The 222,613-nt window shown below is 64.9% G+C and carries 209 protein-coding genes, 3 tRNA genes, 1 other RNA gene, 3 pseudogenes and 3 riboswitches (2 of these 219 cut by a window edge); of the genes and pseudogenes, 115 read left to right on the top strand and 101 right to left on the bottom strand.

Annotation, left to right across the window (positions count from 1 at the left end):
* Together thpR and DBO85_RS12360 are read right to left on the bottom strand one after the other, a co-directional pair.
* On the bottom strand, positions 1–178 hold the beginning of the coding sequence (thpR, locus tag DBO85_RS12365; RefSeq protein ID WP_108107582.1) for an RNA 2',3'-cyclic phosphodiesterase. It extends 362 nt beyond the left edge of the window; the window shows 178 of its 540 coding nt (coding positions 1–178); the start codon lies at positions 176–178; the stop codon falls past the left edge of the window.
* Positions 175–846: a class I SAM-dependent methyltransferase gene (locus tag DBO85_RS12360; RefSeq protein WP_108107581.1), complete on the bottom strand. Its 672-nt coding sequence runs from the start codon at positions 844–846 to the stop codon at positions 175–177. The genes thpR and DBO85_RS12360 overlap by 4 nt, the downstream gene beginning before the upstream one ends.
* Positions 847–960: 114 nt before the next feature.
* On the opposite strand from DBO85_RS12360, the gene nrdR reads away from it, so the two are divergent.
* The 11 genes from nrdR (at position 961) to DBO85_RS12300 (ending at position 9,897) form a co-directional block, all read left to right on the top strand.
* Positions 961–1,425: a transcriptional regulator NrdR gene (gene nrdR / locus DBO85_RS12355; protein WP_108107580.1), complete on the top strand. Its 465-nt coding sequence runs from the start codon at positions 961–963 to the stop codon at positions 1,423–1,425.
* Positions 1,422–2,534, top strand: coding sequence for a bifunctional diaminohydroxyphosphoribosylaminopyrimidine deaminase/5-amino-6-(5-phosphoribosylamino)uracil reductase RibD (gene ribD / locus DBO85_RS12350; protein ID WP_108107579.1), 1,113 nt, complete (start codon positions 1,422–1,424; stop codon positions 2,532–2,534). Before nrdR ends, ribD begins: the two co-directional genes overlap by 4 nt.
* A gap of 368 nt (positions 2,535–2,902) precedes the next feature.
* Positions 2,903–3,091: riboswitch (FMN riboswitch) on the top strand.
* Between the two features lie 125 nt (positions 3,092–3,216).
* Positions 3,217–3,879 (top strand): riboflavin synthase, encoded by a 663-nt coding sequence (locus DBO85_RS12345; RefSeq protein ID WP_108107578.1) that lies wholly within the window; start codon positions 3,217–3,219, stop codon positions 3,877–3,879.
* 10 nt (positions 3,880–3,889) lie between these two features.
* The gene (ribBA, locus tag DBO85_RS12340; protein WP_108107577.1) at positions 3,890–4,978 is read left to right on the top strand and encodes a bifunctional 3,4-dihydroxy-2-butanone-4-phosphate synthase/GTP cyclohydrolase II; all 1,089 of its coding nucleotides are present in this window, start codon (positions 3,890–3,892) and stop codon (positions 4,976–4,978) included.
* A gap of 175 nt (positions 4,979–5,153) precedes the next feature.
* A complete protein-coding gene (gene ribH, locus DBO85_RS12330; protein WP_108107575.1) occupies positions 5,154–5,630 on the top strand; it encodes a 6,7-dimethyl-8-ribityllumazine synthase in 477 nt (158 codons plus the stop codon).
* The gene (gene nusB, locus DBO85_RS12325) at positions 5,627–6,109 is read left to right on the top strand and encodes a transcription antitermination factor NusB (protein ID WP_108107574.1); all 483 of its coding nucleotides are present in this window, start codon (positions 5,627–5,629) and stop codon (positions 6,107–6,109) included. Before ribH ends, nusB begins: the two co-directional genes overlap by 4 nt.
* Before the next feature lie 48 nt (positions 6,110–6,157).
* Positions 6,158–7,117: a thiamine-phosphate kinase gene (gene thiL / locus DBO85_RS12320; protein WP_108107573.1), complete on the top strand. Its 960-nt coding sequence runs from the start codon at positions 6,158–6,160 to the stop codon at positions 7,115–7,117.
* Positions 7,118–7,271: 154 nt separating this feature from the next.
* Positions 7,272–7,883, top strand: coding sequence for a retropepsin-like aspartic protease family protein (locus DBO85_RS12315; protein ID WP_233356604.1), 612 nt, complete (start codon positions 7,272–7,274; stop codon positions 7,881–7,883).
* Positions 7,884–8,057: 174 nt separating this feature from the next.
* Complete coding sequence (gene ribA / locus DBO85_RS12310) at positions 8,058–8,675, top strand: GTP cyclohydrolase II (protein ID WP_108107571.1); 618 nt, start codon at positions 8,058–8,060, stop codon at positions 8,673–8,675.
* 26 nt (positions 8,676–8,701) lie between these two features.
* A complete protein-coding gene (locus DBO85_RS12305) occupies positions 8,702–9,091 on the top strand; it encodes an MFS transporter (protein ID WP_407681468.1) in 390 nt (129 codons plus the stop codon).
* On the top strand, positions 9,088–9,897 hold the full coding sequence (locus tag DBO85_RS12300; protein WP_108107569.1) for a cobalamin-binding protein: 810 nt from the start codon (positions 9,088–9,090) through the stop codon (positions 9,895–9,897). Before DBO85_RS12305 ends, DBO85_RS12300 begins: the two co-directional genes overlap by 4 nt.
* Before the next feature lie 38 nt (positions 9,898–9,935).
* Here the strand turns inward: DBO85_RS12300 and DBO85_RS12295 are convergent, their stop codons facing one another.
* Positions 9,936–11,846 carry a TonB-dependent receptor gene (locus tag DBO85_RS12295; protein ID WP_108107568.1) on the bottom strand — a complete coding sequence of 637 codons (1,911 nt, stop codon included), beginning with the start codon at positions 11,844–11,846 and terminating at the stop codon, positions 9,936–9,938.
* Between the two features lie 91 nt (positions 11,847–11,937).
* Positions 11,938–12,156, bottom strand: a riboswitch (cobalamin riboswitch).
* A gap of 403 nt (positions 12,157–12,559) precedes the next feature.
* Positions 12,560–14,470: a 1-deoxy-D-xylulose-5-phosphate synthase gene (dxs, locus tag DBO85_RS12290; protein ID WP_108107567.1), complete on the bottom strand. Its 1,911-nt coding sequence runs from the start codon at positions 14,468–14,470 to the stop codon at positions 12,560–12,562.
* A 256-nt stretch (positions 14,471–14,726) separates the two neighbouring features.
* Here dxs and DBO85_RS12285 point away from each other — a divergent pair, with 256 nt between their 5' ends.
* Both DBO85_RS12285 and DBO85_RS12280 read left to right on the top strand, forming a co-directional pair.
* Positions 14,727–15,461, top strand: coding sequence for a suppressor of fused domain protein (locus tag DBO85_RS12285; RefSeq protein ID WP_108107566.1), 735 nt, complete (start codon positions 14,727–14,729; stop codon positions 15,459–15,461).
* A gap of 123 nt (positions 15,462–15,584) precedes the next feature.
* Entirely contained in the window at positions 15,585–16,070 is a 486-nt protein-coding gene (locus tag DBO85_RS12280; protein WP_108107565.1) for an AAA family ATPase, read from the top strand.
* A 435-nt stretch (positions 16,071–16,505) separates the two neighbouring features.
* Here the strand turns inward: DBO85_RS12280 and DBO85_RS12275 are convergent, their stop codons facing one another.
* The 5 genes from DBO85_RS12275 to DBO85_RS12255 all read right to left on the bottom strand — a co-directional run bounded on the left by DBO85_RS12275 (position 16,506) and on the right by DBO85_RS12255 (position 23,612).
* The gene (locus DBO85_RS12275; protein WP_108107564.1) at positions 16,506–19,787 is read right to left on the bottom strand and encodes an acetyl-CoA carboxylase family protein; all 3,282 of its coding nucleotides are present in this window, start codon (positions 19,785–19,787) and stop codon (positions 16,506–16,508) included.
* Positions 19,788–20,128: 341 nt separating this feature from the next.
* Positions 20,129–21,016 carry a (2E,6E)-farnesyl diphosphate synthase gene (ispA, locus tag DBO85_RS12270; RefSeq protein WP_108107563.1) on the bottom strand — a complete coding sequence of 296 codons (888 nt, stop codon included), beginning with the start codon at positions 21,014–21,016 and terminating at the stop codon, positions 20,129–20,131.
* Entirely contained in the window at positions 21,013–21,255 is a 243-nt protein-coding gene (locus DBO85_RS12265) for an exodeoxyribonuclease VII small subunit (RefSeq protein WP_108107562.1), read from the bottom strand. The genes ispA and DBO85_RS12265 overlap by 4 nt, the downstream gene beginning before the upstream one ends.
* Positions 21,256–21,328: 73 nt before the next feature.
* Positions 21,329–22,099 carry a sulfite exporter TauE/SafE family protein gene (locus tag DBO85_RS12260; protein WP_108107561.1) on the bottom strand — a complete coding sequence of 257 codons (771 nt, stop codon included), beginning with the start codon at positions 22,097–22,099 and terminating at the stop codon, positions 21,329–21,331.
* Between the two features lie 67 nt (positions 22,100–22,166).
* Positions 22,167–23,612 carry a TolC family outer membrane protein gene (locus DBO85_RS12255; RefSeq protein ID WP_108107560.1) on the bottom strand — a complete coding sequence of 482 codons (1,446 nt, stop codon included), beginning with the start codon at positions 23,610–23,612 and terminating at the stop codon, positions 22,167–22,169.
* A gap of 198 nt (positions 23,613–23,810) precedes the next feature.
* A riboswitch (TPP riboswitch) is annotated at positions 23,811–23,916 on the top strand.
* A 78-nt stretch (positions 23,917–23,994) separates the two neighbouring features.
* Between DBO85_RS12255 and thiC the strand changes: the two genes are divergently transcribed.
* The 10 genes from thiC to DBO85_RS12205 all read left to right on the top strand — a co-directional run bounded on the left by thiC (position 23,995) and on the right by DBO85_RS12205 (position 35,176).
* On the top strand, positions 23,995–25,878 hold the full coding sequence (gene thiC, locus DBO85_RS12250; RefSeq protein WP_108107559.1) for a phosphomethylpyrimidine synthase ThiC: 1,884 nt from the start codon (positions 23,995–23,997) through the stop codon (positions 25,876–25,878).
* 63 nt (positions 25,879–25,941) lie between these two features.
* Positions 25,942–26,538 (top strand): NUDIX domain-containing protein, encoded by a 597-nt coding sequence (locus DBO85_RS12245; protein WP_233356602.1) that lies wholly within the window; start codon positions 25,942–25,944, stop codon positions 26,536–26,538.
* On the top strand, positions 26,529–26,981 hold the full coding sequence (locus DBO85_RS12240; protein ID WP_108107557.1) for a DUF1249 domain-containing protein: 453 nt from the start codon (positions 26,529–26,531) through the stop codon (positions 26,979–26,981). The genes DBO85_RS12245 and DBO85_RS12240 overlap by 10 nt, the downstream gene beginning before the upstream one ends.
* Before the next feature lie 158 nt (positions 26,982–27,139).
* The gene (cpdA, locus tag DBO85_RS12235; RefSeq protein ID WP_108107556.1) at positions 27,140–27,955 is read left to right on the top strand and encodes a 3',5'-cyclic-AMP phosphodiesterase; all 816 of its coding nucleotides are present in this window, start codon (positions 27,140–27,142) and stop codon (positions 27,953–27,955) included.
* A gap of 85 nt (positions 27,956–28,040) precedes the next feature.
* On the top strand, positions 28,041–28,652 hold the full coding sequence (locus DBO85_RS12230; protein ID WP_108107555.1) for a YqiA/YcfP family alpha/beta fold hydrolase: 612 nt from the start codon (positions 28,041–28,043) through the stop codon (positions 28,650–28,652).
* Positions 28,653–28,667: 15 nt separating this feature from the next.
* Entirely contained in the window at positions 28,668–30,557 is a 1,890-nt protein-coding gene (gene parE, locus DBO85_RS12225; protein ID WP_108107554.1) for a DNA topoisomerase IV subunit B, read from the top strand.
* Entirely contained in the window at positions 30,557–31,549 is a 993-nt protein-coding gene (locus DBO85_RS12220; RefSeq protein WP_108107553.1) for an esterase-like activity of phytase family protein, read from the top strand. Before parE ends, DBO85_RS12220 begins: the two co-directional genes overlap by 1 nt.
* Complete coding sequence (locus tag DBO85_RS12215; RefSeq protein WP_233356601.1) at positions 31,546–32,070, top strand: retropepsin-like aspartic protease family protein; 525 nt, start codon at positions 31,546–31,548, stop codon at positions 32,068–32,070. The genes DBO85_RS12220 and DBO85_RS12215 overlap by 4 nt, the downstream gene beginning before the upstream one ends.
* Before the next feature lie 8 nt (positions 32,071–32,078).
* On the top strand, positions 32,079–34,340 hold the full coding sequence (gene parC / locus DBO85_RS12210) for a DNA topoisomerase IV subunit A (RefSeq protein WP_108107552.1): 2,262 nt from the start codon (positions 32,079–32,081) through the stop codon (positions 34,338–34,340).
* 128 nt (positions 34,341–34,468) lie between these two features.
* Entirely contained in the window at positions 34,469–35,176 is a 708-nt protein-coding gene (locus tag DBO85_RS12205; protein ID WP_108107551.1) for a PqiC family protein, read from the top strand.
* Positions 35,177–35,248: 72 nt separating this feature from the next.
* Here the strand turns inward: DBO85_RS12205 and DBO85_RS12200 are convergent, their stop codons facing one another.
* Positions 35,249–35,818 carry a metal-dependent hydrolase gene (locus tag DBO85_RS12200; protein ID WP_108107550.1) on the bottom strand — a complete coding sequence of 190 codons (570 nt, stop codon included), beginning with the start codon at positions 35,816–35,818 and terminating at the stop codon, positions 35,249–35,251.
* The gene (locus tag DBO85_RS12195; RefSeq protein ID WP_108107549.1) at positions 35,815–37,320 is read right to left on the bottom strand and encodes a histidine kinase; all 1,506 of its coding nucleotides are present in this window, start codon (positions 37,318–37,320) and stop codon (positions 35,815–35,817) included. Before DBO85_RS12195 ends, DBO85_RS12200 begins: the two co-directional genes overlap by 4 nt.
* Before the next feature lie 136 nt (positions 37,321–37,456).
* Here DBO85_RS12195 and serB point away from each other — a divergent pair, with 136 nt between their 5' ends.
* Complete coding sequence (gene serB, locus DBO85_RS12190; RefSeq protein WP_108107548.1) at positions 37,457–38,671, top strand: phosphoserine phosphatase SerB; 1,215 nt, start codon at positions 37,457–37,459, stop codon at positions 38,669–38,671.
* A gap of 38 nt (positions 38,672–38,709) precedes the next feature.
* Here serB and DBO85_RS12185 read toward each other — a convergent pair whose 3' ends face one another.
* The 7 genes from DBO85_RS12185 to DBO85_RS12155 form a co-directional block, all read right to left on the bottom strand.
* Positions 38,710–39,783, bottom strand: coding sequence for an NAD(P)-dependent alcohol dehydrogenase (locus tag DBO85_RS12185; RefSeq protein ID WP_108107547.1), 1,074 nt, complete (start codon positions 39,781–39,783; stop codon positions 38,710–38,712).
* A gap of 108 nt (positions 39,784–39,891) precedes the next feature.
* Positions 39,892–41,961, bottom strand: a complete 2,070-nt coding sequence (locus DBO85_RS12180; protein WP_108107546.1) for an EAL domain-containing response regulator — start codon at positions 41,959–41,961, stop codon at positions 39,892–39,894.
* A 60-nt stretch (positions 41,962–42,021) separates the two neighbouring features.
* Positions 42,022–43,809, bottom strand: a complete 1,788-nt coding sequence (locus DBO85_RS12175) for a molecular chaperone (RefSeq protein ID WP_108107545.1) — start codon at positions 43,807–43,809, stop codon at positions 42,022–42,024.
* Between the two features lie 129 nt (positions 43,810–43,938).
* Entirely contained in the window at positions 43,939–44,910 is a 972-nt protein-coding gene (locus DBO85_RS12170) for an HPP family protein (RefSeq protein ID WP_108107544.1), read from the bottom strand.
* Positions 44,907–45,794: an archaetidylserine decarboxylase gene (gene asd / locus DBO85_RS12165; protein ID WP_108107543.1), complete on the bottom strand. Its 888-nt coding sequence runs from the start codon at positions 45,792–45,794 to the stop codon at positions 44,907–44,909. The genes DBO85_RS12170 and asd overlap by 4 nt, the downstream gene beginning before the upstream one ends.
* A complete protein-coding gene (locus DBO85_RS12160; RefSeq protein ID WP_108107542.1) occupies positions 45,791–46,612 on the bottom strand; it encodes a rhodanese-like domain-containing protein in 822 nt (273 codons plus the stop codon). The genes asd and DBO85_RS12160 overlap by 4 nt, the downstream gene beginning before the upstream one ends.
* A gap of 74 nt (positions 46,613–46,686) precedes the next feature.
* Positions 46,687–48,198 carry an HDOD domain-containing protein gene (locus DBO85_RS12155; RefSeq protein ID WP_108107541.1) on the bottom strand — a complete coding sequence of 504 codons (1,512 nt, stop codon included), beginning with the start codon at positions 48,196–48,198 and terminating at the stop codon, positions 46,687–46,689.
* Between the two features lie 120 nt (positions 48,199–48,318).
* Between DBO85_RS12155 and motA the strand changes: the two genes are divergently transcribed.
* Entirely contained in the window at positions 48,319–49,170 is an 852-nt protein-coding gene (gene motA, locus DBO85_RS12150) for a flagellar motor stator protein MotA (protein ID WP_108107540.1), read from the top strand.
* Between the two features lie 57 nt (positions 49,171–49,227).
* Positions 49,228–50,241: a flagellar motor protein MotB gene (gene motB / locus DBO85_RS12145; RefSeq protein ID WP_108107539.1), complete on the top strand. Its 1,014-nt coding sequence runs from the start codon at positions 49,228–49,230 to the stop codon at positions 50,239–50,241.
* A 53-nt stretch (positions 50,242–50,294) separates the two neighbouring features.
* Here the strand turns inward: motB and rsgA are convergent, their stop codons facing one another.
* Positions 50,295–51,326, bottom strand: coding sequence for a small ribosomal subunit biogenesis GTPase RsgA (rsgA, locus tag DBO85_RS12140; protein WP_108107538.1), 1,032 nt, complete (start codon positions 51,324–51,326; stop codon positions 50,295–50,297).
* Positions 51,327–51,447: 121 nt separating this feature from the next.
* Here rsgA and DBO85_RS12135 point away from each other — a divergent pair, with 121 nt between their 5' ends.
* Together DBO85_RS12135 and orn are read left to right on the top strand one after the other, a co-directional pair.
* Positions 51,448–52,236, top strand: coding sequence for a class I SAM-dependent methyltransferase (locus DBO85_RS12135; RefSeq protein WP_108107537.1), 789 nt, complete (start codon positions 51,448–51,450; stop codon positions 52,234–52,236).
* A 28-nt stretch (positions 52,237–52,264) separates the two neighbouring features.
* On the top strand, positions 52,265–52,807 hold the full coding sequence (gene orn, locus DBO85_RS12130) for an oligoribonuclease (protein WP_108107536.1): 543 nt from the start codon (positions 52,265–52,267) through the stop codon (positions 52,805–52,807).
* Positions 52,808–52,871: 64 nt separating this feature from the next.
* Here orn and DBO85_RS12125 read toward each other — a convergent pair whose 3' ends face one another.
* The 3 genes from DBO85_RS12125 to DBO85_RS12115 form a co-directional block, all read right to left on the bottom strand.
* Complete coding sequence (locus DBO85_RS12125) at positions 52,872–53,513, bottom strand: oxidoreductase (protein WP_108107535.1); 642 nt, start codon at positions 53,511–53,513, stop codon at positions 52,872–52,874.
* Positions 53,514–53,544: 31 nt separating this feature from the next.
* Entirely contained in the window at positions 53,545–55,263 is a 1,719-nt protein-coding gene (locus DBO85_RS12120; RefSeq protein ID WP_108107534.1) for a C13 family peptidase, read from the bottom strand.
* A gap of 142 nt (positions 55,264–55,405) precedes the next feature.
* Positions 55,406–55,861 (bottom strand): MaoC family dehydratase, encoded by a 456-nt coding sequence (locus DBO85_RS12115; protein WP_108107533.1) that lies wholly within the window; start codon positions 55,859–55,861, stop codon positions 55,406–55,408.
* Positions 55,862–56,049: 188 nt separating this feature from the next.
* Here DBO85_RS12115 and DBO85_RS12110 point away from each other — a divergent pair, with 188 nt between their 5' ends.
* The 3 genes from DBO85_RS12110 to DBO85_RS12100 are packed head-to-tail and all read left to right on the top strand — an operon-like array spanning position 56,050 to position 57,712.
* A complete protein-coding gene (locus DBO85_RS12110; protein WP_108107532.1) occupies positions 56,050–56,412 on the top strand; it encodes a CidA/LrgA family protein in 363 nt (120 codons plus the stop codon).
* Positions 56,409–57,125: an LrgB family protein gene (locus DBO85_RS12105; protein WP_108107531.1), complete on the top strand. Its 717-nt coding sequence runs from the start codon at positions 56,409–56,411 to the stop codon at positions 57,123–57,125. Before DBO85_RS12110 ends, DBO85_RS12105 begins: the two co-directional genes overlap by 4 nt.
* 11 nt (positions 57,126–57,136) lie before the next feature.
* Positions 57,137–57,712: an LON peptidase substrate-binding domain-containing protein gene (locus tag DBO85_RS12100; protein ID WP_108107530.1), complete on the top strand. Its 576-nt coding sequence runs from the start codon at positions 57,137–57,139 to the stop codon at positions 57,710–57,712.
* Between the two features lie 7 nt (positions 57,713–57,719).
* On the opposite strand, the gene DBO85_RS12095 is transcribed toward DBO85_RS12100, so the two are convergent.
* Together DBO85_RS12095 and DBO85_RS12090 are read right to left on the bottom strand one after the other, a co-directional pair.
* Positions 57,720–59,036: a bifunctional DedA family/phosphatase PAP2 family protein gene (locus DBO85_RS12095; RefSeq protein ID WP_108107529.1), complete on the bottom strand. Its 1,317-nt coding sequence runs from the start codon at positions 59,034–59,036 to the stop codon at positions 57,720–57,722.
* Positions 59,033–59,731 carry a DNA-3-methyladenine glycosylase gene (locus DBO85_RS12090; protein ID WP_108107528.1) on the bottom strand — a complete coding sequence of 233 codons (699 nt, stop codon included), beginning with the start codon at positions 59,729–59,731 and terminating at the stop codon, positions 59,033–59,035. Before DBO85_RS12090 ends, DBO85_RS12095 begins: the two co-directional genes overlap by 4 nt.
* A gap of 119 nt (positions 59,732–59,850) precedes the next feature.
* Here DBO85_RS12090 and DBO85_RS12085 point away from each other — a divergent pair, with 119 nt between their 5' ends.
* The 12 genes from DBO85_RS12085 to lipA all read left to right on the top strand — a co-directional run bounded on the left by DBO85_RS12085 (position 59,851) and on the right by lipA (position 71,021).
* The gene (locus tag DBO85_RS12085; protein ID WP_108107527.1) at positions 59,851–61,116 is read left to right on the top strand and encodes a glutamate-5-semialdehyde dehydrogenase; all 1,266 of its coding nucleotides are present in this window, start codon (positions 59,851–59,853) and stop codon (positions 61,114–61,116) included.
* Positions 61,117–61,120: 4 nt separating this feature from the next.
* Entirely contained in the window at positions 61,121–61,765 is a 645-nt protein-coding gene (gene nadD / locus DBO85_RS12080; RefSeq protein ID WP_108107526.1) for a nicotinate-nucleotide adenylyltransferase, read from the top strand.
* A 37-nt stretch (positions 61,766–61,802) separates the two neighbouring features.
* Entirely contained in the window at positions 61,803–62,162 is a 360-nt protein-coding gene (gene rsfS, locus DBO85_RS12075; RefSeq protein ID WP_108107629.1) for a ribosome silencing factor, read from the top strand.
* Between the two features lie 13 nt (positions 62,163–62,175).
* A complete protein-coding gene (gene rlmH, locus DBO85_RS12070) occupies positions 62,176–62,643 on the top strand; it encodes a 23S rRNA (pseudouridine(1915)-N(3))-methyltransferase RlmH (protein ID WP_108107525.1) in 468 nt (155 codons plus the stop codon).
* A 15-nt stretch (positions 62,644–62,658) separates the two neighbouring features.
* Positions 62,659–64,581: a penicillin-binding protein 2 gene (gene mrdA / locus DBO85_RS12065; RefSeq protein ID WP_108107524.1), complete on the top strand. Its 1,923-nt coding sequence runs from the start codon at positions 62,659–62,661 to the stop codon at positions 64,579–64,581.
* A 38-nt stretch (positions 64,582–64,619) separates the two neighbouring features.
* Positions 64,620–65,723, top strand: coding sequence for a rod shape-determining protein RodA (gene rodA / locus DBO85_RS12060; protein WP_177429771.1), 1,104 nt, complete (start codon positions 64,620–64,622; stop codon positions 65,721–65,723).
* A 17-nt stretch (positions 65,724–65,740) separates the two neighbouring features.
* Positions 65,741–66,751 carry a lytic murein transglycosylase B gene (mltB, locus tag DBO85_RS12055; protein WP_108107522.1) on the top strand — a complete coding sequence of 337 codons (1,011 nt, stop codon included), beginning with the start codon at positions 65,741–65,743 and terminating at the stop codon, positions 66,749–66,751.
* On the top strand, positions 66,751–67,737 hold the full coding sequence (locus DBO85_RS12050) for a septal ring lytic transglycosylase RlpA family protein (protein WP_108107521.1): 987 nt from the start codon (positions 66,751–66,753) through the stop codon (positions 67,735–67,737). Before mltB ends, DBO85_RS12050 begins: the two co-directional genes overlap by 1 nt.
* Before the next feature lie 52 nt (positions 67,738–67,789).
* Positions 67,790–68,965, top strand: a complete 1,176-nt coding sequence (locus DBO85_RS12045) for a D-alanyl-D-alanine carboxypeptidase family protein (protein WP_108107520.1) — start codon at positions 67,790–67,792, stop codon at positions 68,963–68,965.
* A 126-nt stretch (positions 68,966–69,091) separates the two neighbouring features.
* Positions 69,092–69,370 (top strand): DUF493 domain-containing protein, encoded by a 279-nt coding sequence (locus DBO85_RS12040; protein WP_108107519.1) that lies wholly within the window; start codon positions 69,092–69,094, stop codon positions 69,368–69,370.
* 18 nt (positions 69,371–69,388) lie between these two features.
* Positions 69,389–70,057, top strand: a complete 669-nt coding sequence (lipB, locus tag DBO85_RS12035) for a lipoyl(octanoyl) transferase LipB (RefSeq protein WP_108107518.1) — start codon at positions 69,389–69,391, stop codon at positions 70,055–70,057.
* Positions 70,044–71,021 carry a lipoyl synthase gene (gene lipA / locus DBO85_RS12030; RefSeq protein WP_108107517.1) on the top strand — a complete coding sequence of 326 codons (978 nt, stop codon included), beginning with the start codon at positions 70,044–70,046 and terminating at the stop codon, positions 71,019–71,021. Before lipB ends, lipA begins: the two co-directional genes overlap by 14 nt.
* 42 nt (positions 71,022–71,063) lie before the next feature.
* Here lipA and DBO85_RS19725 read toward each other — a convergent pair.
* From DBO85_RS19725 to leuS, 8 genes and pseudogenes are all read right to left on the bottom strand, one after another.
* Positions 71,064–71,504 (bottom strand): annotated as a pseudogene (locus DBO85_RS19725) (methyl-accepting chemotaxis protein); the annotation flags it as partial.
* A gap of 99 nt (positions 71,505–71,603) precedes the next feature.
* A pseudogene (locus tag DBO85_RS19720) lies at positions 71,604–72,380 on the bottom strand (PAS domain-containing protein); the annotation flags it as partial.
* A gap of 340 nt (positions 72,381–72,720) precedes the next feature.
* Positions 72,721–72,945 (bottom strand): hypothetical protein, encoded by a 225-nt coding sequence (locus DBO85_RS12020; RefSeq protein ID WP_108107515.1) that lies wholly within the window; start codon positions 72,943–72,945, stop codon positions 72,721–72,723.
* A gap of 46 nt (positions 72,946–72,991) precedes the next feature.
* Positions 72,992–74,320 (bottom strand): lytic murein transglycosylase, encoded by a 1,329-nt coding sequence (locus tag DBO85_RS12015; protein WP_108107514.1) that lies wholly within the window; start codon positions 74,318–74,320, stop codon positions 72,992–72,994.
* A gap of 45 nt (positions 74,321–74,365) precedes the next feature.
* A complete protein-coding gene (arfA, locus tag DBO85_RS12010) occupies positions 74,366–74,524 on the bottom strand; it encodes an alternative ribosome rescue factor ArfA (protein WP_108107513.1) in 159 nt (52 codons plus the stop codon).
* Between the two features lie 98 nt (positions 74,525–74,622).
* Entirely contained in the window at positions 74,623–75,660 is a 1,038-nt protein-coding gene (gene holA, locus DBO85_RS12005; protein ID WP_108107512.1) for a DNA polymerase III subunit delta, read from the bottom strand.
* A 22-nt stretch (positions 75,661–75,682) separates the two neighbouring features.
* Positions 75,683–76,288, bottom strand: a complete 606-nt coding sequence (locus DBO85_RS12000) for an LPS-assembly lipoprotein LptE (protein ID WP_108107511.1) — start codon at positions 76,286–76,288, stop codon at positions 75,683–75,685.
* Between the two features lie 48 nt (positions 76,289–76,336).
* Positions 76,337–78,943 (bottom strand): leucine--tRNA ligase, encoded by a 2,607-nt coding sequence (leuS, locus tag DBO85_RS11995; RefSeq protein ID WP_108107510.1) that lies wholly within the window; start codon positions 78,941–78,943, stop codon positions 76,337–76,339.
* Between the two features lie 305 nt (positions 78,944–79,248).
* On the opposite strand from leuS, the gene DBO85_RS11990 reads away from it, so the two are divergent.
* Positions 79,249–79,701, top strand: a complete 453-nt coding sequence (locus DBO85_RS11990) for a hypothetical protein (protein ID WP_108107509.1) — start codon at positions 79,249–79,251, stop codon at positions 79,699–79,701.
* 12 nt (positions 79,702–79,713) lie between these two features.
* On the opposite strand, the gene lnt is transcribed toward DBO85_RS11990, so the two are convergent.
* From lnt to miaB, 5 genes are all read right to left on the bottom strand, one after another.
* Positions 79,714–81,231, bottom strand: coding sequence for an apolipoprotein N-acyltransferase (gene lnt / locus DBO85_RS11985; RefSeq protein ID WP_108107508.1), 1,518 nt, complete (start codon positions 81,229–81,231; stop codon positions 79,714–79,716).
* 119 nt (positions 81,232–81,350) lie between these two features.
* On the bottom strand, positions 81,351–82,190 hold the full coding sequence (locus DBO85_RS11980) for an HlyC/CorC family transporter (protein ID WP_108107507.1): 840 nt from the start codon (positions 82,188–82,190) through the stop codon (positions 81,351–81,353).
* Between the two features lie 7 nt (positions 82,191–82,197).
* Positions 82,198–82,677, bottom strand: a complete 480-nt coding sequence (ybeY, locus tag DBO85_RS11975; RefSeq protein ID WP_108107506.1) for an rRNA maturation RNase YbeY — start codon at positions 82,675–82,677, stop codon at positions 82,198–82,200.
* Complete coding sequence (locus tag DBO85_RS11970) at positions 82,670–83,671, bottom strand: PhoH family protein (protein ID WP_108107628.1); 1,002 nt, start codon at positions 83,669–83,671, stop codon at positions 82,670–82,672. The genes ybeY and DBO85_RS11970 overlap by 8 nt, the downstream gene beginning before the upstream one ends.
* 347 nt (positions 83,672–84,018) lie before the next feature.
* Positions 84,019–85,335, bottom strand: a complete 1,317-nt coding sequence (gene miaB / locus DBO85_RS11965) for a tRNA (N6-isopentenyl adenosine(37)-C2)-methylthiotransferase MiaB (RefSeq protein ID WP_108107505.1) — start codon at positions 85,333–85,335, stop codon at positions 84,019–84,021.
* A 204-nt stretch (positions 85,336–85,539) separates the two neighbouring features.
* Here miaB and DBO85_RS11960 point away from each other — a divergent pair, with 204 nt between their 5' ends.
* Positions 85,540–85,872 (top strand): DUF1820 family protein, encoded by a 333-nt coding sequence (locus DBO85_RS11960; RefSeq protein ID WP_108107504.1) that lies wholly within the window; start codon positions 85,540–85,542, stop codon positions 85,870–85,872.
* A gap of 39 nt (positions 85,873–85,911) precedes the next feature.
* Here the strand turns inward: DBO85_RS11960 and DBO85_RS11955 are convergent, their stop codons facing one another.
* The 5 genes from DBO85_RS11955 to DBO85_RS11935 form a co-directional block, all read right to left on the bottom strand.
* A complete protein-coding gene (locus DBO85_RS11955; RefSeq protein WP_108107503.1) occupies positions 85,912–86,451 on the bottom strand; it encodes a tetratricopeptide repeat protein in 540 nt (179 codons plus the stop codon).
* Positions 86,452–86,620: 169 nt separating this feature from the next.
* A complete protein-coding gene (gene hemL / locus DBO85_RS11950; protein WP_108107502.1) occupies positions 86,621–87,910 on the bottom strand; it encodes a glutamate-1-semialdehyde 2,1-aminomutase in 1,290 nt (429 codons plus the stop codon).
* A gap of 14 nt (positions 87,911–87,924) precedes the next feature.
* Positions 87,925–88,560: a thiamine phosphate synthase gene (thiE, locus tag DBO85_RS11945; RefSeq protein WP_108107501.1), complete on the bottom strand. Its 636-nt coding sequence runs from the start codon at positions 88,558–88,560 to the stop codon at positions 87,925–87,927.
* Positions 88,557–89,354 carry a hydroxymethylpyrimidine/phosphomethylpyrimidine kinase gene (locus DBO85_RS11940; protein WP_108107500.1) on the bottom strand — a complete coding sequence of 266 codons (798 nt, stop codon included), beginning with the start codon at positions 89,352–89,354 and terminating at the stop codon, positions 88,557–88,559. The genes thiE and DBO85_RS11940 overlap by 4 nt, the downstream gene beginning before the upstream one ends.
* Positions 89,355–89,399: 45 nt before the next feature.
* Positions 89,400–90,500, bottom strand: a complete 1,101-nt coding sequence (locus DBO85_RS11935) for a DUF2855 family protein (RefSeq protein ID WP_108107499.1) — start codon at positions 90,498–90,500, stop codon at positions 89,400–89,402.
* A gap of 52 nt (positions 90,501–90,552) precedes the next feature.
* On the opposite strand from DBO85_RS11935, the gene DBO85_RS11930 reads away from it, so the two are divergent.
* Both DBO85_RS11930 and DBO85_RS11925 read left to right on the top strand, forming a co-directional pair.
* The gene (locus DBO85_RS11930) at positions 90,553–91,206 is read left to right on the top strand and encodes a TetR/AcrR family transcriptional regulator (RefSeq protein ID WP_108107498.1); all 654 of its coding nucleotides are present in this window, start codon (positions 90,553–90,555) and stop codon (positions 91,204–91,206) included.
* A 113-nt stretch (positions 91,207–91,319) separates the two neighbouring features.
* The gene (locus DBO85_RS11925) at positions 91,320–92,969 is read left to right on the top strand and encodes an acyl-CoA dehydrogenase family protein (RefSeq protein ID WP_108107497.1); all 1,650 of its coding nucleotides are present in this window, start codon (positions 91,320–91,322) and stop codon (positions 92,967–92,969) included.
* 151 nt (positions 92,970–93,120) lie between these two features.
* On the opposite strand, the gene DBO85_RS11920 is transcribed toward DBO85_RS11925, so the two are convergent.
* On the bottom strand, positions 93,121–93,960 hold the full coding sequence (locus tag DBO85_RS11920) for an ion transporter (protein WP_108107496.1): 840 nt from the start codon (positions 93,958–93,960) through the stop codon (positions 93,121–93,123).
* A gap of 172 nt (positions 93,961–94,132) precedes the next feature.
* Between DBO85_RS11920 and DBO85_RS11915 the strand changes: the two genes are divergently transcribed.
* Both DBO85_RS11915 and DBO85_RS11910 read left to right on the top strand, forming a co-directional pair.
* Complete coding sequence (locus DBO85_RS11915) at positions 94,133–95,344, top strand: putative DNA modification/repair radical SAM protein (RefSeq protein WP_108107495.1); 1,212 nt, start codon at positions 94,133–94,135, stop codon at positions 95,342–95,344.
* The gene (locus tag DBO85_RS11910) at positions 95,344–96,201 is read left to right on the top strand and encodes a TIGR03915 family putative DNA repair protein (protein ID WP_108107494.1); all 858 of its coding nucleotides are present in this window, start codon (positions 95,344–95,346) and stop codon (positions 96,199–96,201) included. The genes DBO85_RS11915 and DBO85_RS11910 overlap by 1 nt, the downstream gene beginning before the upstream one ends.
* Positions 96,202–96,289: 88 nt before the next feature.
* Here the strand turns inward: DBO85_RS11910 and DBO85_RS11905 are convergent, their stop codons facing one another.
* Positions 96,290–97,102: an acyl-CoA thioesterase gene (locus DBO85_RS11905; RefSeq protein WP_108107493.1), complete on the bottom strand. Its 813-nt coding sequence runs from the start codon at positions 97,100–97,102 to the stop codon at positions 96,290–96,292.
* A 469-nt stretch (positions 97,103–97,571) separates the two neighbouring features.
* Here DBO85_RS11905 and DBO85_RS11900 point away from each other — a divergent pair, with 469 nt between their 5' ends.
* Positions 97,572–98,276, top strand: coding sequence for a hypothetical protein (locus tag DBO85_RS11900; protein ID WP_146168206.1), 705 nt, complete (start codon positions 97,572–97,574; stop codon positions 98,274–98,276).
* 73 nt (positions 98,277–98,349) lie between these two features.
* The gene (amn, locus tag DBO85_RS11895; RefSeq protein ID WP_108107491.1) at positions 98,350–99,825 is read left to right on the top strand and encodes an AMP nucleosidase; all 1,476 of its coding nucleotides are present in this window, start codon (positions 98,350–98,352) and stop codon (positions 99,823–99,825) included.
* Between the two features lie 374 nt (positions 99,826–100,199).
* On the opposite strand, the gene DBO85_RS11890 is transcribed toward amn, so the two are convergent.
* The 3 genes from DBO85_RS11890 to DBO85_RS11880 all read right to left on the bottom strand — a co-directional run bounded on the left by DBO85_RS11890 (position 100,200) and on the right by DBO85_RS11880 (position 103,317).
* Positions 100,200–100,640, bottom strand: a complete 441-nt coding sequence (locus DBO85_RS11890) for a GNAT family N-acetyltransferase (RefSeq protein ID WP_108107490.1) — start codon at positions 100,638–100,640, stop codon at positions 100,200–100,202.
* Positions 100,641–100,699: 59 nt separating this feature from the next.
* Positions 100,700–101,731 carry an NADPH-dependent aldehyde reductase Ahr gene (ahr, locus tag DBO85_RS11885; RefSeq protein WP_108107489.1) on the bottom strand — a complete coding sequence of 344 codons (1,032 nt, stop codon included), beginning with the start codon at positions 101,729–101,731 and terminating at the stop codon, positions 100,700–100,702.
* 590 nt (positions 101,732–102,321) lie between these two features.
* Positions 102,322–103,317: an AraC family transcriptional regulator gene (locus DBO85_RS11880; RefSeq protein WP_108107488.1), complete on the bottom strand. Its 996-nt coding sequence runs from the start codon at positions 103,315–103,317 to the stop codon at positions 102,322–102,324.
* Positions 103,318–103,559: 242 nt separating this feature from the next.
* Between DBO85_RS11880 and DBO85_RS11875 the strand changes: the two genes are divergently transcribed.
* The gene (locus tag DBO85_RS11875) at positions 103,560–104,456 is read left to right on the top strand and encodes a sterol desaturase family protein (RefSeq protein ID WP_108107487.1); all 897 of its coding nucleotides are present in this window, start codon (positions 103,560–103,562) and stop codon (positions 104,454–104,456) included.
* Between the two features lie 251 nt (positions 104,457–104,707).
* Here DBO85_RS11875 and DBO85_RS11870 read toward each other — a convergent pair whose 3' ends face one another.
* Positions 104,708–105,766: an MBL fold metallo-hydrolase gene (locus tag DBO85_RS11870; protein WP_177429763.1), complete on the bottom strand. Its 1,059-nt coding sequence runs from the start codon at positions 105,764–105,766 to the stop codon at positions 104,708–104,710.
* A 138-nt stretch (positions 105,767–105,904) separates the two neighbouring features.
* Here DBO85_RS11870 and DBO85_RS11865 point away from each other — a divergent pair, with 138 nt between their 5' ends.
* On the top strand, positions 105,905–106,474 hold the full coding sequence (locus DBO85_RS11865; protein WP_108107486.1) for a pseudouridine synthase: 570 nt from the start codon (positions 105,905–105,907) through the stop codon (positions 106,472–106,474).
* 152 nt (positions 106,475–106,626) lie between these two features.
* Here DBO85_RS11865 and DBO85_RS11860 read toward each other — a convergent pair whose 3' ends face one another.
* The 5 genes from DBO85_RS11860 to DBO85_RS11840 form a co-directional block, all read right to left on the bottom strand.
* On the bottom strand, positions 106,627–107,019 hold the full coding sequence (locus DBO85_RS11860) for a globin domain-containing protein (protein ID WP_108107485.1): 393 nt from the start codon (positions 107,017–107,019) through the stop codon (positions 106,627–106,629).
* A gap of 101 nt (positions 107,020–107,120) precedes the next feature.
* Positions 107,121–107,339 (bottom strand): DUF2788 domain-containing protein, encoded by a 219-nt coding sequence (locus tag DBO85_RS11855; protein WP_108107484.1) that lies wholly within the window; start codon positions 107,337–107,339, stop codon positions 107,121–107,123.
* Positions 107,340–107,412: 73 nt separating this feature from the next.
* On the bottom strand, positions 107,413–107,892 hold the full coding sequence (locus DBO85_RS11850; RefSeq protein ID WP_108107483.1) for an Lrp/AsnC family transcriptional regulator: 480 nt from the start codon (positions 107,890–107,892) through the stop codon (positions 107,413–107,415).
* Positions 107,893–108,278: 386 nt separating this feature from the next.
* Entirely contained in the window at positions 108,279–109,160 is an 882-nt protein-coding gene (locus DBO85_RS11845) for a cation diffusion facilitator family transporter (RefSeq protein WP_177429762.1), read from the bottom strand.
* Between the two features lie 28 nt (positions 109,161–109,188).
* The gene (locus DBO85_RS11840; RefSeq protein ID WP_108107481.1) at positions 109,189–109,605 is read right to left on the bottom strand and encodes a polyribonucleotide nucleotidyltransferase; all 417 of its coding nucleotides are present in this window, start codon (positions 109,603–109,605) and stop codon (positions 109,189–109,191) included.
* Between the two features lie 316 nt (positions 109,606–109,921).
* On the opposite strand from DBO85_RS11840, the gene hrpB reads away from it, so the two are divergent.
* The 4 genes from hrpB to DBO85_RS11820 all read left to right on the top strand — a co-directional run bounded on the left by hrpB (position 109,922) and on the right by DBO85_RS11820 (position 117,945).
* Positions 109,922–112,441, top strand: coding sequence for an ATP-dependent helicase HrpB (hrpB, locus tag DBO85_RS11835; protein WP_108107480.1), 2,520 nt, complete (start codon positions 109,922–109,924; stop codon positions 112,439–112,441).
* A 354-nt stretch (positions 112,442–112,795) separates the two neighbouring features.
* Entirely contained in the window at positions 112,796–115,138 is a 2,343-nt protein-coding gene (gene metE, locus DBO85_RS11830; protein WP_108107479.1) for a 5-methyltetrahydropteroyltriglutamate--homocysteine S-methyltransferase, read from the top strand.
* Positions 115,139–115,341: 203 nt separating this feature from the next.
* On the top strand, positions 115,342–117,162 hold the full coding sequence (gene atzF / locus DBO85_RS11825; RefSeq protein WP_108107478.1) for an allophanate hydrolase: 1,821 nt from the start codon (positions 115,342–115,344) through the stop codon (positions 117,160–117,162).
* 54 nt (positions 117,163–117,216) lie between these two features.
* Positions 117,217–117,945, top strand: coding sequence for a GntR family transcriptional regulator (locus DBO85_RS11820; protein ID WP_108107477.1), 729 nt, complete (start codon positions 117,217–117,219; stop codon positions 117,943–117,945).
* A 17-nt stretch (positions 117,946–117,962) separates the two neighbouring features.
* Here DBO85_RS11820 and DBO85_RS11815 read toward each other — a convergent pair whose 3' ends face one another.
* The gene (locus DBO85_RS11815) at positions 117,963–118,715 is read right to left on the bottom strand and encodes a substrate-binding periplasmic protein (RefSeq protein ID WP_108107476.1); all 753 of its coding nucleotides are present in this window, start codon (positions 118,713–118,715) and stop codon (positions 117,963–117,965) included.
* A gap of 198 nt (positions 118,716–118,913) precedes the next feature.
* Here DBO85_RS11815 and DBO85_RS11810 point away from each other — a divergent pair, with 198 nt between their 5' ends.
* Positions 118,914–119,753 carry an SDR family oxidoreductase gene (locus tag DBO85_RS11810; RefSeq protein ID WP_108107475.1) on the top strand — a complete coding sequence of 280 codons (840 nt, stop codon included), beginning with the start codon at positions 118,914–118,916 and terminating at the stop codon, positions 119,751–119,753.
* Positions 119,754–119,756: 3 nt separating this feature from the next.
* On the opposite strand, the gene DBO85_RS11805 is transcribed toward DBO85_RS11810, so the two are convergent.
* Complete coding sequence (locus tag DBO85_RS11805; RefSeq protein WP_108107474.1) at positions 119,757–120,422, bottom strand: hypothetical protein; 666 nt, start codon at positions 120,420–120,422, stop codon at positions 119,757–119,759.
* Between the two features lie 152 nt (positions 120,423–120,574).
* Here DBO85_RS11805 and DBO85_RS11800 point away from each other — a divergent pair, with 152 nt between their 5' ends.
* The 5 genes from DBO85_RS11800 (at position 120,575) to DBO85_RS19460 (ending at position 127,436) form a co-directional block, all read left to right on the top strand.
* The gene (locus DBO85_RS11800) at positions 120,575–121,051 is read left to right on the top strand and encodes a LabA-like NYN domain-containing protein (protein WP_108107473.1); all 477 of its coding nucleotides are present in this window, start codon (positions 120,575–120,577) and stop codon (positions 121,049–121,051) included.
* Positions 121,052–121,307: 256 nt separating this feature from the next.
* Positions 121,308–122,189 carry a drug/metabolite exporter YedA gene (yedA, locus tag DBO85_RS11795; protein ID WP_407681467.1) on the top strand — a complete coding sequence of 294 codons (882 nt, stop codon included), beginning with the start codon at positions 121,308–121,310 and terminating at the stop codon, positions 122,187–122,189.
* A 54-nt stretch (positions 122,190–122,243) separates the two neighbouring features.
* Positions 122,244–123,590 (top strand): DEAD/DEAH box helicase, encoded by a 1,347-nt coding sequence (locus DBO85_RS11790; RefSeq protein WP_108107472.1) that lies wholly within the window; start codon positions 122,244–122,246, stop codon positions 123,588–123,590.
* Positions 123,591–123,757: 167 nt separating this feature from the next.
* On the top strand, positions 123,758–125,452 hold the full coding sequence (locus DBO85_RS11785; RefSeq protein ID WP_108107471.1) for an Hsp70 family protein: 1,695 nt from the start codon (positions 123,758–123,760) through the stop codon (positions 125,450–125,452).
* Between the two features lie 10 nt (positions 125,453–125,462).
* Positions 125,463–127,436: a J domain-containing protein gene (locus DBO85_RS19460; protein ID WP_233356600.1), complete on the top strand. Its 1,974-nt coding sequence runs from the start codon at positions 125,463–125,465 to the stop codon at positions 127,434–127,436.
* Positions 127,437–127,645: 209 nt separating this feature from the next.
* On the opposite strand, the gene DBO85_RS11775 is transcribed toward DBO85_RS19460, so the two are convergent.
* Positions 127,646–128,770, bottom strand: a complete 1,125-nt coding sequence (locus tag DBO85_RS11775) for a methyltransferase (protein WP_108107470.1) — start codon at positions 128,768–128,770, stop codon at positions 127,646–127,648.
* Between the two features lie 91 nt (positions 128,771–128,861).
* Between DBO85_RS11775 and DBO85_RS11770 the strand changes: the two genes are divergently transcribed.
* Complete coding sequence (locus DBO85_RS11770) at positions 128,862–129,638, top strand: ferredoxin--NADP reductase (RefSeq protein ID WP_108107469.1); 777 nt, start codon at positions 128,862–128,864, stop codon at positions 129,636–129,638.
* Between the two features lie 23 nt (positions 129,639–129,661).
* On the opposite strand, the gene mscL is transcribed toward DBO85_RS11770, so the two are convergent.
* Both mscL and DBO85_RS11760 read right to left on the bottom strand, forming a co-directional pair.
* On the bottom strand, positions 129,662–130,075 hold the full coding sequence (gene mscL / locus DBO85_RS11765; protein ID WP_108107468.1) for a large-conductance mechanosensitive channel protein MscL: 414 nt from the start codon (positions 130,073–130,075) through the stop codon (positions 129,662–129,664).
* A gap of 116 nt (positions 130,076–130,191) precedes the next feature.
* The gene (locus tag DBO85_RS11760; RefSeq protein ID WP_108107467.1) at positions 130,192–130,938 is read right to left on the bottom strand and encodes an EAL domain-containing protein; all 747 of its coding nucleotides are present in this window, start codon (positions 130,936–130,938) and stop codon (positions 130,192–130,194) included.
* 233 nt (positions 130,939–131,171) lie between these two features.
* Here DBO85_RS11760 and DBO85_RS11755 point away from each other — a divergent pair, with 233 nt between their 5' ends.
* Positions 131,172–131,441 carry a YdcH family protein gene (locus DBO85_RS11755; RefSeq protein ID WP_108107466.1) on the top strand — a complete coding sequence of 90 codons (270 nt, stop codon included), beginning with the start codon at positions 131,172–131,174 and terminating at the stop codon, positions 131,439–131,441.
* A gap of 197 nt (positions 131,442–131,638) precedes the next feature.
* The gene (locus DBO85_RS11750) at positions 131,639–132,037 is read left to right on the top strand and encodes a DUF4870 family protein (protein ID WP_199286998.1); all 399 of its coding nucleotides are present in this window, start codon (positions 131,639–131,641) and stop codon (positions 132,035–132,037) included.
* 51 nt (positions 132,038–132,088) lie between these two features.
* Here DBO85_RS11750 and DBO85_RS11745 read toward each other — a convergent pair whose 3' ends face one another.
* The 5 genes from DBO85_RS11745 to DBO85_RS11725 all read right to left on the bottom strand — a co-directional run bounded on the left by DBO85_RS11745 (position 132,089) and on the right by DBO85_RS11725 (position 138,489).
* Positions 132,089–132,664, bottom strand: coding sequence for a biliverdin-producing heme oxygenase (locus tag DBO85_RS11745; protein WP_108107465.1), 576 nt, complete (start codon positions 132,662–132,664; stop codon positions 132,089–132,091).
* On the bottom strand, positions 132,657–135,062 hold the full coding sequence (locus tag DBO85_RS11740; protein ID WP_108107464.1) for a response regulator: 2,406 nt from the start codon (positions 135,060–135,062) through the stop codon (positions 132,657–132,659). The genes DBO85_RS11745 and DBO85_RS11740 overlap by 8 nt, the downstream gene beginning before the upstream one ends.
* A gap of 51 nt (positions 135,063–135,113) precedes the next feature.
* On the bottom strand, positions 135,114–135,590 hold the full coding sequence (locus DBO85_RS11735) for a response regulator (protein ID WP_108107463.1): 477 nt from the start codon (positions 135,588–135,590) through the stop codon (positions 135,114–135,116).
* The gene (locus DBO85_RS11730) at positions 135,591–137,858 is read right to left on the bottom strand and encodes an ATP-binding protein (protein ID WP_108107462.1); all 2,268 of its coding nucleotides are present in this window, start codon (positions 137,856–137,858) and stop codon (positions 135,591–135,593) included.
* A 196-nt stretch (positions 137,859–138,054) separates the two neighbouring features.
* Positions 138,055–138,489, bottom strand: coding sequence for a CopD family protein (locus tag DBO85_RS11725; RefSeq protein ID WP_108107461.1), 435 nt, complete (start codon positions 138,487–138,489; stop codon positions 138,055–138,057).
* A 112-nt stretch (positions 138,490–138,601) separates the two neighbouring features.
* Here DBO85_RS11725 and radA point away from each other — a divergent pair, with 112 nt between their 5' ends.
* Entirely contained in the window at positions 138,602–139,966 is a 1,365-nt protein-coding gene (radA, locus tag DBO85_RS11720) for a DNA repair protein RadA (protein ID WP_108107460.1), read from the top strand.
* 21 nt (positions 139,967–139,987) lie between these two features.
* On the opposite strand, the gene DBO85_RS11715 is transcribed toward radA, so the two are convergent.
* From DBO85_RS11715 to glyA, 4 genes are all read right to left on the bottom strand, one after another.
* Positions 139,988–140,359, bottom strand: coding sequence for a PilZ domain-containing protein (locus tag DBO85_RS11715; RefSeq protein ID WP_108107459.1), 372 nt, complete (start codon positions 140,357–140,359; stop codon positions 139,988–139,990).
* Between the two features lie 191 nt (positions 140,360–140,550).
* Positions 140,551–141,012: a methyltransferase family protein gene (locus DBO85_RS11710; protein ID WP_108107458.1), complete on the bottom strand. Its 462-nt coding sequence runs from the start codon at positions 141,010–141,012 to the stop codon at positions 140,551–140,553.
* A 103-nt stretch (positions 141,013–141,115) separates the two neighbouring features.
* The gene (locus DBO85_RS11705; RefSeq protein WP_108107457.1) at positions 141,116–142,519 is read right to left on the bottom strand and encodes a GGDEF domain-containing protein; all 1,404 of its coding nucleotides are present in this window, start codon (positions 142,517–142,519) and stop codon (positions 141,116–141,118) included.
* 227 nt (positions 142,520–142,746) lie between these two features.
* Positions 142,747–144,000, bottom strand: a complete 1,254-nt coding sequence (gene glyA / locus DBO85_RS11700) for a serine hydroxymethyltransferase (protein WP_108107456.1) — start codon at positions 143,998–144,000, stop codon at positions 142,747–142,749.
* Between the two features lie 289 nt (positions 144,001–144,289).
* Here glyA and ettA point away from each other — a divergent pair, with 289 nt between their 5' ends.
* Complete coding sequence (gene ettA / locus DBO85_RS11695) at positions 144,290–145,957, top strand: energy-dependent translational throttle protein EttA (RefSeq protein ID WP_108107455.1); 1,668 nt, start codon at positions 144,290–144,292, stop codon at positions 145,955–145,957.
* A gap of 142 nt (positions 145,958–146,099) precedes the next feature.
* Here the strand turns inward: ettA and DBO85_RS11690 are convergent, their stop codons facing one another.
* Positions 146,100–146,636, bottom strand: coding sequence for a gluconokinase (locus DBO85_RS11690; protein ID WP_108107454.1), 537 nt, complete (start codon positions 146,634–146,636; stop codon positions 146,100–146,102).
* A gap of 198 nt (positions 146,637–146,834) precedes the next feature.
* Here DBO85_RS11690 and gdhA point away from each other — a divergent pair, with 198 nt between their 5' ends.
* Both gdhA and DBO85_RS11680 read left to right on the top strand, forming a co-directional pair.
* Entirely contained in the window at positions 146,835–148,172 is a 1,338-nt protein-coding gene (gdhA, locus tag DBO85_RS11685; RefSeq protein ID WP_108107453.1) for an NADP-specific glutamate dehydrogenase, read from the top strand.
* A 280-nt stretch (positions 148,173–148,452) separates the two neighbouring features.
* A complete protein-coding gene (locus DBO85_RS11680) occupies positions 148,453–149,061 on the top strand; it encodes a YiiX family permuted papain-like enzyme (protein WP_108107452.1) in 609 nt (202 codons plus the stop codon).
* Here the strand turns inward: DBO85_RS11680 and rtcA are convergent.
* The 4 genes from rtcA to DBO85_RS11660 form a co-directional block, all read right to left on the bottom strand.
* A complete protein-coding gene (gene rtcA / locus DBO85_RS11675; RefSeq protein WP_108107451.1) occupies positions 148,971–150,080 on the bottom strand; it encodes an RNA 3'-terminal phosphate cyclase in 1,110 nt (369 codons plus the stop codon). The two genes, DBO85_RS11680 and rtcA, sit on opposite strands and share 91 nt — an antisense overlap.
* A gap of 231 nt (positions 150,081–150,311) precedes the next feature.
* Positions 150,312–151,196, bottom strand: a complete 885-nt coding sequence (locus DBO85_RS11670; protein WP_158268896.1) for a hypothetical protein — start codon at positions 151,194–151,196, stop codon at positions 150,312–150,314.
* Complete coding sequence (locus DBO85_RS11665; protein WP_108107449.1) at positions 151,189–151,977, bottom strand: nucleotidyltransferase domain-containing protein; 789 nt, start codon at positions 151,975–151,977, stop codon at positions 151,189–151,191. The genes DBO85_RS11670 and DBO85_RS11665 overlap by 8 nt, the downstream gene beginning before the upstream one ends.
* A 38-nt stretch (positions 151,978–152,015) precedes the next feature.
* Positions 152,016–153,242 (bottom strand): RtcB family protein, encoded by a 1,227-nt coding sequence (locus DBO85_RS11660; RefSeq protein WP_108107624.1) that lies wholly within the window; start codon positions 153,240–153,242, stop codon positions 152,016–152,018.
* A gap of 316 nt (positions 153,243–153,558) precedes the next feature.
* On the opposite strand from DBO85_RS11660, the gene rtcR reads away from it, so the two are divergent.
* The 9 genes from rtcR (at position 153,559) to DBO85_RS11620 (ending at position 162,069) form a co-directional block, all read left to right on the top strand.
* Positions 153,559–155,172 (top strand): RNA repair transcriptional activator RtcR, encoded by a 1,614-nt coding sequence (gene rtcR, locus DBO85_RS11655; protein WP_177429770.1) that lies wholly within the window; start codon positions 153,559–153,561, stop codon positions 155,170–155,172.
* 66 nt (positions 155,173–155,238) lie between these two features.
* Entirely contained in the window at positions 155,239–155,562 is a 324-nt protein-coding gene (locus DBO85_RS11650) for a TraR/DksA family transcriptional regulator (RefSeq protein ID WP_108107447.1), read from the top strand.
* A 155-nt stretch (positions 155,563–155,717) separates the two neighbouring features.
* On the top strand, positions 155,718–158,198 hold the full coding sequence (locus DBO85_RS11645; RefSeq protein WP_108107446.1) for a Lon protease family protein: 2,481 nt from the start codon (positions 155,718–155,720) through the stop codon (positions 158,196–158,198).
* 170 nt (positions 158,199–158,368) lie between these two features.
* Positions 158,369–158,710 (top strand): PA4575 family protein, encoded by a 342-nt coding sequence (locus tag DBO85_RS11640; RefSeq protein ID WP_108107445.1) that lies wholly within the window; start codon positions 158,369–158,371, stop codon positions 158,708–158,710.
* Between the two features lie 138 nt (positions 158,711–158,848).
* The gene (locus tag DBO85_RS11635; RefSeq protein ID WP_108107444.1) at positions 158,849–159,343 is read left to right on the top strand and encodes a TIGR00645 family protein; all 495 of its coding nucleotides are present in this window, start codon (positions 158,849–158,851) and stop codon (positions 159,341–159,343) included.
* A gap of 100 nt (positions 159,344–159,443) precedes the next feature.
* Positions 159,444–159,749, top strand: a complete 306-nt coding sequence (locus DBO85_RS19455) for a DUF6482 family protein (protein WP_233356599.1) — start codon at positions 159,444–159,446, stop codon at positions 159,747–159,749.
* A 2-nt stretch (positions 159,750–159,751) separates the two neighbouring features.
* Entirely contained in the window at positions 159,752–161,278 is a 1,527-nt protein-coding gene (locus DBO85_RS11630; RefSeq protein WP_233356598.1) for a cryptochrome/photolyase family protein, read from the top strand.
* Positions 161,275–161,415, top strand: coding sequence for a DUF2256 domain-containing protein (locus DBO85_RS11625; protein ID WP_108107442.1), 141 nt, complete (start codon positions 161,275–161,277; stop codon positions 161,413–161,415). Before DBO85_RS11630 ends, DBO85_RS11625 begins: the two co-directional genes overlap by 4 nt.
* 36 nt (positions 161,416–161,451) lie before the next feature.
* Complete coding sequence (locus tag DBO85_RS11620) at positions 161,452–162,069, top strand: FKBP-type peptidyl-prolyl cis-trans isomerase (protein WP_108107441.1); 618 nt, start codon at positions 161,452–161,454, stop codon at positions 162,067–162,069.
* A 21-nt stretch (positions 162,070–162,090) separates the two neighbouring features.
* Here the strand turns inward: DBO85_RS11620 and DBO85_RS11615 are convergent, their stop codons facing one another.
* The gene (locus tag DBO85_RS11615; RefSeq protein WP_108107440.1) at positions 162,091–162,366 is read right to left on the bottom strand and encodes a PA4570 family protein; all 276 of its coding nucleotides are present in this window, start codon (positions 162,364–162,366) and stop codon (positions 162,091–162,093) included.
* 192 nt (positions 162,367–162,558) lie between these two features.
* Complete coding sequence (locus DBO85_RS11610) at positions 162,559–163,527, bottom strand: polyprenyl synthetase family protein (RefSeq protein WP_108107439.1); 969 nt, start codon at positions 163,525–163,527, stop codon at positions 162,559–162,561.
* 243 nt (positions 163,528–163,770) lie between these two features.
* Between DBO85_RS11610 and rplU the strand changes: the two genes are divergently transcribed.
* The 5 genes from rplU to DBO85_RS11580 all read left to right on the top strand — a co-directional run bounded on the left by rplU (position 163,771) and on the right by DBO85_RS11580 (position 167,378).
* Positions 163,771–164,082 (top strand): 50S ribosomal protein L21, encoded by a 312-nt coding sequence (gene rplU / locus DBO85_RS11600; protein WP_108107437.1) that lies wholly within the window; start codon positions 163,771–163,773, stop codon positions 164,080–164,082.
* Between the two features lie 39 nt (positions 164,083–164,121).
* Entirely contained in the window at positions 164,122–164,379 is a 258-nt protein-coding gene (gene rpmA, locus DBO85_RS11595) for a 50S ribosomal protein L27 (protein ID WP_108107436.1), read from the top strand.
* Positions 164,380–164,485: 106 nt separating this feature from the next.
* Positions 164,486–165,700 carry an Obg family GTPase CgtA gene (gene cgtA, locus DBO85_RS11590; RefSeq protein ID WP_108107435.1) on the top strand — a complete coding sequence of 405 codons (1,215 nt, stop codon included), beginning with the start codon at positions 164,486–164,488 and terminating at the stop codon, positions 165,698–165,700.
* A gap of 84 nt (positions 165,701–165,784) precedes the next feature.
* Complete coding sequence (proB, locus tag DBO85_RS11585; protein WP_108107623.1) at positions 165,785–166,903, top strand: glutamate 5-kinase; 1,119 nt, start codon at positions 165,785–165,787, stop codon at positions 166,901–166,903.
* Between the two features lie 10 nt (positions 166,904–166,913).
* Complete coding sequence (locus DBO85_RS11580) at positions 166,914–167,378, top strand: CreA family protein (protein WP_108107434.1); 465 nt, start codon at positions 166,914–166,916, stop codon at positions 167,376–167,378.
* Between the two features lie 282 nt (positions 167,379–167,660).
* Here DBO85_RS11580 and rpsT read toward each other — a convergent pair whose 3' ends face one another.
* On the bottom strand, positions 167,661–167,930 hold the full coding sequence (rpsT, locus tag DBO85_RS11575) for a 30S ribosomal protein S20 (RefSeq protein ID WP_108107433.1): 270 nt from the start codon (positions 167,928–167,930) through the stop codon (positions 167,661–167,663).
* Positions 167,931–168,140: 210 nt separating this feature from the next.
* Between rpsT and murJ the strand changes: the two genes are divergently transcribed.
* From murJ to ispH, 6 genes are all read left to right on the top strand, one after another.
* The gene (gene murJ / locus DBO85_RS11570) at positions 168,141–169,685 is read left to right on the top strand and encodes a murein biosynthesis integral membrane protein MurJ (protein ID WP_108107432.1); all 1,545 of its coding nucleotides are present in this window, start codon (positions 168,141–168,143) and stop codon (positions 169,683–169,685) included.
* Between the two features lie 118 nt (positions 169,686–169,803).
* Entirely contained in the window at positions 169,804–170,742 is a 939-nt protein-coding gene (ribF, locus tag DBO85_RS11565) for a bifunctional riboflavin kinase/FAD synthetase (RefSeq protein WP_108107431.1), read from the top strand.
* Positions 170,743–170,757: 15 nt separating this feature from the next.
* Positions 170,758–173,589: an isoleucine--tRNA ligase gene (gene ileS / locus DBO85_RS11560; protein ID WP_108107430.1), complete on the top strand. Its 2,832-nt coding sequence runs from the start codon at positions 170,758–170,760 to the stop codon at positions 173,587–173,589.
* A 39-nt stretch (positions 173,590–173,628) separates the two neighbouring features.
* Positions 173,629–174,126 carry a signal peptidase II gene (gene lspA, locus DBO85_RS11555; protein WP_108107429.1) on the top strand — a complete coding sequence of 166 codons (498 nt, stop codon included), beginning with the start codon at positions 173,629–173,631 and terminating at the stop codon, positions 174,124–174,126.
* On the top strand, positions 174,123–174,560 hold the full coding sequence (locus DBO85_RS11550; RefSeq protein ID WP_108107428.1) for an FKBP-type peptidyl-prolyl cis-trans isomerase: 438 nt from the start codon (positions 174,123–174,125) through the stop codon (positions 174,558–174,560). The genes lspA and DBO85_RS11550 overlap by 4 nt, the downstream gene beginning before the upstream one ends.
* 157 nt (positions 174,561–174,717) lie before the next feature.
* Entirely contained in the window at positions 174,718–175,665 is a 948-nt protein-coding gene (gene ispH, locus DBO85_RS11545; protein ID WP_108107427.1) for a 4-hydroxy-3-methylbut-2-enyl diphosphate reductase, read from the top strand.
* Positions 175,666–175,729: 64 nt separating this feature from the next.
* On the opposite strand, the gene DBO85_RS11540 is transcribed toward ispH, so the two are convergent.
* From DBO85_RS11540 to DBO85_RS11505, 8 genes are all read right to left on the bottom strand, one after another.
* Complete coding sequence (locus tag DBO85_RS11540; RefSeq protein ID WP_108107426.1) at positions 175,730–176,146, bottom strand: type IV pilin protein; 417 nt, start codon at positions 176,144–176,146, stop codon at positions 175,730–175,732.
* Positions 176,133–176,474: a PilY2 family type 4a fimbrial biogenesis protein gene (locus DBO85_RS11535; RefSeq protein WP_158268895.1), complete on the bottom strand. Its 342-nt coding sequence runs from the start codon at positions 176,472–176,474 to the stop codon at positions 176,133–176,135. The genes DBO85_RS11540 and DBO85_RS11535 overlap by 14 nt, the downstream gene beginning before the upstream one ends.
* A 2-nt stretch (positions 176,475–176,476) precedes the next feature.
* Entirely contained in the window at positions 176,477–179,968 is a 3,492-nt protein-coding gene (locus DBO85_RS11530) for a pilus assembly protein (protein WP_108107424.1), read from the bottom strand.
* A gap of 13 nt (positions 179,969–179,981) precedes the next feature.
* Entirely contained in the window at positions 179,982–180,557 is a 576-nt protein-coding gene (locus DBO85_RS11525; protein WP_108107423.1) for a pilus assembly PilX family protein, read from the bottom strand.
* Positions 180,554–181,306, bottom strand: coding sequence for a PilW family protein (locus DBO85_RS11520; RefSeq protein WP_158268897.1), 753 nt, complete (start codon positions 181,304–181,306; stop codon positions 180,554–180,556). Before DBO85_RS11520 ends, DBO85_RS11525 begins: the two co-directional genes overlap by 4 nt.
* A 7-nt stretch (positions 181,307–181,313) precedes the next feature.
* Positions 181,314–181,871: a type IV pilus modification protein PilV gene (gene pilV, locus DBO85_RS11515; RefSeq protein WP_108107421.1), complete on the bottom strand. Its 558-nt coding sequence runs from the start codon at positions 181,869–181,871 to the stop codon at positions 181,314–181,316.
* A gap of 11 nt (positions 181,872–181,882) precedes the next feature.
* Positions 181,883–182,440: a GspH/FimT family pseudopilin gene (locus tag DBO85_RS11510; RefSeq protein ID WP_158268894.1), complete on the bottom strand. Its 558-nt coding sequence runs from the start codon at positions 182,438–182,440 to the stop codon at positions 181,883–181,885.
* 81 nt (positions 182,441–182,521) lie between these two features.
* Positions 182,522–183,034, bottom strand: a complete 513-nt coding sequence (locus tag DBO85_RS11505) for a GspH/FimT family pseudopilin (RefSeq protein ID WP_158268893.1) — start codon at positions 183,032–183,034, stop codon at positions 182,522–182,524.
* Positions 183,035–183,121: 87 nt separating this feature from the next.
* Between DBO85_RS11505 and thiO the strand changes: the two genes are divergently transcribed.
* Entirely contained in the window at positions 183,122–184,219 is a 1,098-nt protein-coding gene (gene thiO, locus DBO85_RS11500) for a glycine oxidase ThiO (RefSeq protein WP_108107419.1), read from the top strand.
* Between the two features lie 101 nt (positions 184,220–184,320).
* Here the strand turns inward: thiO and DBO85_RS11495 are convergent, their stop codons facing one another.
* The 4 genes from DBO85_RS11495 to DBO85_RS11480 all read right to left on the bottom strand — a co-directional run bounded on the left by DBO85_RS11495 (position 184,321) and on the right by DBO85_RS11480 (position 188,596).
* On the bottom strand, positions 184,321–185,658 hold the full coding sequence (locus DBO85_RS11495) for a sigma-54-dependent transcriptional regulator (RefSeq protein ID WP_108107418.1): 1,338 nt from the start codon (positions 185,656–185,658) through the stop codon (positions 184,321–184,323).
* Between the two features lie 2 nt (positions 185,659–185,660).
* Complete coding sequence (locus DBO85_RS11490) at positions 185,661–187,253, bottom strand: sensor histidine kinase (RefSeq protein WP_108107417.1); 1,593 nt, start codon at positions 187,251–187,253, stop codon at positions 185,661–185,663.
* Complete coding sequence (locus tag DBO85_RS11485; RefSeq protein WP_108107416.1) at positions 187,250–187,480, bottom strand: PP0621 family protein; 231 nt, start codon at positions 187,478–187,480, stop codon at positions 187,250–187,252. The genes DBO85_RS11490 and DBO85_RS11485 overlap by 4 nt, the downstream gene beginning before the upstream one ends.
* Before the next feature lie 111 nt (positions 187,481–187,591).
* Positions 187,592–188,596: an outer membrane protein assembly factor BamD gene (locus tag DBO85_RS11480; protein ID WP_108107415.1), complete on the bottom strand. Its 1,005-nt coding sequence runs from the start codon at positions 188,594–188,596 to the stop codon at positions 187,592–187,594.
* A gap of 144 nt (positions 188,597–188,740) precedes the next feature.
* Between DBO85_RS11480 and rluD the strand changes: the two genes are divergently transcribed.
* The 3 genes from rluD (at position 188,741) to clpB (ending at position 193,169) form a co-directional block, all read left to right on the top strand.
* On the top strand, positions 188,741–189,712 hold the full coding sequence (gene rluD, locus DBO85_RS11475) for a 23S rRNA pseudouridine(1911/1915/1917) synthase RluD (RefSeq protein WP_177429761.1): 972 nt from the start codon (positions 188,741–188,743) through the stop codon (positions 189,710–189,712).
* A complete protein-coding gene (pgeF, locus tag DBO85_RS11470; protein WP_108107414.1) occupies positions 189,709–190,434 on the top strand; it encodes a peptidoglycan editing factor PgeF in 726 nt (241 codons plus the stop codon). The genes rluD and pgeF overlap by 4 nt, the downstream gene beginning before the upstream one ends.
* 170 nt (positions 190,435–190,604) lie before the next feature.
* Positions 190,605–193,169, top strand: a complete 2,565-nt coding sequence (clpB, locus tag DBO85_RS11465; RefSeq protein ID WP_108107413.1) for an ATP-dependent chaperone ClpB — start codon at positions 190,605–190,607, stop codon at positions 193,167–193,169.
* Positions 193,170–193,347: 178 nt separating this feature from the next.
* Here the strand turns inward: clpB and DBO85_RS11460 are convergent, their stop codons facing one another.
* Both DBO85_RS11460 and DBO85_RS11455 read right to left on the bottom strand, forming a co-directional pair.
* Entirely contained in the window at positions 193,348–193,680 is a 333-nt protein-coding gene (locus DBO85_RS11460) for a PilZ domain-containing protein (RefSeq protein ID WP_108107412.1), read from the bottom strand.
* A gap of 11 nt (positions 193,681–193,691) precedes the next feature.
* Positions 193,692–195,998, bottom strand: a complete 2,307-nt coding sequence (locus DBO85_RS11455; RefSeq protein ID WP_108107411.1) for a DUF1631 domain-containing protein — start codon at positions 195,996–195,998, stop codon at positions 193,692–193,694.
* Between the two features lie 199 nt (positions 195,999–196,197).
* Here DBO85_RS11455 and DBO85_RS11450 point away from each other — a divergent pair.
* From DBO85_RS11450 to DBO85_RS11440, 3 genes are all read left to right on the top strand, one after another.
* Positions 196,198–196,273, top strand: a tRNA-Asn gene (locus DBO85_RS11450).
* 9 nt (positions 196,274–196,282) lie between these two features.
* Positions 196,283–196,359: transfer RNA gene (locus DBO85_RS11445), tRNA-Pro, on the top strand.
* Between the two features lie 6 nt (positions 196,360–196,365).
* Positions 196,366–196,441: transfer RNA gene (locus tag DBO85_RS11440), tRNA-Lys, on the top strand.
* 42 nt (positions 196,442–196,483) lie between these two features.
* On the opposite strand, the gene DBO85_RS11435 is transcribed toward DBO85_RS11440, so the two are convergent.
* Entirely contained in the window at positions 196,484–196,657 is a 174-nt protein-coding gene (locus tag DBO85_RS11435) for a DUF3094 family protein (RefSeq protein WP_108107410.1), read from the bottom strand.
* Between the two features lie 91 nt (positions 196,658–196,748).
* Positions 196,749–197,379 (bottom strand): annotated as a pseudogene (locus tag DBO85_RS11430) (DUF1780 domain-containing protein).
* Between the two features lie 123 nt (positions 197,380–197,502).
* Between DBO85_RS11430 and DBO85_RS11425 the strand changes: the two are divergent.
* The 3 genes from DBO85_RS11425 (at position 197,503) to DBO85_RS11415 (ending at position 199,006) form a co-directional block, all read left to right on the top strand.
* The gene (locus DBO85_RS11425; protein WP_407681466.1) at positions 197,503–197,994 is read left to right on the top strand and encodes a GNAT family N-acetyltransferase; all 492 of its coding nucleotides are present in this window, start codon (positions 197,503–197,505) and stop codon (positions 197,992–197,994) included.
* Entirely contained in the window at positions 197,991–198,674 is a 684-nt protein-coding gene (locus tag DBO85_RS11420; protein ID WP_108107408.1) for an energy-coupling factor ABC transporter permease, read from the top strand. The genes DBO85_RS11425 and DBO85_RS11420 overlap by 4 nt, the downstream gene beginning before the upstream one ends.
* 116 nt (positions 198,675–198,790) lie before the next feature.
* Positions 198,791–199,006 (top strand): hypothetical protein, encoded by a 216-nt coding sequence (locus tag DBO85_RS11415; protein WP_108107407.1) that lies wholly within the window; start codon positions 198,791–198,793, stop codon positions 199,004–199,006.
* A gap of 5 nt (positions 199,007–199,011) precedes the next feature.
* Here DBO85_RS11415 and yacG read toward each other — a convergent pair whose 3' ends face one another.
* The 5 genes from yacG to pilB form a co-directional block, all read right to left on the bottom strand.
* A complete protein-coding gene (gene yacG, locus DBO85_RS11410) occupies positions 199,012–199,209 on the bottom strand; it encodes a DNA gyrase inhibitor YacG (RefSeq protein WP_108107406.1) in 198 nt (65 codons plus the stop codon).
* A complete protein-coding gene (gene coaE, locus DBO85_RS11405) occupies positions 199,206–199,814 on the bottom strand; it encodes a dephospho-CoA kinase (RefSeq protein WP_108107405.1) in 609 nt (202 codons plus the stop codon). Before coaE ends, yacG begins: the two co-directional genes overlap by 4 nt.
* Before the next feature lie 126 nt (positions 199,815–199,940).
* Positions 199,941–200,810 (bottom strand): prepilin peptidase, encoded by an 870-nt coding sequence (locus DBO85_RS11400; RefSeq protein WP_108107404.1) that lies wholly within the window; start codon positions 200,808–200,810, stop codon positions 199,941–199,943.
* A 2-nt stretch (positions 200,811–200,812) separates the two neighbouring features.
* On the bottom strand, positions 200,813–202,036 hold the full coding sequence (locus DBO85_RS11395) for a type II secretion system F family protein (RefSeq protein WP_108107403.1): 1,224 nt from the start codon (positions 202,034–202,036) through the stop codon (positions 200,813–200,815).
* Between the two features lie 2 nt (positions 202,037–202,038).
* Entirely contained in the window at positions 202,039–203,742 is a 1,704-nt protein-coding gene (pilB, locus tag DBO85_RS11390; protein WP_108107402.1) for a type IV-A pilus assembly ATPase PilB, read from the bottom strand.
* Positions 203,743–203,976: 234 nt separating this feature from the next.
* Here pilB and DBO85_RS11385 point away from each other — a divergent pair, with 234 nt between their 5' ends.
* Both DBO85_RS11385 and DBO85_RS19445 read left to right on the top strand, forming a co-directional pair.
* Positions 203,977–204,477, top strand: a complete 501-nt coding sequence (locus DBO85_RS11385; RefSeq protein WP_108107401.1) for a pilin — start codon at positions 203,977–203,979, stop codon at positions 204,475–204,477.
* Positions 204,478–204,560: 83 nt separating this feature from the next.
* Positions 204,561–204,995: a pilin gene (locus DBO85_RS19445; protein WP_108107400.1), complete on the top strand. Its 435-nt coding sequence runs from the start codon at positions 204,561–204,563 to the stop codon at positions 204,993–204,995.
* Positions 204,996–205,713: 718 nt separating this feature from the next.
* On the opposite strand, the gene ssrA is transcribed toward DBO85_RS19445, so the two are convergent.
* Both ssrA and smpB read right to left on the bottom strand, forming a co-directional pair.
* Positions 205,714–206,106: a transfer-messenger RNA gene (gene ssrA / locus DBO85_RS11375) on the bottom strand.
* 127 nt (positions 206,107–206,233) lie between these two features.
* The gene (gene smpB, locus DBO85_RS11370) at positions 206,234–206,716 is read right to left on the bottom strand and encodes an SsrA-binding protein SmpB (protein WP_108107399.1); all 483 of its coding nucleotides are present in this window, start codon (positions 206,714–206,716) and stop codon (positions 206,234–206,236) included.
* Between the two features lie 117 nt (positions 206,717–206,833).
* Here smpB and DBO85_RS11365 point away from each other — a divergent pair, with 117 nt between their 5' ends.
* Positions 206,834–207,268 (top strand): type II toxin-antitoxin system RatA family toxin, encoded by a 435-nt coding sequence (locus DBO85_RS11365; RefSeq protein ID WP_108107398.1) that lies wholly within the window; start codon positions 206,834–206,836, stop codon positions 207,266–207,268.
* Positions 207,261–207,572 carry an RnfH family protein gene (locus DBO85_RS11360; RefSeq protein ID WP_108107397.1) on the top strand — a complete coding sequence of 104 codons (312 nt, stop codon included), beginning with the start codon at positions 207,261–207,263 and terminating at the stop codon, positions 207,570–207,572. The genes DBO85_RS11365 and DBO85_RS11360 overlap by 8 nt, the downstream gene beginning before the upstream one ends.
* Positions 207,573–207,629: 57 nt before the next feature.
* Here the strand turns inward: DBO85_RS11360 and DBO85_RS11355 are convergent, their stop codons facing one another.
* The gene (locus DBO85_RS11355; protein WP_108107396.1) at positions 207,630–208,145 is read right to left on the bottom strand and encodes an outer membrane protein assembly factor BamE; all 516 of its coding nucleotides are present in this window, start codon (positions 208,143–208,145) and stop codon (positions 207,630–207,632) included.
* 93 nt (positions 208,146–208,238) lie between these two features.
* Here DBO85_RS11355 and fur point away from each other — a divergent pair, with 93 nt between their 5' ends.
* Positions 208,239–208,643, top strand: a complete 405-nt coding sequence (fur, locus tag DBO85_RS11350) for a ferric iron uptake transcriptional regulator (RefSeq protein WP_108107395.1) — start codon at positions 208,239–208,241, stop codon at positions 208,641–208,643.
* A gap of 56 nt (positions 208,644–208,699) precedes the next feature.
* Here fur and recN read toward each other — a convergent pair whose 3' ends face one another.
* The gene (gene recN / locus DBO85_RS11345) at positions 208,700–210,367 is read right to left on the bottom strand and encodes a DNA repair protein RecN (protein WP_108107394.1); all 1,668 of its coding nucleotides are present in this window, start codon (positions 210,365–210,367) and stop codon (positions 208,700–208,702) included.
* A gap of 146 nt (positions 210,368–210,513) precedes the next feature.
* Here recN and grpE point away from each other — a divergent pair, with 146 nt between their 5' ends.
* The 8 genes from grpE (at position 210,514) to DBO85_RS11305 (ending at position 220,797) form a co-directional block, all read left to right on the top strand.
* Entirely contained in the window at positions 210,514–211,125 is a 612-nt protein-coding gene (gene grpE / locus DBO85_RS11340; protein ID WP_325051552.1) for a nucleotide exchange factor GrpE, read from the top strand.
* 97 nt (positions 211,126–211,222) lie between these two features.
* The gene (dnaK, locus tag DBO85_RS11335) at positions 211,223–213,139 is read left to right on the top strand and encodes a molecular chaperone DnaK (protein ID WP_108107392.1); all 1,917 of its coding nucleotides are present in this window, start codon (positions 211,223–211,225) and stop codon (positions 213,137–213,139) included.
* Between the two features lie 113 nt (positions 213,140–213,252).
* Positions 213,253–214,386, top strand: a complete 1,134-nt coding sequence (dnaJ, locus tag DBO85_RS11330; protein ID WP_108107391.1) for a molecular chaperone DnaJ — start codon at positions 213,253–213,255, stop codon at positions 214,384–214,386.
* 84 nt (positions 214,387–214,470) lie between these two features.
* Positions 214,471–215,274 (top strand): 4-hydroxy-tetrahydrodipicolinate reductase, encoded by an 804-nt coding sequence (gene dapB / locus DBO85_RS11325; protein WP_108107390.1) that lies wholly within the window; start codon positions 214,471–214,473, stop codon positions 215,272–215,274.
* A 219-nt stretch (positions 215,275–215,493) separates the two neighbouring features.
* Positions 215,494–216,642, top strand: coding sequence for a glutamine-hydrolyzing carbamoyl-phosphate synthase small subunit (carA, locus tag DBO85_RS11320; protein WP_108107389.1), 1,149 nt, complete (start codon positions 215,494–215,496; stop codon positions 216,640–216,642).
* Between the two features lie 30 nt (positions 216,643–216,672).
* On the top strand, positions 216,673–219,894 hold the full coding sequence (gene carB / locus DBO85_RS11315) for a carbamoyl-phosphate synthase large subunit (RefSeq protein ID WP_108107388.1): 3,222 nt from the start codon (positions 216,673–216,675) through the stop codon (positions 219,892–219,894).
* Entirely contained in the window at positions 219,891–220,367 is a 477-nt protein-coding gene (gene greA, locus DBO85_RS11310) for a transcription elongation factor GreA (protein WP_108107387.1), read from the top strand. Before carB ends, greA begins: the two co-directional genes overlap by 4 nt.
* Positions 220,360–220,797: a DUF4149 domain-containing protein gene (locus DBO85_RS11305; RefSeq protein WP_108107386.1), complete on the top strand. Its 438-nt coding sequence runs from the start codon at positions 220,360–220,362 to the stop codon at positions 220,795–220,797. Before greA ends, DBO85_RS11305 begins: the two co-directional genes overlap by 8 nt.
* 9 nt (positions 220,798–220,806) lie before the next feature.
* On the opposite strand, the gene DBO85_RS11300 is transcribed toward DBO85_RS11305, so the two are convergent.
* Entirely contained in the window at positions 220,807–221,118 is a 312-nt protein-coding gene (locus DBO85_RS11300; RefSeq protein ID WP_108107385.1) for a YhbY family RNA-binding protein, read from the bottom strand.
* Positions 221,119–221,200: 82 nt separating this feature from the next.
* On the opposite strand from DBO85_RS11300, the gene rlmE reads away from it, so the two are divergent.
* Together rlmE and ftsH are read left to right on the top strand one after the other, a co-directional pair.
* Positions 221,201–221,860, top strand: coding sequence for a 23S rRNA (uridine(2552)-2'-O)-methyltransferase RlmE (gene rlmE, locus DBO85_RS11295; protein WP_108107384.1), 660 nt, complete (start codon positions 221,201–221,203; stop codon positions 221,858–221,860).
* Between the two features lie 125 nt (positions 221,861–221,985).
* Positions 221,986–222,613, top strand: partial view of an ATP-dependent zinc metalloprotease FtsH gene (gene ftsH, locus DBO85_RS11290; RefSeq protein ID WP_108107383.1) — the 5' portion only. Its footprint extends 1,277 nt past the window's final position; only the first 628 of its 1,905 coding nucleotides appear in the window; the start codon lies at positions 221,986–221,988; the stop codon falls past the right edge of the window.

Here is a 222,613-nt window from a genome sequence, read left to right as displayed (position 1 = left end):
GACGTGCCGGCTGGGCGCCGAGGAAGGCCAGGGTCAGGTGCAGGTTGGCCGCGGGTACCGGCCGCCCTTCGATGCCCAGGCTGTCGCGCCAGTGACAGAGGCGGCCGGCCAGATCCGCTGGGCAGCCCAGGGCGAAGAACAGCCGCAGCGGCGAGTCCGACTCGGTGGCCTCGATCATGTGCAGGTCTCGCGCTCGGCCTGATACAGGCTGACCCGGCGAAACTCGGCGGGTTCGGCCAGATCCGGCCAGGTGCAGGCGTCGAGCACGTCCAGGCGCCGGTACTGCGGATGACTGAAGTCGCGTACCCGTGAGTCGGCCACCAGCGCGCGCTGGCCGCGGCTGAGGAACTGATCGAGCAGCGGCAGGTTGGCGCGGTCGTAGAGCACGTCGGCGACGATGATCAGGTCGAAGCGATCCTGCTCGGCGAAGAAGTCCGCCGAATAGCTCAGGCTCACGCCGTTGAGCGCGGCGTTCGCCCGGCAGGCCGCCAGCGCCATGGGATCGAGATCGCAGGCGACCACCTCGGCCGCCCCGGCACGTGCGGCGGCAATCGCGGCGACGCCGGAACCGGCGCCGAAATCCAGCACCCGCTTGCCACGCACCCACTCCGGACGCTCGGCCAGCCAGCGCGCCAGCACCAGGCCGCTGGCCCAGCAGAAGCACCAGTAGGGCGGCTCCTCGAGAATCCGCCGGGTTTCCTCGGGGCTGAAGGCGCGGTCCATGTTGGCTTCGTCGATCAGCCACAGCGACAGGTCGGTGCCGGGCAGGCGGGTCGCCGCCAGGCGTGCATCGCCAAGCAGGCTCTGCAGGTTGCGTTCGAGTTCCTGTGGGGCGCTGGGGGTCATGCAGTCAGGCTCGTTGAACGGTGGAAAGGGCGCCTGTATAGCGCAACCGGCGCAGGTTGTCTTGCCGGGAGGATCGGCTACCATGAGCTCCCCTTCGCCTGCGGACCCGCTGCCATGCACTGCCCGTTCTGCTCTGCCAACGACACCAAGGTCATCGACTCGCGCCTGGTCGCCGAGGGCGATCAGGTGCGCCGGCGCCGTGAATGCGTGGCCTGCGGCGAGCGTTTCACCACCTTCGAGACCGCCGAACTGGTGATGCCGCGGCTGATCAAGCAGGACGGCAGCCGCCAGCCGTTCGACGAGGAAAAGCTGCGCGCCGGCATGCAGCGTGCGCTGGAGAAGCGCCCGGTCAGCGTCGAGCGCCTGGAAGAGGCCATCGCGCGGATCAAGCAGCGCCTGCGCGCCACCGGTGAGCGCGAGGTCAAGTCGCTGGTGGTCGGTGAGCTGGTGATGAACGAGCTGCGTCGCCTCGACGAAATCGCCTACATCCGCTTCGCCTCGGTCTACCGCCGCTTCAAGGATCTCGAGGAATTCCGCGAGGAGATCGAGCGCCTGTCGCGCGAGCCGGCCGACGAATGAGCGCGCTCGACGCGCACTACATGGCCCGTGCGCTGGAGCTGGCGCGCAAGGGTCTGTATTCCACCCATCCCAATCCCCGCGTCGGCTGCGTGATCGTGCGTGACGGCGAGGTGGTCGGCGAAGGCTGGCATCTGCGCGCCGGCGAGCCGCACGCCGAGCTGCATGCCCTGCGCGCGGCCGGCGAACGCGCCCGTGGTGCCACCGCCTACGTCACCCTGGAGCCCTGCAGTCATCATGGTCGTACGCCGCCCTGCGCCGATGCGCTGATCCGTGCCGGTGTGGCGCGAGTGGTGGCGGCCATGGGTGACCCCAATCCGCAGGTCGATGGCGGCGGTCTGCAGCGTTTGCGCGAGGCCGGCATCGAGGTGGCGAGCGGGGTGCTGGAGAGCGAGGCGCGCGAGCTGAATGCAGGCTTCGTCAAGCGCATGCAGACTGGTTTGCCGCTGGTGCGGGTGAAGCTGGCGATGAGCCTGGATGGGCGCACCGCCATGGCCAGTGGCGAGAGCCAGTGGATCACCGGGCCGGCGGCGCGTGCCGAGGTACAGCGCTTGCGTGCGCGGTCCAGTGCCGTGCTCAGTGGCGCCGATACCGTGCTGCAGGATGAGGCCCGGCTTACCGTGCGCCCGGACGAGCTCGGCCTGGACGACGAGCAGCGCGCGCTGGCGGCCGGGCGCCTGCCACAGCGCGTGCTGATCGACGGGCGCCTGCGGGTGCCGGCGGATGCACCCTTCTTCAAGGCGGGTGCGGCGCTGGTGGCCTGCTGTGCCGAGGGCGATGCGGCCGGTGTTCTGCGTGGGCGGGGGCACGAGGTGCTGGCGCTGCCCGGTGGCGATGGCCATGTCGATCTGCCGGCGCTGCTGCGCCTGCTCGGCGAGCGCGGCGCCAACGAGCTGCTGGTCGAGGCCGGCCCGCGCCTGGCTGGCGCCTTCGCGCGCGCCGGGCTGGTCGATGAGTACCAGATCTTCGTCGCGCCCAAGCTGCTCGGCTCCGATGCTCGGCCGCTGCTCGACTGGCCGCTGCAGCGCATGGCCGAAGCGCAACAGTTGCAGATCCAGGATATCCGCGCCTTCGGTGATGACTGGCGGATCCGCGCGGTGCCGCGTCGGTAGGTGACACCCTGCAGGCCGGGCCATCCCTCATCCGGCGCTGCGCGCCACCTTCTCCCGGAGGGAGAAAGAAAGCTGCGGGGCGATGGTGCGGTGTGGGGCAACTCCTCGACGTATCGACATGCCGCGGCCTTTCCCTCTCCATCGGGAGAGGGTGCCGAAGGCGGGTGAGGGATGCTTTAGGCGACTCGGTCTCAGCGTGCCGCCCGACAGCCCGTCGTCGTCGCTGGGCCTGCGCTGATCTGGCGCTTTCGACCGTTTTACGGCAGTGCATTGGCCGAGACCGCTCATGCCAGCAAAGGCTATGGCCGCGATAGCCATGCGCCGACGCAGGCAAATGTGATAAAACGCACGCCTGCCTGAAAGGGCAGAAACGTTCTCAGGGCGGGGTGCAATTCCCCACCGGCGGTAATGGCCTACGGAGCCTGCTTCGGATCGCTGATCCAGAGCCTGGCCTGGCCTAGCCCGCGAGCGCCTGTGCGGCTCCGCCGTACAGGGTCAAGCAGACCCGGTGCGATTCCGGGGCCGACGGTCATAGTCCGGATAAAGAGAGAGCGGGATAGCCAGTGATGGCGCGGCCTGGCCGTGCCACTGCGTTCCCTATCGATCGGTACGCCCTGTTTTTAACTAAACAGGAGTTCCTCATGCGGCATCTGTCATCGGCCTTCCGTTCGTGGGAGGCGTCATGTTCACAGGAATAATCGAAGCCATCGGCAGCATCCGTGCGCTTACGCCCAAGGGCGGCGACGTGCGCGTATACGTGCAGACCGGCAAGCTCGACCTGGCCGACGTCAAGCTGGGCGACAGCATCGCGGTCAACGGTGTGTGCCTGACCGCGGTCGAGCTGCCCGGCGACGGCTTCTGGGCCGACGTCAGTCGCGAGACCTTGGCGCGCACCGCGTTCATCGATCTGAAAGCCGGCAGCCGGGTGAACCTGGAAAAAGCGCTGACGCCTTCCAGTCGCCTTGGCGGGCATCTGGTCAGCGGTCATGTCGACGGCATCGGCGAGGTCGTCGCCCGCGAGGAAAATGCCCGCGCCGTGCAGTTCCGCATCCGCGCGCCGCGTGAGCTGGCGAAGTACATCGCGCTCAAGGGCTCGATCACCGTGGACGGCACCAGCCTGACGGTGAACGCGGTCAACGGCGCCGAATTCGAGCTGACCATAGTCCCGCACACCCTGGCCGAGACCATCATGGTCGACTACCGCCCCGGCAGGCAGGTGAACCTCGAAGTCGACCTGCTGGCGCGCTATCTGGAACGCCTGCTGCTCGGTGACAAAGCCGCCGAACCCAATGCTTCGGGCCTCACCGAAAGCTTCCTCGCCGAACACGGCTACCTGAACAAGTGAGAACCGGTCCATGGCTCTGAATACCGCTGAAGAACTCATCGAAGACATCCGCGCCGGCAAGATGGTCATCCTGATGGATGACGAGGACCGCGAGAACGAGGGCGACATCATCATCGCCTCCGAATGCGTCACCGCCGAGCACATCAACTTCATGGCCAAGCACGCCCGCGGCCTGATCTGCATGCCGATGACCCGCGAGCGCTGCGAGCTGCTCAAGCTGCCGCTGATGGCGCCGCGCAACGGGTCCGGCTTCGGCACCAAGTTCACCGTCTCGATCGAGGCTGCCGAAGGCGTCACCACCGGCATCTCCGCTGCCGACCGCGCGCGCACCGTGCAGGCGGCGGTGGCACGCAATGCCAAGGCCGACGACATCGTCAGTCCGGGCCACGTCTTCCCGCTGATGGCCCAGCCGGGCGGCGTACTGGCGCGTGCCGGGCATACCGAGGCAGCCTGCGATCTGGCGCGGATGGCCGGTTACGAGGCCAGCGGGGTGATCTGCGAGATCATGAATGACGACGGCACCATGGCCCGCCGCCCGGAGCTGGAAGTGTTCGCCGCCGAGCACAACCTGAAAATCGGCACCATCGCCGATCTGATTCACTACCGCCTGCTGCACGAGCGCACCGTGCAGCGGGTGTCCGAGCAGTCGCTGGATACCGAGCTGGGGGCCTTCAACCTGGTCACCTATCGCGATTCGGTGGAGGGCGACGTGCACCTGGCGCTGACCCTGGGCGAGATCTGCGCCGAGCAGCCGACCCTGGTGCGGGTGCACAGCATGGACCCGCTGCGCGACCTGCTGCTGGTGCGCCAGCCGGGGCGCTGGAGTCTGCGTGCGGCCATGGCCGAAGTGGCGCGTTGCGGCAGCGGCGTGGTGCTGCTGCTGGGGCATCAGCCGGGTGGCGAAGCGGTGCTGGCCAACCTGCGCGAGGTCGATTCGGCGCCGAGCAAGCCGCCGGTGACCTACAGCACGGTCGGCGCCGGGTCGCAGATTCTGCGCGACCTGGGCGTGCGCAAGATGCGCCTGCTCAGTTCGCCGATGAAGTTCAACGCGATATCCGGCTTTGATCTCGAGGTAGTAGAATACCTGCCCGCTGAATAGTCGCCGGCGCTACTGCGCTTGGACATACTGCGTTGAAAACAGGCTCGGCTTGCTTATTTACATCAGTAAACTCCGCCGCCTCGCCTGTTTTCGCCTTGTCTGTCCTGCGCTCGTTACGCGCTGCAGCACCGAATTCGAACATTTTTAAGCTCTTTAACGCAGACGAGATTCATCCATGACCCTGAAGACCATCGAAGGTACTTTCATCGCCCCCAAAGGCAAGTTCGCCCTGGTGGTCGGCCGCTTCAACAGCTTCGTCGTGGAGAGCCTCGTCAGCGGCGCCGTCGACGCGCTGGTTCGCCACGGCGTGAGCGAGTCCGACATCACCATCATCCGCGCGCCGGGTGCCTTCGAGATTCCGCTGGTGGCGCAGAAGGTCGCCCAGCGCAGCGAGTACGACGCGATCATCGCCCTGGGCGCGGTGATCCGTGGCGGTACCCCGCACTTCGAATACGTTGCCGGTGAATGCACCAAGGGCCTGGCCCAGGTGTCGATGGAGTTCGGCGTGCCGGTTGCCTTCGGCGTGCTGACCGTCGACTCCATCGAGCAGGCCATCGAGCGTTCCGGCACCAAGGCCGGCAACAAGGGCGCCGAAGCCGCCCTGTCCGCCCTGGAAATGGTCAGCCTGCTGGCGCAGCTGGAGGCCAAGTGAGCCTCAATCACGACGACAGCCAGGAGCCGGCACCCAAGGCCAAGGGCCGCATCGCCACTCGCCGGGTCGCCCGTACGCTGGCGATGCAGGCGCTCTACCAGTGGCACGTGGCCGGCCAGTCGCTCAACGAGATCGAAGCGCAGTTTCGCGTCGACAACGATTTCTCCGGGGTCGACGGTGCCTACTTCCACGAGATCCTGCATGGCGTGCCGCGTCTGAAGACCGAGCTCGACGAGCTGATCGCTCCCTGTCTCGACCGCGCGCTGGACGAGCTCGACCCGGTCGAGCTGGCGATCCTGCGCCTCTGTGCCTATGAGCTGCAGCAGCGCGTGGATGTGCCCTACAAGGTGGTGATCAACGAAGGCATCGAGCTGGCCAAGGTGTTCGGCGCCACCGACGGGCACAAGTTCGTCAACGGTGTGCTGGACAAGCTGGCACCGCGCCTGCGCGCGGCGGAAGTGCGTGGCGGCCGCGGCTGATTTACCCCGCGACTGCATCTGCAGTCGCACCTGCGGAGCCGATGAGGCATGGGCGAGTTCGAGCTGATCCGTCGCTTCTTCGCCGAAGCGGCCTGTGCCCGCACCGGCCAGGGTCTGGTGCTGGGCATCGGTGACGACTGTGCCCTGCTCGAACTGGCGCCCGGCGAGCAACTGGCGGTGTCCACCGACAGCCTGGTCGCCGGCGTGCACTTCCCTGATCCCTGCGATCCCTTTCTGCTGGCCCAGCGTGCGCTGGCCTGCGCCGCCAGCGACCTGGCGGCGATGGGCGCCGCGCCGCTGGGTTTCAGCCTGGCATTGACCCTGCCTGCGGCGAGTGCCGATTGGCTGCAGGGCTTTTCTGCGGGCCTGGAAAAGATGGCCGCCGCCTGCGACCTGCGGCTGATCGGCGGCGATACCACCCGTGGTCCGTTGAACATCAACATCACGGTCTTCGGTCGGCTTCCGGCTGGCCAGGCCCTGCTGCGCAGCGGTGCGCGGCCGGGTGATCTGCTCTGTGTCGGCGGTTGTCTGGGCGATGCGGCGGGAGCGCTGCCGTATGTGCTCGGGCAGCGTCCGGCAATCGACTCGCAGGTCGAGAGCCTGCTTGCCCACTACTGGACGCCAGCTCCGCAGCTGGCCCTGGGCCAGGCTCTGCGCGGGCGAGCGAGCGCGGCGCAGGATATCTCCGACGGACTGCTCGGCGATTGCGCGCACATTGCCAGCGCCTCGGACGTGGCGCTGGTGGTCGAGCTCGAGCGAGTGCCGCTGTCCCAGGCGCTGCTGGCCGTCGAACCCATCGACACGGCGCGGCGCCATGCGCTGAGCGGCGGCGACGACTATGTGCTGCTGTTCTGCCTGCCGCCGGAACAACTGGACGCTCTGCTGGCCGAAGGCTGGCCGGTCCAGGTGATCGGCCGGGTGGAGGCGGGCGAAGGTGTGCACTTGCGGGACGCCGCCGGCCGGCCGCTGAGCGTGCCGGCTGCCGGTTTCCAGCACTTTTCCCGCTGAGCATGACCTGTCGCCCGGAAATCGAATCGGCTTTGGGTATCCTGTGGAGCGCTTCGGGGTGCTCGGCCGGTGCCCCGCAGCAGACGTCTGGCAAGGAGGATTTCGGATGAAGGTGTTTTCCAAGGCATTGGCTGGTGGCCTGCTGCTGGCGGTGATGGGGCCGCTGACAGCTGCGCAGCAGGTGCAGGTGGTGGGGCTGTTTCCCAACGCCGCCGTGCTGCTGGTGGATGGTCAGCGCAAGCTGGTGCGCGCCGGCCAGGTCGGTCCGGGTGGCGTCGAGGTGGTCAGCGCCGATGCCCGCGGCGCGGTGCTTCGGGTCAACGGCGTTCAGCAACGTTTCGAGCTGAGTCGCGAGTATGGCGGCGCCGAGGGTTATACCGCGCCTTCGACTCGTGCCCAGGTCAGCATCGCCAAGGGCGCGGGCGGGCACTACTGGGTCGCCGGCAGCGTCAACGGCCAGAGCGTGCAGTTCATGGTCGACACCGGTGCCACCTCGATCGCGATGAACGACTCCCAGGCCCGCGCACTGAATATCGATTACCGCGTAGTCGGGCAGCCCATGGTGGTGAGCACCGCCAGCGGCACCGAGCGCGCCTGGCGGATTCGCCTGGACAGCGTGAAAATCGGCGCGCTCACCGTGCTTGGTGTCGAGGGTGTGGTGCTGGAGGGCGGTTCGCCAACCCAGGCGCTGCTGGGCATGAGCTTTCTCAGTCGGGTGGGCTGGCGCGAAGAGCAGGGCGTGCTGATTCTCGAATCCAAGCACTGAGACGGGTGAAAGCCCCTGACTGCCGCGGCCGCGGGTCGCCGCGCGAGTCCCCTGGTTCCTCACCCGCTTCGAGCAAATCGTCTGCTGTCTGGCGGCATCATCGCCGCCACCGCGGGGTTGAGGCGCGCGAGCCTCTGGTACAATGCCGCCCTTTTCGTTTTCTGGAGTTCCCCGGTGTCCGTCGTCTTCGTCGCCGCCTCCCAGCTGCCAACCCCCTTCGGTATCTTCACCATGCACGGTTTTCGCGAGGAGGAGACCGGCAAGGAGCATGTGGCGCTGACCATGGGTTCGGTGGCCGATGGCGCGCCCGTTCTCGGTCGCCTGCACTCCGAATGTCTCACCGGTGACGCCCTGTTCAGCCTGCGTTGCGACTGTGGCTTCCAGCTCGAGGCGGCGCTGCGCGCCATCGCCGCCGAAGGCCGCGGCGTGCTGTTGTATCTGCGTCAGGAAGGCCGCGGTATCGGTCTTCTGAACAAGATTCGCGCCTATGCCCTGCAGGATGGTGGTGCCGATACGGTCGAGGCCAACGAGCAGCTGGGTTTTGGTGCCGACCTGCGCGATTACGCGATCTGCCGGCCGATGCTCGATCATCTGGGCATCGCCTCCCTCAAGCTGATGACCAACAACCCGCGCAAGGTTGCTGCACTGGGCGACATGGGTATCACCGTCAGCGAGCGCAAGCCGCTGCAGTTCGGTCTCAACCCGCACAATCAGGGCTACCTGGCGACCAAGGCCGGCAAGCTCGGCCACCTGCTCGGCAATCGCCATCAGGGCGAGGATCTGGAATCGTGAAGCGCAGCGAGGTGCGCCAGCGGCTGATGCTGGCCTGGTGGCGTCACCTCGCGCTGTGCCTGGTGCCGTTGCTGGTGCTCAGCCTGGCCTTCGGGCGCAACCAGCCGATGCTGAGCTTCCTCGGCCTGCCGATTTTCATCGGCGGCCTGGCGTCGCTGTTTGTCAGCCTGCCGCTGTTCAATGCCTACAAGCGGGCGCTGATGGCGCTGGCCAATGCGCTGGACAGCGAGGCCGAGCCGGCTGCCTGGATCGAACTGGCCAGCCGCCAGCGCCTGGGTTTCGTCGGCGCCGGGCTGCCGGCCTGGATCGGCGCCATTGGCGTGTTCTTCGGCGTGGCGGCGGTGGGTCTGGTGTTGCTGGCCCTGGCCAGCGCTACCGTCATGCTGCTCTATCGACTGCCGCGTCAGCTGCAGTGAGAGCACTGCTGATCGCAGCGCTGGCGCTGCTGGCACTGCCGGTCCAGGCCGTCGAGCGGGTGGTCAGCCTGGCGCCATCGCTGAATGAAGTCATGCTCGAGCTGGGCGCCGACGATCTGCTGGTGGGGATCATCGATGGCGGCATTCCCGTTGCGCCCAGGATCGATCATCTGCCGCGCCTGGGGCGCGTCGGCCAGGTGGAGATGGAGCAGTTGCTTTCGCTGCAGCCGGATCTGATCTTGCTCTGGCCGGACAGCATCGGCAGCGCCCAGCGCGAGCAGCTACAGCGCCTGGGGATCGCCCTGCACGAGATGCGTCCGCGGCGGATGGAGGAACTGGCCGACGCCGTCGAGCTGCTCGGTGAGCGCATCGGCCGTGGCGAGCAGGCGCGGGCAAGGGTCGCCGAGTTCCGCCGCCGCCTCGCCGCGCTGCGTGCCGAACACCGGCGTGAGCGCCCGCTGAAGGTCTTCTATCAGGTCTGGGATCGCCCGCTGTATACGGTGGGTGGCGAGCAGTTCATCAGCGATGCCCTGCGCGTCTGCAGCGCCGAGAACGTCTTTGCCGATCTGTCCCTGGCCGCGCCGCAGGTCAGTCTGGAGTCGGTGCTGCTGCGGGCGCCGGAAGTCATCCTCACCGGCGAGGCGGCAATGCTCGAGGATTGGCAGCGCTGGCCGCAGATTCCTGCGGTGCGCATGGGCCAGGTCTGGGTGATTCCGGATGAAGGCCTGCAGCGGCCGAGCCTGCAGCTGCTGGATGCGACAGCAGCCCTGTGCCGATTGCTCGAAGGTGCCCAGTCCGCGCACTGACGCAGGCCCCGCGCCGCGGGGCTTAGCATCGGCTGGCGTCAGAAACGATAGCCCAGGCTGAGCTGGACCTGCTCCTCGGCGGCCGGGTAGCGACTGGTCGGGCTGGCGTAGGTGTCGTAACGCTTGCCGGTCAGATTGTTCACCCGCAACTTGGCGCTGAGCCGACTGTAGTCATAGGCCAGCGCTGCGTTGAGCAGCGTGTAGCCACCGGCACGCGACTGTTGATTGGCATCGTCACCAGCGCGATAGCGCGCGCCCGTGTGCGTGGCCTCCAGGTAGCTGCGCAGGCCGGGCAATATCTGGTAGCTCAGATAGGCGCTGGCGCTGTGGCGCGATACCCAGGGCACCGTATTGCCGTTGAAACTGCCTGCGCGGTACTCGGCGTCGGTAAAGCTGTACTGCCCGCCGACGCTCAGGTCGTCGCTGAGCTGTCGCTGGGCTTCCAGCAGCACACCCTTGCGCAAGGTCTTGTCGAGGTTGACGTTGGCGCCGTCGAACCAGGGGCTGAAGGGGCCAGTGGCGGTGGGGTCGTAGAGCAGCTCGTCTTCCAGTGCCAGGCGATAGAGGCTCAGCTGGTAACGCTGGATGCCGTCATCCCAGTCGATGCCTGCTTCCCAGGACTCGCCGGTCTGCGGCTTGAGGAAGACCACCCCCGGTGTGGCGCCGGCGTTCTCGTCGACATTCGCCCAGCGCAGCACGTCCTCGTGCTTGATGAACAGTCGGGTCTGCTCATTCGCCTGCCAGTTCAGCCCGATGCTGCCGCTGCTTTCGCGGTCGCGATGTTTCAGATTGGCGCCGTGACTGTTGTCATCGGCTTCGCTGGCCCGGTAGCCCAGGCTCAGGCTCAGGCCGTTGCCCAGGCTCTGGCTGTACTGGGTGTACCAGTCGCGCAGGGTCTGGCTGGCCAGCGTGGTGCTGAAAGCGCCGCGGTACTGATAGTCGCTGGCGATGTGGTCGTGGCCGAGCAGCCATTCGGCACCGCCCAGGGGCGAGTCGAAGCGTGCGGTGAGGCGCGGGCTGATGCTTTCGATGCGCGTGCCCTGGGTGAAGTCGCTGCCCGGTCCCCAGCTGCCGACGCCGTCCTGGTCGCTGTGGCTGTAGTCGAGGTTGGCGCTCCAGATATCGCTCAGGCGCTGCTCGATCGCCACGCGGTGGACCTGGGTCTTGCTGTCGTTCCAGGCCTGCGAATTGCTGGCCTTGCGATCGACACGGGCCTGGGCGACCGGTAGCGCATTGGGGTAGCGCAGCTCGTCATCGACCGTCTGGTATTCATAGAGCGCGTGGCCGGCGGCATGGTCATAGCGCAACCGGGCGAAGGCATTGGCGTACTCGGCATTGTTGTGGTCGCGGTAGTTGTCGGCGCTGCGCTTCTCGCCGCTGACGTAGCCGGAGAAGCCTCCGCCGAGTTGCTGGTGCACGTGCCCGCGCAGGGCATCCAGATCGTGGCTGCCGCGGCTGACCTCGACGTAGGCCTCGCTTGTGGAAGGCGTGCGGGTGACGATGTTGATGACCCCGCCGACCGCCTGGTCGCCATAGAGCACGCTGCCGGCACCGCGGATGATCTCGATGCGTTCGATATTCGCCAGCGGCACGCTGTTGATGTCGGCGCCAGCCATGGCTGGCTGATTCAGGCGGCGTCCATCGACCAGCACCAGGGTGTTGTTGACTGCGTTTTCGCCGAAGCCGCGCAGGCTGGGTACGCCGCGCCCGCTGGCCATGTCGAGGATCTGCACGCCGGCCTCGCCGCGCAGCAGGTCCAGCAGATCGTTGCTGGCGCTGGCTTCGATCTGTTCGCGATCGATGACCTTGACGCTGGCGGGCACAGGGGCTTTCAGTGCAGTGGCACGGGTGACCACCGAGGGTAGCTCGGTAACCTCGGCAGCGGGTGGTGCGGCGAGAGCCAGGCTGGGGGCGAGAGCCACGGCCAGGGCTAGGCGGGAAAGCTTCATGGATATTCCTCAAAAGGTCGAAGAGACTTTTGAGGAGGGCAGGAACAAGCGCGGACAGGGCGGCGCTTGACGGTGCTGCCCTCCGCAACACCAGTCGAACTCCGCGCAGGCCGGTCTCCGGGCTCTCGACTCGATCGCGCTCGCCTTCCCATGCCGGAGCACAGTGGCCATGGAGCGCGACGGCGATCCTCTGGATCGCGGTCGATTACCGTTGCGGGGGCAGCGCCGGGATAGCTCGCGATGAGCGCACCGGCTTCCCGTTTAATGCCGGCCTTCGTGGCCTGGGCACACCTGTTCGGAAATGAAAAGCGCGCGAACCTTAAGGGCTGGCGCGGGCAAAAGCAAGGTCGCTGCGGGCGGCAGGAACGGCCCGAGGTGCGACGCAATGCGCTGCGTTTGTTGCGTCCTACGCGGGAGAGCCAGCCCGTCGTAGGGTGGATCGGCCGCGAAGCGGCGTAATCCATCGTTGAACTTTGCGCAGGGATAGGCAGGCGAGGGGCTGCTGCGATGCAGGCGACGACCGATCATCGGGGCGGCGCAATGCGCTGCGCGGGAGAGTCAGCCGGTCGTAGGGTGGATTAGCCGCGAAGCGGCGTAATCCACCGTTGGACTATGCGCTGGCAGAGGCAGGCCGGATGGTGCCGCGATTTATGCGGTGGTTGATCACCGAGCGAGACGCAACGCCGTACCTGTTGCGACTCGGACCGGGTGGGTCAGGCGTCCAGGCAGGCCAGGCGCTGGCGGATCGAAGCCTCGATGCCGATGGCATCCAGGCCGCATTCGGCAAGCATCTCGCTCGGCTTGGCGTGCTCCACGTACGCGTCCGGCAGGCCCAGCTGCAGCAGCGGGCGGCAGAGGTTCTCGCGGGCGAGGAACTCGGCCACTGCGCTGCCGGCGCCGCCCATCACGCTGTTCTCCTCGAGGGTCACCAGCAGTTCGTGGCTGTCTGCCAGCTGGCGTACCAGGGCCTCGTCCAGCGGCTTGACGAAACGCATGTCGGCGACGCTGGCGCCAATGCGCTCGGCCACCTGCAGCGCCTCGCTCAATTGCACGCCGAACACCAGCAGGGCAACGCGGCGGCTGGCATCGGCGTCGGCCTGGCGACGCAGCACGCCCTTGCCGATTTCCAGCGGCTGCAGGCCGGGTTCGATGCTGGCGTTGGGACCGCTGCCGCGCGGGTAGCGCACCGCCGCCGGGCCGTCGAACAGGTAGCCGGTGGTCAGCATGCGGCGTAGTTCATTCTCGTCGCTGGGGGTCATTACCAGCATGCCGGGGATGCAGCGTAGGTAGGACAGATCGAAGCTGCCGGCGTGGGTCGGGCCGTCTTCGCCCACCAGTCCGGCGCGGTCGATGGCGAACAGCACGTCGAGGTTCTGCACCGCCACGTCGTGGATCAGCTGGTCGTAGGCGCGCTGCAGGAAGGTCGAGTAGATCGCCACCACCGGCTTGGCGCCCTCGCAGGCCATGCCGGCGGCCAGGGTTACCGCGTGCTGCTCGGCGATGGCGACGTCGAAGTAGCGCTCGGGGAAGCGCTCGGCGAAGGCTACCAGGTCCGAACCTTCCTTCATCGCCGGGGTAATCCCGGCCAGGCGTGGGTCGGCCTCGGCCATGTCGCACAGCCACTTGCCGAACACGTTGGAATACTTTGGTCCGCTGCTGCCGGCCGGCTTGCGCGGTGCGTCCTGGGGCTCGAGCTTGCTGATCGCGTGCCAGGTGATCGGGTCAAGCTCGGCGGGGGCGAAGCCCTTGCCCTTCTTGGTCACCACATGCAGGAACTGCGGGCCGGGCAGGTCGCGCATGTTGCGCAGGGTGGCGACCAGGGTCGGCAGGTCGTGGCCGTCGATCGGGCCGATGTAGTTCCAGCCCAGTTCCTCGAACAGGGTGCCGGGCACCAGCATGCCCTTGGCGTGCTCCTCGGTGCGGCGGGCGATCTCCCAGGCGCCGGGCAGCCGCGAGAGGATCTTCTTGCTGCCCTCGCGCATGCTGGCATAGGTGCGGCTGGAGAGGATCTTCGCCAGGTAGCTGTTCAGTCCGCCGACGTTCTTGGAGATCGACATGTCGTTGTCGTTGAGCACCACCAGCATGTTGGCACCGACTTCCGGCGCATGGTTGAGCGCCTCGAAAGCCATGCCGGCGGTCATGGCGCCGTCGCCGATCACCGCCACCGTCTTGCGCTGGCTGCCGGCCATGCGCGCGGCGATGGCCATGCCAAGGGCGGCGCTGATGCTGGTGCTGGAGTGGCCGACGCCGAAGGTGTCGTACTCGCTTTCGTTGCGCCGCGGGAAGGCGGCCAGACCACCTTTCTGGCGCAGGCTGGGCATGCGTGCGCGGCGGCCGGTGAGAATCTTGTGCGGGTAGGCCTGGTGACCGACGTCCCAGACCAGGCGGTCGTCGGGGGTATCGAAGACGTAGTGCAGCGCGATGGTCAGCTCGATCACACCGAGGCCCGCGCCGAAGTGCCCACCCGTGAGCCCGACGCTGTAGAGCAGTTCCTGGCGCAACTCGTCCGCCAGAAGCTCCAGCTCGGCCTCGGCCAGCAGGCGCAGGCCGGCTGGCGTGTCGGCCTGGTCGAGCAGGGGCGTGGCAGGGCGCGCGCGGGGAATCTCGTGGAACGTCTTGGGCATCGTGCGCATCGTTCGGGCAGAAAAAGATGCGCGAGTTTACCTGATTTTTTGTCAGGTATTTACCCCGCCGCGGCGCAGTGCCGCGGGCTCGTGGCCTGCGCTCGGGACACCGCGCAGCTGTGTGCGCAGCGTGCCGCCGAGCAAGGTTTGAAAACGTGGGTATTGCTACGCTCGCAGGCAAATGCAGGCCGGCGAGATTCTGTTGCCGGCCTGAACAAGCCTGTCCCACCGCAATGGCATTCCATCGGACGATCCCATGAGCGACCCAGAAAAAGGCAAGGTTGTTTCCCTGAGCGGGCAGCCGATCTACCACCACGACGAGCCAGCTCCTTTCGCCCCACCGCAGGGTGAAGAGTTCATCGAGGAGATTTCCGAGCATATCGAGCGCCACCTCGGCGCCATCAGCACGGTCTTCCACGAGGTGATATCGGACACGGTGCATATCGACGTCCATATTGTCCCGCCGAACCAGGACTTCGCCGGGGTTCGGCTGATTACGTCCGGCATGAGCGATCTGCCCATGGCGGTTCCGGAGGGCCTGGAGGGGCTGCGTTTCGCCGAACTGATGCTGACCCTGCCGGCCGATTGGAAACTGGACCAGGAATCCTTCGAGGACGAAACCTGGTATTGGCCGGTGCGGTTGTTGAAGACGCTGGCGCGGCTGCCGCACAAGCACGACACCTGGCTCGGCTTTGGCCACACGGTTCCCAACGGCGATCCGGAAGAGCCCTATGCGCCCGGCGTGCCCTTCACCGGCGCGATCATCCTGCCGCCGGTCACCACGCCGCCCGCGTTTTCGCATCTGTCCATCCCCGATGCCAAGGACATCCAGTTCTACAGCGTCGTGCCGCTGTACCCGGAAGAGATGGCGCTCAAGCTGCGCAAAGGCTCGGACGAGCTGCTCGATCGTTTCGATCGCCACGGCGTGAATGATGCGATCAGTCTCGATCGCAGGAACGTGGCGAAGAAAAGGATCTGGCCGTTTGGGTGACGGCTGTTCCGGGCTCGTCCGGGCAGTCTTCTGCGTCGACATCGAGGCACGCAAAGCTCCATCTGTGCTGGAGGTGTCCGGTGCTTCCGGTAACGCTGATTGGCGTGGGCACGAGGACAGGCAATGAAAGTCATTCTGTTGGGAAACGCAGGCGCAGGTAAGACCACTCTGGCGAGAAGGCTGCTGGCCAGGCAGCCCGCGGCCCTGCTTTCCCTGGATGAGGTGGCGTTCGCGGGCGGCGTTGAACGGCGCCCGATCGAGGAGAGCATCGCGGCGGCACGGCAGTTCATCGAGCGAAACGGCAGCTGGATCATCGAGGGCTGCTACGCGGATATCATCGAGGCGCTATTGGCGGACTGCGACGAGTTGATCTTCCTCAATCCCGGTGTGGATGCCTGCATTGCCCACTGCCGTGCGAGGCCCTGGGAGCCGCAGAAGTTCAGCTCCCGGCAGGCGCAGGACGCGCATCTGGAGATGCTGGTCGAGTGGGTTCGCACCTATGCGGATCGCACGGATGAATACGGTCGGCGCGCCCACCAGTCGCTCTACGATTCCTTCACCGGGAACAAGCGTACGTTCGATGATCCCGGCCAATACCAGGCGACATGACCGCTGCTCTCGCGGCCGGTAGGCGAGAAGCCGTGCCTGTGAACCTGGCAGTGCGCAGACCTCTGGCAACAGTGGAGCGCGGCATTGTCTGCCTGGCGCTGGTCGTTCTCGGCGTGGCGGTAAGCCAGCGCCTACTACCTGCCCCGCAAGCTCTGTCGCGGCGAGCTGAGCCGGAACAGCGCTGTTTACGTGGGGTGAATCTTGCGTGGGCCTCAACGACGCCCGGGTAGGCGCGGTACTGCCCCGGGGTTCCCTTGGGTACCCGGGCCGGCTTCTGTCTTTTCAGTTCCGTCGCAGCGGGGCCTGGTTCTTCCGATGCGTCTGAACGCGGTTGTCATGGAACATGGGCGACCACGCCGTCCGCCGCATGTCTCCCTCCGGCGGGCCTTTCGGTGGTTTTGCCACGCCTGCTGCAAAGGTTGCAGCAGGCGGCCATCACCAGGTATCCACGAACGGCCGCTTGCGACCCTGGCGCGGGGCGGGTTTTGGCGTCGAGGCCAGGCCGCGCAGCAGCCAGTGGCGGGTCTGTTCGGGGTCGATGACGTCGTCGATCTCGAGGAAGCTGGCCATGTTGATGCCCTTGCCATGGCGGTAGGCGCGGTCGACCAGTTTCTTGAACAGGCGCTCGCGGCGGTGCGGATCTTCGATGGCTGCCAGTTCCTTGGCGAAGCCCAGGCGCACCGCACCTTCCAGGCCCATGGCGCCGAACTCGCCGCTGGGCCAGGCGACGGTGAAGAACGCCGAGTGGAAGCCGCCGGCCGCCATCGCCTGCGCGCCCAGGCCGTAGCCCTTGCGCAGGACCACGGTGAAGAAGGGCACCGAGAGGCTGGCGGCAGTGACGAACATGCGCGAGACATGGCGCACGGTGGCGGTCTTTTCGGCGTCCGGGCCGACCATGAAACCGGGGGTGTCGCACAGCGAGATCATCGGGATATCGAAGGCGTCGCACAGCTGCATGAAGCGCGCCGACTTGTCGCCGGCCTCGCTGTCGATGGCGCCGCCCAGGTGCTGCGGGTTGTTGGCGATCAGGCCGAAGGGCTTGCCCTGGATGCGCACCAGCGCGGTGATCATGCCGGGAGCGAACTGCCGGCGCAGCTCCAGCACCGAGCCGGTGTCGGCCAGGGTCTCGATCACCTGGCGGATGTCGTAGACGCGCAGGCGGTTCTCCGGGATCAGCTGGCGCAGCAGGCGCTGGTCCGCGCACTGCCAGTCGCGGGTCTCGCCCTGGAAGTAGCCGATGTAGCGCTTGGCCACCGCCACCGCTTCGGCCTCGTCCTCGACCAGCACGTCGATCACGCCGTTGGGGCCCTGCACGCTGGCCGGGCCGACTTCTTCCGCACTGAACTTGCCCAGGCCGCCGCCTTCGATCATCGCCGGGCCGGCCATGCCGATGCTGCTGTTCTGGGTGGCGATGATCACGTCGCAGCAGCCGAGCAGCGCGGCGTTGCCGGCGAAGCAGCGGCCGGCGACCAGTCCGACCAGCGGTACCAGCCCGGAGAGTCTGGCCATGCCGATGAAGGTCTGGTTGTCGAGGCCGGCCACGCCGAGGAAGTCGGTATCGTTGGGCCGGCCGCCGCCGCCTTCGGCCAGCAGCACCAGCGGCACCTGCCACTGCTCGGCCAGGTGCAGCATGCGCTCGGTCTTCTTGTGGTTCATCACCCCCTGGGTGCCGGCGAACACCGTGTAGTCGTAGCCGACCACCATGCAGCGCGCGGCCTGCTCGCCGACCTCGCCGGCATTGACCGTGCCCAGGCCGGCGACCATGCCGTCGGCCGGGCTCAGCTGCAGCAGTTCGTCGTGGCTGTGGCGGCGGCGCTGCGCGGCCAGGGCCAGGGCGCCGTATTCGATGAAGCTGCCGTCGTCGAGCAGGTCGCCAAGGTTCTCGCGAATGGTGCGCATGCCGATCTTGTGGCGCTTGGCCACGGCCTGCGGGCGGCGCTCGTCGAGGCCGATGGCATGGCGCTCGATGACTTCGGCAAGGTCGGCGCGGATGTGGTCGAGGTCGGTGATCCCCTGCTCCTCTATCGCCTGGCCTTCCACGGCCATGGGTTCGAGATAGACCAGTGCGCCGCCTTCATAGAGGTTGTCGCCGGGTGTGGCGACCAGCACGCGGACGATGCCGCTCTCACGGGCCTTGACCTCGAATTCCATCTTCATCGCCTCGAGGATCGCCACGGTCTGACCGACCGCGACCGCGTCGCCCGCGGCGACCTCCAGGCTGACCAGTACCCCGGCGTTGGGCACGTTCAGGGCAATGCAGCCGGCTGGGGCATCGGCCTGCTGGCGCTGCTGCACGGCGCTGCCGGCGGCCTGGGCGAAATACAGGTGCGGGTGCGCCTGTTGTTGCGGCGCCAGCAGCGCCTCGATCTGCTGTTCGACGAAGCGGGTGCTGACCGCGTTGCTGGCCAGCTGCGGCAAGCGCAACAGGTTCTGCAGCAGGTGCAGGTTGCTCGCCACGCCCTCCAGGCGGAACTCGCAGAGGGCGCGGTAGGCGCGCCTGAGCACGCCGGGGAAGTCACTGTCGGCGTGCACGATCAGCTTCGCCAGCAGCGAGTCGTAGGCGCTGCTGGTGGCGTAGCCGGCATAACCGTAGCCATCGACGCGGATGCCCGGACCGCTGGGCGGCTCGTAGGCGCTGATGATGCCGGCCGCCGGCTGGGTGCTGCCATCGGCGGCCATGCGCTCCAGGTTGATCCGCAACTGCACGGCAAAACCGCGCGGCGCCGGCATCTGCGCCTGCAGCAGGTTGAGTTCGGTGAGGCTGGCGCCGCCGGCGACACGGATCTGCGCCTGTACCAGGTCGATGCCGGTGACTGCCTCGGTGACGGTGTGCTCGACCTGAACCCGCGGGTTGGCTTCCATGAACACGAAGTCGCCGCGCTGCTCGTCGAGCAGAAATTCGAAGGTGCCCAGACCACGATAGTTAACCGCCGAGGCCAGCTTGAGCGCGGCGGCGAGGATCTGCTCGCGCAACTCGGCGGACAGGGTCGGTGCCGGGGCGATCTCGACCAGCTTCTGGTTGCGCCTTTGCAGGGTGCAGTCGCGCTCCCACAGGTGGCTGACGTTGCCCTGGCCGTCGCCGATCACCTGCACCTCGATATGTCGCGCCTGCTCGATCAGCCGCTCGACATACAGATCGCCCTTGCCGAAGGCGGCGCTGGCTTCTGAGGTGCAGCGGGCATAGGCGTCGGCCAGTTCGGCCTCGCTGCGCACCGCGCGCATGCCGCGTCCGCCGCCACCGGCCAGCGCCTTGAGCATGATCGCGCCCTGCTCGGCGAGGAAGGTTCGCGCCTGCTCAAGCGTTGTCGGCTGGTTGCTGCCGGCGGCCAGCGGCACACCCAGTTCCAGGGCCAGGGCGCGGGCGCGGGTCTTGTCGCCGAAGCTCTCCAGCACCTCGGGTTCCGGGCCGACGAAGACGATGCCGGCGGCCTGGCAGCGGCGGGCGAACTCGGCGTTCTCGGCGAGGAAGCCGTAGCCGGGGTGGATGGCGTCGCAGCCCTGGGCGCGGGCGGCTTCGACCAGCTGATCCATGTCCAGGTAGGCGGCCACCCCGCGACCACGCAGCGCGACCAGCGCATCGGCCTTACGCACGTGCAGGGAGTTCACGTCGTCCTCGGCGTGGACGGCGACGCTGCGGATATCCAGCTCGGCGCAGGCACGGGCGATGCGTATGGCGATTTCGCCGCGGTTGGCGATCAGCAGGCTGCGGATGGGCATTGGGGGTTCCCCTTGTTGTTGTCAGGCGGGCCGCGAAAGGGCCATAGCTTTGCAGGTCCGCGCGCGCGGGGGAACCGTGTTGCGCCTGGGAAATGGCGCGGCTGTGGTTGGGTCGATGGTGCTGTGCCCGCACGCGCGCTTTGAGGGGCAGGTGTCGGCTGGGCCGAGCGGCCCAACGCAGCGCAGCCAATGCGCTTTGCCGGACTCGTATGAGGCGGGAATGGCGCCTGTGGCGGCAGTGACTTGCCTGTTGGGCCTCGCGTTGCTCGGCGCCAACCTACATCCCGGCATTTCGGGTCGGGCGTAGGTTGGACCGTGAGGCCCAACGCGGTGCAGGCAGGCTAGTGACGCCGGGCGACTATGTAGCGGGCCAGCTCGCGCAGCGGCTCGGCGCTCTCGCCGAAGGGGCGCAGGGCGTGCAGCGCCTGGTCACGCAGGTCGCAGGCGTAGGCCTTGGCCTGCTCCAGGCCGAGCAGCGCAGGATAAGTGGGCTTGGCGTTGGCCTGGTCCTTGCCCTGGGTCTTGCCCAGGGTCGCGGTGTCGCTTTCCACGTCGAGCACGTCGTCCTGCACCTGGAATGCCAGGCCGATGGCCTGGGCGTAGTGCTGCAGGGCACGCTGTTCGGTGTCGTCGGCGCAGCCGCTGGCCAGGGCGCCGAGGCGCACGCTGGCCTCGATCAGGGCGCCGGTCTTGTGCCGGTGCATGTTCTCCAGCGCCGTGCGATCCAGCTGGCGACCGACCGAGCCGAGGTCGATGGCCTGACCCCCGACCATGCCGACCGGGCCAGCGGCGCGGGCGAGCCCGGCGACCATGGCCAGACGCTGTTCGGCATCCAGAGGGTTGCGCAGCGGGTCAGCGAGGATCTCGAAGGCCAGGCTCTGCAGGCCGTCCCCGGCGAGGATCGCGCAGGCTTCGTCGAAGGCCTTGTGGGTGGTCGGCTGGCCGCGACGCAGGTCGTCGTCGTCCATCGCCGGCAGATCGTCATGCACCAGCGAATAGGCATGGATCAGCTCCACTGCGCAGGCCGCCGCGTCCGCCTGCTCAGGCTTGCCGCCAAGCGCCTCGCAGGCGCCGTAGACCAGCAACGGGCGGACGCGCTTGCCGCCATTGATGACGCTGTAGCGCATGGCCTCGTAGAGCCGGGCGAGCGCGGGGTCGGGGGTTGCGAGAAGGGTTTGCAGGGCCTGGTCGACACGCGCCTGGCAGCGCTTCTGGTACGTCTCGATCATGCCTCGGGGTCCGCTTCGAAGGGCGCGTCGGTGATTTCGCCGTCGCGCTCGAGCAGCACGCGCACTTTCTGTTCTGCCTGGCTCAGGGAGGTCTGGCACTCGCGGGTAAGGCGAATCCCCTGCTCGAAGGCGGTCAGCGAATCTTCCAGGCTCAGCTCGCCGGTCTCCAGGCGCTCGACCAGCGTCTGCAGTTCGGCGAGTGACTGTTCGAAATCGGGGGAGGCTTTCTTGCGGGCCATGGTGCTCTCGGTGCGGTCGGTAAACCGGCGCGACCTTAGCAGAGCCCCCCTGACCGGGCAAATCGCGTCGGCGTCAGGCGAAGTAGGTGGCATGGAAGTAGTAGAGGGTCATGCCGCTGCCGATCAGCACCACCATCGCGCGCAGCAGTCGCGGTGGCAGTCGTTCGCCAAGCGCGCCGCCGAGGTAGCCGCCCAGCGTGGCGCCTACCAGCAGAATCAGCAGCTCTGACCAGCTGACCCGACCGGCGACGATGAAGGTCAGGCTGGCCACGCTGTAAATGACCGCCGAGATCAGGTTCTTCAGTGCGTTGGCGCGGGCCAGCGCGTGGCCCTCGATGGAATAGGCGGCCAGTTGCAGGATGCCCATGCCGGCACCGAAGTAGCCGCCATAGATCGATACCAGCGTGTGGGCACCAAGCGAGGTAGGCGAGTGCGGCGGCACTTCGCTGGCACTGGCGCGCCGCGCAGCGAGAAGCCGGCCGAGCCAGGGGCTGGCGGCGAACAGCAGGGTGGCGAGCAGCAGCAGCCAGGGAATCAGCGGGCGGAACACGGCATCGCCGCCGACCAGTAGCAGCACCCCGCCGCAGAGCCCGCCGAACAGCCCGGCCAGCAGCAGCGGCAGCAGGTAACGGCCGAGCGGTCGCAGGCTGCCGCGTGCGGCCCAGGCTGCACTGATGCTGGCGGGCCAGAGGGCGACGGCGTTGGTGGCGTTGGCGGTGACCGGCGGTAGGCCGGCCGCGAGCAGGGCGGGAAAGGAGAAGAAGGTGCCGCCGCCGGCCAGGGCGTTCATGGCACCGGCTGCCAGCCCGGCAAAGCCGAGCAGCAACAGGTCAGGAAGAGACATGGCGGAGCCTGATGCGAGTAAGCGGCGAAAGTTGCAGCGGAACCGGGGCGCTCAGGCCCCGGTATGCTCAGTACATCTGGCGGTTGCGACGTTCTTCTTCGGCGCTGCGGGCCAGATCCGGCGGCAGGAAGTCGCGGTCCGGGTCGTAGTCCGCCTTCAGGTGCTCGGCCAGTGCTTCGAGATCGCTCGGCGCCAGGGTACCGGCGGCCTGCTTGAGGCGCAGATTGTTGATGATGTAGCCGTAGCGCGCGTCGTTGTAGTTGCGCACCGAGCTGTACAGCTGGCGCTGGGCATCGAGCACGTCGACGATGTTGCGGGTGCCGACCTGATAGCCGATTTCGGTGGCTTCCAGGGCACTCTGGTTGGAGATGATCGACTGTTTGCGCGCCTGTACGGTTTCCACGTCGGTATTCACCGCGCGGTGCAGGTTGCGGGTGTTCTCCACCACCTGGCGGCGCAGGCCTTCGCGCTGCTGCTCGGTCTGGTTCAGGCGCTGGTACGACTCGCGTACCTGCGAGCTGGTCAGGCCGCCGCTGTACAGCGGGATGTTCAGCTGCAGGCCGATGCTGGTCTGCTCCGCATCGCTGCGATAGCGCACGTTGCTGGCTGCGTTGTTGTTGAAGCCGAGGCTGTCGTTGTCGCCGCGCTGGTACTGGGCGACCGCATCCAGGGTCGGCGCGTGGCCGGCCTTGCGCTGGCGCAGGGTTTCTTCGGCGGCGGCGACGGCGTACTCGCTGGCGAGCAGGTTGAGGTTCTGCTGGGCGGCGGTGTCGACCCAGGCCGTGGCGTCGTTCGGCGTCGGCGGCAGGATCGGCAGGGTGTGCTTGATCCCTTCGAGGGCGCCGTGATCGCGGTTGGTCAGGGTGGTCAGCGCCTGGAAGGCTTCCTCCACCAGGCGTTGCGCGGTGATGCGGTTGGCGCGGGCGGTATCGAAGCCGGCCTGGGCTTCGAGCACGTCGGTCTTGTCGGAAAGGCCGACATCGAAGCGCTCGTTGGCCTGATCCATCTGCCGCTTGAAGGCGGCTTCCTCGGCCTTGGTGGCCGCCAGGTTGTCCTGGGCACGCAGCACGGCGAAGTAGGCTTCGGCGCTGCGCAGAATCAGGTTCTGCTCGGCGGCGGAAAATTCCAGGGCAGCCTGTTCACTGACGGCTTCGGCGGCCTGCAGCTGGTACCAGCGGTCGGCGCGGAACAGCGGCTGGCTCAGGCTGGCCTGATAGACCAGGCCGCTGCGCGAGGTGGTGAAGTTGCCGGCGGAGGTGTCGACCTTGCTGCGCGTATCGCTGACGCCGGCAGCGGCGGAGAGGTTCGGCAGCAGGCCGGCACGGGCTTGCGGCACCACTTCACGGCGGGCCTGGAAGTCGGCGCGGGCGGCGGCCAGGTCGGCGTTGTTCAGCGCGGCTTCCTGATAGACGGTGACCAGGTCGGAGCGGGTCGCGAGCGGCATTTCCGCAGCCAGGGCCGGGCCGGATATGGCAGCGGCCACGGCGAGTGCCAGCGAGAGTTGGCGCAGCATGGGGCAGTCCTGGGAATAGGAGAGAAGAGGGCAAGGCTAAGCGCCGCCCGGCGGGGGGTCAAGCGTGCTGCAAGCGAGGCGGCGACGCTTTGCAACAAGCTATGTTGCCTCAGCGCAACAATGTCGTCTGCGAGTGTTGCGCCGGCAGCAGTACGACCGCCGTGCTTGGTGTTGCGGTGGCAGGCGGATAGACTGCCCGGGTTCTTGTCGGGGTGCCCAGGTCGTGGGCTGAGATCGGTCGTTGCCGGATCCCGTTGAACCTGATCGGGTTGAGACCTGCGTAGGGAACAAGATGTCCTCGCCGTATTCCGCGGGCCCTTTGTGGCTTCGTGGGCCTCTTCCGCTGCAGGTTCGCTCCGACATTCATTCCAGGAGCCAGCCAATGAGCGTGCAATCGAACCGCAACCTGAGCGAAAGCGCCCAGGTCGACGAGCAGTCCGTAAAACCCTTTCCTCGCTCGCAGAAGGTCTATGTGCAGGGCTCGCGGCCCGACATTCGCGTGCCGATGCGCGAAATCAGCCTGGATGTGACACCCACGGACTTTGGTGGCGAGATCAATGCGCCGGTCACCGTCTACGATACCTCCGGCCCCTATACCGACCCTACTGTGCAGATCGACGTACGCAAGGGGTTGGCGGATATCCGCAGCGCCTGGATCGATGATCGCGGTGATACCGAGAAGCTGCCGGGGCTGTCCTCCGAATTCGGCCAGCGTCGTCTCGACGACGCCGAGCTGACCGCCATGCGCTTTGCCCACGTGCGCAACCCGCGCCGGGCCAAGGCTGGCGCCAACGTCAGCCAGATGCACTACGCGCGCAAGGGCATCATCACCCCGGAGATGGAGTTCGTTGCCATCCGCGAGAACATGAAGCTGGCCGAGGCCCGCGAGGCTGGGCTGCTCAAGGAGCAGCACGCCGGTCACAGCTTCGGTGCGAGCATCCCGAAGGAGATCACCGCCGAGTTCGTGCGCGAGGAAATCGCCCGTGGCAGGGCGATCATTCCGGCCAACATCAACCACACCGAACTCGAGCCGATGATCATCGGTCGCAACTTCCTGGTGAAGATCAACGGCAATATCGGCAACTCGGCGCTGGGCTCTTCGATCGAGGAAGAAGTGGCCAAGCTGACCTGGGGCATCCGCTGGGGCTCGGACACGGTGATGGACCTGTCCACCGGCAAGCACATCCATGAAACCCGCGAGTGGATCATCCGCAACTCGCCGGTGCCGATCGGTACGGTGCCGATCTATCAGGCACTGGAGAAGGTCGGCGGCGTCGCCGAGGACCTTACCTGGGAGCTGTTCCGCGACACCCTGATCGAGCAGGCCGAGCAGGGCGTGGACTACTTCACCATCCATGCCGGCGTCCTGCTGCGCTACGTGCCGCTGACTGCCAAGCGGGTCACCGGCATCGTTTCGCGGGGTGGTTCGATCATGGCCAAGTGGTGCCTGGCGCACCACAAGGAGAACTTCCTCTACACCCGCTTCGAAGACATCTGCGAAATCATGAAGGCCTACGACGTGTCGTTCTCGCTGGGCGACGGCCTGCGTCCGGGCTCGATTGCCGATGCCAACGATGAAGCGCAGTTCGGCGAGCTGGAAACCCTCGGCGAGCTGACCAAGCTGGCCTGGAAACACGACGTGCAGACCATGATCGAGGGCCCCGGCCACGTGCCGATGCAACTGATCAAGGAGAACATGGACAAACAGCTGGAGTGCTGCGACGAGGCGCCCTTCTACACCCTCGGCCCGCTGACCACCGACATCGCACCCGGTTACGACCACATCACCAGCGGCATCGGTGCGGCGATGATCGGCTGGTTCGGCTGCGCCATGCTCTGCTACGTCACGCCCAAGGAGCACCTGGGTCTGCCGAACAAGGATGACGTCAAGACCGGCATCATCACCTACAAGATTGCCGCCCACGCGGCGGACCTTGCCAAGGGCCATCCCGGCGCGCAGATTCGTGACAATGCGCTGTCAAAAGCCCGCTTCGAGTTCCGCTGGGAAGACCAGTTCAACCTGGGCCTGGATCCGGACACCGCGCGCAGCTATCACGACGAGACCCTGCCCAAGGATTCGGCGAAGGTGGCGCACTTCTGCTCGATGTGCGGGCCGAAGTTCTGCTCGATGAAGATCACGCAGGAAGTGCGCGAATATGCTAAAGAGCAGCGTATAGAAGCGGTCGATCTCGAGATGGAAGAGGGCATGCGGACTAAGGCCGAGGAATTCAAGGCTCAGGGCGCACAGCTCTATCACAAGGTCTGATCGGGGCGCGGTCGCCGCGCCTTTTTCGTCGCCCGTGTTGCGGGCCTGATGTGGGGAATGTTCATGCAGCGTGATTTCGAAGTGGTCGAGCGCGAAGCCTGCTTTCGCGGCTTCTACAAGCTCGACCGGGTGCACCTGCGCCACCGCCAGTTCGCTGGTGGCATGGGGCCGGTGATCCGGCGCGAGCTGTTCGTGCGCCACGACGCAGTCTGCGTACTGCCCTACGATCCGCAGCGCGATGCCGTGGTGCTGATCGAGCAGTTTCGTGTCGGCGCCATGGACAAGGCAGAGAACCCCTGGCTGCTCGAGCTGGTCGCCGGGCTCATCGACAAGGACGAGGAGCCGGAGGAGGTCGCTCACCGCGAGGCACAGGAGGAGGCTGATCTGGTTCTCGGACCGCTCTGGCCGGTGTCGCGCTACTTCCCATCGCCCGGCGGCAGTGACGAGCTGGTGCACCTGTACATCGGGCGCTGCGACAGCGAGGGTGCCGGTGGTGTGCATGGTCTGCCCGAGGAGGGCGAGGACATCAAGGTGCATGTCATGAGCTTTGCCGACGCGATGCAGGCGGTGCGCGACGGCCGGATCAACAATGCCGCCAGCATCATCGCCCTGCAGTGGCTGGCGCTGAACCGCGACGAAGTGCGGGGCATGTGGAAGTGAACCTGCTGCGCGAGCGCTACCGCGTCGATCTGATCGAGCTGCAGAGTGCTTGCGAGGCCAACTATGCGCGGCTGATGCGCCTGCTGCCGGACATGCGCGGCGAGCAGCGCGAGCGCCGGGTCGCATTGAGCCAGGGTGAGCAGCTGCTGGGGGTGCTGTCGCTGGAAGTGCTTGAGTGCTGCCCCTATACCACCACCCTGCAGGTGCGCCAGGAGAGCGAGTTTCCGTGGCTGCCGATGCCGACACTGCATGTGCGTGCCTACCATGACGCGCGCATGGCCGAGGTGATCGAGGCGGAGAAAGCGCGAATGCTGCTCGGCCGCTATCCCTATCCGAACCAGGCGATGCACCACCCCGACGAGAAGACCCAGCTCAACCTGTTTCTCGGCGAGTGGTTGAACCATTGCCTGGCGTGCGGCCACGAACTGGTGTCGGTTCGCTGAGATCCGCTTCGGTTCGGTTGCATCCGCCGGTTGTCGAGGACAATCGTCAGATCCTGCCAGCTTGCCGAGCACATCTGTGACCGGCGTCTAGTTCGCGGCTTTACGCTTGCAGGCTGGGCACACATAATTCCAGACGTTTTCGCCTGAGGAGACGGCCCTTGCCGAGCTCATCCCCCCCAGTTGTCGATTCACCGCTGTTGCTGGTGCAGTTGTCCGACAGTCATCTGTTCGCCGAGGTGGACGGTAAGCTGCTGGGCATGGATACCACCGACAGTCTGCGTCAGGTGATCAGTCGGGTTATCGAGGAGCAGCCGAAAGTCGATCTGGTGCTGGCCACCGGCGACATTTCCCAGGATGGCAGCTTCAACTCCTACGAACGCTTCCTCGACATGACCGAGAGCATCGCGGCACCGGCGCGCTGGTTTGCCGGCAACCACGATGATCTGCCGGCCATGCGCGGCGTCAGTGACGGTCGCGATCTGCTCGAGCCGATTCTGGATGTCGGCAACTGGCGCATCCTGCTGCTCGACTCGTCCATCCCGGGTGCGGTGCCCGGCTACCTGGCAGCCGATCAGCTGCGCCTGCTGGAGCATTCCCTGAGCGAGGCCCCCGAGCGCCATCACCTGGTCTGCTTCCATCATCATCCGGTGTCGGTCGGCTGCCGCTGGATGGAGCCGATCGGCCTGCGCAATCCCGACGCGCTGTTCTCGGTGCTGGATCGCTACACCCAGGTCAAGGCGCTGCTCTGGGGGCATGTTCACCAGGAGTACGACCAGATGCGCAAGGGTGTGCGTCTGCTCGCCTCGCCCTCGACCTGTGTGCAGTTCGCGCCGGGTAGCGAGGAATTCAAGGTCGGCAACGAGTCGCCCGGCTATCGCTGGCTGCAGCTGTATCCGGACGGTCGCCTGGAGACCGGTGTATCACGGGTGACCGGTATCGAGTTCGTCATCGACTACACCGTCAAGGGGTACTGAGGCTGCCGGCTTTCAGCCGCAAGCATCGGCATGCGGGCACCCGCCCCCGGGTTGCGCTGGTGTCCGCCCAGGCGCCGTTTCGTCCATGAGCACTTCCATCCTCTATATCCATGGCTTCAACAGCTCGCCCGCCTCGACCAAGGCGCGGCAGCTCGGCAGCCTGATGGATGCCCTCGGACTGGCTGATGCGCTGCGCGTGCCAGCGCTGGACAACCACCCGCGAGAAGCCCTGCAGCAGCTCGAGCTGGAGGTGGCCCAGCTGGGCCGTCCCCTTCTGGTCGGCAGCTCCCTGGGCGGCTACTATGCGACCGTTCTGGCGGAACGCCATGGGCTGCGGGCGCTGCTGATCAATCCGGCAGTTCGTCCATGGCGCCTCTTCGAAGGGCGTCTGGGTGAGCAGCACAACTTTCACAGCGGCGAGCGCTGGCAGCTGACCGCGGATCACCTGGCAGCACTCGAGCAGATGCAGGTGGCCCCGCCAGACTCAGTCTCGCGCTATCAGGTATGGTTGCAGACCGGCGACGAGACCCTCGACTATCGCCAGGCCGAAGCTTTTTACCGAAACTGCGCGCTGCGCATCCAGGCCGGCGGCGACCATGGCTTCCAGGGCTTCGTCGAGCGACTGCCGGCGCTGCTGCTGTTCGCCGGGATCGATCCGCGATGCTGGCAAGATTTCGATTTTTCCACCCTGAACTGACCGAAACGAGAATCCATGACCGCCTATAACGCAGACGCCATCGAAGTCCTCTCCGGTCTGGACCCGGTGCGCAAGCGCCCGGGGATGTACACCGACACCACCCGTCCCAACCACCTGGCTCAGGAAGTCATCGACAACAGCGTCGACGAGGCGCTGGCAGGCCATGCCCGTTCGATCCAGGTGATCCTGCACGAGGACAACTCCCTGGAAGTGCTCGACGACGGTCGTGGCATGCCGGTGGACATTCACCCGGAGGAGGGCATCCCCGGGGTCGAGCTGATCCTCACCAAGCTGCACGCGGGCGGCAAGTTCTCCAACAAGAACTACCAGTTCTCCGGTGGTCTGCACGGCGTCGGCATCTCCGTGGTGAACGCGCTGTCGACCCAGGTCGAGGTGCGCGTCAAGCGCGACGGCAATGAATACCGCATGACCTTCGCCGACGGCTTCAAGGCCAGCGATCTGGAAGTGGTCGGCACTGTCGGCAAGCGCAACACCGGCACCAGCGTGCGCTTCTGGCCGGACGCCAAGTATTTCGATTCGCCCCGGTTTTCCATCAGCCGGCTCAAGCACGTGCTCAAGGCCAAGGCGGTGCTCTGTCCGGGGCTGGAAGTCACTTTCAGCGACAAGAGCAACGGCGAAACCACTCGCTGGTTCTTCGAGGATGGTCTGCGCTCCTACCTGGCCGACTCGGTCGTGGAGTTCGCAAGGCTGCCGGAAACGCCCTTCACCGGCAGCCTTGCCGGCAACAAGGAGGCGGTCGACTGGGCGCTGCTGTGGCTGCCGGAAGGCGGCGAGGCGATCCAGGAAAGCTACGTCAACCTGATTCCTACCGCGCAGGGCGGTACCCATGTCAACGGCCTGCGCCAGGGCCTGCTGGATGCGATGCGCGAATTCTGCGAGTTCCGCAATCTGCTGCCGCGCGGCGTCAAGCTGGCCCCCGAAGACATCTGGGAGCGCATCGCCTTCGTCCTGTCGATGAAGATGCAGGAGGCTCAGTTCTCCGGCCAGACCAAGGAAAGATTGTCCTCGCGTGAGGCGGCGGCGTTTGTTTCCGGGGTGGTCAAGGATGCCTTCAGCCTCTGGCTCAACGAGCACTCCGAGCTTGGCCTGCAGCTGGCGGAGCTGGCGATCAGCAATGCCGGCCGCCGCCTCAAGGCGGGCAAGAAGGTCGAGCGCAAGAGGATTACCCAGGGGCCGGCGCTGCCCGGCAAGCTGGCTGACTGCGCGGGCCAGGACCCGATGCGCTCGGAGCTGTTCCTGGTCGAGGGCGACTCCGCCGGTGGCAGCGCCAAGCAGGCGCGCGACAAGGAATTCCAGGCGATCATGCCGCTGCGCGGCAAGATCCTGAACACCTGGGAGGTCGATGGCGGCGAGGTGCTTGCCAGCCAGGAGGTGCACGACATCGCCGTGGCCATCGGCGTCGACCCCGGCGCCGCCGATCTGTCCCAGCTGCGCTACGGCAAGATCTGCATCCTGGCTGACGCCGACTCCGACGGCCTGCACATCGCCACGCTGCTGTGCGCACTGTTCGTGCGGCACTTCCGCCCGCTGGTGGATGCCGGGCATGTCTATGTGGCGATGCCGCCGCTGTACCGCATCGACCTGGGCAAGGACGTTTCCTACGCCCTCGACGAGGCCGAGCGTGACGGCATCCTCGAGCGTCTGACCGCGGAGAAGAAGCGCGGCAAGCCGCAGGTCACCCGTTTCAAGGGCCTGGGCGAGATGAATCCGCTGCAATTGCGCGAGACCACCATGGACCCCAATACCCGGCGTCTGGTGCAGCTGACCCTGGATGACTACGAGAACACTCGCGAGATGATGGACATGCTGCTGGCGAAGAAGCGCGCCGGTGATCGCAAGGCCTGGCTCGAGTCCAAGGGCAACCTCGCCGAGGTGCTGCTCTGATGTCCGTGGCCCTGCGACCGCTGCTGGCCGGCGTGCTGCTGGCGCTGAGCGGCCTGGCCGCGGCCAGTGAGCCTGCGCAGCTGACGCTGCTGGCCGAGCACCCGGTGGAAGGCATGCGCGGCGGCAACCTGTCCGGGCTGGCCTGGTGCGGCGACGCGCTGCTGGCGGTTTCCGACCGTGACGATGACCGCATCTATCGATTCGATGTTGCCGTGGAGGGCGTCTGGCAGGCGGAAGTCGAGCCGCTGGCGGCCCCTCCCGCGCCGCTCAGCGGTCTGCCCTGGGGTATGCGCGTGCGTAACGGCCTGGCCGGCATGCTGCGTGGCGGCGAGTTGGACTTCGAGGGCATCAGTTGCGATGCGATGGGTAACCGCTATCTGGTCAGCGAGTCGAAGGTCGCTGTTTTGCGCGTGCCGCCCGCCGGTACGCCGCAGTGGTTGCCGTTGCCTGCAGGCGTGGTTCGCCAGGCGCGGGCGAGCGGCATGCTGTTGCAGGCCAATGCGATGTTCGAAGGTATCACCGTGGACCCGGCTGGCGAGCGACTGTGGCTGGCGGCCGAACGCCAGCGACGGGGCCTGCTGGTCGTGCATAACCGGCGCGGCAGCTGGGCCTGTCGCGGTGGTTGCGTGCTGATGGCCGAGGGCGGTGATGAGCTGCCCCCGCCAGCACTGGGCAACCGCGCCCGGGCGAAAGACTTTTCCGCTCTGGCATTTCACGGCGACAAGCTGTTCGTGCTCGAACGCCTGGCCCATCGCATCTGTCGGCGGCATCCGGCTACCGCGGCGGTGGAGCGTTGCTGGTCGTTCAGCGAAGTGGCGCTGGCCGACTCTCGACGCTACGACTCGCCGTATGGCCTGGTCGAAGCACTGGAGGTGGATGAGCAGGGCGCCTGGCTGGGCGTCGACAACAACGAGCGCAGACGCGCCGATGGCGAGCTGCGCCCGGTTGTCTGGCGTCTGGCGGCACCGGCCAAGGGCTGGCTGCAGCAGTGAGCGAGCAGCAGCAGGGCCGCGGCGTCGGCAAGGGGATGATGATTCTGGCCTGGATCGCCGGTCTGGTGCTGGCGACCCAGCTGTTCGGCATGTGGGAAAAGTCCCAGCGCAACCCGAACGCGCGACCGGCCTCTTCCCAGGGCAGCAATTACGTCGAAGTACGGCTGCTGCGCAACGGCCAGGGGCATTTCCTCGCCAATGGCGGCATCAACGGCCAGGAGGTGCTGTTCCTGCTCGACACCGGCGCCACCGATGTCGCGGTACCCGAGCGGCTGGCCTCTCAGCTCGGCATGCGGCGCGGGGTGGCATTGCAGCTGAGCACCGCGAACGGCGTTGTCACCGGTTACCGTTCCCGTCTCGACAGCCTGACCCTGGGTGACATCCAGCTGCGTGACGTGCGCGCGGTGATCGCGCCGGGCATGGACGGCGACGAAGTGCTGCTCGGCATGAGCGCGCTCAAACAACTCGAATTTACCCAGCGCGACGGCACTCTGGTGCTGCGCCACTACACGGACCATTGAGGCCGCAGATGAGCGATTCACTCGACCTGAGCCTGGAAGGCGTCGAACGGCGGTCCCTCGCCGACTTCACCGAGCAGGCGTACCTGAACTACTCCATGTACGTGATCATGGATCGCGCGCTGCCGCATATCGGCGACGGCCTCAAACCGGTGCAGCGGCGCATCATCTACGCGATGAGCGAACTGGGCCTGGACGCCGACTCCAAGCACAAGAAGTCGGCGCGTACCGTCGGTGACGTGCTCGGCAAGTTCCACCCGCATGGCGACAGCGCCTGCTACGAGGCGATGGTGCTGATGGCGCAGCCGTTCAGCTACCGCTATACGCTGGTCGACGGTCAGGGCAACTGGGGGGCGCCGGACGATCCCAAGTCCTTCGCCGCGATGCGCTATACCGAGGCGCGGCTGTCGCGTTACTCCGAGGTGCTGCTGTCGGAACTGGGCCAGGGCACCGTCGACTGGGTGCCGAACTTCGACGGCACCATGGACGAGCCGGCGACCCTGCCGGCGCGCCTGCCCAACCTGTTGCTCAACGGTACCACCGGCATTGCCGTGGGCATGGCCACCGACGTACCGCCGCACAACCTGCGCGAAGTCGCCAGTGCCTGCGTGCGCCTGCTGGATGAGCCGAATGCCACGGTCGAGCAGCTCTGCGAGCACGTCCAGGGGCCGGACTTTCCCACCGAGGCGGAAGTCATCACCCCGCGTGCCGACCTGCTGAAGATCTACCAGACCGGCCGGGGCTCGGTGCGCATGCGCGCCGTGTATCGGGTCGAGGATGGCGACATCGTCGTTACCGCGCTGCCGCACCAGGTCTCCGGGGCCAAGGTGCTGGAACAGATCGCCGCACAGATGCAGGCCAAGAAGCTGCCGATGGTTGCCGACCTGCGTGACGAGTCGGACCACGAGAATCCCTGCCGCATCGTCATCATTCCGCGCTCCAACCGCGTCGACGCCGACGAGCTGATGACCCACCTGTTCGCCACCACCGATCTGGAGTCGAGCTACCGGGTCAACACCAATGTCATCGGTCTGGATGGCAAACCGGCGGTCAAGGACCTGCGCACCCTGCTCAGCGAGTGGTTGTTGTATCGCGTCGGCACCGTGCGCCGTCGCCTGCAGTTCCGCCTGGACAAGGTCGAGCACCGCCTGCATCTGCTGGAAGGCCGCCTGATCGCCTTCCTCAATCTCGACGAGGTGATCCACATCATCCGTACCGAGGATCAGCCCAAGCCGGTGCTGATGCAGCGCTTCGGTCTCACCGATGTGCAGGCCGAATACATCCTCGAAACTCGCCTGCGCCAGTTGGCGCGGCTGGAAGAGATGCAGATCCGTGGCGAGCAGGAGGCGCTGGCCAAGGAGCGTGACAAGCTGCAGAGCCTGCTCGGCAGCGAAGCCAAGCTGAAGAAGCTGGTGCGCCAGGAAATCCTCGCCGATGCGGAGAAGTACGGCGACGCGCGGCGCTCGCCGATCGTCGCCCGCGCTGAAGCTCGCGCCCTCAGCGAGACCGAGCTGTTGCCGACCGAGCCGGTCACCGTGGTGCTGTCGGAGAAGGGCTGGGTGCGCTGCGCCAAGGGTCACGACATCGACGCTGCCGGCCTCTCCTACAAGGCTGGCGACGCCTTCAAGACGGCGGCGGCAGGGCGCTCCAACCAGTTTGCGGTATTCATCGACTCAACCGGGCGCAGCTATTCGCTGGCAGCCCATTCGCTGCCTTCGGCACGCGGCCAGGGCGAGCCGCTGAGCGGGCGTCTGACGCCGCCGCCGGGCGCCAGTTTCGAGTGCGTGATGCTGCCCGAAGACAGTGCCCTGTACGTGATCGCATCGGACGCCGGCTACGGTTTCGTGGTGAAGGGCGAGGATCTGCAGGCCAAGAACAAGGCCGGCAAGGCGCTTCTGTCGCTACCGGGAGGCGCGCGGGTGGTGATGCCGCGGCCGGTGAGCAGCGTCGAGAACGACTGGCTGGCGGCGGTGACCACCGAAGGACGTCTGCTGGTGTTCAAGGTCGCCGATCTGCCGCAGCTGGCCAAGGGCAAGGGCAACAAGATCATCGGCATCCCGGGCGAGCGTGTCGCCAGTCGCGAGGAATACCTGACCGACCTGGCGGTGCTGCCGGCGGGCAGTACCCTGGTGCTGCAGGCGGGCAAGCGCACGCTCTCGCTCAAGGCGGATGATCTGGAGCACTACAAGGGCGAGCGCGGCCGACGTGGCAACAAGCTGCCGCGTGGCTTCCAGCGCGTCGACGGTCTGCTGGTCGAGCCGTCCGGCGCCTGAGGTGCGCTATCGGCACGCCAGTATGGAGTCTGGCCGCACTTTGGCGGATGATACGCCGCCCCGGCCGGACGGCCTTCTGTGTGCGATATCAAGCTGATATCACGGACCGAGCGGATGATTCTCAATCGATGAAAGTGCTGCGCTTACCCCTTCTCCTGGCAACCCTCTCGCTGCTGCAAACCGGTTGCGCGCTGATCCAGCAACCGGTGTCGCTGTATCGGCTCGATGCCGGCGAGGCCGCTGCCGTGCCCGAGCAGAGTGGCGAGCTGGCGGTACAGTTGAATGCCCTCGGAGTGGCGGAGTATCTGCGCGGTGAAGCACTGTTGCAGCGCCAGGCCGATGGCTCGCTGGTAGCCGCGCGCGACGCCCGCTGGGCGGGACCTTTGTCGGTGGAGTTGTCCGAGCAGGTGCTGGCCCAGCTGGCCTGGCGCCTGAACACCCGCAAGCTGGTCTCCGAGCCGTTGCCGGCAGGCTTCAAACCGGATGTGCAGGTGGGGCTGGAGATCACCCGCCTCGATTCGGGCCCGACGCAACCGGCGGTGCTGGAGGCGCGCTGGCGACTGCAGGATCGTGATGGTCAGCTGCAGAGCAGTCGGGTGGTACGACTGGTCGAGGAGCATCAGGGCAGCCCGGCGGATCAGGTGCGTGCGCAGAGCCAGCTGATGCAGCGGTTGGTGTCCCAGCTGGTGGACGAGATCCGGCCGATCACCGAGCAGCCGGTCAAGGTCGCGGAACCTGCGCCCAAGCCGGCTCCGCCGAAGCCGCCTGGTGCCACCGAGCGCGGTCCGCTGATGCCGGTGCCAATTCGTACCGACGTCGAGGTTTTCCGTTTCTAGACACGTCTGACACGACGCCTCCCGAGCGTGCGCGGGCCGCTCGGCCTAGCCGTTGGCTGGGCTGGCGGCTTCTCAGGCCGGCTCGGTGCGCGTTCTGCGCAGCCAGGCCCAGCTAGTGCGCAACAGCATGCCGGTCAGGGTCAGGCCCAGGCAGGGCGCCCAGATCCAGCGTGCTTCCGAGCTCAATACCTGCCAGGCGCGCGGGCTCAGGCGACCCTCCACGATGAAACCGTTCAGGAAGGGCGACACCTCTATCGGCCGCCATGGCAGGAAGTGGCGCTCCTGACTCAGCGGCCACAGCCAGGCGACACCCAGACCGCCATCGGTGAGGGCATCGAGCAGGCTGTGCGAGAGCGTCGCCAGCAGGATCCAGAGGCCGGCCTTGAGCGGGCCGCAGCGAAACAGCCGGCAGCTCAAGGCGCCGGCGAGGCCGCAGAATCCGGCGAACAATAGGGAGTGGCTGAAGCCGCGGTGGCCGAAGGCGTCGGCGTAGGCAACGCCCAGCTTGAAGGCGAGCATGTCGGCGTCCGGCAGGCAGGCGAACAGCACACCTGCGAGCAGCAGGCGCGGCGGGATGAGGTTGCTGCCCAGCGCCAGCCCCAGAGCCAGGGCCGGCAGCGGATGGGTGATGAGGGTGGTCACGGCTGAGCCGGCGGCTCGCGGTGCGGGCTGTCGCTGCCGGTGCGTTCCTGCATGCGCGCCAGCTGGCGCTCCAATAGCGACGGATAGGGGTCGAGCAGGCGCTCGATGCAGCTGGCGCCCTCCGGGCTCGCGATGCCACGCACGCGGGCGCGCTGAAGGACCAGCGGGTCCTGCGCCACGGCGCGTTCGACCAGCAACAGGTTGCGGCTGTGCTGGGACAGCGCCAGGGCATCCTGAACCTTGTCGTGCAGCAACAGGTCACCCTGACCAAGCTCAAGCATGTCTTCGCCGCGGGTGAGTCCGAGTTGCAGCTGCAGGGTGATACCGCTGTCGGCGACTTCGATCTGCAGGGCATGGCCAAGGGCGCGCATCAGTTCGCCGCAGCAGATTGCGTGGGTCAGGTAGTCCTCGCCGCTGTCCCGGCTGTGGAACAGCACCAGGCTGCTGCCGTCCTTGAGCGTGTGCAGTTCTGCCTGATAGAGATTGGCGGCCTGCTCGAGGCAGTCGCGGTAGCTCTGCAGCAGCTCCATCAGACGCGTGCGCGGCAGTCTGCGCAGTTGCTCCTGGGCGCCCAGCTGAACGGCGAGTATCGCCGTTTCACCGGTTTCCGGTTGCGGTTCCGGTTCGACGAGCCCGGGGGGGCTTTGCTCGACGTCGGCGAACGCGTCGTCCTCATCGAAGTCGGGCTCGTCGTCGAGCAGCGGCACCTCGTCGTCTGCATCCGCATCCGTTGACTCGTCGTAGTCATCGGCAAAGTCCGGTTTCAGCTCTGGTTCCTCCGCCGCTCGGGCAGGGCGTGGCCGCTCGACGACCAGACGGCTCTGCAGCTGTCGGGCAAGGTCGCCGATCTCGTCCTGGCGGCCGGAGCCGGGTGCCGGGTCATCGGGGTCGCGTAGCCAGAGCCGCAGTTGCATCAGCGGTGTGGCCAGCTGGCGGCCGAGGCGCATGCTCAGGGCCAGGGTCAGGGCCAGCAGGATCAGGCTGAGGATGCCCATGCTCTGCAGGCTGATGGTCATCGGCTGCTGGAACTGGCGCATGTTCAGCGTCAGGCGCAGGTGCCCGGCGATCACTTCCTGGAAGGTGATGTCGGTGGAGTACAGGCCATTGGCTTCGCCCAGTACGGACTGGGTAGGGCGTGCACCCGCTTCGGCCAGCACGCGACTGTCACCGCCCACGCTGTAGATCGCGGCGTGGGTAACCAGAGGGTTGCGTACCAGATTGGCTAGCAGCACGTTGAGGCTGAGGATGTCGTTCGCCACCAGCAGCTCGCTGGCGGAGGCGCTGGTCTGGATGATCAGGCTCTCGCCGATGGCGTCCGCCTGCTGCTGCATGGCGTGCTTGAACTGCATGCCGATGACCCAGGCATAGATGATCAGCGCGAGGGCGACCAGCAGCAGGCTGTGGCAGGCGATTCGTAGCGCGAGAGAGACTCTGCGGCGGCGCAAGGCATTGAAGAGCTGCAGGAAGAAGTTGTCGTTCTTGACGGGGTCGGGCCGGTTCACGCGCGCGGCTCTTGTGGAATGAATTGGCGCGCAGTATACCCAGCGCCCCGGTAGCGGCAAAGCGCCGCCCGTGCCCGGACGTTGTCGAATGCGGTTAGAATGGCCGCCATTTTTCCACTGCTCTGGAGGGCGCGCCTTGCGCGAAATCGTCCTGATCAACATCACCGGCGAAGATCGTCCGGGTCTGACCGCCGCGATCACCGGCGTGCTCGCGCAGGGTGGGGTGAACATCCTCGACATCGGCCAGGCGGTGATCCATGACACCCTCTCGTTCGGCATCCTGGTCGAGATCCCGCATACCGAGCAGGCGTCCTCGGTGCTCAAGGACGTGCTCTTCACCGCCTACAAGCTCGATCAGCAGGTGCGCTTCACACCGGTTTCCGAAGATGACTACCAGCAATGGGTCGGCGGGCAGGGCAAGACCCGCTACATCGTCACCCTGCTGACGCGCAAGGTCACCGCCGAGCAGCTGCAGCGGGTCAGTTCGATCACCGCGCAATACGGTCTGAACATTGATCATATCGACCGCCTGTCCGGGCGCATGCCGCTGGACACTCCGGCCGATCAGGGCAAGGGTTGTATCGAGTTTTCCGTGCGCGGCGAACCCTCCGATCCGGCAGCCCTGCGCGCGGACTTTCTCAGCGTGGCCCAGGAGCTGAACGTCGATATCGCCTTCCAGCGCGACAGCGTGTATCGGCGCAACCGGCGCCTGGCGGTGTTCGACATGGATTCGACGCTGATCGAGGCGGAGGTCATCGACGAGCTGGCCAAGGCCGCTGGCGTCGGTGATCGGGTCTCAGACATCACCGAGCGGGCGATGCGCGGCGAGATCGATTTTCGCGCCAGCTTCACCGAGCGCCTGGCACTGCTCAAGGGCCTGCCTGAATCGGCGCTGGAGCAGATCGGCGCCTCGCTGCGTCTGACCGAGGGCGCCGAACTGCTGTTCGCCGAACTCAAACGCCTGGGCTACAAGACCGCGATTCTTTCCGGCGGCTTCAGCTACTTCGCCAAGCAGCTGCAGGTGCGTCTGGGGATCGATTACGTCTTTGCCAACGAGCTGCAGATCGAGGACGGCCTGCTCACTGGCGTGGCGGTCGAGCCGATCGTCGATGCCCAGCGCAAGGCCGACCTGCTGCGCCAGCTGGCCGAGCAGGAAGGCTTGCGCCTGGAGCAGACCATCGCCGTCGGCGACGGTGCCAACGACCTGCCGATGCTTGGTCTGGCCGGTCTGGGCGTTGCCTTCCGCGCCAAGCCGCTGGTCAAGCAGTCGGCCAAACAGGCGATTTCCACTCTGGGCCTGGACGGTATTCTCTACCTGCTCGGATTTCGCGATCGGGAAGGCACCGAGTAGCCAGGAGCCAGCGGCAGGCCCGGTGCGTGCCGCTGTCGTCAGGGTTTGATCGCCACCTTCAGCACGCCGTCGCGCTGGTTGGCGAAAAGTTCGTAGGCGTCGGTGATGTTGCTCAGCTCGTATTGGTGCGTCACCAATGCGCCCAGGTCGACGCGGCCGGAAGCGACCACGTTCAACAGCCGGCGCATGCGCTCCTTGCCGCCTGGGCACAGCGAGGTGACGATCTTGTTGTCGCCCAGGCCTGCATGAAAGGCGCCCAGCGGGATGCTCAGGTCGCTTGAGTAGACGCCGAGGCTGGACAGCGTGCCGCCGGGCTTGAGTACGCGCAGCGCATTTTCGAAGGTGGCCTGGGTGCCGAGCGCCTCGATCGAGGCGTCCACGCCGCGGCCGCCGGTCAGTTTGAGGATCTCGTCCACCACGTCGACATTGCGATAGTTGAGGGTGACGTCGGCGCCCATCTTCCGGGCGATATCCAGGCGAGCGTCAACGCCGTCCACCGCGATGATGGTGCTGGCTCCGCGCAGCTTTGCCCCGGCCGTAGCGCACAGGCCTATGGGGCCCTGAGCGAAGATCACCACTATGTCGCCGATCCTGATGTTGGCAGCCTCGGCGCCGGCGAAGCCGGTGGACATGATGTCCGGGCACATCAGAACCTGTTCATCGCTGAGACCGTCCGGCACCGGTGCCAGGTTGGCCTGGGCGTCTGGCACCAGGACGTAGTCGGCCTGGGTGCCGTCGATGCTGTTGCCGAAGCGCCAGCCACCCATGGGTTTGTAACCGTGGCAGCTACAGCCGCCGTCCTGGGAGGACAGGCCGTCCTGGCTGGCGTAGGAGGAGAAGTCCGGGCAGATCGCGCCGGCGATCACCCGCTGGCCTTCCTGGTAGCCGCGCACGTTGCGCCCGAGCTTTTCGATGATGCCGACCGGCTCGTGGCCGATGGTCAGGCCCTTGGCGACCGGGTATTCGCCCTTGAGGATGTGCACGTCGGTGCCGCAGATGGTCGTGGTGGTGATACGCACCAGTGCGTCGTTCGGGCCGACCTCGGGGATTGGCTTGTCCTGCAGTTCGATGCGACCGGGTTCGACGAAGACGGCGGCTTTCATCATGGGCATGAGCGTGACCTCTGACGATGGCGGGTCAGCTCACTCTAGATGATGGCAGCGCAGGGGTACTGATCAGGGTCAAGTCGGCAGCCGGAATCGCCCGGCTGCCGCCAGGAATCACTCCTCGCCGGAGGAGAAGTCGTAGTCCATCGACTGGCTGGGGCCCTGCAGGTAGTGGCCCTGGATGTAGTTGACCCCAGCCTGCCAGAGGGTAGCGAGGACGCTGGCGCTTTCGACGAAAGGCACTATGGTCAGCTTCGCCTGGGCATGCAGGCTGGCCAGAAGCGTCTTGAGCGCCTCCTGGTTCTCCGGCTTGCCGAGGTCCTGGGAGTAGGAGCCGTCGATCTTCACGAAGTCCACGTGCAGGTGCTTGAGGGTATTGAACGGGTTGATCGCGCCACCGAACTGGTTCAGGGCCACCTTGCAATGCAGCTCGGCAAGTCCCTGGGTGAGCGCCTTGGCCTGCTTCAGATAGGTCACCGCATCCGGTTCGTTGAACTGGAACGTCAGGGCGTCGGCCGGCAGTCGCGCGGCCTTGAGCGCGACGCTGAGCCAGGGCAGCAGTGTCTGGTCCTGCAGGCTGTTGGCCGACAGGTGGATGAACAGACGCGTGTCGTGGCCCTTGGAGCGGTGCTCGGCGAGCAGCTTCACGGCATTGAGGATGACCCAGCGGTCAATCTTCTCGGCCAGTCGCGCTTCCTGCGCCGCGGCAATGAATTCGGCAGCTGGCACTTCCTCGCCTTGCGGATTGAGCAGGCGCAGCAAGACCTCGTAGTTCTCGTTGCTGTCGCCGCGCAGGCTGATGATCGGCTGGAACAGCAGGCGGAAGCTGTTCTTCTCCAGCGCATGCTGGATCATCGCCACCACGTTGCCGCGGTTGGCCGCTGCGGCCAGTTCCTCGGCCGGGTCGTACAGGCGCAGGGCGTTGCCGTCCTGCAGCTCGTCCGCGCAACGGTGGGCGCGATCCAGTACGTCCTGAGCGCGCGCGGTCGTCTCGTTGAGGCCGGCGACACCGATCGACAGGGTCGTCTGCAGTGTCCGGCCGTTGATGTCGAACAGGTGCGCCTCGACCTTCTTCAGTAGCGCCGCGAGTTGCGGCCTGGCCTGCTCCGGCGTCAGCCCCGGCTGCAGGACGCCGAAGACGTCGTCGCCAAAGCGCGCGATCGGCGTATTGGCCGGGAAATGGCTGCGCAACAGGTTGGCCAGATCCGCCAGTAGCAGATCGATGCCGGACAGGCCAACTTCAGCCTGCAGGTTGGCGTAGCGGTCGATGCGCAGGTAGGCCAGGCTGTGCGCCTCGCTGGATTTCACCGCGCGCTCGGCGGCCTGGTCCATCAGCTCGAGGAAATGGGTGCGGTTGAACAGGCCGGTGACCAGATCCTGAGTGCTGATCTCGCGCAGACGTTCTTCCAGTTCGGCGTTGTCGGATTCGGCGCGGATCACCACCTGGATGCAGGGCTCGCCGTCGTAGGTGGCGGGCGAGAAGCTCATGCGCGCCGGAAAGCTCTGGCCGGAGGCGGTGACGCCGGTGCAGGACAGCTCGGCGCTGCCCTCGGCGTTCTGGTAGTTCTTCAGGAAGTCCTTGAAGCGTGCCTGGTCGCCGCAGTCGATCAGATCGATCATCGGCATGCCTTCGAGCTCGTCGGCGTCTTCGTAGGCAAACAGCGCCAGGTAGGAGCGGTTGGCATAGATGTGCATGCCGTCATGCACGTAGGTGATGGCGTCGACCGAGCTGTCAAGCAGCAGTTGGCAGCGTTTCTCTGCTTCGCGCAGCGCCACTTCGGCAGCGCGGCGACCGCGGCGCTCTTCCAGGTTGTTCAGCTCGCGATTGGCGACCAGCAGCAGGCGCTCGTCGTCGCCCTGCGGCAGCGCATCCTGGGCGCCAAGGGTGAGCGCTTCGGTGATGCTGTCCGGATCATTGTCGGCCAGCAGCTGGATGGCTGGGATGTCTTTCGACTGGCGACGAATTGCGGTAATGGCTTCGGTCGGGTCGAGATTTTCGCTGCTGGGTGCGGTGATCAGCAGGTCCCAGGGTTGTTGCAGTACATCGGCCAGGTCGTCGCTCGACGTCAGGCGATGGACGCGGGTTGCCCGGCCGGAGTTGCGGAAAAGGCTGACCAGCCGTTCGGCCTCGTTCTGTGAGTCTTCGAGGATCAGCAGGCGAATGGTTTTCTTGTCAATTGGCATACATAAATGCTTGGGAAAGCGCCGAAAGGAGGCTAAAAGGCGACAGGCGGTGGCCGGAATCTACAGCGTGTGCCATAGCGAGTCAAAGTCTTCGTCCCCGCCAGCAGATTGCTCTTTCCGGGCTGTGACGGGCGTCCCTTGTGGGTCGCTCATGCCGCCCAGTTCGTGGTACTCGAACTGGTTGATGCAGCCGGTGCTCGACTGCCTGCGGGTCAGCAGCGCACGAACCTCGACACCCTGCTGATTGATCATCACCTTGTGTCCCTGCTGGAACGGCAGGCGCGCGGTAATAAGACTCGCCGGACGGGAGATGGCCGGTATGGCGGGTAGCAGCAGGGCGCGCAGGTACTGGCTGTCCTGCTCCTGCTTGCGCAGCAGCTTCAGCCCGCATGGCTGGGCTGTCGGCGCGATCAACTCGATGCCCATCTGCGTGCCGCCGCCGCGAACCTGGCGGACCCAGCGTACCAGCGCTACACCCCAGGCGAGACGCGCGCGGTCCTCGATGCCGATCAGCTCTCCCGCCTGCAACTGGGCGGGCACCTCGGCAGGCCAGCTCAGGCAGTAGCCCCCGGGGCTCTGGTTGACGATGCCGACCTGGTAGCTGGGAAAACTCTCATTCGGATCCTGCTCGGTCTGGCTGTTCTGTTCACCCGGCTTGCGATACTGGATGTCGCTCAGGTGCATGCCTTCGTCCCAGTCGATCGGCTGTGCGTCGAAGGCAGTCGACCAGACGTCCTTGGGCCCGCCGTGGGCAAAGCTCGCAGGTCCCGGCTTGCGTTCCTGCTTGAGGGTCTGGTGGAAGCTGAGACCGCCGGCGAGCTGAAAGTGCAGTGCACTCATGCCGATGCAGAGGGTCAGCTCGCCTTCCGCGCCGCTGCGCTGGAAGGTGCGTTCGGAAATATCTCCCCAGGCGGCGACCAGGTGCTGCAGCAGATCGTGACTGAAGCCCTGTGGAACGGGCAGGCGCGCCTGGCTGCTCTGCTCCTCCGGTAGCAGCAGGAAGTGACTGATGGCGTCGACCAGAGGGTGGGTGTCCAGGCCGATCAGGCCGGTCAGTGCTTCCGGCTGGAACAGCGAGCGGTAGCGCGGCGGACCATCCTGGTGCGGCGCCACCAGGAATAGGCTGGTCGCGGCATCCGCCGGTTGCAGGCGCAGCATGTGGCTCCATTGCGGTAGTGCGCCGGCCAGGCGCGCGATGGAACTCTGGCGCAGCTGGTTGGTTCGCGCGCAGCCGAGCAGCAGGGCGGCTGCATAGGTGCGCTGGACATCAATCTGGTGCTTCTCGTGCGCGGTCGCCGGAACGCTCTGCTGGGCCACGCGAAAATCCTGAGCGATCTGGTAGAGCTGATGCAGCTCGAACCAGAGGCTCTCCGGCACCGGGCAGTAGAGCAGGCAGGCTCTTTCGAGCTGCTGATAGAGAGCAACGGTGGCACGCTGCAGGGCAGTAGCGAGGATGGCGGGGCGTGCCTTGCCTGCCTCGCCAACCACCACCAGCTTGTAGCCGGCTGCCAGATTGTTCTGCAGCGCCTGGCAGAGCGTGGCGACCTTGCGTGCGCGTTCGCCGAGCACGATCGGCTGATTGGTGAAGTACTTTTCCAGGCTGCGGCAGACAAAGTCGGTTTCCGGGCGCAGCAGTTCGAGCATCTGCAGGCGCGTGTCATTGCTCAGCTGGACCTGATTCAGCTCCACCAGAGCCTGGTAGAGCTGCTTTGCCGTCTCGCCGATGTTGGCCTTGGGCAGGACGGCAATCCAGCGAGCGAGGTCGCGCGGACTGTTGTCGCAGAACGAGAGATGCTGCTTCTCCGGTTTCGGAACTCGCAGCAGCAGGTCAGGGCTCTTCTTGTCCATCAGGCGTGATTGCTCCAGCGGCGCGGGCGGTTGGGTCTGTCCTTGAAGGCGTGCTTTGAACTCTAGCAGCATCGGCGTACGGATGCGCTTTACGCAAGCTGTGAGTCCCGCTGGTGCCGGGAGTTCTGCTCAGCCCTGTGCTGCGGCTGCACGCGCCGCCGATTCGCCGGGCGCTACGCGCACCCAACCGTCGGCCTCTGCCGCGACGGCATGCTTCGCCCAACTGGCCAGTTCGTGGCGCTTGCATACGCCGGTACTGCCGCTGCCCGCTCCGGCCACGGTCTTGTAGATCACCTGATCGCGCGGGCGAGCTCCGCCAGGTGCGTCGATGACCTGGCGGACTCCCCAGTGGCTGCCCGGCAGTGCGTTGCTGTAGCAGCCGCCAAGCAGGATGTCCGCTGGTTGCAGTGTCTGGGTCTGGGCGTGTTCCTGGGCGAGCTGGAGAATCTCCAGCAGGTCGTCGAAGGCGATGTCGATGTAGGAGTCGACCTGGCGCAGTGCGTGGTAGAAGTCCTCCGGTGCCAGTGCTGCGGTATTGCGCAGCGGCTCGGGTTGGCGTGCCAGGCTTGCGGGGTAGCGGCGCCAGGGGAACAGGCTGTTGAACAGCACGGCAACCAGCAGGATCACGCCAACGTTGAGCAGGACCGGGCTGAGGACGAAGCCGTAACCCAGTGCCTCGATCGCCGGTCCGCCGACCACGGCGCACAATGCGGTGGCGCCGCCCGGAGGATGGATGCAGCGGGCGTAGTGCATCAGCAGAATCGCCAGCCCTACGGCCAGGGCGGGGGTGAAGAACTCCCCGGGCCAAAGCAGCTGGCAGCTCACACCGACCAGCGCAGAGAGACTGTGTCCGCCGAGCACCGCCCAGGGCTGCGAGAGCAGTCCATGAGGGACGGCGAACAGCAGCACGGCACTGGCGCCCATTGATGCGATGACCCAGAGCGCGCTGTCCAGCGGCAGCAGCCAATGGGTCACCGCGTAGATCAGCGCTATGCCGAGAAAGGCTCCGAGCGCGGAAAGCAGCTTCTCCAGGTGGCTGGTTGAATCGCTGCGCCAGCCGAGCAGTTGCGCAAGGCTGCTGGAGAGGGATTGCCCGCTCATGCCTGCGCGGTTTCGTTCTCATCTGGTCGCGCGGCGCTGCTGAGCGACTGACCCATGCTCACCGGGCCGGTGGCGATCAGCTCCTGCGCCCAGCGAACCTGCTCTGCGCCGAACAGCAGGATCACCGTGGAGCCCAGCTTGAAGCGGCCCATCTCGGCGCCTTTTGGCAGATGGACAGGCGCGCGCGCGGCTTCGTCGTAGCGGAAGGTCTTCAGTTCGCGCCGCGGTGGTGTGACCAGCCCGGCCCAGACGGTCTCCACGCTCGCCACTATCATCGCGCCGACCAGCACCATGGCCATCGGGCCGCGCTCGGTATCGAAGATGCAGACGACTCGCTCGTTGCGGGCGAACAACTCCGGGACGTTCTGCGCGGTGGTCTGATTGACCGAGAACAGTCGGCCGGGAACGTAGACCATCTCGCGTAGAGTGCCGGCCAGCGGCATATGCACCCGATGGTAGTCACGCGGCGAGAGGTAGATGGTGGCGAAATCACCGCCCATGAAAGGTGCTGCGCGTTCGGCGTCGCCGCCGAGCAGTTCGAGCAGGCTGAAGCTGTGGCCCTTGGCCTGGAATATCCGGCCATTCTGGATCGGGCCGAGCTGGCTGATGGCGCCGTCGGCGGGGCAGAGTACTGCTTCGGGCGAGGGATCGAGGGGGCGCGCGTCGGCCTTCAGTGCGCGGGTGAAGAAGGCATTGAAGTGTTCATAGGCATCCAGGTCCTCGACCAGCGCCTGGCTCATGTCGACGTCGAAGCGGCGGGCGAACCAGCGGATGAAGGGCCCTTTGATCCAGCCAATGCGGCATTCGGCAATGCAGCCGGCCAGGCGCGAGAGCAGATGGTGCGGCAGCAGGTACTGGCTGATGATGAACAGACGATCTTTCACGATTGAACCTCTATCGGGGTCTCGGGATGGTTGCCCCATTCGCCCCAGGAGCCGGCGTAGGCTTTCAGGCGCGGGTAGCCCAGCGCCTTGGCGACCAGGTAGGTGAAGCCGGAACGATGGTGGGTCTGGCAGTGGGTGATCACTTCCTTGTCCGGGGTTATGTCCAGTGCCGCGAGGATGTCGCCCATGTCCTTGCGGATGCGCAGCGCACGCTGGTTGTCCATGCCGGCGGTCCATTCGAAATTGACTGCGCCAGGTATGTGACCGCCACGCGCGGCGAGCACTTTCTCGGCCCGGTACTCCGCAGGCGAGCGGGCGTCCCATATCGCCAGGTCTGCCGCGCCCAGGCGTGATTGGAGGTATTCGCGGGTAGCCGTGGGTGTCGGGTCCAGTGTCAGCGACAGCGTGCCGCTGAAGGCTGGCGGTACATCCTGTTCCAGCGGGCGATCTTCTTCCCGCCAGGCATGCAGGCCACCGTTGAGGTAGTGATAGTGGCGGTGGCCGATCACGTCGAGCAGCCAGATGAAGCGTCCGGCCCAGCCGCCGCCTTCGTCGTCATAGACCACGTACACCGCGTGAGGGTTGTGGCCAAGCTCGGCGAACAACTGCTCCAGCTGCGCCTTTGGTGGCAACAGGCCGGGGGCGGGTGGCTGGCCCAGTTGCGTACGTTTGGGGTCAACGAAGCGAGCGCCGCGGATATGCCCTTCGGCATAGCGGGCAGGACTGGTCAGATCGATCAGGATCAGCTCGGGGGCGTCGAGGCGTGCGGCCAGTTCTGCCGGCTCGAGCAGCAGGCCGAGCCCGGAAAACACGGACATGGAGGTCTCCTGCGGATATAGATGGGGGGCGATTGTAGCGGAAAGCACGCGGCCTGGCGGGCGTTGGCTGCGCGCTACTGACGGGCGCGTGCGGCGAACTGGGCCAGGGCACGTTCCACGCATTGGCAGGTCTTGCCCAGCGCCTGCAGCTGGGTTTCGCTGAAAGGCGCGCCGTTCATGTCGGCAACCAGCAGCATCACCACGCGACCGCGGTTGGCCAGTGACTGCAGCAGCAGATCTTCGCCGGAGAACAAGGCTTTGATCGGACCGGGAATGAAGGCCGAATAGCGCGCCATGTTGCTCGCATTGAGACGCAGCTGGTTCGGTGCCTCCAGCAGTTTGCGCAATATCTGGCTCTGCGCCACGAGCAGAGACAGATTGGTCCCCTGGTCACCCAGGCCGATGCTCTGCTGGCAGAGCAGGCGGTTGCGCTCGCGGTCGGTGACCAGCAGTGCCAGGCGTTGCACGCCGCTGGCGTGCAGTGCGTCCCTGGCGCAAGCGGTCAGTTGCAGCACGTTGGCGAAGGGGCTGGGTTGGCGCAGCAGTTGTCCGCAGTGTTCGCGCCAGGCCTGCAGGTTGGTCTTGACCTCCTGCTTCACTACAGGCCTGCACAGATGCTGCGTGCCGCTCGGCCAGAGTAGCGCCTGGGCCGGATGCCAGAGCCCCGGCTGACTGTGCAGCTGGGCGCTGCGTACGGCCTGCTGGTGAACCAGTTGCTGGATATCGGCGAGTGGCAGTTGCAGGTAGAGGCCGGTAAGGCGCTGCCAGCGCAGATTGTGCAGGTCGCTCCAGCATGCATGGGCGGCCAGAGCGATGCCGTTGGCGAGCAGTACCGTGTTGGCTGGCTGGGTCAGCCAGCGGCGCAGGGCTGGGTCCTGGTCGAGCAACTGCTGCTGATGTAGAGGATGAAGATCGTCCCTGGCGATATGCAGGGCCTTGACCAGCAGGCGCCGGTCGCTGCCCAGCAGGCGGTAGCCCTGGACTATCCACTCGGGCAGGCTCCAGTGTTCGGCAAGGGCTCGACACAGGTCGCGCACCGGCACGCCGAGCAGTTCGCGCTCGACCCGCTCGGCCGGCTCGCCATCGATCATGACTCGCTGTTCCCAGGCCTGGATCAGCTCCGGGTAGGCGCAGGCCAGCGGCCAGAGCGGCGCCATGAACAGCAGGCTGCACCAGTGGATTTCCTGCCAAAGGCGCGCCAGGCGGCTGCTGAACAGGCCGCTTGCCTGTTGCGCGGCGTGCTGGCTGATCAGCGTCAGCTGGCGCAGCTGCAGGGGGATTTCGTGTTCGGCAACCCTGGGTACCTTGCGCAGCAGCGCTTCGCAGCGCGCGACGCCGAGCCGGGTCAGGGCGACTTCCAGGCTCACTGCAGGCGAGGCGGCGTCGCGGTTCGCTTCGCGCATCAGAAGCAGCGCCAGCGCCGGGCTGCGTTGTATGACCTCGGCGATGTCGCGCATCGAACGACGGCTGTCGGCGAGGGTGCGGCCGATCTCGAGATGGCTGCCTTCGGCAATCGGCAGGCGAATGGAGTCCAGGTGCTGGAGCCAGGCATTCAGACTGCGGGGCAGGGTGCTGGGAATCGACATGTCGAGATACGAGCCGAACTGGCTTTTCAGCGGGACAGGCTATAGTCTGGCGCATATCTCCCGATAAGTAGAAGGGCTGTTTCCAGGGCCCCTCAATCCGTCTGCACAAGTTCTCTCTCTATGGCAAAAATAATCGGCATCCTCGTGGTTATCGGCAGCGTGCTGGGCGGCTTCATTGCCTCCGGCGGGCAGGTCATGGCGCTAGTGCACCCCTTCGAGGTGCTGATCATCGGTGGTGCAGCGCTGGGCGGGTTCCTCCAGGCAAACCCGGGCAGCACCTTCATGATCGTGTTCAAGAAGTCGCTGAAGATGTTCAGTTCGCGCTTCACTCACGCGTATTACCTGGAAGTGCTCAAGCTGATCTACGAGATCCTCAACAAGAGTCGTCGCGAGGGGATGATGGCCATCGAGGCAGATATCGAAGAGCCGACCGCGAGCCCGATCTTCAGCAAGTATCCGGCGATTCTGAAAGATGAGCGCATGACGGCCTACATCTGTGACTACCTGCGGATCATGTCGTCGGGCAACATGGCCCCGCATGAGCTGGAAGGCTTGTTCGACATGGAGATGAACAGCCTCAAGGAGGAGCTGGAGCATCCCGCTCACGCCGTTGCCAAGATTGCCGACGGTCTGCCCGCCATGGGTATCGTGGCTGCGGTGTTGGGTATCGTGATCACCATGTCGATCCTCGCCGAGGCCGACAACGCGATGATCGGCTACAAGGTGGGGTCGGCCCTGGTCGGTACTTTCCTCGGTATTCTTGCGTCCTACGGCTTTTTCGGGCCGCTGTCATCCGCGCTGGAGCACGACGCGAAGGAAGAGCTGAACGTCTACGAGGCGATCAAGGCGAGTCTGGTGGCCTCCGCATCGGGCATGCCGCCGACCCTGGCGGTGGAGTTCGGGCGCAAGGTCCTCTATCCCGCCCATCGGCCGACCTTTGCCGAACTCGATCAGGCGATGCGTGGCGCTTGATCGTAGCCCGCCGCTGGCGCATTGAAACTCACCATAGAAGCCATCGACGCCTGAAGCATGGATAACAACCAGCCAATCATCGTCAAGCGCGTCAAGAAGATTGCCGGCGGCCATCATGGCGGGGCGTGGAAGATCGCTTTTGCCGACTTCGCCACGGCGATGATGGCGTTCTTTCTGGTCATGTGGCTGATGACTACCGCGACCCCCGAGCAGAAGCTGGCGATTTCCGGCTACTTCCAGGATCCGGTTGGTTTCAGCGAGGGCGCCAGTCCTTACGTCATCGATCTGGGCGGGACGCCGGTGCTGGCGCCGGACAAGACGCTGAATCCGGAAGTGCGCGACACCCTCTCCGAGGAAAAGCCCCAGGACCCCTCCGATGACGTGGTCGAGAGCATGGCCGAGCAGATCGAGCGCGAGCGTCTGGAGTTGCTGCTGCAGGAGCTGCAGAACAAGGTCGAGGACAATCCGCAACTGAACAAATTCAAGGACCAGATCCTGTTCGAGATTACCCAGGATGGTCTGCGCATCCAGATTCTGGATGCCGAGAATCGCCCCATGTTTGCGTTGGGTAGCGCCCAGTTGCAGCCCTATTTCGAAGACATCCTGTTGATCATGGCGGATACCATCAAGGATGTACCGAACAAGATCAGTGTCAGCGGGCACACCGATGCCAAGCCGTTCGCCAGTGGTGGCGGAGACTTCGGTAACTGGGAGCTCTCCGCCGGGCGCGCCAACGCCGCGCGGCGCACCCTGGTGGCGGGCGGTTATCCGGAAGAGCAGGTCGCACGTGTTGTCGGCTACGCCTCCTCGGCGCTGTTCGACCGCAACGATCCGCTGAATCCGGTCAATCGACGCATCGACATCACTGTCCTGACCAAGAAGGCTCAGCGGGCCATCGAAAGTGAGCAGGACGGCGAGGAGGGCGAGGCGGACGGCGAGGTCGCGCCAGGTGCGTCCCTGCCGTCGGCGACACCGGCGGGGACAGGCGAGCCGCTACAGCCGCGTGAACTGCGCGAGCGTCTGAACATCTTCGAGGAAGGCGCGCTGCGTTTCGACCAGCCGGCACCTTGAGGGCCATGGCGAAGATGAGCCGGTGCACGGCTGGGTCGGTCGCTGAAGTCTGATCAATAGTCCGGTTCGGGCAGGCTGGCGAGGATCTGCCGGTAGCTGTGCATTCTCTGCTCCTGGATACGACCCTCGGCGAGTGCGCCGAGCAGCGCGCAACCCGGTTCGCGGTCGTGCTTGCAGTCGCGGAAGCGGCAGCGGCCGAGCAGATCGGCGAACTCGATGAAGCCGGCTTCCACGTCATCACGACTGACGTGCACCAGGCCGAACTCGCGGATACCCGGTGAGTCGATCAGATCGCCGCCGCGGGGAAAGTGGAACAGGCGCGCGGTGGTCGTGGTATGCGTGCCCTTGCCGGTCAGCTCCGAGAGTGGCCCGACGCGGGTGTCCACCTCGGGTAGAAGACTGTTGACCAGCGATGACTTGCCCACTCCCGACTGTCCGACGAAGACGCTGATGCGACCGTCCAGCCGCTCCTGCAGCGCTTCCAGGCCGCCACCCTCGCGGGCGGACACCTCCAGGATCGGATAATCCAGCTGACGATAGACATCCAGCAGGCGGTTGAGCGCCGCTTCGTTCTGCGCGTCCAGCAGGTCGGCCTTGTTCAGCAGCAGCAGTGGTTTGATGCCGGCGTGCTCGGCGGCCACCAGGTAGCGGTCGATCAGGTTGCCATGGGGTTCGGGCAATGGCGCGAAAACGATGACGATCAAGTCGACGTTCGCTGCCACTGCCTTGAGCTGGCCGCGGCTGTCCGGTCGACAGAGTTCGCTGTGGCGTGGCAGCTGCGCAACGATCACGCCGCCGCCCTGGCTGTCCGGGCGCCAGACGATCCGGTCGCCGGTGACCAGGGCCGGCAGGTTGGCGCGGCGATGGCAGCGAAATATCTGTCCGGCGAGTTCGCCGTCCAGCGCCTCGACCTCGAGCTGCACACCAAAGTGCGCGATCACCAGGCCGTTCTGCTCTTCTCCCAGATCACCACCCTGCAGTTCGGCGTTCACCCGCGACTCGCGCTTGGCTGCGCGGGCGGCGCGCTCTTCCTGGATCTTCTCGATGCGCCAGCCTTGGCGTCGGGTGAGGTGGCGTTTGGCCATGGGGATTCCGCGACTGTGAAGTGGCGGCGAGTCTAGCATGCGGCCCGTGCGCCAGCGGTGCTGGACGTGCCGCCGCAGCCGATGTTTTGATGGCCTCCCTTTTCTTGCCGTTGGAGCAGGCGTGCGTTTTCTGCCGATCTTTCGTGCGTTGCTGGCGCAACTGCTGGTGCTGGCCTTGCTGGCAGTGCTGGTGCTGATCCTGACACGCTTCGATCTGCGCTTTCCGCTGGCGGCAGTGGCGCTGCTGCAGGGCCTGGGTGCCGCGCTGCTCGGCTGGCGCCTGGGACTGTCGCGCTGGTGGCTGCCGATCAACTTCGCGTTTGTCCCGGCGTTGTTGCTGGCGCAAGGGCTGGCGCTGCCAGGCTGGCTTGCGCCCCTGGCTTTCGCGTTGTTGCTGTTGTTGAACTGGAACAGCGCGGGCGAGCGGGTGCCGCTCTACCTGACCGGACGCCGGACCCTGCAACAGCTGCAGGCGCTGTTGAGTGAACGTGACGGAGGTGGGCGCTTCGTCGACCTTGGCTGCGGTCTCGGCAGTGCGCTTTGCCCGCTGGCGAGAGCCTTTCCGCAGAGGCAGTTCCTGGGCGTGGAAACCGCGCCGCTGAGTTTTCTGATCGCCTGGCTGCGCAGTCTGCCGTTGCGCAACTGCAAGGTCCGCTATCGCAGTCTCTGGGCGCAGCCGCTGGACGAGTTCGAGGTGGTCTACTGCTTTCTCTCGCCCGAGCCGATGATGCAGCTGTGGCAGAGTGCGCGCACCCAGATGCGTGCCGGCAGCTGGCTGATCAGCAACAGCTTCGCGATTCCCGGAGTACCGGCCAGTCGCACGCTGCAGCTGGAGGACTGGCGTGGCTCCCGGCTGCTGCTCTGGGAAATGCCCGGCGCCGAGCTCGCCGCCACCGACCCGGCCGGCTAAACTGCCGGCTCCGCCGGAGGAGAACATCATGCAGAACCCGCAGAACCTGATCTGGATCGACCTGGAAATGACCGGCCTCGATCCCGAGCGGGACCGCATCATCGAGATGGCCACCATCATCACCGACAGCGATCTCAACGTACTGGCGGAGGGGCCGGTGATCGCGGTACACCAGAGTGACGAGACCCTCGCCGGGATGGATGAGTGGAACACCCGAACCCATGGCCAGAGCGGCCTCACCCAGCGGGTGCGCGAAAGCCGGATCAGCGAAGCCGAGGCGCAGGCGCAGACGCTGGCATTCATCGAGCAGTGGGTGCCCAAGGGCAAGTCGCCGATCTGCGGCAACAGCATCGGCCAGGACCGTCGCTTTCTGGTGCGCTACATGCCGCAGCTGGAAGACTACTTCCACTATCGCAATCTCGACGTGTCCACCCTCAAGGAGCTGGCGTCACGCTGGGCGCCGGCGGTGCGTGACAGTTTCGTCAAGACCGGCACCCACCAGGCGATGGACGACATCCGCGAATCGATTGCCGAGCTGCGTCACTACCGCGAGCATTTCCTGCGCGTATAGCGGCTGCGGCCGTGGCCGTCGTCCGGCTCGTGCGCGAACGACAACAGCCCAGGGCATCGTCGACTCAGCGGCCGAGACGGCGCAGATCGTCGGACTCGACCACCCGCACACCCTGGTCTTCTTCCAGGGCCAGGCGCCAGAGCGCGCGTGCCAGGACGCAGGCGTCGATGCCGCGATACTTGCCTGGCAGCCAGCGCGCCAGCGGCGCGGCGAGGCGCTCGGCCAGCCGCGGCTCGCTGCGCTCACCGAGCAGCAGCGACGGTCGGACGATGGTCAGCTGCGGCCAGTCCTGCGCCTTGAGCGCTTCTTCCATCTCGCCCTTGACGCGGTTGTAGAAGATTCCGGATGTCGGATTGGCGCCGATCGCGCTGATCACCAGCAGGTGCCGCGCATCCAGCTCGCGGGCGCGCGCGGCGAATGCCACCACCAGATCGCAATCCACTGCGCGGAACGCCTCGTTCGAACCGGCCTGCTCGCGGGTAGTGCCCAGACAGCAGAATGCGGTGTGGACCGGGCCGTCGAGCTGCGGCAGCAGCTGCAGCAGCTCGCCAACCGGGTTTTCCAGGTGCGCATGGCCGGCCAGAGGGCGCCGGCTCGGCGCCAGGACGCGGGCGACCGTCGGCTCGTTGAGCAGGCGATCGAGCAGATGCTCGCCGGTGAGTCCGGTGGCGCCGGCGAGCAGAATATGCTGGGGCGTCAGATACATGATGTCTCTCCAGGCGTGTTCTGCGCGAAGGTCATTTCGCGCTGTTATTCAGTGACAGGGCGCTGTCTTCGAGTGTCGTCTCTGGTTGCTGTGCGCGCCAGCTCTTCCATTGCGCCAGCACCGCGCGCGGTGCCCAGATCTGCGGTTCGGAGGCTGTCAGTTGCTCTTCTTCCTCCTGCTCTTCGACGCGGCTGCGGGCAATCTCGAAGGCGCGTTCCAGGTCGTCGGTCTGCTGCAGCGCCTCCGCCAGCAGGGCGCGGCCAAAATAGGTGAAGTCGTTGTCTTCGGCACAACCGAACGAGGTTCGGTCGGCGCGGGCGGCGGTCATCACCAGGGTGCGCTGATCCTTGAGCGGCGGGATGAAACCACCGGAGAAGCAGGCGGACACCACCAGCACCTTGTGCCGGTCGCGCAGCGGTTCGAGCATCCTTGCCAGCTCCTCTGCCGGCAGGCTGGCAAGGTTCAGGCGCGGCTGGGTCAACGACAGCTGGTGGTCCTCGCTGCCGTGGCTGGTCAGATAGATGAAGATCAAATCTTCCTTGCCGCTGCGTTCGGCCAGTGCCTGCAGCGCCCGGCGCAGGTTCTCGCGGGTGGCCATCGGCTTGTCATGCAGGTGATCGCGGTGGTTGATCAGGCTGATGTGGCCGCGGGCGGCGAGACGCTCGGCAAACAGTTGCTCGGCGTACTCGGCTTCGCGCATGAACACGCTCTGGCTGCCGTCGCCGGCCAGGCTCAGGCTGTAGAGCTCGATGGCGTCGGTGGAGAGAGGAACGGCCTCGATGGCCTGCTGCAGCAATTGGCCCTGTTCGAGCAGCGCCAGGTCCAGTGGGTCGGCCTGGTGCTCTCCCTCGGGATCGCGCAGCAACTGGTCGTTGTGCCAGAGACCTTGCTGACGCGAGCCATCGGCCAGGGTAAGGAGGCCGTCACCGTGGAACCGGCCGTAGTTGAACCGGCCGACGTAGACGCTCTGATCGGGGCGGGTGAGGCGGCCGGCGCCGTGGTAGCGCCAGCGGCGCAGCTCGCCCTGGTAGGTTTCGCCGTCACTGCCGTGATACTCGCCGGCGCCGCTTGCGGCACCCTCACGGAACTGCCCGCGCCAGACATCGCCACTGGCGCTCTCGTAGCGGCCCTCGCCATGAAAGCGATCAGCGCGAAAGCCTCCGGCGTAGTGGTCCCCTTCGGCGCTGCGGTAGCTACCCTTGCCCTCAAGCACTCCGTCGCGGAAGTTGCCGACGAACTGGTTGCCGGCGGCGTCGATGCGCACGCCCTGACCCTGCGCCACGCCCTTGATGAAATGACCGCGGTGGCTACTGCCATCAGGCATTTCCAGGCTGCCGTAGCCATGGTAGCGGTCCTTCTTGAATTCGCCCCGGTAGACGCTGCCAGCCTGGGTCAGGGTGCCTTCGCCATGCATCCGCGACTGGCGGAACTGGCCTTCGTAGCGGGTGCCGTCCTCGTAGATCAGTACGCCGCGACCATCGAACAGACCGGCGCGAAATTCGCCCACGTAGTGCTCGCCGAAGAGTCCGCGCCACTCGCCGTGGCCATCGGGTTGACCGTCCTTGAACTGCCCCTCGAACCAGGCGCCGCTGTCGTAATCCAGGCGCCCCGGTCCTTGCAGCAGGCCATCGACGACTTCGCCGCGGTAGCGCGAGCCGTCCGGCAGGCGTGCATCGGGAGGGGTGAGTGGCTCGCCTTCGGTGCAGGCACCGAGCAGCAGGGTGAGCAGCAGAGGGGCTAACGGGCGCATCGCGAGGCAGATCCTGGCCGGCGGGAGTATTGGCAGTATGCCGCAAGCTCATGGCGCTGGCAGGACGTCTCCATCACAACTTGATAGCAGTGGCGGCATGAAAAAGGGCGCCGCAGCGCCCCTTGTGCAACGTTCAGCTGGCTCAGGCAAAGCAGAGAGCCAACGCTTCGGCGATGTAGGCCGGCTTCTCCTGGCCTTCGATCTCCAGGGTCACCTTGCTCTTGAGCAGCCACTGTCCCGGGTTCTTCTCGGTCACTTCCAGCAGAGTCACCTGGGCGCGTACGCGTGAATCGACCTTTACCGGCTGGATGAAGCGGACGCTGTCCAGGCCGTAGTTGACGCCCATCTTCAGTCCTTCCGGCATCACCAGTAGCGGCGAGGTCAGCAGGGGGATCAGCGATAGCGACAGGTAGCCGTGGGCGATGGTGGTGCCGAAGGGTGTGAGCTTGGCTTTCTCCGGGTCGACGTGGATGAACTGGTGATCGCCGGTGCATTCGGCGAACTGGTTGATGCGGTTCTGATCGATGGTCAGCCACTCGGAGCGACCGAGATCCTTGCCGACGTAGCTTTTCAGTTCTGCTGCTGGGACGAAGGGCATGTTTCCTCCTGGGTTGTTGTTTTTGTGCGGTAAAGCGCGCCTGTAGATCAGCATGTGCATCCGGCAGGGTCAAGCGCGCTATCTGGCGCGAATGTCCGGCCATAGCCGGGAGCGTGCTTATAATGCCGGCAGCGCGGCGCGGTCGAAGGCGGATCGGGTCGCAGCGGGCTCGTCGTTCGGAGGTATGCATGTTGTTGCGCGGTCTCACCTGGCTGGTGGTTTTCCAGTTGCTTGGCACCTTGCTCAGTGTCCTGCTGTTGCCGCAGCTGCCCGGTCCGATTCTCGGCATGCTGTTGCTGCTGTTCTTCCTGATGCTGCGTGGCCGGGTGGGCGAACCCTTGGCCGAGGCTTCGACCAATCTGCTGCGTTACCTGCCCTTGATGCTGGTGCCGCCGGCCACCGCGGTGATGTTGCATGTCGATCTGATTGCCCGGGAAATCTGGGCCATCGCTGGCGCTCTGGTCGGCTCGGTGCTGTTGTCGATGGCCTTGACCGGCTGGCTGATGCAGCGTCTGATCGAGCGTCAGGCGCGCCGTCGGGGTGAGCCATGAGCCTCGACTGGCAGGCGGCCTGGCAGGCGCTGGTCGGACACCCGCTGTTCGGTTTTGCCCTGACCCTGTGCGCCTACCAGCTGTCCCTGGCGCTGTACGAGAAGACCCGCTGGGTCGTACTGCAGCCGGTATTGCTGTCCATCATTCTGGTCATCGCGAGCCTGTGGGCGCTGGGTATCGGTTTCGACGAGTACCGCGCCAGCAGCGAGCTGCTCACGCTGCTGCTGGGTCCGACCACGGTGGCGCTGGCGGTGCCGCTTTATTTGAATCTGCGCAGAATCCGCCAGCTGTTCTGGCCGGTGCTGCTGACGCTGGTCTGTGGTGGAGTGGCCGCCACGGTCTTCGGCGTCGGCCTGGGTTGGATGCTGGGCGCGGAGGAAGGTGTGCTGCGCAGCATGGCGGCAAAGTCCGCGACCACCCCGATCGCCATGCTGGTGACGGAACAGATTGGTGGCATCGCCGCACTGGCAGCGGTGTTCGTGATGGTCACCGGCGTGCTCGGCGGCATCTTCGGCCCTGAACTGCTGCGCCTGCTGGGCGTCACCCACCCGGCCGCGGTCGGCATGGCGCTGGGCATCAACGCCCACGCCGTGGGCACCTCGCGCGCGCTCGGTGAGGGCGAGGAGTGCGGCGCCTTTTCCGCGCTGGCGATGAGTCTCACGGGCGCCTGCATCGCCCTGTTCCTGCCGTTGGCGGCGGCACTGATCAGCTGAAGGAGGTGTGCATGCTGCCGTTGTTTCCGCTGGACACAGTGCTGTTCCCCGGTTGCCGCCTGGATCTGCAGATATTCGAACCGCGCTACCTGGACATGATCAGCGGCTGCCTGCGCCGCGATCAGGGCTTTGGCGTGGTGGCGATCCTCGAAGGGCGTGAAGTCGGCGCAGCGCCGGATCGGCTCGCAAGCGTCAACTGTGAAGCGCGGGTGGTCGACTGGCAGCAGCGGCCGAACGGCCTGCTCGGAATTCGCGTGGAGGGTGCCCGGCGCTTTGCCGTGCGGACCTTGCAGGTGGCGGATAACCAGGCCGTCAGCGCCGAGGTGGAGTGGCTGTCGGAGCCGGCGGACCAGCCAGCCGGGGTCGAGCACGCCGAGCTGCAGGCGCTGCTTGCCGCGCTGATCGAACACCCGCTGGTGGTGGATCTGGGGCTGGACGAGCCGGTGAGCGGTCGACAGTTGCTGGCGGACCGGCTCGCCTACCTCTTGCCGCTGGAGCGTGCGCAGAAACTCGAGCTACTGGCCGAGCTGGATGCCTCGCGGCGGCTGCGGCAGATTGCCGAGTGGGTGGCGCTGCTGCAGGAATGAGATCGTCTCAGTAGCGATACAGCTGCATCGCCTCGCTCAGCGCCCAGAGCGAAAAGCCGCCGATCAGCGCCAGGCAGCCGGGTGCCACTATCCACCAGCTGCGCGCAGGCAGGGCCGGCAGGGGCGCGCGGGTCTGCACCAGCAGCAGGCTGGCAGCGCAGAAGAATACCGCCAGCAGCGCGCCACCGATGACGTCGGTCGGCCAGTGCACGCCCAGATACACGCGGGAGAGGGCGATGGCGCCGGCAGGCAGGCTCGCGAGCAGAAACCAGGTGATGCGCCAGCGGGCCGGCTGACCGCGCCCGGCCAGTGCGCCAAGGGTCAGGCAGAACGCGAAGGCGGCCGAGGCGTGGCCGCTGGGGAAGCTGTAGCTGCTCAGGGGTTCGACCAGAATTTCCGGCCGCAGGCGGGCAAAGAACTGCTTGAGCGTGCCGTTGGCCAGTGCGGTGCCGAGCAGGGTGCAGACGGCGAAGACCGCGGCGCGCCACTGGCGCAGCAGGCTCAGCAGGGTTACCAGCAGGACGGCGGCGGCCAGCTGGGTGCGGTAGTCGCCGAGCCGGGTGAGAAACACCATGGCCTCGTCCAGGCGTTTGTGGCGCCCTTCCTGTACCAGCGTCAGCAGGCCGGTATCCAGTTCGAGCATCCACTGCCAGCCGAACAGCAGCGCGACCAGGATAGCCAGCGCCAGGCCGCAGGTCAGGGCGGTGGCGTGGCGCCACTCGCGGGAGCTGGCCCAGACGCTCGCACCGATCAGCGTTGCGAGCAGGCCGGCGGCGATGGCGGCCTCCGGCCAGAAGCCTTCCGGTAGCGGCAGGCGCAGGGCCGCCCCGGCAGCCCAGCCCGGCATGACGTAGGCGATCGCCCAACCGGCTGAGGCCAGCAGGCTGATCAGCAGAAAGCGCAGGAAGGGCATGTCGAGCATGCCGGCAACCATCGGCAGGATCGGTCGCAGCGGACCGATGTAGCGCCCGATCAGCAGGCTGACGCCGCCGTACTCGCGGAAATACAGCTCGGCGCGGGCGATCCATTCCGGGTGTTTGCGCAGCAGCGGCAGGCGGCGGATGTTCTGGTGGAAGTGCCGACCCAGCAGGTAGGACAGCAGATCGCCGGTCAGTCCGCCGAAATAGGCCAGCAGCATGGTTTCGCCCAGGCCCAGCGTACCGCTGCCGGCAAGCATGGTGACGGCGAACAGCAGCACCGTTCCGGGGACCAGGATGCCGGCAATGGCCAGGCATTCGAGGCAGGCGATCAGGAAAATGGCCAGCCCCAGCCATTGTGGGTGGGCGCCGAGCCAGAGGGTCAGGCTGTCCAGCCATGCACTCATGCGCACGCTTCCAGTATTCGATAGTCGCGGTTTTCGACCTGACCGCGGCGAAGTGGGTTCCGGGTACAGCAGGCCGCGTATTCGGCGTCGACGAAACGATAGGGCAGATGTTCGTCGCGGCCGGCTGGAATGCCCAGGCGGGTGGTCTGGATGATTCTCTCGGGCCGGATGCCACAGTCCTCGACGAAGAGTCGCTGCCAGTTGAAGCGCTCTGCATCCCAGCTGGGCACCTTCAGGCCCAGTGCCCGACACAGCAGCGTCTGCCCGGCGCACAGGCGCGCCAGCGGACGCGGTGCGCCAGTGGCGTCGGGGTTGTTGCGCTGCATCAGCGCCAGGCTTTGCGGGCCGGAGACAGCGTCCTGCCAGGGGTGGCCGGATTTGATCAGCACGGCGTTGCCCGGCCCTTCGGCGCTGAAGTTCAGCGAATCGCCGCCGCGGGCGTAGTACATGTAGATGTGCCCGCCCGGCAGGAACAGCGCGCGGCGCTTGAACGTATAACCGAGCGAGGCATGGCTGCCCTTTTCTGCGGCGTAGTAGGCCTCGGTCTCGATGATTCGCGCGCTCAGCCACAAGTCGCCCTGGCGATGGCGAATCACCTTGCCGAGGAGCTCGCGGGCGACCTGTTGGGCGTCGCGGTCGAAGAAGTGGTCGTCGAGAGGTCTGGCGCCGGGCCAGGGTGGGCTGGGTTCGATCATTGCGGCCTCCTGACGGGCGATCATAGCAAGGTCGTCGCTTACTGCCGCGCGCCGCTGGGCGTGGGGCCGGCGCATCGCTATAATCAGCCGCTTTCCCTGCCGCCGTCGGAAGCGCCCGAATGACCGAATCCGTGCACGACTACATGAATCGCCTGGGCCGTGCCGCCCGCGAGGCTTCGCGGGTGGTCGCCCGTGCCAGCACCGCGCAGAAGAATCGGGCCCTGCAGGCCGCCGCCGCCGCGCTCGATGCGGCGCGCGAGGAGCTGGCCGAGGCCAACCGCAAGGATCTGGAAAACGGTCGCGGCAATGGTCTCGACGAAGCCATGCTCGACCGCCTGGCGCTGACCCCGGCGCGTATCGACGACATGATCGAAGGCCTGCGCCAGGTTGCCAGCCTGGCCGACCCGATCGGCGAGATTCGCGACATGCGCTACCTGCCCTCGGGCATCCAGGTCGGCAAGATGCGCGTGCCGCTGGGGGTGATCGGCATCATCTACGAGTCGCGGCCGAACGTGACCATCGATGCCGCCAGCCTGTGCCTGAAGTCCGGCAATGCGACCATCCTGCGTGGAGGCTCCGAAGCCATCCATTCCAACCAGGCGATTGCCCGCTGCATCCAGCTGGGTCTGGCCGAGGCAGGTCTGCCGGCCGCCGCGGTGCAGGTGGTGGAGACCACCGACCGCGAAGCCGTTGGCCGCCTGATCAGCATGCCCGAGTACGTCGACGTGATAGTGCCGCGCGGCGGCAAGAGCCTGATCGAGCGCATCAGCCGGGATGCCCGGGTGCCGGTGATCAAGCATCTGGATGGCGTCTGCCACGTGTATATCGACGAGGCGGCCGACCTGGACAAGGCGATCCGCGTCGCCGACAACGCCAAGACCCAGCGCTACGCCCCGTGCAACACCATGGAGACGCTGCTGGTCGATGCCGCCATCGCCGAGCGCGTGCTGCCGCCGCTGGCGACGATCTACCACGACAAGGGCGTCGAGCTGCGTGGCTGCGAGCGCACCTGCGCGCTGCTCGGCGGTGCCGTCACGGCTGCGGTCGAGGACGACTGGTTCGCCGAGTACAACGCGCCGATCCTGGCGATCCGCATTGTCGACTCGCTGGATGCGGCCATCGAGCACATCAATCACTATGGCTCGCATCACACCGATGCCATCGTCACCGAGAACTTCACCCGCGCGCGGCGCTTCCTCACCGAAGTCGACTCCAGTTCGGTGATGGTCAATGCCTCGACGCGCTTTGCCGACGGCTTCGAATACGGCCTCGGTGCGGAGATCGGCATCTCCACCGACAAGCTGCATGCGCGCGGGCCGGTCGGGCTGGAAGGCCTGACCAGCGAGAAGTACGTGGTCTTCGGCGACGGTCACATACGTACATGAGCCGATGAGCAGACGCATCGGGGTTCTCGGTGGCACCTTCAATCCGGTGCACATCGGTCATCTGCGCTCGGCGCTGGAGGTGGCGGAGGAGTTCGCCTTCGACGAGCTGCGTCTGATCCCCAGTGCCCGGCCGCCGCACCGCGACGCGCCGGCGGTTTCCGCGGAGGATCGTCTGGCTCTGGTGCGTCTGGCGGTGGAAGGGATCGAACTGCTGCAGGTCGACGACCGCGAGCTGCAGCGGGAGCGACCGTCCTACAGCATCGAGACCCTCGAGTCGCTGCGTGCCGAGCTCGGCAGCGAGGTGCAGCTGTTCCTCCTGCTCGGTTGGGACGCCTACTGCGGCCTGCCGAGCTGGCACCGCTGGCAGGAGCTGCTCGATTATTGCCACATCCTGGTATTGCAGCGGCCGGATGCCGACAGCGAGGCGCCCGAGGCGCTGCGCGATCTGCAGGCGGCGCGCAGCGTCGCCGATCCGCAGTCCATGAGTGGACCTTGCGGGGAAATTTCCTTCGTCTGGCAGACGCCCCTGGCGATCTCCGCCACGCGTATCCGCCAATTGCTGGCGAGCAACCGTTCGGTCCGATTCCTGGTACCCGACGCAGTGCTGGCCTATATCAACGCGCACGGGCTATACCGTGCCACATCCTGAATACGAGGCAGACCCTTTCCCCATGCAGAACCAAAAGATGACCAGTGAAGAACTGGTAGAGCTCGCGATCTTCGCGCTCGAAGACGTCAAGGCGCAGGACATCGCCACCATCGATGTGCGCGGCAAGACCAGCATCACCGACTACATGCTGATCGCCACCGGCAGTTCCAGCCGGCACGTCAAGTCGCTCGCCGACAACGTGCTGGAGAAGGTCAAGGAGAAGGGTGTGCGGCCGATCGGCAGTGAAGGCCTGGATGGCGGCGAGTGGGCCCTGCTCGACCTCGGCGACGTGGTGGTGCACGTGATGCAGTCGGCCACCCGGCAGTTCTACGATCTCGAGCGCCTCTGGCAGGGCGCCGAGCAGAGCCGCGCCCAGCACGCCCCCGACGGCGAGTGAGCAAGGCCTGGCTATGCGCCTGCGTCTGATCGCGGTCGGTTCGCGCATGCCGCGCTGGGTCGAAGACGGCTGGCAGGAATACGCCAAGCGGTTGCCGGCGGAGTTGCCGCTGGAGCTGGTCGAGATTCCGCTGAGCACGCGTGGCAAGAACGCCGATCTCACCCGACTGATCCGTCAGGAGGGCGAGGCGATGCTGGCCAAGGTGCAGCCGGGCGAGCGCATCGTCACCCTGGAGGTGACGGGCAAGCCCTGGAGTACCGAGCAACTGGCGGCCGAGCTGTCGCGCTGGCGGCTGGATGCGCGCAACGTCAACCTGATGGTCGGCGGCCCGGAAGGGCTGGCGCCGGAAGTCTGCGCGCGCAGCGAGCAGCGCTGGTCACTGTCGCCACTGACCCTGCCGCATCCGCTGGTGCGGATACTGCTGGGTGAGCAGATCTATCGCGCCTGGACACTGTTGTCCGGGCACCCCTATCACAAGTAGCAGTAGCGCCCACCCATGCCGCAGCCGATCCGCCTGAAGGACCACGAACGCGACGCCCGCCTGGTGCGGCGGCGGGTGTTCGTCGGTGCCGTGGCCGTGCTGCTGCTGACGATGCTGCTGGTCTGCTGGATGTATTACCTGCAGGTGGTGCAGCACGAGTACCACTCGACGCTGGCGGAGAACAACCGCATCCATGTGCAGCCGATTCCGCCGACCCGTGGGCTGATCTTCGACCGCAATGGCGTCGTCATCGCCGACAACCGGCCCAGCTTCAGCCTCACCGTGACCCGCGAGCGGGCCGGCGACTGGCTGCATGTGCTGGACGAGCTGGTGGCGATCCTTGAGCTGAGTCCGGAGGATCGGGCGTTGTTCGAGAAGCGCGTGCGCCAGGGGCGGCGACCGTTCGAGCCGGTGCCGATCCTGTTCGAATTGAGCGAGGAACAGATTGCCCGGGTAGCGGTGAACCAGTTCCGCCTGCCGGGCGTCGAGGTGGCTGCGCAGCTGGTGCGCCACTATCCGCAGAGGGAGCACTTCGCCCATTCGGTCGGTTATGTCGGACGGATCAACGAGCAGGAGCTGAAGAACCTCGATCCGGTCGATTACAGCGGCACCCACCACATCGGCAAGACCGGGGTAGAGAAGTTCTACGAGGATCTGCTGCACGGTGGGGTCGGCTACGAGGAGGTCGAGACCAACGCGCGTGGGCGGGTTCTGCGGGTGCTCAATCGTACCGATCCGCAGCCGGGCAAGGATCTGACCCTGCATCTGGATCTGCATCTGCAGGAGGCGGCCGAGAAGGCGCTGGGCGGCAGGCGTGGTGCGGTGATTGCCATCGACCCGGCAACCGGCGGGGTGTTGGCGATGGTCAGCCAACCCAGTTTCAACCCCAACCTGTTCGTCACCGGTATCAGCTTCAAGGACTACGCCGATCTGCGCGATTCGATCGACCGGCCGCTGTACAACCGTGTGCTGCGTGGTCTGTATCCGCCGGGCTCGACGATCAAGCCGCTGGTGGCGCTGGCCGGGCTGGATAGCGGTGTGGTCAATCGCAGTACGCGGGTATTCGATCCCGGTTTCTATCAACTGCCCAATCACAGTCACAAGTATCGCAACTGGAATCGCAACGGCGACGGCTGGGTCGACATGGAGCTCGCCGTGCAACGCTCCAACGACACCTATTTCTATGACCTGGCAAACAAGCTGGGGATCGATCGTATGCATAGCTATCTGTCCTCCTTCGGCATCGGTCAGCGGGTGTCCCTGGACATGTTCGAGGAGTCCGAGGGGCTGATGCCTTCGCGCGAGTGGAAGCGAACCAATCGTCGGCAGCCCTGGTATCCGGGGGAGACGCTGATCACCGGGATCGGCCAGGGTTTCATGCTGACCACGCCGCTTCAGCTTGCCCAGTCCATGGCGCTGGTGGCCAATCGCGGGCAGTGGCGGCGCCCGCGGCTGCTGAAAAATGCCGACGGCATGAGTCCGGAGGAGCTGATCGCCCACGAGCTGCTGGAGGATCGCCCGGTGCCGGACGACCTTCGTCTGCGCGATCCGCAGATCTGGGACCAGGTCACCCACGACATGGAAATGGTCATGCATGGTCCGCGCGGTACCGCGCGCAAGGTCGGTGATGCCGCGGTCTACCGTATCGCCGGCAAGAGCGGCACGGCCCAGGTAGTCGCTATCCGCCAGGGCGAGAAGTACGACCGCAGCAAGGTCCAGGAGCGGCATCGTGACCACGCGCTGTTCGTGGCCTTTGCTCCCGCACAAAACCCGCGCATCGCCGTGGCTGTGATGGTCGAGAACGGCGAGTCCGGTTCCGGCGTTGCTGCACCCGTGGTCAAGCAGGTGATGGATGCCTGGTTGCTGGGGCCCGATGGGCAGCTAAAGCCCGAGTACCGTTTCAATGAGCCGGTTAGCTTGCCGGGGGCCTCGCAATGAACGGCAACTTCGACCGCAACCTGTCCAGCGAAGACGTGCTGCGTCGTCGCTCCAGCCTGTTGCAGCGCCTGCACATCGACGGTGTGTTGCTGTTGCTGTTGCTGTTGCTGGCGGTGGGCAGCCTGTTCATTCTCTACTCCGCCAGCGGCAAGAACTGGGATCTGTTGATCAAGCAGGCGACGTCTTTCAGCGTCGGTCTGGTGGTGATGCTGGTCATCGCCCAGTTCGATCCGCGCTTCATGTCGCGCTGGGTGCCGCTGGCCTATGGCGGTGGGGTGGCGCTGCTGGTCGCTGTGGAACTCATCGGGCATACCGCAATGGGGGCGACGCGCTGGATCAACATTCCCGGGGTGATCCGCTTTCAGCCGTCGGAGATGATGAAGATCGTCATGCCGATGACCATTGCCTGGTACCTGGCCAGCCGCTCGCTGCCGCCGCGTTTCAAGCACATCGTGATCAGTCTGGCGCTGATCCTGGTGCCGGTGGCACTGATCCTCAAGCAGCCGGACCTGGGCACCTCGCTGCTGATTCTCGCCTCGGGCATGTTCGTGCTGTTTGTTGCCGGCCTGCGCTGGCGCTGGATCATCGGCGCAGTGGCGGCGGCGGTGCCGATCGCCGTGGCGATGTGGTTCTTCGTCATGCACGACTACCAGAAGCGCCGGGTGCTGACGTTCCTGGATCCGGAAAGCGATCCGCTCGGTGCCGGCTGGAACATCATCCAGTCCAAGGCGGCCATCGGCTCCGGCGGGGTGTTCGGCAAAGGCTGGCTGATGGGCACCCAGTCGCACCTGGACTTCTTGCCGGAGAGTCACACGGACTTCATCATCGCGGTGCTCGGCGAAGAGTTCGGCCTGGTCGGGATCTGCCTGCTGCTGTTTCTCTATCTGCTGCTGATCGGTCGTGGGTTGTTCATCACGGTGCGGGCGCAGACGCTGTTCGGCAAGCTGCTCGCAGGCAGTCTGACGATGACGTTTTTTGTGTATGTGTTTGTCAATATCGGCATGGTCAGTGGGCTATTGCCGGTGGTGGGGGTACCATTGCCCTTCATCAGTTATGGCGGCACCTCGTTGGTGACGCTGCTGTCTGGATTCGGGATCCTGATGGCAATTCATACCCATAAAAAATGGATTACACAGGTTTGATCGGGGCAATGACTTCAATGCATCGACTGCGTGGCTGGGCTGCTCGCTCTGTTCGCTGGGCCGGCCTTGCCGGCGCGCTGGGGGTTGTACTGCCGCTGCAGGCGGCCGACTACCAGAATTCACCCCTGGTCGAGGAGTTCGTCGCGGAGATGACCCGTGACCATGGCTTCGCCGCGGAGCAATTGCTTGAGGTCTTCGCCAAGGTGGAGCGCAAGCAGTTGATTCTCGACGCCATCTCGCGACCGGCGGAGAAGGTCAAGCCGTGGAAGGACTACCGGCCGATCTTCATCACCGACTCGCGCATTTCGCGTGGCGTGGATTTCTGGCGACAGCATGAAGCGGCGCTCACTCGTGCCGAGCAGGAATATGGCGTGCCGCCGCAGGTGATCGTCTCGATCATCGGCGTGGAAACCTTCTACGGTGGCAACACCGGCAGCTACCGGGTGGTCGATGCGCTGTCCACGCTGGCCTTCGACTACCCGCCGCGCGCGCCCTTCTTTCGTCAGCAGCTGCGCGAGTTCTTCCTGCTGGCGCGCGAGGAACAGCTCGATCCGCTCAGTCTGAAGGGCTCCTACGCCGGTGCCATGGGCCTGCCGCAGTTCATGCCGAGCAGCTTCCGCGCCTATGCGGTGGATTTCGATGGTGACGGTCATATCGATATCTGGAACAACCCCACCGATGCGATCGGCAGCGTTGCCAGCTACTTCAAGCACCATGGCTGGACTGCCGGGCAGCAGGTGGTCAGTCGTGCCAAGGTCCGCGGCGACAAGGTCGACGAGGGCCTCACCGAAGGTATCGAGCCGGTGCGGACCGTCGGTGACCTGCGTGCCTTGGGCTGGTCGAGCCAGGATGCCCTGCGTGACGACCAGGCAGTGACCGCCTTCCGCCTGCAGGCGGAAGATGGCGACCAGTACTGGTTCGGCCTGCAGAACTTCTACGCCATCACCCGCTACAACCGCAGCTTCATGTATGCAATGGCGGTCCATCAGCTCTCCGAGCTGCTGGTCAAGGCGAAGGATTCCAAGTGATGTCGCCGTTCAAGCTCAAACCTCTACTGGTCCTCGCCAGCCTGGCACTGCTGGTGAGCTGCACTACCCAGCGCGCGCCGCAGCCGACCGAGCCGGTGCGGGCCGGTGGACCGATCTCCGGGCCCGGCAGCTATGCCCGCCCCAGCCGCGATGGCGCACCCTGGTGGGACATAGACGTTTCGCGCATTCCCGACGCCGTGCCGATGCCGCATACCGGCAACTACAAGGCCAGTCCTTACACGGTGCTGGGCAAGACCTATTACCCGATCCAGGACTCGCGCAACTACCAGGCGGTGGGCACTGCCTCCTGGTACGGCACCAAGTTCCATGGCCAGGCCACTGCCAACGGCGAGGCCTATGACCTCTATGGCATGACGGCTGCGCACAAGACCCTGCCACTGCCAAGTTACGTGCGTGTCACCAACCTGGATAACGGCCTGAGCGTGATCCTGCGCGTCAATGATCGCGGACCATTCTATTCGGACCGGATCATCGACCTGTCCTTCGCTGCGGCGAAGAAGCTCAATTTTGCCGAGCATGGCACCGCGCGGGTCAAGGTCGAAGGTATAGACCCGCAGCGCTGGTGGGCGCAACAGGGACGGCAGGTTCCGTCGCCGCTGATGTTGACCCAGCCCAAGCAGGCCGCTCCACAGCCTGTGGTCGAGCAGTACACCCCACCGCCGGCACAGCACGCCGCCGCGGTGCTGCCGAGCGAAATCGACTCAAAAAAAAACGCTTCTGTACCAGCGTCTGGCCTGTATCTCCAGGTCGGAGCCTTCGCCAACCCGGACGCTGCCGAACTCCTCAAGGCCAAGTTGAGCAGCTCGTTCAATGCCCCTGTCTTCATCAGTTCGGTGGTCCGCGACCAGCAGATACTGCATCGCGTGCGGCTGGGGCCGATCGGAACTCAGGATGAGGCCCTGCGTCTGCAGGACAGTGTTCGCCTGGCGAACCTTGGCCACCCCTCGTTGGTGAACGTCGATTAATGGTTCGCGCCCTCGTCGGTGCGACCGTCACCCATAAGTCCCAGAGATTCTGATGAACATTACCTGCCTTGCTCGTCGCTGTTTCCTTTCCCTTTCGCTGCTGGTCGCGCCGGTGGCGCTGGCCTCCACGACCATCGTGCCGGCACCGCCGCAACTGGCCGCCAAGTCATATGTCCTGATGGACGCCGCGAGCGGCAATGTCCTGGTCGAAAACAATGGCGACCAGCGCCTGCCGCCGGCCAGCCTGACCAAATTGATGACGGCCTATATCGCTACCCTGGAAATTCGTCGTGGCAAGATCGGCGAACAGGACATGGTGCCGATCAGCGAACACGCCTGGCGCACCGGTGGTGCTGCTTCCGGTGGCTCGACCATGTTCCTGCCGCTGAACAGCCAGGCCTCCGTCGATGATCTGCTGCACGGCGTAATCATCCAGTCCGGCAACGACGCCAGTATCGCCTTGGCCGAGTACATTGCCGGCAGCGAGGACGCTTTCGCCGACATGATGAATGCCACTGCCCAGAAGCTGGGCATGAAGAACAGCCACTTCATGAACTCCACCGGCCTGCCGCACCCGGAGCATTACTCCAGTGCCCACGACATGGCCATCCTCGCGCGGGCGATCATCCAGGAAGACCAGGAACACTATGCGATCTACTCGCAGAAGGAGTTCGTCTGGAACGATATCAAGCAGAGCAATCGCAACCTCCTGCTGTGGCGCGACAGCACCGTTGACGGACTCAAGACCGGCCATACCGAGGAAGCGGGATACTGCCTGGTGGCGTCTGCAAAGCGTGACAACGCGCGGATGATCACCTCGGTATTCGGCACCGACAGCGAGAAGGTTCGCGCTGCCGAGACTCAGAAACTGCTGACCTATGGCTTCCGCTTCTTCGAAACGCGCAAGCTGCGCGACAAGGGCGTCGAGCTGACCCGCGCAACGGTCTGGAAAGGCCAGGCGTCTGATGTTCCGGCCGGTCTCGCCGAAGACATGATTCTGACCCTGCCGCGCGGCCAGGCCGACAAGCTGGAAGCGACCATGCAGGTCCAGCCGGAACTGGTTGCGCCGATCAGTGCCGGGCAGGTGATCGGCAAGGTCGAGGTCCGTAACGGCGAGCAGTTGGTCCACAGCGCTGATCTGGTCGCCCTGAGTGCGGTCGAAGAGGCCGGTTTCTTCGGTCGCCTGTGGGACAGCATCAAGATGTTCTTCCTCGGGCTGTTCAGCTGAAGTAGAGGGCTTCAGGCCCCGGCGCCTGGGCGGCTTGTTTTTTTGCCAGCCGCCCTCATCTAGGCTGCACTGCCAGCCAGGCGTCGATTTCGACCCACAGTCAGCAAGGGCGAGGCCCGCAACTGCATGAGCGATAGCCAAGTAAATCCTCCGAAAATCGAATTTCCCTGCCCGCGCTATCCGATCAAGGTGGTCGGCGATGCCGGTGAGGATTTCCGCGAACTGGTGATCGAGGTCGTCCAGCGTCACGCGCCGGATCTGGATACCACCAGCCTGGTGGTGCGCGAAAGCAGCAAGGGCCGCTTCGTCTCCGTGCAGGTGCTGATCACCGCCACCGGGGTCGATCAGCTGCAGGCGATTCATGTCGACCTGCGTGCCACTGGCCGCGTGCATATGGTGCTCTGACACGACGAGGAATCCGCCATGGCGGGGCAGGTCCTGGGTATTCGCGAGCTTGGCCGGTTGTCATACGAGCCGGTCTGGCATGCCATGCAGCGCTTCACCAACGAGCGTGATGCGAGTACGCCCGACGAGCTCTGGCTGCTCGAACATCCGCCGGTATTTACCCAGGGCCAGGCCGGCAAACCCGAGCACCTGCTGCTGCCGGGTGACATCCCGGTGGTCAAGGTCGACCGCGGCGGCCAGGTGACCTATCACGGTCCGGGACAACTGGTCGTCTACCTGCTGCTCGATGTGCGTCGCCTGGGGCTCGGTGTTCGCGAACTGGTCAGCCGCATCGAGCGCAGCCTGGTCGAGGTGCTGGCCAGCTATGCTGTCGATGCCTACCCCAAGGCGGACGCGCCCGGTGTCTATGTGGGCGATGCGAAGATTGCCTCGCTCGGCCTGCGTATCCGCAACGGCCGCTCCTTCCATGGTCTGGCGCTGAATCTGGACATGGATCTGCAACCCTTTGCGCGCATCAATCCCTGCGGTTACGCCGGGCTACGCATGACCCAGCTGCGTGACGAAACCGCCGGGTCGGTCAATTTCAACGAGGTCGGCCGGCGTCTGAGCGATCAGCTTGCCCGTCACCTCGACTACGCTGGACACAGGCCCCTTGCGGGCGGGATCGAATGCCATGAGCAGTGCTGAAATCACGGGCAAGGGCCCGGCCAAGGTGGAAACGGGCGTCAAGATGCGCGGCGCGGAGAAGGTTGCGCGCATTCCGGTGAAGATCATTCCCACCGACGAACTGCCGCGCAAGCCGGACTGGATACGGGTGCGCATGCCGATCTCGCCCGAAGTTGACCGGATCAAGCAACTGCTGCGCAAGCACAAGCTGCACAGTGTCTGCGAGGAAGCGTCCTGTCCCAACCTGGGCGAGTGTTTCTCCGGCGGCACCGCGACCTTCATGATCATGGGCGACATCTGCACCCGGCGCTGCCCGTTCTGTGACGTCGGCCATGGCCGGCCCAAACCGCTGGATGCCGACGAGCCGGCTAACCTGGCCATCGCCATCGCCGATCTGCGGCTGAAGTACGTGGTGATCACCTCGGTGGATCGCGACGACCTGCGTGACGGTGGCGCCCAGCATTTTGCCGACTGCCTGCGCGAGATCCGCAAGCGCTCGCCCGGCGTGCAACTGGAAACGCTGGTGCCGGACTACCGCGGGCGCATGGATGTGGCCCTGGAAATCACTGCCAGCGAGCCGCCGGACATCTTCAATCACAACCTGGAGACGGTACCGCGTCTGTACAAGGCTGCGCGTCCTGGTTCGGATTTCGAGTGGTCGCTGGATCTGCTGGAGAATTTCAAGAAACGTGTGCCCGGCGTACCGACCAAGTCCGGGCTGATGCTTGGCCTGGGCGAGACCGACGAGGAAGTCATCGAAGTCATGCAGCGCATGCGCGAGCACGACATCGACATGCTCACCCTGGGCCAGTATCTGCAGCCCTCACGCAGTCACCTGGCGGTGCAGCGCTTCGTCCACCCGGACACCTTCGCCTGGTTCGCCGAAGAGGGCGAGAAGATGGGGTTCAAGAACGTCGCCTCGGGGCCGCTGGTGCGCTCCTCCTATCACGCCGACCAGCAGGCGCACGGCCACAAGCACGACTGAGCCTGCCGCACCTCAAGCCCGGCGCTTGCCGGGCTTTTCGTCTCAGTTCTTCAGCTGGCTGGCGAACTGTGCGACAGCCTGCACGACCTGCTTGGCACCGTCCTGAATCTCGACGATTACCGCGCCCGCCTCGCTGGCCAGATCCAGTCCCTGTTCCGCCTGCTCTCGACTGCTGGCCATGCTCGCCACGGCGTCCTGGGCCAGGACCTGATTACGCTGTACCACCTCGACGATCTCCTCGGTGGCCTGGCTGGTACGCCCGGCCAGCTGGCGTACTTCGTCGGCAACCACGGCAAAGCCGCGTCCCTGCTCGCCGGCTCGCGCCGCCTCGATGGCTGCGTTGAGTGCCAGCAGGTTGGTTTGGTCGGCGATGCCGCGGATGGTCTGCATGATGGTGCTGATCAGCTGCGACTGCTTGCCCAGCGCCTGGATGCCGTCGCTGGCCTCCTGCAGTTGGCTGGCGATGCGGCGCATCACGTCAACCGTCTGCCGTACTACCGCGGCGCCCTTGTCAGCGCTGCCGTCGGTATGCCGCGAAATGTCGTAGGCCATGCTTGCGGCGTCGGCCACGGCCTGTTCGCGATTGATCTGGTCGGTGATGACGGTGGCGAACTTGACCACTTTGTACAGGCGGTCGTGCGTGTCGGTGATGGGATTGTAAGACGCCTCCAGCCAGACGAGGTTGCCGTGGCTGTCCACGCGCTTGAATCGGTCGGCGACATATTCGCCGCGATTCAGACGGGTCCAGAAATCACGATACGCCTGCGAGGCGGCCTCCTCCTCTGTGCAGAAAATCCGATGGTGCTTGCCCTTGATCTGCTCGAGACGGTAGCCCATGGCTTCGAGGAAGCGCGGGTTGGCGGTCAGGATCCTTCCCGAGAGATCGAATTCGATTACTGCGGTCGAACGCAGCAGGGCGGCGATCAGGCCCTCGTGCTCCCGGGAGGTGCTGATGGTGCGGGTCAGGTCGTTGGCGCAGAGAGTGAAACGCTCCAGATCGCCGTTGGCCCGCAACACTGGCTGCCAGATGGCCCGCAACCAGGCTTCCTCGCCGTCGCCGCGCAGCAGACGAAAGGCGCCGCTGAGATGTTCACGCGAGCGCAGCGCCTGCTGGAGATACTGGTAGTTGGGCTCACGACGGAAGCTGTCGGGGATCAGTGAGTCGAGTTTGCGGCCGACCAGCTTGTCGCGGGTATAGCGCATCTCCCCGAGAAAGTTGTCGTTGACCTCGTGAATGGTGCCGTCCGCCCCCATCTCCAGCACCAGCATCGACTGGTTGATCGAGTCTCTCACCTGACGCAGGCTGGCCAGCTCGTCGCGCAGCTGGGCTACTTCTTGTTTTAGTTTGCTGTTGAACATCGACGGAGCTCCTGAGCGAGGGCGGCGCGGGCCACGGCTGATTGCGTGTGCAGGGAGTGTGGATCGTATCGGCCGCGTCGGCAAAAGCAGTAGCGCAAGCTCAGCACATAGCGGATGAACCTGGCGGGGTCCGAGCGGGAAAGGTCTGCGGCCTGCTTGCTGCAGACCCAAAGGGGCGCGCGGGGTGGTTCCATGCCGGCGCTGGCATGGTTCGGTACGCTGCGCCAGGCTCAGCGCGAATCGCGCCGCTGATTGCGGCCACTTTGTTGTGGCGGTTGCGGAAGGCGCCGTTGCAGCCGCGTCCGATCGGCTGCCTGGTCAGGCATCTCGATCGAACGGGTCAGCCGAGCAACTGGTCCAGCGGCGGGCAGTCGGGGTTCTGCTGGCGCTCGCGCTCGTAGAGTCGACCCAGTTCACCGAGGGCCTGGGCCAGCTCCTGGGTCTGCTGGCCCAGCGCTTCGGTCTCTTCGGCGCTGAACTCGTCACTGACGAAGTCCTCGAGGCGTTCCATATCGCGCTCGACAGCCTTGATTGCGAGCATCAGGGTATTGATCGACAGCGTCATGCTCTGTGGTTCTCCTGGTGATGCCCATCGGGTCGGGCGCAGTGGGTCAGATATCCGCGGGTTCGCTGGCGCGCAGCTTTTCCAGCAGTGGTTTGCTGGCATAGCCGTCGGCGGGTAGAGCCTGGTCTCGCTGGAAGGCGCGAATCGCCTTGCGAGTGTTGGCGCCAATGATGCTGTCGGCGATGCCGGGTTGATAGCCAAGCAGCTCGAGGCGTTCCTGCAGTTCGATGCGCTCGCTGCGCGCCAGCGGAAGATCCGCACGTGGCCAAGCGGCCTGCACCTTGCCGCCGCCACTGAAACTGTCACCGAGCAGGCCGACGGCCAGCGCGTAGGACGACGAGTTGTTATAGGCCAGGATGGCGCGGAAGTTCGGCAGGGTGATGAAGGCCGGTCCGCGATGACCGGCCGGCAGCAGCAGGTAGCTGGGCGCCTGCAGGTCAACGCCTGGCGGCAGACGCATCTTCACTCCGTGCTCGATCCATTGTGCCAACGGCTTGCGCACCGCTTCGTCAGCCAGGGCGTAGTCGAAACCATCCGCTAGCGCGACTTCCATGCCCCAGGGTTGCCCGGCCTGCCAGCCGGAAGCCTGCAGATAATGGGCGGCTGAGGCCAGGGCGTCGGCTTTGGAGTTCCAGATGTCGCGACGGCCGTCGCCGTCGAAATCGACCGCGTGGCTCAGGTAGGTGGTGGGGATGAACTGGGTCTGGCCCATGGCGCCGGCCCAGGACCCACGCAACCCGGCAAGACTGATATCGCCGCTGGCGAGGATCTGCAGTGCAGCGAGCAGTTGCTGTTCGGCGAACGCCGGACGCCGGCCTTCGTGGGCCAGGGTGGCCAGGGAGCGGACTACCGATCTGTCGCCCATGAACTGGCCGAAGTTGCTTTCCAGTCCCCAGATTGCCACCAGGGTCTGGCGCCCCACGCCGTACTGTCGCTCGATGGCCTCCAGCGTCTGCCGTTCACTCGCCAGCAGGGCCTCGCCACTGCGAACCCGCGGGGCCGAGACGGCGCCATCGAGGTATTCCCAGACCGGTCGGCTGAACTCGGGTTGGCTGTAGTCGGCCTTGATCACCGCGGCGTCCGGGGTAACCCCGGCGAATGCCTGGTCGAAGAGCGTCGGGCTGACGCCGGCCTGCAGCGCTTTGGCGCGGAACTGCTGCAGCCAGATCGGGAAATCCAGCGTGGGAGCGGCGGGCTGATCGATGGCGGCGGGTGCGGCGGGCGAGGTGCTCGGAGTCGCTACAGCAGGCTGTTCGAGGGGCGCTGCGGGGCTGGCGATACTCGCGACTTCGTTGGCGGGGGTGTCTGCGCACGCGTACAGAGCAAGGCTGATGGCGACAGGTAGGGCGGGGAAGAGACGTCGGAAAGAGAACATGAAGAGCGCTGTCGGTCGGTGATTCAGGGCATCGACCTTACCACTTCAGGCAACCAGAAAGAACGAAGCCTCCCAGTTTTGCTGGGAGGCTTCACGGCGGTAGCTGCCTTTGCCTTTCTTCGCCTGTTCCTGGCGACAGCGGAACAGTGGCTGGGCAACGATTGACTTGGCCTTGTTCGGCCGCGACGGGGCCTTTTTGCTCATGCTTCTTTCCTCGCTTGAATACCGCCGGATGGCAGGCGCGGGCATCATCGGCTGCTGTACGAAAAATGTCCAGCATTCGGATGCGAGCAGTTGGCGCTCTACTCGGCAGGCAGCGCCAGGCGCTTGCCGGCGAACTCCATGCACAGCTGTGCCAGGCTGGCCCAGGGATCGCCCGCCGCCTGGCCCTTGACCTGGGCGTCGACGCGCTGGGCAATGCCCAGCAGCTGATTCCAGCGTTCCGTCGGATGGCGCTGCAGGGCGCGGCTGACCAGCGGTTTGCGTTTGTCCCAGACGGGTGGACGCGCCGAGGCGAAGGCCTTGTCCAGAGGTACGCCCTGGCTGTGCTGGTGGGCGATGGCCGCCAGCTGACGCAGCTCGCGCGCCAACATGGCGACGATGAACAGCGCCTCGACACCCTCGCCACGTAGTCCGGTAAGCATGCGCAGGGCATGGGTGGCATCCCCGGCGAGCACGGTTTCGAGCAGGCCGAAAACGTCGAAGCGGGCGCTGTCGGCGACCGCCGCCTGGACCGTCTCGACATCGATCTTGCCGTTCTCGGCGAGCAGCTTGAGCTTCTCGATCTCCTGCGCTGCCGCCAGCAGATTGCCTTCCACGCGGGCGGCAATCAGGTCGACCGCCTCGGCTGTGGCGCTGTTGCCGGCATCGCTCAGACGCTGGCGAATCCATTGCGGCAACTGACTCAGCTCGACCGGCCAGATCTGCACGAACTGACAGTGCGGGCCGTCGATCAGGGCCTTGGCCCACTTGGTCTTCTGCGCGCTGCCGTCAAGCTTGGGCAGGCTGATCAGCAGCAAAGTGTCATCGGCGGGGCGGGCGAGATACTCGAGCAGGGCGGCGGCGCCCTTGTCGCCGGGCTTGCCGTTGCCGATGCGCAACTCGATCACCCGCCGTTCGGCAAACAGCGACAGGCTTGCGCCTGCTTCATGCAGTTGGCCCCAGTCGAAGCCTGCATCGGCATGAAACACCTGGCGCTCGCTGTAGCCCTGGACGCGTGCGGCGCCGCGGATCGCGTCCGCGGCCTCCTGGCAGAGCAGCGGTTCGTCGCCGCTGACCACATAGACCGGCGCCAGGGCACCCTGCAGGTGCCTGGCGAGCTGGCCGGCGTTGAGCTTCACCCGTCGCGTTCCGGCAACTGGCTCAGCGGATCGGCAGTTGCAGCGGTGCCGGCTGTGGCTCGGCCTGCTGGCGCTGACGCTCTTCCTCGGCGGCCTGTGCTTCGGCGCGAGCACGGGCTTCGGCAGCTTCACGCAGCTCATCGAGGCGTGCCGGGGTGATGACCTGCAGCTGCTGTACCAGTTGCTGGATCAGGTCGCGGCGCATCTCGCCGCGGACCTGTACGGCTTCCTGGTCGGAGCCGATCAGGTTGTTCTCGTCCTGCAGATAGGTGTTCTGCACTTCCAGACGGTTGTTCAGCAGCGGCAGTTCGCCCGCTGTCTGGATCTGGTAGTCGAGGATCAGGGTCAGTTCGTACTCGGCGCTGCGTGCCGAACGGGTGTAGCTGGCGGTGCGCACCTGCTCGCGTTCGGAAACCAGCACCAGGCGATAGGGCGCCCCGGCATGCACGCGCAGATCGCGGTTCTCCAGCGCCTGGCGCACCTCGTTGACAGTGCTGCCGTAGGCGTTGCGCGCCTGGACGTCGATTTCCTTGAGAGCAAACTCGCCGCCGCCGATACCGCGCAGCTGGAAACCACAGGCGCTGAGCAGAACGGCCAGGCCGACCACCATCAGATTCCGTTTCATCATCTTCTTGTCCCCTTGTTGACCGCTGCCGTCTGGCGGCGGCGGATACGATCAGCTCGCGACTATGTTGACCAGCTTGCCCGGGACCACGATCACCTTGCGGATGGTCTGGCCTTCGGTGAAGCGTTGTACGTTCTCGTTGCCACGTGCGGCCGCTTCCACGTCCTCGCGGCTGGCGCTGGCGGGGACTTCGATCTGTCCGCGCAGCTTGCCGTTGACCTGCACCACCAGGGTCAGGCTGTCCTGTACCAGGGCCGATTCGTCGACCGCCGGCCAGGCCGCATCGATCACCGCACCGACCTTGCCCAGGCGCTGCCAGAGCTCGTGGCAGATGTGCGGAGTGATCGGCGCCAGCAGCAGGGTCACGGCCTCGAGGCCTTCCTGGATCAGTGCACGGTCCTGGGCGCTGGCGCTCGGCGCCTTCTCCAGCACGTTCATCAGGGTCATCACCTGGGCGATGGCGGTGTTGAACTTGTGGTGCTGACCGACATCGCTGCTGGCCTGCTTGATGGCCAGGTGGATGGCGCGGCGCACGGCCTTCTGCTCGTCGTTCAGTGCGGCCACGTCCAGCGCGCCGGGCAGGCCGGTGCTGACATGGCCGTGGGCCAGGCGCCAGACGCGGCGCAGGAAGCGGCTGGCGCCCTCGACGCCGGCATCCGACCATTCCAGGCTGGCGTCGGGCGGCGAGGCGAACATCATGAACAGGCGGCAGGTGTCCGCGCCGTAGGCGTCGATCATCGCCTGCGGGTCGACGCCGTTGTTCTTCGACTTGGACATCTTCTCGGTGCCGCCGATCTCGACCGGCAGGCCGTCGCTCTTCAGCCGCGCGCCAATGATCTTGGCCTTGGCGTCACGCTCGACCTCGACGTCGGCCGGGTTGAACCAGTCCTTGCCGCCATTTTCCAGGGTGCGGTAGTAGGTGTCGGCGACGACCATGCCCTGGGTCAGCAGGTTCTTGAACGGCTCGTTGGAGGACACCAGGCCCTCGTCGCGCATCAGCTTGTGGAAGAAGCGTGCGTAGAGCAGGTGCAGGATGGCGTGCTCGATGCCGCCGATGTACTGGTCCACCGGCAGCCAGTGGTTGGCCGCGGCCGGGTCGACCATGCCCTGATCGAACTGCGGGCTGGCGTAGCGCGCGTAGTACCAGGACGACTCGACGAAGGTGTCCATGGTGTCGGTTTCGCGCTTGGCAGGCGCACCGCATTTCGGGCAGCTGCACTGATAGAACTCGGGCATGCGCGCCAACGGGCTGCCGGCGCCGTCCGGTACCACGTCCTCGGGCAGCACCACCGGCAGCTGGTCCTCGGGGACCGGGACGTCGCCGCAGCTGTCGCAGTGGATGATCGGGATCGGGCAGCCCCAGTAGCGCTGGCGGCTGATGCCCCAGTCGCGCAGGCGGAACTGCACCCGCGACTGGCCGAGGTTCTTCTTCTGCAGCGCCACCTCGATGGCGTCGAAGGCGCCGTCGAAGTCCAGGCCGTCGAAGAGGCCGGAGTTGATCAACTGGCCATGCTCGCCATAGGCGTCCTGCCAGGGCGCCGGGGTCTCGTCGCCGGCGCTGGTGCGGATCACGCTCTTCACCGGCAGGCCGTACTTGTGGGCGAAGGCGAAGTCGCGCTCGTCATGCGCCGGCACGGCCATCACCGCGCCCTCGCCGTAGTTCATCAGCACGTAGTTGGCGACCCACACCGGCAGCAGCTCGCCGCTCAGCGGGTGCTGCACGCGCAGGGCAGTGGCCAGGCCCTTCTTCTCCTGGGTGGCGATGTCCGCCTCGGCCACGCCGCCGCGCTTGCACTCGTCGATGAAGGCCTGCAGCTCGGGGTTGTTCTGCGCGGCCAGGGTCGCCAGCGGGTGCTCGGCGGCCACCGCCACGTAGGTGGCGCCCATCAGGGTGTCGGGGCGGGTGGTGAAGACCTTGAGCGCGCCCTCGCTGCCGATGCTGGCGGCGTCGTAGGGGAAGCTGATCTCCATGCCGCGCGACTTGCCGATCCAGTTGCGCTGCATGGTCTTGACCTGCTCCGGCCAGCCATCCAGCTCGTCGAGGCTCTGCAGCAGCTCCTCGGCGTAGGCGGTGATCTTGAAGTAGTACATCGGGATCTCGCGCTTCTCGATCAGCGCGCCCGAACGCCAGCCACGGCCGTCGATGACCTGCTCGTTGGCCAGCACGGTCTGGTCCACCGGGTCCCAGTTCACCGTACCGTTCTTGCGGTAGATGATTCCCTTCTCGAACAGGCGGGTGAACAGCCACTGCTCCCAGCGGTAGTAGTCCGGCTTGCAGGTGGTGACCTCGCGGGTCCAGTCGATCGCCAGGCCCAGGCTCTTGAGCTGGGTTTTCATGTAATCGATGTTCTCGTAGGTCCACTTGGCCGGCGCGACCTTGTTCTTCATCGCGGCGTTTTCCGCCGGCATGCCGAAGGCGTCCCAGCCCATCGGCTGCAGCACGTTCTTGCCCTGCATGCGCTGGTAGCGCGCGATCACGTCACCGATGGTGTAGTTGCGCACGTGGCCCATATGCAGCTTGCCGCTGGGATAGGGGAACATCGACAGGCAGTAGAAGGTGTCCTTGCCTGGTTGTTCGCTGACGACAAAGGACTTCTGCGCATCCCAGTGTGACCGGGCGGCGGCTTCGATTTCGCGGGGCAGATACTGTTCGTGCATGGGCTACTTGCGCTGGAAAGATGGGTTTGCGACAGCGCTGGCACGCGGGACGGACAGCGGGCCTTGCCGTCGTCCGAAACTCTGCGCCGAAGCGATCCGCAAAAGGAAATTCGAAAGCGCCGTAGCATACATGACCCCCCTCGGACGAGGGAAACCCTGAATGCGCCGGGGGCAGGCTCCGGCCCTCGCAGGATGCAGGTGTCCGCCGGTCGCGGCACTGGGTCGTGCAGGTTGGCGCGACTAAGCTGAGGACAAAGGCGCGGGTGCGATGACGGCCGGTGCCGGCGCTACAACGAGGTGGCGACATGGGCGAGAACAGGCGTGGCGAAAGACCTGCCAGTGCAGTCGCAAACGGGCTCGGCGGGCTCTACGGGCGACTGCTGCAGCGTCTGGCTCAGGCGTTGGAAGAGGCCGAAAGTCGCGCCCGGCTTTACCGGCGTTCGCCGCAGGAGCTGGAACTGCGCGGCCTGAGTGCTGCGGAGCTGGAACTGATCCAGGCCTACCGGGAGCAGGACGTGCAGTGGCTGCGCGGCTGGCATGCCGCCGCTGAAGAACTCGCGCTGCTCGAACAGGCGGACGAGGCGAGCCTGTCGGGTAGCCGTCGGACGCCGGGCAGTGCCGCCTTGAAGCCGCTGTTGCGCCGTCAGGCATTGCGCTGCGCGCTCTGTGGCGAGCCGGCGCGGCGGGTGCGCGGAAGCAGCGTGCCGCCCTGCGCAAAATGTGGTTCGCGCCTGTTTCGCAGCGGCGTCAGGCGTTGATCCGGCGCGCGCTCAGGGTTCCCTGCGCCGCGCCAGCAGCGCCCAGCCGAGCAAGCCGAGACAGACCGCCGCCAGCGGCCAGCCACGCCAGCGCAGGTAGGGCGTCAGTCCCTGCATGGGTACGATCTCGCCGCGCAGCACGGCGCGCTCGAACTGCGGTAGAACCTCGGTTACCTGGCCGAAGGGATCGATCAGGGCAGTCACGCCATTGTTGGTTGCGCGGATCATCCAGCGACCGGACTCCAGCGCGCGCATCTGTGCCATCTGCAGATGCTGCAGCGGGCCGATTGAGCGCCCGAACCAGGCGTCGTTGCTGATCGTCAGCAGAATCTGGCTGTCGGCGGCGAGGCTGGCGGCGAACTCCGGGTAGACCACTTCGTAGCAGATGTAGGGCGCGACCCTGTAACCCTGGGCCTGCAGCAGCGGCTGTCCGGCGGGGCCGCGGGCGAAGTCCGACATCGGCAGATTGAAGAAGGCGATCAGGCCGCGCAGCACTTCCTGCAGCGGTACGTATTCGCCAAAGGGCACCAGCTTCTGTTTCAGGTACAGCCCCTCGCCGTCACCGGCGGCGATCACGCCGTTGTAATAGCGTTGCTCGCCCTGTTCGTTGGCCTGGCGCACCGGCACGCCGGTGATCAGCGTTGAGTTGCGCCGTGCCAGATGGCCGGCGACTTCACCCAGATAGGCGTCCGCCTGCTCCAGCAGCAGCGGCACCGCAGTCTCGGGCCAGACCACCAGATCGCTGCGTTCGGCCTGCAGGGTCATGTCGCGGTACAGCACCAGTTGCGCGCGCAGCTGCTCCGGGTCCCACTTCAGGTTCTGCGGCACGTTGCCCTGCATCGCGGCCACGCTTAGCGGTGGGCCGGCGGGCTGGGTCCAGGCGTGCTGGCCGAGCAGCATGGCCGTGAGCCACGGGCCGACCAGCAGGATGCCGGCGGCAATGGCGGGGGCCGGCCGTCGTTCCATTCGTGCCAGGTTGGCCAGCAGTGCTGCACTCAGCGCCAGGATCAGCGAGATCAGCCAGACACCGCCCAGCGGCGCCAGGGCCGCCAGCGGGCCATGCAGTTGGCTGTAGCCGGCGTAGAGCCAGGGAAAACCAGTGAGAAACCAGCTGCGGAAGGCCTCCTGCAGCAACCACAGAGCGGCGAAAGCGAGGGCGTCGGTCAGTGGCGCCTGGTCTCGCCGTAGAAAGCGCACCCACAGCCAGCTGCTCAGGGCGAACAGCAGGCCGAGCCCGGCGACGAAGCCCAGGGTAAGAAAGCCGGCCAATGGTGGCGAGGCGGCGCCAAAATCGTGAATGCTGACGTAGACCCAGCTGGTGCCTGCGGCGAAGCTGCCGAAGCCGTAGCACCAGCCCCGGGCGAGCGCCTGGCGTGCGCTCAGCTGGCGCAGGCCGAGGTAGTGCAGGGCGATCGACAACAGCGCCAGCGGCCACAGGTCGAACGGCGCCAGAGCCAGCGGCATGAGGGCACCGGCGGCCAGCGCCAGCAGGTTGCCAACCCAGCCGGGGCGAGTGATCCATGAGGTCATCGACAGCTCCTTGGCATGCAAAGGTGCAGAGGGTAGAGGTGAAAGGCGAGGCGCGGAAGGGGCGGCGTGCGCGCCGAAGCCTGGCGCGCCGCTGCCAGGAGCGGCGCGCCAGCGGTGGCTCAGCGAACCAGTGGGGTGACGCGCAGCAGGTGAATGCGGCGGCTGTCGGCGCTGAGCACGCGGAAGCGGAACTGCTCGATCTCGACCACCTCGTTGCGCTTGGGCAGATGGCCGAAGCGGTTCATCACCAGACCGCCAACGGTGTCGAACTCTTCATCGGAGAACTCGCTGGCGAAGCTGTCATTGAAGCTGTCGATCGGGGTCAGCGCCTTGACCAGGAAGTCGCCGGAGGGCAGCGGCTTGATGTGGCCGTCCTCTTCGACGTCGTGCTCGTCCTCGATGTCGCCGACGATCTGTTCGAGCACGTCCTCGATGGTCACCAGGCCCGCCACGCCGCCGTACTCGTCGATCACCACGGCCATGTGGTTGTGGTTGGCGCGGAACTCGCGCAGCAGCACGTTGAGACGCTTGGACTCGGGCACGAAGGTGGCGGGGCGCAGCAGGTCCTTGATGTTGAACTGCGGATTTTCCTCCTGCAGCACCAGCGGCAGCAGGTCCTTGGCCAGAAGGATGCCGATCACGTCATCCAGGCTTTCGCCGACCACCGGGTAGCGCGAGTGCGCGGCCTCGATGATCGCCGGCAGGAATTCGCGAGGGTTCTGCTCGGCCTTGATGCTGATGACCTGCGAGCGCGGCACCATGATGTCGCGCACCTGCAGGTCGGCGACCTGGATCGCGCCTTCGACGATGGCCAGCGCCTCGCTGTCGAGCAGCTTGTTCTGATGGGCTTCGCGCAGGACTTCCAGCAGCTCCTGGCGATTCTTCGGTTCGTGGGCAAACGCCTGGGTGATGCGGTTCAGCCAGGACTTCTGCCCGCTGATTGATCGGTCTTCGCTCATGATTCCTTTAACTCAAGTTGCCCGCGGCCGGCTCGTCGTCGGCGTAAGGGTCGGGATGGCCAAGCTCGGCCAGCAATTCTCGTTCCAGTGCTTCCATTTCCTCGGCTTCCTCGTCTTCGATGTGATCGAAGCCGAGCAGGTGCAGGCAGCCGTGGATCACCAGGTGCGCCCAGTGCGCCGCCGCCGGTTTGCCCTGTTCCTCCGCCTCGCGCTCGACCACCGGCACGCAGATCACCAGATCGCCTAGCAGAGGGATGTCGAGGATGCCGTCAGGTATCTCGGCGGGGAAGGACAGCACATTGGTGGCGTAATCCTTGTGTCGCCAGGTGCGGTTGAGCTCGCGGCCCTCGTCCTCGTCGACCAGGCGAATGGTCAGCTCGGAGTCGGCGCTGCGCTGGCGCAGGCCCGCTTCGCACCAGCGCCGGAAATCCTCCGCGCTCGGCAGGTTCGCGGCGCTGGAGGCATTCTGCAGATCCAGCTCAAGCATCGCCCGAGCCCGGCTCGCTGCCCTTGGCGTCTTCCTGGCGCGCGTCGAAGCGGTCGTAGGCCTCGACGATGCGCTGCACCAGTGGGTGGCGCACCACGTCGCGTGAGTTGAAGTGGGTGAAGCTGATCCCTGGTACTCCGCGCAGCACTTCGATCACGTGCTTGAGGCCGCTCTTGGTGCCGCGCGGCAGATCGACCTGGGTGATGTCCCCGGTGATCACCGCGGTCGAGCCGAAGCCGATGCGGGTGAGGAACATCTTCATCTGCTCGGTGGTGGTGTTCTGCGACTCGTCGAGGATGATGAAGCTGTTGTTCAGCGTGCGCCCGCGCATGTAGGCGAGAGGGGCGACCTCGATCACCTGCTTCTCGATCAGCTTGGCCACCTGTTCGAAGCCGAGCATCTCGTAGAGCGCGTCGTACAGCGGGCGCAGGTAGGGGTCGATCTTCTGCGACAGGTCGCCGGGGAGAAAGCCGAGCTTCTCGCCGGCTTCGACCGCCGGGCGTACCAGCAGGATGCGGCGCACCTGCTCACGCTCCAGTGCGTCCACCGCGCAGGCAACCGCCAGGTAGGTCTTGCCGGTACCGGCCGGGCCGATGCCGAAATTGATGTCGTGCTCCAGGATCGACTTGACGTAGCCCTGCTGGTTCGCGCCGCGCGGCCGGATCATGCCCTTGCGGGTGCGCAGGGTGACGGTTTCGGTCTGCGGATTGGCCAGCGCCTCGACGCCGGACTCCTGCAGGAACAGATGGACCATGTCGGGGGAAAGCTCGCTGGCTTCGGTTTCACGGTAGAGCAGGCGCAGCAGGCGCTCGGCGTCCTGGGTACGTGCCGGATCGCCGAGCAGCTCGAACTGGTTGCCGCGATTGCGCAGGGTGATGCTCAGGCGATTTTCGATCTGCCGCAGGTGCTCGTCGAACTGGCCGCAGAGATTGGCGAAGCGACGGGCTTCGAAAGGCTCGAGGGTAAAGCGTCGTGGAGCGTCGGAGGCGTTCAAGGGTGGGGCAAGGACCATTGGCTGGGAAAGGGGGCAAGAATAGCGCTGCGCGAGCAAAGCTCAAAGTCGATCGTGGCGAATGGTGAGCCGCGTCGACTATCGGGCGGCCTCTCTACCGTATGCAGGTGAGACGTCAACGCGCCCGCCAAGTTGCCTGTTGCCCGCGGTTTCGATGGCATTCGAGAGCCGGACGTTACGTTCGGCGGATTACGCCGCCTGGCGGCTGATCCGCCCTGCGGAGACGCTGGGCGCAATTAGCACAGCGCATTGCGCCGCACCTCGGTTTCTGGCCGCGTCGATTCTGGCTGAGCCGATTTCGGTCGAGCCGCTTCCGGCCGAGCCGATTCTCAGCCCTCGACCAGCACGCCACGCAGCGAGTGCGGCAGCGCCTCTTCGATGCGCAGGTCGACGAACTGGCCGATCAGGCTCGGGTTGCCTGAGCGAAAGTTGACGATGCGGTTGCTCTCGGTGCGGCCCTGGAGCATGCCCGGGTCCTTCTTCGAGTAGTCGCTGACCAGTACCCGCTGGGTGCTGCCGACCATGCGCCGGCTGTGTTCGAAACCCTGCTGGTTGATGCGCCCCTGGAGGATCGCCAGGCGCTGCTTCTTGACCTCGTCCGGGGTGTCGTCGGCCAGGTCCGCGGCCGGCGTGCCCGGGCGCGCGCTGTAGACGAAGGAGTAGGAGAAGTCGAAGCCGACGTCTTCGATCAGCTTCATGGTCTGCTCGAAGTCCTTGTCGGTCTCGCCGGGGAAGCCGACGATGAAGTCCGAGCTGATCAGGATGTCCGGCACCGCGGCCTTGAGCTTGCGGATGCGCGACTTGTATTCCAGTGCGGTGTGGTTGCGCTTCATCGCCGCCAGCACCCGGTCGGAGCCGGACTGCACCGGCAGGTGCAGGTACTTCACCAGTTGCGGGATCTCGGCGTGCGCCTGGATGATGGCATCGGAGAACTCCAGTGGGTGGCTGGTGGTGTAGCGGATGCGCTGGATACCGTCGATCGCCGCCACCGCGTGCAGCAGGTCGGCGAAGTCGCTGCCGTCGTGGCGATAGCCGTTGACGTTCTGGCCGAGCAGGGTGACTTCCTTCACGCCCTTCTCGGCCAGATGGACGATCTCGGCCAGCACGTCGGCCATCGGCCGGCTGACTTCCTCACCGCGGGTGTAGGGCACGACGCAGAAGGTGCAGTACTTGCTGCAGCCTTCCATCACCGACACATAGGCGGTCGGGCCATCGACACGCGGTTCGGGCAGACGGTCGAACTTCTCGATCTCGGGGAAGCTGATATCGACCTGGGCCTGCTTGGTGCTGCGCGCCGCATCGATCATCTCCGGCAGACGGTGCAGCGTCTGCGGGCCGAAGACCACGTCGACGTAGGGCGCACGATCGCGGATCGCGGCGCCTTCCTGGCTGGCGACGCAGCCGCCGACACCGATCACCAGATCCGGATTGCCATCCTTCAGCTCGCGCCAGCGACCCAGCTGGGAGAACACCTTGTCCTGGGCCTTTTCGCGGATCGAACAGGTGTTGAGCAGGATGACGTCGGCCTCGGCCGGGTTCTGCGTCACTTCCAGCGCCTGGTGCTCGCCCAGCAGATCGACCATGCGCGAGCTGTCGTACTCGTTCATCTGGCAGCCGTGGGTTTCGATATAGAGCTTCTTGGGCATGACGTCGCCTGGAAATGGTTAAAAAATGACCGCGCATTATAGAAGGGCCGTGGCGAGCGGCAAGCCACAACCTGCAAGTAAAGGCGAAATGCCCCCGGCGCTCGTCTGCCGGCCCGCTCCCCGCGGCTGATGGCTTGCGGCTCGCTGCCCGCCCCCATGCTATGCTCCGCGCCCCCGTAATTCAGGCAACGACATCCGGAATCCATGAGCAAGCGCGAACCGATCTACAAGGTCATCTTCCTTAACCAGGGCCAGGTCTACGAGATGTATGCCAAGCAGATTTTCCAGAGCGATCTGTGGGGATTCCTGGAAATCGAGGAGTTTGTCTTCGGCGAGCGGACCCAGGTGGTGGTCGATCCCAGCGAGGAGAAGCTCAAGGCGCAGTTCGACGGGGTGATCCGCAGTTTCGTGCCGATGCACGCCATCGTCCGTATCGACGAGGTCGAGCGCCTGGGCACGCCGAAGATCAGTGAGGCCAAGGGCGGCGGTAACGTCATGGCCTTCCCGATGCCGCCGATGCCGGATAGGAACAGCTAGAAACCGGGAGTACAAGCAGACGTTGCGTCGCGCTACCAGCTAGGGCGAGAAGGGCGAGCCTGCTTCGGCGTCCTGCAGTTCCAGCAGGTAGTTGCGGAAGATCTGGCCGAGCACCTGGCTGGCGATCTCCAGCTCTTCGCGGCGCATCTGCACCGACACCAGATCGGCGCTGTCGAGCGCTTCCTCCGAGCCGTTGACCGCGGCCATCTTCAGCACTATGTAGGCCTGCACGTTGTTGGCCTGCACGCCCTCGCCACGGAAGAACATGCTGCCCAGACGATGCTGGGCCTGGGCGTGGCCCTGCAGCGAAGCCTTCTCGAACCAGCTCAGTGCCTGCGGCAACTCGCGCGGGGTGCGCTGACCGTCGTAGTAGTACTCACCGAGTTCGAACTGAGCCTGGGCATCGCCGTCGATGGCCGCCTGGCGGCAGGCAGCGAGGGCGTCGGGGAGGTCTTCCGGCAGGGTGTCGAGCGAGCAGCGACCGGTCGCAGGAATCAGCAGCGAGTTGTCTCCCGCCTGGGCAAACAGCGGAAGAAGCATCAGGCAACCCAGGAAGAGGGTGCGGCCGGTGCGGTTCATGAACGAAATGACGCCTCTGGATGATCGAAAAGTCGGCTCTGCGAGCGAGCAGGCCGTCACATTATGGAGAAGCCTCGCCCATGTGACAAAGCCTTTGCCGGCTTTCCCGGCGCGGCGGCCGCACTGCTGCGCCTTCGGCGGGCGCGGCCAGTGCGAACGCGGTGACCGGTCAGTCGCGGGCGATGGCGGCGAAGGCCTTTTCCGCGGCGTCCAGGGTCAGGGCAAGTTCCGCCTCGCCGTGGGCGATGGAGGTGAAGCCGGCCTCGAAGGCGCTCGGCGCCAGGTATACGCCGCCATCGAGCATCAGATGGAAGAAGCGCTTGAAACGCTCGGCATCGCTGGCCATCACGTCGGCGAAGGTGACGATGTCGTCGGCGCCACTGAAGTACAGGCCGAACATGCCGCCGGCCTGGGTGGTGACGAAGGGGACGCCGGCCGCATCGGCGCGCTCCTGCAGGCCGGCGAGCAGGCGGCTGGTGTAGTCGGCAAGCTCGGCGTGGAAGCCCGGACGGCTGATCAGCTTGAGGGTGGTCAGGCCGGCCGCCATCGCCAGCGGATTGCCCGACAGGGTGCCCGCCTGGTAGACCGGGCCGATCGGGGCGACGCACTCCATGATCGCGCGCTTGCCGCCGAAGCAGCCGACCGGCATGCCGCCGCCGACGATCTTGCCGAAGGTCGAGAGGTCCGGCGTCACGCCGTAGTGCGCCTGGGCGCCGCCGAGGGCGACACGGAAGCCGGTCATCACCTCGTCGAAGATCAGCACCACGCCATGCTCGTCGCACAGCCTACGCAGGCCTTCGAGGAAGCCCGGCGCCGGCGGCACGCAGTTCATGTTGCCGGCCACCGGCTCGACGATGATGCAGGCCACGCTCTGGCCAGTGCGGGCCAGGGTTTCCTCGACTTCGGCCAGGTCGTTGTAGGTCAGGGTCAGGGTGTGCCGGGCGAAGTCCGCCGGCACCCCGGCCGAGCTGGGCACGCCCTGGGTCAGCGCGCCGGAGCCGGCCTTCACCAGCAGACTGTCGGAGTGGCCGTGGTAGCAGCCCTCGAACTTGATGATGTCGTCGCGCCCGGTATAGCCGCGCGCCAGGCGGATCGCGCTCATGGTCGCCTCGGTGCCGGAGCTGACCATGCGCACCATCTCCATCGACGGCACCAGCGCGCAGACCCGCTCGGCCATCTGGGTTTCCATCGCCGTCGGCGCGCCGTAGGACAGGCCGTGCTGCAGCTGGTTGCGCACCGCATCGAGCACTTCCGGGTGGGCATGACCGAGAATCATCGGGCCCCAGGAACCGACGTAGTCGACGTAGCGCTTGTCATCCTCGTCGATGACGTAGGCACCCTCGGCGTGCTTGAAGAACAGCGGCGTACCGCCGACGCTGCGAAACGCGCGCACCGGCGAGTTGACGCCGCCGGGGATGTGCTTCTGGGCGCTGGCGAACAGACTTTCGGAACGGGACATGGGGCTCTCTCGAATCAGGAAGAAGGAAACAGATCGCTGAAGGCGCGGGCGCGGAATTGCACCTCGGCGGCTTCCGACGTGGCGAACAGGGCGTGCACCACGGCAACCATGTCGGCGCCGCGGGCAATCAGGTCGGGGGCGTTGGTGACGGTGACGCCGCCGATGGCGACGATCGGCAGACCGATGCGCCGGCGCGCCTCAGTGAGCAGATCGACGCTGGCGGTCGGAGCGCCCGGCTTGGTATGGGAGTCGAAGAAGCGGCCGAAGGCCACGTAGCTGGCGCCTTCGGCAGCGGCGCGTTCGGCCAGCTCCAGACTGGCGTGGCAGGTCGCGCCGATCAGTGCCTTGCGTCCGAGCAGGGCGCGGGCAGCGGACAGCGAGCCGTCCTCCTGGCCCAGATGCAGGCCGACGCCCAGGCGTGCGGCCAGCTCGGCGTCGTCATTGATGATCAGCTGTGCGCCATGGCGCATGCACAGTTCGCGCAGGGCCTCGGCCTCGCGCAGGCGACGGGCTTCGTCCGCCGATTTGTCGCGGTACTGCAGCAGCCGGGCACCGCCCTTGAGTGCGGCTTCGACGTGGGCGAGCAAACGCCCGCCGCCGAGCAGCTGGCTGTCGGTGATCGCGTAGAGGCCGCGCAGGCTGCTGCTCATCCGCAGAAGTCCAGCGGCAGACGACGCGGCACGAACTGGCCGCGACCGGGGGCTTCGGCGTCGCGCAGGGTGCGCCAGGTGTAGTCGAGCGCCGTGCGCACCGCGCTGACCAGGCCTTCGCCATGCGCCAGACGCCCGGCCAGGGTGCTGGCCAGGGTGCAGCCGGAACCGTGGTAGCCGCCGGGCAGGCGCACGCAGGTGAAGTCGTGGCGGCTGCCGTCACGCAGGTACAGGCGGTTGTGGATCTGCTCCTCGTCGCCATGCCCGCCGGTGATCAGCAGGTTCTGGCAGAACGGCAGCAGCTTCTCGGCGCACTGATCAGCGCTGCCCTCGGGCAGCTCGGCGAGGATGCGCGCCTCGGGCAGATTCGGTGTGGCGACGGCGGCAATCGGCAGCAGCCGCTCGCGCATCGCATAGCCGACGTCGTCCTTGCCCAGCGCGCCGCCGCCGCCGGCGCGCAGCACCGGGTCGCAGACCAGCGGCACGTCGGGCAGCGCCTGCATGATCTCGAGCACGGTCTCGACCATCTCGACCGAGCCGAGCATGCCCAGCTTGACCGCGGCCACCGGCAGGTCGGCGATCACCGCGCGGGCCTGGGCCAGCACCCAGTCGCGGTCGAGTACGCGGAAGTCGGAGACGTTGACCGTGTCCTGCACCGTCAGTGCGGTGACGGTCGGCGCGGCGTGGCAGCCCTGGGCGAGCAGGGCCTCGATGTCCGCCTGCAGGCCGGCACCCCCGGAGGGGTCATGGCCGGACAGGCAGAGGACGACGGGACGGGAAGGATGGCTGTTCATGGCGGGCGACTTTACCACCTCGCGCCCGCCATGGTCAGCGGCAGGTCAGCGCAGGCGGACGATCTGCCCCTGTTGCGGCGACAGGCGCCCGTGCACCAGGTCGGCGATGATCCGCGCGGCCGGCTCGAAACCTTCGCTGTGCACCACCTCCACCAGCTGGTTGCCGCTGGCCTCGACGCGCTTGTAGAACTTCACCATGCCTTCGCCGACATAGCGCGAGACGCCGCCCGAGCCCCAGTCGACATTGCGTTTGCGCATCTGGATCGGGGCGAAGAACATCTTCGGCTCCGGGCCGCTGGCGGCCTTGTACTCGGCCTCCTCGGTGTTCTGCGCCGAACCGGCGACGCAGCTATAGACCAGTTGGTTGCCGAAGTGCGCATGCACCCGGTCGCGCAGGGTCAGGTCGCTGGAGAAGTCGACATACAGGGTCGGCACGCTGGCGTCGAGCTGCTCCAGGTCCTGGTAGGCCAGGGCGCTGCTGTAGCAGCCCAGCTGCTCGACGAAGGCCATGTTGCCGCGCGAGGTCAGGCCGATGCGCTCGATGGCGTGGTCTTCCAGGCAGAACAGCGTGCAGTAGGCGGTCTTGCTCGAGGCGCTGGAGATCACCAGGCGCCGGGCGCCGAAGAACTGGTTGTCGACCAGGAAGTCGGCGAGCATCGCCGAGGTCAGGTACAGCGGCTTGAGCAGCGCCTGCAGGTCTTCGTGCTCGGGGCTGTAGTAGGGGTCGGCCGAGCACAGCGGGTACTGGTTGTAGGGCGTCGGCAGCTCGGCGCGGTGCTCGTCCAGGGCACGGAAGCCGCGCGGGGTGACGCCGGCCTTGATCCGCGCATAGCTGGCGATCGGGTAATAGCCGTAGTAGCGTGCGCCGACTTCGATGCCCTCGACCGCCGAGGCCACCACGTTGGCGAAGCCCCACACCGGCATGTGGCCCCAGTCGGCTTCGCCGGTGGGGTAGAAGTCCCAGTAGCGCATCGAGTCGCCGAAGGCGGCGTAGGTGATGTTGTTGGTGGTCAGGGCGAAATGGTCGGGCTTGAGGATGACCTCGCCGGGGGCGGGCGTCAGGTCGAACTCGACGCTTTCGATGCGGCTCTGCTCCAGCGCCTTCTTGCGGGTGAGCAGGTGGGTCTGGGTGACGATGTTGGACATCTTGGGCTCCGGAATGACGGCCGATTGGGTGTGCAGACAAGAGTAGGGGGCGATGGACAGGAACGGGTTCGGAAAGCGCGGCACGCCGGCAAGCGAAGCGGCAAAGCCCAGAACCAAGCCGCTCAAGCGGCCCAGCCAGGCACGTGCGGTGTTTACCGTGGAGGCGATCTACCAGGCCCTTGTTCGGATTTGGCAGCGCGACGGCTGGGCCGGCGTTACCACGCGGGCGGTGGCGCTGGAGGCTGGTTTTGCCGTTGGCACTCTCTATGAATATTTCCCCAGCAAGCAGGCGTTGCTGTCGGGTTACGTGCGCCACAGTATCGAGCAATTGCTCGCACGCATCGACGAACAGGCGATCGCCCCGCCGGAGCTTGACTGGCGCGAGCGACTGGCGCGCCTGCTGCGGTTCAGCGGCGAAGCCATGCAGCCGCTGTTCGGCTTCGAGATGGCCCAGCTGGAGGCGCAGATCGCCGAGCCCAAGCATCACCTGCGCGCCTATCAGGAGCTGCTGGAAAAGTGGCGGCAACTGTTCGCCGCCTGTGCGGACCTGCCGCAGCCGGTCAGTGCCCAGCGGGTCGAGGCGCTGTTCCTGATGGTCTGGGGCGGGCGTCGCTACGCCGCGCTGGCGCAGTTGGACGAAGCGCGCCTGCGCACCTGGCTGGAGGAGGTGGAGCGGCTGCTGGTGGCGGCGCTGGATAGCCACTAAGGCGTTGCCGCCGCTATCTGGCAGTTCTGCCTTGGCGCTTGGCGGCTACTGCCCTTTGTTGTCGGACAATCCTGCTTCACTCTGGTGATCTTGCGCCCGCGCCGGAGATCGCCATGCACCTGCACCAGTACGCCGAAACACACGAAGTCAGCAACCAGGTGCCTCCGCTGGATGGCGCCAATCTTTACCGTCTCGACCTGCCGCTGCAGCAGTGGACCCGACGCTTTGGCGCCGGCTGGGCCGAGGCGCGGCTGGAGACCTACGGCGCGCTGGCCGGCGGCCCGCTGATGGCCGCAGGCTTTCTCGCCAACGAGAACAAGCCGCTGTTCAAGAGCCATGATCGCTACGGTCATCGTCAGGACCTGATCGAGTTCCACCCGGCCTACCACGAGCTGATGCGCACGGCGATCGAGCACGGTCTGCCGTCGCTGCCCTGGACACATCCGCAAGCCGGTGCGCATGTCGCCCGCGCCGGCCTGACCTACCTGCACAGTCAGGCCGAGGCCGCCAGCGGTTGCCCGCTGACCATGACCTTCGCCGCCGTGCCGGCGCTCAGGCTGCAGCCGGATATTGCACAGCAGTGGCTGCCGAAGATCCTTGCCAGCGAGTACGACCCGCGCAATCTGCCGATCGAGCAGAAGGCCGGCGCTACCATCGGCATGGCAATGACCGAGAAGCAGGGCGGCACCGATGTGCGCGCCAACACCACCCGCGCCCATCCGCTTGGCGCTGGCGGGCCGGGGCAGGCCTACGAGCTGGTCGGGCACAAGTGGTTCTGCTCCGCACCTATGTGCGATGCCTTCCTCACTCTGGCGCAGACCGACAAGGGGCTGTCCTGCTTTCTGCTGCCACGGCATCGCCCGGATGGCACGCGCAACCAGTTCTACGTGCAGCGGCTGAAGAACAAGCTGGGCAACTGGGCCAATGCCTCCAGCGAGGTGGAGTATCGCGGTGCCCTGGCCTGGATGATCGGCGAGGAAGGCCGCGGCGTGCCGACCATCATCGAGATGGTCGGCATGACCCGCTTCGACTGCATGGTTGGCTCCAGCAGCCTGATGCGCCAGGCGCTGACCCAGGCCATCCATCACTGCACGCATCGCCAGGTCGGTGGCCGTGCGCTGATCGAGCAGCCGCTGATGCAGAATGTGCTCGCCGATCTGGCCCTGGAAAGCGAGGCGGCGCTGGCTCTCTCGTTGCGCATGGGCCACGCCCTGGACCAGCCCAACGACGCCCGGGAAACCACCTTTGCCCGCCTGGTCACCGCGGTGGGCAAGTACTGGATCTGCAAGCGCGCCCCGGAAATGATCGCCGAGGCCAGCGAATGCCTCGGCGGCGCCGGTTACGTCGAGGACACCATCCTGCCGCGGCTGTACCGCGAGGCGCCGGTCAACTCGATCTGGGAGGGCTCGGGCAACGTGCAGTGCCTGGACGTGCTGCGCGCCCTGGCCAAGGAGCCGGGCGTGCTCGATGCACTCTTCGACGAACTCGGTGACGGCCATGGCGAGCGCCGCCTGGCCGCGCATATCGAACGCCTGAAAAGCGACCTCAACGATCACGACGACATCCACTACCGCGCACGCCAGCTCAGCGAAGACATCGCCGTCGCCCTGCAGGCCAAGCTGCTGCTGGAAGCGGGCAACGCGGTCGTATCCGACGCCTTCATCGCCAGCCGTCTGGAGGGGCGTGGACGGGTTTACGGGGCCTTGCCCCGAGGTGTCGGCGTCGCGGCGTTGCTCGAACGAAGTGCGCCGCAGCTGGCGTGAGCGTCGCGTCACGGCCGAAGTCCGCTTAAGAAGCATCGTTACCTTTCGTAGGTAAAGATGCCTCTTCCGCGGATAGCTCGAACCTGGGGCGAAGTGCTCCCCCTGCGTAGATGCAGGGCTGCGCGCATTGGGAACTTGTCGAACCCAGCCTTTACCCGCGCTGCCCGCGCAGCATTTCCTTGATCTCCGCGATCTCCCCGCGCAGGGCGCGGACTTCGTCGTGCAGGTCGGCCTCGATGTGGTCGCGGGCGGCGTCGATGGTGGCCTGGGTGGCTTTCTGTTCGGCCTCGGTCACCGTCTGCATGGCGTTGACGATGATCGCGATGAACAGGTTGAGCATGGTGAAGGTGGCGATCAGGATGAACGGGATGAAGAACGCCCAGGCGTAGGGGAAGACCTCCATCACCGGGCGCACGATGCCCATCGACCAGCTTTCCAGGGTCATGATCTGGAACAGCGTGTAGAGCGAGCGATCCAGGCTGCCGAACCAGTCGGGGAAGGCGGCGCCGAACAGGTTGGTGGTGATCACCGCGAAGACGTAGAAGATCAGCCCCAGCACCAGGGCGATCGAGCTCAGCCCGGGGATGGCCGAGAGCAGCGCGCCGACCACGCGGCGCATCGACGGCACCATGGTCACCAGGCGCAGTACCCGCAGTACGCGCAGGGCACGGAGGATGCCGAGCTGGCCGCTGGCCGGAACCAGGGCAATGGCGACCACTGCAAAGTCGAACAGGCTCCACGGGTCGCGGAAGAACGCGACGCGGTGCACGTAGATGCGCGCGGCGATCTCGACCACGAAGACGGCGAGGATCGCGCCGTCCAGTGCATGCAGCACATCGCCCCATTCGGCCATGAGGCTGGCCGAGGTCTCCATGCCGAGGATGATCGCGTTGATGACGATCAGCAGCAGGATGCTGCGCTGTATCGCAGGTCGGTCGAGGAAGTATTCGAGTCGACTGCGCACAGTCGTTTCCAGGGGGAGTTCCTGCATCTTGCTTACCTGATGATGAATGCCTATGTCCGCATCTAGCGGTGCCGGCGGGCATGCGCAAGGGCGCTGCCAGTGCCGGTCCGGCGCGAGTATGCCGAGGCTTTCCGACTTGTGGAAGTGACGTGGCGCTGTTGTTTGGATACTGTATATAAAAACAGTATCCAGGTGCCCCATGCAGCTTATCGACAAGCTCGAAATCCTCGCCGATGCGGCGAAGTACGATGCCTCCTGCGCCAGTAGCGGCGCCCCCAAGCGCGGCTCGAAAGGCAAGGCGGGGCTGGGCGCGACCAATGGCATGGGCATCTGCCACAGCTACACCCCGGATGGCCGCTGCGTCTCGCTGCTGAAGGTGCTGCTGACGAACTTCTGTCTCTACGACTGCCAGTACTGCATCAATCGTCGCTCCAGCGACGTGCCGCGGGCGCGTTTCGCGCCGCATGAGGTCGCCGAGCTGACCATGGATTTCTACCGGCGCAACTGCGTCAGCGGTCTGTTCCTCAGTTCGGGGATCATCCGCTCGGCGGACTACACCATGGAGCAGCTGATCGAGGTGGCCCGCCTGCTGCGCGAGGAGCACGGGTTTCGCGGCTATATCCATCTGAAGACCATTCCCGATGCCGACCCGCTGCTGATCGAGCAGGCCGGGCGTCTGGCCGATCGCCTGAGCGTCAATATCGAGTTGCCGACCGAGGCCTCGCTGCTGCGCCTGGCGCCGGAAAAACAGGTGCGCAGCATCCGCCAGACCATGAGCCAGATCCATGATCATGAAGCCGAGGCCAAGGCGGAACGCCGCGGGCCGGCGTTCGCCCCGGCAGGCCAGAGCACCCAGATGATCGTTGGTGCCGACGCCACCGATGACAGCAGCATTCTCGCCACCGCCCAGTCGCTGTACCGCGTGCATCGGCTACGGCGCGTGTACTACTCGGCGTTCAGTCCGATTCCACGCAGCCCGGCCAGCGTGCCTTTCGCGGCGCCGCCGCTGTTGCGCGAGCACCGTCTGTACCAGGCCGACTTTCTCATGCGCGGCTATGGCTTCAGTGCCGGCGAGCTGCTGACCGGGCCGGGCAATCTGGCGCTGGATGTCGACCCCAAGCTGGCCTGGGCGCTGAGCCACCGCGAGCTGTTCCCGCTGGACCTGAACCGCGCGCCGGCGGAGCTGCTGGCGCGGGTGCCCGGCATCGGCCTGGTGAACGCAAAGCGGCTGGTCGAGCTGCGCCGGCACAAACGCGTGCGCTTCGAGGATCTGCGCCGTTTGCGGGTCTCGCTCGACAAGGTCCGGCCCTTCGTGGTGACGGCCGACTACCGCCCGACCCAGGCTGAATCGCCCAGCAGCGTGTTGCGTGCGCAGCTGCGCGAAGCACCTACCCAGCTGGCGATCTGGTGATGTGGCGGATCAGCCTGAGCGGCGGTTTCGAGCAGTGGCGGCGCGAGGCGCGGGCGTTGCTGCTGGCCGGGGTGCCGCCGGAGCAGGTGAGTTGGGACGAGGTGGGCGAGCAGGCGGACCTGTTTGCGTCTCTGTCTGCGCCCGTTCCGGCGGCGGCAAGTGGAGTCACGGTGCGCATTTCCGCGCGGGTGCAGGCCTTGCTGGAGAGCGCGGCGCGCTACCGCACCGAGGATCGCTGGGCCTTGCTGTATCGGGTGCTCTGGCGAACCGCCGGTGGCGACATGGCGGCGGTGCTGGCGGGCGATGTCGATGGCTCGCGGCTGATGCAGCGGGTCCGCGCGGTGCGCCACGAGATTCATCATCTGCATGCCTTCCTGCGCTTCGCGCCGAACCCGCAGGCGTGGGGCCCGCGCCACCTGGCCTGGTTCGAGCCGGCGCATGAGGTGCTCGATCTGGTGGGCGAGCATTTCAGCCAGCGCATGGGGCGAGAGAGCTGGATGATCGCCACGCCAGGGCCCGGCCTGTGCTTCGATGGCCAGCGCTTCGACTATCGCGAGAGCTGCCCCGAGTCCTGGCGCAGCCAGGCGCGCCTCGCCGCGAGCGATCCGATGGCGCTCTGGCAGCGCTACTACAGCAGCATCTTCAATCCGGCGCGGATCAATCCCGAGGCCATGCGCGGGCATATGCCGCTGCGCTTCTGGCGCCATCTGCCCGAGGGCGCGCTGGTGCCCAAGCTGCTCAGCCAGGCGCGCCTGGGTGGTCGCCGCCACGGCCAGCGCGAGGCGCTGGCGCAGCAGCGTGGCAAGACCATTGCTGGGCGACCAGCGACCGCATCCGAGAGCGGCGGCGAGTGCTGAACGAGGCGAGCCGCGCCCCTTGCGATGTCGGGTGGCGGCGGCTCGCTTGGTGTGGGAGCCGCGTTGGCGTTGCCGCGCGGGCCTTGGCTCAGGCCTTGTAGTAGACCAGTTGCTGGCTGCTGGCGAGCAGGCGGCCGTCGGCGCTCCAGAGCTCGGCGGTCTGGTCGGCGAAACCGTTGTGCAGTACCTGGGCACGGGCGCAGGCGAGCAACGGCTCGGTGCCACAGGCGGCCAGTTCGGCACTGCCGGCGTGGAAGTACAGGGTCATGCTGACGGTGCCGGCCGGACAGGGCTGCTGCCGGCGCAGGAACACCCGCGGGAAGAACACGTCGGCAAGCGCGGTCAGCGAGAGGAAGTCCAGTGCACGCGGTGGCTGGTCGCGGATCCACAGACGGCTCTGCGAGTCGTCGCGGGCATCGGCGGGGCGGAAGGTCAGCATGCCGTCGATGAAGCGCATCTCGTAGTTGTCGACCCAGGGGGTGAAACCGCTGACCGGGGTGATCGGCACTTCGCTGGCCGGGGCGACGTCGGGGCAGGCCAGTTCCTGGTCGGACCAGGTCTCGCGGCGTTCGGCGGTCATGGCGCTGGCCAGGATCGCGGTTTCGCCCGCTTGGATCAGCTCGATCGACCAGTGCTGGGTGGAGCGGTTGGTGCGCGCCGGGCGAGCGCGGATCTCGAAGTCGGCATCGGCGATCGGGCCGGCGAAGTTGACGGTGAGCGCCACCGGTTCGCCAAGGCGCTGCGGATGCTGCAGCACCGCGTTGAGTACCACCGCGGCAATCGCGCCGCCGAAGGGGCCGACCATGTTGGCGTAGGCCGGGGTCAGGCGACCCTGATACAGGTCTTCGCCTTGTGCGTGCAGCTGGATGGCCTGGTCGAGGGGATGCGGACTGGTGCTCATGCGGATCTTCCAGTGTCGTGAGTGTGGCGGGCCAGAGCCGGTCCGCAGCGAACGCCGTACCCTAGCCAGATGGCAGGGGCGAGGCAACCCGGCGCTGGTTCAGCTGTTCAGGCTTCGCTTCGCGATCATCCAGGGCGAGTCCTGGCCAGCGCCTCAAGTGTGCTGTCGCACGGCCGATAGCGCGGCAAGTCTTCGGGGGTTGCGCATGACCATCTCACCAGTTGCCTCGCCCGTTTCTTCCGTTAAATCTGCCGCTCCGGCGGGCCCCACAGCGCCTGCCGCCCCTGCCCAGCAGCAGGAGGAGTCGGCGGGGGTGCAGGTGTCCTTCAGCGACGCGATGCGTGAACGTCTGAACGACATGCGCAAGATGAGCCGCGCGCTCAAGGCGCAGAACCAGGCCGTGGCCGAGGCTCGGAAAGATGAGGCGCGCTAGCGCATCGAGAGGATCCGCCAGCAGATCAAGCAACTGATGATGCTGGTCGCGGCCATGGGCGGGCTCGCTTCCAAGGGTGTGCTGCGGCAGATCGAGCAATTGGCGCGCTCCCTTGGCCAGGCGGCGTCGGTACTCAAGGAGGGCGGTGGTGGCGCGGACCTCGTCGGCTCGGCGAGCGCTGCGCAGGGCCCGGGTGGGGAGGAGTCGGCGGCATCGGGCAGCAGCCTGGTCGTTTCGGTCGAAACTGCCGCGCAGAACGACGCACAGAACGAAACGCCGCAGGAAGGTGATGCGGCAGCTGACGCTGTGGCAGCCAATGCTGTGGCAGCCAATGTTGCGAGCGCCGAAGCGGTCGAGGCAGATGTCACTGCTGAAGATGTGGCGGCGCAGGCTGGACTGGTGCCAGGTCAGGCTGCAGCAGCGCAAGGCGAAGACGGCGAGCAGACCGCTGCGGCCGACGCCGAGGAAGCCCAGCGCGCCGAGCAGGTGATGTCCAAGCGTACCGAGCGTGAGCAGCGCCGCGAGGATGCCGAGCTGATCCGTAAGGCGGTCCGTGAGCTGAAGGCGCTGCTGGCGCTGGTGAAGGCTTCGCTGGGGCCGGGCGACGAAGACTCCGACAAGCAGGTCAAGCGCATCAATCAGGATATCCAGGCCAGCGAGAAGGCGGCCCAGAGCCTTTCCAGCGGTGCTGTGGGTGACGGCGGGCTGGCCGCGCTGGGCAGCATTTCCGTCACTGTCTGAGGGTTATTCTCGACCTACCGTCGGCCGCCCGGAGCAGGCAAGATGATGTGCTCCGAGCTCAGAGGATGACTTGATGATATTCAGTGCCACCGATGACTTCGTCGTTGCCGACACACCGGAGGAGGCGGTCGAGCGCCTCGCCGCGCTGCACCAGCGCGCCACCAAGGCGCTGAGCCAGGCGCTGCGGCGCTATCTGAAGGAGCGCGTGCTGCCCGACGAGGCCGAGCGTGCGCTGTTCCGCTACCCCGAGTTGCGCCTGACCTACGTCTGCCAGGGCGAGGTGCCGACCACCGTTCGTGCCTATGCCAAGGTCCAGTTGCCCGGCGTCTACAGCGTCACCGTGACCCAGCCTCAGGCATTTCGCGGTTACCTGCTCGACCAGTTGCGGCCGCTGATGGACGACTTCACGCTCAAGGTCGAGGTGGGTCCGAGCCGGAAGAACATTCCCTATCCCTATGTCGTCGACCAGGGTGACGAGCTGGCGGGTTCCGGGGTGACCGCCGCCGAGCTGGCGCGGGTGTTCCCCAGCACCGATCTGTCGGCCGCCTCGGATTCGGTCGCCGACGGCCTGTACGAGTGGCAGGACGCCGAGCAGATGCCGCTGGCGCTGTTCGACGCGGCGCGCACCGACTTTTCGCTCAAACGCATCCAGCACTACACCGGCAGCGACTGGCGCCACGTGCGGCCGTGGATACTGCTGACCAACTACCACCGCTATGTCGACCAGTTCATTCGCCACGGGCTGGCCCAGCTGCGCGATGACCCTCGCTTCGTGCGCATGGTGCTGCCGGGCAACGTGATCATCGAACGCGGTACCTCCGAGGAGGACGCCCAGGCGGTGGCCGATGCGGTGGTCTGGCATCGCTACCAGATGCCGGCCTATCACCTGATCGCATCCGACGGCCATGGCGTGACCCTGGTGAACATCGGTGTCGGCCCCTCCAACGCCAAGAACATCACCGACCACCTCGCTGTGTTGCGCCCGCATTGCTGGCTGATGATCGGCCACTGCGGTGGGCTGCGGCAGTCGCAGACCATCGGCGACTACGTGCTCGCGCATGCCTACATGCGCCGCGACGGCATCCTCGATCGCGTGCTGCCGCCGCATATCCCGATCCCGGCGCTGGCCGAAGTGCAGATGGCGCTGCAGGAAGCCGCCGCGCAGGTCACCGGCGAGCGCGGCGACGCGCTGAAGAAACGCCTGCGCACCGGTACCGTGCTGACCTACGACGACCGCAACTGGGAACTGCGCTGGGCCCAGGAGCGCCCGCTGATCAACCTGGCGCGCGCGGTGGCGGTGGACATGGAGAGCGGCACCATCGCCGCCCAGGGCTACCGACTACGCGTGCCTTACGGCACGCTGCTGTGCGTGTCCGACAAGCCGCTGCACAGCGAGATCAAGCTGCCTGGTGCGGCCGGCGCCTTCTACGAACGCGCGGTCACCCAGCACCTGCACATCGGCATCGCCGCGCTGGAGCTGTTGCGCAGCCAGCTCGAATCGCTGCATTCGCGCAAGCTGCGCAGCTTCGACGAGCCGCCGTTCCGCTGAGATGGCTGAATTGCGCCGTGTTTATCCACCATGTCGCCGCGCGGTGTTGATGCGTTCGGTGATCTGCGGGCGGGCGCTGCGGCGCAATGCGCTGCGCTTATTGCGCCCTACGATTTGGCTGCACGCGTAGGTTGGCGCCGAGCAGCGCGAGGCCCAACAAGAGGTGGCGGCATCGCGGTTCGTAGGGTGGATAACGCCGTGTTTATCCACCATGGCACCGCGCGGTGCTGATGCGCTCGGTGATCTGCGGATGGGGGCATCGGCGCAACGCGCTGAGCTTGTTGCGCCCTAGGGTTTGGCTGCACTTGTAGGTTGGCGCCGAGCCGCGCGAGGCCCAACAGGCGGCGCCGCTCTGCGGCTATCCATTTTCGCCATCAGGCAAGCAGCAGATGAAGGATCGGAAACGGCCGGCCGCCGCCGTCCAGCGGCGAGCGGCTGTCCACCTTAAAGCCCTGGGCCAGGTAGAAGCCCAGCGCCTTTGGGTTCTGTTCGTTGACATCGACCCTATCCGCACCCAGGCGCGTCACCGCATCCAACAGCAGGCGCCTGCCGATGCCCTGGCCGTGCGCCTGCGGATCGACGAAGAGCATTTCCACCTTGCCGGCGGCATAGCCGAGAAAGCCTGCGACCTGGCCGTCCGCGCCGCGGATGCAGGTGAGTACCAAGGAAGGGAAATACTGCTCGATGAGCAACGGCTTGAGCACCTTTATGTCGTGCTCTTCGAGGAAGTCGTGGGTGGCGCGCACCGCCGCCTCCCAGACCTCGAGCATTCTAGGCAGGTCGGCGGCGGCGGGCGTTTCGATCGGGACGTGCATCTTGGCTATCGGTATCTGCTGGTGAAGGCGCGCAGCATGCCCGCACCAGCAGCGGCGTGTCACTTCCCGGCTTCGAGCACCACGCGGTAGCGCGCCTTGCCGTCACGCAGGTGCTGGATGGCGTCGTTGACCTTGCTCATGGGGAAGTGCTCGACCTGCGGCACGATGCCGTGGCGGGCGCAGAACTCGAGCATGGTGCTCATCAGCGCCGGTGAGCCGACCGGCGAGCCGGAGATGCTGCGCTGGCGCGGGATCAGGTTGAACACGTGAACCGGGATCGCGCTGGGCACGATGCCGACGAAGTGCAGCCGGCCCTTGGGGCCGAGGGTCGCGATCAGGCTGTTCCAGTCCAGATCGGCGCTGGCGGTGACCAGCAGGAAGTCGAGCGTGCCGGCAATCGCCTGCATCGCCTTGCTGTCGGTGGAGGCGACCACCTTGTGCGCGCCCAGGCGCCTGGCTTCGTCCTGTTTGTTCAGCGAGGAGGTAAAGGCGGTGACCTCGCAGCCCCAGGCATTCAGGAAGCGCAATGCCAGATGACCGAGGCCGCCGATGCCGACCACGCCGACGCGATGGGTCGGCTTGACGTCGAAGTCGAGCAGCGGTGCGAACACCGTCGAGCCGCCGCAGAACAGCGGGCCGGCCAGGCTGGCGTCGAGGCTCTCCGGCAGTGGGATGGCCCAGGCCCAGTGGCTGCGCAGGCGATCGGCGAACCCGCCGTTGCTGCCGACGATGGTCGGCTTGGCGGTCGGGCAGAGCTGGTGCGAGCCCTCCATGCAGCTGTGGCAGTGCATACAGCTGCCCTTGTACCAGCCGATGCCGACCCGCTGGCCGAGCTTGAGGCCGCGTACGCTGTCGCCGACGCGGACGATGCTGCCGACCACTTCATGGCCGGGAATGAACGGATAGCGCGCGTTGCCCCACTCGTTGTCGATCATCGACTGGTCGGAGTGGCAGATGCCGCAGTACTCCACCGCTACTTCCACTTCTTCGGCGCCGAGCGGGCCGGGATCGTAGCTGTGGGGCTGCAGCGGCGCGCGTGGCGCGGTGGCGGCCCAGCCGGTGAAGGTATCGAGGACGGATTCGCTGCTCATAGGGGAACTCCTGGCGAGATGGACGGGCGCCGACGGGCAGGCGGCGGCGAAAACCCTGCCAGCATAGACGCAGAAGATGACCGGGTGGTGCGTGAATGGCGTGATCTTCATGGGTCGGATGCTTGTGGCTCTGCTCAACAGAGCGGTGTTGCGCAGGCGGTGGAAGATTGCCGAACCGCCTGTTCGGTCGCGGCTTGCTCTGCGCCGACCTACGGCAGGGCAACGCCACTCATCGCCTGTGCCCATGGTGGATAAACAAAGCGTTATCCACCCTACGTGTTCGAGCCCAGCAGATGGTCCGGCGGGTAGGGCGCAACAAGCGCAGCGCATTGCGCCGCAGCCAGCCAGTCGGGCTTGGAGCCAATTGAGCCCCGAGCGGGGTCATGGTGGATAAAGACGGCGTTATCCACCCTACGCAGGCGGGCGGCTGCGCAGGCGTCGGATGCCTGCGCCGTTGGGCTGAGCGCCGCCCCGGGTCGCAGCGATGCGCTGTGTTTGGAGGTGGGCCGAGAGGCCCAGCGGGGTGGGGCGATGCCACTTGAAGTGGTCTGTGGGATCGCTTGTTGGGCCTCGCGTAGCTCGGCGCCAACCTACGGATCTGACGGTCTGCGTCGGCCGAGCACGCGCTGGCGCCAGGCCAGGGGGCTTTCACCGTGCCATTGGCTGAAGGCCCGGCTGAACGCGCTCTGTTGCGAGTAGCCGAGCAGCGCGGCGATCTCGCCAAGCGGAAGACGGGCATCCTGCAGATAGCCGGCGGCAAGCTGGCGGCGGGTGTCGTCGAGCAGCTGCCGAAAGCTCAGGCCCTGGACGTCGAGATGCCGCTGCAGGGTGCGCGATGAGCGATGCAGGCTGCGCGCCAGGGCGTCCAGACTGGCGTTGCCGTCACGCAACAACGGGATCAGCGCCTGTTGGCAGCGATCGATCAGGCCGCCGTCACGATGCTGGCGCAGAAAGCCCTCGGCCTGGGCATCGAGCAGTGCCAGCAGCGCCGGGTCGGCCTGGCGCAGGGGCAGCTGCAGATAGGCCAGCGGCAGGGCCAGGCGGGTGCAGGGCTGGGCGAAGCGTACCTGGCCACCGAAGAACGCCCGATAGGGCTGTGGGTCGGCGGGCGCGGGGTTGACGAAGTCCACCGCATCCACCGGCAGCGGCTGGCCGGTCAGCTCGCGGGCCAGTTGCACCAGGGCGCCCAGCCCGGTCTCGTCGACCAGTTGGCCTGGGCGGCCTAGTGCGGTGCCCCACTGCAGCAGCAGCTGCTCGCCCTCCACGCGCAACTGCGCCGGGTTCGCGTCGTAGACCAGCGCGTGGTAGCGCTCAAGGCGCTGCAGCGCCTCACCCAGGGTGGCGCAGGCCAGCGCTGCATAACCGACCACGCCGAAGTGCCGTGGCCCTATGCCCTCGGCAATGCGCAGGCCGAGGGCCGGCTCGTCGAGCAGGTCGGCGGCGCGGTGCAACAGTGCCTGCCAGACCGGCATCGGCAGCTGGCCGTCGTCGGCGACCGGCAGCGGGCCGAGCAGCGCCTCGCCATCCAGGCCGCGGCGGGCCAGGTACTCGTAGAGCAGCGGTGCGTAGCTGGCGGCGATGCGCATTGGCAACCCTCTGAAAATGGCTATGTCAGCTCATGGCCGTCGTGGCCACCCCGACCAGACGGCCTTCAATGGGGCACCCCAACGAGGCGTCCGTCAAAGCCTTTCGCCGCGCCGCCCGTTTCAGGGGCTTCAGCGTTTCATCTGACGATGGCGTGATTTGTCAAAAAAACTGCGGGGCGTGTCAAGTCCGGCGTTTCGCCCTGGGCGAGGATGGTGGCATCCGTGTTTCCCGGAGCTTCACCATGCTCGAATTGTTCGCCAGTCTCTGGACGCAGATCGACCTGCGCCGCGATCTGCTGCTGATTCTGACCCCGCTGTTTACCGCGACCCTGCTGGTCGATCTGCTCTCGGCGCGGCGGCGTGGCCGTTATCGGCTGGCCGACTCGCTGGCGAGCATCGGCCTGGGCGGGATCTACCTGGCGGTGGATGCGCTGCTGGTGGTGTTCCTGGTGCTGCCGGTCTACCACCTGGTACACCAGGTGCGACTGCTGGACTTCGCCATGACACCGCTGGCCTTCGTCGTGCTGTTCTTCGGCCTGGAACTCTGCTTTTACTGGTTCCATCGCGCCAGCCACCGCATCCGCTGGTTCTGGGCGGCGCATGTGGTGCATCACTCCTCCGAGCAGATGAACTTCACCACCGCCTCGCGGCAGAGCCTGTTCTACGGCTTTGCCGGCAACTGGCTGTTCTATCTGCCGCTGGTCTGGCTGGGATTCGCGCCGGAGTGGGTGCTGTTCATGTTCTCGGCCAGCCTGGCCTATCAGTACTTCATCCATACCCAGTCGGTGGGCAAGTTGCCCAGGCCGCTGGAGTGGTTCTTCAACACCCCCTCCCACCACCGTGCCCATCATGGCCGCAACCCGCAGTACATCGACCGCAACTACGGTGGCGTGCTGATTCTCTACGACCGCCTGTTCGGTACCTTCGTCGAGGAGGATGAACCGGTCGAATACGGCATCATCCGCCAGGTGCGCAGCTTCAATCCGCTGTGGCTGAACCTGCATGAGTGGGTCGACCTGGCCCGCGACATCGCCCGCCCCGGACCGCTGGGCCAGCGCCTGCGGCACCTGTGGATGCCGCCGGAATGGCAGCGCCCGGAGGTGATCGATGAAAGGGACGCGCAAAGGTCGCGTTTGTAGGTTGGGCCGGCAGGCCCAGCGGCGCGGAGGGTGATGTCGCCGCGTGCGGGTTGCCTGATTGCCCTTTCGGACCATCTTGCTCCGCGACAACCATGGCTCGGCGGCGCCGGCGCGTATCGCTCTGGTGGATAAACAGAGCCGGTATGTGGCGTTCAGCCGTAGGGCGCAATAAGCGCAGCGCATTGCGCCATGCTGCGTCCATTCCGAGCGTCGCTGAGCAGGGGGGACTTGGCGGATTATGCCGCTGGCGGCTAATCCGTCCTACGGTCGGTGAGGGGGGCGAATTCCCAGGCCTGGCCGGGGTAGGGCACGCCGAAGCTGCTTGGCTCCACACCCTGTTGCTCGAGGGCGATTCGCAGGTCTCTGGGCGGATCGAACTGACCTTCGTCACTCAGATTGAAGGTGCCGAAGTGGATTGCCATGCTGCGCTGCGATTCGAGGATGCGGTGGGCCTGCACGGCGTCGTCCGGGTTCATGTGGTTGTCGCGCATGAACCAGCGCGGCGCGTAGGCGCCAATCGGCAGCAGGGCGCAGCGCGTCGGTCCGAAGCGCTCGCGGATTAGCGCAAATTCCGGCCCCAGCCCGGTGTCGCCGGGGAACAGCACGGGCCCCTGCGCCGACGCCAGAACAAAACCCATCCACAGCGTGCGATTGGTGTCGGCGCGGGCGCGCGCCGACCAGTGCTGCGCCGGCACTGCGTGCAGCTGCATCTGCTCGTTCAGCGTCAGGCTCTGCCACCAGTCCAGCTCCTCGACCTGGGCAAAGCCGGTCTGGCGGATCAGCGCGGCATTGCCCAGGCCGGTCACCACCCGTGCCTGCGGAAAGCGCGTGGCCAGCAGACGCAGGCTGTGCAGGTCGAGGTGGTCGTAGTGGTTGTGGCTGACCAGGATCAGATCGATGGGCGGCAATTGCGCGATGCTCAGCCCCGGCGCCAGGTAGCGCTTCGGTCCGATGAAACCGAACGGGCTGGCGCGCTTGCCCCAGAGTGGGTCGGTCAGGATGTTCAGGCCATGCTGCTGGATCAGCAGGGTGGCATGGTTGATATAGGTGACGCGCAGCCGCTCGCCCTGCACCCGCTGCTCCACCGGGTCGGCGGCGGCCGTCGGCTCCTGCCAGCGCCACGGTTCCTGCGGGGCACGCTGGGTCTGCCAGCGGAGGATGTCGCGCAGGCTCTTGTGCGGTTTGGGATGAATGTTGTGGAAGCGCTCACCATCGAAATGATCGCTGCGCGGCCCGCGATGGCCCATCGAGCCGCAACGGGCCAGGGTCTTCAGGCTGAGCATCCAGGTCGGGCGGGGCAGGCGGAGCATCGGCGGCGCTCTTGCAGGGGCGAAGCGGGAAACCTAGCATGCCGTTCCCCGTCCTGGCTCTTCTCGGTGTTTCCGCGCATGTCTCGTCCCCAGCGTCCTGTTTCGCGTTCGCGCTCCACGCCCGTCGTGCGCCCGCGCGTGGCCAAGGCGCCGCCGGCCGAGCCGCGGCTGATCGTCCTGAACAAGCCGTTCGATGTACTCACCCAGTTTCAGGACGAGCAGGGCCGGGCGACGCTGAAGGACTTCGTCGACGTGCCGGGCGTCTATCCCGCCGGACGCCTGGATCGCGACAGCGAGGGCTTGTTACTGCTGACCAACGATGGCCGCCTGCAGGCACGCATCGCCGACCCGAAGCACAAGCTGGCGAAGACCTACTGGGTGCAGGTGGAGGGCGAGCCGAGTGAGGCGCAGCTACAGCAGCTACGCACCGGGGTGACGCTCAACGACGGCCCGACCCTGCCGGCCGAGGCGCGTCTGCTGGATGAACCGCAGCTGTGGGAGCGCAATCCGCCGGTGCGTTTTCGCAAGAGCGTGCCGACCGCCTGGCTGGAGCTGGTGATCCGTGAGGGCCGCAACCGCCAGGTGCGCCGGATGACCGCCGCGGTCGGCCTGCCGACGCTGCGCCTGGTGCGCGTGCGCATCGGCCCCTGGAGCCTGGACGGCCTGCAGCCGGGGCAGTGGCGTGACCTGCCGCCGAGCCTTGGTTAGCAGCCGTAGGGCGCAATAAGCGCAGCGCATTGCGACATGCCGCGTGCGCTCGGGACGGCCAACGGCTTTTCGGTTACCCCGTGTATCCCCCTCTCCACCGGGAGAGGGTGCTGAAGGCGGCTGAGCGATGGCGCGGCTGCACTCAGGCCGGCTCAATAGTGCGACTTGATCACCTCGATGCCCTTGTTCAGCACTTCACGCCAGTCGCGGCGCAGCGGCTCGGCGAACTGCTGGTCGTGCTTGCCGACCGTGTCGAGTAGCGCCTGGGTCCAGATGTCGTAGAGCTCGGGGCGGATGTCGAAGCCTTCGCGCGAGTGGCTCGCGCCGAGGGCGCGCAGTTTGGTGTCGGGCATGCCGCGGGCGAACATCACCAGGTTGAGGATGCCCTGGCGCAGCAGCTGCTTCTGCGCCGGCATGTTGGTGTTGGCGAACTTCTCGCGGATCTTTGGCGAGCTGGCGAGGAACTGCTGGTAGAAGTCATCGAAGAAGCTCGGGCTGGCGCAGCAGCGCCCGTAGCTCTGCATGACGCGGTCGGTGGGTTTCATGAGTCGCCTGCTAGGAAGGGAATCGGCCCCAAGGGGCGGCGTGACCGCCGCTGGGGTGGGGGAGGGTGGCGGGTGTGCGGAGGGCGCTGCCGCGGACGCAATCAGCCGTGGATGCCGCGGGTGACTTCCAGGAGATAGGCAATCAGCGGCTTGGCGAGGAAGGCGAACAGGCACAGGCCGAGGCCGAGGAACAGGATCGCGGTGCCCAAGCGGCCCGCCTTGGACTTCTTCGCCAGGTCCCAGATGATGAACGCCATGAAGCAGATCAGCCCTCCTACCAGGACATACATCATCAGGGCTTCGAACTGCTGGGTTTCCATGCTCACCTCGTGCGGGTCAGGAACGGGGCGGCGAGTATACGCGAGGGGCGCGGCAGCGCCGCGGGCCTGCGACTCACTGACGCAGGTGGTCCAGGGGTAGTTCCGTGCTGGAGATCACCTGGTTGAGCACGAAACTCGAACGCACGCTGGAGACCCCTTCGATGCGGGTCAGCTTGCCGAGCAGGAATTGCTGGTAGTGGTCCATGTCCGCGACCACCACCTTGAGCTGGTAGTCGGCGTCCATCCCGGTGACCAGGCTGCACTCGAGCACTTCCGGGCACTCGCGAATGGCGCTCTGGAAGCGCTCGAAGCGTTCGGGGGTGTGGCGGTCCATGCCGATCAGTACGTAGGCGGTCAGGGTCAGGCCGAGCTTCTTGCGATCGAGCAGGGCGACCTGGCGAAGGATGTAACCGTCGTCTTCGAGTTGCTTGACCCGTCGCGAGCAGGGCGAAGGCGACAGGCCGATGCGCTCGGCGAGGTCCTGATTGGACAGCGTGGCATCGCGTTGCAGGAGGCTCAGCAGGTTCAGGTCGTAGCGATCAAGTTTGCTCATGTTCGACTCTGCGGGATTTTCGATTGCGTAAATTCTGAGTTTTCAGTGTTTCTGTTGCTGATCATGGCTGTTTATGGGTTGTTTTAGCAATCGCCTGGCGTGACCGCGGGCGTAAGCTTTACCCAGTTCCAACACACGGACATCTCCAGCGGAGCGGCCCAACCAGGACCTCCGAGTCATCCGCCTTACCGGGCTGCGATGACCCCCGTGTGCGCTACCCCAACCAGGGTCGCGATGACGAGGCGCCAACCGCGCTGGCAGAAGGGTAGATGAGAAAAGGGAGGCCAGTGGCCTCCCTTTTGTTTTGTACCAACCGCTCGGCATGCCAGCCGAATGACCAGCGGCCCTCGGCGTGGTGGGCGCAATGCTGCGCCTGTCGAGAGCGCCTACTTCAGCACGTCCTCGGGATCGGCATGCACCAGCACCTCGGCGCGCGGAAATTCCTTGCGGATGGCCTGCTCCACCGCTTCGCAGAGGCGATGCGCTTCGCTCAGCGACAGTGTTCCCGGCAGCTCCAGGTGCAGCTGGACGAACCAGCGGGTACCGGACATCCGGGTACGCAGGTCATGCGCGCCGAGCACGCCGGGCACGCTGCAGGCCAGTTCGTGCATGCGACTGCTCTGCTCCGGTGGCAGCTCGGTGTCCATCAGTATCGCCAGTGCCTCGCGGGCGATGCCGACGGCGCTCCAGAGGATGTACAGACCGATGCCCATGCCGAAGATCGCATCGACCCGCTCCAGACCCTGGGCGCTCAATGCCAGGGCAAGCAGGATGCTGCTGTTGAGCAACAGGTCGGAGCGGTAGTGCAGGGAGTCGGCGCGGATCGCCGTGGAGCCGGTCTGCTTCACCACATGCCGCTGGAACAGCAGCAGGCCGGCGGTGGCTGCCAGGGAGATCAGCATCACGGCGATGCCGAGCAGTTGCGCGGTGATCGGCTGCGGGTGGAGCAGGCGGTCGATCGCCTGGGCGCCGACCAGCAGGGCGCTGACGCTGATGAACATCGATTGACCGAGCCCGGCGAGGGCTTCGGCCTTGCCGTGGCCATAGCGATGGTCGTCATCCGCCGGTTGCAGCGCGTAGTGCACCGCCAGCAGGTTGATCAGCGAAGCCGCGCCATCGAGCAGCGAGTCGGTCAGACCGGCGAGCAGGCTGACCGAGCCGCTGAGCCACCAGGCAACGGCTTTGGCCAGCGCCAGGCTCAGCGCTACGGCCAGCGCCGCCCGGGTGGCCAGGCGCATCAGTCGTGCGTGGTCGGCGGAAACGCTCACCGGCGCAGGTCGCCTGAATGATTGCGCATCAGCCGGCCGGACGCAGGCCGTAGGCAGCCAGTTGCTCGATGCTGCCGTTGTGCTGGATCAGGCGCGGATCGTCGAGCGGCAGGCTGAGGCCGATTTCCTGTTCGATGATCGCTTTCAGGCGTGCCGGATCGACCTGGCCATCTTCGCCGATGGCTTCCTGGAGCTTCTCCGGCGCGACACTGTATTCGTCGTTGGGCAGGTAGATGGCGCCGGTGGCGAAGTCGACGCCGAAGGCGATCAGACCCGGGATCACGTAGAAGAGCACGCCGATGGCATTGAGGCCGGCCACCAGTGGGTCGATGCGGCCCTCGATCTGGCCGCGCCGGTCGGGGAAGAACAGCGTGCCGCAGGCGCTGAGCTGGGCCAGCAGTGTGACGGTGAGAGCACCGCCGATCAGGCGTGAACGCATCCGCATGACAAACACCTCCTAGAAAAATGGCGCAACTATAACCAAGGCTTTCGGCGGCGGCGATGACGATCTTGCGCCGCTCCGCAAAAGGTGCGGACCGACCAGGCTCATCGTGCACGCCGGGGGCGCGCGCGCCGCGTTCCGCCCCCTGCGTTGCACTTGGGCAGCCGGCAGCGCGTTCCGTTCGGGCTCGTCGCTTGCCGTCGCGCAGGCCCAGGGGCGTTCGTGGTGGCGAGCAAGGCGGGCAGGGCGGTCGCGCAACGCCTCAGGCGCGGCCAAGCCCTGCTGTGCTTGCGCGCCGCGCCGGTATACTGCGCGCCCCATGAAGACACTTCCCATCGACGACGTCCTGCCCGCCCTGCGCCAAGCCCTCGCCCAGCGCGACGAAGCCGTGCTGGAAGCGCCGCCGGGCGCCGGCAAGACCACCCGTGTGCCGCTGGCGCTGCTGGGCGAGCCCTGGCTGGCCGGGCAGCGCATCCTCATGCTCGAGCCGCGCCGCCTGGCCGCCCGTGCGGCCGCCGAGCGCCTGGCCAGCGAGCTGGGCGAGACGGTCGGCGAAACGGTGGGTTACCGCATCCGCCTGGAGAGCAGGGTCGGCCCGCGCACGCGCATCGAGGTGGTCACCGAGGGCATCCTGGCCCGCCGCCTGCAGGACGACCCGGCGCTGGAGGGCGTCGGCCTGGTGATCTTCGACGAATTCCACGAACGCAGCCTGGATGCCGACCTGGCTTTGGCGCTGACCCTCAATGGCCGCGAGCTGCTGCGCGAGACGCCGCTCAAGGTGCTGCTGATGTCGGCGACCCTGGAGGGCGAGCGGCTCTCGGCGCTGCTTTCGCAGGCGCCGGTGGTATCCAGCCAGGGTCGCATGTTCCCGGTCGACATCCGGTGGGGCGCGCCTTTCCAGGCCGGCGAGCGGGTCGAGCCGCGTGTCCTGCAGGCGGTGCTGCAGGCGCTGGACGAGGAAAGCGGCAGCCTGCTGGTGTTCCTGCCTGGGCAGGCGGAGATCCGCCGCGTCCATGAGCAACTGCAGGAGCGCCTGGGCGCGCGCCCGGACATCCTGCTCTGCCCGCTGCATGGCGAGCTGGAACTCAGTGCCCAGCGCGCGGCCATCGAACCGGCGCCGGCCGGCACGCGCAAGGTGGTGCTGGCGACCAACATCGCCGAGACCAGCCTGACAATCGAGGGCGTGCGCGTGGTGGTCGATGCCGGCCTTGCGCGAGTGCCGCGCTTCGATCCGGCCAGCGGCATGACCCGGCTGGACACCCAGCGCATCTCGCGCGCCTCGGCGACCCAGCGCGCCGGGCGCGCCGGGCGCCTGCGGCCGGGGGCGTGCTACCGCCTGTGGTCGCAGGCCCAGCATGAGCAGCTGGCGGCGCATGGCGAGGCGGAAATCCTCGCTGCCGACCTGGCCGGCCTGGCCTTGCAACTGGCGCGCTGGGGCGTTCAGCCGGCCGAACTGGCCTGGCTCGACCCGCCGCCGGCGGCGGCCTATGCCCAGGCCCGCGAGCTGCTGGCGCGGCTCGGTGCGCTGGATGAGCGTGGGGTGCTCAGCGTCCATGGCCAGGCGATGGCCGAGCTGCCGGCGCATCCGCGCATCGCCCACCTGCTGCTGCGCGGTCAGGCGCTGGGTCTCGGCGCGATGGCGGCGGACCTGGCCGCGCTGCTGGGCGAACGCGACATCCTGCGCGGCGCCGGCGCCGACCTGCACAGCCGCATCAGCCTGCTGGCCGGCGAATCGCGCGCCACCGGCGGCTCCCGCGGCGGTGTGCAGCGCGCCCGGCAGCTGGCGCGGCAACTGCGCGGCTACCTGAGGGGCGCGGCCAGCCAGCCCGTCAGCGATCCTGAACATCCGCGCTGGCTCGGCTGCCTGCTGGCCTTTGCCTATCCCGACCGTATCGCCCGCCAGCGTCGCGCGGGGGGTGCCGAATACCGCATGGCCAATGGCCGCGCAGCGCTGTTCAGCGACGCCGATGCGCTGATGAAGCACGACTGGCTGGTGATCGCCGACCTCGGCAGCCGCCAGGGCCAGCGCGAGGAACGCATCTACCTGGCAGCGGATCTCGACCCGACGCTCTTCGACGGCCCCTTGGCCGAGCAGGTCAGTGAAAAGGATCTGCTCGACTGGGACGAGCGCGAAGGCGTGCTGCGTGCCGAGCGCCAGCGCCGGGTCGGCGAGCTGGTGCTGGAAAGCCGCGCGCTGCCGCAGCTGGACGAGCAGGCCCGTGGCCTCGCGCTGCTGGCGCTGGTCAGACGCAAGGGTCTCGAGCTGCTGGCCTGGACGCCGGAGCTGCGCCAGTGGCAGGCACGCGTCGGCTTGTTGCGGCGTCTCGATATCCAGCAGAGCGGCGTGAGCGACTGGCCGGATGTCAGTGATGCGGCACTGCTGGAGCGGCTGCAGGACTGGCTGCTGCCCTATCTTGGCAAGGTCAGTCGGCTGAACCACTTCGCCCAGCTGGACCTGGCGGCGATGCTGGCCAACCTGCTGCCCTGGCCGCTGCCGCAGCGGCTCGACGAGCTTGCACCGAAGACGCTGGAGGTGCCTTCGGGGTCGCGCATCCGCATCGACTACAGCCAGGACCCGCCGGTGCTGGCGGTGCGTCTGCAGGAACTGTTCGGCCTGGCGCAGACGCCGCGCATCGCCGGCGGCCGGCAGGGCGTGCTGCTGCACCTGCTGTCACCGGCGCAGCGCCCGGTACAGGTGACCCAGGATCTCGCCAGCTTCTGGGCCAACACCTACCTGGAGGTAAAGAAGGACCTCAAGGGTCGTTACCCCAAGCACTACTGGCCGGATGATCCGCTGATCGCCGAGCCGACGGCGCGGGCCAAACCGCGTCGCAGCTGAGGATGGTTCAGGCGACCTGCGGCTGCGTATAGGCGCTCTGGTTGGGCTCCCTGCACGCCGACGCCTCCCTCAGCCGGCGCGGTGCGCCACCTTCTCCCGGCGGGAGAAGGACAGCTGCGAAGGCGATGGCGCGGTGTGGTCCTGAAGAGCTGCAAGCATGCACGGCTTTTCCCTCTCCCCCTCGGGAGAGGGTGCCGAAGGCGGATGAGGGATGCTTCAGGCGACGCGCAGCCCGCAACACTCGACTTTTTGTATGAGTGAAATTTGTTTTCATTATATATTAATTGAGTTTGTTTCATTGATTGGCTGCCCCCAGACTCCTTCTCATCGAATTTCGCATAGGGAGGATTTCACATGGCATTGGCACACAACCTCGGCTTTCCGCGCATCGGACGCGACCGCGAGCTGAAAAAGGCGTTGGAAGCGCACTGGAGGGGCGAGCTCGACGAGGCGGGTCTGCGCGAGGTTGGCCGCCAACTGCGTGCCGCGCACTGGCAGCTGCAGAAGGACGCTGGTATCCAGCTGCTGCCGGTCGGCGACTTCGCCTGGTATGACCAGGTGCTGACCCACTCGCTGACCTTCGGCGTGATCCCGGCGCGCTTTCGGGATGACTCCAGCGTCCGGCCGACCCTGCAGACGCTGTTTGCCATGGCGCGTGGGACCGGTGCAGGGGGCAGCCAGCGCTGTTGCGGCGCAAGCCACGGCCAGCCGGTATTTGCCCAGGAGCTGACCAAGTGGTTCGATACCAACTACCACTACCTGGTCCCGGAATTCACTGCCGATCAGCAGTTCGAGCTGAGCTGGGAGCAGCTGTTCGAGGAGGTCGACGAGGCGTTGGCCCTGGGCCATGCGGTCAAGCCGGTGCTGATCGGGCCGCTGACCTATCTCTGGCTGGGCAAGGCCAAGGGTGCGACTGACAGCGAGCAGGACTTCGACAAGCTGGACCTGCTCGAACGCCTGCTGCCGTTGTACGGGCAGATCTTCCAGCGCCTGGCCGCGCAGGGGGTGGAGTGGGTGCAGATCGACGAGCCGATTCTCGCCCTGGACCTGCCGCAGGACTGGAAGAACGCCTTCGAGCGCGCCTACAACCTGTTGCAGAAGGACCCGCTGAAGAAACTCCTGGCCACCTATTTCGGCGGCCTGGAAGACAACCTCGGCCTGGCCGCCGGCCTGCCGGTGGACGGGCTGCACATCGACCTGGTGCGGGCGCCGGAGCAGTACCCGATCATTCTCGACCGCCTGCCGGCCTACAAGGTGCTGTCACTGGGCCTGGTCAACGGTCGCAACGTCTGGCGCTGCGATCTGGAAAAGAACCTGGAGATTGCCCGTGACGCCCAGGAGCGACTGGGCCAACGGCTGTGGCTGGCGCCGTCGTGCTCGCTGCTGCACAGCCCGGTGGACCTGACGCGCGAGGACCAACTGGATGCCGAACTGAAGAGCTGGCTGTCGTTCGCCGTGCAGAAGTGCGCCGAGGTGGCGATTCTGGCCCGCGCACTGAACGAGCCGCAGGCCCTGGAAGTGGCGGACGCGCTGGTGCATAGCCGTGCTGTCCAAGCCAGCCGCGCCGCGTCGCCGCGTATCCACAACCCGCAGGTGCAGGCGCGTCTCGCCGCGATCCGGCCGATCCATGCCCGGCGTCAGGCGCCCTTCGTCGAGCGAATCGACAAGCAGCGTGTCGGTCTGAATCTGCCCCCGTTCCCAACCACCACCATCGGCTCGTTTCCGCAGACCCCGGCGATTCGCCTGGCGCGTCAGTCGTTCAGGCAGGGCACGCTCAGCGCGGCGCAGTACACCGAGGCCATGCACGGCGAGATTCGCCACGCGGTGCAGGTGCAGGAGAACCTCGGCCTGGATGTGCTGGTGCACGGCGAGGCCGAGCGCAACGACATGGTCGAGTACTTCGCCGAGCAGCTCGACGGCTACCTGTTTACCCGTTTCGGCTGGGTGCAGAGCTATGGCTCGCGCTGCGTGAAGCCCGCCGTGATCTACGGCGACCTCAGCCGGCCGACAGCGATGACCGTGGACTGGATCCGCTACGCCCAGAGCCTTACAACCAAGGTGATGAAGGGCATGCTGACCGGCCCGGTGACCATGCTGATGTGGTCCTTCGCCCGCGAGGACATCCCCCGCGAGCAGCAGGCGCGGCAACTGGCGCTGGCGATCCGCGACGAGGTGGTGGACCTGGAGGCGGCCGGCATCCGCATCATCCAGATCGACGAAGCTGCATTTCGCGAGGGCCTGCCGCTGCGCAAGGCGGCCTGGCAGGGCTATCTGGACTGGGCCACCGAGGCCTTCCGCCTGACCGCCAGCGGGGTGCGCGACGAGACCCAGATCCATACCCACATGTGCTACAGCGAGTTCAACGACGTGATCGAGTCGATCGCGGCGATGGACGCCGACGTCATCACCATCGAGACCTCGCGCTCGGACATGGAGCTGCTGGATGCCTTCGAGCAGTTCGCCTATCCCAACGAGATCGGCCCGGGTGTCTACGACATCCACTCACCACGGGTGCCGAGCCGGGAAGAGATGGTCAAGCTGATGCGCAAGGCGGCACGACGGATTCCCGCCGAACGCCTCTGGGTCAACCCCGACTGCGGCCTGAAGACCCGTGGCTGGCCGGAGACCGAAGCGGCGCTGGTCAACATGGTCGCGGCAGCCCGCGAGCTGCGCGCCGATCCCAGCCTGCGCGGCTGAAACTGCAGAACCATAACGGGGCGCCTTGGCGCCCCGTTTGCGTTGCCGGCACCAAAATCAGGCGCGGCTGCACCGTCAGGTGGCAGCGATCCGCGCGTGCTGCAGCGAAAATCCGTGAACAGCCCGCAACGCCAGGCTCCCGCATGGCTGGCCCGGCTCTTGCCTTGGCTCGCTGCAAACTTGGATACAAGATGGAGCAAGCAATGCAATCAGCCTCACTGCCCGCTACCGGATGGACGTTGCATGACTGGCAGCAGGCCTATCGCACTGCGGCCTTTACCCCGGAGATTCTGTTCGAGCTGCTCGCCGGGCTGAGCATTGAAGATCCCGCGTGGATCAGCCTGGCCAGCGCGGAGCAGTTGCGTGAGCAGCTGGATGCGCTGGAGCAGCGCCGTGCAGCCGTCGAGGGTGACCTGGCGCGCCTGCCGCTGTACGGGGTGCCTTTCGCGATCAAGGACAACATCGATGCGGCGGGTTGGCAGACCACCGCGGCCTGCCCTGAATTCGCCTACCTGGCCGAGCGTGATGCCACCACGGTGGCGCAACTGCGTGCGGCGGGGGCGGTGTTGCTGGGCAAGACCAACCTGGATCAGTTCGCCACCGGCCTGGTCGGAACCCGCTCGCCCTACGGCGTGGTGCCGAATGCCTTCGATCCGGCCTATGTCAGCGGCGGCTCCAGTTCCGGCTCGGCCTCGGTGGTGGCGCGCGGCCTGGTGCCCTTTGCCCTGGGCACCGATACCGCCGGTTCCGGGCGGGTGCCCGCGGCGTTCAACAACATCGTCGGGCTCAAGCCGACCCGTGGCTGGCTCTCCACCAGCGGGCTGGTGCCGGCCTGCCGGACCCTGGACTGCATCTCGGTGTTCGCCCTGACGGTGGACGATGCGGCCTGCATTGCCGAACTGGCCGGGGGCTACGATGCCAGCGATGCCTATTCGCGGCGCAACCCGCGCAGCGCACCGGTGGGCATCGGCGCCGCGCCGCGCCTGGCGGTGCCGGACAGCCTGGAGTTCTTCGGCGACGAGCAGAACCGTGCGGTGTTCGAGCGTGCGCTGGAGCAGTTCCGGCAGATGGGTGCGGAGCTGGTAAGCATCGATTTCTCGCCGTTCCGCGAACTCGCCGCGCAGCTCTATCAGGGTTCCTGGGTCGCCGAGCGCACCTCGGTGCTGGTCGATCTGCTGGAGCGCTCGCCGGAGGCCATCCACCCGGTGGTCCGCGAGATCGTGCGCAACGGCTTCAACTACGACGCCTGCGATGCCTACCAGGCCGAGTACCTGCGCGCCGAGCTCAGCCGGCGGATCAATCTGCTGCTGGAGGACTTCGACGCGCTGCTGGTGCCGACCTCGCCGACCCTGCGGCGCATCGAGGAAATGCACGCCGAACCGATCCTGTTCAACGCCCAGTTCGGCACCTACACCAACTTCACCAACCTCGCCGACCTCAGCGCGCTGGCGCTGCCGGCGGGTTTTCGCGACGACGGCCTGCCGGCCGGCCTGACCCTGATCGCACCGGCCTGGCATGACCAGGCGCTGGCGTCGCTCGGCAGACGCTGGCAAGCCGGCCAGCGGCTGGCGCTGGGTGCTACCGGGCGCTTCCTGGCGCAGGACGGGCCCGCAGCGGTAGGTGCGCCCGCGCCGGGGTGCGTGCGCCTGGCGGTGGTTGGTGCCCACCTGACCGGCATGCCGCTGAACTTCCAGCTCGGCAGCCGCGATGCGGTGCTGGTCGAGCAGACCCTGACCGCGCCGCGCTACAGCCTGCATGCCCTGGCCGGGTCGGTGCCGCCCAAGCCGGGCCTGGTGCGCGAGGGCGAGGGTGGTGCCTCGATCATCGTCGAGTTGTGGGACATCCCGTTGGCGCGCTTCGGCGAGTTCGTCGCCGAGATCCCGCCGCCGCTGGGCATCGGCAATCTGGAACTGGTCGATGGTCGCTGGGTCAAGGGCTTCATCTGCGAGCCCTGGGCCCTGTCCAGCGCCCAGGACATCACCGCGTTCGGCGGCTGGCGCGCCTATATCGCCAGCCGCTCCTGAGGTGGTCGGTCGTCGATGGCGGAGGTTGCGGATGGGGCGATGCGGGGGCGGGCGATGAGCCCTGTGCCGGAGCCGCCTGGGCGAACCCCGCCGGGCGAGCGCGCGGAGAATCTGGCCGAGCGCATCTATCTGCAGCTCAAGCAGGACATCTGCGCGTTTCGCCTGTTGCCGGGCGATCGCTTCAGCGAAGGGGATGTCGCCGCGCGCACCGAGGTCAGTCGCACGCCGGTGCGCCAGGCGCTGCATCGGTTGCAACGCGAGGGCTTTCTCACCGTGCACTTTCGCAGCGGCTGGCAGGTGGTGCCCTTCGATTTCGAGCAGTTCGAGGAGCTCTACGATCTGCGCATCGTGCTCGAGCTCGCGGCGCTGCGACGCCTGAGCGAGCGCCAGGGTCAACCGAATGCGCGGCTTGCGGCGCTGATGGCTACCTGGCTGGTCGAGGAAACGGCGCGTGAACAAGACGGGCTGCGGGTTGCCGAGCTGGACGAGCTGTTCCACTGCGAGCTGGTTGCGGCCACCGGCAATCGCGAGATGACCCGGGTGCACCGCGAGGTGACCGAGCGTATCCGCATCGTTCGGCGTCTGGACTTCAGCGAAGCGCCGCGGGTGGCGGCGACCTACGAGGAGCATGCGGCGATCCTGCGGGCGCTGCTCGACGGGCGCGGCGAACAGGCCTGCTTGCTGCTACGCGAGCACATCGAGCAGAGCAAGGCGGCAGTGCGGCGGATCACCCTGCAGAGGCTGCAGGCGGCGCGTGCCGGCGCTGCACCCTGCGCCGGCTGAGGCGGGCAGGGGGCCGGTTACGGCAGGCCGATTTCCTCACCTGCGGCGATCATTTCGTCGTACACCTGGTCCAGTGCATCGCGCAGGGCCTCGGGCTGCGGTGCCTTGCGCGAGATGATGTAGTGGATCGGCAGATGCGCCAGGACCACATAGGGCAGTGGCGGCATGCCCAGTTCCTCGCGGGCCTGGTCGACCGGCACGGCATAGTCGAGCAGGAAGTCGCCGCGCCGGCGTTCGAGCATCTGCAACGCCGAAACGTGGTTGCTGGTGCGGTGCAGAACCACGGCCAGCGCGGGGTCTGCGAGCATCGCGTTGACGTTGGGCCAGTAGGTGTAGCCGCTGATGAGAATGAGGTCGCGACCGATCAGGTCCTGGGGGATCTTCGGCTTCGGGGTGTCGGCCCGGTAGTACAGATTCAGTGTGGTCTCGGTGAGCAGGCTGCGCGATTCCAGCACGTAATCCTGCAGGTCCGGCTTTCTGCTGCCGGCCCAGAGATGCACGCTGCCGTCGCGCAAGCCGTTGTACAGGCGCGCACTGGGCAATGAACGGAACTCCGGCGCATAGCCTGCGCGGCGCAGCATGGCCTCGGCGAGGTCATGCATGCGCCCGCGGACCACGCCATCGGCGTCTGTATAGATGGAGGGAGGGAACTCGTAGAAGCCGAAGATCACCGGGATCGGCGTTGGTGGCGCAACGCCTTCGGCGTCGCTGGCTGCCTGTGCCTGCCCGAAAAACAGGGCGAGCAGCAGGGGGATGCTGAGTCTGGACATGGGTTACCGCGGCAGTATTAAGGGCATACGATCCGGTTGTGATGTGCCTCACAATCTATGCTGGCATTCTGGCTCCTTTGTCGCTGCAAGAGTAGCCGCTGCACTGACCGCGCGCCGGACGGCAATACGCCCGCGCGCATGGGCAGGCGGCGGAATCCCGGCGTAGACTGCAGCCAGATGCCGTCGCTGGAGATGTCCATGTATCGCAAGGTGTTTGCCAACAAGGTCTTTGATCGCAAGGTCGTGCTCATCACCGGCGGCTGTGCCGGGATCGGCCGGGCGCTGGTCCTGCGCATGGCTCAGGCAGGTGCCCGGCTGGTGATCTTCGATCTGGATCGGGCTTCGCTGGACAGCCTGGTGCAGCACCTGCAGGACCATCTCAATTGCGAGGCGCTGGGGCTGGAATGCGACGTTGCCGATGCGGCGGCGGTGGAGCGGGCGATGGCGCTGGTAGTGGAGCGTTTCGGCGGCATCGACGTACTGGTCAACAACGCCGGCATCACCCATCGCAGCCGCTTCATCGACACCGAGGTTGCGGTGTTCCAGCGGATCATGGCGGTCAACTACTTCGGCGCGCTGCACTGTACCCACGCGGCGCTGCCCAGCCTGCTCGAGCGGCGCGGCCAGGTGATCGTGCTCAGCTCGCTGTCCGGATTTGCGCCCTTGCTCTATCGCAGCGCCTACAGCGCCAGCAAGCATGCCCTGCACGGACTGTTCGAGACGCTGCGCGCCGAGCATCGGGATGCCGGGCTGGGGGTGATGCTGGTGTGTCCTGGTTTCACCGCCACCGATCTGCGCAAGAACGCGCTGGTCGGTGACGGTTCGATTCAGGCCCAGCCGACCCTGACGCTGGGCAAGGTGGCGTCGCCGCAGGATGTCGCCGAGGCGATCTTCCAGGCTGCGCTGAGACGCCAGCGGCTGCTGGTGCTGTCCAACGTCGACTGGCGTGCACGGTTGCTGGCGCGGGTGTTTCCCGCGCTGTTCGAGAAGCTGCTGCCGCGCCTCTCCGGAGTCAAGCCGCCGGTGGCGGGCGACTGAAACTCAGGCGGGTTTGTCGGTCGTCTCGAGGAGCATGAAGTAGCGGAACAGCACCACGGTGCTGAACAGCTGTACCACGCCCAGCGGCAGTGCCAGCGCTACCCCGACCAGCCCTTCGACGTTCTCGCTGGGGATCAGGCCGAACAGCAGCACGGCGATGACCAGAAGAGGCACGAAGGACGCCAGCGCCAGGATCACGATGTTCCAGAAGTGGCCGGTGGTCAGGCGGAAGCTTTCGCGCATCGCCTCGATCGGCTGCTGTTGGCGCAGGACCAGCAGGTAGCCGGCCAGGCTGAGTTTCACCGCGAGCCAGACCCCTGGTGCGATCAGCAGGAAGAGCCCGAGCACCGTTGCTATCTGCGTCAGGCAGGTAAGTAGCACGAAGGCGGGCCAGATGCGCAAGGCCGCCGCGAAGAGCTGGCTGGCGCCGGCAACGGCACCGCTGCTGCGGGCGGCAAGGAAATAGATCAGCACGCTCTGGTACAGCGGCGAGAACAGCAGGCCCAGCAGCAGGCTCTGGCCGAACTCCAGCTTGCTGCCCTGAGACTGCTCCCAGAGATGTGCCGAGATGGCCTGGAGCAGTATCAGGGGGCCGCACAGCAATGCTATCTGCAGAATGTTGCGGCTATAGAAAAACCAGGAGTCGCGGAGTATCTGCTGGATATTCATCGGTAGGCACGTCGGATGGGAACGGGCGCTACTTTAACGGAAGGTGACGGCGGGCTCTATGCACGGAAATGTTCCAGGGTATCGCCGGCCGGCGCGCGGCGCGGCAAACCTGTTCTAATGCGAGCCCCCGTTTAGTTGCCCCGGAGACCTGCTTGAACAAGATCGCCCTGTTCGTCGATGTGCAGAACCTCTATTACACGGTTCGCCAGGCGCATGGCTGCCACTTCGACTATTCCGCGCTCTGGGCCGAAGTCGCCGCCCGTGGCGAGATCGTCGAGGCCTTTGCCTACGCCATCGAGCGAGGTGATGCGCGCCAGCAGCAGTTCCAGCAGATCCTGCGCCGGCTCGGCTTCACGGTGAAGCTCAAACCCTATATCCAGCGCGCCGACGGCTCGGCCAAGGGCGACTGGGACGTGGGCATCACCCTCGACGTGATGGAAGCGGCGGCGAATGTCGACGAGGTGGTGCTCGGTTCCGGTGACGGCGATTTCGATCTGCTGCTGGAGCGCATCCGCCAGCGACACGGCACCCGCAGCACCGTCTACGGCGTGCCTGGCCTCACCGCGCAGTCGCTGTTGCGCGCCGCCGACGACTATCGTCCGGTCGAAGGCAATCTGCTGCTGCGCTAGAGGCTGCTGGCCGTGCCTTGTTGCGCGGTCTCGGCGTGGGCCTGTTGGTGGATTACGCCGCGTGGCGGCTAACCCACCCTACGAATGCGCCGTGCTCATCGTAGGGCGCCATCAGCGACGCGCATTGCGCCGTGGCAGCTTGAGTATGAAAGGCGAGTCGCGGGCTCTTTTCTCGAACAAAGAATCGCTCTAAACCGGGCTTTTGCGTCGCGTCGCGAGCGGCGACAATGGGCGGCCCCATTCTGGTGCATCGATCATGTCCGCCCGCCGCATCCCCCTGTTGCTGATTGGCGCCTTCGCCGCTCTCTATCTGATCTGGGGCTCCACCTACCTGGCGATTCGTATCGGCGTGGAAAGCTGGCCACCGCTGATGCTTGCCGGTGTGCGCTTCCTGATCGCCGGGGTGCTGTTCTACGCCTGGCTGCGCTGGCGTGGCGTGCCCTCGCCGAGCGCGCGCGAGTGGCGCGCCGCCGGGCTGATCGGCACGCTGCTGCTGGTCGGCGGCAATGGCGGGGTCAGTGTCGCCGAGCATCTGGGGGTGGCGTCCGGCGTGGCGGCCCTGGCGGTTGCGACCATGCCGCTGTTCGCTCTGCTGTTCGGTCTGTTCTGGGGTCAGCGTGCGCGGCTGCTTGAGTGGGCCGGCATCCTGCTCGGGCTGCTCGGCATCGTGCTGCTGAACCTTGGGTCGAACCTGCAGGCCAGCCCGCTGGGCGCGGCGCTGCTGGTGTTCGCCGCGGCGAGCTGGGCCTTCGGCTCGGTGTGGAGTCGCTACCTGCCGCTGCCGGCCGGGCCCATGGCCAGCGCCGCGCAGATGCTGGTGGCGGGTGCGGTCCTGCTGGTGCTCAGCCCGCTCACCGGCGAGCGACTGACGCAGATGCCCAGCCTCGCCGGTTGGGCGGTGCTGGCGTACCTGGTGGTGTTCGGCTCGATCGTCGCCTTCAGCGCCTATCTGTACCTGCTGAAGACGGTACGGCCGGCCGCGGCGACCAGCTATGCCTACGTCAATCCGGTGGTGGCGGTGCTGCTCGGTATCTTCTTCGCCGGCGAGCGGATCGTCGCCGCCGAGTGGCTGGCGATGCTGGTGATCGTTGGCGGTGTGGTGCTGATCGGTCTGCCGCAGTGGCGGCGCGGGCAATGACGCGGCGCTGCGGGTAAACTGCGCAGCTTCGTCGCCCGCCTCGGAAATACCGCCATGACCTTCGCCGCCCTCGGCCTGATCGAACCCCTGCAACGCACCCTGGCGACGCTCGGTTACCAGAAGCCGACGCCGGTACAGACCGAGGCGATTCCGGCCGTGCTCAAGGGCCGCGACCTGATGGCGGCAGCGCAGACCGGCACCGGCAAGACCGCGGCCTTCGCCTTGCCGCTGCTGCAACGGCTGACGTTGCAGGGCGCCAAGGTGGCGAGCAACTCGGTGCGCGCGCTGGTGGTGGTGCCGACCCGCGAGCTGGCCGAGCAGGTGCAGCAGAGCGTGCAGACCTATGCCGAGGGCCTGCCGCTGCGCAGTTACGCGGTCTACGGCGGGGTCAGCATCAATCCGCAGATGATGGCGCTGCGCAAGGGCATCGACCTGCTGGTGGCTACCCCCGGACGGCTGCTCGATCTGTACCGGCAGAACGCGGTGCGCTTCGATCAGTTGGAGACCCTGGTGCTGGACGAGGCCGATCGCATGCTCGACCTGGGCTTTGCCCGCGAGCTGGACGAGCTGTTCAGCGCCTTGCCGAAGAAGCGCCAGACCCTGCTGTTTTCCGCGACCTTCTCCGATGTCATCCGCGCCATGGCCGGCGAGCTGCTGCGCGAGCCGCTGTCGGTCGAGGTCAGCCCGCGCAACGCGGCGGCCAAGAGCGTGCGCCAGTGGCTGGTGACGGTGGACAAGAAGCGCAAGAGCGAGTTGTTCCTGCACCTGCTGGCGGAGCGGCGCTGGGGCCAGGTGCTGGTATTCGGCAAGACCCGCAAGGGCGTCGACGAGCTGGAGAGCCTGCTGCGGCAGCAGGGCATCAGCGCCGACTCGATCCACGGCGACAAGCCGCAGCCGGCGCGCCTGCGTGCGCTGGAGCGGTTCAAGGCCGGCGAGGTGCAGGTGCTGGTGGCCACCGACGTGGCGGCGCGCGGCCTGGACATCCATGACCTGCCGCTGGTGGTCAACCTCGACCTGCCGATCGTCGCCGAGGACTACGTGCACCGCATCGGCCGCACCGGTCGTGCCGGCGCCACGGGCGAGGCGGTGTCGCTGGTCTGTGCCGACGAGGTCGAGCAGCTGGCGGCCATCGAGAGCATGATCCGCCAGGTGCTGCCGCGCCACGACGAGCCGGATTTCATCCCCGATCACCGCGTGCCGCAGACGGTGCTCGGCGGGCAGATCCTGAAGAAGCCGAAAAAGCCCAAGCAGAAGCTGGTGCCGGGGAGCGGCGCCGGGGCAAAGGGCAAGGTGCACCTGGGCAACTGGTTCGACGGCGACGACAAGCCCAGGGTCAAGGCCGTGCGCAAGGGTCCGGGGTTTGCCGGCGGTGCGCGCAAGGGCCCGAAGAAACCCGGCTGAACGGCCGCCTCGCCGCGCGCTGAGCGCGGACTGTGTTCCGTTCGGCAGGCGCCGAGCGGCACGCTTTACTTGCCCGCCACGGCTCGGTCTAATGCCCGACCCGGCACATGGACCCGCCCGTCTTCTCGTTTCTTCCGTGTGTCCGCGTCTACAGGAGTTACGCCGGCATGATCGTGGGAATCGACCTGGGAACCACCAACAGTCTGGTCGCCGTCTGGCACGAGGGCGCACCACGCCTGGTCGAGAATGCCCTCGGCCAGTTGCTCACACCGAGCGTGGTCGGCCTCGATGACGATGGCCAGATCCTCGTCGGCCAGGTCGCCCGCGAACGCCTGCAGACCCATCCGCAGCTGACCACCGCGCTGTTCAAGCGCTACATGGGCAGCAATCACGAGATTCGCCTGGGTAGCAAGGTCTTGCGCCCCGAAGAGTTGTCCGCGCTGGTGCTGCGCAGCCTCAAGGAAGATGTCGAGCGTGCCTTCGGCGAGCCGGTCAGCGAAGCGGTGATCAGCGTGCCGGCGTACTTCAGCGATGCCCAGCGCAAGGCCACCCGGGTGGCTGGCGAGCTGGCCGGGCTGAAGGTCGAGAAGCTGGTCAACGAACCCACCGCCGCCGCACTGGCCTACGGCCTGCACCAGAAGGACGAGACCACCATCCTGGTCTTCGACCTGGGCGGCGGCACTTTCGACGTGTCGATCCTCGAGCTGTTCGAAGGCGTGATGGAAGTACGCGCCAGCGCCGGCGACAACTTCCTCGGTGGCGAGGACTTCGACGATGCCCTGGCGCAGTACTTTCTGGCGCGTCAGGCGGGGACGGAGGGCTTCCCGGACACCAGCACGCCGCTGCTGGTCCAGCGCCTGCGTCGCGAGGCGCAGCGGGTGCGGCATGCACTCGGGCAACAGGCCGAGGTGGACTTCTGCCTGCGCGAGGATGGTCGCGAGTGGAGCCAGAAAATCACCCAGGACGAGCTGCAGGGTGCCCTGGCTCCGCTGATCGAGCGCCTGCGCGCGCCGATCGAACGGGCCCTGCGCGACGCCCGCCTGCGTGCCGCCGATCTCGACGAAGTGCTGCTGGTCGGCGGCAGCACGCGCATGCCGCTGGTGCGCAAGATGGTCGCCGGACTGTTCGGGCGCATCCCCTCGATGCACCTCAACCCGGACGAGGTGATCGCTCAGGGCGCGGCGGTGCAGGCGGCGCTCAAGGCACGCCACGCGGCACTCGAGGAAGTGGTGCTGACCGATGTCTGCCCCTACAGCCTGGGCATCGAAACCAGCGTGACCTTCGGCAGGCAGCATGAGGCCGGTCACTATCTGCCGATCATCGAGCGCAACAGCGTGGTGCCGGTCAGCCGGGTGAACACCGTGCAGACCCTGCATGACAACCAGACCCAGGTGCTGCTGCGGGTGTTCCAGGGCGAGAGCCGGCTGGTCAAGGACAACATCTACCTGGGCGAACTGGATATTCCGGTGCCGCCGCGCAAGGCCGGCGAGGTCTCGCTGGACGTGCGCTTCACCTATGACATCAACGGGCTGCTCGAAGCCCAGGTGAGCATTCCGCTGACCGATGAAACCCATTCGCTGGTGATCGAGAACAACCCCGGCGTACTGACCCGCGAACAGATCGCCGAGCGGCTCAAGGCGCTGGAGTCGCTGAAGATTCACCCGCGCGATCAGCAGGTCAACAGCATCCTGCTGGCGCGCCTGGAGCGGCTCTATCAGGAATGCCTGGGCGAAGCCCGCCAGTACGTCGGCGAGCTGGCCGGACAGTTCCAGCATGTACTCGACAGCCAGGACGAACACCGCATCCGCGAAGCGCGCGCCGGGGTGGCGCAGCGGCTGGACGAACTGGAACGGCAACTCTGAGGCGGCTGCGATGAACTGCTGGACTGTCCTCGACTTGCCCGACGATGCCGACGAGCGCACGATCCGTCGGCGCTATGCGCAGTTGCTCAAGGTCCATCGGCCGGACGAAGACCCGGTGGCGTTCCAGCGTCTGCGCGAGGCCTATGAGCGCGCCCTGCAGCTGGCACGCTGGCGCGCCGAGCAGGTGCAGGACGAACGCGAAGAACTGCCTTCGGTGGACAGTGCGCCAACCGGGCTGGCAATCGAAACCATCGAGCTACCCCTTCGCGGCGGCACGCAGCAGGAGGCCGGACTGCCTGCGCCGCTGACGCTGCACACTCCGCCGCAGCGTGTCCCGCTGGAGCGGCCTGCGGACTCGCCGGAGCAAGGCGCGCCCGGCGATCTGCTGGTCGAGCCGCCAGGGCTGGCTGGCGACGCCGCCGACTGGTCGCAGGATGCGCAACTGCCCGAACTGCTGGCGCTGCAATCGCCCCCCCTGCAACACCTCTCCCTTGCCAGCGCGGTGCCGGAAGTCGCCGAGCAGGCACCGGCGCGCTGGTTCGCCGACGGTTCGGCGTCCGCGCTGGAGGCCGCGCTCGCCGAGGCAGAAGCCGCTGCGCAGCGTGCGCTGTTCGAGCGTGAGCTCCTGCGCGAATGCCTGACCGATAGACGCGATGCTCAGGCACTGACGCGCTGGGCATTGCAGCGTCTGCACTGGTTCGAGCTGGGGCAGCGAAGCGAGCTGCCGCTGCTGGCGATGAACGCGTTGGCCGCACGGCTCGCCGATGACGCCATCGACGAGCTGGCGGGCGATCTGCAGGCGGGGCAGGAGCGCATGTTCCTCGAGTGTTTGCGGATGCTGCTGGCAGCCGGCTGGTTGCAGGGCTTCGACCGGCGCGCGCAGTTCCAGCAGGCGCTGGCACAGCTGCTGCTGGAAACACCGGGCTGGTCGGATGCGCTCTTCGGAGCGGTCTGCGATGCCTGCGGTTGGGGTGAAGGCAATTTCGCCGATCTCTGGCAGTGGCAGGCGCTGGTACGGCGCGCCGAGCAGGTCGCCTACGAGAGGCGTCTGCGTGGCTTCCTCGCAGGTACTCGTCCGGTCGACGCCGAGCAGAAGGCGGCATGGTTGCTGCTCAAACCGATGCAGGCGGGCGAGCGTGAGCGTTTCAAGCTCAGCCTGACCGCAGAGGACTGGGCCGCCTACGGACTGCTGTGCGACACGCTGCGCTACCGCTATCCGGAACTCTGGGATGCCTGGGGCTGTGGCGAGCCGGAAGAGCCGGACGACATCGCCCCCGACCGCGATGGCTGGCGCTACACCAGCGTTGCGCTCTTCCTGCTGCTGCTCGTCGGACTGCTCGTGCAGGGCAGCGGACGCGGCGCCTTCGATGACAATCTCGCCGAAGTCATACCGCTGGCTATCGTCGCTGCGATGGCCACCGCCTTCCTGGCCTGGGTGATGCGCGGCTGGGCCTGGCTGAGCGATGCGCTGGTGCGGGTGGATGTGACGCTCAGTCAATGGGTTTTGCTGGACACCTGGGTGGACGGACGCCGAGGCCTGTTGCTGATCCGCCACCTGTTGCCCTGCGCGGCGCTGGCCTTTCTGGTCGCCAACTGGAGCGGCTTCACACGGGAAGATACGGCGGCACTGTGGTTACTGATATTCGTCGGCTGTGGTGTCTATTCGCTGCTCGCGGTGCGCGGCTACGCGCTGACGGAAATCGGCCTGGCGATGCTGGTACAGGGGTTGCGTGGGACGCTGGGCAAGGCATTGCTGGTACTGATTGCGGCCGCTGGCCTGGCCACTCTGGCGATCTATCAGGCAGATCGGCCTCCCGCGGTCGGGTTGCCGGAGCCACAGGCGGAGCAAGCTTGCGCCGACGAGTCCTGTCAGCGCTGGGCGGCGGTCAAGGGATCGCTGCTGGAGCTTGCGCGAGCCAAGCGTGCGGCCGAGGAAGAGGCTCGCCAGCGCGAGGCTGGTGCTGCGCCTCAGAGCAGGTTCTAGACGGCAAGTCGCTTGCAGCATCCCTCACCCGCCTTCGGCACCCTCTCCCGGCGGGAGAGGGAAAAGCCCCGCGCGTTCGGCGCGCGTGAGCCCCGCACAGCGCCGTCGCCGGACAGCTTCCCTTCTCCCTCCGGGAGAAGGTGGCGCGCAGCGCCGGATGAGGGATGTATCAGGCAACTCGCCGTTTCGCTAAGGACTCGCCGACGTTTCTAGCGAATCGCCCGCAGGATCACGAATTTCGGCGTTGCCGCCATCTGTTCGACGCGGCTGAACAGGCGCTTCAGCTTGACGTGGTAACCCAGGTGGCGATTGCCGACTATCCACAGCTCGCCGCCCGCTACCAGTGCCTCGCGGGCCTGCTGGAACATGCGCCAGGCGAGAAAGTCGCCGACCACCTGCTGCTGGTGGAACGGCGGGTTGCACAGCACCAGGTCGAGCGACTGCGACGGCTGCTCGGCGAGGCCGTCGTCAGCGCGGATGGTCACCGGCCGCTCGCCCAGCGCCGCCTGCCAGTTCTCCCGCGCCGAGCGCACCGCCATGTATGACTCGTCGACCAGGGTCAGCTGCGCCTGGGGGTTGGCCAGCGCACAGGCGATGCCGAGCACGCCGTTGCCACAGCCCAGATCCGCCACCCGTGCCTCGCCTAGCCCCTCGGGCAGGTGCGGCAGGAAGGCGCGGGTGCCGATGTCCAGTCCCTCGCGGCAGAACAGGTTGGCGTGATTGACCAGCTCCAGCGCTGGCTGGTCCAGGCGATAGCGGGTGGGGTAGGGCGAACGTGGCGCCGGGCGCTCGGCGGGCGTAGCCATGAGCAGACGGGCCTTCTTCTGCGCCAGTGAGGCCTGCACCGGACCGATGTACTTCTGCAGCAGGTCGCCGGCGGCGCGCGGCAGGTGCTTGAGCATGGCGCCGGCCACCACCTGCGCGCCGGGCGCCAGATGGCCATGCAGGCCGATCAGCTGCTCCTCCAGCAGCGCCAGAGTCTTGGGCACGCGGATCAGCACCCGGTCGAACAGCCCCTGCACCGGCTCGCTGGCGGGGATGAAGTGCACCCTGTCCGCCGGCAGCTGGTTGCGCGCCAGGTTCTTCACTAGCGCCAGATGCGCCAGGTGCGAGTCGCCCCAACTGCTCACCCGTGCATGCGGCGCCAGGCTGGCGGCAAGCGCACCGAAGCTGTCGTTGATGATCAGCACGCGGGCCTCGGCCGGCAGACCGTCGGCCTGCAGCTGGCCGAGCAGGTAGTCGTCGGCGGCGTCGAACGCCTTCAGCGGCTCGTTGGGTTGCTCGGGCTGGCGGAGCAGGTCGAGGCTGGCGAAGGGGCTGGTCAGAATAGGCATGCAAACTGGCGGTGTTTGTCGCGGTCGGAAGGGCGTATCAAGAAGACTACCCACGGCTTCCGTGGCGAGCGTTACGAAAAGGGAGCGAAGTATGACCGCCAGCGCCGAGAAGTTCACCCGCCAGCACCTGCTCGAGGTGCGACCCTGGTCGTCGACCCTGTTCAGTCTGCGCTGTACCCGTGATCCGGGCTTTCGCTTCAGCGCCGGGCAGTTCGCCCGCCTGGGTGTGCGCAAACCCAGCGGCAGCATTGTCTGGCGTGCCTATTCGATGGTCTCGGCGCCGCACGACGACTACCTGGAGTTCTTCTCCATCGTGGTCCCGGAAGGCGAATTCACCAGCGAGCTGAGCCGGCTGCAGCCGGGCGACGAACTGCTGGTGGAGCGTCAGTCCTACGGCTTTCTGACCCTGGATCGCTTCCCTGAGGGCCGCGATCTGTGGCTGCTTGCCACCGGTACTGGGGTGGCGCCCTTTCTCTCGATGCTCCAGGGTCTGGAGGTCTGGCAGCGTTTCGATCGCATCCTGCTGGTCTACAGCGCGCGCTCATCCGAGGAGCTGGCCTATCAGGACCTGCTCCGCGAACTGCCGGCGCGGGAGTATCTGGAGGGGCTGGGCGAGAAGCTGATTTATCTGCCGACGCTGACTCGCGAACAGGCGCCTGGCTATCTGCACGGACGCCTCACCACGCTGATCGACAACGGCGAGCTGGAGCAGGCGGCGGGCGTGGCGCTGGACCCGGCGCATTCGCGGATCATGCTCTGCGGCAATCCGCAGATGATCGAGGAGGGTCTGGCGCTGCTGAAAGGCCGCGGCATGCAGCTGGCGCTGACGCGCCGTCCGGGGCAGATCGCAGTGGAGAACTACTGGTAGCGATCTGCCCGCGGCGTTGCCGCTCAGGGCTTCTCGGCCTGCGCCTTGAGCAGGTCGCGGATATCGGTGAGCAGCAGTTCTTCCTTGCTCGGTACCGGCGGCGCGGAGGGGGCGACCGCTTCTTCACGCTTGAGTCGGTTGATGGTCTTCACACCGACGAAGATGGCGAAGGCGACGATGATGAAGTCGATGATGGTCTGGATGAACTTGCCGTAGCCCAGGGTCACCGCCGGTGCATCGCCTTCGGCGGCCTTGAGCACGATGGCCAGGTCGGAGAAGTCGACGCCACCGATCAGCATGCCCAGCGGCGGCATGATCACGTCGCCGACCAGCGAGCTGACGATCTTGCCGAACGCGGCGCCGATGATGATGCCCACGGCCATGTCGATCATGTTGCCTTTCACGGCAAAGGCCTTGAATTCGTTGATGATGCCCATCGCTCACTCCTGTGGATCGTTCTGATTGGTTGGTTCGGTGGTGCCCGACGACTTTGATTCCCTGGCGCAGCATTGTGCCTTAGCTGGCAGCGACGGCAAGTGTCAGCGCGGCGAGCTTACCTGGGGATGCTGACGGCGGGCAGGGACTCGAAGCCGGGACGTGCCAGCAGATAGCCCTGGAACAGACCAATGCCCATTCCCTGCAGGGTCAGCAGTTCCTCGCGGGTTTCGACACCTTCGGCGATCACCCGGATATCGAGCCGCTGGCACATCGTCAGTACCGATTCGACGATGGCCTGGCGCACCGGATCGGCCTCGATGCCGCGGATCAGCGCCATGTCGATCTTGATCAGGTCCGGCTGAAATTCGGCGAGCAGGTTGAGGCCGGCGTAGCCGGCACCGAAATCGTCGATCGCGGTGAGGAAGCCCTGCTTGCGGTAGGCGCGCAGAATTTCCAGCAGGTGGTCGGTGTCGGTCACGCGTTCCTGTTCGGTGACCTCGAAGATGATCCGCTCCAGTGGAAAGCCGTGGGTGCGTGCCGCTTCCAGCGTGGCGCGGATGCAGGTTTCCGGTTTGTACACGGCGTTCGGCATGAAGTTGATCGACAGCCGCGCGGGGATCTGCAGGCGGGTTGCCCATTCGATGGCGGTGGTGCGGCAGCGCTGGTCGAAGGCGTAGCGGTTGTCGTCGTTGACTCGCGCCAGCACCAGGCCGGCCGGCTCGCCCTGGCTGCCACGTACCAGCGCCTCGTGGGCGTAGGTCTCGCCGCTGTCGAGATCGATGATCGGCTGGAACGCCATGCTGATCTCGAACGGCAGCGCCTGGCCGTCCGCGCAGGCGGAACAGGACGGAGGTTGAGGCATCGGAAGGCTCCTATGGGAATCATGTGCTTGCAGGTTAGACGCTGTGCGGATTTTGCGATCCCGGCATTTGTGCCAGTGATGATGTGTCTTCGAGCTCTAACGGCACGCGGCGCGCATTCCGGGCCCCTGATCGAGCGCTTCGCCTGACTCACCGGGAGCGGGTTGATCCGGGTCAAGTGGTCGCTGGCCGGTGCTCGCTAGACTGCGGAAAAATCCCCTGAGGAGTCCTGCTCATGCACGTTGAACATCATCCCCTGGTTCGCGACTTTCCGGACATGCGCGAGCAATTGCACAGTCTGCGCCAGAGCGATCGCCACTTTGCCAACCTGGCCGACAGCTACGAGGTTCTCGACAAGCGCATCTGTCGTATCGAGGACGGCGTCGAGTTGCTCGACGACGCTGCGCTGGGTGCGCTCAAGCAAGAGCGGGTAGCGCTGAAGGACGATATCGCGCGTCAGCTCAAGCGTGCTTCCGGAAGCTGCTGTGGTGGCTGCTGCGGCTGACCCGCAGGCGTTGATTGATCGGTCAGGATTGCCCGGTGTCGTGCGCAGGTCTTGCGCCGGACAGGAAATTTCCCGAAGTGCTGGCCAATTGACGTCAAAGCGGTTTACGAACGCGCTCCGATTTTGCGATGCTCGCCGCCGTCAGCACCGATGGACGGTCGCCTGACGGCACAACATTGCATTATCAGGAGCTGTTCATGTCGGAAAATCTGCAAAACCCGCCGGTAGCCACCGCCGCCGCCACCCCTGTCGCCGCGCCCGCCGCTGCTGCGGCTCCCGTACAGGCGGTCAGCAACCAGAACATGGCGATGATCGTCTACATCCTCTACCTGGTGGGTTTCCTGATCGGCCTCAGCGCCCTGGTCGGCGTGATCCTGGCGCATGTCAACGCCAGCAATGAGCAGAATCCGATCATCAAGAGTCACTTCAGCTATCAGATCCGCACCTTCTGGTGGGGGCTGCTGTGGGTCTTCATCGGCCTGCTGACCAGCATCATTCTGGTCGGTTACCTGGTCCTGCTGGGCTGGTTCATCTGGACTCTGGTTCGCTGCATCAAGGGCCTGTCGGCCCTCAATCGTCAGGAAGCGATCAACTGACGATCCCGGCCCAGGCGCACCGCCTGGGCTGTGACTGCAGACTGTTCGGCGTCAGGCCGGGCAGTCCTGCAACCGCTCAGGGCAGTTCTGCCCACGCGCCCCTTCCAGAAACAGAGCGAAAGCGTCCTCTACGCCGCGCCGCAGTTCCTGCTCGTCGCACTGGTGTGCGCCTGCTTCGAGTTGTCGGAGAAACGCCGGCCAGAGCACCGCGCTGTCCCCGTGCGCGAGGTAGCTGACCGGTGCCGCGGGCTGTTCTTTCTGCACCCGTCGAACCAGCACTTGTGCACCCAGGCGCGAGCCTTCCAGCACGTAGACCGCGCCCCAGCACCAGCCTTCCGTCACCTGCCGCAGCGCGAGCATCGGCACTGGCATTGCCTCGGCGCAGCCGAGTGCCTGCAGATCGGCCAGCAATGCCGGGCTGCGCCGACGCGTCGGCCAATCCGCGAGCAGCCGCTCGATGGCGTGGTGCTCGAGTGTCTGCTCCAGGCTGAACAGGGCCGCGGCGTGAGCGCGCAGAAAGCGTCGATAGCCATCGGCTGTGTGTGGTGTCAGCGCGGAGAAAGCCTCATCGACCTGCCGATGCAGCTCAGCGCCGAACTGCCTCAGCCGCAGGCGCAGGCTAGCCACGGCGACCGCCTGCCTTCTTCAGTGCCTGGAACAGCGTGCGTGCCATCTGCTGTTCCTGGAATGGTTTGCGAATCACCGGACTATCGCCCAGGCCGAGCGCGCCCAGCTCGGCGTAGCCGCTGATGAACACGATCGGCAGTTCCGGCCGGCTGGCGCTCACCGCGCGGGCCAGTTCGCCGCCGTTCATGAGCGGCATGGCGAAATCGGCCAGCAACAGGTCTACCTGGGTGCTGTCGAGAAGGCGCAGGGCACTGGCGCCGGAATCGGCTTCGGTGACGCGAAAGCCGAGACCCTGCAACATCTGCGCAGTGACCTCGCGTACCGCAGGATCATCGTCGACCAGCAGGATGTGATGTCGTCCGGCGACGACGGCCTGCTCGGCGTCGACCACCGCAGCAGCGTTGGAGCAGACCGCGCCCGGCTCGGTTCTGGGCAACAGCACCTGCACTCGGGTGCCCTCGCCCTGACGGGTGAAGATGCGTACGCCGCCACCGGACTGTTTGGCGAAGCCGAACACCTGGGCCAGTCCCAGCCCCGAGCCCTTGCCGACTTCCTTGGTGGTGAAGAATGGCTCGAAGGCCTTGCGCAGCACGTCCTCGCTCATGCCGGTGCCGGTGTCGCTCACCGAGAGCATCACGTACTCGCCCGGCCCTGGCTCGTCCGCATGTGGCGAGGGCGCGTCGATGCGCACGTTGCGGGTGGCTAGCGTCAGACGGCCGCCGTCGCCCATGGCGTCGCGGGCGTTGATCGCCAGGTTGAGGATGATCATCTCGATCTGCGTGGGGTCGACCAGGGCATGCCAGAGGTCGGCCTGCGGTTCGGTCACCACGCTGATGCCGCCACCGAGGGTGCTCTTGAGCAGGCTGAGCATGCCCTCGATGGTCTCGTTGAGATCCAGCGGCGAGGGTGTCAGTTGCTGGCGTCGGGCAAACGCCAGCAGCTGGCTGGTCAGGGTGGCACCGCGCTCGCCGGAGGTACGGATGTAGTCCAGCCGGCGCAGGCTGTTTTCCAGTGGCGCCCCGCGCTGCAGGTCGCGCTGCAGGAAGCTGGCGCTGGTGAGAATCACCGTCAGCAGATTGTTGAAGTCATGGGCCACGCCTGCGGTCAGTTGCCCGACAGCCTCCAGGCGCTGCATCTGCTGCAGGGTCGCCTCGACCTTCTCGCGCTCCTGGATCTGCTTGCGCAGTGCGGCGTTGGCGGCGGCCAGCTTGTCGATATTGGCGATCTCGCTGGTGATGTCGCGCCCGGCAAGATAGGCCCGCCCGCCGTCCGGCACCGCGCTCCAGGCGATCCAGCGGTAGCTGCCATCGCGATGACGCAGGCGATTGACGAAGCGCTGGGGGACTTCGCCGCGGCTGAGCACCCCCATCGAGCCCTGACTGGCGCGCAGATCGTCGGGGTGGGTCAATGGCGCCAGCTGCTGCCTGAGCAGCACCTCCTGTGGCCAGCCGAGGATGTCCTGCCAGGCCGGGTTGAGTGCCAGGGCGGTGGAGTCGAAATCGGTGACCGCCAGCAGGTCGCGTGACAGCTCCCAGGTCCGATCACGCTCGCGGGTGCGTTCCTCTACCCGTTCGCCAAGCAGTTCGTTCAGGCGCGTCAGGGCTTCGGTGGCGGAGCGCTGCTCGGTGACGTCCATGACGACGCCGACCAGGCGTACGCAGCGCTGTTCGCTGAAGAACGCCTGGCCGCGCATCTCCAGCCAGCGCAACTGGCCATCGGGCAACTGGATGCGATAGGCACTGGCGAAGTCGGCCTGTTGCGGATCGCTGGTGGCCGCCAGGATGCGCTCGCGCAGGTAGGGCAGATCGTCCGGGTGGCAGAGGTGCTCGAAGGCGGACATGTCCAGCGGCGTGCTGGCGTCCAGGCCGCACATGGCCCGGTAGCGTTGATCGGCGAGCAGCCTGCCGGTCCTCGGTTCATAGTCCCACATGCCCAGGCGCGCGGCGTCGATCGCCAGCTGTGCACGCACGCCGACCTCGCGCAGCGCCTGTTCCGCCTGCTGTCGGCGCCGCCGTTCATTGACCTCGGCAAGGGCGCGAGTGACCGCCTTGGGCAGCAGCGAGAGGTTCTGCTTGAGGACATAGTCGACCGCGCCGGAGCGCATCATTTCGACGGCGTTTTCTTCGCCATAGACGCCGGAGAGGAAAATGAATGGCGTCTGCGGCGCCAGGCGCCGTGCCTCCTGCAATGCCAGGCTGCCGGAGAAGCCGGGCAGGATGAAATCGGCGAGAATCAGATCGAATTCGCGCCGCTGCAGCGCTTCGACGACGCCGGTGTGGTCGTAGGTCAGTTCGACATCCAGCGTGAAGCCGGCGCGCTCCAGGGCCATCTGCGCCAGCTCCGCATCATGCGGGCTGTCCTCGATGAACAGGACACTGATTGTGGTTGACGCAGGCATTGGCCTTCCTGTCATTGCTCGTACTACATGCCGGCGGCGCTGGCGTTGCGGTCAGTCGTCCAGTTCTTCGATGCGGCGCGTGCGCTTGAGGCGCAGCGAGCCGGGTGGCGGCTCGTTGAGCACGGCCCAGAAGATCCCGAGATCGGAGATGGCGGCGACGAAATCCTTGAATTCGACCGGCTTCACCACGTAGGCGTTCACCCCCATTTCGTAGGCACGCAAAAGGTCCGGTTCTTCTCGCGAAGAGGTCAGCATGACCACTGGAATGCTGCGCAGGGCTGGGGTCTCGCGCACCGTCTTGAGCACTTCCAGGCCGTCGATCTTGGGCAGTTTCAGGTCCAGCAGCAGGACCGCCGGATTGCCGTCATCGCGAGACTGGTAGTCGCCGCGGCGCAGCAGGTAGTCCAGCGCTTCGGCGCCGTCACGCTTGATGACGACCTCGTTGGCCAGCTGGCTGCGCTCGAGTGCCAGCAGGGTCAGCTCAAGATCGTGGGGATTGTCTTCAACGAGAAGAATGGGTTTGAGCATTTACTCTTTCCGGTCATCAAGATTGGTGGTGTAGGTCAGTTGCGGTAGAGCGAAGAAGAACGCGGCGCCCTGGTCCAGCCGGCCCTCGGCCCAGACCCGCCCGCCATGGCGCTCGACGATGCGCCGTACGCTGGCCAGGCCGATGCCGGTGCCTTCGAATTGCTCCATCCGGTGCAGGCGCTGGAACACGCCGAACAGCTTGCCGGCGTACTGCATGTCGAAGCCGACGCCGTTGTCCCTGACGTAGACCACCGTTTCGCCTGACTGTTGGCTGGCGCCGACCTCGATCAGCGCCTGCTCGCGGGTACGCGAGTATTTCAGGGCGTTCTCGATCAGGTTGCGCAGTACCAGATGGATGAATGCGGCATCCGCGACTATCACCGGCATCGGTTCAACGCGCCACTCGACCTGCCGCTCCTGGTAGTCGGGGCGCATTTCCTCGCGGATGGAGTCGACCAGGGCGGTCAGGTCGACGTCGGACAGGTGCAGTGCCGAGCGCCCCATTTGCGAGAAGCTCAGCAGGTTGTCCACCAGGGTGCCGGCGAAGCGGGCGGCCTCGGCGATGTTGCCGAGGAAGCGTTTGCCGCGCTCGGTCAGCTGATCGCCCTCGAGCTCGCCGAGCAGTTCGGTGTAGCCGGCGATGTGGCGCAAGGGGGCGCGCAGATCATGTGACACGCTGTAGGAGAAGGACTCCAGCTCCTTGTTGCTCTCGCGCAGCTCGCCCGCCAGCTGGGCCATTTCCTCGGCCTTGCGCAGGACGATGCCGAGGACCGCGCTGCGCAGCTCGAGCGCACCTTCGCGTTCGGCGTCGTCCCAGGGCGCGCAGTAGCCGCGCAACTCCTCGCGCCAGGTGTCGAAGCTGTTGCGCGGAGTCAGCGCGCCGCTGAACTCATCCTGCTGCTTGGTGGGCGGGCCCGCCCAGTTGATCGTCCGCACCCGTTCCCGGCGGAACCAGATCAGGTAGTGCGCGTGCAGCCTGGAGATGGATATCGCCAGCACGCCGGCACTGTGTCGCGCCAGTTCCGGCAACAGCGGCAGGTCGCGCTGCAGGTTGTCGCTGCTGAACAGCTGGTTGGGGACATGGGCGCCCAGCCAGTGGGCCAGGGCCATGATCTGCTCGTCCGCGGGGGCATCGCCGACACTGACGCAGCTGTCAGCGCTGACCACGGCAGCGCCGTCCGCCGCCGCGAAGGCGAGCACCACCTCGGGCATGCTGCGAAAGCCCTCGGTGACGCTGTCGCAATCGGCCATGCCGCCCAGCAGGCGCACGGTCAGGCGTCGCAGTTCCAGCTTGCGCAGGGCCTGCGCGGCGGTTTCGGTGGCGTCGATCTGCAGGGCGAGAATGCGCGCCAGCAGCTCGCAGGCGGTGCGGGTTTCGTGGCTGACCTGACGCGGCTCGTGGTTGTGGCAGGAGATCAGCCCCCAGAGGCGATCGCGAACCACGATCGATACCGACATCGACGCCAGGGTGCCCATGTTGCGCATGTACTGCAGGTGCACCGGGGATACGCTGCGCAGCGAGGCGAAGCCCAGGTCCAACGGCGCCCCGCTGGCCGGGTTGATGACCGGAAGTAGCGGCGAGGGCTGGTAGCTGGCGTCGGGAATGACGCGGATCAGGTTCTCGCGGTAGAGGCGTCGCGCCTGCGCCGGGATATCGGACGCCGGAAAATGGTGGCCGAGGTAGCTGGAGTAGCCCGGCTCGGCGTGTTCGGCGAGGACCTGGCCATTGCCTTCCTCATCGAAGCGATAGGCCTTGATCCTGCCGAAGCCGGTGATCCGGTGCAGCTCGAGCACCGCCAGCTGGCAGATGGACTGCAGGTCCTCGGCAGCATGCAGCTGGGTGACGAAGGTGCGCATCAGCGGATAGAGGTTGCCATAGGCGTCACCGGGGTTGCTGGCGCGCTCGAGTTCGACGATCAGCTGGCCGTCGTGACGATGCGCCATCAGCGCGAAGCTGGTCCCGCCGGCGGTGCCGCGGGCGAAGCTGACATCGCCCAGGTGGAAGGGGTTGCGGTCGTCCTCTGCAAGGGCGGCCAGCCGGGCCGGCAGCGTCGGCTCGGCGATCAGCTCCTGCAATGGCTGGCCCAGCAGATTCTGCGGCGACAGGCCGATCCACTCGTCCACGTTCTGGCTGGCCTGCAGCACGCGCAGGTCGGTATCGAGGACCAGCATGAAGCCATGGGGCTGGATGCTGCCGGGGATGTGTATGGGTTCGTCTGCGCAACGCTCCACCGCAGCGGCGAGAGCTTCAGGATAGCGAGCGGTCATCGTGTGTCCTTCCCGGCTACGGCCGGATGAATGGGCAGGCACCAATGCGATGGCTATCTATTGAGAGCGGCGTCAGTACCCGAGGTTCGCCGGCGGTGGTGTGGCTGCCAAGGATTGACGGGGCAATTTACCGGCAATGAGAACCAGTGCCAAGTCGAGCGGGATGGCGCTTGCGCTCAGGCGGCCGGCGATCGCCTCAGAACAGTGCGCCGACACGAAAGCCGGTGCCGGTCCAGACGAAGGCGACCGCGGCGAGGGTGATGAACAGAATGTGCAGGCCCAGGCGTGGCAGGCTGCGCTGGTCCAGGTGCGGGATCAGCGCCAGTCGTGCGTGCAGCCCGAGGCCCAGGGTCAGCGCCAGGAGCAGCAGCTTGGTCTGTACCAGTCGCGGCAGGGCGCCCTGGTCGAGCCATTGCGCCGGCGGCAGCCAGATCACGGCCAGCCAGAGCCCGCTGACGACCTGCAGCAGCAGGGCCGGCACACCGATGCGTTCGTAGATCTGCTCGAAGGCACGTATCGGTGCCGGGTCGCGGGCGAGCATGGCGCGCGGCAGGATGCCGAGCAGCAGTACCAGGTGGCCGCCAACCCAGACGCCGGCGCCCAGCAGGTGCAGAAAGAGCAGATGGCGCATGCTTCACCTCCCATGTTCTGCCTGCAGTATCGCCCTGCTGCCTGGGCGCGAGGCTGATCGCAATCAAGTTCGCCGTTATGATGGCCGCTTTCCTTCTCGGCGGAGCACCTCGATGGCCAAGGCCAAGCGCATGTATGGCTGCACGGAATGCGGCGCGACCTTCCCCAAGTGGGCAGGGCAGTGCGGTGAGTGCGGGGCCTGGAACAGCCTGACCGAGACGCTGCTGGAAAGTGGTTCGGCGACTCCGGCGGGGCGTGGCGGCTGGACCGGCCAGCAGGCCAACATCAAGACCCTGGCCGAGGTCAGTGTCGAGGAGGTGCCGCGTTTCTCGACCGCCTCCGGCGAGCTGGATCGCGTCCTCGGCGGCGGCCTGGTGGATGGCTCCGTGGTGCTGATCGGCGGTGACCCGGGCATCGGCAAGTCGACCATCCTGTTGCAGACCCTGTGCAACATCGCCCAACGCTTTCCGGCGCTCTACGTCACCGGCGAGGAGTCGCAACAGCAGGTGGCGATGCGTGCACGGCGCCTCGACCTGCCGCAGGACAAGCTCAAGGTCATGACCGAGACCTGCATCGAGTCGATCATCGACACCGCGCGCCGCGAACAGCCCAAGGTGATGGTGATCGATTCGATCCAGACCATCTTCACCGAGCAGCTGCAATCCGCGCCCGGTGGCGTGGCCCAGGTGCGTGAAAGCGCGGCGCTGCTGGTGCGCTACGCCAAGCAGAGCGGCACGGCGATCTTCCTCGTCGGCCATGTGACCAAGGAAGGTGCGCTGGCCGGGCCGCGCGTGCTTGAGCACATGGTCGATACGGTGCTGTATTTCGAGGGCGAGTCCGACGGTCGTCTGCGACTGCTGCGTGCGGTGAAGAACCGCTTCGGCGCGATCAACGAGCTGGGTGTGTTCGGCATGACCGACAAGGGCCTGAAGGAAGTCACCAACCCGTCGGCGATCTTCCTCACCCGCGCCCAGGAATCGGTGCCGGGCAGCGTGGTGATGGCGACCTGGGAGGGCACCCGGCCGATGCTGGTGGAGGTGCAGGCGCTGGTCGACAGCAGTCATATGGCCAATCCGCGCCGCGTCACCCTCGGGCTGGATCAGAATCGCCTGGCCATGCTGCTGGCGGTGCTGCATCGGCATGGCGGCATCCCGACCTACGATCAGGACGTGTTCCTCAACGTCGTCGGCGGGGTGAAGGTGCTCGAGACGGCGTCGGATCTGGCGCTGATGGCGGCAGTGATCTCCAGCCTGCGCAACAAGCCGCTGCCACACGATCTGCTGGTGTTCGGCGAGGTCGGCCTGTCCGGTGAGATCCGCCCGGTGCCCAGTGGTCAGGAACGTCTCAAGGAAGCGGCCAAGCACGGTTTCAAACGGGCCATCGTGCCCAAGGGCAACGCGCCGAAGGAAGCTCCGGCGGGGCTTTCGGTGATTGCGGTGACGCGCCTGGAGCAGGCGCTGGACGCGCTGTTCGACTAGAGGCGCGGACGAGGCGGCGGGTTACTGCTCGCCGAGGGCAGCCAGTTCCCGCTCCAGCAGGCTTTCGTCACCCAGGTTGAGCTCGACCAGGCGACGCAGATGGCTGATCGACTCGATGTCGATATGTCGGCAGACGAAGCCAAGCAGGTCGCCCTGGGTGCGGGTCAGCTCGACCTCCATCTCCAGCACCGCATCGTCGGCCAGGCGTACGCGGGCGAGGAAGGGCAGTGCGCCGTCGGCCTGCTGCCAGTCCTGCGGGCAATGCACCAGCAGACCCTTGAGCGACAGATCATGCAGTTTCGCGTTCCAGCGCCGTTCGCCCTGCAGCAGTTCGGTGGCGGCGTCAAAGGCGATGCGCTGGAAACGCCGGCGCTCGCTGGTGGAGTCGTTCATGTGATGTTCTCCGGATGCAATGCTGACCACTATAGCCAACCTGCTGCCCGGCCAGCTATCGACAGTCCCGCAAGAAGGTTCTCGTCTCGGCTGCGCACGGCGACAGGCGCGACGGGTTTCGCTGAGGCGCTGGTATGGCGCCGAGGGTGACCTCGCATGGGCGGCGGCCGGCAGCCGTTTCTGAGGAAATCCTAGAGCCAGCGACGCACGCGCTTGCGGTAGTCCTGGTAGTCCTCGCCAAAGAGCTCGACCAGCAGGCGTTCCTCGCGGACGATCACCCCGTAGTGCATGCCCAGGATCAGCAGCGGCAACAGCAGCCAGGTCCACAGGCTGCCGAACAGCAGCGCGATGCCGCAGTAGATCAGGCTGTCGGCCAGGTAGATCGGATTGCGCGAGAAGCCGAACGGCCCTTCATCGAGCAGCTTGCGCGGCCTGCCGTAGGGATTCACAGTGGTCTTGCGCCGGAGCATCAGCAGCCCGGCCCAGAGCATCAGCAGCAAGCCCGCATCGATCAGGCCCCAGCCTATATAGAAGGTCCAGTCGTTCTGCGGCAGGTCCAGCGCCAGCAATCGCTGCAGGCCCCAGGCGGCGCCGAGGAACAGCAGGTAGATGACCGGAGGCGGAAGTAGCGGGCGGGTAGGATGGCTCGACATGTGGGCTCTCTGACTCGGCGGTAGTGCTCTTGCCCGGAACAGGCGGGACTCTGCAGGCTGCCAGCCTAGCGCGTCGCGCCTTGTGCGCCTACTGAGAAGACGGTTACAGGTTGTCTGGAAGGCGCTTCGCCGCCCCGGGTGGAGGCGGCTCCGTCGAGGGGCTGAGTTGGTAGCGATTGCCACCGTCCTGTTTGGCCAGATACATCGCCAGGTCTGCTTGGTCGAGCAATGTCTGCGCGTTGTCGGCATGCAGCGGATAGAGCGCTATGCCGATGCTGGTCAGCACGGATCGACTGTGACCCTGCAGGTCGAACGGTTGGCCGAGCGCCTGCTGGATCTTTGCGGCGACCCCGGCCGCATGCCCGGGGCTGTGAAAGTCCTCCAGCAACACGACGAACTCATCGCCCCCGAAACGCGCCACCGTGTCGACTTCGCGCAGGCACTGGCGGACGCGCAGGGCAACCTGTTGCAGTAGCAGATCGCCCTGGGCATGCCCGAGGCTGTCGTTGACCTGCTTGAACTTGTCCAGGTCGAGAAACAGCAGGGCAAGGTGCAACTGCTCGCGGCGGGCGCGGGCCAGCGCGGTCTGCAGACGGTCGTGGAGCATCTCGCGGTTCGGCAGCTGGGTCAGCGGATCATGCTGCGCCATGAAGGTCAGACGCATTAGCATGCGCTGCCGTTCGATCGCGGTGGCGACCTGGGTGGAGACGAACTGCAGCAGCTCCCGGTCCCTCTCGCAGTAGCGCGCCTGGCGCGCGTCGCTCTGCAGGATCATCACGCCAAGGGTGCCGCCACTGGCGCCCAGCGGTACCCCCAGCCAGTCCAGCGAGTTGCAGTCGAGACCACGCAGGTACTGCGGACGCCGCGAGCGGGCTTCCGCACTGAGCAGCAGCGCCCGGCCGTCGCGGATCACCTCGGCGCAGAGCTTCTCCGCGCCACCCGCCAGTGGGTCACTCGCGGGCTGGCTCTGGCTGTCGGCATAGGCGACGTTCAGCCGGTCCGCCTGCTCGTCGTGCAGGACCACCGAGAAATGCGTGACCGGTAGCAACTCGGCGATGATCCGATGCACCTGCTGGAACAGGCCGGAAAGATCTCCGGCGCTATGCGCAGCCTCGGAGATGGCATACAGCGCCTGCTGCACGGCTTCGTTGCGCTTGCGCTCGCTGATGTCATGCGCCACCGCGATACGCACCTGATCATCCTCGGACCAGCGCGCCGACCAGAGGATGTGCGCGACGCTGCCGTCCTTGCGCAGGTAGCGGTTCTCAAAGCTGGGCTGATGGGTGCCCGACATGATCGCGTTGGCGGCCTGCAGGGTTCTGGCGCGATCTTCCGGGTGGACCATCTCGATCATGCGGCGGCCCAGCATCTCCTCGGCGGTATAACCGAAGATGCGCTGGCACGCGGCGCTGACGAAGACGAACTGGCCGTCCCGGTCGACCACGCAGATCGCATCGAGGAGCAGGTCCACCAGGGCGGTGGGGGGGATGTAGGTCTTTACGCTCATCAATCAGGACCGCTCGACTTGGCTTCGCCCACAACTCTCCAGCCGCTGCGGCTGCCGAGACTGGCGAAAGGGCATGAGTGCACGATAGTCGCAGTCGTGCGCCTGGTGTAACCGTATCGTTGCTCTTTGCGACCCGTCTGGAACAGCAAAACGCCCCGGGCCGGTATGGCGCGGGGCGTTTTCTTGGTGTGTCGTCCGGAGAGCAGCGCCACTCCGGGACAGGTCGATCAGTTGCCGTAGACCGGGAAGCGGGCGCAGACGGCCTTGACCTGCTCGCGAACGCGGTCGACGACCGACTCGTCACCCATGTTCTCGAGGATGTCGCAGATCCAGGTCGCCAGTTCGCGGCACTCGACTTCCTTGAAGCCGCGCGTGGTCACCGCCGGGGTGCCGATGCGCAGGCCGGAGGTGACGAAGGGCGAACGCGGGTCGTTCGGCACGCTGTTCTTGTTCACGGTGATGAAGGCGCGGCCGAGGGCGGCATCCGCATCCTTGCCGGTGATGTCCTGCTTGATCAGGCTGAGCAGGAACAGGTGGTTCTGGGTGCCGCCGGAGACCACGTCGAAGCCGCGGTCGAGGAACACCTGGGCCATGGCCTGGGCATTCTTCACCACCTGCTGCTGGTAGATCTTGAACTCCGGCTGCAGGGCTTCCTTGAAGCACACCGCCTTGGCGGCGATCACATGCTCCAGCGGGCCACCCTGGGCGCCGGGGAAGACTGCGGAATTGAGCTTCTTCTCGATCTCTTCGTTCTTCTTCGCCAGGATCAGGCCGCCGCGGGGGCCGCGCAGGGTCTTGTGGGTGGTGGTGGTGACCACGTCGGCAAACGGCACCGGGTTCGGGTACACGCCTGCGGCGACCAGGCCGGCCACGTGGGCCATGTCGACGAACAGGTAGGCACCGACCTTGTCGGCGATTTCGCGGAAGCGCGGGAAGTCGAGAACCTGCGAGTAGGCGGAGAAGCCGGCGATGATCATCTTCGGCTTGTGCTCGACAGCCAGGCGCTCGAGTTCGTCGTAATCGATCAGGCCGGCGTCGGTGATGCCGTACTGCACGGCGTTGTACAGCTTGCCGGAGCTGGAGACGCTGGCGCCGTGGGTCAGGTGGCCGCCGTGGGCCAGGCTCATGCCGAGGATGGTGTCACCCGCCTGCAGCAGGGCCAGGAACACCGCGCTGTTGGCCTGCGAACCGGCATGGGGCTGGACGTTGGCGTAGTCGGCACCGAACAGCTCTTTGGCGCGATCGATGGCCAGCTGCTCGACGATGTCGACGTATTCGCAGCCGCCGTAGTAGCGCTTGCCCGGATAGCCTTCGGCGTACTTGTTGGTCAGCACGCTGCCCTGGGCTTCCATCACCGCCGGGCTGGTGTAGTTCTCCGAGGCGATCAGCTCGATGTGCTCTTCCTGGCGCAGGGCTTCCTGCTCCATGGCGGCAAACAGGTCGGCGTCGAAACGGGCAAGGGTCAAATCACGGCTGAACATGAGCGGTCACCTGGAGATCGGGCTGGGGCGGTGGAAAGAAGGCGCGCATTCTACCCCAAGCTCCGCCGGCTGGCATATGAAAGGCAGTCATGTGCCGGGCGAGCGCCGCTCATCGCGGCGGCTGGCGGTTTGCTCCGTCTGGCGCATTCCGGTAGCTTTGCCGCACGCGCGGCGGCTGTCCGGACCCTCCCCAGGCGAGACGGGTCACGATGGCCGCGCGGCGAGCGGCAGGTCCCGGCTCGCCCGATAAGCCCCCATTCCCGAACTCTTCAACGCTGGGTTATTCCTGATGGCTCAATACGTCTACACCATGCATCGGCTGAGCAAGGTCGTTCCGCCGAAGCGTGAAATTCTCAAGAACATCTCCCTGTCGTTCTTCCCGGGCGCCAAGATCGGCGTGCTGGGCCTCAACGGCTCGGGTAAATCCACCCTGCTGAAAATCATGGCGGGGGTGGATACCGAATTCGACGGCGAAGCCCGTCCGATGCCCGAGCTGAATATCGGCTACCTGCCGCAGGAGCCGCAGCTCGACCCGAGCAAGACCGTGCGCGAAGTGGTGGAAGAGGCCGTCAGCCAGATCAAGGACGCCCAGGCGCGACTGGATGAGGTCTATGCCGCTTACGCCGAGCCGGATGCCGACTTCGACAAGCTGGCGGCCGAGCAGGCCAAGCTCGAGGCGATCCTGCAGACCAGCGACGGTCACAATCTCGAGCGTCAGCTGGAAGTCGCCGCCGACGCCCTGCGCCTGCCGGCCTGGGATGCCAAGGTCGAACACCTCTCTGGTGGTGAGAAGCGCCGCGTGGCGCTATGCCGTCTGTTGCTGTCGGCACCCGACATGCTGCTGCTGGACGAGCCGACCAACCACCTGGACGCCGACTCCGTGGCCTGGCTTGAGCATTTCCTCCACGACTTCCAGGGCACCGTGGTAGCGATTACCCACGATCGTTACTTCCTGGATAACGTTGCGGGCTGGATTCTCGAACTCGACCGCGGCGCCGGGATTCCCTACGAGGGCAACTATTCCGGCTGGCTGGAAGCCAAATCCGAACGCCTGGCGCAGGAATCCAAGCAGCAGTCGGCCCATGAAAAGGCCATGAAGGAAGAACTGGAATGGGTACGCAAGGGCGCCAAGGCCCGCCAGTCCAAGTCCAAGGCACGCCTGCAGCGCTTCGAGGAGATGCAGTCGCAGGAATTCCAGAAGCGCAGCGAGACCAACGAGATCTATATCCCGGTCGGCCCGCGTCTGGGTGACAAGGTCATCGAGTTCAAGAACGTCAGCAAGGGCTACGGCGACCGCGTATTGATCGACAACCTCTCGTTCAGCATGCCCAAGGGCGCCATCGTCGGCGTGATCGGCGGCAACGGTGCCGGTAAGTCGACCCTGTTCCGCATGCTGATGGGCAAGGAGCAGCCGGACTCGGGCAGTATCGAGATCGGTGAAACCGTGCAGCTGGCCTGCGTCGACCAGAGCCGCGACGACCTCGACGGCAGCAAGAGCGTGTGGGAAGCCGTGTCTGGCGGCTCCGACATGATCAGGATCGGCAACTATGAAGTGCCGTCGCGCACCTACGTCGGTCGCTTCAACTTCAAGGGCGGCGACCAGCAGAAGTTCGTCAAGGATCTCTCCGGTGGTGAGCGTGGCCGTCTGCACCTGGCGCTGACCCTGAAAGAGGGGGCCAACGTGCTGCTGCTCGACGAACCGTCCAACGACCTCGACGTGGAAACCCTGCGTTCGCTGGAAGAAGCGCTGCTCGACTTCCCCGGCGCGGCAATCGTGATCTCTCACGATCGCTGGTTCCTGGATCGCGTGGCGACCCACATCCTGGCGTACGAGGACGACTCGCATATCGAGTTCTTCGAGGGCAACTACACCGAGTACGAGGCTGACCGCAAGAAGCGCCTCGGCGATGCTGCGGCGCAACCGCACCGGGTGCGTTACAAGAAGCTCGCCCAGTAACCGGGCTGTCTGCTGCATCCGAACCCCGCCTTCTGGCGGGGTTTTTCATGCTGGGCTTTCACGGCCAACAGGTGGCCGACAACCGTAGGGCGCAATAAGCGCAGCGCATTGCGCCGCGATCACCACCACGCGAGAAGGGATTCTATTGCCCGATATCCTGCCTGTTCGGTGCCGCCGGTGGCCGTGTGGCTAGCGCAAGCCAGTCGACAATCTGCTCGACCAGCGCCGGCGGCGGTTCACCGATATCCAGGCGTAGTGCCTGCTCGCCCGTGGGCGGCTCGAGGATCGCCAGCTGGTCTGCCAGCAGGGCGGCGGGGAAGAAGTGCTCATGGCGCTGGCGGATGCGCCGGGCGAGCAGTTCAGGATCGCCATCGAGAAACACGACCCTGAGCTCATCGATATTGCGCCCAAGCACCTGGCGATGACTGCGGCGCAGCGCCGAGCAGGCCACCACCAGGGTCTGCGCCGCTGCCGAGTGCTGTTGCAGCACTGCGTGAATGGCTTCGAGCCAGGGGCGCCGGTCGTCCTCGTCCAGCGCCACGCCGGCGGCCATCTTGGCCTTGCTCGCGGCGTCGTGCAGTCGGTCGGCATCCAGAAAGGCACTGTCCAGCCGTTCGGCCAGCAGGCTGGCGATGGCGCTCTTGCCGCAACCGGCGGCGCCCATGACCAGAACGATCATCCGGCCTTCTCCTCTACCGATGTATAGGGTGTTGACCGTTTCGGGACTGATGCATTCCGTGTGCAAATGTGGGGCATTAGCATGCACAAATATCGTGCGAATTATTGATTTCTGCGCTTTCGTGGTGCGCTGGCGGTTTGCTACAGTCCGCCGACTTTTATATGACTGCTCTATGGCAGTCCTTCGAGGGCAGTAGCGATGATTGAATCGGTAGAAGGGTTTCTGGGGCGGCTGAAGCAGCGTGATCCTCACCAACCGGAGTTTCACCAAGCCGTCGAAGAGGTCGTACGCAGCCTGTGGGCGTTCCTCGATGCGCATCCCAAGTATCTCAAGGCAGGCATCCTCGAGCGCATGGTCGAACCCGAACGCGCCATCCTGTTCCGGGTGCCCTGGGTCGACGACGCCGGCAAGGTGAACGTCAACCGCGGCTACCGGGTGCAGATGAACAGCGCCATCGGTCCGTACAAGGGCGGGCTGCGCTTCCACCCGTCGGTAAACCTCGGCGTGCTCAAGTTCCTCGCCTTCGAGCAGGTGTTCAAGAACTCGCTGACCTCGCTGCCCATGGGCGGCGGCAAGGGCGGTTCGGACTTCGACCCCAAGGGCAAGAGCGACAATGAAGTGATGCGCTTCTGCCAGTCGTTCATGACCGAGCTGTTCCGCCACATCGGTTCGGACACCGACGTGCCCGCTGGTGACATCGGCGTCGGTGCCCGCGAGATCGGCTTCCTGCAGGGCCAGTACAAGCGCCTGTCGAACGACACCAGCTGCGTGCTGACCGGCAAGGGCCTGTCCTATGGCGGCAGCCTGATCCGCCCCGAAGCCACCGGCTACGGCTGCGTCTACTTCGCCCAGGAAATGCTCAAGCGTGTCGGCGAAGACTTCGACGGCAAGCGGGTGACCATCTCCGGTTCGGGCAACGTCGCCCAGTACGCCGCGCAGAAGGTCATGGAGCTTGGTGGTCGGGTGGTGTCGATGTCCGACTCCGAGGGCACCCTGCATCTGCCCGACGGCATGACCAGCGAGCAGTGGCAGTACCTGATGGAGCTGAAGAACGAGCGTCGCGGTCGGCTGAGCGAGATGGCCCGCGAGTTCAAACTGGAATTCCTGACCGGCCAGCGCCCGTGGGGGCTGCCCTGCGAGATCGCGCTGCCCTGCGCGACCCAGAACGAGCTGGACGCCGAGGACGCCCGCGTGCTGCTGAAGAACGGCTGCACCTGCGTCGCCGAAGGCGCCAACATGCCCTCGACCCTGGAAGCGGTTGATCTGTTTGTCGAAGCCGGCATCTTCTACGCGCCGGGCAAGGCCTCCAACGCCGGTGGCGTGGCGACCTCGGGCCTGGAAATGAGCCAGAACGCCATGCGCCTGCACTGGAGCGCCGGCGAGGTGGACGAGCGTCTGCACGGCATCATGCAGAACATCCATCACGCCTGCGTGCATTACGGCGAAGAGAATGGCCGGATAAACTACGTCAAGGGCGCCAACATCGCCGGCTTCGTCAAGGTCGCCGACGCCATGCTGGCCCAGGGCATCGTCTGACGCCCGGCTTGTATAGGTAAGCAAACGGGGCCTGCGGGCCCCGTTTTTCGTCCATCCGCCCTGCGCACAACCCCGTTCGTGGGCTTGTCCGTAGGGTGGATGACGCTCTCTTCATCCACCGCAATCCACCAGGGCGGATGGCTTCGACTATCCCCCCTGCGAGATGACCACCCCGTTCATGTGGCCCAGGGGTGCAATAACCGCAGGGCACCGCGCCAGAATCAGCTGGCCGGCGGCACCAGGCGCAGGGCAGGATGGCGCCACATCCAGGGAGGTTCGAATGAAATCAGTGTTGGGAGTGTTCCTGCTGGTGCTGCTGCCGGTCTGCAGTTGGGCGGCGATGCCGGCGGTGCGTGAGGGCGACATCATCTTTCATCAGTCGCGCTCGGCGCAGAGTCTTGCGGTGCAGCAGGCTACCCGCTCGCCTTACAGCCACATGGGCATGCTGATCCGCCATCAGGGCAAGCTGCAGGTCTTCGAGGCCTCGGCGACGGTGCGCTTCACCCCGCTGGAGCAATGGATCGCCCGCGGCGAGAGCGGTCGCTACGTGCTCAAGCGCCTGCGCGACGCCGACCGCCTGCTCGACGAGGCGGCCCTGGCAAGGATCCGCCGCGAGGCCGCGCGGCTGGCCGGCCGTCGCTACGACCTGACCTTCGAGTGGTCGGACCAGCGCCTGTACTGCTCCGAGCTGGTGTGGAAGGTCTACCAGCGCGCCTTGGGCATCGAGATCGGCGGCCTGCAGCAGGTCCGCGACTTCGACCTCAGCGCCCCGGCGGTGAAGGTCAAGCTGCGCGAACGCTACGGCAACCAGGTACCGCTCGACGAGACCGTGGTTTCGCCGGTGGCTATGTTCGAGTCCGAGCTGCTGGTAACCGTGGTCGGCGACTGAGCTTCGAGACGAATCTCGACGCCGCCGGACGCCCGCGCGCGGACGTCGATTGCCAGCGGCAGAAAACTGCGCAGCACCTCGATGTTGCTCTGCAGGTGGTCGCTCAGCTGCGGCGTGCTCAGGCTGCCGCCGCCGGCCAGGGCCATCGGCAGCAGCAGCTGATCGGCGAGGTGCTCGGCCACCGCGGTGCCGCTCTGCTGCCAGGTGCGCAGCCGGTCGATCGCCTGGTCGGCAACCTGCTCGGCGCGCACGCCGCTGGCGCCAAAGGCGCAGAACACCTCGGTCAGTCGCGCGCATGCCACTTCCAGTAGCAGGGCGTTGCCCGGTCCGTGCTCCGGGTCGAGCCAGACGAACTGCAGGTCCGCCGCAGGCCACTTCAGACGGTTCGCGACCCGTGCCAGCTCGCGCTCTCCGACATGTCCGGGAATGCCCGCCAGCAGCACGCTAGCCCGCTGCGCGAGGATCTCACCCGGTGCGTGCAGATGCAGCGGTCGCAGGCGTGACGGGGTGACCTGGAGGGCTATCTCGCCGCCCCCTGCCGGGGCGAAGCCATGACGCAGCAGCTGCATCTCCACGGCCGCACCCATCTGCCGCAGCAACGGCAGCCAGGCCAGTTGCAGGAAGTCTGCCGGCGGCGCCAGCGGGTTGTGGGTGCCGCCGCTGATATGCACGCTGCTCGGCGCATCGGCAGCCAGCAGCGACGGCAGCAGGGTCTGCAGCACCAGCGTGCAGCTACCCGCCGAGCCGATGGCGAAGCGGTAGTCGCCGCCGCGGAGGGTGCCGGGCGCAAAGCTCAGGGTCTGCGAGCCCATCTGCGCGCCTTCCACCTGTGCCGAGCTGATCTCGGCTGTGGCCAGCACTGCCGTCAGATGCTGGCGCAGCAGGCCGGGCCGGCTGCGTCGGGCGCGGATGTTGCGAATGCGAAACGGCTGGCCGCTGATCATCGACAGGCTCAGCGCGCTACGCAGCACCTGCCCGCCACCGATTGCGCCGTCCAGTTCGAGAATGTCCTTGTTCATCTGTTGAATCCCTGTGCCGCACCGTTGCGCGGCGTTGTAGTTCGTTGTTCGTTGTTCGTTGTTCGTGGGTCGGCAAGGCAGGCTCGGCGCCCCGATTTCCAGTCCATGCGCAGCGCGCTACCTCCGTAGGGTGGATTAGCCGCGCGGCGGCGTAATCCACCACCGTGGTCATGTTCCCGCACCGCGTGACCTGATGGCGTACCGGCGCAATGCGCTTGCGCTTGTTGCGTCCTACGGGGCGGGCCATTCCTTGGCCCAGTCCCTGGGCGGCAGCGGGGTTGGCGTGCTGCCGGAGAAGTCGGCGATCTGCCGCCACTGCAGCACAGCTGCGGTGGGCTCGTCGCAAACCAGCAGCTTGCCTTCCTCACCTCTTATCAGGCGGCCTCGGTGGTCGAAGTCGAGCAGGTCGATCTCGCCCAGGTCGTGTTCGCCGTGGATGTTGCTGAGCGTAAACCGCTGGTGTTGGCGTCGGTGCTTTTCGAGCCAGCTGTAATGGGTGACGCGCACGGCGCCACCACCTATCTCTTTGCCGAGACGGGTGTGCAACTGCCAGTGGTAGTCGCGAAGTTGCTCTATCGGCACGTCGAGCGGTTGCCAGCCGGCCCGCAGGGCGATGCGTAACGAAAGCGGCGGTTCTCCCAATCCGCAGGACTCGACGCGCAAGCGTGGCTTCGCGAAGCCTGGAGGCGATTGCGGATAGGCCAGATCGAGACGCACGCCGCGTGCTCCGTTGAAGGTGCCGCCACCGTCCCAGCAGCCGTTGTTCCAAAGGGCCAGGGCGGTGAAGAAGGGTGGGCGACTGACCGCGGTCCAGGTGTTGCCGATGCCGTTGCGATCACGCAGTTGCCAGCCCCCTTTGCGCGCCGAGTAGAGCAGCAGCTCACCGTCTTCCGAGAGTTCACTGAACTCAGGGTAGATTCGTCCCTTGAACCACTGTCCTGCCTCGACGCTGTCGTTGCGCAGGTCCCAGCGGATCAGCTGGACCCAGTTGCTTGGTCCGCGGCGGAACACCACGGCAACCGGGGCTTTGCTGGCCAGTTTCAGCGATAACCTGCACTTGGGTCGTGTTCGGGCCAGCCCCTTCTTCTTCTGCATGTTTTTTTCTTCCTCACGCATACCGCCTCACCATCTCGCGCAGGTAGTCGTCCAGCAGACCGCTATCCGCCTGGGTGCGCGGCAGGGTCGGTACCGGGCGTTCCAGTTGCTCCTCGATGAACGCGTGCAGCGCAGGTCGGCGGGGGCCGTAGGCGGCCTCGCCGGCATTGCGCTTGAGCGCCAGCAGCTCGTCCACCTCGGCGAGCAGCGCGCCGTCTTCGACGGTCTGCAGCAGGTCGGCGAAGGTCATCGGCGGCCGGCCGCGGCCTTGGTCGATCCAGCGCACCGCGAGCAGCGGGCGCAGCACGTAGAAGTACTTCTTGAAGCGTACCGATTCCCCCTGCAGGTAGCCGCGAAAGTTCTTCTTGGCCATCGACAGATAGTGGTTGCGCGCCGCCGGCGGGCTGTAGAACAGCTCTGCCAGCTCGCGCAGACGCGCGGTGGCCGCATCTTCCTGGCGATACACCAGCGGCGAGTCGAGCCACTCCAGCAGCGTCGGGTTGGACTTGCGCAGCAGGCCGAGGGTCTTGCGCAGTTCCCAGCCGCTGACGTCCAGCTCATCATCCAGGGGGCGCTCGATCACATCGCGCGGCGCGTCCACCTGGATGAACCAGTCCGGCTTTTCCACATAGACGAAACGCACGTCGTAGTCGCTGTCCGGCGAGGCGAAGCCCCAGGCGCGGCTGCCCGATTCGCAGGCATAGAGCACCTTGACGTTACGCTCGCGCTCAACCCGCTGCAGCTCTTCCAATACCCGCGCGCGCATGGCGTCGCTGAGGGGGTGTCTTTCCGTTGCGCTCATTTCCTTCATTCCTTGCACAGGCGCGGCACGCCGCGTCCTCATCCTTTTACGCACACCACCTGTCTAAGGGTGTGCACCACTTCCACCAGCTCGCGCTGGGCGTCCATGACCTGGTCGATGTCCTTGTAGGCCATCGGGATTTCGTCGATCACGTCGGCGTCCTTGCGGCATTCGACGTGGGCCGTGGCCTTGATCTGGTCTTCGATGGTGAAGATCTTCTTCGCCTTGGTCCGGCTCATGGTGCGGCCGGCGCCGTGGCTGCAGGAGCAGAACGCCTCCTCGTTACCCAGGCCGCGAACGATGAAACTCTTGGCGCCCATCGATCCGGGGATGATCCCCAGTTCGCCCTTCTTCGCCGACACCGCCCCCTTGCGCGTTACCAGTACCTCTTCACCGAAGTGACGTTCCTTCTGCACGTAGTTGTGATGGCAGTTGACTGCCTCCAGGGCAACCTCGAACGGCTTGCGGATCACCCCGCGTGCCGCGGCGATCACCGCCTGCATCATCAGCGCGCGGTTCTGCCTGGCGAAGTCCTGGGCCCAGCCCACGGCTTCGACGTAGTCGGCGAAGTGCTGGCTGCCTTCCTCGAAGTAGGCCAGGTCGCGGTCCGGCAGGTTGGCGATGTGTTGGCGCATGTCCGCCTGGGCCAGTTCGATGAACAGGCTGCCGATGGCGTTACCCACGCCGCGCGAACCGCTGTGCAGCATGAACCAGACACGGCCGGCCTCTTCCAGGCAGACCTCGATGAAGTGGTTGCCGGTTCCCAGGGTTCCCAGGTGCTTGCGGTTGTTGGTCTTCTCCAGTCGCGGGTACTTGTCGGTGATCAGCCGGAAGCGTTCGCTCAGCGCCGACCAGGCCTGGTCGGTGGCGTCCGGGACGTTTTCCCAGGCACCCTTGTCGCGGCCACCGCGGGTCGAGGTGCGGCCGTGCGGCACGGCTTTCTCGATGGCGCTACGAAGCCCGGCCAGGTTGTCCGGCAGGTCGGCGGCGGTCAGCGAGGTCCGCGCAGCGATCATTCCGCAACCGATGTCCACGCCCACCGCCGCCGGGATCACCGCCCCGATGGTGGGGATCACGCTACCGATGGTCGAACCCTTGCCCAGGTGCACGTCCGGCATCACCGCCAGGTGCTTGAAGATGAAGGGCATCTTCGCGGTATTGATCAGTTGCTGGCGGGCGTCGTCCTCGACCGGAACGCCTTGCGTCCACAGCTTGATCGGCTTGCCGTTGGTGACTTCCAGCAGGTTGTAGGTCTTGGTTTGCATCGTCATTTACTCATCCTTGTTAGGGCGCGCTGCCGGGTGCTCGGGTAAAGCCCGGATTGGCTGCGGCGGGCCCTGTTCGTCGCCTGGCGACAGTCGGCTCGGGTGTGAAGCGCCGTCGTCGCCTGTCGCTCTGACATCGGCGATGGATACAGCAGGGTGCATGCCAGGTTTTCGTTCGCAGCGCGAGATATTCATATCTATTTGATTTAAAAGAATATTTATTTTTTCTTGAATAGTATTGTCGGTGCGTTGGTTCTGGATTCTTCCGAAATTGTTATTCTCGATTATCGAGAGTTATACAGATGGATAAGTCATGATCCGCAAGACGGTGGCCATCGGCTTTATCGGCACCACGCTGGACCGCGTCGGCAAGGGCGCCAATCGCTGGAACAAGTGGCGACCGAGCATCGGCCTGTGCCAGCAGCCTGACCTGCTGATTCACCGGCTCGAGCTGATCCATGGCGTGGATGCCCGGGACATCAGCCTGGCCGAGCGACTGCGCGAGGATATCCGTCAGGTCTCGCCCGAAACCGAGGTACGACTGCAGCCGATGCAGCTGCGCAATCCCTGGGATTTCGAAGAGGTCTACGGCGCGCTGCACGATTTCACCAGTGCCTACCCGTTCGATACCGAGCACGAGGACTACCTGGTCCACATCACCACCGGCACCCACGTGGCGCAGATCTGCTGGTTCCTGCTGACCGAGGCGCGCTATCTGCCGGCGCGCCTGGTGCAGACCTCGCCGGCGCGCAAGCGTGACGAGGCAGCCCAGGTCACCGGCACCCACGCGCTTATCGACCTCGACCTGTCGCGCTACGACCGTATCGCCACGCGCTTTCAGCATGAGCGGCTGGAAGGGCTGGCCTTTCTCAAGTCCGGGATCAATACGCGCAACGCTGCGTTCAACCGCTCCATCGAGCAGATCGAGCGGGTCGCGGTGCGTTCGCGTGCGCCCATGCTGCTGGTGGGGCCGACCGGTGCCGGCAAGTCCTTCCTCGCCCGGCGCATCCACGAACTCAAGCGCGGTCGGCATCAGTTGCAGGGGCGCTTCGTCGAGGTCAACTGCGCGACCTTGCGCGGTGATGGCGCCATGTCCGCGCTGTTCGGCCACGCCAAGGGTGCCTTTACCGGTGCCCAGAGCGCCCGCGAAGGCCTGTTGCGCGCCGCCGACGGCGGCATGCTGTTTCTCGACGAGATCGGCGAGCTGGGGCTGGACGAGCAGGCGATGCTGCTCAAGGCGGTGGAGGAGAAGCGCTTTTTCCCGCTCGGTTCCGACCGTGAGCTGGAGAGCGATTTCCAGCTGATCGCCGGCACTCACCGTGATCTGCGCGGGCGGGTCGCCGAGGGTCTGTTTCGCGAGGATCTCTATGCGCGGATCAATCTGTGGACCTTCGAGCTGCCGGGGCTGGCCGGGCGGCGCGAGGACATCGAGCCGAACATCGATTTCGAGCTGCAACGGCATGCCCGCGAGCAGGGCCGCATGGTGCGCTTCAACCTGGAGGCGCGGCGCCGCTATCTGGCCTTTGCCAGCTCGGCCGAGGCGGCCTGGCAAGGCAACTTCCGCGAGCTGTCGGCGTCGATCACGCGCATGGCGACCCTGGCCGACAGCGGCCGGATCGACGAGGCTCAGGTGCTCGAGGAAATCGACCGGCTGCGCAGGGCCTGGGGTGTGCGCAACGAGCAGGGCGTGCTGGAAGGGTTGCTGGGCGAGTCGGCGCAGCAGCTCGATCTGTTTGATCGCCTGCAGCTGGAAGCCGTGATCGATGTCTGTCGTCACGCCGACAGCCTGTCCGACTCAGGCCGGCGGCTGTTCGACCGCTCGCGCCTGGTCAAGGCCAGCGCCAACGATGCGGATCGCTTGCGCAAGTATCTGGCGCGCTTCGGTCTGGACTGGGCGCAGTTGCGCGCCGCGGCAACGCGCAAGGCTTGACCGGCGTCAGCACTGCCCAGGCTACGCAGGCGCGACACTGGATACTCCCCATCAGAGAGTGCCGCCATGAACCCATTCGATCCTGCCAGTGCCCTGCACACGCTGGCGCATGAATATCAGCAGCGTGTCGAGGCGATCCGTCGCGACCTGCAGCGCAGCCACTCACCGGATTTCGCCGAGCAGGCGGCGCAGCGACAGAACGACGAGGTACTGCAGGGTCTGCTGCAGGAGGCCGAAGCCGGGCTGCTGGCGGTGCGCCATGCGCTGGCGCGACTGGAGGAGGGGCGTTACGGTCAGTGCCTGGGCTGTGGCGAGCCCATCCAACTGGCGCGACTGCAGGCAATGCCTGCGGCAGAGTTGTGCCTGGCGTGCGCAACGGCGCGCGACTGACGGCGCTGCGCTTTTCTCCATTGCTGGTACGGATCACGGATTGAAGCAGACGCCGGGGTCGAGGCGCTGCCTTGCTTGCCTTGCCCGGACGGGGGGCGCCAGAATGCGGGCAGTTGCGTTTTCTGCCTTTATCGTCGTCTCGCCAAGGATTTCCGATGCCCGACTCCATTGCCGCCAGCCTGCGTCTGGCGCCCGATGCGCTGACCCGTCCCTTCTCGCCAGAGCAGTTCGTCTTTGCCAGCACCGATGAGCTGGAGCCGTTTCGCGGTGTGCTCGGCCAGGAGCGCGCGGTCGAGGCGCTGCAGTTCGGCGTGGCCATGCCACGTCCGGGCTACAACGTCTTTGTCATGGGCGAACCGGGCACCGGGCGCTTCTCCTACGTGCGGCGCTACCTGAAGACCGAGGCCAAGCGTCTGCAGACCCCGAGCGACTGGGTCTACGTCAACAACTTCGACGAGCAACGCGAGCCGCGTGTGCTGGAGCTGCCGCCAGGCAGCGCCACCGAATTCGTCGAGGACATCAGCCAACTGATCGAGAACCTGCTGGCGACCTTTCCGGCGGTGTTCGAGCACCCGGCCTACCAACAGAAGAAGAGCCTGATCGATCGCGCCTTCAACAAGCGCTACGACCAGGCGCTGGATGTGATCGAGCGCCTGTCGCTGGAGAAGAACGTCGCGCTCTATCGCGACAGCACCAATATCGCCTTCACCCCGATGCTGGATGGCAAGGCGCTGGACGAGGCCGAGTTCGCCCAGCTGCCGGAGGCCGATCGCGAGCGCTTCCACGAGGATATCGCCGGGCTGGAGGAACGCCTCAACGAGGAGCTGGCCAGCCTGCCGCAGTGGAAGCGCGAGTCGAGCAACCAGCTGCGCCAGCTCAATGAAGAGACCATTACCCTGGCGTTGCAGCCACTGCTGGCGCCGCTGTCGCAGAAGTACGCGGAGAACGCCGGTGTCTGTGCCTACCTGCAGGCGGTGCAGGTCAATCTGTTGAAGACGGTGGTGGCGCAGCTGGTCGAGGTGGAAAAGGACGCCCAGGCACGCCTGCTGCTGGAAGAGATGTACTCGCCGAGCCTGGTGGTGGCGCATCACTCCCAGGGTGGCGCACCGGTGGTGTTCGAGCCGCATCCAACCTACGACAACCTGTTCGGCCGGATCGAGTACAGCACCGATCAGGGCGCGCTCTACACCAGCTACCGACAGCTGCGGCCGGGTGCGTTGCACCGGGCCAATGGTGGTTTTCTGATCCTCGAGGCGGAGAAGCTGCTCGGCGAGCCCTTCGTCTGGGACGCCCTCAAGCGCGCGCTGCATTCACGCCAACTGAAGATGGAATCGCCACTGGCCGAGCTCGGCCGGCTGGCCACGGTGACGCTGTCGCCGGAGGTGATCCCGCTGCAGGTCAAGGTGGTGATCATCGGCGCGCGTCAGCTGTATTACGCGCTGCAGGACCTGGACCCGGACTTCCAAGAGATGTTCCGGGTGCTGGTGGACTTCGACGAGGAGATTCCGCTGGCCGACGACAGCCTCGAACAGTTCGCCCAACTGCTCAAGACGCGCACCTCGGAGGAGGGCATGGCGCCGCTGACCTCGGCGGCGGTGGCGCGTCTGGCAACCTACAGCGCGCGCCTGGCCGAGCACCAGGGGCGTCTGTCGGCGCGTATCGGCGACCTGTTCCAGCTGGTCAGCGAGGCGGACTTCATTCGCCAGCTGGCGGCCGAGGAGGTTACCGACGTCGGCCATATCGAACGGGCGCTCAAGGCCAAGGCCACCCGCACCGGCCGGGTCTCGGCGCGCATCCTCGACGACATGCTCGCCGGCATCATCCTGATCGACACCGACGGCGCAGCCATTGGCAAGTGCAACGGGCTGACCGTGCTGGAGGTTGGCGACTCGGCCTTCGGCGTGCCGGCGCGGATTTCCGCCACTGTCTATCCGGGCAGTTCCGGCATCGTCGACATCGAGCGCGAGGTCAACCTCGGCCAGCCGATCCACTCCAAGGGGGTGATGATCCTTACCGGCTACCTCGGCAGCCGCTACGCCCAGGAATTTCCCCTGGCGATCTCGGCGAGCATCGCCCTGGAGCAGTCCTACGGCTACGTCGACGGCGACAGCGCCTCGCTCGGCGAGGTCTGCACGCTGATCTCGGCGCTGGCACGCAAGCCGCTCAAGCAGTGCTTCGCGATCACCGGCTCGATCAACCAGTTCGGCGAAGTGCAGGCGGTCGGCGGGGTCAACGAGAAGATCGAGGGTTTCTTCCGTCTGTGCGAGGCGCGTGGGCTGACCGGTGAGCAGGGCGTGATCATCCCGCGCGCCAACGTCACCAACCTGATGCTCGATGAGCGCGTGCTGCAGGCGGTACGTGCCGGCCAGTTCAACGTCTATTCGGTGCGCCATGTCGATGAGGCGCTGAGTCTGCTGGCCGGCATCGCGGTGGGTGAGCCGGATGCCGACGGGGTGTTTCCCGAAGACAGCGTCAACGCCCAGGTCGTCGAGCGGCTACGGGAAATTTCCGAGCTGGGGATGGAGGAAGAGGAGCGCGAGGACCCTCGACTCAAGGAGCTGCAGACCCTCGCGGCGCAGCAGGCGCAGGAGGGCGACAAGCCGGTAGTCAAGGCGCGCGGTCGGCGGCGCTGGTGAGCTGGCTGGTCAGTCACTGATCGATCGGCCGGAAGGCTGGCGGGGCGTCGCCCGGGTCGGCTTATCCGGAACCCGTCCACAGAGTTATCCACAGTCTCTGGGGATAACCGGGCTTGTTGCGCGGGTCGGCGCGGGCGTAGTCTGCGGGCAGGTCTTCGGAGGATTTCGCCATGTCGAGCCACCTCTGTCTTGAGCACAGCTACGCCGGCGTCGTCACTCGGATCGAAGGGCTGGCGCGGCCGCTGCACCAGCCCGATGGCACCTGGTACCTGCTGTTGGCAGCCGGACTGAGTGCTTCGCAGCCGTCCTTCATTCACTCGCAAGGCCCGTTCTACGAGGGGTGCGAGGCTGAGGCGGGGTTGGCGGCGATTGCCGAAGAGCTGCTGCGGATGGGTTACGGAGTGGCCGCCGAGCCGCTGAGCTGGCGCCTGCACCTGCAGGCCGAGTTGCGCCGTCTGGCGGGGGGCGGCGTGGTCGGCACCGAACATCGGCTGTCTCGCCCGGAAAGCTGATCACTCCGCTGTCAGCGATAGCATCTGCGCCTGCGTCGGCGAGGGTTATCAACAAGCTGAGGATTCGCCCCGCCTGCCTTTGAGTCGCCTGGGTCGCTGGGTATACTCGCGCGGTTTCCCTCACCCCTGCGAGATGCCATGGAACGCCTCATCGAAAACACCATGTATGCCGCGCGCTGGCTGCTGGCACCGATCTATCTGGGTCTTTCGCTGGCGGTGCTGGCGCTGTCATTGAAGTTCTTCCATGAGCTTTACCATCTGATTCCGCATGTGTTCGAGAAGACCGAGGCCGACCTGATCCTGGTGCTGCTCGGGCTGATCGACATGGCCCTGGTTGGTGGTCTGCTGGTGATGGTGATGATCTCCGGCTACGAGAACTTCGTCTCGCAGCTGGATATCGACGACGGCAAGGAGAAGCTGCAATGGCTGGGCAAGCTGGATTCCGGCTCGCTGAAGATGAAGGTCGCAGCCTCCATCGTGGCGATCTCCTCCATCCACCTGCTCAAGGTGTTCATGGACGCCCGCAACATCGAGCCGGTGTACTTGAAGTGGTACGTGGTTTTGCATCTCACCTTCGTCGTTTCCGCCTTCGCCATGGGTTATCTGGACAAGCTGACCAAACACGATCGTTGATCGCTGCGGCGTGCCTTGCGCCCGCTCGCTGCGGGCGTTTTGCTTTCTGGATAAAATTGTACAAAGATTATATTTGATTAATCTCTTGTACAGGTTTTCCATGTTCTTCGACGAATGCAAGCGCCTTGCCTGTGCCGGCGCAATCGCGGATCTGACGCTGCTGTCGCTGGAAGGCGGCATCTATCTGCTGCAGATCACTACGGCCGATCAGCGCCATCTGCTGCGCGACGCGGAGGGCCGGGTGTGGCGGCTGCGCTCGGTCGAGCATGCGCGGGATCTGTTGCGCGAGCTGCCGGAGCAGCCGTTTCACCTGCAGCATGCCGAGGCGCATACCGAGATGTGCGGCATGCCGCTGGAGCAGGCTGCGCCGTTGCGCGTGCCGATCGCCATGCGCTCGGGCTGGTAGGGGTGCGCCTGGGATTCTTGCTCGGCGATCAGCTGTCGCTGGCGCTGCCGACGTTGCGCGCGCTCGACCCTGCGCGTGATTGTCTGTTGATGACCGAGGTGGCGGCTGAGGCCGGTCATGTGGCGCATCACCGGCGCAAGCTGGTGTTCCAGTTCAGTGCCATGCGCCATTTCGCCGAGACGCTGCGCGCAGCGGGCTGGACCCTGCACTATGCCGAGCTCGACGATCCGCACAACAGCGGCTCGCTGGCTGCCGAGCTGCAGCGCTGGGTGACGGCGCTGCAGCCGCAGGAAGTTCACCTGACCGAAGCCGGCGACTGGCGGGTAGAAGCGTCGCTGCGGGCCTGCGAGTGCGTTATCCACTGGCACGCCGATAGCCGTTTTCTCTGCTCCCGCCGTGCCTTCGCTGCCTGGCTGGAGAAGTGTGGCGCACCACGGATGGAGCTCTTCTACCGGCAGATGCGCCGCCGTGGTGACTGGCTGATGCAGGCGGACGGCAATCCCGAAGGCGGGCGCTGGAATCACGACCCGCAGAACCGCAAGCGTCTGCCGCGGGGGCTGCGCGGGCCGTTGGCGCCGGGTTTCAGCCCCGACGCCATCACCCTGGAGGTGCTGGAGCTGGTGCGACGGCGCTTCCCCGATCATCCGGGCGCGCTATCCGGCTTCGATCTGGCGGTGACCCGGGAGCAGGCGCTTGAGCTGTGGCGGCACTTCCTCGACTTCGCCCTGCCGGCGTTCGGCGACTACCAGGACGCCATGGCCAGCGGCGAGCCCTTTCTGTTCCACGCACGCATCAGCGCGGCGCTGAACCTGGGGTTGCTCAAGGTGCGCGAGCTCTGTGACGATGTGCAGGCTGCCTACCATGCCGGGCGTGCGCCGCTGAATGCTGCCGAGGGCTTCATCCGTCAGCTGATCGGCTGGCGCGAATACGTGCATGGCATCTACTGGGCGCGCATGCCGGATTACGCCGAGCTCGATTTCTTCGGCTGCAGCCGGCCGCTGCCGTCCTTCTACTGGAACGGCGACACCGGGATGAACTGCATGCGCCAGGTGATTGGGCAGACGCTGCAGCTGGCGTACGCGCACCACATCCAGCGGCTGATGGTCACCGGCAACTTCGCGCTGCTGGCCGGCGTGGTGCCGAAGGAAGTCTGCGACTGGTATCTGGCGATCTACTTCGACGCCGTCGACTGGGTCGAGCTGCCCAACACCCTGGGCATGGCGTTGCACGCCGACGGCGGCTTCATGGCCTCCAAGCCCTACTGCGCCAGCGGCCAGTACATCAGGCGGATGTCCGACTATTGCTCGGATTGTCGTTACCGGGTTGGCGAGAGCCTTGGCGAGCAGGCCTGTCCGTTCAATGCGCTGTACTGGCACTTCCTCATGCGTGAGCGCGACCTGCTCGAGGGCAACCCGCGGCTCGCGCCGGCCTATCGGCTGCTCGCCAACATGGCGCCGGAGCGCCGCGAAGCCCTGCGCGAGCGGGGGGATCTGCTGCTGGCGCGCCTGGATGCAGGGGATTCGCTGTGAAGCGCAAGGCCGATCTGGCGCAGAAGCTGTGCGCGGTCTGCGGCCGGCCATTCAGTTGGCGGCGCAAATGGGCGCGCTGCTGGGAGCAGGTGCGCTACTGCTCGCAGCGCTGCCGTGGCCGGCGCGGGAGTCTGTGATAGGCTTGCTGCCCTTTTTTCCAGCGGGAGCCGGTCATGTCCGAACTGAACCTTACTACCGACGAGGCACGCGTCAGCTATGGCATCGGCCGTCAGCTCGGCGACCAGCTGCGTGACAATCCGCCGCCGGGTGTGCAGCTGGAAGCCATCGTCGCCGGCCTGCGCGACGCTTTTGCCAGCAAGCCGAGCCAGGTTTCCAGCGAAGAGATGAACGCCAGCTTCCGCGTCATCCGCGAGATCATGCAGGCAGAAGCCGCTGCCAAGGCCAATGCAGCCGCAGCCGAAGGTCGTGACTATCTGGCGCAGAATGCCCGTCGCGAAGGTGTGACCGTACTCGAGTCCGGCCTGCAGTACGAAGTGCTGGTGGCGGGCGAGGGCGCCCAGCCTGGCCGTGACGACCAGGTACGCACCCATTACCACGGCACCCTGATCGACGGCACCGTGTTCGACAGCTCCTACGAGCGTGGCGAGCCGGCAGAGTTTCCGGTCGGCGGCGTGATCGCTGGCTGGGTCGAGGCCCTGCAACTGATGAAGGCCGGCAGCAAGTGGCGCCTGCACGTGCCGAGCGAGCTGGCCTATGGCGGCCAGGCGGTTGGCAGCATTCCGCCGCACAGCGTGCTGGTGTTCGACGTCGAACTGCTCGACGTACTCTGAGTACGACCGCGCGGCGCGCCGTCACAGTCTCCAGACGGCGGCGCGCTGCTGCGGGTACTCGGGATCGGTGTGCGGGCGCAAGGCCCGTGCGTAGCAGAACAGGAACAGGTTGCGCACCAGTTCCTTCTGCACCGTCGGTTCGCTTGAAGCCAACCCCTGCATATCCAGTTCGCCCTGCTCACGCAGCTCGTCCAGCGCCTCGTTCTCGAGCAGCGCGCAGACCTCGCCGGTTTCCCGGTTGAGGATTCGCAGATAGGGTTGCGGGCGGTCAAGCCAGGCGTCGATCAGGTAGGTCATGGCTCATCTCTCCTTGCTGGTTGAGATGAGAATAATTCTTATTAAGAAAATAGCAAGACTCTAATTTCGCCCGTCTGGCGGGAGCGGTGCCGGTTTGCCGGCCTGCTACTTGCTCAAGGGTGTGGGCGAGAGGCGCTGCGGCAGGCCAGAGCGCCGCGGATGGCGGCGCATCTGTCTGCTCAGCGTAGGGCTTCAGTGGGTGCGGGCGACAGCGAAGCGGGTCAGCTCGATCAATGCGTCACGATGCTCGCCGGCGGGTAGCAGTTCCAGGCAGGCGATGGCCTTGTCCGCGTAGTTGCGGGCGAGTTTGGCGGTGTAATCGAGCGCACCGGCGGCGTCGACCGCGCTGCGGATGCTTTCCAGGTCATCGATGCCGCCCTGCTGGATTGCCTTGCGCACCAGGGCGGCCTGTTCGGCGCTACCTTCGCGCATGGTGTAGATCAGTGGCAGGGTTGGCTTGCCTTCGGCCAGGTCGTCGCCGACGTTCTTGCCCAGCTCCGCGGCGTCGCCCTTGTAGTCGAGCAGGTCGTCGACCAGCTGGAAGGCGATGCCCAGGTGGTCGCCGAAGGTGCGCAGTGCTTCGGCCTGTTCGGCGCTGGCGCTGGCCAGTACCGCGGCGCTATGGGTGGAGGCCTCGAACAGCATCGCGGTCTTGCCGCGAATGACTTCCATGTAGGTCTCTTCAGTGGTGCTGGCGTCACGCACCTTGGACAGCTGCAGCACCTCGCCTTCGGCGATCACGCGGGTGGCCTGGGAGATGATGCGCATCACCGGCATCGAGCCGAGGGTGACCATCATTTCGAAGGAACGTGCATAGAGAAAGTCGCCGACCAGCACGCTGGGCGCGTTGCCCCATTGGGCGTTCGCGGTGGAGCGGCCGCGGCGCATGTCCGACTTGTCGACCACGTCGTCATGCAGCAGGGTCGAGGTGTGCAGGAATTCGATGGTTGCGGCGAGCAACTGCAGGTCGTCGGCGCGATAGCCCAGGGCGCGGCCTGCCAGCAGTACCAGCAGCGGGCGCAGGCGCTTGCCGCCAGCGGAGATGATGTAGTCGCCGATCTTTTCCACCAGGGGAACGCGGGAGACGAGCTGGTTGCGGATGATGCCGTCAACGGCAGCGAAGTCGTCAGCCACCACGCGGTAGAAGGCCTGGGGTTGCATCGGCGGGGGTCACTCCAGTTAGGTTGCGCGGCATGCTAGGTGGGGGGTATGGGACTGTCAAGGCGAGTAGCCATGACCCTTGCGTGGCCCCGGAGCCTTGCGTACAATCGCGCACCCCGAACTCAACTGGGCATTTTCCCTGCCTTACGCAATTGCACGGGCGTCCTTCCGGCCCCGGGCAGCCATGCCAGCCGACGACTCTTCCTATAAAGCGCTGGGTGAGCAGGATCAACGGAGAAAGACATGTACGCTGTAATCGTTACCGGTGGTAAGCAATACAAAGTCGCTGAAGGCGAATTCCTCAAGGTCGAGAAGCTGGAGCTCGCCACTGGCGAATCCTTTACCCTTGATCGCGTTCTGCTGATCGCCAATGGCGATGACGTGAAGATCGGTGCTCCGGTCGTCGACGGTGCCAAGGTGACTGCTGAAGTCGTCTCGCAAGGCCGTCACGACAAGATCCGCATCATCAAATTCCGCCGTCGTAAGCACCACATGAAGCGTCAGGGCCACCGTCAGTGGTACACCGAGATCAAAATCACTGGTATCCAGGGCTGAGCTGAGCTCGCCTGATCCTCTTATTGGAGTATTGAACTCATGGCACACAAAAAAGCTGGCGGTAGTACCCGCAACGGTCGCGATTCAGAAAGCAAACGCCTTGGCGTGAAGATGTATGGCAGCCAGGCCATCAAGGCCGGCAACATCATCGTGCGTCAGCGCGGCACCCAGTTCCACGCCGGTTACGGCGTCGGCATGGGCAAGGACCACACCCTGTTCGCCAAGATCGACGGCGTGGTCAAGTTCGAAGTGAAGGGCGCCTTCAATCGCCGCTACGTGAGCGTCGTCGCGGCCTGATCGCGATGCTGCTGGAAGAGCCCTGTCTTGCGACGGGGCTTTTTTGTTTCTGTACTCCGGGTTCCAGCTGAACCCAAGGCTCGCCCGCTGCGGCGGGAGGCATGCAATGAAATTTGTTGATGAAGTATCGATACATGTGAAGGCCGGCGACGGTGGCAACGGGATGATGAGCTTCCGTCGCGAGAAGTTCATCGAGAACGGTGGCCCCAACGGTGGCGACGGTGGCGACGGCGGCTCGGTGTACATCGTCGCTGACGAGAACCTCAATACCCTGGTCGACTACCGCTACACCCGCCGCTTCGCCGCCAAGAACGGCGAAAAGGGCGGCAGTACGGACTGTACCGGTCACAAGGGTGAGGACCTGGTCCTGCCGGTGCCGGTCGGCACCACCGTGATCGATGCAGGCACCCAGGAAGTCATCGGCGATCTGGTCAAGCCGGGTCAGCGGCTGATGGTCGCCCAAGGCGGCTGGCACGGCCTGGGCAACACCCGTTTCAAGTCCAGCGTCAACCGTGCGCCGCGGCAGACCACCAATGGCAAGCCGGGGGATGCGCGCGATCTCAAACTGGAGCTCAAGGTGCTGGCCGACGTCGGTCTGCTGGGGTTGCCGAATGCCGGCAAGAGCACCTTCATTCGTGCGGTCTCCGCCGCCAAGCCGAAGGTTGCCGATTACCCCTTCACCACCCTGGTGCCGAACCTGGGGGTGGTCAGCGTCGGGCGCTACAAGAGTTTCGTGGTCGCCGACATTCCGGGCCTGATCGAGGGCGCCTCGGATGGCGCCGGTCTGGGCATCCGCTTCCTCAAGCACCTGGCGCGCACGCGGCTGCTGCTGCATCTGGTCGATCTGGCGCCCCTGGATCAGAGCGATCCGGCCGAGGCTGCACAGACCATCGTCGAGGAGCTCGGACGTTTCAGTCCGGCGCTGGCCGAGCGTGACCGCTGGCTGGTGCTGAACAAGGCCGACCAGTTGCTCGATGATGAGCGCGAGGAGCGCATGCGTCAGGTGGTGGCGCGGCTGAACTGGGAAGGCCCGGTGTTCGTGATCTCCGCACTGGAGCGCGAGGGGACCGAGGAGTTGAGCCAGGCGATCATGCGCTATCTGGACGAGCGCACGCTGCGGCTGGTCGAGGAGCCGGAGTACGCCGAGGCGCTCGCCGAGCTTGATCAGCGCATCGAAGATGAGGCGCGTGCCCGTCTACAAGCGCTGGACGATCAGCGCGCGTTGCGCCGAGCCGGCCTGAAGAATGTCGAGGAGTCGGATGACGACTTCGATGACGACGAGGATGATGGCGACGGGCCGGAGATCATCTACGTTCGCTGACCTGGCCGGCAGCTGTACGGCCGGAACCCGGTGTGGCGGGTACCCGCTACACCGAATGTCTGATCTGTGATTGAGGCGGGGATGATGCGGGACAAGGTGACGAACGCGCGGCGCTGGGTGGTGAAAATCGGCAGCGCTCTGCTCACGGCAGACGGTCGCGGGCTCGATCAGGCGGCCATGGCACGCTGGGTCGGGCAGATGGTTGCGTTGCGCGAGGCTGGCATCGAACTGGTGCTGGTCTCCTCGGGGGCGGTGGCTGCCGGCATGAGTCGGCTGGGCTGGAGCGTGCGGCCGAGCGCCATTCACGAGCTGCAGGCCGCGGCGGCGGTTGGTCAGATGGGTCTGGTGCGTGCCTGGGAGTCGGCCTTCGCCGAGCACGGCCGGCATACCGCCCAGGTCCTGCTGACCCATGACGATCTCTCCGACCGCAAGCGCTACCTGAATGCGCGCAGCACCCTGCGCACGCTGGTCGAGCTGGGTGCGGTGCCGGTGATCAACGAGAACGATACCGTCGCCACCGACGAGATCCGCTTCGGCGACAACGACACCCTGGCGGCGCTGGTCGCCAACCTGGTCGAAGCCGATCTGCTGGTGATCCTCACCGATCGCGACGGCATGTTTGATGCCGATCCGCGGCATAACCCCGATGCGCAGCTGATCTTCGAGGCGCGCGCCGACGATGCCGCGCTGGATGCCGTTGCTGGCGGTACCGGCGGTGCGCTGGGGCGTGGCGGCATGCAGACCAAGCTGCGTGCTGCGCGTCTGGCGGCGCGCTCGGGTGCCTCTACCGTGATCGTCGGTGGCGCCATCGAGCGGGTGCTGGGTCGTCTGCAGGAAGGCGAGCGCCTGGGCACTCTGCTGACCTCCGAGTGCGGTCTGCTGGCGGCGCGCAAGCAGTGGCTCGCCGGGCACCTGCAGACGCGCGGCACTCTGACCATCGATCCGGGTGCTGTTGCGGCGCTGCGCGATGCGCGCAAGAGCCTGTTGCCGGTCGGCGTCCGGCGGGTGGAGGGCAACTTTCGCCGTGGCGAGATGGTCGTCTGTGTGGATGCCGAGGGTCGCGAGATCGCCCGCGGGCTGTGCAACTACAGCGCGGTCGAGGCGCAGAAGATCATCGGTCAGGCTTCGGATGCCATCGAGTCCTTGCTCGGCTATGTCGACGAGCCCGAGCTGATCCATCGCGACAATCTGGTTCTGGTCTGAGGAGCGAAGGATGAAGGCGCTGGCGTTACCCGTACTGCTTGGTTACTCCCTGCTGTCCTCCGTGGCCTTCGGCGAGAAGATCGGCGAGGTCTCCACCGTGTTCAAGTGGCTGGGGCCGAACGACAAGATCGTCCTGGAGGCATTCGACGATCCCAAGGTCGCGGGCGTGACCTGCTATCTGTCGCGTGCCAAGACCGGTGGGGTGAAGGGTGGGCTGGGTCTGGCGGAGGATCGCTCGGAGGCGTCCATTGCCTGTCGTCAGGTTGGGCCCATCGAGTTTCGTGGCGATCTCAAGGATGGCGAGGAAGTGTTTCGCGAGCGCACCTCGCTGGTCTTCAAGAGCATGCAGGTGGTTCGCTTCTTCGATCGCACGCGCAACACCCTGGTGTATCTGGTCTACAGCGACCGGGTGATCGAGGGAAGCCCGCAGAACTCGGTGACCGCCATCCCGATCCTGCCCTGGCCCGAGCACTGACAGGCACCAATACGAATCTGCAGACATAAAAAACCGGCCAAGGCCGGTTTTTTATCGAAGGGTCGAATCAGGCGGGGCGTAGGGGTGTAGGGCGCAATAAGCGCAGCGCATTGCGCCAGTTCCGTACTGCCAGGTGTGGGGTGGAGACTCACCGCCGCGCTCGGATCTATGGCGGATTACGCCGTAGGCGGCTAATCCTGCCTGCAGTGATACGGCGCCTCGTGGCTGCTACGCGGGCATAAAAAAACCGGCCTGGGCCGGTTCTTTTATCGAAGGGTCGAATCAGGCAGCGGAGAGTGCCTTGATGTGACCATTCAGGCGGCTCTTGTGACGAGCGGCCTTGTTCTTGTGGATGATGCCCTTGTCAGCCATGCGGTCGATGACCGGGACAGCTGCGGTGTAGGCGGTCTTGGCCTTGTCGAGGTCTTTGGCGTCTATAGCCTTGACCACGTTCTTGATGTAGGTGCGGACCATGGAGCGCAGGCTGGCGTTATGGCTACGACGCTTCTCAGCCTGTTTGGCGCGTTTTTTGGCAGAAGGTGTATTGGCCACCGTCAAGCTCCTCGAAAAAACTGGGGGATAGCAAACAAATAAGGCCGCGAATCATGCCGACCGAGTCGGGCCTTGTCAAGGCCGTTCGCACTATTCAATGCAAGTCGCGGATCGGTTGCCGAGCTGGGCGGCCAGGTGCTTTCTCGGGCGCTGCGCTCTACACTCGCCAGCTTCCACGGCTGCGGCGAATCCTTCAGGCATCTGCGTTCGATGAATCTACTCAAATCGCTGGCGGCGGTCAGTTCGGTCACCATGATCTCGCGCATCCTCGGCTTCGTGCGCGACACCATCATGGCGCGGATCTTCGGTGCCGGCATTGCCTCCGACGCCTTCGTCGTCGCTTTCAAGCTGCCCAACCTGCTGCGTCGCATCTTTGCCGAGGGGGCCTTTTCCCAGGCCTTCGTGCCGATCCTCGCCGAGTACAAGGCACAGCAGGGCGAGGAAGCGGCGCGTACCTTCTTCGCCTATGTAGCCGGCCTGCTGACGCTGGTTCTCGCGGTGGTGACGCTGATCGGTGTGCTCTGTGCGCCCTGGCTGGTCTGGGCGACGGCGCCGGGTTTTGCCGACAACGCCGAGCGCTTCGAGCTGACCAGCAGTCTGTTGCGGGTGACCTTTCCCTACATCCTGCTGATCTCGCTGTCCTCGTTGGTCGGCGCAGTGCTCAATACCTGGAACCGCTTCGCCGTACCGGCCTTCGTACCGACGCTGCTGAACGTCAGCATGATCTTCTTCGCGCTGTTTCTGACGCCCTATTTCGATCCGCCGATCATGGCCATGGGCTGGGCGGTGCTGGTCGGCGGCGTGCTGCAGCTGGTCTACCAACTGCCGCAGCTCAAGCGCATCGGCATGCTGGTGCTGCCCCGGCTGAACCTGCGTGATCGCGGTGTCTGGCGGGTGCTCAAGCAGATGGGGCCGGCGATCCTCGGTGTTTCGGTGGCGCAGATCTCGCTGATCATCAATACCGTGTTCGCCTCCTTCCTGGTCGCAGGTTCGGTGTCCTGGATGTATTACGCGGATCGGCTGATGGAGCTGCCGGCCGGCGTGCTCGGCGTGGCGCTGGGGACCATTCTTCTGCCGTCACTCTCCAAGAGTCACGCCAGTCAGGATGTCGATGCCTATTCCCGGCTGCTCGACTGGGGGCTGCGCCTGTGCCTGATGCTGGCACTACCTTGCGCGCTAGCCCTGGCGGTGCTGGCCGAGCCGCTGATCGCCTCGCTGTTCCAGTACGGCAAGTTCAGCGCCAGCGATGCGGCGATGACCGAGCGCGCATTGGTCGCCTATTCGGTGGGCCTGCTCGGCATTCTCATGGTCAAGGTGCTGGCGCCGGGCTTCTACGCACGCCAGGACATCCGCACCCCGGTGCGCATCGCGATGTTCACCCTGGCGATGACCCAGGTAATGAATGTTCTCTTCGTGCTGGTGCTGCCGCTGGCGCATGCCGGGCTGGCGCTGGCGGTCGGGCTGGCGGCCTGCCTCAACGCCGGTCTGCTCTATTGGAAGCTGCGCGCGCGCGGCTTCTATGTTCCGCAGCCGGGCTGGCTGGTGTTCGTGCTCAGGCTGGGGCTGGCGGTGTGTCTGATGGTCGCGGTGCTGCTCGGGCTGTTGCAGCTGATGCCGGCGTGGGATACGGGCGGCATGTTCGAGCGCCTGCTGCGCCTGGGCGGCCTGGTCCTGGCGGGAGTGATCAGCTATTTCGGTGCGCTCGCGCTGATGGGCTTCCGGTTGCGCGACTTTTCCCGCAAGGCCGTCCTCTAGCGGCACGATCCGATACCTTTCCGAGTACGCCGAAAGCCGCTGCCGTCGCCGCATCCAGCCTACCCGGCAGGCTCTGCTGTGCGTATAATCGCCCCCTTTTCGAACCTAGAAGCGTGCTATGCAGCTGGTACGAGGCCTCCACAATCTGCGGCCCCAGCATCGGGGCTGCGTCGCCACCATCGGCAACTTCGACGGCGTTCATCGCGGCCATCAGGCAATCCTGATGCGCCTGCGCGAGCGCGCCGCCGAGTTGCAGGTGCCAGCCTGTGTGGTGATCTTCGAGCCGCAGCCGCGCGAGTTCTTCGGTCCCGAGACTGCCCCGGCGCGCCTGGCGCGGTTGCGCGACAAGCTCGAGCTGCTCGCCGCCGAAGGGGTCGAGCGGGTGGTCTGCCTGGCCTTCAATCGCCGCCTGCGCGAGCTGTCCGCTGCGCAGTTCGTCCAGCAGGTGCTGGTCGATGGTCTTGGCATCCGTCACCTGGAGATCGGCGACGATTTCCGCTTCGGCTGTGATCGTGCCGGTGACTTCGATTTTCTGTTGCAGTCCGGCGCCGAGCATGGCTTCAGCGTCGAGGCCGCCGCCACCGTCGAGCTGGACGGCGAGCGGGTCAGCAGCACGCGGGTCCGCGAAGCGCTCGCTGCGGCGGATTTCACCCTCGCCGAACGCTTGCTCGGTCGTGCCTACTGCATCTCCGGCCGTGTGCTGCATGGGCAGAAGCTCGGCCGCCAGCTCGGCGCGCCGACCGCCAACGTCCAGCTCAAGCGGCGCAAGGCGCCGCTGCATGGCGTCTACCTGGTCAGTGCGCGAGTCGACGGCCAGCGCCATGCCGGGGTTGCCAACATAGGTGTGCGGCCCAGCGTCGCCGGCGACGGCAGCGCTCATCTTGAGGTGCATCTGCTGGACTTCTCCGGCGACCTCTATGGCCACCGGATGGCGGTGGCCTTCCATCGCAAGCTGCGCGACGAGCAGCGTTTTGCCTCTCTGGAGGCGCTGAAAACGGCGATCGATGCGGATATCGCTGCCGCCCGGGCCTACTGGCTCGGTCAACCGCTTCAATAACGAGCCTGACTGACGATGACCGACTACAAAGCGACCCTCAACCTGCCGGAAACGGCATTCCCGATGAAGGCCGGCCTGCCGCAGCGCGAGCCGGAGATGCTTGCGCGCTGGGACAGCATTGCGCTGTACCGCAAGCTGCGCCAGATCGGTGAGGCTCGCCCCAAGTTCATCCTGCACGATGGTCCGCCCTACGCGAACGGCAGCATCCATATCGGTCATGCGGTGAACAAGGTGATCAAGGACATGATCATCCGCTCCAAGACCCTTTCGGGTTTTGACGCGCCCTACGTGCCCGGCTGGGATTGCCACGGCCTGCCGATCGAGCACAAGGTCGAGATCACCCACGGCAAGAACCAGCCAGCCGACAAGACCCGCGAGCGCTGCCGCGAGTACGCCGGCGAGCAGGTCGAGGGGCAGAAGGCCGACTTCATCCGCCTCGGCGTGCTGGGCGAGTGGGACAACCCCTACAAGACCATGGAGTACGCCAACGAGGCCGGCGAGATCCGCGCCCTGGCGAAGATGGTCGAGGCCGGCTTCGTGTTCAAGGGCCTGAAGCCGGTGAACTGGTGCTTCGACTGCGGCTCGGCGCTGGCCGAGGCCGAGGTCGAGTATCAGGACAAGAAGTCCGATGCCATCGATGTCGCCTTCGTCGTCGAGGACGCCGACAAACTGGCCGAAGCCTTCAGTGTCGCCAGTCTGGCCAAGCCCGCCAGCATCGTCATCTGGACCACCACGCCCTGGACCATTCCGGCCAACCAGGCGCTCAACGTCCATCCCGAATTCGTCTACGCGCTGGTCGATACCGGTGAGCGCCTGCTGGTGCTCGCCGAGGAGCTGGTCGAGTCGTGCCTGGCGCGCTACGAGCTGTCCGGCGAGATCATCGCCCGTTGCGAAGGTCGGGCGCTGGAGCTGATCCGCTTCCGCCACCCGTTCTACGAGCGCTTCTCCCCGGTGTACCTGGCCGACTATGTCGAGACCGGTTCGGGTACCGGCATCGTTCACTCGGCGCCGGCCTACGGCGAGGACGACTTCCGCTCCTGCAAGCACTACGGCATGCAGAACGACGACATCCTCGGCCCGGTGCAGAGCAATGGCGTCTATGTCAGCGACCTGCCGTTCTTCGGCGGCCAGTTCATCTGGAAGGCCAACCCGGCGATCGTCGAGAAGCTGCGCGAAGTCGGCGCGCTGCTCAGGCATGAAGCTATCCAGCACAGCTACATGCACTGCTGGCGGCACAAGACCCCGCTGATCTACCGCGCCACCGCGCAGTGGTTTGTCGGCATGGACAAGGTCGCCCACGACGGCAGCTCGCTGCGCCGCCGTGCGCTGGATGCCATCGAGCAGACCCAGTTCGTCCCGGCCTGGGGCCAGGCGCGCCTGCACGGCATGATCGCCGGCCGCCCGGACTGGTGCATCTCGCGTCAGCGCACCTGGGGTGTACCGATCCCGTTCTTCCTGCACAAGGAGAGCGCCGAGCTGCATCCGCGTACCGTCGAGCTGATGGAGGCGGTGGCGCAGCGCGTCGAGCAGGGTGGTATCGAAGCCTGGTCGAAGCTGGATGCGGCCGAGCTGCTGGGCGAGGAAGCGGCGCAGTACGAGAAGATCAGCGACACCCTGGACGTCTGGTTCGACTCCGGCACCACCCATTGGCACGTGATGCGTGGCTCGCACCCGATGGGCCACGAAGAAGGTCCGCGCGCCGACCTCTACCTGGAAGGCTCCGACCAGCATCGTGGCTGGTTCCATTCATCCTTGCTGACCGGCTGCGCCATTGACGGCCACGCGCCCTATCGCGGCCTGCTGACCCACGGCTTCGTGGTCGACGAGAACGGCCGCAAGATGTCCAAGTCGCTGGGCAACGTCATCGCCCCGCAGGAGGTCAACGACAGCCTGGGCGCCGACATCCTGCGCCTGTGGGTGGCCTCCAGCGACTACTCCGGCGAGATGGCCGTGTCCAAGACCATCCTCTCGCGCAGCGCCGATGCCTACCGGCGCATCCGCAATACCACGCGCTTCCTGCTCTCCAACCTCAATGGCTTCGACCCGGCGCGCGACCTGCTGCCGGTGGAGCAGATGCTCGATCTGGACCGCTGGGCGCTGGACGCCGCGGCGCGCCTGCAGGACGAGATCATCGAGGCGTACGACGAGTACCGCTTCTGGAACGTCTACCACAAGGTGCACAACTTCTGCGTGCAGGAGCTGGGCGGCTTCTACCTGGACATCATCAAGGACCGCCAATACACCACCGCCGCCGACAGCGTGGCGCGGCGCTCCTGCCAGAGCGCGCTGTTCCACATCGCCGAGGCGCTGGTGCGCTGGATCGCGCCGGTGCTGGCCTTCACCGCCGACGAGATCTGGCAGTTCCTGCCGGGCGAGCGCAACGAATCGGTGATGCTCAATACCTGGTACCAGGGGCTGACGCGTCTGCCGGAAGGGTTCGAGCTTGACCAGTCTTACTGGGTGCGGGTCACCGAAGTGAAAGCCGCCGTCAACAAAGAGCTGGAAGCTATGCGCGCAGCCAAGGCAATTGGAGGCGCTCTTCAGGCTGAGGTGACTCTTTTCGCCGATGAGGGGCTGCAGGGCGACTTGGGTGCGCTGGAAGATGAACTTCGCTTCGCTTTGATCACCTCAGGCGCAAGGGTCGAGCCCATCGAAAAGGCTCCTGCTGACGCAGTGGTAACCGAGTTGGAAGGCCTCAAGCTGAAGATCGTCAAGTCGACTCAGACCAAATGTGCGCGTTGCTGGCACCATCGGGAAGATGTCGGTAGCCATAGTGAACATCCCGAGATCTGCGGCCGTTGCGTGCAGAACATTGAGGGCAGTGGCGAGGTCCGCAAACATGTCTGATACGCGCCACAAGTGCTATGTACCTCAGGGGAAGGCAGCATGAGCCGCTTTGGCAAACTGGCCTGGCTCTGGCTTACCGCGCTGGTGGTGGGGGTGGATCTGTGGACCAAGCATCTGGCGGTGACGCTGGTCGGCTTTCGCGAGCGCCTCGAGGTCATCCCCGGCTATCTGGACTGGACCCACGTCTACAACAAGGGCGCGGCATTCAGTCTGTTCGCCGACCAGCCCGGTTGGCAGCGCTGGTTCTTCGCCGTGATTGCCATAGGCGTCAGCGTTGCGCTGGTAGTCTGGCTCAAGCGCCTGAAGCCCAACGAAACCTGGCTCGCGGTGGCGCTGGCGCTGGTACTCGGCGGCGCGCTGGGCAACCTGCATGACCGTGTGTTGCTGGGGCATGTGGTGGACTTCATCCTCGCGCACTGGCAGGACCGCTACTACTTCCCGGCCTTCAACCTGGCCGATACCGCCATCACCATCGGCGCCATCATGCTGGCGCTGGACATGTTCATCGGCAAGAAGTCCGGAGATTCCGAGAAATGACTGAACTGCGCATCGGCCCGGACCGCGAGGTCACCCTGCATTTCGCGATCAAGCTGGAGAATGGCGATGTGGTCGACTCCACCTTCGACAAGCAGCCGGCGACTTTCCGCTTCGGCGACGGCAACCTGCTGCCCGGCTTCGAGCTGTCGATCCAGGGCCTCAAGGCCGGTGACAAGCGCAGCCTGAGCATCGAGCCGGAAAACGGCTTCGGCCAGCCCAACCCGCAGAACCTGCAGACCATGCCGCGTAGCCAGTTCGTCGACATGGAGCTGGGCGAGGGGCTGCTGGTGATCTTCCGCGATGCCGCGAACAGCGAACTGCCCGGCGTGGTGAAGAGCTTTGACGAGCAGCAGGTAACCGTCGACTTCAATCATCCGCTCTCCGGCAAGACGCTGACCTTCGAGGTGGAGATCATCGAGGTGAAGGCGGTCTGAGTGTCTGCCCAAACTTATTCGGCTGGGGATTTGCTCTGTTGTGAAGGCGCCGCAAAGGTGATTCGGCCTGCTGCAGTTTCAGCAGACTTTGCGCGGCCGCACACCGCGCTCTGGTAGTACACTCTGCCCCTGTTTTACGTGCTCTGAGACCCCCAGCATGCAGATCAAGCTCGCCAATCCTCGTGGTTTCTGTGCCGGCGTCGACCGCGCCATCGAGATCGTCAATCGCGCCCTCGAAGTCTTCGCGCCGCCGATCTACGTGCGTCACGAGGTCGTGCACAACAAGTTCGTGGTCGAGGATCTGCGCGCCCGCGGCGCGGTGTTCGTCGAGGAACTGCATCAGGTGCCGGACGATTCCATCGTCATCTTCAGTGCCCATGGCGTCTCCCAGGCGGTGCGCAACGAAGCCGAGCGCCGCGGCCTGAAGGTATTCGACGCCACCTGCCCGCTGGTCACCAAGGTGCATATGGAAGTCGCGCGCTACAGCCGCGAAGGCCGCGAATGCATTCTTATCGGCCACGAAGGCCATCCCGAAGTGGAAGGCACCATGGGCCAGTACGATGACCGCAATGGCGGCACCATCTACCTGGTCGAGGACGAGGCAGACGTTGAGCGCCTGCAGGTGCGCGACCCGCAGCAACTGGCCTTCGTCACCCAGACCACCTTGTCGATGGACGACACCAGCCGCGTCATCGACGCCCTGCGGGCGAAGTTCCCGGCCATCGGCGGGCCGCGCAAGGACGACATCTGCTACGCCACCCAGAACCGCCAGGACGCAGTCAAGCAGCTCGCTGGCGAGTCAGAGGTGGTGCTGGTGGTCGGCAGCCCGAACAGTTCCAACTCCAATCGCCTTCGCGAACTGGCCGAGCGTATCGGCACGCCCGCGTATCTCATAGACGGCGCCGAAGACCTGCGCCGCGAGTGGTTCGACGGAGTAGGGCGCATCGGTATTACCGCCGGCGCCTCGGCTCCTGAAGTACTGGTGCAGGGTGTGATCGATCAGTTGCAGGAGTGGGGCGCGCAAGCATCGGTAGAGCTGGAAGGGCGGCCGGAGAACGTGACCTTCTCGATGCCGAAGGAGTTGCGAGTGAGGCAAGTCGACTAGTCAGCACGGTGTGTTCAGCAAAAAAAGACCGGCTCTCAGGCCGGTCTTTTACTTTGGATCGGAGTCAGCGCCAGCACTCGTTTGCGCCGTCCGGTCCACTGGCCTTTTTCTCTCCAGTGTGAGTCAGTTCCAGCGTGCCGCAGTCCACATCGTTTGCCTGATGATTGATCGGGACCACTCGAAGCTCGTAAGTGACCGCAGTGACGACCGGAATCGACAGGGTGTAGAGATTGTTCTGCGAGTTGGCCGAAGCGTAGCCCAGCTGCGCGACGGTGTTGGCGTAGGTGTTGTTCTGTGTAAAGAAACGTTCCTGGCGAGCTGCTGCTTCGGTCAGCAGGGACTGGCCTTCGGTGCGGTTTGAGCGCAGCACGTAGTTCTGGTACTGGGGGATGGCAATAGCAGCCAATACTCCGATGATCATTACAACGATCATGACTTCAATCAGCGTAAAGCCTGCACTATGCCTTTTAGTTGCGCTCATTGTTCAACTCCCGTTGCAACTGCATTTCTTCTTCGGGGGTGGGCTGGCGGAGGATGGCCATCGAATCGATCAGGGGGTACTGACCGCCTGTGATTCCGGAGAAGTTGACGACGGTCCCTGTTCTCAGCTGGAAGATGGCAGGGCCGGCTCCAGGAGACAGGCTCTCGGTAACCCGGTTGGGCAATGTGTACATTCGATCATTTACCTGGATCAGCGAGCGCTCCGAGAATACTTTCTCGACGACGCCGCTCTCTTCAAAGGTCTGTGCCTGGGCTGCAGCACTGCAGAGCAGCGCTGCGCCCATCAGGCCAATCAGCTTTCTATTCATGATCATTCTCCGAGAACTCGCCAGCTCTGACGTCCGCGGGATGCCGGACCAAAATCGAGCACTTCTTTCTGGATACTATTTGGGGTGTTGAAGAACGCGTCCTGGCCTACTACCGCTGGAGCGCCAAAGCCTGGAATGCGGACACTGGAGACAACATTGCCGTTATAGGAGTCGAGTGCATTGACGTAGTTGTTGCCGCTCATGTCCAGCACGTTGAAGTTTGTTGCTCCTCCGGTGAAACCATCCAGAGCGATGAACCAGCGGTCGATACCGGAACTGCATGGGTCATCATTGGGAGTTGTAGTGGCTACCAGCAGTACGTTGCTACGAGCAGTCATATCGGTGGCAACCATTTCGCCCTTGAGGGTCGCCCCCTCCTTGAGATCCAGATACCAGCCGTACTTGACTACGTTGCCTGAAGCATCAATCCAGCTGATCGGGTTGCGACTGAGCAAACGCAGGTCGCGGGAACGCGAGGTTGCATTACCGCTTGCATCAGTATCATTGAAGGTGGTGGTGATCTCGGTGCCCATGGTCTGTTCGACCAAATTGGAGCGGCCGAGAGAGGGCGTGCCGGTAGTGCTCTTGCCATCGGTCTGGCGATCCCATATGCCGTAAAGGCTCATCGGCTGGCTGGTGTCGGCCTGGGAGTCACTGTTCTCGATGTATTTTCCGGTGCCTACGGTAACGATGTAACCAAAGCCATTGGGGTGGCGGATGAGCGACGGCGCCGCAGTGATCGGCTGCCTGCCTACGGCATTTTGCGCGACGAACAGCGGGGTGCCAGAAAAGGCTATCCGGAAGCTGCTGTTGGGCATGGTGTCGGTCCGCTGGAATGGCGGGGTTTGATTGGCGGTAAACATATCGAAGCGCCATACGTTGCCTTGCAGATCGCCCGCGTAGACGTAGTCGGTGATCAGGTCACCGTTGATATCCACGGTGCGGGGCGATGACAGGCCGTTGACCGTTGCGCCACTGTTGACCACCAGCTTGCTCATCACGTCGCCATTAGCGGCATCCAGAACGAACAGGGCTGCGCGGTCGCTGGTGCTGTTGTAACCGTTGCTCAGAACCACGCCCCACTTGCCATTGTGCAGTCGGGTAATGACCGGTCGGGTAAAGGTGAAGCCAAGGTCTTCATCCTGAGCCGAGCTGAACTCCCAGAGAAGGGAGACATTGGCAGGGTCGGTAACGTCCAGGGCAAACACCTCACGGCCACCGCCACGCAGAGTGCCGATCAGGATGGTTCGCCACTCGCCTTCGATGAACACATCGCCAACGACTGGAGTGCCATCAACATAGTACTGGTGGCTGGCGCGGTAGCCCTTGTCGGTCAGCTTGTTCAGCTGCGGAATGACCGAGGTGGGAACGTAAGCGAAAACTTCTTGCCCGTTCTCGTCGAAACCATGGAGCATGCCGTCGTTGGCACCTACGTAGATGCGCTTGGGGCGAGTCAGGTTGTCGATCTTGAACTGGGTATAGGTGCCGGTAGCGCTGCTGACCAGCGGATTCATCAATCCCTCCATGCGATCCGGAGTTGCAACGACCACCGGACTGGAGTGGACGATATCGCCGAGCACATGAGTACGATCGCGGAAGGTGGTGCCTTCTCCGGTGCGAACGCCCCGGATGAAGTCCAGTCGCTGGCTACCCAAGGTGTCGACGACGCCTGCTGCGGTGCGATTGAGAGCAGCCTGCTGGGCAGTGGTGAGATTTGCCCATTGGAAGGCAGTCAGATTTCCATCCTTGTTGAAAAGGATATTGCGCGAGCCTGCGGCTTTGGTATTCAGCAGATCCCGGGCATTCCACTGGTAGCTCAACTGCCCATTGCTGTCGACCAGATACTTGATCAGTTCGCCGCTCCAGTTGTCGCTGGAGAAACGTGCGTAGTAAGCCTCGTTGCCGGCAGTGGTAACGGCAGACTCAAGCGAAACGGCAGATGCGGAGGTTTCCCGGTCTGCAATGCGGTTGAGGATGGTCTTGAACGCGTCGACCATGTCTTCCGGGGAGTCGACACTGAAGAATTCGCCACGGGAGTTAAGCGCTGCGTGCCAGAGCTCATAAACGTTTTGAGGCTGGTTGCTGGCTGGTTGCGGCCACTCAATAGTGCCATTCAGCAAGCTTGGATAGTCGCCAGCATAGGTGCTGCCACCCCAGGCCGGGTTGGTTACGCTACGAGTAAGACCCAGGCCAAGAGTGAAGGTGACCAGATTCTGCCAAGTGGCCGGGTTGTTGCGCGGGTCCCAATATTGGGTGGCGGTGTCCGGGTTCTTGTAAGGGAGGAACGGCTTCAGCTCATTGGGTATGGAGGTGTTTGCGTCTGTCGCCCAGTGCAGAAAGGCCAGATCAGCCAGCGTGTTGCCGTAATTACGGTTCACGCCGTCCCGGTAAGGTGCGCGCGGAGCATAGGCGGTGCCGTCGGGAAGGGATCGTGAGGTCCCGTCCACATTGCCTACAGTGATATTGGTGTTTTCGTTCCAGACCCCGTCGCTCATAAGGATGTGGTAGGACGGGCGGCATGCATACAGCGGGGCGCTTTGTACGCCTGGGTTGAATGCATAAGGTCCGTTGACACTAGTGTTGCTGAGGAAATTACCAGCGCGTTCCTGTGCTGCTCGTGTGGGTGTCCCGCCACTGGCCGGCGTGTCAGCCAGCCAGGCGAAGAAATTGGCACGGTGCTGGCCGGCGAAATTGCGCAACCTATTGTTGTGGTTGGTACCGGAAGCGCCAGAGCAGTTGCCGCTACCAATGCCGGTGCAGGAGTTGAGCATCTGCCAGGTTACCCGCACGTTGTCTGGCAACGTGTAGAACGCAAGATTCGCCGCGGACTCGGTGGCCAATGCGCGACTACGATAGAACGAGTACCAGTTGGCGAAGTTTTGTCGCTCAGCAGCGCCTACCAATACCCTACGGTAGCAATCTTCGTCAGCCATGTTGGACGCGGTGCAATTGGCCAGGGTGTTGTCGCGAACGTAATAGTAGGCTGCTACACCACTAGTCTGGCTCGTCGGATAGTCGATCGCCGGGTTGTTACCCAAGGTCTGCGTCGTGTTTGTTGAAACGTAGGTGCGGACTGGCCGAAAGCTGGTCGACAAGTTCACGCTGCCACGGTCAGTTTTGAATCCATTCAGGTAAGCGGTGGTGAAGCTGGTGCTGTACTCGGTGACGCTAATCTGGCCAGTGGTCGAATTGAATGTGACCCTCTTCGGCGGGGCGTAGGTCGCCGCTGGGTTGTAGTACATCGGGTTGTAAAATGACGAGCTGAAGCGACGGGTGCCGTGTTCGCCGCTGATGTTGTCGGGAGCGAATGCTGACGCCATCGAGCCCGAGTCGTCCAGGGTAACCAGAAGGTTCGGTGCTACGCCTTCAGTAAGGAACAGCGGCTCCTGGGCAATGGTCAGTGCCGCCGCCTGGACGCTCTGGGCAACGCTGCAGAAAGTGAACATGACGGCAGCACTGGCAGCTACCCTCAGCGACTGATATGCGATTTTCATTGTCTTCTCCCTGTCAGTAGCGCTGCACGGCGGCAGATTGCAGAGTGGTCATCATGCGCGTCGAGCGACCCTGCGAAGCCGCGTTGACCTGGTAGTAGTAAGGCCCGACGCCCTTGCTGCGCTCTTCGGTATCCGATACCTCCACGTTGCCAAGCGAGTTGGCCGGGTCGAAGCCGAGGAAGGCGACATTCCAGCGCGGCTGACTGGCTATGCGCGCGAGAGTGGTGGTGTTGGCGGTAGAGCCTTCGTAGGCGCGTGCGTTGGCGGCAGTGGTCCACCAGTTCCAGTTGTTGGAAGGCACACTGGCAACGGGCTCAGTCAGTACGCAGAGGTCCGTCGGGCCTGCAGCCGCGCAGTCGGCAGTGGTTGCAGGTGGTCCGACATGTTCGGCCAGTCGAGTTTCCCCTTCGCGCAGCCCTGATTCTGCGCCATTAAAGGCAGTACGGCTGTCGCGCAAATTACCGACCACTCGTTCCTCGAGGGATACCTCGCGCATGCTGGAAATGGCCAGCAAGGTGATGATGAGCAGCAGAATCAAACTGATGATCAGGGTCGCGCCGTGCTGGCGCCGAGAGGCGAGCGCTGTCATGGGGCTATGTTCCTCAGAGTAGTGGTGCCTTGCACTGACTTGTACAGCTTGCGATCTGCTGGAGTGACTGCGGCCATATTGGTCAGTGGGAAGTTGTAGCTGTCTGCCTCGAGCGCAACCTGGTCCGACTGGCTCTCGTGCAGGGTCGCATAGCGCACCGCTACCACAGAGCCGGTATTGGCGAGGGTGTCAGCCGCCGACAGATAGGCATTGGCGATACGGTCCGCGTCTCGATCCACGCCGAACTCGAAAACGATCTGATTGATCCCCGTGATCAGTGTTGCCGCAGGTCCGCCGTTGACATGACAGTTGAGTTCGCCTGCCGCCGTCTTCTCCATGCGTATGGTGACCGGATCGTTGTTGGGAAGCAGATTGCCGTGGCAGTCGAGTTCGGTGTTGCTGGCGCGCTGATAGCGGAAACAGACGCCTTGAGCATTTGCGGTGGGCTTGGCGATTTCTCCCGCACTGAAGTCACCGCAGCCGGTGACAGTGATCGCCGGGAAGGCCAGTTCGCGGCTATCCTGGATAACCCGACGGTAGCCTGCCTTGCGCAACTCCTGTTCGAGAAGCAGCAGCGAGAAACGACTGTTTTCCTGATTGGCTGACTGATTCTGCTGGAAGATGTAGTTGCGCTTGTTGTCGATGTATATCTGGGTCACGCCGAGTATCAGGAAGCTGCTGATTGCCAGGGCAATCAGCATTTCCACCATCGACAGGCCACGCTGACGGGTATTGAAGTGGGTATGCATTTTCACCTCAGGGCTCGAAGCTGATCTGGTAGAACTCGCGGGAGTTGGCATCGTCCGCCTCCGGTGCGTTTTCGGTGGTGCGGCTGATCCAGGCGATCTGGATCTTGATGGCCGAGCCCAGGTTGTCACAGGCTGCGGTGGCCGGGGTGCTGTCCCGGCAGATGATGTACGCAGCGTTGAGCGTCGCGTCATCCACTGGCAGGCTGTTGCGAACCTGAATGACCCACTGCACCAGGTGGTCCGTCGCCATCTGGTTGGCATCGCAGCCGGGGGCTGTTCGGCAGGCGGCGACGCCCGTTGTGGGGAAGGTGGCAGCAGGAGCCTTGTAGTAGTTGCTGTTGCTGCGAACGCCGCTGGCATCCACCACGGCATCACGATTGCTACGAATCTGCTCGACTAGATCGTCTGCCAGCATTGCGGCTGTATTGCGCTGGGCGGAGTCCTGAGTGAACTGTATGGTGCGACCTTGCATGGCGACCAGACCGAGCACGCCGATACTGATGATGACGATCGCAACCAGAACTTCGATCAGGCTGAAGCCTGCGTGTTGGGTATTGTTGGGCATCGGTCGTTCTCTCATGGCGTGCAAACAGTCGGGGCGGTGGCAGGCATGGCAATCCTGCCGCTGGGCTCGAGTGTCAGGCTGCGACCACGATCAGGCTGATTGTCCGGGCAGACGATGATGCTTGAGGCGCCGGTAATCGCCAGGGTGCCGTTGGGGCGGAAGGAAATCCATTCCTCTACCCTCGCGTCGCCTATCGCGGTAAGGGTGACGTTGTTCATTCCCTCATGGAAACGCAGTTCTTCGTCGTCGCCTGGGGCGGGAGGGCTCGAAGGAGGAACAAAGGCGCGATTGGCCGTCTGGTTGCCGCTGACGTATATCCGTATCTGCTGGTCCCAGCGTCCGTCTGTACCGGAGAGGTTTTCCACTGTAACGATGCGGTTGCGAACCACTGCTTCGCTGCGCGCGAACTGCAACTGTGCCAGTAGCTCTTCAGTCGCACCCTGTGCCCGGTTGGCCTGCACCAGTCTTTGGAAGTTGGGTATGGCCACACCCGCGACAATCGCAAGGAGCGTCATGATTATGAGCAGCTCGATCAGCGAGAAACCGCTGGCCTTGTATGGATGGGACATGGAGCCTCCTTTTTGCATGCACTAGCATTCTGGATGTTCATCCGCTGAGCTGTCGTCGCGTCGCGGATGAGCGGAGGCAAGCTAGGGATAACCGGTCTGGCATGGGTTTCGCTCTGTGTTCTGGGTCACTTTTTCCTGGCGTAAGCGTCCCTGGCGGTTGAGTACCAGACTCCATAGGGGCTCTCCGTTCGGACTGCAAATCTCAAAGCGTCCGTTGCTTTTAGGGGTTGTGCCATTCGGTAAATAGACGATCTCGGAGCTGAAGCCTTTCCAGGCCAGTCCGGAGCGGTCACTCCGGTGGCCGACCAGGACGTGGGCACTTTGTTGGTCTCGTGCCAGCCAACCGTGTTTCCAGCTGCCATCACATTTCAAGCCATCTGAGGAGCCGCACACCTCTACCGCGGTGGCGTGAGTAACCGCGTGAGCTCTAGCACTTTGCAGGTGGGCGGCAAGTAGTTCTTTTTGCTTGTCTGCCTGCGCTCGGTCAAGCAGGCCAGCGAGGTTAGGCAGCATAATGGCGCTGCTGATGCTGATCAGGATCGTTACCGTGATTGCATCGAGCAGAGTGAACCCGCGTTCACGACGAATGTTCATCTGAGTATCCCTACGTTGTTTGTAAGCGCCTTCCTGGCGCAGGGAATCAGTAAAGTATTTTTCGCGGTTTTGGCAAACGAGGTCGCAATGACTGACACGCTGGTCATCGGCGGTGGCGTTATCGGTTTGATGACGGCCTATCATCTGGCGCGAGAAGGGCGTCGTATCGTTCTGGTGGAAAAGTCCGACACCGGACGAGAGGCGTCCTGGGCTGGGGGCGGCATCGTTTCTCCTCTCTACCCGTGGCGCTACAGTTCGCCAGTGCAGGCTTTGGCGCGCTGGTCTGCAGGTTTCTACGGGGAGTTCTGCGCGCAGCTTGAGCTGGAAACGGGCATTGATCCCGAGCACCAGGTTACCGGTCTTTACTGGCTGGACATGGAGGATGAGGACCAGGCGCTTACCTGGGCGCGACGGGAGGGATGCGAGTTGCAGAGTCTGCTCGCGGACAGGGTTCGAGCTCGCATTGAGGGTCTGGGAAGGCAATACCACCATGCGTTGTACATGCCGGGCGTCGCGAATGTGCGTAACCCACGGTTGCTGCAATCGCTACGCGCCGCATTGCAGGCAAACCCTCTGGTTGAGTTGCGGGAGCAGGCGGAGGCGCAGGAGCTGTTGGTTCGCTCCGGTCGCATTGCTGGTGTGCGCGTTGCGGGGGAAATTCTGAATTGTGATGCGGTAGTGCTCGCGGCGGGGGCCTGGAGCGCTGGGTTGATGCCGCCGCTGGAGGCCGGGGGGCTCCCAGTCGAGCCGGTCAAGGGACAGATGATTCTCTACAGGTGCGCGCCTGACTTTTTGCCGAGCATGATCCTGGCGGGACGACGCTATGCGATTCCACGTCGTGACGGGCATGTGCTGGTAGGGAGCACCTTGGAGCATCTGGGATTCGACAAGTCACCTAGCCAGGAAGCGCTACAGAGCCTGCGCAAAACCGCCGAGGAGTTGCTGCCTGCACTGGCTGATGCGCCGATTGCAGGGCACTGGGCGGGGTTGCGTCCGGGTTCTCCGGAGGGCATCCCCTTCATTGGCGAAGTGCCGGGCGTGGAGGGGCTCTGGTTGAACTGCGGGCACTATCGCAACGGGTTGGTGATGGCGCCTGCGTCCTGTCGGCTGCTGGTCGATCTGATGCTTGGGCGCGCGCCTATCGTGGATCCCGCGCCATATTCGCCGGCAGGGCGGCTCGGCTAGCTCGCAAGCATTCGTAGGGGGAGGGGCGCGTAGAGTGGCGGGCGCTTGTGTCGATCGCTCCTAACCTTCAGGCGCTGGCCACAGGCCAGGTGCGCCAGGTTTCAGTCGATACCCAGCTTCTTCAGGCGATAGCGCATCGAGCGGAACGACAGACCCAAGCGCTGCGCCGCAGCTGTGCGGTTCCAGCGGGTTTCTTCCAGCGCCTGCATGATCAGCTTGCGCTCGATGCTTTCCAGGTGATCCTCGAGGTTATCGATATTGACCAGGCTGGCATCCTCGCCATTCGCGGCGCAGGGCGCTTCGCTCAGACGCAGGTCGATTGCCTGGATCACGTCCGCCTCACACAGCGTATAGGCGCGCTCCAGCATGTTCTCCAGCTCGCGGACGTTGCCGGGGAAGCGGTAGCTCTTGAGCTTATCCAGGGCTTCCGGCGCTAGGCGAGCAGGGCTCTGGGCTGAGCCGGAAAGGCGCTCCAGCATGGCTGTGGCCAGTTGCTGGATGTCTTCGCGGCGCTCGCGCAACGGCGGGACTCGTAGCTCGATGACATTGAGTCGGTAGTAGAGGTCCTGGCGGAAACGCTCCGCTGCCACTTCCGCGGCAAGGTCCTTGTGGGTAGCGCAGAGGATGCGTACATCGACCACTACTTCCTGCTGTCCGCCAACCGGACGAATCGCCTTCTCCTGTATTGCGCGCAGCAGCTTGACCTGCATTGCCAGCGGCAGGTCGGCAACCTCGTCGAGAAACAGCGTTCCGCCATTGGCTGCCTGGAACAGGCCCTGCTTGTCTTCGATTGCGCCGGTGAAGCTGCCCTTGCGGTGGCCGAAGAACTCGCTTTCCATCAGCTCGCTGGGAATCGCGCCGCAGTTGACTGGAACAAAGGGCTGCTCGGAGCGCGGTCCCTGTTCGTGAATCAGGCGGGCGACCAGCTCCTTTCCGCTGCCCGATTCGCCGCTGATGTAGACCGGCGCCTGGCTGCGCGCCAGTTTGCCGATCTGGGAGCGCAGTGCGCGCATCGGTGGTGAGTCGCCAAGCAGACGGCTGTCGACAGCACCCGGCTCGCTGGCCTTGTCGCTCAGGCGCAGCGCGCTGTTGACCAGCTCCCGCAGGCGCGCCAGATCCACTGGCTTGGTGACGAAGTCGAATGCGCCAGCCTTGAGCGCATTGACCGCGGTATCCAGGCTTCCATAGGCGGTGATCATCGCCACCGGGGTCTGCGGATAGCGCTGCTGGATATGTTGAACCAGATCCAGGCCGCTGCCGTCCGGCAGGCGCATGTCGGTCAGGCACAGGTCGAATGACTCCTTCGCCAGCCAGTCACGCGCCTCTTTCAGATTGCGCGCGTTGCGGGTGTCCAGTTTCATCCGTCCGAGCGTGATCTCGAGGAGTTCGCGAATGTCGGGTTCGTCGTCAACGATCAGGGCTCTTTGCCGGGCAGTCATGGTCAGCTCAATTTGCGCGGGTGGGCGAAGGTGATGCGGAAGCAGCTGCCGCCGCCTTCGCGTGGTTTGTAATCCAGGCGAGCCTGGTTGCTCTCACACAGCTCACGGGAAATATACAGACCCAGGCCGGTGCCCTTGCTGTCGGTAGTGTAGAACGGCTCGAAAATCTCCTGGGCCTGGTCTGGCGGAACGCCAGGACCGTCGTCGAGGATCTCGAGCACCGGCAGGTCGCTTTCCGCATCGCGGAACAGTTTCAGCCAGACTTGCCCGGTGCCGTTCTTGCGCATGCTGTAGCGCATGCCGTTTTCGACCAGATTGGTCAATACCTGGGTCAGCTGATGCGGGTCCATTCGGGTCTGCAGGGTGCCACTGCTGGTTTCCAGGTGCAGTTGCTGGTCTGCGCTGGCATTCAGACGAAACTCGCTGCCGAAACGGTGCATCCAGTATTTCAGGTCCAGAAGCTGAGGCTCGGCCTGGCGGCGCCGCGAGAGTTGCAGAACGTTCTCTATCACCAGATTCATGCGCCGCGAGTGATCCTGGATGATCTGCGCCAGGCGCTTGTCGTGACCATCGAGCTCCTCCGACTCCTGTAGCAGTTGCGCCGCATGGCTGATCGCGCCCAGCGGGTTGCGGATCTCGTGGGCTATGCCGGCGGTGAGGCGCCCCAGCGAAGCCAGCTTGAGTTGCTGGGCGTGCTGCGCGACCTGGGAAATGTCATCGAGAAAGACCAGGGTGTCGTTCTTCTCGCCGCGCTGCAGGATGGCGAAACTGGGCTGCAGCACCGGGCCATCAGGTATTGCCTGCAGGCTGGCAGGGCGCAGGGTGGGGTTGTGCAGCCACTGTTGCAGGCGCTTGATCAGCTCCGGGCAGATGGGGTCGAGCAGTACGCCCGACGTCAGCTCCCTGCCTAGTAATGCCTGGGTCGCGGGATTGGCCAGCAACGCGCGGTGTTGGGCGTCGAGCACCAGAATGCCGGTGCGCATGCGCTGCAGGATAAGACTGTTGAGTGCCTCCAGGTTGGCGACGTCCGCTGCGCGTTGCGCAGCCAGGACTTCACTCGCCTGTACGCGGCGGGTGAGTCCCTGGACGAACAGCGCGGCAGCGAAGCATAGAGCGCCGAATGCGCCGGCCTGGACGAACTGCGCGGTGGCCGCAGGGCGATCCAGGCTGAGATAGAAGGTCAGATAGATCAGGCCGATGGCCGCCATGGCCGCTATCAGCAAGCCGATCCGACCACGGAGCAGGATATTGGCAATGGCCACCGATACGATCAGCAGCGTGCCGATGCCGCTCGGCGTGCCTCCGGCGCTGTAGAACAGGCTCGAGAGCAGGATTATGTCGATCAGCGCCAGGCTGAACACCTGCACCGGATGCTTCGGACTGCGTACCAGAAAGGCGAACAGTACATTGATCGCCAGGTAAACCCAGCTGCCGGACTGGAACAGCCCGGCATGTGCCAGGTCGAGCAGTTCTCCGTCCAGATTGCTGGAAACCAGCAGGACGAATATCGTGCCTATGGCTACGCGATAGAGATTGTACAGCCGTAGGATGCGTTGGCTCTGGGGAGCGCTGAGACTGAGTATCTCGGTGTTCACGGGCGCTTCGGGCCTTGCTCGAGATGCAGGCGGCTGCAGTACCAGCGCTCTTCACTGGACAAGGCTTCCGATGCCGGAACATGAATGCCGCAGTGAGCGCAACGCACCATCGGCGGCGCCTCGGAGGTATTGCGTGGCGCGTCGGGTCGCGGTTTGACGAGGCGGCGCCACAGCCAGATGGCGACCACGATGAGGGCGATCCAGAAAAGCAGGCGAAACAGTCCCATGGGATTCCCTTTGCCACAGAGTAGGCTGTCGGTTCAGCCTCGGCGCCGAGGATGGCGTTCGGTGCGAGTTCTCGGTCGGATGACGCGGGGCCTAGACCCCGCGCGTCTGTCTCAATCGAACAGGCCGAAGGTCATGCGGCTCCACCAGGAGCGGTCAGCACTTTCACTGCTGTCCTCGACCTCTGCGTGCTCCGCGTCCGGTTGCAGTTCGCTTGGGATTTGCGACTTGGCTTCCTGATACTGGCGCTGTACATCCAGATTGGCGCGGGTCTGGCCCGGTGGCAGCGGCGTGTCGGTCTCGATCAGGCCCAGCGTGGCGCGTGCCAGCCAGGAGCGGCCGTCGCTTTCCTTCTCGCGTGGCACGAACTCGCCCTTGACCAGCGAAGCATGCTCGGGATAGTTCAGGCGCAGGGTTTCCAGGGCCGCATTAGCCGGTTCGGTCAGGGTCAGGCGCTGGTAGGCTTCGACCATTATCGCCAGGCCGTCACCAACCGACGGGGTTTCCTGGAAGTTCTCCACCACGTAGCGGCCACGGTTGGCGGCGGCGACGTAGGCCTGGCGCTGCAGGTAATAATGTCCGACGTGCACTTCGTAGGCTGCCAGCAGATTGCGCAGATAGATCATGCGCGCCTTCGCATCGGGAGCGTAACGGCTCTGGGGGAAGCGGGTGGTGAGCTGGGAAAATTCGTTGAACGAGTCGCGCGCGGCGCCAGGGTCTCGCTTGGTCAGATCCAGTGGCAGGAAGCGTGCTACCAGGCCGCGGTCCTGGTCGAAGGATGCCAGGCCGCGCAGGTAGTAGGCGTAATCGACGTCCGGATGCTGCGGGTGCAGACGGATGAAGCGCTCGGCGGAGGACTTGGCGGCTTCCGGCTCGACGTTCTTGTAGTAGGCGTAGATCAGCTCCAGCTGCGCCTGCTCGGCGTAGCGGCCGAACGGATAGCGTGATTCCAGTGCGCGCAGCTTGCTGATTGCGCTGGTATAGCTCTTGTTGTTCAGGTCCGTCTGGGCCTGCTGATACAGCGCATCCTCGCCGAGGTTCTCGTCGACCACGTCATTGGAGGAGCAGGCGGCGGTGAGAGCGAGGGTGGCGATCAACAGCAGGTGTTTCACTTGCATGGCGGTGCGTCCCTGTGACGGCGGCCTGTCGTGGCCTGGACCGTCCTGTTATGATGTGGGCCCCCGATCCAGCGGGGCAAAGACGCCGTATTTAACCACAAGCGTGCGGCTGAAACCAAAGCCCCCGCCCCTCCGTAGCCAAGCATGCATCCGATCACCAAGAACGCCATCCAGCTCAGTGCAGACGTGCCCTATGAAATGGGCGGACAGCGCCTGGATCAGGTCGCCGCGCAGTTGTTTCCCGAGTACTCCCGCTCGCGCCTGTCAGGCTGGATCAAGGACGGCCGTCTACAGGTCGACGGCCAGAGTCTGCGGCCGCGCGATACCGTGCACGGCGGTAGCCGTCTGGTGCTCGAGGCCGAACAGGAGGCGCAGGGCGAATGGGTGGCGCAGGACATCGATCTGGACATCGTCTACGAGGATGAGCAGATCCTAGTGCTGAACAAGCCGGCGGGGCTGGTGGTGCATCCGGCGGCCGGCCACCAGGACGGTACCCTGCTCAACGCACTGCTGCACCGCGTCCCCGATCTGGTCAACATTCCGCGGGCCGGCATCGTGCATCGCCTGGACAAGGACACCACCGGCCTGATGGTGGTGGCCAAGACTCTCCAGGCGCAGACCAAGCTGGTCGAGCAACTGCAGGCTCGCACCGTCAGCCGCATCTACGAGGCCATCGTGGTGGGTGTGGTTACCGCTGGCGGAACCATCGATGCACCCATCGGCCGCCACGGCCAGCAGCGTCAGCGGATGGCGGTGATGGATGGCGGCAAGCCGGCCGTGAGCCACTATCGGGTGCTCGAGCGGTTTCGCTCACACACCCACGTGCGGGTCAAGCTCGAGACCGGCCGTACCCACCAGATTCGTGTGCACATGGCGCATGTCGGTTTTCCGCTGGTGGGCGATCCGGCCTACGGCGGTCGTTTCCGCATCCCTCCTGCGGCAAGTGCCACGCTGGTCGACACCATCAAGAACTTCCCCCGCCAGGCGCTGCATGCGCGCTTTCTCGAGCTCGATCATCCGCTCACCGGGCAGCGGATGAAGTGGGAGGCGCCACTGCCGGATGATCTGGTCTGGGTCCTGACGCTGCTGCGTCAGGACAGTGACGCTTTCCAGTGAGCCTTCCCGGGTTCGCTCCGCAGTGGCCGGCACCGGCCAACGTGCGGGCCTGGGTCACTACCTGTGACCAGGGCTCTGGAAATGGCCCGTTTGGCAGCTTCAACCTCGCGCTCCATGTCGGTGATCAGTCGCAAGCGGTGCTGGAGAATCGCCGTCGTCTGACAGCGCACCTCGGCTGCGAAGCGGCCTGGCTGAATCAGGTTCACGGCATCAATGTCGCCTCCGCCGATCCGTCAACGGTTGCCGACGCCGATGCTAGCTGGACCGACCGGTCCGGGGTCGCCTGCGCCGTGCTGACGGCGGACTGTCTGCCGCTGCTGTTCTGTGATCGGGCGGGAACGCGGGTGGCGGCGGCTCATGCGGGCTGGCGTGGGCTTGCCGCCGGCGTGATCGAAGCGAGCCTCGACGCCCTCGCACTGCCCGCTGAGCAGGTGCTGGTCTGGCTCGGACCTGCCATCAGCCCCCAGGTATTCGAAGTCGGAGCAGAGGTCCGCGACGCATTCTGTGTCGAGCAGGCGCAGGCGAGTCAGGTTTTCCTGCCCAGTCAGCGTCCCGGTCACTATCTTGCGGACATCTATGCGCTGGCTCGTCTGCGCCTGGCGCGTGCCGGCGTACAGGCGGTCTATGGCGGTGGTTTCTGCACGGTCAGCGACACCCGTTTCTACTCCTTCCGGCGTCAGCCGCAAACCGGGCGCTTCGCCAGTCTGGTCTGGTTGCAATAGCGGCTAGTGGCCTGGCCTGTGCGGGTCGGCGCGCGCTGCGACTGACGCTCGTCAATGCCGCCGCTCTTGAATAGTCAACAATCATCCTTATCTATGCTGCATCTCGCAGGTTCTCTGTACAGGTGCGATCCATTGCGCCGGCCTGCCTTCTCGAAGAGGAACGTCCGTCCATGCGTATCGATCGATTGACCAGCAAATTGCAACTCGCCCTTTCCGACGCTCAGTCCGTAGCCGTCGGCCTTGATCACTCTGCCATAGAGCCCCTGCACCTGATGCAGGCGTTGCTCGAGCAGCAAGGCGGATCCATCAAGCCGCTGCTGATGCAGGTAGGGTTCGACCTGGCGAGCTTGCGCCAGGCCATTACCAAGGAGCTGGATACCCTGCCCAAGCTGCAGAACCCCACTGGTGATGTGAACCTGTCGCAGGATCTGGCTCGCCTGCTCAATCAGGCTGATCGCCTGGCGCAGCAGAAGGGTGACCAGTTCATCTCCAGTGAGCTGGTGCTGCTCGCCGCACTGGATGAGAACACCCGACTGGGCAAACTCCTGCTTGCCCAGGGCGTTTCGCGCAAGGCGCTGGAAAATGCAGTCTCGAACCTGCGCGGCGGCGCTGCGGTAAATGACCCGAACGCCGAGGAGTCGCGCCAGGCGCTGGACAAGTACACCGTCGACATGACCAAGCGCGCCGAGGAAGGCAAGCTCGACCCGGTGATCGGTCGGGATGACGAGATTCGTCGCACCATCCAGGTCCTGCAGCGGCGTACCAAGAACAACCCCGTGCTGATCGGCGAACCAGGTGTCGGCAAGACGGCGATCGTTGAAGGCCTGGCGCAGCGCATCATCAATGGCGAAGTGCCGGACGGCCTCAAGGACAAGCGTCTGCTGGCTCTGGACATGGGTTCGCTGATCGCCGGCGCCAAGTTCCGCGGCGAGTTCGAGGAGCGCCTCAAGGCTGTGCTCAATGAGCTGGGCAAGCAGGAAGGGCGCGTAATCCTGTTCATCGACGAGCTGCACACCATGGTCGGCGCGGGCAAGGCCGAAGGTGCGATGGACGCCGGCAACATGCTCAAGCCGGCATTGGCGCGCGGCGAGTTGCACTGCGTTGGCGCCACCACGCTGGATGAGTATCGCCAGTACATCGAAAAAGACGCTGCGCTGGAGCGGCGCTTCCAGAAGGTTCTGGTGGAGGAGCCCAACGAGGAGGACACCATCGCCATCCTGCGCGGCCTCAAGGAGCGCTACGAGGTGCATCACGGTGTAACCATCACCGATGGAGCGATCATCGCCGCGGCCAAGCTGAGCCATCGCTACATCACCGACCGCCAGTTGCCGGACAAGGCCATCGACCTGATCGACGAGGCGGCCAGTCGCATTCGCATGGAAATCGACTCCAAGCCCGAGGCGCTCGATCGCCTCGAACGACGCCTGATCCAGTTGAAGATCGAGCGCGAGGCGTTGAAGAAGGAGGAGGATGAGGCCACCCGAAAGCGCTTGGCCAAGCTTGAGGAGGACATTGCCAAGCTGGAGAAGGAGTACGCCGATCTGGAGGAAATCTGGAAGTCGGAGAAGGCCGAGGTGCAGGGCTCCGCGCAGATCCAGCAGCGTATCGAGCAGGCGCGTAGCGAGCTTGAGCTGGCGCGTCGCAAGGGTGATCTGAACCGCATGGCCGAGCTGCAGTACGGGGTTATTCCCGACCTCGAACGCAGCCTGCAGATGGTCGATCAGCATGGCAAGCCGGAAAACCAGCTGCTGCGCAACAAGGTGACCGATGAGGAGATCGCCGAGGTGGTTTCCAAGTGGACCGGGATCCCGGTCTCGAAGATGCTCGAAGGCGAGCGCGACAAACTGCTCAAGATGGAGGACATGCTGCACCAGCGGGTGATCGGCCAGCACGAGGCGGTGGTTGCGGTAGCCAACGCGGTGCGTCGTTCGCGCGCGGGGCTCGCCGATCCGAATCGGCCAGGCGGCTCCTTTCTCTTTCTTGGCCCTACAGGCGTGGGCAAGACCGAGCTGTGCAAGGCGCTGGCCGAGTTTCTCTTCGATACCGAAGAAGCGCTGGTGCGTATCGATATGTCCGAGTTCATGGAGAAGCACTCGGTCGCCCGCCTGATCGGAGCGCCGCCAGGCTATGTGGGGTATGAGGAGGGCGGCTACCTGACCGAGGCGGTGCGTCGCAAACCCTACTCGGTCGTGCTGATGGATGAGGTCGAAAAGGCCCATCCGGATGTATTCAACGTGCTGCTGCAGGTATTGGAAGATGGCCGCCTGACCGACAGCCATGGGCGTACCGTGGACTTCAAGAACACTGTCGTGGTCATGACCTCCAATCTGGGGTCGGCACAGATCCAGGAGCTGGTAGGCGATCGTGAGGCGCAGTACGCCGCGGTAATGGACGCGGTCAGCGTTCACTTCCGGCCGGAATTCATCAATCGCATCGACGAGGTGGTGGTGTTCGAGCCGCTCGCTCGCGAACAGATTGCCGGCATTGCCAAGATTCAGCTGCAGCGTCTGTCCACGCGGCTAGCTGAGCGCGACCTTTCGCTGGAGCTGAGCCCTGAGGCGTTGGATAAGCTGGTTGCCATTGGCTACGACCCGGTTTACGGCGCGCGGCCGCTCAAGCGGGCCATCCAGCGCTGGATCGAGAATCCTCTGGCGCAGCAGATTCTGTCTGGCCAGTTTCTGCCTGGGGTGACCATTCAGGCCCGGTTGGAGGGCGACGAGATCGTCTTCAGCTGAATTGGCTGGTTCGACTCCGTTGCAGCAGTGGCAATGGAGTTCGAGCCGTCGAGCGGCGAGGTGGCTGGATTGTCGTTGGGCGATGTTCGCGCAGAGAGTGCGAGCGGATCACTTCAGGCGGCCCTGAACGAGCTGCCGCCGGTTGGTCCGGGCACCGTTGTGTCCTTGCTAGATGGTGCTAGAGATGGCCGAGTAGGCGCTGCAGGGCGGCCGCCTGATCTTCGGCCATGTCGATGATGTGATAGCCCGCCCAGCAGTGTTGGCCGTCCGCCCCCGGGCGACTCCACAGGCAGTCGGCTGCGAAGATGATGTTTTCGACGCCGACCAGTGGCTCCGCAGACTGGAGGCGACACTCGATAACCTGATCCGCTTCCAGCGGGCTTTCGCTGAACAGCATGAAGCCGTCCAGGGACAGATCTGCGAGGCGTCCCAGGCGCATGCCGGAGTGTCGTTCGAACAGCTCCAGCTGCAGCTGTGTAGCCTGGCGAGGATGGCGCCTGCGTTCTTCCATGCTCAGCTCTCTCAACTTGATACCGCCGTTCGCCCAGTGATTTTCTGCAGGACCCGATAGATGGCCCCAAGTGCCCGGTCGACCAGCGGCTTGTCGCTTTCAGGTCTGAGGATGCGTGCCAGGCCGGCTTCCATTTCGCTGGCCAGCAGAGTGATCGGTTTTATCGCGACACGTTGTCCGCTGTGATCAACGAACATGTAGTTCCGGGTTGTCGGACTGAACCAGGATAGTTTGAGTGTGCGCGTCTGACTGTCTTCGACAAATTCGAACCAGGTCCCGAATTCGACATCGCCAAGTTCCTTGACCAGCGCCTGGGCGGCAGCCGAAAGGCCGGAAGGCTTCGGTGCGTTCAGCAGGCTCGCATCTTCTCCGAGCATCGCGCCGAGAGGGCTCTCTTGCAGCTTGGGTTTCAGGCGGTTGGCCAGGGACGGTTGCTTTGCCTGCACTGCATGCTGGCAGGCGACCATGTCCTGCAGTAGCCGTCGTATGCCGTCCTCGTGATAGCCGCCTAGCAGCTCAAGCCCCCTGCGCAAGTCCTCGAGCAACGGCAGGCGCAGCTGCTGGAGTTTGCCCTGATCGACTTCGCTCAAGGGCGTGCCGCTCCAGGCCAGTTGCTCCGCCACCTCTTTGCCACGCTCCCATTCGTCGCTCTGCACGCCGTGGCGCAGCAGGATGAACACCAGAACGTCGGTCCAGGTGAGCTCGAGAAAATTGCGAATGATGGCTGGGGGCTGGCGGTTGCTGAGAACGCTGGCGATGACATCAAGAGCGAGACGGCGCGCGTCCAGTAGGCGGTCACGCCCCTTGGCTGCCTCGACGGCTCGGCGCTCGCGAAGCTCGACCTTGTGTCGCAGCGTAGTCACGTACTCGTCGAACTCGCTGCGCAGGCTTTCAAACAGTTCGACGCCCTGGTCGTAGCCATGAATGATCTGCTCGACGACCCAGTGCATTTTCGACAGCAGCCCGCCATCTTCCTCGTCACCGCCATACAGCACGCCAGCTTGCGCCATGCCGTTGAGTAGGCGGCGGGCAGGATGATCGTGGCGGGTGAACAGAGCCTTGTCCTGCAGGGCAACCTTCAGGTAGGGCGTATGCAGGTGTGACAGCAGAGTTTTACAGCTGGTTGGCAGGTTTTCGTCATCCAGGATGAAGTCGAAGAGCATGCCGACCAGGTCGATGACGTCCGCTTCCCGGTCGGCGAGGCGGTGATCGTCAGGCTGGCTGGTGGAGGTTTCCAGTTGGCTATGCAGATTGGCCTTGAGGTCGGCGACCTGTTGTGGCTGCTGCAGTCTCTGGGCCAGTTCCTGTGCGGACTGGCGCTGCAGCCGATCAAGCGCCTCAAGCAGCTGGTCGGCGCTGTAGGTGCGCGTTGCTCCGCTGGGCGCAAAACTGGAAATGCTCTGGGTGCCGCCGAGCAGCGGGGCCAGCGGGTCGCGCTGGCGCTGTTCGACCAGCAGACTGGACAAACCGCTGAACAGGATGCTCGGATCGTCGGAAGGCGGGGCGCTCAGGTCTACCGCGATCTGTTTAGCAGGGCTTTCACTGCGCTGCGCTGCGGGCGGCGCCTGCTCGGGTTGGTCTTCAGGGTGCTCAGGAGTGCCGCGAGAAGGTGTCTTCTGCGCGCTGAACTTGAGGTTGGGCAGTACGCCTGCTTCCACCAAGCGCTTGTTCATTGCGTCGTACAGATCGTCCAGGCCCTGCATGACGTGCTGGTCGAACAGGACATAAAGGATGGTCTTGATGCGCAGCGGAAAGGTGCAGGGCGCAAGTGCATCGCGAAATGCCTGGGCGATTGCCTGGGGCCCGAAAGGATTGTCGACCTCCTCGAACTTTTGCCCTCCGGTCAGCAGTGCGAGTCGCTGGTCCAGGGCAAAAAGCGCCTGCACGCAGCGCGTCTTTATACGGCTCACCATATTGGTGACCAGAAGACTTTCTTCGTAATCGTCATTCTGGATCAGGCTGAGATGATCCGCGTCGACCTCGGCGCTTTCCTCTTTCTTCAGGCGTCCGGCAAGAAAGTCGTCAAGATTGCGAGCTATCTGCTGATGATAGCTGCGCTCGATTAGCGGCTTCTGCTTGCGTATGTCGCGCATGCTGTCGAAGAACAGCGTCTGCACCTGATTGGTTTCGGCTTTTTCGGCACAACTGAAAAGGGTGTCATCAACTTGGGCGAAAACGCCGGTCAGGTGCTCCGCGAGGCGGTTCATCGCAAGTTTTCGGCAGTCCAGCACCAGCTCGCCATAGCGCGGCTGAATGCCGCGCCCGGCCAAAGGTTCGATTGGCTTGGTAATGCTGGGAGGAGTGCCGGAGCTACTCATGGACGAGCCTGCCTGAATGTGTGAAGGATGCATCCTGCTCGATCACATCGCTGCCAACATATAGCAGTCCGTCACGGGGATGAAAAGCCCTCCGTGCGTTATGAGCGCAGTGCTTGACAGATACTTTTCTAACCGTAAAATGGCGCGCCTCTGATACGGGATTAGACATTGTGTCCCGCTCAGAGATGGAAGCTTCAGTTCCGCGATAGCTCAGTCGGTAGAGCAAATGACTGTTAATCATTGGGTCCCTGGTTCGAGTCCAGGTCGCGGAGCCAAATTTTCCTCGGGGTATAGCGCAGTCCGGTAGCGCGCCTGCTTTGGGAGCAGGATGTCGGGAGTTCGAATCCCCCTACCCCGACCATTTCCCGGGTCGTTAGCTCAGTTGGTAGAGCAGTTGGCTTTTAACCAATTGGTCGTAGGTTCGAATCCTACACGACCCACCATTTTCCTCTGGCAGACCCTGCGCACCTTGCGCCAAAACGCGGTCAGTCGACGAGCATGCCCAGCATTCTGCTGAGTAGACCCAGTCCCAGCACGATGAGCAGAACCACCGCAAGCATCAGCAGCGGACGGAAGGGTTTGCGCTCCACTTGGTGTTGCGGCGCACTCAGATAGCTGTCTACCTTCTGCTGGTCTTCGGGTGTCAGTTTGCTGGTCACCTTGCGTCCTCTTTAGCTTTCTTGTCAGTTTTTCGATGGTGCCACTGTCGCGCATGGCTTGGCGAGGCCGGGTCCATCCATGTCGGCCGACTCACAATCCCGCGCCGACGTCGAAAAGCACTGTTCGTCCCAGATTGCTGCGCAGGATCTCAGGCGCATCCGAGTGGGCAAATAGTACTCGTGCGTAGGTCGGTCCGACGATCGACAGCGATCGCCAACCCTGGCGGACGTATTCGCTGGGTGGAGGAAAGTGGCTATTGGCGTCCAGTGTGGTGCGCTTGAGGCTGACGAAGGCAAGTAGATCAAGGTCGCCGGCATCAATCCCCCTTTCCAGATAGTTATGGGCCTTCTTGCGCAGCGTGGTTGCCAGGTGCGACTGGAGCTCGCTTGCCGAGATTCTGCGCGGGCGCTTTTCGCGGCGGACAAGTTGGCGCAGGGAGAATGCCTGGCGCCGACGCTCCAGCTCCGCGCGCCACTCGTCATTCAGGCGACGACCTTCGTCGAGCACGAAGAACACTTCGAAGTTCGCCTCGCGAAAGATCACATCGGGAGGCTCATGCATCGCCGATGCGGAACTCATCCGTTCGATAGCTCACGTTCAGCGCCTGCAGCAGGCGCTGGCAGACCCAGCGCTCGCGCTCCCATTTGCGGGCGTTGCTCAAGAATTCGTTCGCCTGCTCTGCCTGGCGAGTCAGCAGTGCTAGAAAGTCCGCGTCCTTCATGGCGCGCTCCGTCGTTCCAAGGTACCCGTTTGGCAGCTGACAGTGTCGGGCTGCGTCGGCGAGTATGCGACATTCAGGTCAGTGAATGCGCTTGCGCGCAGCGCTTAGAATTCCCGTGTTGCCTTGGAGATTCCCCTTTTGATCATACGTACGCTGATCCCTGCCGATCACTCTGCGGCTCTGGATCTGTGGCGCAGCTGTCCGGGTATTCAATTGCGCGCTGAAGATGGCTACGCAGGCTTGTGCGCATACCTGCAGCGTAATCCAGGGCTCAGTCTGGCCGGCGAGGTCGATGGCGTGCTCGTTGCTACGCTGCTGGCGGGGCATGACGGTCGTCGCGGCTATCTGCAGCACCTGGTTGTTGCTCCAGCGATGCGACGGCACGGATATGCACGCAGACTGCTGGATGAGGCTGCGCGGCGGCTGCACGAGCAGGGCATAGGCAAAGCACATGTCTTCGTACTGCGTGACGCTGTCGATGCGATGCCTTTCTGGGGTAGTCAGCCTGGCTGGCAGCAGCGTGATGATATCCAGGTCTATTCCACCTTGAGCGGGGATGAGGGCGTGGTGAGTGTGGGGGCGGGGTCGAGTGGGGCGTGGGAGCGCGCGAAATGATTGCCGCTGAACTGCTGGCAGATTCGACGCGAGCGCTGGGCTGGCTGATCTATCTGCCGGTGCTGGCGTGGGCCGCGTGGCGAGCGCCCTGGCTGGAGCTTTTCAGTGACTTGCGCCGGCAGCACCTGCTATTCGGCACTACGCTGGCAGTCTTTTTGCTGTGGCTGGTCCGGCGTGATTTCGATTCAGGACTTTCCTTTCATTTCATCGGTATGACCGCAGTGACGCTGTTGCTCGACTGGCCGCTGGCACTGCTCTGTGGGGCGCTTGCTCAGGTCGGGCTGATGCTGCTTGGCAGGCAGGATCTTGCGGCGGCTGGTGTAAACGGGGTGCTTCTCGTCGCGCTTCCAGTGCTGATCGCCGAGGTTTGCGCGCTGCTGGTAGAGCGGCGGCAGCCGCGCAACCTGTTCGTCTACATCTTCTTCAGTGGTTTCTTTCCCGCAGCCCTCACTGCGTCCGTCTGCCTGCTGCTGGGCACCGCGCTTCTATGGCACGACGGACTGTTCCCGCTGCCGCCATGGCTGGATGATTTTGCTGCCTATCTGTGGCTGATTACCTTTCCCGAGGCATTCATCAATGGAACCGTGATTGCCGCCCTGGTGGTGTTCTGTCCTGAATGGCTGGAGACGTTCAACCGTACGCGCTATCTGCAGGCGCCTTGGCGAGGCGATGATGAGTAGTGCGATGGGAGGCAGATAGAGAGGGTGAATAGTAGGGCGCCTTTGATCTGCGTCAGCCTTGGTTAAGGTGTTGCGGGCCCAAGCTGCTCTCCAGTCATTCGAATCGAGGAACAGACATGGGCGTACATCAGTGGGCTGCTGAAGAGCTTCAGCTCATCCTGCAGCGGGCCGGTGCGGAAGGGTACGAAGAGGTGATGGCGCTGCGCGCGTTGCTCAGTGCGGTCGTCGAGCGGAGCAAGACCTGCCGTGGCATCGACGACCTGGCGCAGGAGCTGGAGTTTCTGGCGGCCAATCTGGACGACGGGCGCGACTACGCTTTCATGCGGCCCTGAGTTGTTCAGTGCTCGCGCGAGGGGAGGTCGGTGGAGAAGATGTCATCGAGCGGCTCGCCCGGGATGGCGTGCTCCTCTGCGGCCCATGCCCCCAGGTCGATGAGCTTGCAGCGTTCCGAACAGAAAGGTCTGGATGGACTTTGCGGACCCCATTCGACTGGAGCGCCGCAGGTTGGGCAGTCGACCGTTACCGGGTTGCTCATGGCTTGCCTCCCTTGAGAGTCAGATAGAAGTTGTGCAGCCGCTTGACCTCGGAGCGCAGCCAGTCTGGGTCGCGGTCGTTGAGCAGTACGTCGTCAGCGTGGCGTAGGCGCTCCTCGCGGCTGGTCTGTACCTTCAGAATTGCGCGGATCTGCTCTTCGCTGGCCTGGTCGCGTCGCATGCTGCGCTGCAGTTGCAGTTCAAGCGGTACGTCAATCAGCAGAACGCGCTGCATGCTCCGGTATTGCCCGGACTCGATCAGTAGTGGTGAGACCAGAATCGCATAAGGCGAGGTGGCGCGGCTCAGGTGGTTCTGGATTTCCTGACGTATCAGTGGGTGCAGAAGCTCCTCAAGCCAGCGGCGTTGCGCCGGATCCTGGAATACACGCTGCCGCAGGGTGGAGCGATCCAGTGTCCCGTCGGGGAGCAAAATCGCGTCGCCGAAACGCTGAGATATCTCGCTGAGCGCCGGGCGTCCGGGTTCAACGACCCAGCGCGCGGCGTCATCGGCGTCCACCAGATGTACGCCTAGGTCGGCAAAGTGACTGGCGGCTGCGCTCTTGCCGCTGCCGATACCGCCGGTAAGTCCGAGTAGCCAGGGAGTCATGCCTGTCGAGTTTCCCGTGGACGAAAAGGCGTGCAGTAGTAACCGCTGAGCGCGCGCGTGGCAAGAGCTGGTGCGTGTTGGATCACTGGAGGCGATGCTCAAGCGACAGTTAAAGTCGCTTGAGCGCTAGAAGCGTGCGACTTGCAGGTAGGCGCTGGTGATCTGCTCGCCCCAGATCAGCGCAATCCAGCCGGCGATGGCGAGGTAGGGCCCGAAGGGGATTGGCGTGCTGGTTTCAGCGTTGCGCAGACGCAGGGTGGCAATACCGATCACCGCGCCCACCAGCGACGACAGCAGTATCGTCAGCGGCAGCACCTGCCAGCCACCCCAGGCGCCGAGCATGGCCAGCAGCTTGAAGTCACCATGGCCCATACCTTCCTTGCCAGTCAGGAGCTTGAATGCCCAGTACACGGACCACAGGCTCAGGTAACCAGCCATCGCGCCCCAGAGCGCGTCTTCCAGGCTGGTGAAGAGGCCGATGGCGTTCAGTCCCAGTCCGAGCCAGAGCAGGGGGAGAACCAGCGCGTCCGGTAGCAACTGATGATCGACATCGATCATGCTCATCGCCAGCAGGCCCCAGGTCAGCAGTAGCATTGCGCCGCCTTGCCAGGTGAAGCCGAAATGCCAGGCAATGAAGGCAGAGAGCACCCCGCACGCGAGTTCGACCAGCGGATAGCGCTTGTTGATCGGCTTGCTGCAACCAGAGCACTTGCCTCGCAGAAACAGCCAGCTAACTACCGGAATGTTCTCCCAGGGGCGAATCTCGTGAGCACAGTGCGGGCAGCTGGAATTGGGCAGGAACAGGTTGAATGGTTCGCTCTTCGCCTGTTCAGGTAGCTCCAGGACTTCCCTCGCCTGGGCTTCCCATTCGTTCTGCATCATCTTCGGCAGGCGATAGATCAATACGTTGAGGAAGCTGCCGATCAGCAGGCCTATGATCAGAGCGAATAAAACAAAGGCCAGCACGTGGCTGGCCAGAAATTCTACAAGAGCCATTTTTAAATCACATTGCCCAGCTGGAAGATAGGCAGATACATCGCGATGATCAGGCCGCCAACCAGGACACCAAGGACGGCCATGATGATGGGCTCCATAAGTGCGGTAAGACCGTCAACCATATTGTCGACTTCTTCTTCGTAGAAGCTGGCGACCTTGTCTAGCATCTCGTCCAGTGCGCCAGACTCTTCACCGATTGCGGTCATTTGCACCGCCATGGCGGGGAAGGCGTTGGTCGTACGCATTGAGAAGTTAAGCTGCATGCCGGTGGAGACGTCAGCCTTGATCTTGTTCACCGCGTTCTTGAAAACCACATTGCCGGTTGCGCCAGCGACCGAGTCTAGGGCCTCTACAAGTGGTACGCCTGCCGCAAATGTGGTTGACAGCGTGCGTGCATAGCGAGCCACCGATGATTTGTAGATGATGTCGCCAACCACCGGCATCTTGAGGATGCCCCGATCCACCGCATCTCGAAATTTCTGCGATTTCTTGTGAGCCGTTTGGAAAGCAAATGCGCTACCCACCATCGCGGCTAATATGGCCAGCCACCAGGTCTGGATAAATTCGGAGATGCCGATGACCATCAGCGTGAATGCTGGCAGCTCCGCTCCAAAACTGGAGAACACATCTTCAAATTGTGGGACTACTTTGATTAGCAGAATTGCGGTAACGATGATCGCTACCACCACCACCGCAATCGGGTAGTTCATCGCCTTCTTGATCTTGGCCTTTAGCGCTTCGGTCTTTTCCTTGTACGTGGCAATCCGGTCCAACAGGTTTTCCAAGGCGCCAGCCTGCTCACCGGAGTCCACCAGGTTGCAGTAGAGCTCGTCGAAATACTGAGGCTTCTTGCGCAGCGACGTGGCAAAGCTGTTACCAGCAGCAACCTCCTGTTTTACCTCGTCGATCAATTTACGCATGTTCGGGTTTTCGAAGCCCTCGCCAATGATGTCGAACGACTGCAATAGCGGTACGCCGGCCTTCATCATTGTCGCCATCTGGCGGGTAAAGAGAGCGATATCAAGCGGTTTGATCTTTTTCCCGGAACCGAAAGACAGCGCAGACTTTTTGACTACCTTGGTCGGATTGATGCCCTGCTTGCGCAGTTGAGCTTTGACCAGTGCGGGATTCTGTCCGGAAACCTCGCCCTTGACCTTGACGCCCTTGCGATCCGTGCCTTCCCAGCGGAACGCACTGGTCTTCGCTGCTGCTGCTTTCTGTGCCATGGTTAATCCTTGGTGACGCGGTTGACTTCTTCAAGACTGGTCACGCCCTGCATGGCCTTGAGCAGGCCGGAAGCGCGCAGATCGTTGAAGCCATCCTCGCGCATCTGGGTGGCGATATCGATAGAGTTACCTTCCTCCATGATAATCCGCTGCAGCGATGGCGTGTTTTTAACTACTTCATAAATCCCGACCCTGCCCTTGTAACCACCCTTGCAGTTTTCACAGCCTACGGGGCCGTAGATCTTGAAGGTGCCGATCTTGTCTGCGGGGAATCCTTCGGCAAGAAGCACATCCTTCGGCACATCCACTTCCTTCTTGCAGCTATTGCACAGCTTGCGCGCCAGGCGCTGGGCGATGATCAGATTCACTGATGTGGCGATATTGAACGAGGGGACGCCCATGTTGCGCAGGCGCGTAAGAGTTTCGGCGGCGCTGTTGGTGTGCAACGTGGACATGACCATATGGCCGGTCTGGGCTGCTTTGACGGCAATGGATGCGGTATCCAGATCGCGAATCTCGCCGACCATGATGATGTCCGGATCCTGACGCAAGAAGGCGCGTAGTGCGGCGGTGAAGTCCATGCCCTGCTTGGGATTGACGTTCACCTGGTTGATGCCTTCGAGGTTGATCTCGACGGGGTCTTCTGCGGTCGAAATATTCACATCAGGTGTATTGAGGATATTCAGTCCGGTATACAGCGAAACTGTCTTCCCCGAACCAGTAGGGCCGGTCACGAGGATCATTCCCTGCGGCTGCTTGAGAGCATTCATGTACAGCTCTTTCTGCGCTTCCTCGTAGCCCAGCGCGTCGATGCCCATCTGAGCGCTGGTGGGATCGAGGATTCGCATCACGATCTTCTCGCCCCACAAGGTAGGCAGCGTGTTCACGCGAAAATCGATGGCCTTGTTTTTGGATATGCGCATTTTGATCCGGCCGTCCTGCGGCTTGCGGCGTTCGGATATATCGAGTGAGGCCATGACCTTGAGTCGCGCGGAAATGCGTGGCGCGAGCTGGATAGGTGGGCGCGCCACCTCGTGCAATATGCCGTCAGTTCGGAAGCGGACCCGATAAGTTTTCTCATAGGGCTCGAAGTGCAGGTCCGATGAACCGCCCTTGATCGCATCCAGCAGCATCTTGTTGACGAAGCGCACCACGGGCGCATCATCGGCGTCGCCGCCGTTGGCGCTGTCCTGCTTCTCCTCATCAGGGTTCTCGATATCGAAGCCGTCCAGGTCGACATCGCCCAGATCTTCCATGCCGTTGCTGGCGTTGTCGAAGAACTTGTCGATGGCTTCGCCCAGCTTGTCATCTTCGACCAGAATGACTTCCGCGTTCAGGCCAGTGCTGAACTGGACATCGGTAATCGCTTGCTGGTTGGTCGGGTCGGAGGCTGCAATGAACAGCTTGTTTCCGCGCTTCCAGAGTGGCAGTACCCGATGTTGGCGGATCAGTTTCTCGCTGACCGCCTCCTTTGGTTGGCTCTCTTTGTCCAGAGCTGTCAGATCGAAGTAGGCAATGCCGAACTGATCTGCTGCCAGCTCCGCCAGCGGGCGACTCTTGATCAGCTTGTTCTGCACCAGGTAGGTGACCAGGGAAAGGTGATTACGCTGTGCCTGGATGGTTGCCTGCTGGGCGGTTTTTTCATCCAGCAAATTGGCCAGGACCAGCTGCCGGGCCAGGCCTGTGAGACTGACGGCTTCATTCATATTAGTGGCAGCTCATGTTCTTGCTTTGGCTGCCTTATAGCCTGTTTGGCCAAGGCTGCCAAATCAGCTCCGGGAGGGTGCCGTAAATTGTCAGTAAATGGCTTGCTCGGTTGGTCGGGGTGGCGGCTCTTAGAGGCCGCAGGCCACAAATGGGCAGATGTCCCTTGTTGGCACGCTAGATGCTTTAGCCGGTTCCAGGTCTTTGGGCCTGCCAACTTTCCTAGGAGACACTCAATGAAAGCTCAAAAAGGCTTTACCCTCATCGAGCTGATGATCGTGGTTGCGATCATCGGCATCCTGGCGGCCATCGCCATCCCGCAATACCAGAACTACATCGCTCGTTCCCAGGTTTCCCGCGTGATGGGTGAGGCTGGCAACCTGAAGACTCCGGTCGAGCAGTGCCTGCTGAACGGCAATACCGGTACTGTGCACAGCAACGTCCCGAGCGGTACCCCGGTTCCTCCTGGTGATTGCGTCGTTGACGCTACCGCCTCTTCGCTGGTGGCCGGTGCAGCACAAGGTTCGGGTAGTGGCGCTCCTCCCGGCACTGGCTACCCTCAAGTCGCGTTGGCCGCTGCCGCGGGTGCGACTTCGAGTGTAACTGCCACCTTTGGCAGCGGGGCGGCTACTGATCTCGCTGGCCAAACACTCATCTGGGAGCGTAGTCCTGAAGGTACCTGGACTTGCACTACCACCGTCGAAGAGAAGTATCGTCCGCGTGGTTGCCAGAACTAATCTGGTGTAGTCCAAAAGCGCCTCGCCTAGTGCGGGGCGTTTTTTTAAGTGGCATTTGGTTTTTGGGGTGACAGGGGAGCAGTATGCGCAGTTTTGCCAAGGGTTTTACCCTGTTAGAGCTGATGATAGTTGTTGCCATCATTGCGCTTCTTGCGGCGATAGCAGTCCCGATCTACTTGCAATATGTCAATCGAACTCAGGTTGTGCGTGCACATGCTGAGCTGTCGGCGTACAAGACTCCGATGGAGGAGTATCTCTCCCGTGGTCAGTTCGTTGTCAGTAACCTCGAGTTGGGGTTTGTTCAGTCGACTATCACGCTACCCGCTCCGAATATCGCAAACTTCAATCCGGATGGTTCTGGTGCGCTGGAGGTCACTCTGGGTGGTGGGGTGAGTTCCGATATTTCTGGTGCTCGAGTCGTCCTGACCCGCACTGCAACTGGCGACTGGTCCTGTTTGTTGGATGGCTCTGCAGCGAGCGCCTGGAAGCCGTATTACATTCCAGCAGGCTGCCTTTAGCTGTGCGGGCTGGTTTGCGCTGAGGTTCCTTGCGGCGCTCAGCCCAGAAGCCGCACCGCGTGGCCGAGTTGATTGCTTCATGGTTCGATTTGTATGGGTGCTCGATTCGGACTGAAGGTCGCGAAGCAAGGGCCGGATTTGCTCGCCAAGCGCGTAAGCAGTCCTCCGCGCCAGGCTTGGTCAGTAGATCTACGATCATGATCGACGCGTCGGACAAGGTGCGGCGTATCAGTCGAGACACTAATCAATCCACCAGGCGAGCCACCTGCGCTCGGTTCAGGTGGGTTCCGTTGCCTGGGACTGACCGGCCACGCCAGCGCGCTGGAGCTGGTTAAACCATTCAGTATTGAAGGGCGGGAGCTGTCGTGAGCTGCCTCGTAGTACTCCTTGAAGTGATTCGGCATGGCTGCGATATCACCCGCATATGTAGCTGATTACCCTGATTTTCTTGCGCGCGGCTACAAAGTCAGGCCGCTCAAGCACTCCGCTCATACGGTAGGTCAGTCACTTTATGCATAAGGGCAGGAGCGTCCTCGTCTGTAGAAGTCCTTGATCGCTCCGGTTTGGCGCTGACGATGCGTATTTGGCCCCGATTGTCTGGAGAGCGCTGTAAAGCTCAGTTCTCAGGCAGCTGTGACAGTTGTTGGGCAGTCGCTAGGTGTAGAAAAGGAAAAGCCCCTAAAATTCGCTTCGGAATCAGGGGCTTAGGTTTTTCAATTGGTGGAGCCGGGGGGATTTGAACCCCCGTCCGCCAGTACTCCGCTGTCGGTACTACATGCTTAGCCAGATCTACTGAGTTAACCCGCGACCGCCCGATTGGCAGGGTGTTTTGGGCGAGTTGTGTGAGTTTTAGCCGTTTCGTCCACAACGTACTACGCGGCGATCCTGTTCTATATGACAATCACGTCGGGTTTACAGGCATCCCCTAGTGATTGCTGGCGCCGAAGCGACCAGAGGGGAAGGGCTAAGGCTGCTTACGCAGCGAGAGCGTAGTCCCCGTAGGTTTCGTCATTGGCAACTATAAAAGTTGCAACAGTGGATTTACGAGTTCTGTTACCAACTCGGCATGCACCTAAAGTTTTGTTACCGGCGTCGAATCCTAATCGGCCCCAGGGTCTTGCGCTTGTGTAACGCCTGCAGTGTAAGCCAGAGACGCTGGTGGCGTCGATGGGCATTCACAGTCGGCTGTCTGATAGATGGGGGCGCCGCAGGGCTTTTCAAGGGCGTGGCAGAGCCGTTTACTCGTCCTTGCCCTTGCTGCGTACGGCGCGCTGGATCTCCCGGTCGGAGTCGCGCTCTTTCTCGGTATGGCGCTTGTCGAATTCCTTCTTTCCCTTGGCCAGGGCGATCTCGCACTTGATCAGGTGCTTCTTCCAGTACAGCGCCAGTGCCACGCAGGCATAACCTTTCTGCTGCACTGCGCCGAACAGCTTGCCCAGCTCGCGCTGGTGCAGGAGCAGTTTGCGGGTGCGAGTCGGGTCCGCAATGACGTGGGTGCTGGCAGTCTTTAGTGGTGTGATGTGGCAGCCCATCAACCAGGCTTCGCCGTCCTTGAGTAGGATGTAGCTGTCTACCAGCTGCGCCTTGCCGGCACGCAAACTTTTCACTTCCCAGCCGGACAGGGCGACGCCGGCCTCGAACTTCTGCTCGATGAAGTAATCGTGAAGCGCCTTCTTGTTCAGCGCGATGGTGCCCGAGGGGTGTTTCTTCTGCTTGGCCATAGGCGGCGCATTATAGGGGCAGTCAGGGCGTCTGGCGACAGCGTGCTTGAGGGTTGCGACCGCAATGCTCGACAATGCGCAACGTTCCCTAACGACTCGACAAGGGCAAGTATCCGGATGACCACGCGAATTCAGCGCTCGGCGCTGTTGCCGTATCCCGCGCAGGCGCTTTACGACCTAGTCAATGATGTGGCTCGGTATCCCGAATTCCTCCCCTGGTGCTCGAAGGCCGAGGTGATGGAGGTCTCCGAAACGCATATGCGTGCGGCATTGACTGTTGCAAAGGGCGGCGCGAGTCAGCGCTTCGTCACGCTCAATGGGTTGCGCGGCGGCGAGCGGATAGAGATGCAGCTGCAGGAAGGACCGTTTACCCAGCTGCACGGGATATGGGACTTCAAGGCGCTGAACGAGAAGGCCTGCAAGATCAGCCTGGATCTGTCCTTCGATTACTCGGGGCCGCTGGTCAAGGCCACGCTGGGGCCATTGTTCAATCAGGCCGCCAATACCCTGGTCGATGCCTTCTGCCAGCGTGCAAAGGAGCTTCATGGATAAGCAGAGCATTGCGGTCGAGGTGGCCTATGCACTGGCCGATAAGCAGAAACTCATCCGACTGACCGTTCCAGCGGGTACCACCGTGCGCCAGGCAGCGTTGCGTTCGGGGATGGATGCGCATTTCCCCGAGGTTGATCTGGCGAATGCGCCGCTGGGGATATTTGGCAAAGCAGTGGCCAAGCCGGATGAGCGGGTGCTGGAGGAGGGGGAGCGGGTGGAGATCTATCGTCCGCTGATCGCTGATCCGAAGGAGGTTCGCAAGCAGCGGGCGGCAAAAGCTGCGAAGGAGAAGGCAGGGGAGTAGTGCAGCGATCGAGCCGGCTCGAATGTCTCGGCCGGCTGGTTTTGAAGCGTTGCTGAGTTACTGCGGCGAGGTTTCCAGCGGTTCGGGGATCGGCACCGCTACAGGCTCTGCGCTGTCGACTTCCTGCTGAATCTGCTCTAGCAGGCTGCCCGGGCGAGGTGCAGGCTGCTCGCGGTCTGGCGCGCTTTCCTGGCGAACGCTGCTGCCGGGGCTGCCGAGGATTGCTTCGTCACGGCTGACGCCGGGCATGAAGTCGCCCGCCAGGCCGGCCAGTTGATCATTGCCGTTGAATATCAGGCTGACACGTTCCTGCAGGCGTTCGCCGCCGCCGGGCTGGATGCTGTAGAGGTAATCCCAGCGATTGGCGTGGAAGGTGTCGGTGATCAGCGGGTTGCCCATGATGAAGCGGACTTGACTGCGGGTCATGCCGGGGCGCAATTGGTCGATCATGTCCTGGGTGACGACATTGCCTTGCTGGATGTCGATCTTGTACACGCCGGGGAATGAACAACCGCCCAGGGCGAGCAACCCGGTCAGGGAGAGGCTGGTCAGCAAGAGCTTGGTGTTTTGCATCGGGGGGCGACTTCCACTATCTTGGCTGGGCAAATAAACCCGGATCATACCCTCATTGGAGGAAGCTGCGAAGCAGCATCGAGAAACCCCACCATGGTAGAAAATAGCGAACTACGCAAAGCTGGCCTGAAAGTGACCCTTCCGCGGGTAAAGATTCTGCAGATGCTGGACTCCGCCGAGCAGCGTCACATGAGCGCGGAAGATGTGTACAAGGCGCTGATGGAGGCAGGTGAGGATGTCGGCCTGGCCACCGTATACCGAGTTCTGACCCAGTTCGAGGCGGCGGGTCTGGTGGTGCGCCATAACTTCGATGGCGGGCATGCCGTGTTCGAGCTGGCTGACAGCGGCCATCACGACCACATGGTCTGTGTCGACAGTGGCGAGGTCATCGAATTCATGGATGCCGAGATCGAGCGCCGTCAGCGCGAGATCGTCAAAGAGCACGGCTTCGAGCTGGTGGATCACAACCTCGTGTTGTACGTGCGCAAAGCCAAGTAGGTATTTGTTGCGATGAAAAAGGCGACCCTGGGGTCGCCTTTTTCATGTGCGAAAGTTCAGGCGCTGGCCAGCAGCTTCTTGGCGTGTGCCAGCGATTCTTCGGTGAGGTCGACGCCTCCCAACATCCGGGCGACCTCTTCAATTCTGCCTGCCTTGTCCAGTGTTGCGACCGCCGTCTGTGTCTGGTCGCTGCCGCGCTGCTTGTGCACGAACAGATGCTGATGGCCCTGCGCAGCGACCTGGGGCAGGTGGGTGACGGTCAGGACCTGACCGCGCTCGCCAAGCCTGCGCAGCATCTGTCCGACGACTTCTGCTGTCGGGCCGCCGATGCCGACGTCCACCTCATCGAATACCAGTGTCGGAACTCTCGAGGTCTGTGCCGTAGTGACCTGGATCGCCAGGCTGATCCGCGAAAGCTCGCCTCCAGAGGCGACCTTGGCCAGAGCCCGGAGCGGCTGTCCCGGATTCGCGCTGACCAGGAACTCCACCTGCTCAAGGCCGGCCGGGTGCAGGTCTTCGCCCGTGCCGGCACTGAACTCCACGCTGAAGCGCCCGCCGGGCATGCCCAGGGTCTGGATCTCCGTTTCGACTGCAGTGCAGAGCGCAGAGGCGGCAGTACGGCGCAGTTGGCTGAGCTCCTCGGCCTTGTCCTGGTAGTGGCGGGCGTAGGCGGCGAGTTCTTCCTCCAGTCGGGTGATGGCCTCTTCGTCCGCGCTCAGCGACTCCAGCTCGTCAAGCAGGCGTTGCTGTAGTGCGAGTAGCTCCGGCGGTTGAGCCCGGTGCTTGCGGGCCAGGCTGTAGATGGCGTCGAGTCGATCTTCGACCGCCTGCTGGCGGGCCGGGTCGGCGTCGAAGTGGTCGAGGAAGCGATTCAGCTCGCCGACCGCTTCTTCTACTTGGATCTGTGCGCTGGCCAACAGGTTGATCGCCTCGCCCATGGCGGCAGGTGGGTTCTGGAATGCGCCCAGGCGTTGCAGGCTGGCGGTGAGCGCAGAAAGAACGTTGCCGGCATCGTTCTCGCTACAGAGCTCGGTCACCTGGCGGCATGCGGCCAGCAGGCTCTCCGCGTTGCTCAGCTGCTTGTGTTCGCGTTCCAGTTCGTCCAGCTCATTGTCACCCAGGGCGAGGTTTTCCAGTTCTTCCAGCTGATAGCTGAGCAACTGGTGCCGGGCACGCTGTTCCTCGCCGCTGCTGGAGACGCGTTCCAGCTCGTTGCGCGTCTGCTTCCAGCGTTGCGCTGCCAGCTGAACCTGGCGCGCCAGCTCGGCGCCGCCGGCGTATTCGTCGAGCAGGCGGCGGTGGGTTTCGGTCTTCAGTAGCGACTGGTGCTCATGCTGGCTGTGGATGTCGATCAGCAGTTCGCCCAGCGCCTTGAGGTCGCCCAGAGGGCAGGGCGTACCGTTTATGTAGGCGCGGGAACGGCCTTCCGCGGTGATCACCCGTCGCAGGATGCAGGGGCCGTCCTGCTCCAGGTCGCGCTCGGAGAGCCATTGTCGGGCTTCGGGAATGCTGGTCAGGTCGAAGCTGGCGAGGATGTCGGCCTTGTCGGCGCCGATGCGCACGGCGCTGCTGTCGGTGCGGTCGCCGAGAGCCAGGCCCAGCGCATCGAGCATGATCGACTTGCCGGCACCGGTCTCGCCGGTAATGACCGACATGCCCTTCTTGAGCTCGAGATCCAGGTGGTCGACGATGGCGTAATTGTTGACGGAGAGATGGACCAGCATGGTGGTGGCTCCGAAATTGAGTGCTGGGTATTTATACAGTGTTCTGGCTGGGCGTATCAAGCCGGTCGCCCGCGGATTTCTCGCCTGTCGCTCCTGAGTGGCGCGTTGCCCTTGAAGAGTGGCGCCGCGCCCCCATATAGCGGCACATGCCCGGGCAGTCGCCCACAGAACAGATGAAGGAGGACGGCATGGCCGACGAGCAGAACCTGGACAATCAGAACGCTGACAACCTTGATGAACAGGCATCCGTGGGTTCCGAGGATCTTGGGTCCCGGGTTCAGGTGCTCGAGGAGCAGCTGGCTGCCGCCCAGGATCAGGCGTTGCGCGTCGCCGCAGAGATGCAGAACCTGCGTCGTCGCGCCGAGCAGGATATCGAGAAGGCGCACAAGTTTGCCCTAGAGAAGTTCGCCAACGACCTGCTGCCGGTAATGGATAGTCTGGAGCGCGGCCTCGAGCTGTCGGACCCGAATGACGAATCCATACGTCCGATGCGCGAAGGGGTCGAGCTGACCTTGAAGCTCTTTGCCGATGTGTTGGCGCGTCATCAGTTGGTTGCGGTCTCGCCTGTGGGCGAGCCGTTCAATCCCGAGCATCACCAGGCCATGGCAATGGAAGAGAGCATCCACGCCGAACCTGGCAGCGTGCTCAAGGTGTTCCAGAAGGGTTACCTGCTCAGTGGTCGCCTGCTGCGTCCGGCGATGGTCGTGGTCAGCAAGGCGCCGGCTCAGCCGCAACCTTCGATCGATGAGCAGGCTTGAAATTTCCACGCTGACCCCCATCTGGTGAGTCAAGCGATTCAGTGCTGCCGAGACGGCATGGCGCAGTTCGGCGAATTCAAATTTCGGAGAGTATGAAATGGGCAAAATCATCGGTATCGACCTGGGGACCACCAACTCCTGCGTCTCCATTCTGGAAAACGGCATCGTCAAGGTGATCGAGAACGCCGAAGGCGGCCGCACCACCCCCTCGATCGTTGCCTACGCCAACGATGGCGAGATTCTGGTTGGCCAGTCGGCCAAGCGCCAGGCTGTGACCAACCCGCACAACACCCTGTATGCGGTGAAGCGTCTGATCGGCCGCCGCTTCGACGAAGAAGTGGTGCAGAAAGACATCCAGATGGTGCCGTACAAGATCACCAAGGCCGACAACGGCGATGCCTGGGTCGAGGTGAACGGCCAGAAGATGGCTCCTCCGCAGATCTCTGCGGAGATCCTGAAGAAGATGAAGAAGACCGCCGAGGACTACCTGGGCGAGCCGGTCACCGAAGCGGTCATCACCGTTCCGGCGTACTTCAACGACAGCCAGCGTCAGGCAACCAAGGATGCCGGCCGCATCGCCGGGCTGGACGTCAAGCGCATCATCAACGAGCCGACCGCGGCTGCACTGGCCTATGGCATGGACAAGGCCAAGGGCGACCACACCGTGATCGTCTATGACCTGGGCGGCGGTACCTTCGACGTGTCGGTGATCGAGATCGCCGAGGTCGACGGTGAGCATCAGTTCGAAGTGCTGGCCACCAATGGCGATACCTTCCTCGGTGGTGAGGATTTTGACATCCGCCTGATCGACTATCTCGTCGACGAGTTCAAGAAGGAAAGCGGCATCAACCTCAAGGGTGATCCGCTGGCCATGCAGCGCCTGAAGGAATCGGCAGAGAAGGCCAAGATCGAGCTGTCCTCGAGCCAGTCGACCGACGTCAACCTGCCGTACATCACTGCAGACGCTTCGGGTCCGAAGCACCTGAACGTGAAGATTTCCCGCGCCAAGCTGGAGTCGCTGGTCGAGGACCTGGTCGAGCGCACCATCGAGCCATGCCGCATCGCACTCAAGGATGCCGGCATCGACGTGGCCAAGATCGACGACGTGATTCTGGTCGGTGGTCAGACCCGCATGCCGCTGGTGCAGCAGAAGGTTGCGGCCTTCTTCGGCAAGGACGCGCGCAAGGACGTCAACCCGGACGAAGCAGTCGCCATGGGTGCAGCCATCCAGGGCGCGGTCCTGGCCGGTGACGTCAAGGACGTGCTGTTGCTCGACGTCTCCCCGCTGACCCTGGGTATCGAGACCATGGGTGGCGTGATGACCGCGCTGATCGAGAAGAACACCACCATCCCGACCAAGAAGTCGCAGGTGTTCTCTACCGCTGACGATAACCAGGCTGCGGTGACCATCCACGTCCTGCAGGGCGAGCGCAAGCAGGCCGCGCAGAACAAGTCGCTGGGCAAGTTCGACCTGGCCGACATTCCGCCGGCGCCGCGCGGCGTGCCGCAGATCGAAGTCACCTTCGACATCGATGCCAACGGCATCCTGCACGTGTCCGCCAAGGACAAGGCCACCGGCAAGTCGCAGTCGATCGTGATCAAGGCCAACTCCGGTCTCTCCGATGAAGAGATCGAGAAGATGGTCCGCGATGCTGAGGCCAATGCCGAAGAGGACCGCAAGTTCGAAGAGCTGGCGACCGCGCGCAACCAGGGCGACGCACTGGTTCACTCGACCCGCAAGATGCTGGTCGAGGCGGGTGACAAGGCCACCGCTGACGAGAAGGCGGCCATCGAGAAGGCGCTGGGCGAACTGGAAGTGGCGATCAAGGGCGACGACAAGACCGCCATCGAGGCGGGCATCAACGCGCTGTCCCAGGCCACCACTCCGCTGGCGCAGAAGATGTACGCCGAGCAGGGCCAGGCTGCCGATGCGACCCAGGCCGATGACGGTGCGCGGGACGCCGGCGACGACGTGGTCGACGCCGAGTTCGAAGAAGTGAAGGACAACAAGTAAGCCTGGTTTGCGCTTCCCACCATCGATCGTCGATGGACGCTGTACGCCGCGCGGGAGCCAGTCTCCCGCGTCGGCGTATCTGGAAGAGATGAATTTTAGAGTGCAGCAGAACGATGGCTAAACGTGACTACTACGAAGTGCTCGGTGTCGAGCGCGGCGCCGATGAGGCGGCCCTGAAGAAGGCCTATCGCCGGCTGGCGATGAAATACCACCCGGACCGCAACCCGGACGACAAGGCTGCCGAGGAGAAATTCAAGGAGGCCAACGAGGCCTACGAAGTGCTCTCCGACGCGGCGAAGCGCTCGGCGTACGATCAGTACGGGCATGCCGGGGTCGATCCGAGTATGGGTGGCGGGGCAGGCGGGGCCGGATTCGCCGGCGGCGCGAACTTCTCCGACATCTTCGGCGACGTGTTCAGTGACTTCTTCGGTGGCGCACGTGGCGGTTCGCGCGGCGGTCCGCAGCGCGGCAGTGATCTGCGCTACACGCTGGAACTCGACCTGGAAGAGGCAGTACGTGGCACCACCGTGACCATCCGTGTGCCGACGCTGGTGTCGTGCAAGACCTGCGACGGCTCCGGTGCCAAGAAGGGCACCAGCCCCACCACCTGTACCACCTGTGGCGGTATCGGTCAGGTGCGCATGCAGCAGGGTTTCTTCTCGGTCCAGCAGACCTGTCCACGTTGCCACGGCAGCGGCAAGATGATCAGCGACCCGTGCGGCAGCTGTCATGGCCAGGGTCGTGTGGAGGAACACAAGACCCTGTCGGTCAAGGTGCCGGCCGGTGTCGACAGTGGTGATCGCATCCGCCTGTCCGGTGAGGGCGAGGCGGGTAACCAGGGTGGTCCGGCCGGCGATCTGTATGTCGTGGTGAATGTCCGCGAGCACTCGATCTTCCAGCGCGACGGCAAGCATCTGTACTGCGAGGTGCCGATCAGCTTCGCCGACGCGGCGCTGGGTGGTGAGTTGGAGGTGCCGACGCTGGATGGTCGGGTCAAGCTGAAGATTCCCGAGGGCACACAGACCGGCAAGCTGTTCCGCCTGCGCGGCAAGGGCGTTGCGCCTGTGCGGGGTGGTCCGGCTGGCGATCTGATGTGCCGGGTGGCGGTGGAGACGCCGGTCAACCTGGACAAGCGCCAGCGTGAGCTGCTCGAGGAGTTCCGTGCTTCGCTGCAGGGCGACGGCTCGCATTCGCCCAAGGCCAGCGGCTGGTTCGAGGGCATGAAGCGCTTCTTCGGCGACATTTAAACGAGCTCGGGGGGCGGACGCAGGAGGCCTGAGGCGTTCTGGTCCGGCTTTCGGTCTCAGGCTTCCAGCTTGGAGCTTTCTTGTATGCGACGTATTGCAGTGATGGGCGCCGCTGGGCGCATGGGCAAGCATCTGATCGAGGCGGTCGTGCAGGCCGCTGGTGCGGGGCTGACTGCCGCGGTCGACCGGCCGGACAGCAGTCTGATCGGTGCTGACGCCGGGGAGCTGGTTGCGCAGGGGCGCATCGGCGTACCGCTGTCGGCGGAGCTGGTGGGTGTGCTGGACGAATTCGACGTGTTGATCGACTTCACTCACCCGAGCGTGACGCTGCGCAATCTGGCGATCTGTCGCGAGGCGGGCAAGGCGATGGTCATCGGCACCACCGGTTTCACCGTCGAGGAGAAGAAGCAGCTGAGCGAGGCGGCCAAGGAAATCCCGATCGTTTTCGCTGCCAACTACAGCGTCGGTGTGAATCTGTGTCTGAAGTTGCTGGATACCGCTGCGCGGGTGCTCGGCGATGACGTCGACATCGAGATCATCGAGGCGCATCACCGGCATAAGGTCGATGCGCCATCGGGTACCGCGCTGCGCATGGGTGAAGTGGTGGCGGATGCGCTGGGGCGTGATCTGCAGAAGGTCGCGGTCTACGGGCGGGAGGGTCAGACCGGTGCTCGCGAGCGTGAGACCATCGGCTTCGCCACTGTGCGGGCGGGAGATGTGGTCGGCGATCATACCGTGCTGTTTGCGGCTGATGGTGAACGCGTGGAAATCACTCACAAGGCGTCGAGCCGCATGACCTTCGCCAAGGGCGCCGTGCGTGCTGCGCTCTGGCTCGAGGGGCGTCCGGCAGGGCTCTACGATATGCAGGATGTGCTCGGGCTGGCCTGATGCGCGCGTGTCCGGACGATGCGGACTCGTTCCTGTCGTCTGGTTTGGCCCTCTTTTTGCCTAGACCGAAATGGCGTTTTCCTGTAGGCTCGCCGCCTTAGTGTGTCCATTAAAAGTTGCGCAGAAATGGTTTCGAACAAAAAAGCGGGATGACCTTCACACGTCATCCCGCTTTTTTACAATCTGCGTTTGCTTCTGCCTTGATCTACGGGAGGTCTCTTGACTACGCCAGCCCTTACGCCCGCCATTCTGGCTCTAGCCGATGGCAGCATCTTTCGCGGCGAATCCATCGGCGCCGATGGTCATACCATTGGTGAGGTGGTGTTCAATACCGCCATGACCGGCTATCAGGAAATCCTCACCGATCCATCCTATACCCAGCAGATCGTCACCCTGACCTATCCGCACATCGGCAACACCGGGACCACTCCGGAAGACGCCGAGTCCAATCGGGTCTGGGCTGCCGGTCTGATCATCCGCGATCTGCCGCTGACTTCGAGCAGCTGGCGCGACAAACAGCCGCTGGACGAGTACCTGAAAGAGAACGGCACCGTCGCCATCGCCGGCATCGACACTCGTCGTCTTACCCGCATTCTGCGCGAGAAGGGCGCACAGAACGGCTGCATCCTGGTGGGCGCTGACGCTACCGAGGAGAAGGCGCTGGAGCTGGCGCGCAGCTTCCCGGGTCTGAAAGGCATGGATCTGGCCAAGGTGGTCAGCGCCAAGGAGCGTTACGAGTGGCGCTCCAGCGTATGGGGTCTGGAAAGCGACAGCCATCCGGAGATCCCGGCCAGCGAACTGCCGTATCACGTGGTTGCCTTCGACTACGGCGTGAAGTGGAACATCCTGCGCATGCTGGTTGCGCGCGGTTGCCGCCTTACCGTGCTGCCGGCGCAGACCCCCGCGAGCGAAGCCCTGGCACTGAAGCCCGACGGCATCTTCCTGGCCAACGGCCCGGGCGATCCCGAGCCCTGCGACTACGCGATCAGGGCCATTCAGGAAGTGCTGGAAACCGACATTCCGGTGTTCGGCATCTGCCTGGGTCATCAACTGCTGGCGCTGGCCTCAGGCGCCAAGACGGTGAAGATGGTCAACGGTCACCACGGTGCCAACCACCCGGTGCAGGATCTCGATACCGGCGTGGTGATGATCACCAGCCAGAACCACGGTTTTGCCGTGGACGAGGCGAGCCTGCCGGCCAACCTGCGCGCCACCCACAAGTCGCTGTTCGACGGCACCCTGCAGGGGGTCGAGCGCACCGACAAGGTTGCCTTCAGTTTCCAGGGGCACCCGGAAGCAAGTCCCGGCCCGCATGATGTCGCGCCGCTGTTCGACCGCTTCATCGCCGAGATGGCCAAACGCCGTTAAGCCCGCCGCGCAGAGAATTCGAGAAAGACCATGCCAAAACGTACAGACATCAAAAGCATCCTGATCCTCGGCGCCGGCCCCATCGTCATCGGTCAGGCCTGCGAGTTCGACTATTCCGGCGCCCAGGCCTGCAAGGCGCTGAAGGAAGAAGGCTTCCGCGTCATCCTGGTGAACTCCAACCCGGCCACCATCATGACCGACCCGGCCATGGCCGACGCCACCTACATCGAACCGATCAAATGGGCCACCGTGGCCAAGATCATCGAGAAGGAACGTCCCGACGCTTTGCTGCCGACCATGGGTGGCCAGACCGCGCTGAACTGCGCGCTGGACCTGGAAAAACACGGGGTGCTGGAAAAATTCGGCGTCGAGATGATCGGCGCCAACGCCGATACCATCGACAAGGCCGAAGACCGCTCGCGCTTCGACAAGGCAATGAAGGACATCGGCCTGGCCTGCCCGCGCTCGGGTATCGCGCACAACATGGAAGAAGCCTACGGCGTACTCGACAAGGTCGGCTTCCCCTGCATCATCCGTCCCTCCTTCACCATGGGCGGCACCGGTGGCGGTATCGCCTACAACCGTGAAGAGTTCGAAGAGATCTGTGCCCGCGGCCTGGACCTGTCGCCGACCAGCGAGCTGCTGATCGACGAGTCGCTGATCGGCTGGAAGGAATACGAGATGGAGGTGGTCCGCGACAAGAAGGACAACTGCATCATCGTCTGCTCCATCGAGAACTTCGACCCGATGGGCGTCCACACCGGCGATTCGATCACAGTCGCGCCGGCGCAGACCCTGACCGACAAGGAATACCAGATCATGCGCAACGCATCGCTTGCGGTGCTGCGCGAGATCGGTGTGGAAACCGGCGGCTCCAACGTGCAGTTCGGCATCTGCCCGGACACCGGCCGCATGGTGGTGATCGAGATGAACCCGCGGGTCTCGCGCTCTTCGGCACTGGCCTCCAAGGCGACCGGCTTCCCGATCGCCAAGATTGCCGCCAAGCTGGCGATCGGCTACACCCTCGACGAGCTGTCGAACGACATCACTGGCGGTCGTACCCCGGCGTCCTTCGAGCCGGCCATCGACTACGTGGTCACCAAGATCCCGCGCTTCGCCTTCGAAAAATTCCCCAAGGCCGACGCGCGCCTGACCACCCAGATGAAGTCGGTCGGTGAAGTCATGGCCATCGGCCGGACTTTCCAGGAATCGGTGCAGAAAGCACTGCGCGGCCTGGAGGTCGGCGTCAGCGGTTTCGATCCCAAGCTTGATCTGAACGATCCGGAAGCCGAGAGCACCCTGCGTCGCGAACTGACCGTGCCGGGCGCCGAGCGCATCTGGTACGTGGCTGATGCCTTCCGAGCCGGCAAGAGCGTCGCCGAAGTCTTCGATCTGACCCGCATCGACGAGTGGTTCCTGGTGCAGATCGAGGATCTGGTCAAGGAAGAGCAGCGCGTGCAGACCCTGGGCCTGTCCGGCATCGACTACGACCTGATGCGTCGCCTCAAGCGCAAGGGTTTCTCCGATGCGCGCCTGGCCAAGCTGCTCGGGGTGACCGAGAAGAATCTGCGCAGCCATCGCCATAAGCTCAAGGTGCTGCCGGTGTACAAGCGCGTGGATACCTGTGCTGCCGAGTTCGCCACCGATACCGCCTATATGTACTCGACCTACGAGGAAGAGTGCGAGGCCAATCCGTCCGGCCGCGACAAGATCATGATCCTCGGCGGTGGCCCGAACCGCATCGGACAGGGCATCGAGTTCGACTATTGCTGTGTGCACGCAGCCCTGGCGATGCGTGAAGACGGCTACGAGACCATCATGGTCAACTGCAACCCGGAAACCGTCTCCACTGACTACGACACCTCCGACCGTCTGTACTTCGAGCCGGTGACCTTGGAGGACGTGCTGGAGATCGTCCGCGTCGAGCAGCCCAAGGGCGTGATCGTGCAGTACGGCGGCCAGACCCCGCTCAAGCTCTGCCGCGCGCTGGAGGAAGCCGGGGTATGCATCATCGGCACCAGCCCGGATGCCATCGACCGCGCAGAGGATCGTGAGCGCTTCCAGCAGATGGTGCAGCGCCTCAATCTGCGTCAGCCGGCCAACGCCACCGCGCGTAGCGAAGACGAGGCACTGGCCATTTCCAAGACCATCGGTTATCCGCTGGTGGTGCGTCCGTCCTACGTGCTGGGCGGCCGGGCGATGGAGATCGTCTACGAGGAAGAAGAGCTCAAGCGCTACATGCGCGAGGCAGTGAAAGTATCCAACGACAGCCCGGTGCTGCTGGACCACTTCCTCAACTGCGCCATCGAAGTCGACATCGACGCGGTCTGCGACGGCGAGATCGTGGTCATCGGCGCGATCATGCAGCACATCGAACAGGCTGGTATTCACTCCGGTGACTCCGCCTGTTCGCTGCCGCCCTATTCGCTGCCGGCACACATCCAGGACAAGATCCGCGAGCAGGTCAAGGCCATGGCGCTGGAGCTGGGCGTGGTCGGCCTGATGAACGTGCAGATGGCGGTGCAGGGCGAGGACATCTTCGTCATCGAAGTGAACCCGCGTGCGTCGCGCACCGTGCCCTTCGTTTCCAAGTGCATCGGTGAGTCCCTGGCCAAGGTCGCTGCACGCGTGATGGCCGGCAAGACCCTGACCGAGCTGGGCTTCACCAAGGAAATCATCCCGCCGTTCTTCAGTGTCAAAGAGGCGGTGTTCCCCTTCGCCAAGTTCCCTGGCGTCGATCCGATCCTCGGCCCGGAGATGAAGTCCACCGGCGAGGTCATGGGTGTCGGCGACAGCTTCGGCGAAGCTTTCGCCAAGGCGCAGCTGGGTGCCAGCGAGATCCTGCCGAACTCCGGCGCGGTGTTCATCAGCGTACGCGAGGACGACAAGCCTTTCGTCGTGGACGTCGCGCGAGACCTGGTTGGCCTGGGTTTCGAGGTGGTCGCCACGGCGGGCACCGCGCGTATTATCGAGGCCGCCGGGCTGCCCGTGCGCCGGGTGAACAAGGTGACCGAAGGTCGTCCGCACGTGGTCGATATGATCAAGAACGACGAAGTCACCCTGATCATCAATACCACCGAGGGGCGTCAGTCCATCGCCGACTCCTACTCGATCCGTCGTAATGCCCTGCAGCACAAGATCTGCATCACCACTACCATTGCTGGTGGTCAGGCGATCTGTGAGGCGCTGAAGTTCGGTCCCGAGAAGACCGTGCGCCGGCTGCAGGACCTGCATGCAGGAATCAAGGCATGACCAAGTATCCGATGACAGTCCAGGGCGCTCGCGCCCTGGAGGAAGAACTGGCACATCTGACCAAGGTCGTTCGCCCCAAGCTGAGCCAGGACATTGGCGAGGCGCGCGAGCTGGGTGACCTCAAGGAAAACGCCGAGTATCACGCCGCGCGTGAACAGCAGGGCATGGTCGAGGCGCGTATCCGCGATATCGAAGGTCGCCTGCAGAATGCGGTGGTCATCGATGTCACCAGCATCGCCCATACCGGCAAGGTGATCTTCGGCGCCACCGTCGAGATAGCAAATTGCGATACCGACGAAAGCGTGGTCTACCAGATCGTTGGGGAGGACGAGGCCGATGCCAAGAAGGGCAAGATCTCGGTCACTTCCCCCATCGCCCGGGCGCTGATTGGCAAGACCGAAGGGGATGTCGTCAGCGTGCATACTCCTGGTGGCATCCTCGAATACGAGATCATCGAAGTCCGGCATGTCTGAGACGGGCTTTTCCCGCGCAGGGCAGATCAGCTGGCAGCTGGTCCAGACGTTCTGGGTCGGCGGCCTCTGGGGCATGCATTTCGTGGTGCTGCCGGGGATCGGCAAGGTGGGCATCGCGCCGCTGCTGATCGAGGAGATCCGCGGCATGCTGGTGCCCCTGCTGCTGGGCTTCGCCGCCTGCGCGGTATTTCTGCAGATGCTGGTGCTGGTGCGCGCGCGCGGTTTGCGCAGCGCTTTTCGGGATGTTCGGGGACAGGCGCTGATTGCAGTGCAGCTGTTGATCGCCAGCCATTTCCTCTGCCGTATCTGGCTGCCGGATCAGGCTTACTGGCAGGTCTTCAGCTATCTTGCGGTAGCCATGTGCGGTCTGGTGCTGGTGTTGCAGCCGGTGCCGGGCGCCGAGGCGAAAGCCTCGAGCCCGACCGCGTAAGGCAGGGCGTCAGAGCTGGTGACGGTGAACGTTGGACAGCTGACGATTCGGCTTGGGATTCCTGCGGTAGAGCAGGGCGACCTTGCCGATCGACTGCACCAGATCACAACGGCCCTGGGTGCATAGCTCGGCAATCATCGCCTGGCGATCCTCGCGCTCGGTGATGCGTAGCTGGACCTTGATAAGTTCGTGATCGTTGAGCGCGCGTTCGAGCTCTCCTAGCACACCTTCGGTGAGGCCCTGTTCGGCAACGATCAGCACCGGCTTCAGATGATGGCCGATGGATTTGTACTGTTTCTTCTGCTCTTGAGTGAGCGACATAATCTGACCCTTGCGTCCGATCCCAGTGAAAGCGGCGGCTAGTGTACCCGAGCCACATAGACCCGCCCAGATGAGGTATTTCGTGGCCCGCTCCAAAACCAGTCATCGCTGGCTGAAAGAACATTTCGACGACCCCTACGTGAAGATGGCGCAGAGGGACGGCTACCGTTCGCGAGCCAGCTACAAGCTTCTCGAGGTCCAGGAGAAGGACCGTATTCTTCGTCCGGGGATGACCGTGGTCGACCTCGGCGCCGCGCCTGGCGGCTGGTCGCAGGTGGCCAGTCGCGTGCTCGGCGACAAGGGCCGGCTGATCGCCTCGGACATCCTCGAGATGGACAGCATCGCCGACGTCACTTTCATCCAGGGCGATTTCACCGATGATGCCGTCTTCGCACAGATTCTCCAGGCGATTGACGGGCATCCGGTAGACCTTGTGATTTCCGATATGGCACCCAATATGAGTGGAGTGCGGGCTGCGGATCAGGCCCGTGCCATGTATCTGTGTGAGCTTGCGCTGGATCTGTCCGCTCGGGTGCTGCGACCCGGCGGTGATTTCCTGATCAAGATTTTCCAGGGAGAAGGCTTCGATACCTACCTGAAGCAGGTCCGCGAGCGCTTCGAGAAGGTACAGATGCGCAAGCCGCTATCCTCGCGGGACCGCTCGCGGGAACAGTATCTGCTGGCTCGTGGGTTCCGGGGCAACGATATGGACATGGACGCAGAAGCCTTCCAGGGCTCATAAAGGGTTACAGGGCATGCCTGCCCGTGGTTGAGGTTGTGTAGTAACTTAGTCAGGCAGCTCATTAGCCGTTATTCGAAGCCGGTTCCCGCCTGGGGCTGGCTGGAGAGGGTAATCAATTGAACGATATGGCAAAGAATCTGATCCTGTGGCTGATCATCGCCGCGGTTCTGGTCACGGTGATGAACAACTTCACCGGTACCAGTGAATCCGGCAAGGTCAACTATTCGGACTTCATCGAGCAAGTCCAGCAGGGCAAGGTTCAGGAAGTCACCGTCAACGGCTATGTCATCAGCGGTCTCAATCTCGACGGCAGCCGCTTCGAGACCATACGGCCGGCGATCGAGGATCGCGGCCTGATGAAGGATCTGCTCGACAACAACGTCAAGATCGTTGGCGAGCAGCCGGAGCGCCAGAGCATCTGGACTCAGCTGCTGGTAGCCAGCTTCCCGATCCTGGTCATCATCGCGGTATTCATGTTCTTCATGCGCCAGATGCAGGGTGGCGCGGGCGGCAAGGGTGGGCCGATGAGCTTCGGCAAGTCCAAGGCGCGCCTGCTTTCCGAGGATCAGGTGAAGACCACCCTGGCTGACGTCGCCGGTTGCGACGAGGCCAAGGAAGAAGTCGGCGAGCTGGTCGAGTTCCTGCGTGATCCGGGCAAGTTCCAGCGCCTGGGTGGGCGTATTCCGCGTGGCGTGCTGATGGTCGGCCCGCCGGGTACTGGCAAGACGCTGCTGGCCAAGGCCATTGCGGGCG

This window comes from Pseudomonas mangrovi, from assembly GCF_003052585.1.
Classification (GTDB): domain Bacteria; phylum Pseudomonadota; class Gammaproteobacteria; order Pseudomonadales; family Pseudomonadaceae; genus Aquipseudomonas; species Aquipseudomonas mangrovi.
This window is presented reverse-complemented; position numbering and strand designations above follow the sequence as displayed.

Excerpts from the sequence above, each read along its gene's own strand:
- DBO85_RS12345 (WP_108107578.1), top strand. The coding sequence starts at position 3,217 with ATGTTCACAGGAATAATCGAAGCCATCGGCAGCATCCGTGCGCTTACG.
- nadD (WP_108107526.1), top strand. The coding sequence starts at position 61,121 with ATGAGCAGACGCATCGGGGTTCTCGGTGGCACCTTCAATCCGGTGCAC.
- DBO85_RS11305 (WP_108107386.1), top strand. The coding sequence starts at position 220,360 with ATGTCTGAGACGGGCTTTTCCCGCGCAGGGCAGATCAGCTGGCAGCTG.
- DBO85_RS11790 (WP_108107472.1), top strand. The coding sequence starts at position 122,244 with ATGACCTTCGCCGCCCTCGGCCTGATCGAACCCCTGCAACGCACCCTG.
- DBO85_RS12120 (WP_108107534.1), bottom strand. The coding sequence starts at position 55,263 with ATGCGCCCGTTAGCCCCTCTGCTGCTCACCCTGCTGCTCGGTGCCTGC.
- DBO85_RS11415 (WP_108107407.1), top strand. The coding sequence starts at position 198,791 with ATGGGCGTACATCAGTGGGCTGCTGAAGAGCTTCAGCTCATCCTGCAG.
- DBO85_RS11550 (WP_108107428.1), top strand. The coding sequence starts at position 174,123 with ATGACTGAACTGCGCATCGGCCCGGACCGCGAGGTCACCCTGCATTTC.
- DBO85_RS12255 (WP_108107560.1), bottom strand. The coding sequence starts at position 23,612 with ATGCTGCGCCAACTCTCGCTGGCACTCGCCGTGGCCGCTGCCATATCC.
- DBO85_RS12115 (WP_108107533.1), bottom strand. The coding sequence starts at position 55,861 with ATGCCCTTCGTCCCAGCAGCAGAACTGAAAAGCTACGTCGGCAAGGAT.
- DBO85_RS11645 (WP_108107446.1), top strand. The coding sequence starts at position 155,718 with ATGCCCGACTCCATTGCCGCCAGCCTGCGTCTGGCGCCCGATGCGCTG.
- DBO85_RS11760 (WP_108107467.1), bottom strand. The coding sequence starts at position 130,938 with ATGCCTCAACCTCCGTCCTGTTCCGCCTGCGCGGACGGCCAGGCGCTG.
- DBO85_RS11420 (WP_108107408.1), top strand. The coding sequence starts at position 197,991 with ATGATTGCCGCTGAACTGCTGGCAGATTCGACGCGAGCGCTGGGCTGG.
- clpB (WP_108107413.1), top strand. The coding sequence starts at position 190,605 with ATGCGTATCGATCGATTGACCAGCAAATTGCAACTCGCCCTTTCCGAC.
- parC (WP_108107552.1), top strand. The coding sequence starts at position 32,079 with ATGAGCGATTCACTCGACCTGAGCCTGGAAGGCGTCGAACGGCGGTCC.
- ribH (WP_108107575.1), top strand. The coding sequence starts at position 5,154 with ATGACCCTGAAGACCATCGAAGGTACTTTCATCGCCCCCAAAGGCAAG.
- rpmA (WP_108107436.1), top strand. The coding sequence starts at position 164,122 with ATGGCACACAAAAAAGCTGGCGGTAGTACCCGCAACGGTCGCGATTCA.
- DBO85_RS12040 (WP_108107519.1), top strand. The coding sequence starts at position 69,092 with ATGAGCGATAGCCAAGTAAATCCTCCGAAAATCGAATTTCCCTGCCCG.
- ispA (WP_108107563.1), bottom strand. The coding sequence starts at position 21,016 with ATGATCGAGACGTACCAGAAGCGCTGCCAGGCGCGTGTCGACCAGGCC.
- DBO85_RS12050 (WP_108107521.1), top strand. The coding sequence starts at position 66,751 with ATGTCGCCGTTCAAGCTCAAACCTCTACTGGTCCTCGCCAGCCTGGCA.
- thiC (WP_108107559.1), top strand. The coding sequence starts at position 23,995 with ATGAGCGTGCAATCGAACCGCAACCTGAGCGAAAGCGCCCAGGTCGAC.
- hemL (WP_108107502.1), bottom strand. The coding sequence starts at position 87,910 with ATGTCCCGTTCCGAAAGTCTGTTCGCCAGCGCCCAGAAGCACATCCCC.
- DBO85_RS12185 (WP_108107547.1), bottom strand. The coding sequence starts at position 39,783 with ATGCCCATGATGAAAGCCGCCGTCTTCGTCGAACCCGGTCGCATCGAA.
- pilB (WP_108107402.1), bottom strand. The coding sequence starts at position 203,742 with ATGAATGAAGCCGTCAGTCTCACAGGCCTGGCCCGGCAGCTGGTCCTG.
- ribD (WP_108107579.1), top strand. The coding sequence starts at position 1,422 with ATGAGCGCGCTCGACGCGCACTACATGGCCCGTGCGCTGGAGCTGGCG.
- DBO85_RS11935 (WP_108107499.1), bottom strand. The coding sequence starts at position 90,500 with ATGTCCAACATCGTCACCCAGACCCACCTGCTCACCCGCAAGAAGGCG.
- DBO85_RS11670 (WP_158268896.1), bottom strand. The coding sequence starts at position 151,196 with ATGCGTGAGGAAGAAAAAAACATGCAGAAGAAGAAGGGGCTGGCCCGA.
- rplU (WP_108107437.1), top strand. The coding sequence starts at position 163,771 with ATGTACGCTGTAATCGTTACCGGTGGTAAGCAATACAAAGTCGCTGAA.
- mrdA (WP_108107524.1), top strand. The coding sequence starts at position 62,659 with ATGCCGCAGCCGATCCGCCTGAAGGACCACGAACGCGACGCCCGCCTG.
- DBO85_RS11365 (WP_108107398.1), top strand. The coding sequence starts at position 206,834 with ATGACCACGCGAATTCAGCGCTCGGCGCTGTTGCCGTATCCCGCGCAG.
- DBO85_RS11870 (WP_177429763.1), bottom strand. The coding sequence starts at position 105,766 with ATGCTCCGCCTGCCCCGCCCGACCTGGATGCTCAGCCTGAAGACCCTG.
- metE (WP_108107479.1), top strand. The coding sequence starts at position 112,796 with ATGGCATTGGCACACAACCTCGGCTTTCCGCGCATCGGACGCGACCGC.
- DBO85_RS11580 (WP_108107434.1), top strand. The coding sequence starts at position 166,914 with ATGAAGGCGCTGGCGTTACCCGTACTGCTTGGTTACTCCCTGCTGTCC.
- DBO85_RS11705 (WP_108107457.1), bottom strand. The coding sequence starts at position 142,519 with ATGAGCGTAAAGACCTACATCCCCCCCACCGCCCTGGTGGACCTGCTC.
- DBO85_RS12180 (WP_108107546.1), bottom strand. The coding sequence starts at position 41,961 with ATGCCAATTGACAAGAAAACCATTCGCCTGCTGATCCTCGAAGACTCA.
- lnt (WP_108107508.1), bottom strand. The coding sequence starts at position 81,231 with ATGACCTCATGGATCACTCGCCCCGGCTGGGTTGGCAACCTGCTGGCG.
- DBO85_RS12285 (WP_108107566.1), top strand. The coding sequence starts at position 14,727 with ATGAGCGACCCAGAAAAAGGCAAGGTTGTTTCCCTGAGCGGGCAGCCG.
- DBO85_RS11640 (WP_108107445.1), top strand. The coding sequence starts at position 158,369 with ATGTCGAGCCACCTCTGTCTTGAGCACAGCTACGCCGGCGTCGTCACT.
- DBO85_RS11910 (WP_108107494.1), top strand. The coding sequence starts at position 95,344 with ATGTGGCGGATCAGCCTGAGCGGCGGTTTCGAGCAGTGGCGGCGCGAG.
- DBO85_RS11360 (WP_108107397.1), top strand. The coding sequence starts at position 207,261 with ATGGATAAGCAGAGCATTGCGGTCGAGGTGGCCTATGCACTGGCCGAT.
- DBO85_RS12160 (WP_108107542.1), bottom strand. The coding sequence starts at position 46,612 with ATGTCCGTGTTTTCCGGGCTCGGCCTGCTGCTCGAGCCGGCAGAACTG.
- DBO85_RS11820 (WP_108107477.1), top strand. The coding sequence starts at position 117,217 with ATGAGCCCTGTGCCGGAGCCGCCTGGGCGAACCCCGCCGGGCGAGCGC.
- DBO85_RS11690 (WP_108107454.1), bottom strand. The coding sequence starts at position 146,636 with ATGATCGTTCTGGTCATGGGCGCCGCCGGTTGCGGCAAGAGCGCCATC.
- DBO85_RS11815 (WP_108107476.1), bottom strand. The coding sequence starts at position 118,715 with ATGTCCAGACTCAGCATCCCCCTGCTGCTCGCCCTGTTTTTCGGGCAG.
- DBO85_RS11510 (WP_158268894.1), bottom strand. The coding sequence starts at position 182,440 with ATGTCCCATCCATACAAGGCCAGCGGTTTCTCGCTGATCGAGCTGCTC.
- DBO85_RS11920 (WP_108107496.1), bottom strand. The coding sequence starts at position 93,960 with ATGCAGGAACTCCCCCTGGAAACGACTGTGCGCAGTCGACTCGAATAC.
- DBO85_RS11740 (WP_108107464.1), bottom strand. The coding sequence starts at position 135,062 with ATGCCTGCGTCAACCACAATCAGTGTCCTGTTCATCGAGGACAGCCCG.
- DBO85_RS12095 (WP_108107529.1), bottom strand. The coding sequence starts at position 59,036 with ATGAGTGCATGGCTGGACAGCCTGACCCTCTGGCTCGGCGCCCACCCA.
- DBO85_RS12245 (WP_233356602.1), top strand. The coding sequence starts at position 25,942 with ATGCAGCGTGATTTCGAAGTGGTCGAGCGCGAAGCCTGCTTTCGCGGC.
- thiE (WP_108107501.1), bottom strand. The coding sequence starts at position 88,560 with ATGAGCAGCAGCCTGCGCGGCCTCTACGCGATCACCGACAGCCAGCTG.
- DBO85_RS11940 (WP_108107500.1), bottom strand. The coding sequence starts at position 89,354 with ATGAACAGCCATCCTTCCCGTCCCGTCGTCCTCTGCCTGTCCGGCCAT.
- DBO85_RS12015 (WP_108107514.1), bottom strand. The coding sequence starts at position 74,320 with ATGTTCTCTTTCCGACGTCTCTTCCCCGCCCTACCTGTCGCCATCAGC.
- murJ (WP_108107432.1), top strand. The coding sequence starts at position 168,141 with ATGAATCTACTCAAATCGCTGGCGGCGGTCAGTTCGGTCACCATGATC.
- DBO85_RS12110 (WP_108107532.1), top strand. The coding sequence starts at position 56,050 with ATGTTGTTGCGCGGTCTCACCTGGCTGGTGGTTTTCCAGTTGCTTGGC.
- DBO85_RS11455 (WP_108107411.1), bottom strand. The coding sequence starts at position 195,998 with ATGAGTAGCTCCGGCACTCCTCCCAGCATTACCAAGCCAATCGAACCT.
- dnaK (WP_108107392.1), top strand. The coding sequence starts at position 211,223 with ATGGGCAAAATCATCGGTATCGACCTGGGGACCACCAACTCCTGCGTC.
- DBO85_RS12260 (WP_108107561.1), bottom strand. The coding sequence starts at position 22,099 with ATGTCTCTTCCTGACCTGTTGCTGCTCGGCTTTGCCGGGCTGGCAGCC.
- leuS (WP_108107510.1), bottom strand. The coding sequence starts at position 78,943 with ATGCACGAACAGTATCTGCCCCGCGAAATCGAAGCCGCCGCCCGGTCA.
- DBO85_RS11300 (WP_108107385.1), bottom strand. The coding sequence starts at position 221,118 with ATGTCGCTCACTCAAGAGCAGAAGAAACAGTACAAATCCATCGGCCAT.
- rsgA (WP_108107538.1), bottom strand. The coding sequence starts at position 51,326 with ATGGCCAAACGCCACCTCACCCGACGCCAAGGCTGGCGCATCGAGAAG.
- ispH (WP_108107427.1), top strand. The coding sequence starts at position 174,718 with ATGCAGATCAAGCTCGCCAATCCTCGTGGTTTCTGTGCCGGCGTCGAC.
- DBO85_RS12175 (WP_108107545.1), bottom strand. The coding sequence starts at position 43,809 with ATGGACAAGAAGAGCCCTGACCTGCTGCTGCGAGTTCCGAAACCGGAG.
- DBO85_RS19445 (WP_108107400.1), top strand. The coding sequence starts at position 204,561 with ATGCGCAGTTTTGCCAAGGGTTTTACCCTGTTAGAGCTGATGATAGTT.
- DBO85_RS11805 (WP_108107474.1), bottom strand. The coding sequence starts at position 120,422 with ATGAATATCCAGCAGATACTCCGCGACTCCTGGTTTTTCTATAGCCGC.
- DBO85_RS12295 (WP_108107568.1), bottom strand. The coding sequence starts at position 11,846 with ATGAAGCTTTCCCGCCTAGCCCTGGCCGTGGCTCTCGCCCCCAGCCTG.
- DBO85_RS11810 (WP_108107475.1), top strand. The coding sequence starts at position 118,914 with ATGTATCGCAAGGTGTTTGCCAACAAGGTCTTTGATCGCAAGGTCGTG.
- rluD (WP_177429761.1), top strand. The coding sequence starts at position 188,741 with ATGCATCCGATCACCAAGAACGCCATCCAGCTCAGTGCAGACGTGCCC.
- DBO85_RS12280 (WP_108107565.1), top strand. The coding sequence starts at position 15,585 with ATGAAAGTCATTCTGTTGGGAAACGCAGGCGCAGGTAAGACCACTCTG.
- DBO85_RS12090 (WP_108107528.1), bottom strand. The coding sequence starts at position 59,731 with ATGATCGAACCCAGCCCACCCTGGCCCGGCGCCAGACCTCTCGACGAC.
- DBO85_RS12125 (WP_108107535.1), bottom strand. The coding sequence starts at position 53,513 with ATGTATCTGACGCCCCAGCATATTCTGCTCGCCGGCGCCACCGGACTC.
- DBO85_RS11875 (WP_108107487.1), top strand. The coding sequence starts at position 103,560 with ATGCTCGAATTGTTCGCCAGTCTCTGGACGCAGATCGACCTGCGCCGC.
- DBO85_RS19455 (WP_233356599.1), top strand. The coding sequence starts at position 159,444 with ATGTTCTTCGACGAATGCAAGCGCCTTGCCTGTGCCGGCGCAATCGCG.
- DBO85_RS11860 (WP_108107485.1), bottom strand. The coding sequence starts at position 107,019 with ATGAAACCCACCGACCGCGTCATGCAGAGCTACGGGCGCTGCTGCGCC.
- DBO85_RS11855 (WP_108107484.1), bottom strand. The coding sequence starts at position 107,339 with ATGGAAACCCAGCAGTTCGAAGCCCTGATGATGTATGTCCTGGTAGGA.
- yedA (WP_407681467.1), top strand. The coding sequence starts at position 121,308 with ATGTCCGCCCGCCGCATCCCCCTGTTGCTGATTGGCGCCTTCGCCGCT.
- coaE (WP_108107405.1), bottom strand. The coding sequence starts at position 199,814 with ATGACTCCCTGGCTACTCGGACTTACCGGCGGTATCGGCAGCGGCAAG.
- dapB (WP_108107390.1), top strand. The coding sequence starts at position 214,471 with ATGCGACGTATTGCAGTGATGGGCGCCGCTGGGCGCATGGGCAAGCAT.
- DBO85_RS12230 (WP_108107555.1), top strand. The coding sequence starts at position 28,041 with ATGAGCACTTCCATCCTCTATATCCATGGCTTCAACAGCTCGCCCGCC.
- mscL (WP_108107468.1), bottom strand. The coding sequence starts at position 130,075 with ATGGGCATCATCAACGAATTCAAGGCCTTTGCCGTGAAAGGCAACATG.
- DBO85_RS11900 (WP_146168206.1), top strand. The coding sequence starts at position 97,572 with ATGATGCTGGTCGCGGCCATGGGCGGGCTCGCTTCCAAGGGTGTGCTG.
- DBO85_RS11890 (WP_108107490.1), bottom strand. The coding sequence starts at position 100,640 with ATGCACGTCCCGATCGAAACGCCCGCCGCCGCCGACCTGCCTAGAATG.
- DBO85_RS12020 (WP_108107515.1), bottom strand. The coding sequence starts at position 72,945 with ATGACGCTGTCGATCAATACCCTGATGCTCGCAATCAAGGCTGTCGAG.
- DBO85_RS11395 (WP_108107403.1), bottom strand. The coding sequence starts at position 202,036 with ATGGCACAGAAAGCAGCAGCAGCGAAGACCAGTGCGTTCCGCTGGGAA.
- DBO85_RS11520 (WP_158268897.1), bottom strand. The coding sequence starts at position 181,306 with ATGCATACCCACTTCAATACCCGTCAGCGTGGCCTGTCGATGGTGGAA.
- smpB (WP_108107399.1), bottom strand. The coding sequence starts at position 206,716 with ATGGCCAAGCAGAAGAAACACCCCTCGGGCACCATCGCGCTGAACAAG.
- DBO85_RS12100 (WP_108107530.1), top strand. The coding sequence starts at position 57,137 with ATGCTGCCGTTGTTTCCGCTGGACACAGTGCTGTTCCCCGGTTGCCGC.
- DBO85_RS12170 (WP_108107544.1), bottom strand. The coding sequence starts at position 44,910 with ATGAGCGGGCAATCCCTCTCCAGCAGCCTTGCGCAACTGCTCGGCTGG.
- DBO85_RS11355 (WP_108107396.1), bottom strand. The coding sequence starts at position 208,145 with ATGCAAAACACCAAGCTCTTGCTGACCAGCCTCTCCCTGACCGGGTTG.
- ribBA (WP_108107577.1), top strand. The coding sequence starts at position 3,890 with ATGGCTCTGAATACCGCTGAAGAACTCATCGAAGACATCCGCGCCGGC.
- parE (WP_108107554.1), top strand. The coding sequence starts at position 28,668 with ATGACCGCCTATAACGCAGACGCCATCGAAGTCCTCTCCGGTCTGGAC.
- orn (WP_108107536.1), top strand. The coding sequence starts at position 52,265 with ATGCAGAACCCGCAGAACCTGATCTGGATCGACCTGGAAATGACCGGC.
- DBO85_RS11735 (WP_108107463.1), bottom strand. The coding sequence starts at position 135,590 with ATGCTCAAACCCATTCTTCTCGTTGAAGACAATCCCCACGATCTTGAG.
- amn (WP_108107491.1), top strand. The coding sequence starts at position 98,350 with ATGATATTCAGTGCCACCGATGACTTCGTCGTTGCCGACACACCGGAG.
- DBO85_RS11785 (WP_108107471.1), top strand. The coding sequence starts at position 123,758 with ATGATCGTGGGAATCGACCTGGGAACCACCAACAGTCTGGTCGCCGTC.
- DBO85_RS11460 (WP_108107412.1), bottom strand. The coding sequence starts at position 193,680 with ATGGAAGAACGCAGGCGCCATCCTCGCCAGGCTACACAGCTGCAGCTG.
- DBO85_RS11680 (WP_108107452.1), top strand. The coding sequence starts at position 148,453 with ATGAAATCAGTGTTGGGAGTGTTCCTGCTGGTGCTGCTGCCGGTCTGC.
- DBO85_RS11665 (WP_108107449.1), bottom strand. The coding sequence starts at position 151,977 with ATGAGCGCAACGGAAAGACACCCCCTCAGCGACGCCATGCGCGCGCGG.
- DBO85_RS11755 (WP_108107466.1), top strand. The coding sequence starts at position 131,172 with ATGCACGTTGAACATCATCCCCTGGTTCGCGACTTTCCGGACATGCGC.
- ahr (WP_108107489.1), bottom strand. The coding sequence starts at position 101,731 with ATGAGCAGCGAATCCGTCCTCGATACCTTCACCGGCTGGGCCGCCACC.
- DBO85_RS12360 (WP_108107581.1), bottom strand. The coding sequence starts at position 846 with ATGACCCCCAGCGCCCCACAGGAACTCGAACGCAACCTGCAGAGCCTG.
- DBO85_RS11540 (WP_108107426.1), bottom strand. The coding sequence starts at position 176,146 with ATGAGCGCAACTAAAAGGCATAGTGCAGGCTTTACGCTGATTGAAGTC.
- DBO85_RS11925 (WP_108107497.1), top strand. The coding sequence starts at position 91,320 with ATGCACCTGCACCAGTACGCCGAAACACACGAAGTCAGCAACCAGGTG.
- ettA (WP_108107455.1), top strand. The coding sequence starts at position 144,290 with ATGGCTCAATACGTCTACACCATGCATCGGCTGAGCAAGGTCGTTCCG.
- thiL (WP_108107573.1), top strand. The coding sequence starts at position 6,158 with ATGGGCGAGTTCGAGCTGATCCGTCGCTTCTTCGCCGAAGCGGCCTGT.
- recN (WP_108107394.1), bottom strand. The coding sequence starts at position 210,367 with ATGCTGGTCCATCTCTCCGTCAACAATTACGCCATCGTCGACCACCTG.
- DBO85_RS12275 (WP_108107564.1), bottom strand. The coding sequence starts at position 19,787 with ATGCCCATCCGCAGCCTGCTGATCGCCAACCGCGGCGAAATCGCCATA.
- greA (WP_108107387.1), top strand. The coding sequence starts at position 219,891 with ATGACCAAGTATCCGATGACAGTCCAGGGCGCTCGCGCCCTGGAGGAA.
- DBO85_RS11650 (WP_108107447.1), top strand. The coding sequence starts at position 155,239 with ATGAACCCATTCGATCCTGCCAGTGCCCTGCACACGCTGGCGCATGAA.
- carB (WP_108107388.1), top strand. The coding sequence starts at position 216,673 with ATGCCAAAACGTACAGACATCAAAAGCATCCTGATCCTCGGCGCCGGC.
- DBO85_RS11770 (WP_108107469.1), top strand. The coding sequence starts at position 128,862 with ATGACCGCCAGCGCCGAGAAGTTCACCCGCCAGCACCTGCTCGAGGTG.
- DBO85_RS11615 (WP_108107440.1), bottom strand. The coding sequence starts at position 162,366 with ATGACCTACCTGATCGACGCCTGGCTTGACCGCCCGCAACCCTATCTG.
- DBO85_RS11905 (WP_108107493.1), bottom strand. The coding sequence starts at position 97,102 with ATGAGCACCAGTCCGCATCCCCTCGACCAGGCCATCCAGCTGCACGCA.
- DBO85_RS11880 (WP_108107488.1), bottom strand. The coding sequence starts at position 103,317 with ATGCGCATCGCCGCCAGCTACGCACCGCTGCTCTACGAGTACCTGGCC.
- DBO85_RS11730 (WP_108107462.1), bottom strand. The coding sequence starts at position 137,858 with ATGACCGCTCGCTATCCTGAAGCTCTCGCCGCTGCGGTGGAGCGTTGC.
- DBO85_RS11955 (WP_108107503.1), bottom strand. The coding sequence starts at position 86,451 with ATGAACCGCACCGGCCGCACCCTCTTCCTGGGTTGCCTGATGCTTCTT.
- ribF (WP_108107431.1), top strand. The coding sequence starts at position 169,804 with ATGCAGCTGGTACGAGGCCTCCACAATCTGCGGCCCCAGCATCGGGGC.
- atzF (WP_108107478.1), top strand. The coding sequence starts at position 115,342 with ATGCAATCAGCCTCACTGCCCGCTACCGGATGGACGTTGCATGACTGG.
- DBO85_RS11990 (WP_108107509.1), top strand. The coding sequence starts at position 79,249 with ATGGGCGAGAACAGGCGTGGCGAAAGACCTGCCAGTGCAGTCGCAAAC.
- DBO85_RS12305 (WP_407681468.1), top strand. The coding sequence starts at position 8,702 with ATGCTGGCCTGGTGGCGTCACCTCGCGCTGTGCCTGGTGCCGTTGCTG.
- DBO85_RS11485 (WP_108107416.1), bottom strand. The coding sequence starts at position 187,480 with ATGGGACTGTTTCGCCTGCTTTTCTGGATCGCCCTCATCGTGGTCGCC.
- radA (WP_108107460.1), top strand. The coding sequence starts at position 138,602 with ATGGCCAAGGCCAAGCGCATGTATGGCTGCACGGAATGCGGCGCGACC.
- DBO85_RS11915 (WP_108107495.1), top strand. The coding sequence starts at position 94,133 with ATGCAGCTTATCGACAAGCTCGAAATCCTCGCCGATGCGGCGAAGTAC.
- motA (WP_108107540.1), top strand. The coding sequence starts at position 48,319 with ATGGCAAAAATAATCGGCATCCTCGTGGTTATCGGCAGCGTGCTGGGC.
- DBO85_RS11505 (WP_158268893.1), bottom strand. The coding sequence starts at position 183,034 with ATGAACATTCGTCGTGAACGCGGGTTCACTCTGCTCGATGCAATCACG.
- DBO85_RS12000 (WP_108107511.1), bottom strand. The coding sequence starts at position 76,288 with ATGATGAAACGGAATCTGATGGTGGTCGGCCTGGCCGTTCTGCTCAGC.
- lspA (WP_108107429.1), top strand. The coding sequence starts at position 173,629 with ATGAGCCGCTTTGGCAAACTGGCCTGGCTCTGGCTTACCGCGCTGGTG.
- DBO85_RS11525 (WP_108107423.1), bottom strand. The coding sequence starts at position 180,557 with ATGACAGCGCTCGCCTCTCGGCGCCAGCACGGCGCGACCCTGATCATC.
- DBO85_RS11400 (WP_108107404.1), bottom strand. The coding sequence starts at position 200,810 with ATGGCTCTTGTAGAATTTCTGGCCAGCCACGTGCTGGCCTTTGTTTTA.
- DBO85_RS11775 (WP_108107470.1), bottom strand. The coding sequence starts at position 128,770 with ATGCCTATTCTGACCAGCCCCTTCGCCAGCCTCGACCTGCTCCGCCAG.
- DBO85_RS11635 (WP_108107444.1), top strand. The coding sequence starts at position 158,849 with ATGGAACGCCTCATCGAAAACACCATGTATGCCGCGCGCTGGCTGCTG.
- rsfS (WP_108107629.1), top strand. The coding sequence starts at position 61,803 with ATGACCAGTGAAGAACTGGTAGAGCTCGCGATCTTCGCGCTCGAAGAC.
- DBO85_RS12045 (WP_108107520.1), top strand. The coding sequence starts at position 67,790 with ATGAACATTACCTGCCTTGCTCGTCGCTGTTTCCTTTCCCTTTCGCTG.
- lipA (WP_108107517.1), top strand. The coding sequence starts at position 70,044 with ATGAGCAGTGCTGAAATCACGGGCAAGGGCCCGGCCAAGGTGGAAACG.
- DBO85_RS12220 (WP_108107553.1), top strand. The coding sequence starts at position 30,557 with ATGTCCGTGGCCCTGCGACCGCTGCTGGCCGGCGTGCTGCTGGCGCTG.
- rlmH (WP_108107525.1), top strand. The coding sequence starts at position 62,176 with ATGCGCCTGCGTCTGATCGCGGTCGGTTCGCGCATGCCGCGCTGGGTC.
- DBO85_RS11480 (WP_108107415.1), bottom strand. The coding sequence starts at position 188,596 with ATGCAAGTGAAACACCTGCTGTTGATCGCCACCCTCGCTCTCACCGCC.
- DBO85_RS11980 (WP_108107507.1), bottom strand. The coding sequence starts at position 82,190 with ATGAGCGAAGACCGATCAATCAGCGGGCAGAAGTCCTGGCTGAACCGC.
- yacG (WP_108107406.1), bottom strand. The coding sequence starts at position 199,209 with ATGAGCAACCCGGTAACGGTCGACTGCCCAACCTGCGGCGCTCCAGTC.
- miaB (WP_108107505.1), bottom strand. The coding sequence starts at position 85,335 with ATGCCCAAGAAGCTCTATATCGAAACCCACGGCTGCCAGATGAACGAG.
- fur (WP_108107395.1), top strand. The coding sequence starts at position 208,239 with ATGGTAGAAAATAGCGAACTACGCAAAGCTGGCCTGAAAGTGACCCTT.
- DBO85_RS11660 (WP_108107624.1), bottom strand. The coding sequence starts at position 153,242 with ATGCAAACCAAGACCTACAACCTGCTGGAAGTCACCAACGGCAAGCCG.
- rtcA (WP_108107451.1), bottom strand. The coding sequence starts at position 150,080 with ATGAACAAGGACATTCTCGAACTGGACGGCGCAATCGGTGGCGGGCAG.
- DBO85_RS19460 (WP_233356600.1), top strand. The coding sequence starts at position 125,463 with ATGAACTGCTGGACTGTCCTCGACTTGCCCGACGATGCCGACGAGCGC.
- DBO85_RS12315 (WP_233356604.1), top strand. The coding sequence starts at position 7,272 with ATGGGGCCGCTGACAGCTGCGCAGCAGGTGCAGGTGGTGGGGCTGTTT.
- grpE (WP_325051552.1), top strand. The coding sequence starts at position 210,514 with ATGCCCGGGCAGTCGCCCACAGAACAGATGAAGGAGGACGGCATGGCC.
- mltB (WP_108107522.1), top strand. The coding sequence starts at position 65,741 with ATGCATCGACTGCGTGGCTGGGCTGCTCGCTCTGTTCGCTGGGCCGGC.
- DBO85_RS11620 (WP_108107441.1), top strand. The coding sequence starts at position 161,452 with ATGTCCGAACTGAACCTTACTACCGACGAGGCACGCGTCAGCTATGGC.
- DBO85_RS11385 (WP_108107401.1), top strand. The coding sequence starts at position 203,977 with ATGAAAGCTCAAAAAGGCTTTACCCTCATCGAGCTGATGATCGTGGTT.
- DBO85_RS11530 (WP_108107424.1), bottom strand. The coding sequence starts at position 179,968 with ATGAAAATCGCATATCAGTCGCTGAGGGTAGCTGCCAGTGCTGCCGTC.
- cgtA (WP_108107435.1), top strand. The coding sequence starts at position 164,486 with ATGAAATTTGTTGATGAAGTATCGATACATGTGAAGGCCGGCGACGGT.
- ybeY (WP_108107506.1), bottom strand. The coding sequence starts at position 82,677 with ATGCTTGAGCTGGATCTGCAGAATGCCTCCAGCGCCGCGAACCTGCCG.
- DBO85_RS12085 (WP_108107527.1), top strand. The coding sequence starts at position 59,851 with ATGACCGAATCCGTGCACGACTACATGAATCGCCTGGGCCGTGCCGCC.
- DBO85_RS11850 (WP_108107483.1), bottom strand. The coding sequence starts at position 107,892 with ATGAGCAAACTTGATCGCTACGACCTGAACCTGCTGAGCCTCCTGCAA.
- motB (WP_108107539.1), top strand. The coding sequence starts at position 49,228 with ATGGATAACAACCAGCCAATCATCGTCAAGCGCGTCAAGAAGATTGCC.
- ileS (WP_108107430.1), top strand. The coding sequence starts at position 170,758 with ATGACCGACTACAAAGCGACCCTCAACCTGCCGGAAACGGCATTCCCG.
- pilV (WP_108107421.1), bottom strand. The coding sequence starts at position 181,871 with ATGCCCAACAATACCCAACACGCAGGCTTCAGCCTGATCGAAGTTCTG.
- gdhA (WP_108107453.1), top strand. The coding sequence starts at position 146,835 with ATGATTGAATCGGTAGAAGGGTTTCTGGGGCGGCTGAAGCAGCGTGAT.
- DBO85_RS12265 (WP_108107562.1), bottom strand. The coding sequence starts at position 21,255 with ATGGCCCGCAAGAAAGCCTCCCCCGATTTCGAACAGTCACTCGCCGAA.
- DBO85_RS11535 (WP_158268895.1), bottom strand. The coding sequence starts at position 176,474 with ATGAATAGAAAGCTGATTGGCCTGATGGGCGCAGCGCTGCTCTGCAGT.
- dxs (WP_108107567.1), bottom strand. The coding sequence starts at position 14,470 with ATGCCCAAGACGTTCCACGAGATTCCCCGCGCGCGCCCTGCCACGCCC.
- DBO85_RS11715 (WP_108107459.1), bottom strand. The coding sequence starts at position 140,359 with ATGAACGACTCCACCAGCGAGCGCCGGCGTTTCCAGCGCATCGCCTTT.
- DBO85_RS11750 (WP_199286998.1), top strand. The coding sequence starts at position 131,639 with ATGTCGGAAAATCTGCAAAACCCGCCGGTAGCCACCGCCGCCGCCACC.
- lipB (WP_108107518.1), top strand. The coding sequence starts at position 69,389 with ATGGCGGGGCAGGTCCTGGGTATTCGCGAGCTTGGCCGGTTGTCATAC.
- DBO85_RS11840 (WP_108107481.1), bottom strand. The coding sequence starts at position 109,605 with ATGCGGATGCGTTCACGCCTGATCGGCGGTGCTCTCACCGTCACACTG.
- DBO85_RS12205 (WP_108107551.1), top strand. The coding sequence starts at position 34,469 with ATGAAAGTGCTGCGCTTACCCCTTCTCCTGGCAACCCTCTCGCTGCTG.
- DBO85_RS11710 (WP_108107458.1), bottom strand. The coding sequence starts at position 141,012 with ATGTCGAGCCATCCTACCCGCCCGCTACTTCCGCCTCCGGTCATCTAC.
- proB (WP_108107623.1), top strand. The coding sequence starts at position 165,785 with ATGCGGGACAAGGTGACGAACGCGCGGCGCTGGGTGGTGAAAATCGGC.
- DBO85_RS12155 (WP_108107541.1), bottom strand. The coding sequence starts at position 48,198 with ATGTCGATTCCCAGCACCCTGCCCCGCAGTCTGAATGCCTGGCTCCAG.
- DBO85_RS11960 (WP_108107504.1), top strand. The coding sequence starts at position 85,540 with ATGAGCAAGCGCGAACCGATCTACAAGGTCATCTTCCTTAACCAGGGC.
- DBO85_RS11495 (WP_108107418.1), bottom strand. The coding sequence starts at position 185,658 with ATGACTGCCCGGCAAAGAGCCCTGATCGTTGACGACGAACCCGACATT.
- hrpB (WP_108107480.1), top strand. The coding sequence starts at position 109,922 with ATGAAGACACTTCCCATCGACGACGTCCTGCCCGCCCTGCGCCAAGCC.
- dnaJ (WP_108107391.1), top strand. The coding sequence starts at position 213,253 with ATGGCTAAACGTGACTACTACGAAGTGCTCGGTGTCGAGCGCGGCGCC.
- DBO85_RS11725 (WP_108107461.1), bottom strand. The coding sequence starts at position 138,489 with ATGCGCCATCTGCTCTTTCTGCACCTGCTGGGCGCCGGCGTCTGGGTT.
- arfA (WP_108107513.1), bottom strand. The coding sequence starts at position 74,524 with ATGAGCAAAAAGGCCCCGTCGCGGCCGAACAAGGCCAAGTCAATCGTT.
- DBO85_RS11930 (WP_108107498.1), top strand. The coding sequence starts at position 90,553 with ATGGACAGGAACGGGTTCGGAAAGCGCGGCACGCCGGCAAGCGAAGCG.
- nrdR (WP_108107580.1), top strand. The coding sequence starts at position 961 with ATGCACTGCCCGTTCTGCTCTGCCAACGACACCAAGGTCATCGACTCG.
- thiO (WP_108107419.1), top strand. The coding sequence starts at position 183,122 with ATGACTGACACGCTGGTCATCGGCGGTGGCGTTATCGGTTTGATGACG.
- glyA (WP_108107456.1), bottom strand. The coding sequence starts at position 144,000 with ATGTTCAGCCGTGATTTGACCCTTGCCCGTTTCGACGCCGACCTGTTT.
- DBO85_RS11610 (WP_108107439.1), bottom strand. The coding sequence starts at position 163,527 with ATGCAACCCCAGGCCTTCTACCGCGTGGTGGCTGACGACTTCGCTGCC.
- DBO85_RS12105 (WP_108107531.1), top strand. The coding sequence starts at position 56,409 with ATGAGCCTCGACTGGCAGGCGGCCTGGCAGGCGCTGGTCGGACACCCG.